175 protein-coding genes, 7 tRNA genes, 15 rRNA genes, 1 other RNA gene, 1 pseudogene, 2 riboswitches and 1 other annotated feature (1 of these 202 running past the window's edge) are annotated in these 230,686 nt (G+C 30.0%); of the genes and pseudogenes, 30 read left to right on the top strand and 169 right to left on the bottom strand.

The window, feature by feature from the left end:
• Positions 1-1,491 carry the 3' portion of a PAS domain-containing sensor histidine kinase gene (locus GOM42_RS01270; RefSeq protein WP_110077550.1) on the top strand. It extends 885 nt beyond the left edge of the window, so only the last 1,491 of its 2,376 coding nucleotides appear in the window; its start codon lies beyond the left edge, outside the window; its stop codon occupies positions 1,489-1,491.
• 137 nt (positions 1,492-1,628) lie between these two features.
• Here GOM42_RS01270 and GOM42_RS01265 read toward each other — a convergent pair whose 3' ends face one another.
• The 9 genes from GOM42_RS01265 to GOM42_RS01230 all read right to left on the bottom strand — a co-directional run bounded on the left by GOM42_RS01265 (position 1,629) and on the right by GOM42_RS01230 (position 11,780).
• Positions 1,629-2,210 carry a hypothetical protein gene (locus tag GOM42_RS01265; protein WP_003458357.1) on the bottom strand — a complete coding sequence of 194 codons (582 nt, stop codon included), beginning with the start codon at positions 2,208-2,210 and terminating at the stop codon, positions 1,629-1,631.
• A 641-nt stretch (positions 2,211-2,851) separates the two neighbouring features.
• Positions 2,852-2,938, bottom strand: coding sequence for a heavy metal-associated domain-containing protein (locus tag GOM42_RS15705; protein WP_223932484.1), 87 nt, complete (start codon positions 2,936-2,938; stop codon positions 2,852-2,854).
• 788 nt (positions 2,939-3,726) lie between these two features.
• Entirely contained in the window at positions 3,727-3,996 is a 270-nt protein-coding gene (locus GOM42_RS01260; protein WP_003458296.1) for a metal-sensing transcriptional repressor, read from the bottom strand.
• Between the two features lie 490 nt (positions 3,997-4,486).
• On the bottom strand, positions 4,487-5,116 hold the full coding sequence (locus GOM42_RS01255) for an acetyltransferase (RefSeq protein WP_110077549.1): 630 nt from the start codon (positions 5,114-5,116) through the stop codon (positions 4,487-4,489).
• A gap of 514 nt (positions 5,117-5,630) precedes the next feature.
• Positions 5,631-5,706: transfer RNA gene (locus GOM42_RS01250), tRNA-Phe, on the bottom strand.
• Between the two features lie 11 nt (positions 5,707-5,717).
• Positions 5,718-5,835: ribosomal RNA gene (gene rrf, locus GOM42_RS01245) — 5S ribosomal RNA — on the bottom strand.
• 117 nt (positions 5,836-5,952) lie between these two features.
• Positions 5,953-8,857: ribosomal RNA gene (locus GOM42_RS01240) — 23S ribosomal RNA — on the bottom strand.
• Between the two features lie 187 nt (positions 8,858-9,044).
• Positions 9,045-10,557, bottom strand: a 16S ribosomal RNA gene (locus tag GOM42_RS01235).
• The 16S, 23S and 5S rRNA genes sit together here with 1 tRNA gene alongside, the layout of an rRNA operon.
• A 566-nt stretch (positions 10,558-11,123) precedes the next feature.
• Positions 11,124-11,780, bottom strand: coding sequence for a hypothetical protein (locus tag GOM42_RS01230; protein WP_003457542.1), 657 nt, complete (start codon positions 11,778-11,780; stop codon positions 11,124-11,126).
• 685 nt (positions 11,781-12,465) lie between these two features.
• Between GOM42_RS01230 and GOM42_RS01225 the strand changes: the two genes are divergently transcribed.
• Both GOM42_RS01225 and GOM42_RS01220 read left to right on the top strand, forming a co-directional pair.
• A complete protein-coding gene (locus GOM42_RS01225) occupies positions 12,466-13,665 on the top strand; it encodes a M23 family metallopeptidase (protein ID WP_110077548.1) in 1,200 nt (399 codons plus the stop codon).
• 222 nt (positions 13,666-13,887) lie between these two features.
• On the top strand, positions 13,888-14,751 hold the full coding sequence (locus GOM42_RS01220; protein WP_252597685.1) for a 5'-nucleotidase, lipoprotein e(P4) family: 864 nt from the start codon (positions 13,888-13,890) through the stop codon (positions 14,749-14,751).
• A 203-nt stretch (positions 14,752-14,954) separates the two neighbouring features.
• Here GOM42_RS01220 and GOM42_RS01215 read toward each other — a convergent pair whose 3' ends face one another.
• The 6 genes from GOM42_RS01215 to nagH all read right to left on the bottom strand — a co-directional run bounded on the left by GOM42_RS01215 (position 14,955) and on the right by nagH (position 24,149).
• A complete protein-coding gene (locus GOM42_RS01215; RefSeq protein WP_003457595.1) occupies positions 14,955-15,152 on the bottom strand; it encodes a hypothetical protein in 198 nt (65 codons plus the stop codon).
• A 555-nt stretch (positions 15,153-15,707) separates the two neighbouring features.
• Complete coding sequence (locus GOM42_RS01210) at positions 15,708-16,565, bottom strand: ATP-binding cassette domain-containing protein (RefSeq protein WP_252597684.1); 858 nt, start codon at positions 16,563-16,565, stop codon at positions 15,708-15,710.
• A gap of 14 nt (positions 16,566-16,579) precedes the next feature.
• Positions 16,580-17,350 carry a cobalt ECF transporter T component CbiQ gene (gene cbiQ / locus GOM42_RS01205; RefSeq protein WP_096071742.1) on the bottom strand — a complete coding sequence of 257 codons (771 nt, stop codon included), beginning with the start codon at positions 17,348-17,350 and terminating at the stop codon, positions 16,580-16,582.
• Positions 17,334-17,645 (bottom strand): energy-coupling factor ABC transporter substrate-binding protein, encoded by a 312-nt coding sequence (locus GOM42_RS01200; protein WP_110077547.1) that lies wholly within the window; start codon positions 17,643-17,645, stop codon positions 17,334-17,336. Before GOM42_RS01200 ends, cbiQ begins: the two co-directional genes overlap by 17 nt.
• A complete protein-coding gene (locus GOM42_RS01195) occupies positions 17,645-18,388 on the bottom strand; it encodes an energy-coupling factor ABC transporter permease (RefSeq protein WP_110077546.1) in 744 nt (247 codons plus the stop codon). Before GOM42_RS01195 ends, GOM42_RS01200 begins: the two co-directional genes overlap by 1 nt.
• A 286-nt stretch (positions 18,389-18,674) precedes the next feature.
• A riboswitch (cobalamin riboswitch) is annotated at positions 18,675-18,875 on the bottom strand.
• Positions 18,876-19,262: 387 nt separating this feature from the next.
• On the bottom strand, positions 19,263-24,149 hold the full coding sequence (gene nagH / locus GOM42_RS01190; protein WP_110077545.1) for a hyaluronoglucosaminidase: 4,887 nt from the start codon (positions 24,147-24,149) through the stop codon (positions 19,263-19,265).
• Between the two features lie 262 nt (positions 24,150-24,411).
• Here nagH and GOM42_RS01185 point away from each other — a divergent pair, with 262 nt between their 5' ends.
• Complete coding sequence (locus tag GOM42_RS01185) at positions 24,412-24,801, top strand: hypothetical protein (protein ID WP_003479965.1); 390 nt, start codon at positions 24,412-24,414, stop codon at positions 24,799-24,801.
• Between the two features lie 199 nt (positions 24,802-25,000).
• Here GOM42_RS01185 and GOM42_RS01180 read toward each other — a convergent pair whose 3' ends face one another.
• From GOM42_RS01180 to GOM42_RS01150, 7 genes are all read right to left on the bottom strand, one after another.
• Positions 25,001-25,840, bottom strand: a complete 840-nt coding sequence (locus GOM42_RS01180; protein WP_110029751.1) for a MurR/RpiR family transcriptional regulator — start codon at positions 25,838-25,840, stop codon at positions 25,001-25,003.
• 190 nt (positions 25,841-26,030) lie between these two features.
• Complete coding sequence (locus GOM42_RS01175; protein WP_110077544.1) at positions 26,031-26,918, bottom strand: ROK family protein; 888 nt, start codon at positions 26,916-26,918, stop codon at positions 26,031-26,033.
• A 155-nt stretch (positions 26,919-27,073) separates the two neighbouring features.
• Positions 27,074-27,526, bottom strand: a complete 453-nt coding sequence (locus tag GOM42_RS01170; protein WP_003457506.1) for a YhcH/YjgK/YiaL family protein — start codon at positions 27,524-27,526, stop codon at positions 27,074-27,076.
• 110 nt (positions 27,527-27,636) lie between these two features.
• Positions 27,637-29,154 (bottom strand): sodium:solute symporter, encoded by a 1,518-nt coding sequence (locus GOM42_RS01165; protein WP_003452654.1) that lies wholly within the window; start codon positions 29,152-29,154, stop codon positions 27,637-27,639.
• A 102-nt stretch (positions 29,155-29,256) separates the two neighbouring features.
• On the bottom strand, positions 29,257-30,123 hold the full coding sequence (locus GOM42_RS01160) for an N-acetylneuraminate lyase (protein WP_003457546.1): 867 nt from the start codon (positions 30,121-30,123) through the stop codon (positions 29,257-29,259).
• 36 nt (positions 30,124-30,159) lie between these two features.
• Positions 30,160-30,825 carry an N-acetylmannosamine-6-phosphate 2-epimerase gene (locus GOM42_RS01155; RefSeq protein WP_003452659.1) on the bottom strand — a complete coding sequence of 222 codons (666 nt, stop codon included), beginning with the start codon at positions 30,823-30,825 and terminating at the stop codon, positions 30,160-30,162.
• Between the two features lie 284 nt (positions 30,826-31,109).
• Positions 31,110-31,778, bottom strand: a complete 669-nt coding sequence (locus GOM42_RS01150) for an NAD(P)H-dependent oxidoreductase (protein ID WP_003457494.1) — start codon at positions 31,776-31,778, stop codon at positions 31,110-31,112.
• Positions 31,779-32,046: 268 nt separating this feature from the next.
• Here GOM42_RS01150 and GOM42_RS01145 point away from each other — a divergent pair, with 268 nt between their 5' ends.
• The 3 genes from GOM42_RS01145 to GOM42_RS01135 are packed head-to-tail and all read left to right on the top strand — an operon-like array spanning position 32,047 to position 34,731.
• A complete protein-coding gene (locus GOM42_RS01145; RefSeq protein WP_322385372.1) occupies positions 32,047-33,114 on the top strand; it encodes an ATP-binding cassette domain-containing protein in 1,068 nt (355 codons plus the stop codon).
• A 2-nt stretch (positions 33,115-33,116) separates the two neighbouring features.
• Positions 33,117-33,935 (top strand): ABC-2 family transporter protein, encoded by an 819-nt coding sequence (locus GOM42_RS01140; RefSeq protein ID WP_060669466.1) that lies wholly within the window; start codon positions 33,117-33,119, stop codon positions 33,933-33,935.
• 4 nt (positions 33,936-33,939) lie between these two features.
• Positions 33,940-34,731: an ABC transporter permease gene (locus tag GOM42_RS01135; protein WP_060669465.1), complete on the top strand. Its 792-nt coding sequence runs from the start codon at positions 33,940-33,942 to the stop codon at positions 34,729-34,731.
• A gap of 383 nt (positions 34,732-35,114) precedes the next feature.
• Here GOM42_RS01135 and GOM42_RS01130 read toward each other — a convergent pair whose 3' ends face one another.
• The 5 genes and pseudogenes from GOM42_RS01130 to GOM42_RS01110 form a co-directional block, all read right to left on the bottom strand.
• Entirely contained in the window at positions 35,115-36,089 is a 975-nt protein-coding gene (locus GOM42_RS01130) for an alpha/beta hydrolase (RefSeq protein WP_110077543.1), read from the bottom strand.
• Positions 36,090-36,439: 350 nt separating this feature from the next.
• Positions 36,440-36,895, bottom strand: a complete 456-nt coding sequence (locus GOM42_RS01125; protein ID WP_003452649.1) for an S-ribosylhomocysteine lyase — start codon at positions 36,893-36,895, stop codon at positions 36,440-36,442.
• 84 nt (positions 36,896-36,979) lie between these two features.
• Positions 36,980-37,888 (bottom strand): annotated as a pseudogene (locus GOM42_RS01120) (cysteine synthase family protein).
• Entirely contained in the window at positions 37,875-39,029 is a 1,155-nt protein-coding gene (locus GOM42_RS01115; RefSeq protein WP_060669462.1) for a PLP-dependent transferase, read from the bottom strand. Before GOM42_RS01115 ends, GOM42_RS01120 begins: the two are co-directional and overlap by 14 nt.
• Before the next feature lie 62 nt (positions 39,030-39,091).
• Complete coding sequence (locus GOM42_RS01110) at positions 39,092-39,715, bottom strand: methyltransferase domain-containing protein (RefSeq protein WP_003452591.1); 624 nt, start codon at positions 39,713-39,715, stop codon at positions 39,092-39,094.
• Between the two features lie 142 nt (positions 39,716-39,857).
• Positions 39,858-40,096 (bottom strand) — a binding site (T-box leader).
• Between the two features lie 362 nt (positions 40,097-40,458).
• On the opposite strand from GOM42_RS01110, the gene mscL reads away from it, so the two are divergent.
• Complete coding sequence (gene mscL, locus GOM42_RS01105) at positions 40,459-40,917, top strand: large conductance mechanosensitive channel protein MscL (protein WP_003457581.1); 459 nt, start codon at positions 40,459-40,461, stop codon at positions 40,915-40,917.
• Positions 40,918-41,064: 147 nt separating this feature from the next.
• On the opposite strand, the gene colA is transcribed toward mscL, so the two are convergent.
• The 11 genes from colA to GOM42_RS01050 all read right to left on the bottom strand — a co-directional run bounded on the left by colA (position 41,065) and on the right by GOM42_RS01050 (position 59,474).
• Positions 41,065-44,343 (bottom strand): collagenase ColA, encoded by a 3,279-nt coding sequence (colA, locus tag GOM42_RS01100; protein ID WP_243447932.1) that lies wholly within the window; start codon positions 44,341-44,343, stop codon positions 41,065-41,067.
• A 578-nt stretch (positions 44,344-44,921) separates the two neighbouring features.
• Positions 44,922-45,377, bottom strand: coding sequence for an arginine regulator (locus GOM42_RS01095; RefSeq protein ID WP_003457490.1), 456 nt, complete (start codon positions 45,375-45,377; stop codon positions 44,922-44,924).
• 72 nt (positions 45,378-45,449) lie between these two features.
• On the bottom strand, positions 45,450-46,394 hold the full coding sequence (gene arcC, locus GOM42_RS01090; protein ID WP_003457589.1) for a carbamate kinase: 945 nt from the start codon (positions 46,392-46,394) through the stop codon (positions 45,450-45,452).
• Positions 46,395-46,454: 60 nt separating this feature from the next.
• Positions 46,455-47,891, bottom strand: a complete 1,437-nt coding sequence (arcD, locus tag GOM42_RS01085; protein ID WP_003457492.1) for an arginine-ornithine antiporter — start codon at positions 47,889-47,891, stop codon at positions 46,455-46,457.
• Positions 47,892-48,035: 144 nt separating this feature from the next.
• A complete protein-coding gene (gene argF, locus GOM42_RS01080; protein WP_003462779.1) occupies positions 48,036-49,031 on the bottom strand; it encodes an ornithine carbamoyltransferase in 996 nt (331 codons plus the stop codon).
• 107 nt (positions 49,032-49,138) lie between these two features.
• Positions 49,139-50,380: an arginine deiminase gene (gene arcA, locus GOM42_RS01075; protein WP_110077542.1), complete on the bottom strand. Its 1,242-nt coding sequence runs from the start codon at positions 50,378-50,380 to the stop codon at positions 49,139-49,141.
• Positions 50,381-50,931: 551 nt separating this feature from the next.
• Positions 50,932-53,001, bottom strand: a complete 2,070-nt coding sequence (locus GOM42_RS01070) for a beta-galactosidase (RefSeq protein WP_289781951.1) — start codon at positions 52,999-53,001, stop codon at positions 50,932-50,934.
• A 158-nt stretch (positions 53,002-53,159) separates the two neighbouring features.
• Positions 53,160-54,647, bottom strand: a complete 1,488-nt coding sequence (locus GOM42_RS01065; protein WP_025648250.1) for an amino acid permease — start codon at positions 54,645-54,647, stop codon at positions 53,160-53,162.
• A 1,047-nt stretch (positions 54,648-55,694) separates the two neighbouring features.
• Complete coding sequence (locus GOM42_RS01060) at positions 55,695-56,153, bottom strand: DIP1984 family protein (protein ID WP_003457578.1); 459 nt, start codon at positions 56,151-56,153, stop codon at positions 55,695-55,697.
• A gap of 195 nt (positions 56,154-56,348) precedes the next feature.
• Entirely contained in the window at positions 56,349-57,851 is a 1,503-nt protein-coding gene (pfoA, locus tag GOM42_RS01055) for a cholesterol-dependent cytolysin perfringolysin O (protein ID WP_110016490.1), read from the bottom strand.
• A gap of 591 nt (positions 57,852-58,442) precedes the next feature.
• Positions 58,443-59,474 (bottom strand): PTS sugar transporter subunit IIC, encoded by a 1,032-nt coding sequence (locus GOM42_RS01050; RefSeq protein ID WP_003457466.1) that lies wholly within the window; start codon positions 59,472-59,474, stop codon positions 58,443-58,445.
• Positions 59,475-60,143: 669 nt separating this feature from the next.
• Here GOM42_RS01050 and GOM42_RS01045 point away from each other — a divergent pair.
• Positions 60,144-61,610, top strand: coding sequence for a helix-turn-helix domain-containing protein (locus GOM42_RS01045; RefSeq protein ID WP_003457592.1), 1,467 nt, complete (start codon positions 60,144-60,146; stop codon positions 61,608-61,610).
• A gap of 203 nt (positions 61,611-61,813) precedes the next feature.
• On the opposite strand, the gene GOM42_RS01040 is transcribed toward GOM42_RS01045, so the two are convergent.
• The 23 genes from GOM42_RS01040 to GOM42_RS00930 form a co-directional block, all read right to left on the bottom strand.
• A complete protein-coding gene (locus GOM42_RS01040; protein WP_110077540.1) occupies positions 61,814-62,365 on the bottom strand; it encodes an NADAR family protein in 552 nt (183 codons plus the stop codon).
• Positions 62,366-62,441: 76 nt separating this feature from the next.
• Entirely contained in the window at positions 62,442-63,098 is a 657-nt protein-coding gene (locus tag GOM42_RS01035) for a DUF4352 domain-containing protein (RefSeq protein ID WP_011590087.1), read from the bottom strand.
• 283 nt (positions 63,099-63,381) lie between these two features.
• The gene (locus GOM42_RS01030; RefSeq protein WP_110035114.1) at positions 63,382-64,059 is read right to left on the bottom strand and encodes a VTT domain-containing protein; all 678 of its coding nucleotides are present in this window, start codon (positions 64,057-64,059) and stop codon (positions 63,382-63,384) included.
• A gap of 474 nt (positions 64,060-64,533) precedes the next feature.
• Positions 64,534-65,445, bottom strand: a complete 912-nt coding sequence (locus GOM42_RS01025) for a DUF2935 domain-containing protein (RefSeq protein WP_003457567.1) — start codon at positions 65,443-65,445, stop codon at positions 64,534-64,536.
• 68 nt (positions 65,446-65,513) lie between these two features.
• Positions 65,514-66,362, bottom strand: a complete 849-nt coding sequence (locus GOM42_RS01020; protein ID WP_110077539.1) for a class C sortase — start codon at positions 66,360-66,362, stop codon at positions 65,514-65,516.
• Between the two features lie 163 nt (positions 66,363-66,525).
• On the bottom strand, positions 66,526-68,094 hold the full coding sequence (locus GOM42_RS01015; protein WP_110077538.1) for a SpaH/EbpB family LPXTG-anchored major pilin: 1,569 nt from the start codon (positions 68,092-68,094) through the stop codon (positions 66,526-66,528).
• Between the two features lie 3 nt (positions 68,095-68,097).
• Positions 68,098-70,275 carry a SpaA isopeptide-forming pilin-related protein gene (locus GOM42_RS01010; RefSeq protein ID WP_110077537.1) on the bottom strand — a complete coding sequence of 726 codons (2,178 nt, stop codon included), beginning with the start codon at positions 70,273-70,275 and terminating at the stop codon, positions 68,098-68,100.
• A 61-nt stretch (positions 70,276-70,336) separates the two neighbouring features.
• A riboswitch (cyclic di-GMP riboswitch) is annotated at positions 70,337-70,420 on the bottom strand.
• Positions 70,421-70,694: 274 nt separating this feature from the next.
• The gene (locus tag GOM42_RS01005; RefSeq protein WP_011590083.1) at positions 70,695-71,255 is read right to left on the bottom strand and encodes an RNA 2'-phosphotransferase; all 561 of its coding nucleotides are present in this window, start codon (positions 71,253-71,255) and stop codon (positions 70,695-70,697) included.
• 763 nt (positions 71,256-72,018) lie between these two features.
• Positions 72,019-72,483, bottom strand: coding sequence for a hypothetical protein (locus tag GOM42_RS01000; RefSeq protein WP_252597682.1), 465 nt, complete (start codon positions 72,481-72,483; stop codon positions 72,019-72,021).
• Positions 72,484-72,935: 452 nt separating this feature from the next.
• The gene (locus tag GOM42_RS00995; protein WP_110077535.1) at positions 72,936-73,460 is read right to left on the bottom strand and encodes a cysteine hydrolase family protein; all 525 of its coding nucleotides are present in this window, start codon (positions 73,458-73,460) and stop codon (positions 72,936-72,938) included.
• Positions 73,461-73,713: 253 nt separating this feature from the next.
• Positions 73,714-74,034: a hypothetical protein gene (locus GOM42_RS00990; protein ID WP_110077534.1), complete on the bottom strand. Its 321-nt coding sequence runs from the start codon at positions 74,032-74,034 to the stop codon at positions 73,714-73,716.
• 316 nt (positions 74,035-74,350) lie between these two features.
• Entirely contained in the window at positions 74,351-74,524 is a 174-nt protein-coding gene (locus GOM42_RS00985) for a hypothetical protein (protein WP_158024731.1), read from the bottom strand.
• Positions 74,517-75,470 (bottom strand): hypothetical protein, encoded by a 954-nt coding sequence (locus GOM42_RS00980; RefSeq protein ID WP_146257400.1) that lies wholly within the window; start codon positions 75,468-75,470, stop codon positions 74,517-74,519. The genes GOM42_RS00985 and GOM42_RS00980 overlap by 8 nt, the downstream gene beginning before the upstream one ends.
• A 128-nt stretch (positions 75,471-75,598) precedes the next feature.
• A complete protein-coding gene (locus GOM42_RS00975) occupies positions 75,599-77,302 on the bottom strand; it encodes a recombinase family protein (RefSeq protein WP_252597681.1) in 1,704 nt (567 codons plus the stop codon).
• 143 nt (positions 77,303-77,445) lie between these two features.
• Positions 77,446-77,928 (bottom strand): hypothetical protein, encoded by a 483-nt coding sequence (locus GOM42_RS00970; RefSeq protein WP_055227696.1) that lies wholly within the window; start codon positions 77,926-77,928, stop codon positions 77,446-77,448.
• A gap of 51 nt (positions 77,929-77,979) precedes the next feature.
• Positions 77,980-78,123 (bottom strand): hypothetical protein, encoded by a 144-nt coding sequence (locus GOM42_RS00965; RefSeq protein ID WP_004455699.1) that lies wholly within the window; start codon positions 78,121-78,123, stop codon positions 77,980-77,982.
• Positions 78,124-78,310: 187 nt separating this feature from the next.
• Positions 78,311-78,853 (bottom strand): hypothetical protein, encoded by a 543-nt coding sequence (locus GOM42_RS00960; protein ID WP_075857454.1) that lies wholly within the window; start codon positions 78,851-78,853, stop codon positions 78,311-78,313.
• 259 nt (positions 78,854-79,112) lie between these two features.
• Positions 79,113-80,504: a phage/plasmid primase, P4 family gene (locus tag GOM42_RS00955; RefSeq protein ID WP_252597680.1), complete on the bottom strand. Its 1,392-nt coding sequence runs from the start codon at positions 80,502-80,504 to the stop codon at positions 79,113-79,115.
• Positions 80,505-80,898: 394 nt separating this feature from the next.
• On the bottom strand, positions 80,899-81,759 hold the full coding sequence (locus GOM42_RS00950) for a hypothetical protein (RefSeq protein ID WP_110027822.1): 861 nt from the start codon (positions 81,757-81,759) through the stop codon (positions 80,899-80,901).
• Between the two features lie 24 nt (positions 81,760-81,783).
• Positions 81,784-82,086 carry a hypothetical protein gene (locus GOM42_RS00945; protein ID WP_110077530.1) on the bottom strand — a complete coding sequence of 101 codons (303 nt, stop codon included), beginning with the start codon at positions 82,084-82,086 and terminating at the stop codon, positions 81,784-81,786.
• A 27-nt stretch (positions 82,087-82,113) separates the two neighbouring features.
• On the bottom strand, positions 82,114-82,377 hold the full coding sequence (locus GOM42_RS00940; RefSeq protein ID WP_061429357.1) for a Mor transcription activator family protein: 264 nt from the start codon (positions 82,375-82,377) through the stop codon (positions 82,114-82,116).
• Between the two features lie 677 nt (positions 82,378-83,054).
• Positions 83,055-83,411, bottom strand: a complete 357-nt coding sequence (locus GOM42_RS00935; protein WP_061429365.1) for a hypothetical protein — start codon at positions 83,409-83,411, stop codon at positions 83,055-83,057.
• 11 nt (positions 83,412-83,422) lie between these two features.
• Positions 83,423-83,728 carry a DUF960 family protein gene (locus GOM42_RS00930; protein WP_110077529.1) on the bottom strand — a complete coding sequence of 102 codons (306 nt, stop codon included), beginning with the start codon at positions 83,726-83,728 and terminating at the stop codon, positions 83,423-83,425.
• A gap of 235 nt (positions 83,729-83,963) precedes the next feature.
• On the opposite strand from GOM42_RS00930, the gene GOM42_RS00925 reads away from it, so the two are divergent.
• A complete protein-coding gene (locus tag GOM42_RS00925) occupies positions 83,964-84,455 on the top strand; it encodes a hypothetical protein (protein WP_003466836.1) in 492 nt (163 codons plus the stop codon).
• A gap of 321 nt (positions 84,456-84,776) precedes the next feature.
• Here the strand turns inward: GOM42_RS00925 and GOM42_RS00920 are convergent, their stop codons facing one another.
• The 5 genes from GOM42_RS00920 to GOM42_RS15665 form a co-directional block, all read right to left on the bottom strand.
• A complete protein-coding gene (locus GOM42_RS00920) occupies positions 84,777-85,088 on the bottom strand; it encodes a hypothetical protein (protein ID WP_110077527.1) in 312 nt (103 codons plus the stop codon).
• A 12-nt stretch (positions 85,089-85,100) separates the two neighbouring features.
• Entirely contained in the window at positions 85,101-85,439 is a 339-nt protein-coding gene (locus GOM42_RS00915; protein WP_110077526.1) for a hypothetical protein, read from the bottom strand.
• Positions 85,440-85,671: 232 nt separating this feature from the next.
• Entirely contained in the window at positions 85,672-87,519 is a 1,848-nt protein-coding gene (locus GOM42_RS00910) for a hypothetical protein (protein WP_110077525.1), read from the bottom strand.
• Between the two features lie 358 nt (positions 87,520-87,877).
• On the bottom strand, positions 87,878-89,434 hold the full coding sequence (locus tag GOM42_RS00905; RefSeq protein WP_003457588.1) for an ABC-F family ATP-binding cassette domain-containing protein: 1,557 nt from the start codon (positions 89,432-89,434) through the stop codon (positions 87,878-87,880).
• A gap of 265 nt (positions 89,435-89,699) precedes the next feature.
• Positions 89,700-89,825 carry a hypothetical protein gene (locus GOM42_RS15665; RefSeq protein ID WP_003448566.1) on the bottom strand — a complete coding sequence of 42 codons (126 nt, stop codon included), beginning with the start codon at positions 89,823-89,825 and terminating at the stop codon, positions 89,700-89,702.
• A gap of 429 nt (positions 89,826-90,254) precedes the next feature.
• On the opposite strand from GOM42_RS15665, the gene GOM42_RS00900 reads away from it, so the two are divergent.
• Positions 90,255-90,800 (top strand): 2'-5' RNA ligase family protein, encoded by a 546-nt coding sequence (locus GOM42_RS00900; RefSeq protein WP_003457557.1) that lies wholly within the window; start codon positions 90,255-90,257, stop codon positions 90,798-90,800.
• A 163-nt stretch (positions 90,801-90,963) separates the two neighbouring features.
• Here the strand turns inward: GOM42_RS00900 and rbr are convergent, their stop codons facing one another.
• From rbr to GOM42_RS00885, 3 genes are all read right to left on the bottom strand, one after another.
• A complete protein-coding gene (gene rbr / locus GOM42_RS00895) occupies positions 90,964-91,551 on the bottom strand; it encodes a rubrerythrin (protein WP_003448599.1) in 588 nt (195 codons plus the stop codon).
• A gap of 828 nt (positions 91,552-92,379) precedes the next feature.
• On the bottom strand, positions 92,380-93,306 hold the full coding sequence (locus GOM42_RS00890) for a type II CAAX endopeptidase family protein (RefSeq protein WP_003457488.1): 927 nt from the start codon (positions 93,304-93,306) through the stop codon (positions 92,380-92,382).
• A gap of 650 nt (positions 93,307-93,956) precedes the next feature.
• Positions 93,957-95,195 (bottom strand): competence/damage-inducible protein A, encoded by a 1,239-nt coding sequence (locus tag GOM42_RS00885; RefSeq protein ID WP_004459640.1) that lies wholly within the window; start codon positions 95,193-95,195, stop codon positions 93,957-93,959.
• A 328-nt stretch (positions 95,196-95,523) separates the two neighbouring features.
• On the opposite strand from GOM42_RS00885, the gene GOM42_RS00880 reads away from it, so the two are divergent.
• The gene (locus GOM42_RS00880; protein ID WP_003467780.1) at positions 95,524-96,417 is read left to right on the top strand and encodes a DMT family transporter; all 894 of its coding nucleotides are present in this window, start codon (positions 95,524-95,526) and stop codon (positions 96,415-96,417) included.
• 355 nt (positions 96,418-96,772) lie between these two features.
• Here GOM42_RS00880 and GOM42_RS00875 read toward each other — a convergent pair whose 3' ends face one another.
• From GOM42_RS00875 to GOM42_RS00825, 11 genes are all read right to left on the bottom strand, one after another.
• On the bottom strand, positions 96,773-96,925 hold the full coding sequence (locus tag GOM42_RS00875) for a hypothetical protein (RefSeq protein ID WP_003457587.1): 153 nt from the start codon (positions 96,923-96,925) through the stop codon (positions 96,773-96,775).
• Between the two features lie 201 nt (positions 96,926-97,126).
• On the bottom strand, positions 97,127-98,146 hold the full coding sequence (locus tag GOM42_RS00870; protein WP_003472801.1) for a putative sulfate exporter family transporter: 1,020 nt from the start codon (positions 98,144-98,146) through the stop codon (positions 97,127-97,129).
• Positions 98,147-98,660: 514 nt separating this feature from the next.
• Positions 98,661-99,677: a TDT family transporter gene (locus GOM42_RS00865; protein ID WP_003462810.1), complete on the bottom strand. Its 1,017-nt coding sequence runs from the start codon at positions 99,675-99,677 to the stop codon at positions 98,661-98,663.
• Between the two features lie 243 nt (positions 99,678-99,920).
• Positions 99,921-100,247, bottom strand: a complete 327-nt coding sequence (locus GOM42_RS00860) for a hypothetical protein (protein WP_003448594.1) — start codon at positions 100,245-100,247, stop codon at positions 99,921-99,923.
• Positions 100,248-100,541: 294 nt separating this feature from the next.
• Entirely contained in the window at positions 100,542-100,754 is a 213-nt protein-coding gene (locus tag GOM42_RS00855; protein ID WP_003467733.1) for a bacteriocin immunity protein, read from the bottom strand.
• A gap of 829 nt (positions 100,755-101,583) precedes the next feature.
• Positions 101,584-103,563 carry an ABC transporter permease gene (locus GOM42_RS00850; protein WP_011009627.1) on the bottom strand — a complete coding sequence of 660 codons (1,980 nt, stop codon included), beginning with the start codon at positions 103,561-103,563 and terminating at the stop codon, positions 101,584-101,586.
• A complete protein-coding gene (locus tag GOM42_RS00845) occupies positions 103,553-104,323 on the bottom strand; it encodes an ABC transporter ATP-binding protein (protein ID WP_003448577.1) in 771 nt (256 codons plus the stop codon). Before GOM42_RS00845 ends, GOM42_RS00850 begins: the two co-directional genes overlap by 11 nt.
• 549 nt (positions 104,324-104,872) lie before the next feature.
• Complete coding sequence (locus GOM42_RS00840; RefSeq protein ID WP_011009626.1) at positions 104,873-105,070, bottom strand: hypothetical protein; 198 nt, start codon at positions 105,068-105,070, stop codon at positions 104,873-104,875.
• Between the two features lie 51 nt (positions 105,071-105,121).
• Complete coding sequence (locus tag GOM42_RS00835) at positions 105,122-106,135, bottom strand: sensor histidine kinase (protein ID WP_252597679.1); 1,014 nt, start codon at positions 106,133-106,135, stop codon at positions 105,122-105,124.
• On the bottom strand, positions 106,132-106,812 hold the full coding sequence (locus GOM42_RS00830) for a response regulator transcription factor (protein ID WP_011009624.1): 681 nt from the start codon (positions 106,810-106,812) through the stop codon (positions 106,132-106,134). Before GOM42_RS00830 ends, GOM42_RS00835 begins: the two co-directional genes overlap by 4 nt.
• A 139-nt stretch (positions 106,813-106,951) precedes the next feature.
• Positions 106,952-107,752 carry a zinc ribbon domain-containing protein gene (locus GOM42_RS00825; RefSeq protein ID WP_003448538.1) on the bottom strand — a complete coding sequence of 267 codons (801 nt, stop codon included), beginning with the start codon at positions 107,750-107,752 and terminating at the stop codon, positions 106,952-106,954.
• A 115-nt stretch (positions 107,753-107,867) separates the two neighbouring features.
• Between GOM42_RS00825 and GOM42_RS00820 the strand changes: the two genes are divergently transcribed.
• The 3 genes from GOM42_RS00820 to GOM42_RS00810 are packed head-to-tail and all read left to right on the top strand — an operon-like array spanning position 107,868 to position 111,241.
• Positions 107,868-109,115, top strand: coding sequence for a hypothetical protein (locus GOM42_RS00820; RefSeq protein WP_110077523.1), 1,248 nt, complete (start codon positions 107,868-107,870; stop codon positions 109,113-109,115).
• An 11-nt stretch (positions 109,116-109,126) separates the two neighbouring features.
• Positions 109,127-110,287: a YARHG domain-containing protein gene (locus tag GOM42_RS00815; RefSeq protein ID WP_110077522.1), complete on the top strand. Its 1,161-nt coding sequence runs from the start codon at positions 109,127-109,129 to the stop codon at positions 110,285-110,287.
• A gap of 12 nt (positions 110,288-110,299) precedes the next feature.
• On the top strand, positions 110,300-111,241 hold the full coding sequence (locus tag GOM42_RS00810) for an N-acetylmuramoyl-L-alanine amidase (protein WP_110077521.1): 942 nt from the start codon (positions 110,300-110,302) through the stop codon (positions 111,239-111,241).
• Between the two features lie 57 nt (positions 111,242-111,298).
• Here the strand turns inward: GOM42_RS00810 and GOM42_RS00805 are convergent, their stop codons facing one another.
• From GOM42_RS00805 to GOM42_RS00795, 3 genes are all read right to left on the bottom strand, one after another.
• Positions 111,299-111,523 carry a DUF2922 domain-containing protein gene (locus GOM42_RS00805; protein ID WP_003448590.1) on the bottom strand — a complete coding sequence of 75 codons (225 nt, stop codon included), beginning with the start codon at positions 111,521-111,523 and terminating at the stop codon, positions 111,299-111,301.
• Between the two features lie 310 nt (positions 111,524-111,833).
• Positions 111,834-112,061 carry a DUF1659 domain-containing protein gene (locus GOM42_RS00800; RefSeq protein ID WP_003448542.1) on the bottom strand — a complete coding sequence of 76 codons (228 nt, stop codon included), beginning with the start codon at positions 112,059-112,061 and terminating at the stop codon, positions 111,834-111,836.
• A gap of 147 nt (positions 112,062-112,208) precedes the next feature.
• A complete protein-coding gene (locus GOM42_RS00795; RefSeq protein ID WP_110027092.1) occupies positions 112,209-113,774 on the bottom strand; it encodes a DUF1002 domain-containing protein in 1,566 nt (521 codons plus the stop codon).
• A gap of 443 nt (positions 113,775-114,217) precedes the next feature.
• On the opposite strand from GOM42_RS00795, the gene GOM42_RS00790 reads away from it, so the two are divergent.
• From GOM42_RS00790 to GOM42_RS00775, 4 genes are all read left to right on the top strand, one after another.
• The gene (locus tag GOM42_RS00790) at positions 114,218-114,469 is read left to right on the top strand and encodes a TM1266 family iron-only hydrogenase system putative regulator (RefSeq protein ID WP_003448558.1); all 252 of its coding nucleotides are present in this window, start codon (positions 114,218-114,220) and stop codon (positions 114,467-114,469) included.
• Positions 114,470-114,574: 105 nt separating this feature from the next.
• Positions 114,575-115,996 (top strand): [FeFe] hydrogenase H-cluster radical SAM maturase HydG, encoded by a 1,422-nt coding sequence (gene hydG / locus GOM42_RS00785; protein WP_049039940.1) that lies wholly within the window; start codon positions 114,575-114,577, stop codon positions 115,994-115,996.
• 689 nt (positions 115,997-116,685) lie between these two features.
• Complete coding sequence (locus GOM42_RS00780) at positions 116,686-116,970, top strand: hypothetical protein (protein ID WP_003448604.1); 285 nt, start codon at positions 116,686-116,688, stop codon at positions 116,968-116,970.
• 769 nt (positions 116,971-117,739) lie between these two features.
• The gene (locus GOM42_RS00775; RefSeq protein WP_110077520.1) at positions 117,740-119,062 is read left to right on the top strand and encodes a GTP-binding protein; all 1,323 of its coding nucleotides are present in this window, start codon (positions 117,740-117,742) and stop codon (positions 119,060-119,062) included.
• Between the two features lie 135 nt (positions 119,063-119,197).
• On the opposite strand, the gene GOM42_RS00770 is transcribed toward GOM42_RS00775, so the two are convergent.
• From GOM42_RS00770 to GOM42_RS00755, 4 genes are all read right to left on the bottom strand, one after another.
• Positions 119,198-120,070: a DUF975 family protein gene (locus GOM42_RS00770; protein ID WP_003479507.1), complete on the bottom strand. Its 873-nt coding sequence runs from the start codon at positions 120,068-120,070 to the stop codon at positions 119,198-119,200.
• Between the two features lie 111 nt (positions 120,071-120,181).
• On the bottom strand, positions 120,182-120,922 hold the full coding sequence (locus GOM42_RS00765) for a DUF975 family protein (protein ID WP_011590057.1): 741 nt from the start codon (positions 120,920-120,922) through the stop codon (positions 120,182-120,184).
• Between the two features lie 207 nt (positions 120,923-121,129).
• On the bottom strand, positions 121,130-121,543 hold the full coding sequence (locus GOM42_RS00760; RefSeq protein ID WP_252597678.1) for a hypothetical protein: 414 nt from the start codon (positions 121,541-121,543) through the stop codon (positions 121,130-121,132).
• Positions 121,544-121,685: 142 nt separating this feature from the next.
• Positions 121,686-122,861: a hypothetical protein gene (locus GOM42_RS00755; protein WP_003459938.1), complete on the bottom strand. Its 1,176-nt coding sequence runs from the start codon at positions 122,859-122,861 to the stop codon at positions 121,686-121,688.
• A 626-nt stretch (positions 122,862-123,487) separates the two neighbouring features.
• Here GOM42_RS00755 and GOM42_RS00750 point away from each other — a divergent pair.
• A complete protein-coding gene (locus tag GOM42_RS00750) occupies positions 123,488-124,441 on the top strand; it encodes an L-lactate dehydrogenase (RefSeq protein WP_003448546.1) in 954 nt (317 codons plus the stop codon).
• Positions 124,442-124,839: 398 nt separating this feature from the next.
• On the opposite strand, the gene GOM42_RS00745 is transcribed toward GOM42_RS00750, so the two are convergent.
• The 4 genes from GOM42_RS00745 to GOM42_RS00730 all read right to left on the bottom strand — a co-directional run bounded on the left by GOM42_RS00745 (position 124,840) and on the right by GOM42_RS00730 (position 130,087).
• Positions 124,840-125,112, bottom strand: a complete 273-nt coding sequence (locus GOM42_RS00745) for a hypothetical protein (protein WP_003448587.1) — start codon at positions 125,110-125,112, stop codon at positions 124,840-124,842.
• A gap of 276 nt (positions 125,113-125,388) precedes the next feature.
• Positions 125,389-126,822, bottom strand: a complete 1,434-nt coding sequence (locus GOM42_RS00740) for an MFS transporter (protein WP_110077519.1) — start codon at positions 126,820-126,822, stop codon at positions 125,389-125,391.
• Between the two features lie 360 nt (positions 126,823-127,182).
• Positions 127,183-128,931: a dihydroxyacetone kinase subunit DhaK gene (gene dhaK / locus GOM42_RS00735; protein ID WP_003459924.1), complete on the bottom strand. Its 1,749-nt coding sequence runs from the start codon at positions 128,929-128,931 to the stop codon at positions 127,183-127,185.
• Between the two features lie 25 nt (positions 128,932-128,956).
• Positions 128,957-130,087 carry a glycerol dehydrogenase gene (locus GOM42_RS00730; RefSeq protein WP_003448555.1) on the bottom strand — a complete coding sequence of 377 codons (1,131 nt, stop codon included), beginning with the start codon at positions 130,085-130,087 and terminating at the stop codon, positions 128,957-128,959.
• A 568-nt stretch (positions 130,088-130,655) separates the two neighbouring features.
• Between GOM42_RS00730 and GOM42_RS00725 the strand changes: the two genes are divergently transcribed.
• Positions 130,656-131,015: a DsrE family protein gene (locus GOM42_RS00725; protein ID WP_223932417.1), complete on the top strand. Its 360-nt coding sequence runs from the start codon at positions 130,656-130,658 to the stop codon at positions 131,013-131,015.
• A gap of 420 nt (positions 131,016-131,435) precedes the next feature.
• Here the strand turns inward: GOM42_RS00725 and GOM42_RS00720 are convergent, their stop codons facing one another.
• From GOM42_RS00720 to GOM42_RS00660, 13 genes are all read right to left on the bottom strand, one after another.
• Positions 131,436-132,572, bottom strand: coding sequence for an acyl-CoA dehydrogenase family protein (locus GOM42_RS00720; RefSeq protein WP_003459936.1), 1,137 nt, complete (start codon positions 132,570-132,572; stop codon positions 131,436-131,438).
• A gap of 103 nt (positions 132,573-132,675) precedes the next feature.
• Entirely contained in the window at positions 132,676-134,226 is a 1,551-nt protein-coding gene (locus GOM42_RS00715) for an acyl CoA:acetate/3-ketoacid CoA transferase (RefSeq protein WP_252597677.1), read from the bottom strand.
• Between the two features lie 102 nt (positions 134,227-134,328).
• Positions 134,329-135,105, bottom strand: a complete 777-nt coding sequence (locus tag GOM42_RS00710; RefSeq protein WP_003448562.1) for a short-chain-enoyl-CoA hydratase — start codon at positions 135,103-135,105, stop codon at positions 134,329-134,331.
• A 231-nt stretch (positions 135,106-135,336) separates the two neighbouring features.
• Entirely contained in the window at positions 135,337-136,095 is a 759-nt protein-coding gene (locus GOM42_RS00705) for a formate/nitrite transporter family protein (RefSeq protein ID WP_003459947.1), read from the bottom strand.
• A gap of 371 nt (positions 136,096-136,466) precedes the next feature.
• Complete coding sequence (locus tag GOM42_RS00700; RefSeq protein WP_110077518.1) at positions 136,467-137,516, bottom strand: Gfo/Idh/MocA family oxidoreductase; 1,050 nt, start codon at positions 137,514-137,516, stop codon at positions 136,467-136,469.
• An 87-nt stretch (positions 137,517-137,603) separates the two neighbouring features.
• Positions 137,604-139,193: a solute:sodium symporter family transporter gene (locus tag GOM42_RS00695; RefSeq protein WP_003448574.1), complete on the bottom strand. Its 1,590-nt coding sequence runs from the start codon at positions 139,191-139,193 to the stop codon at positions 137,604-137,606.
• An 81-nt stretch (positions 139,194-139,274) separates the two neighbouring features.
• A complete protein-coding gene (gene iolE, locus GOM42_RS00690; protein ID WP_003459953.1) occupies positions 139,275-140,168 on the bottom strand; it encodes a myo-inosose-2 dehydratase in 894 nt (297 codons plus the stop codon).
• Positions 140,169-140,286: 118 nt separating this feature from the next.
• Positions 140,287-141,288, bottom strand: coding sequence for an inositol 2-dehydrogenase (gene iolG / locus GOM42_RS00685; protein ID WP_003459931.1), 1,002 nt, complete (start codon positions 141,286-141,288; stop codon positions 140,287-140,289).
• A 75-nt stretch (positions 141,289-141,363) separates the two neighbouring features.
• Positions 141,364-143,283: a 3D-(3,5/4)-trihydroxycyclohexane-1,2-dione acylhydrolase (decyclizing) gene (gene iolD, locus GOM42_RS00680; RefSeq protein WP_110077517.1), complete on the bottom strand. Its 1,920-nt coding sequence runs from the start codon at positions 143,281-143,283 to the stop codon at positions 141,364-141,366.
• 16 nt (positions 143,284-143,299) lie between these two features.
• A complete protein-coding gene (locus GOM42_RS00675; protein ID WP_110077516.1) occupies positions 143,300-144,067 on the bottom strand; it encodes a 5-deoxy-glucuronate isomerase in 768 nt (255 codons plus the stop codon).
• A 13-nt stretch (positions 144,068-144,080) separates the two neighbouring features.
• The gene (gene iolC / locus GOM42_RS00670; protein ID WP_003448561.1) at positions 144,081-145,097 is read right to left on the bottom strand and encodes a 5-dehydro-2-deoxygluconokinase; all 1,017 of its coding nucleotides are present in this window, start codon (positions 145,095-145,097) and stop codon (positions 144,081-144,083) included.
• Between the two features lie 13 nt (positions 145,098-145,110).
• Positions 145,111-145,956 carry a class II fructose-bisphosphate aldolase gene (locus GOM42_RS00665; protein ID WP_003459944.1) on the bottom strand — a complete coding sequence of 282 codons (846 nt, stop codon included), beginning with the start codon at positions 145,954-145,956 and terminating at the stop codon, positions 145,111-145,113.
• A gap of 6 nt (positions 145,957-145,962) precedes the next feature.
• On the bottom strand, positions 145,963-147,117 hold the full coding sequence (locus tag GOM42_RS00660; protein ID WP_003459942.1) for an iron-containing alcohol dehydrogenase: 1,155 nt from the start codon (positions 147,115-147,117) through the stop codon (positions 145,963-145,965).
• 481 nt (positions 147,118-147,598) lie between these two features.
• Here GOM42_RS00660 and GOM42_RS00655 point away from each other — a divergent pair, with 481 nt between their 5' ends.
• Positions 147,599-148,369, top strand: a complete 771-nt coding sequence (locus GOM42_RS00655) for a DeoR/GlpR family DNA-binding transcription regulator (protein WP_003448606.1) — start codon at positions 147,599-147,601, stop codon at positions 148,367-148,369.
• Between the two features lie 358 nt (positions 148,370-148,727).
• On the opposite strand, the gene GOM42_RS00650 is transcribed toward GOM42_RS00655, so the two are convergent.
• The 9 genes from GOM42_RS00650 to GOM42_RS00610 form a co-directional block, all read right to left on the bottom strand.
• On the bottom strand, positions 148,728-149,351 hold the full coding sequence (locus tag GOM42_RS00650) for a histidine phosphatase family protein (protein WP_003459940.1): 624 nt from the start codon (positions 149,349-149,351) through the stop codon (positions 148,728-148,730).
• 332 nt (positions 149,352-149,683) lie between these two features.
• A complete protein-coding gene (locus GOM42_RS00645; RefSeq protein WP_003472992.1) occupies positions 149,684-150,226 on the bottom strand; it encodes an NADH peroxidase in 543 nt (180 codons plus the stop codon).
• 541 nt (positions 150,227-150,767) lie between these two features.
• The gene (locus GOM42_RS00640; RefSeq protein WP_003459920.1) at positions 150,768-151,715 is read right to left on the bottom strand and encodes an ROK family protein; all 948 of its coding nucleotides are present in this window, start codon (positions 151,713-151,715) and stop codon (positions 150,768-150,770) included.
• A 251-nt stretch (positions 151,716-151,966) separates the two neighbouring features.
• A complete protein-coding gene (locus tag GOM42_RS00635) occupies positions 151,967-152,203 on the bottom strand; it encodes a hypothetical protein (RefSeq protein WP_003449485.1) in 237 nt (78 codons plus the stop codon).
• A gap of 422 nt (positions 152,204-152,625) precedes the next feature.
• Positions 152,626-154,716 (bottom strand): elongation factor G, encoded by a 2,091-nt coding sequence (fusA, locus tag GOM42_RS00630; RefSeq protein ID WP_110077515.1) that lies wholly within the window; start codon positions 154,714-154,716, stop codon positions 152,626-152,628.
• A 656-nt stretch (positions 154,717-155,372) separates the two neighbouring features.
• A tRNA-Asn gene (locus GOM42_RS00625) sits at positions 155,373-155,447 on the bottom strand.
• A gap of 9 nt (positions 155,448-155,456) precedes the next feature.
• Positions 155,457-155,574 (bottom strand): 5S ribosomal RNA (gene rrf / locus GOM42_RS00620).
• Positions 155,575-155,625: 51 nt separating this feature from the next.
• Positions 155,626-158,530, bottom strand: a 23S ribosomal RNA gene (locus tag GOM42_RS00615).
• A 187-nt stretch (positions 158,531-158,717) separates the two neighbouring features.
• Positions 158,718-160,230, bottom strand: a 16S ribosomal RNA gene (locus GOM42_RS00610).
• A 605-nt stretch (positions 160,231-160,835) separates the two neighbouring features.
• On the opposite strand from GOM42_RS00610, the gene GOM42_RS00605 reads away from it, so the two are divergent.
• Complete coding sequence (locus tag GOM42_RS00605; RefSeq protein WP_003449320.1) at positions 160,836-161,354, top strand: TetR/AcrR family transcriptional regulator; 519 nt, start codon at positions 160,836-160,838, stop codon at positions 161,352-161,354.
• A gap of 68 nt (positions 161,355-161,422) precedes the next feature.
• On the opposite strand, the gene nagE is transcribed toward GOM42_RS00605, so the two are convergent.
• Positions 161,423-162,868 (bottom strand): N-acetylglucosamine-specific PTS transporter subunit IIBC, encoded by a 1,446-nt coding sequence (gene nagE / locus GOM42_RS00600; RefSeq protein WP_003460623.1) that lies wholly within the window; start codon positions 162,866-162,868, stop codon positions 161,423-161,425.
• A 657-nt stretch (positions 162,869-163,525) separates the two neighbouring features.
• Here nagE and GOM42_RS00595 point away from each other — a divergent pair.
• The gene (locus GOM42_RS00595) at positions 163,526-164,005 is read left to right on the top strand and encodes a PTS glucose transporter subunit IIA (protein WP_110077600.1); all 480 of its coding nucleotides are present in this window, start codon (positions 163,526-163,528) and stop codon (positions 164,003-164,005) included.
• Between the two features lie 32 nt (positions 164,006-164,037).
• Here the strand turns inward: GOM42_RS00595 and GOM42_RS00590 are convergent, their stop codons facing one another.
• From GOM42_RS00590 to GOM42_RS00565, 6 genes are all read right to left on the bottom strand, one after another.
• On the bottom strand, positions 164,038-164,886 hold the full coding sequence (locus GOM42_RS00590; protein WP_003460620.1) for a PRD domain-containing protein: 849 nt from the start codon (positions 164,884-164,886) through the stop codon (positions 164,038-164,040).
• Positions 164,887-165,206: 320 nt separating this feature from the next.
• Positions 165,207-165,282, bottom strand: a tRNA-Lys gene (locus GOM42_RS00585).
• A gap of 5 nt (positions 165,283-165,287) precedes the next feature.
• Positions 165,288-165,405 (bottom strand): 5S ribosomal RNA (gene rrf, locus GOM42_RS00580).
• 51 nt (positions 165,406-165,456) lie between these two features.
• Positions 165,457-168,361, bottom strand: a 23S ribosomal RNA gene (locus tag GOM42_RS00575).
• A gap of 187 nt (positions 168,362-168,548) precedes the next feature.
• Positions 168,549-170,061 (bottom strand): 16S ribosomal RNA (locus GOM42_RS00570).
• A 750-nt stretch (positions 170,062-170,811) separates the two neighbouring features.
• A complete protein-coding gene (locus GOM42_RS00565; RefSeq protein ID WP_003460237.1) occupies positions 170,812-172,368 on the bottom strand; it encodes an AbgT family transporter in 1,557 nt (518 codons plus the stop codon).
• A gap of 432 nt (positions 172,369-172,800) precedes the next feature.
• Between GOM42_RS00565 and cls the strand changes: the two genes are divergently transcribed.
• Positions 172,801-174,243 carry a cardiolipin synthase gene (cls, locus tag GOM42_RS00560; protein WP_224378042.1) on the top strand — a complete coding sequence of 481 codons (1,443 nt, stop codon included), beginning with the start codon at positions 172,801-172,803 and terminating at the stop codon, positions 174,241-174,243.
• 164 nt (positions 174,244-174,407) lie between these two features.
• Here cls and GOM42_RS00555 read toward each other — a convergent pair whose 3' ends face one another.
• The 17 genes from GOM42_RS00555 to GOM42_RS00475 form a co-directional block, all read right to left on the bottom strand.
• Positions 174,408-174,854, bottom strand: a complete 447-nt coding sequence (locus GOM42_RS00555; RefSeq protein ID WP_110077573.1) for a VanZ family protein — start codon at positions 174,852-174,854, stop codon at positions 174,408-174,410.
• A 62-nt stretch (positions 174,855-174,916) separates the two neighbouring features.
• A complete protein-coding gene (glgD, locus tag GOM42_RS00550) occupies positions 174,917-176,023 on the bottom strand; it encodes a glucose-1-phosphate adenylyltransferase subunit GlgD (protein ID WP_003479753.1) in 1,107 nt (368 codons plus the stop codon).
• A 29-nt stretch (positions 176,024-176,052) separates the two neighbouring features.
• The gene (locus GOM42_RS00545; RefSeq protein WP_042266809.1) at positions 176,053-177,219 is read right to left on the bottom strand and encodes a glucose-1-phosphate adenylyltransferase; all 1,167 of its coding nucleotides are present in this window, start codon (positions 177,217-177,219) and stop codon (positions 176,053-176,055) included.
• Positions 177,220-177,461: 242 nt separating this feature from the next.
• The gene (locus tag GOM42_RS00540) at positions 177,462-177,905 is read right to left on the bottom strand and encodes a hypothetical protein (protein ID WP_003454134.1); all 444 of its coding nucleotides are present in this window, start codon (positions 177,903-177,905) and stop codon (positions 177,462-177,464) included.
• 54 nt (positions 177,906-177,959) lie between these two features.
• Positions 177,960-179,780 (bottom strand): glycoside hydrolase family 13 protein, encoded by a 1,821-nt coding sequence (locus tag GOM42_RS00535; RefSeq protein ID WP_110077574.1) that lies wholly within the window; start codon positions 179,778-179,780, stop codon positions 177,960-177,962.
• A 95-nt stretch (positions 179,781-179,875) separates the two neighbouring features.
• Positions 179,876-182,311: a glycogen/starch/alpha-glucan phosphorylase gene (locus tag GOM42_RS00530; protein WP_110077575.1), complete on the bottom strand. Its 2,436-nt coding sequence runs from the start codon at positions 182,309-182,311 to the stop codon at positions 179,876-179,878.
• Between the two features lie 29 nt (positions 182,312-182,340).
• A complete protein-coding gene (gene glgA / locus GOM42_RS00525) occupies positions 182,341-183,771 on the bottom strand; it encodes a glycogen synthase GlgA (protein ID WP_042268374.1) in 1,431 nt (476 codons plus the stop codon).
• Between the two features lie 45 nt (positions 183,772-183,816).
• Positions 183,817-185,841 carry a 1,4-alpha-glucan branching protein GlgB gene (gene glgB / locus GOM42_RS00520; protein ID WP_110077576.1) on the bottom strand — a complete coding sequence of 675 codons (2,025 nt, stop codon included), beginning with the start codon at positions 185,839-185,841 and terminating at the stop codon, positions 183,817-183,819.
• A gap of 346 nt (positions 185,842-186,187) precedes the next feature.
• The gene (locus GOM42_RS00515; protein ID WP_003454132.1) at positions 186,188-186,337 is read right to left on the bottom strand and encodes a hypothetical protein; all 150 of its coding nucleotides are present in this window, start codon (positions 186,335-186,337) and stop codon (positions 186,188-186,190) included.
• Positions 186,338-186,463: 126 nt separating this feature from the next.
• Positions 186,464-187,786, bottom strand: coding sequence for an amino acid permease (locus GOM42_RS00510; RefSeq protein ID WP_110077577.1), 1,323 nt, complete (start codon positions 187,784-187,786; stop codon positions 186,464-186,466).
• A 773-nt stretch (positions 187,787-188,559) separates the two neighbouring features.
• Positions 188,560-188,635: transfer RNA gene (locus GOM42_RS00505), tRNA-Ala, on the bottom strand.
• Between the two features lie 5 nt (positions 188,636-188,640).
• Positions 188,641-188,717 (bottom strand) — tRNA-Ile (locus GOM42_RS00500).
• A gap of 5 nt (positions 188,718-188,722) precedes the next feature.
• A 5S ribosomal RNA gene (gene rrf / locus GOM42_RS00495) occupies positions 188,723-188,841 on the bottom strand.
• Between the two features lie 94 nt (positions 188,842-188,935).
• Positions 188,936-191,841: ribosomal RNA gene (locus GOM42_RS00490) — 23S ribosomal RNA — on the bottom strand.
• Between the two features lie 187 nt (positions 191,842-192,028).
• Positions 192,029-193,541 (bottom strand): 16S ribosomal RNA (locus GOM42_RS00485).
• A gap of 556 nt (positions 193,542-194,097) precedes the next feature.
• Complete coding sequence (locus GOM42_RS00480; RefSeq protein ID WP_003466672.1) at positions 194,098-194,898, bottom strand: pyruvate, water dikinase regulatory protein; 801 nt, start codon at positions 194,896-194,898, stop codon at positions 194,098-194,100.
• Positions 194,899-195,086: 188 nt separating this feature from the next.
• Positions 195,087-195,890, bottom strand: a complete 804-nt coding sequence (locus tag GOM42_RS00475; RefSeq protein WP_057232027.1) for a class I SAM-dependent methyltransferase — start codon at positions 195,888-195,890, stop codon at positions 195,087-195,089.
• Positions 195,891-196,105: 215 nt separating this feature from the next.
• Here GOM42_RS00475 and GOM42_RS00470 point away from each other — a divergent pair, with 215 nt between their 5' ends.
• Positions 196,106-196,861 carry a signal peptidase II gene (locus GOM42_RS00470; RefSeq protein ID WP_110077599.1) on the top strand — a complete coding sequence of 252 codons (756 nt, stop codon included), beginning with the start codon at positions 196,106-196,108 and terminating at the stop codon, positions 196,859-196,861.
• Between the two features lie 118 nt (positions 196,862-196,979).
• Positions 196,980-197,282, top strand: coding sequence for a hypothetical protein (locus GOM42_RS00465; protein WP_003448492.1), 303 nt, complete (start codon positions 196,980-196,982; stop codon positions 197,280-197,282).
• Positions 197,283-197,356: 74 nt separating this feature from the next.
• Here GOM42_RS00465 and GOM42_RS00460 read toward each other — a convergent pair whose 3' ends face one another.
• The 9 genes from GOM42_RS00460 to GOM42_RS00420 all read right to left on the bottom strand — a co-directional run bounded on the left by GOM42_RS00460 (position 197,357) and on the right by GOM42_RS00420 (position 207,855).
• Entirely contained in the window at positions 197,357-198,421 is a 1,065-nt protein-coding gene (locus GOM42_RS00460; RefSeq protein WP_110077598.1) for an extracellular solute-binding protein, read from the bottom strand.
• A 145-nt stretch (positions 198,422-198,566) separates the two neighbouring features.
• A tRNA-Lys gene (locus tag GOM42_RS00455) sits at positions 198,567-198,642 on the bottom strand.
• 5 nt (positions 198,643-198,647) lie between these two features.
• Positions 198,648-198,765: ribosomal RNA gene (gene rrf / locus GOM42_RS00450) — 5S ribosomal RNA — on the bottom strand.
• A gap of 51 nt (positions 198,766-198,816) precedes the next feature.
• A 23S ribosomal RNA gene (locus GOM42_RS00445) occupies positions 198,817-201,722 on the bottom strand.
• 187 nt (positions 201,723-201,909) lie between these two features.
• Positions 201,910-203,422 (bottom strand): 16S ribosomal RNA (locus tag GOM42_RS00440).
• A 548-nt stretch (positions 203,423-203,970) separates the two neighbouring features.
• Entirely contained in the window at positions 203,971-204,654 is a 684-nt protein-coding gene (locus GOM42_RS00435) for a deoxynucleoside kinase (protein ID WP_003458147.1), read from the bottom strand.
• A 19-nt stretch (positions 204,655-204,673) separates the two neighbouring features.
• The gene (locus GOM42_RS00430; protein ID WP_003458201.1) at positions 204,674-205,612 is read right to left on the bottom strand and encodes a GNAT family protein; all 939 of its coding nucleotides are present in this window, start codon (positions 205,610-205,612) and stop codon (positions 204,674-204,676) included.
• A gap of 24 nt (positions 205,613-205,636) precedes the next feature.
• Positions 205,637-206,803, bottom strand: a complete 1,167-nt coding sequence (locus GOM42_RS00425) for an MFS transporter (protein WP_003472591.1) — start codon at positions 206,801-206,803, stop codon at positions 205,637-205,639.
• Between the two features lie 290 nt (positions 206,804-207,093).
• Positions 207,094-207,855 (bottom strand): tRNA threonylcarbamoyladenosine dehydratase, encoded by a 762-nt coding sequence (locus GOM42_RS00420; RefSeq protein WP_003450981.1) that lies wholly within the window; start codon positions 207,853-207,855, stop codon positions 207,094-207,096.
• A gap of 377 nt (positions 207,856-208,232) precedes the next feature.
• Here GOM42_RS00420 and GOM42_RS00415 point away from each other — a divergent pair, with 377 nt between their 5' ends.
• Complete coding sequence (locus GOM42_RS00415; RefSeq protein WP_003458181.1) at positions 208,233-208,928, top strand: 5'-methylthioadenosine/adenosylhomocysteine nucleosidase; 696 nt, start codon at positions 208,233-208,235, stop codon at positions 208,926-208,928.
• 55 nt (positions 208,929-208,983) lie between these two features.
• Here the strand turns inward: GOM42_RS00415 and GOM42_RS00410 are convergent, their stop codons facing one another.
• From GOM42_RS00410 to dnaX, 11 genes are all read right to left on the bottom strand, one after another.
• A complete protein-coding gene (locus tag GOM42_RS00410; RefSeq protein WP_110077566.1) occupies positions 208,984-210,240 on the bottom strand; it encodes a DUF1015 family protein in 1,257 nt (418 codons plus the stop codon).
• A gap of 133 nt (positions 210,241-210,373) precedes the next feature.
• A complete protein-coding gene (locus tag GOM42_RS00405) occupies positions 210,374-211,279 on the bottom strand; it encodes a D-2-hydroxyacid dehydrogenase (RefSeq protein WP_252597676.1) in 906 nt (301 codons plus the stop codon).
• Positions 211,280-211,348: 69 nt separating this feature from the next.
• Entirely contained in the window at positions 211,349-212,425 is a 1,077-nt protein-coding gene (locus GOM42_RS00400) for an alanine--glyoxylate aminotransferase family protein (RefSeq protein ID WP_110077564.1), read from the bottom strand.
• A 163-nt stretch (positions 212,426-212,588) separates the two neighbouring features.
• Positions 212,589-212,771, bottom strand: coding sequence for a hypothetical protein (locus GOM42_RS00395; RefSeq protein ID WP_003450908.1), 183 nt, complete (start codon positions 212,769-212,771; stop codon positions 212,589-212,591).
• Positions 212,772-212,839: 68 nt separating this feature from the next.
• A complete protein-coding gene (locus GOM42_RS00390) occupies positions 212,840-213,019 on the bottom strand; it encodes a hypothetical protein (RefSeq protein WP_003450880.1) in 180 nt (59 codons plus the stop codon).
• Positions 213,020-213,169: 150 nt separating this feature from the next.
• The gene (locus GOM42_RS00385; RefSeq protein WP_110077563.1) at positions 213,170-214,315 is read right to left on the bottom strand and encodes a hypothetical protein; all 1,146 of its coding nucleotides are present in this window, start codon (positions 214,313-214,315) and stop codon (positions 213,170-213,172) included.
• Positions 214,316-214,589: 274 nt separating this feature from the next.
• Positions 214,590-214,868 (bottom strand): pro-sigmaK processing inhibitor BofA family protein, encoded by a 279-nt coding sequence (locus GOM42_RS00380; RefSeq protein ID WP_003468693.1) that lies wholly within the window; start codon positions 214,866-214,868, stop codon positions 214,590-214,592.
• 15 nt (positions 214,869-214,883) lie between these two features.
• Positions 214,884-215,162 carry a YaaL family protein gene (locus GOM42_RS00375; protein ID WP_003450842.1) on the bottom strand — a complete coding sequence of 93 codons (279 nt, stop codon included), beginning with the start codon at positions 215,160-215,162 and terminating at the stop codon, positions 214,884-214,886.
• 206 nt (positions 215,163-215,368) lie between these two features.
• Positions 215,369-215,965, bottom strand: a complete 597-nt coding sequence (gene recR, locus GOM42_RS00370; protein ID WP_003450875.1) for a recombination mediator RecR — start codon at positions 215,963-215,965, stop codon at positions 215,369-215,371.
• Between the two features lie 97 nt (positions 215,966-216,062).
• On the bottom strand, positions 216,063-216,401 hold the full coding sequence (locus tag GOM42_RS00365; protein WP_003458189.1) for a YbaB/EbfC family nucleoid-associated protein: 339 nt from the start codon (positions 216,399-216,401) through the stop codon (positions 216,063-216,065).
• A 111-nt stretch (positions 216,402-216,512) separates the two neighbouring features.
• Positions 216,513-218,156: a DNA polymerase III subunit gamma/tau gene (gene dnaX / locus GOM42_RS00360; protein WP_110077562.1), complete on the bottom strand. Its 1,644-nt coding sequence runs from the start codon at positions 218,154-218,156 to the stop codon at positions 216,513-216,515.
• A gap of 190 nt (positions 218,157-218,346) precedes the next feature.
• Here dnaX and GOM42_RS00355 point away from each other — a divergent pair, with 190 nt between their 5' ends.
• The gene (locus GOM42_RS00355; RefSeq protein ID WP_110077561.1) at positions 218,347-218,832 is read left to right on the top strand and encodes a dihydrofolate reductase; all 486 of its coding nucleotides are present in this window, start codon (positions 218,347-218,349) and stop codon (positions 218,830-218,832) included.
• 154 nt (positions 218,833-218,986) lie between these two features.
• Here the strand turns inward: GOM42_RS00355 and brnQ are convergent, their stop codons facing one another.
• The 10 genes from brnQ to cpa form a co-directional block, all read right to left on the bottom strand.
• The gene (gene brnQ, locus GOM42_RS00350; protein ID WP_110077560.1) at positions 218,987-220,273 is read right to left on the bottom strand and encodes a branched-chain amino acid transport system II carrier protein; all 1,287 of its coding nucleotides are present in this window, start codon (positions 220,271-220,273) and stop codon (positions 218,987-218,989) included.
• Positions 220,274-220,709: 436 nt separating this feature from the next.
• Positions 220,710-221,213 carry a hypothetical protein gene (locus GOM42_RS00345; protein ID WP_110077559.1) on the bottom strand — a complete coding sequence of 168 codons (504 nt, stop codon included), beginning with the start codon at positions 221,211-221,213 and terminating at the stop codon, positions 220,710-220,712.
• 165 nt (positions 221,214-221,378) lie between these two features.
• An RNA gene (ffs, locus tag GOM42_RS00340) (signal recognition particle sRNA large type) lies at positions 221,379-221,643 on the bottom strand.
• A 2-nt stretch (positions 221,644-221,645) separates the two neighbouring features.
• A tRNA-Ser gene (locus tag GOM42_RS00335) sits at positions 221,646-221,735 on the bottom strand.
• 251 nt (positions 221,736-221,986) lie between these two features.
• Entirely contained in the window at positions 221,987-222,775 is a 789-nt protein-coding gene (gene lgt, locus GOM42_RS00330; RefSeq protein WP_003472622.1) for a prolipoprotein diacylglyceryl transferase, read from the bottom strand.
• A gap of 266 nt (positions 222,776-223,041) precedes the next feature.
• A complete protein-coding gene (locus tag GOM42_RS00325; protein ID WP_110077558.1) occupies positions 223,042-223,761 on the bottom strand; it encodes a hypothetical protein in 720 nt (239 codons plus the stop codon).
• 12 nt (positions 223,762-223,773) lie between these two features.
• Complete coding sequence (locus GOM42_RS00320; RefSeq protein ID WP_110021339.1) at positions 223,774-224,667, bottom strand: permease; 894 nt, start codon at positions 224,665-224,667, stop codon at positions 223,774-223,776.
• Between the two features lie 2 nt (positions 224,668-224,669).
• The gene (locus tag GOM42_RS00315) at positions 224,670-225,254 is read right to left on the bottom strand and encodes a GTP-binding protein (protein ID WP_110077557.1); all 585 of its coding nucleotides are present in this window, start codon (positions 225,252-225,254) and stop codon (positions 224,670-224,672) included.
• A gap of 19 nt (positions 225,255-225,273) precedes the next feature.
• Positions 225,274-226,197 carry a GTP-binding protein gene (locus GOM42_RS00310; RefSeq protein WP_061426039.1) on the bottom strand — a complete coding sequence of 308 codons (924 nt, stop codon included), beginning with the start codon at positions 226,195-226,197 and terminating at the stop codon, positions 225,274-225,276.
• A gap of 187 nt (positions 226,198-226,384) precedes the next feature.
• Positions 226,385-227,581 (bottom strand): alpha-toxin, encoded by a 1,197-nt coding sequence (cpa, locus tag GOM42_RS00305; protein ID WP_003479647.1) that lies wholly within the window; start codon positions 227,579-227,581, stop codon positions 226,385-226,387.
• A 330-nt stretch (positions 227,582-227,911) separates the two neighbouring features.
• Between cpa and GOM42_RS00300 the strand changes: the two genes are divergently transcribed.
• On the top strand, positions 227,912-229,384 hold the full coding sequence (locus tag GOM42_RS00300; protein WP_110077567.1) for a protein adenylyltransferase SelO: 1,473 nt from the start codon (positions 227,912-227,914) through the stop codon (positions 229,382-229,384).
• 111 nt (positions 229,385-229,495) lie between these two features.
• Here the strand turns inward: GOM42_RS00300 and GOM42_RS00295 are convergent, their stop codons facing one another.
• Complete coding sequence (locus GOM42_RS00295; protein WP_110077556.1) at positions 229,496-230,158, bottom strand: glucosaminidase domain-containing protein; 663 nt, start codon at positions 230,156-230,158, stop codon at positions 229,496-229,498.
• Positions 230,159-230,267: 109 nt separating this feature from the next.
• Positions 230,268-230,633, bottom strand: coding sequence for a DUF2809 domain-containing protein (locus GOM42_RS00290; protein ID WP_110021341.1), 366 nt, complete (start codon positions 230,631-230,633; stop codon positions 230,268-230,270).
• Positions 230,634-230,686: the final 53 nt, after the last annotated feature.

Below are 230,686 nucleotides of genomic sequence, written 5' to 3'. Positions count from 1 at the left end.
ATTTTATATGATAATAAAAAGAAGGTTATATATACAAACAAGACAATAAGAGAACGCTACTGCAAATCAACTAAATTAAAAGATCAACTTAAAGAAGTAGAAAAATTATTTGTAGATTCGATTTTTATAGATGACTCTGAAAAAAATGCTACTAAAGCACTTTTTAATAAGGGCAACTGGGAAGGTAAGCTTATTTTAAAAAATGGCAAAATAGTAAGTGCCTACATACAGATATTAAATGTTGAAAATAAAAATTATTTTGCTGTGAATTTAAAAGATATAACCGAAGAATATACCCTAACAAAAAATATTAAAAGAAATGAACAATTATTAAGTTGTATAAATAATAACGTACAGGATTTAATAATAAGTGTTGATAATAATGGTTTAATTACATATGTTAATGATTCTGTATTAAAAACATTAAATTATACCTATGAAGAAATTATAGGTATGCCTATAATAAACCTTTTAGGTAAAAATGATGAGATATTAAATCAATTAAAACTAGAAGATGAGGAAGATAGTATTAAATGTAAACTTGTTGGTAAACATTCCTTTGTATATGTAGAATCTATAATTAGAACTTTAAATGATAATAATGAAATTCCTTATGGAAAAGTTATAGTTGCAAAAAACTTAACCTCTAAAAAACGTCTTGAAAATTTAGCTATAAAATTTAAAGAAGCTAAGGCTTATGAACAAATAAGAAATGAATTTTTCGCCAATATATCACATGAGCTTAGAACACCACTTAATATTATCTATTCTACAATACAGTTATTAAATTCTAAGCATGAAACTGACCCTATGGACTTTAATAATTTCTATGATAAATATAAGCAAGGTCTTAAGATAAATTGTTATAGAATGCTTAGACTTATAAATAACCTTATTGATGTTAGTAAAATTGAAGTTGGATTTTTAAAAGCTGATTTTACTAATAGAGATATAGTATTCCTTGTAGAAAATATAGTATCTTTGGTTATTCCTCATTCTGAAAATAAGGATATTAATATAATCTTTGATACTAATGTTGAAGAAAACATAATAAAATGTGATCCTGTAAAAATTGAAAGATTAATTCTTAACTTACTTTCAAACGCAATAAAATTCACCCAAAATCATGGTGAAATATTTGTAGATTTAAACATCTCAAAGGATTGGGTTAAAATAAGCATAAAAGATAATGGAATTGGTATTCCTAAAGAAATGCAAGCATCAATTTTTGATAGATTTGTACAAGCTGATAAATCCTTAAAAAGAAGAAATGAAGGTAGTGGAATAGGTCTTAGCATTGTAAAGTCTATTGCAGAACTGCATGATGGTAAAATTGAACTTATAAGTGATGGAATAAAAGGTTCAGAATTTATAGTATGGCTACCAAATGTAAAATTAAATTATACAGAAGAAAGCAATAATTTAGTTGATTATATAACAGATGATAAAAATATAGAGTTAGAGCTTTCTGATATTTATGAAGTACATTAAGAAAATACTTATGAAAATACCTTTTTGAAACAACTTATTTTCTTATAAATTTAAAAGCTTTATTATATTAAATTACACCCCGCTAAGTAAACACAGTATAAAATACTGTTTAAAATCTACTTAACGGGGTAATTTTTTTATGCAGTACAATTTTCTTTTATCTTGATTGCACTAACCTCATCCCTAGTTAAAGTTTTTAAATTATTATAATTGATTAAATAAAAATAATTGTATAACTTTCTAAGCTTATTTAAATAATCGTAACTTCTTTCTGGTATATCAAAACTTACTTTTGTCTCATCTCTTTCATCTGCATATTCAATTTTAAAATCATCTACTTGAGGAAATTTTAAAAGCCCCTCAAATGTTATTTGTCCTCTTACAAACTGATGTCCAGAACAAGAATATAAAGTTTTTATATTAGGCTGAGTATTTAAAAAAATTATTAAATCCTTTAACTCAACATCTATAGCTAACCTACTATTAAATCCGCACTTTTCTGTCTCTTCCTCACTTAAAAGAACTGATCCCCTTCTCAATTCTCTCATATAATAATTGTATGCTTGTATTAAATCAAACTCATCTTCAGAAACCTCTGAAACCCTCCCCCTAATAAATTCAGGTAAGTCTCCTTGTTCTCTTTCTAATTTCAACTCAGTTACTATCTTAAGTGCTTTTAAAACCTCTTCATTGGAATAATCCTTTAATAAATTCTCCATTTTAAATCCCCCTAAATTTTAAGAATAGTTACCCTACTTTTAATAACAACTTAGCATATTCCTCATATTATGCATATTTTCAACTTAATTAATAAAACTATAACCTTATAAAAACTGACATATTCTATATATCAAAATATTTTTACTATTTTATTATTTGCAACTATATTCATACTAATATTAATGAATATTTTAGTGCTAATTCTAATGGTACCTAATAAATCTTTTATTTTTCACATATGAATCAAACTTAATTAATATAAAGCTTGTAATTTTAATTATCAACTCTACTTTACTATTTCTTCACTTATATATTATTATATTTTCGACTTCATTTTGTAAATATTTACCATATAATTAGTATATATGTTTTCTTACAAAAAATAAAATCGTATTTTAGCCCATTTATTCAAATTAGATAAAATTAAATCTCATTTTCTTTCATTTTGGATTTAATTGTAAATATTTTACATATTAAACAAAAAGAAAAGTTATATCAAAAATATACACCTTTGATATAACTTCTCTTAATTATTTATCTTAAAATTTATTCTTTGACTTATAATCTTATATTCTAACTTATTAAACTTTCTCTAATCTCTCTTATTTCAACCCTATTAGAATCATAGTTGGATGTAACCTTAAAAAAAATCTAAACTTACATTCTCTACACCACCCATTTTATTTAACATATTCTCAATGGTTGCTGCACAGGATGCACATTCTATTTTTCCTATTATAAGTCAAATATATATTCTTTAAGTCTATGTCCTAATTTATCAAGCTTAAATTCTAATTTATTAACTTTATTATTAATATACTTAAAGAAAAACTCATAAAAATTAAATTTTTAAAAAAATTCATTAATTCTAAATTCGCTTTAAATTGCTCAAAAATCAACTTTTGAACCCTAAAAAACAACAGATCTAAATAACTTTATACTATATACAAAGCTATAAACATCATTAGAATTTCGATTTATTATGATAAAAGCATACATTATTCTAAAATAACCTTAAATTTATTAAAGAATTTTAAAAATATAAACATCAGCTATAAGTAATTTTATATTGTCTATAAAATTACTTATATAGTTAAATGATTAATATATAAAAATTATCTCTTATTGCTCTAAAATCACTTTGAATTGCTTAAAAAAATAAATTTCTTTAAACCCTCCAAAACAATAGATCCAAATAACTTTATATTATTTATAAAATCACTCACATCATTAGATCAATAATATTTTTATTTTAAATAAGCTAAAAATATTACAGTAATTATTCTAAATTCGCTTTAAGCTACTCAAATAAAAAAATTTGAATCTCCAAAAACAACAGATCTAAATAATTTTACCTTAATAAAGTTAAGTAAATCATTAGAATAATTTATTAATATAGAGCATCCTAAATTTGCTTTTAGTGATTCAACTAAACTAAATTGAAACTCTAGAAACAACAGATTTAAAGAACTTTATATTATAATAAAACTAAATACATCATTAGAAATATAATATTTATTTATCTATTAGCTTATTTAGTACACTTAATATCTCTTCAATTTTTTCATCTTTAGATTCATTATTTTCGAAAGCACTCTTAACACAATTATGCATATGTTGTTGCAATATTAATTTATTAGCTTTCTTTAATAATGCTTGGGAAGCCATTACTTGATTTGAAATATCTATACAATATCTCTCATCTTCAATCATTCTGATTATTCCTTCAATTTGCCCTTTTGCTGTCTTCAAGCACTGTAATGCTTTCTTTTTCTCTGCATTCATGTTCATCGCTCCCTATACATTTCACATACAACCCCCACTGGGTGTCTGTAATTATATAATAACTCTCTACTTATTTTATGTCAACATACTTTTGAATATTTTATGAACACAATTAACATTTAATTAATATATTAGATTTTATCAAAAATATTTCTAATAATTTAACAGATTATAAATCTATTTCTAAAATAAATCTTTTTATAAACCTATTTTTCAAAAAGCTCTCCTATTCTATTCTTTCCACTTCTTCAATTTTCTACTTCTTCAAATTTCCACATCTTATATTTTTCCACTTATTCTATTCTTTCCAATTATTCTATTCTTTACAATTATTCTATTAATTCAAAGAAAACCATCTATTTAAATATATAGTATATTAATACTTATCTATATTATATAAAAAAATAAAAGAAGATTCACACTATATTTAATATGAACCTTCTAATTTATATATAAAACAAAATAATATCTCTAAAATATAATTATAATTTTAATATAATATTGAACCTTCTTTTATATAAGTATTTTTATCTATATTGCTATTTGCCAGTATTGTAGTATTAGCTTCAATATAAGATCCCTCTTTAACCATTACATTACTATCAATATTACTATTAAAAGATATAAAAGAATAATCTCCTATCTCAATATTATTTCCTAAAGAGCATTTTTGTTTTAAAATAACATGTTTACCTAGCTTAAATCTTCCTACACTAATTAATCCTGGATATATTATAGTTCCCTCACCAACTTCTTGTTTATTAAAAAAAGTAACATCCGGATGAATAATTGTAGCAAATTTTATTTTGTTTTTTAACTTATTTTCTATTTCTTTTTTTAATTTACAGTTGTCTATTGCTATAATCGTAAATAATTCATTTTGGCTTTCTAATTTCTTAAAAAAATAAAACTTATCTTTTTTTCTACCTTCAAAATAATTAAACATTGAATCTATAGATCCAAGAACACTATATCCCTCAATATTACTTCCTGCTTCATCTTTTTTAAGACTTATAAAGCCTAACACATTCCAAGTATTTCTTTTTGAATTTATAGCCTCTATTATTTTAACAACCTCTTTTCCTATGTTTTCAGTTCCAACTATAACAATATCCTTCATTAAAACACCTCACTAAACTAATTGTTTAAAGATCTATATCAAAACGCTCTTATTTATTAATAATATAATATCAATTCAAAATATTAATTAACTTATTAAATCATATTAATTTAAATATTTATTTATTCTCAATTATTTTTACAATTTATATATATTAATCCATTATTTGTCCATAATTAAAATATCCACGATTAATAAGTAGATTAATTCTTAGTTTTAAAATAATTAATGATACTTCCCCAACAATATATCCTTAATAACTTCCCCTTTTATTGCTATGAACTAAGAAACTACTTATTGTGGATTTAAAATTAAAAAAGGAATATTTATAAAATTTATTTATATAAATAAATTTTATAAATATTCCTTTTACTTTTTTATCTTATTCATATTCATCTTAGTTCATATTAAAAATCAATTTTAATTATGACTTTAACTATAGTATTAATAAATATACAATTAAATTACGATTTAATTGTATAAAAAAAGCTTAGTGAATAATTCACTAAGCTTTTGGTGGCTCGAGCAGGAATCGAACCAGCGACACGAGGATTTTCAGTCCTCTGCTCTACCGACTGAGCTATCGAGCCATAAAATAAAAACCTGGCGACCACCTACTCTCCCACACAGTCTCCCGTGCAGTACCATCGGCTTCTAAAGGCTTAACCGTCGTGTTCGGAATGGGAACGGGTGTTACCCTAAAGAACATCATCACCAGATGTCATTTTACAGAAATCTTCTATTTCGTTTTAAAATGATACTCCTAAACTTGATTTAGTGAGTTTCCTTAAAAGAACTTTGTTCTTTCAAAATTGCACATATTTAATTTACTATATTTGGTCAAGCCCTCGATCTATTAGTATCGGTCAGCTGAACATGTTACCATGCTTACACCCCCGACCTATCAACCTTGTGTTCTTCAAGGGATCTTACTAGCTTACGCTATGGGAAATCTCATCTTGAGGTTGGCTTCACGCTTAGATGCTTTCAGCGTTTATCCATTCCCGACTTAGCTACCCAGCTGTGCTCCTGGCGGAACAACTGGTACACCAGAGGTCAGTCCATCCCGGTCCTCTCGTACTAAGGACAGCTCCTCTCAAATTTCCTACGCCCGCGACGGATAGGGACCGAACTGTCTCACGACGTTCTGAACCCAGCTCGCGTGCCGCTTTAATGGGCGAACAGCCCAACCCTTGGGACCTACTTCAGCCCCAGGATGCGACGAGCCGACATCGAGGTGCCAAACCTCCCCGTCGATGTGGACTCTTGGGGGAGATCAGCCTGTTATCCCCGAGGTAGCTTTTATCCGTTGAGCGATGGCCCTCCCACGAGGTACCACCGGATCACTAAGCCCGACTTTCGTCCCTGCTCCACTTGTGGGTGTCGCAGTCAGGCTCCCTTCTGCCTTTGCACTCTTCGAACGATTTCCGACCGTTCTGAGGGAACCTTTGGGCGCCTCCGTTACTTTTTAGGAGGCGACCGCCCCAGTCAAACTGCCCACCTAACAATGTCCTGTGACCAGATTCATGGCCGCCAGTTAGAATTTCAGTACTGTCAGGGTGGTATCCCAAGGTTGACTCCACCAAGGCTGACGCCCTGGTTTCCTAGTCTCCCACCTATCCTGTACAGACAATACCAAAACTCAATGCTAAGCTACAGTAAAGCTCTACGGGGTCTTTCCGTCCAATCGCGGGTAGCGAGCATCTTCACTCGCACTACAACTTCGCCGGATTTACAGTTGAGACAGTGCCCAAGTCATTACGCCATTCGTGCGGGTCAGAACTTACCTGACAAGGAATTTCGCTACCTTAGGACCGTTATAGTTACGGCCGCCGTTTACTGGGGCTTAAGTTCACACCTTCGCTTGCGCTAAGTGTTCCCCTTAACCTTCCAGCACCGGGCAGGCGTCAGCCCCTATACATCAGCTTACGCTTTAGCAGAGACCTGTGTTTTTGCTAAACAGTTGCTTGGGCCTATTCTCTGCGGCCTACTCTCGTAGGCACCCCTTCTCGCGAACTTACGGGGTCAATTTGCCGAGTTCCTTAACTGTAATTCTTCCGCCGGCCTTAGGATTCTCTCCTCACCTACCTGTGTCGGTTTGCGGTACGGGCACTACTTCTCTCTCTAGACGCTTTTCTTGGCAGCGTGGAATCATGTACTTCGGTTCCGTGGAACCTTCCCCATCACGCCTCAGCATTATGAGAGCGGATTTGCCTACTCTCACTGCCTAAACGCTTAGACTAGCATCCAATAGCTAGCACACACTATCCTCCTGCGTCACGCCATCGATAATAACGATGGTAGTGGTACTGGAATATCAACCAGTTGTCCATCACCTACGCCTTTCGGCCTCGGCTTAGGTCCCGACTAACCCTCAGCGGACGAACCTTCCTGAGGAAACCTTAGGTTTTCGGCCTGTGGGATTCTCACCCACATCTCGCTACTGATGCCAACATTCTCACTCGTAACCAGTCCACCGCTCCTTACGGTACGACTTCAGCCCGGTTACGACGCTCTCCTACCGCTTGAACTATGTTCAAGCCCGTAGCTTCGGTGGTAAGTTTAGCCCCGTTACATTTTCGGCGCAAGATCTCTCGACTAGTGAGCTATTACGCACTCTTTTAATGAATGGCTGCTTCTAAGCCAACATCCTAGTTGTCTTAGAAATCTCACATCCTTTCCCACTTAACTTACACTTTGGGACCTTAGCTGACGATCTGGGCTGTTTCCCTTTTGACCACGGATCTTATCATTCGTAGTCTGACTGCCGAGCTCAAAGTATGTGGCATTCGGAGTTTGATAAGGTTCGGTAAGCGCTATGCCCCCTAGCCCATTCAGTGCTCTACCTCCACTACTCATACTCGACGCTAGCCCTAAAGCTATTTCGGAGAGAACCAGCTATCTCCGGGTTCGATTGGAATTTCTCCGCTATCCACAGCTCATCCCATGCTTTTTCAACAGCAACGTGGTTCGGTCCTCCACGAGGTTTTACCCTCGCTTCAACCTGGCCATGGATAGGTCACCCGGTTTCGGGTCTACGGCATGCAACTAGTCGCCCTATTCAGACTCGGTTTCCCTTCGGCTCCGTACCTTAAGTACTTAACCTTGCTACATACCGTAACTCGTTGGCTCGTTCTACAAAAAGCACCTCATCACCCTCATAAGGGGCTCTGAGCGGTTGTAGGCACACGGTTTCAGGTTCTATTTCACTCCCCTCCCGGGGTTCTTTTCACCTTTCCCTCACGGTACTGCTTCACTATCGGTCATCAGGTAGTATTTAGCCTTGGGAGGTGGTCCTCCCTGCTTCCCACAAGGTTTCACGTGTCTCGTGGTACTCTGGATCATAACTCGTGGTCTTCTCGTTTCACTTACAGGACTATTACCTTCTACGGTGGAACTTTCCAGTTCTCTTCAGTTACAATAGCCTCCACTTTTATGTTATGTCCACAACCCCGGAAACAAGTTTCCGGTTTGGGCTCTTTCCCTTTCGCTCGCCGCTACTAAGAAAATCGATTTTTCTTTCTCTTCCTCCAGGTACTTAGATGTTTCAGTTCCCTGGGTTACCTTCATTAAGCTATGTATTCACTTAATGATACATGGGGTTTCCCATGTGAGTTTCCTCATTCGGAGATCTTCGGATCTCAGGCTATGTGCGCCTACCCGAAGCTTATCGCAGCTTATCACGTCCTTCATCGGCTCCTGATGCCAAGGCATTCACCATGCGCCCTTTGTAGCTTGACCTATATTAGTTATAGTTCTCATTTTACAAAGAATAGAAATTGGTTTTGCCAATTTGGCTTGTTGTTTCTATAAATTAAATTATGTGCAATTTTCAAAGAACAATTTTGAGAGATAGTCTCTCAAAATTAAACAGAGATATTATCCAGAATTCATTATCATCTTAGTTGTCCTAAGATGTATTCCTTAGAAAGGAGGTGATCCAGCCGCAGGTTCTCCTACGGCTACCTTGTTACGACTTCACCCCAATCGCTGACCCTACCTTCGGCCGCTGCCTCCTTGCGGTTAGCTCACGGACTTCGGGTATTGCCAACTCTCATGGTGTGACGGGCGGTGTGTACAAGACCCGGGAACGTATTCACCGCGACATTCTGATTCGCGATTACTAGTAACTCCAGCTTCATGTAGGCGAGTTTCAGCCTACAATCCGAACTGAGACTGGTTTTTAAGTTTGGCTCCACCTCGCGGTATTGCATCTCTCTGTACCAGCCATTGTAGCACGTGTGTAGCCCTACACATAAGGGGCATGATGATTTGACGTCATCCCCACCTTCCTCCTGGTTAACCCAGGCAGTCTCGCTAGAGTCCTCAACTTAATGGTAGTAACTAACGACAAGGGTTGCGCTCGTTGCGGGACTTAACCCAACATCTCACGACACGAGCTGACGACAACCATGCACCACCTGTCACCTTGTCCCCGAAGGGATTTCCTCGATTAAGAGTAATGCAAGGGATGTCAAGTGTAGGTAAGGTTCTTCGCGTTGCTTCGAATTAAACCACATGCTCCGCTACTTGTGCGGGTCCCCGTCAATTCCTTTGAGTTTTAATCTTGCGACCGTACTCCCCAGGCGGAATACTTAATGCGTTAGCGGCGGCACGGAGGTGTTGAAACCCCCACACCTAGTATTCATCGTTTACGGCGTGGACTACCAGGGTATCTAATCCTGTTTGCTCCCCACGCTTTCGAGCCTCAGCGTCAGTTACAGTCCAGAGAGTCGCCTTCGCCACTGGTGTTCTTCCTAATCTCTACGCATTTCACCGCTACACTAGGAATTCCACTCTCCTCTCCTGCACTCTAGATAACCAGTTTGGAATGCAGCACCCAAGTTGAGCCCGGGTATTTCACATCCCACTTAATCATCCGCCTACGCTCCCTTTACGCCCAGTAAATCCGGATAACGCTCGCCACCTACGTATTACCGCGGCTGCTGGCACGTAGTTAGCCGTGGCTTCCTCCTTGGGTACCGTCATTATCTTCCCCAAAGACAGAGCTTTACGATCCGAAAACCTTCATCACTCACGCGGCGTTGCTGCATCAGGGTTTCCCCCATTGTGCAATATTCCCCACTGCTGCCTCCCGTAGGAGTCTGGGCCGTGTCTCAGTCCCAATGTGGCCGATCACCCTCTCAGGTCGGCTACGCATCGTCGCCTTGGTAGGCCGTTACCCCACCAACTAGCTAATGCGCCGCGGGTCCATCTCATAGCGGATTGCTCCTTTGGTTAAATGATGATGCCATCTTTCAACATTATGCGGTATTAATCTTCCTTTCGGAAGGCTATTCCACTCTATGAGGCAGGTTACCCACGTGTTACTCACCCGTCCGCCGCTAATCCATTTCCCGAAGGAAACTTCATCGCTCGACTTGCATGTGTTAAGCACGCCGCCAGCGTTCATCCTGAGCCAGGATCAAACTCTCAATTTAAAAGTTTAATCTATACTCATATTACTTATAAAAGAATTGCTGGTTTATGTTAATATCTTCTGTTTAATTTTCAAAGACCATTTCGTTGTCGCCCTCAATCGACTTTCTTATTTTAACATCTTTAAGAAACTTTGTCAACAACTTTTTTCAAATTTTTATTTGATGTTTTGTTGCCGTGTCTCTTGCTGACGAAATTTATCTTACCATTTTAACCATATTTAATTTAATACTTCTCTCTGTTTTAGATAAAATATATTATTATTTCTATATTTTTCTTTAAAATACTTACTTTTTCCTATATAGATACACTAGGTAAAGTGTTTTAAATAAAATTTACATTCAATATACTTTTCTGTATAATATTGTATTATTTTATACTATATTTTTAGATTATATAAAAAATACGCTTACATTTTGCATACAAAAATAGATTTTCATATTAATTTATATATAATTTTCTCTATGTTTTTTAATTAATAAATAAAAATATATTAAAGTGATTAAATGTAATTTACTAAATAATAAATAGAAAACACTTATTTACTATTAAATATAATCACATAGATCTATTCTCCAACTAAGTTTAAATTATTAGCAAACTCCTCTAGACTATATTGAGCATAGTCTGTGTTAATTGCTTTTTTACCTATATCAGTGTAGTAAGAAGCATAAACTGATATTATTAAAAATGCAAATAAAGAAAAAACTACACTTTTCCTAAAATACTTTATAAAGACTACTCCTACTAATACAGATATGGCTAACCATAAAATTTCTGAAGACACATCTATCTTTAATGAATTTATAACTACCATGCATTGCATTATGCCAAAAAATAAAATTATACCAGCTAATAATAAAAATACTGTTATTATGGCTGAAAATAGATATGCTATGACCATATTAAAATAAGAATTACCTGTAAAGTCTTTTTTAGTTAATATATAAGAAGCAATAAATACATTTATTATTGCAAGCAAAATTATTCCTTTATATGTTTCTAAAATGAAGTTACCAAAAAAATTAACAAGACTCTCTAAAAATAATGTTGCTGTAATATCTCCATTATAAATTCTAGCCTTAGATAATTCATCAAACTCTATTCCTGATATTTCACTCATAAAGTTTAAAACTACCATTCTCATTATTATCATAATTAAAACAAATAATATTATTTGAGCATTTGCCTCTTTTAAATATTTTTTAGATGATTTTCTAGCCATAAGAAATTCCCCCTCTTTTATAATTCACTTTAATTATTGACAAGCAGTATCAATCTTAATCACTAAAACATATAATCCAAAAATATATTTATATTGATTAATAAAACTCTAAATTAATATTTAGGTAACTATTAATAAACATATCCCTAATTTAAAATAGGCATATTAAGATTATTTAAAATTAATCTTAAATATGCCTGTATAAAATAAATTAATATGAGGTAGCTTTTAATCAATTATCTATTTGCTCTTCTTTTTTGTGTTGATATTTAAAATTTCTAATAGTCTAACAATAATTTAATTATATTAGATTAAATTTTATCTTAAACCAAGTCTTAGTTATTCTTCTAAACAATTTAAGAATAAGGTATATACTTAAAAATCATCCATATATTTAAATTTACATTTTGCATTCATCCTTAAAATTTGCAAAAAACTTTACATAAATATTATATTAATTTCTTTAATAATAAAAAATATCTTATTTATACTTATTAATGTATTAATTTTACATATATTATTGTTTTTGTAATATAATAATCTTTTTTTACCATTTATTAACCCTTTATTTAAAAGTTAACTTAAAATTTTCAATTTTTTTGTGGATATTACTAAGGGTTTTAAGGTATAATTTGTTGAAATTACTATAAAACTCTCGAAAAATATATTAAAGATAGGTGATTAAATGAACAAATTTAAAATTGTATCTTTGTTTATGAGTAGCTTTTTAATGATTAGTGCTTTTTCAGCACCATTAATAACTAAAGCAAATCCCGAAGTTAATAAATTACAAGAGGAGAAAAAACAAATTACAGAAGAAAAAGAAATTAAAAAGGGAAAGCTCGATGAAATTAAAGATAGCATTGACGCTAAACAAGCTGAGCTTAATTCAGCTCAAGCAAAAGTTACTGAATATGAAGAGAAGATAAAAACTTTAAATAATGAAATTTCTTCAACTGATTCAGAAATAAGTAAAGTAGAAAAATCAATTGAAGAAAATACTACTGAAATTGAAAAAGCTAAAAAAGAACAAGAGTTAAAGCAAGAAATATTAGGTGAAAGACTTAGAAACGTATATAAATCTAACTTAAACGATAAGTTTTTATATATGATTCTTGAGTCTAAAAACTTTGGAGAATTATTCTCTAATATAGCAAATATAAGAACTCTTGTTAAAACAGATAATAAGCTTATTGAAGAGATTGAAGCTTTAAAAAATGAACTTGAAGTTAGACAAGCTGAACTTGAAACTTCTAAATCTACATTAGCTAGCAAAAAAGCCGAACTTCTTTCTAAAGAAAAAAGTCTTAATGAAGTTAAGGCTGAACATGAAAATACATTAAATACTTATAAATCTCAATTAAACGAATTAGAGGAATTAGAAGCTGAAAAGAATGCTGAACTTAAAGAATTAGCAGATAGGGAAGATGAAATTGAAAAGGAAATTCAATCATATTTTACTAAAACTCCAAGCACAGCATCTCCAACTAGTAATTCATCAAGTGGATTTATAAGACCAGTTGCTTCTTCTACCATAACTAGTTCATATGGTCCAAGAGTTCACCCTGTAACTGGTCAGTATAAAGTTCATACAGGTGTAGACTTTGCAGCTTCAACAGGAACTCCATTTGTAGCTGCTAAAGATGGGGTTGTAACCGCTGCTGAATATCATCCTGCTTACGGAAATATGGTTATAATAGATCACGGTGGTGGATTCAGTACTCTATATGCTCACGCATCTCAATTAAAAGTTTCTGTAGGTCAAAAAGTAAAACAAGGACAAGTAGTTTCTTTAGTTGGTTCTACAGGATATAGTACAGGCCCTCATGCTCATTTTGAAATAAGAATTAATGGACAACATGTAAATCCAATGGATTATATTTAATAGAAAAGATAGTCATTTGACTATCTTTTTTTATTTACATAATTATTAATTAAATTTCTATAAGAATAATTTTACATATCAATTATTGATTATTAAAAGATATATATTATTAATTAAATACTTGATTTTAATGGAAACATAAAATATAATGAAAGCGTTAACACATTGATAACCATTTTAATACTTTGTACATTTTTATGTAACAAATGAAAGGATGAGATTATGAGAAACTCAAAAATTACAGCAATTGTATTATCAGCAATAATAGGTATTGGTGTTGGAACTGGAGGTACTTTAGTTTACGAAAACAACCAAGAAGCAAAACAAATCTCTAAGTTAGAACAAACAACAAAGGCTAATGCAGTGGAAGAGATTGTTAAAGGAAATGTTTTAGCAACTTTATGGCAACAAAATTCTGGAGAGGTAAAGGCTTTAAGATATGAAGCATACAACTCTGGAAAGAGATATGTTGATGAATTAGTGAAAGAACCTACTGCTAAACCATATGCAGTTACCTTAGATATTGATGAAACAATAATAGATAATTCACCTCATGCAGGGTATGAAATAAAGCATAATGAATTATTCTCAAAGGAAAACTTTGGTGAGTGGGTACAAATGGCTGATGCAGCTGCAATAGATGGAGCTAAAGACTTTACTGATTATGCTAAAAGTAAAGGATTTGAAGTTTTCTACGTTTCAAATAGAAGTGAAGAAAAGGAACTTGATGCAACTATAAAAAACATGCAAAAATTAGGTTTTGTAAATTCAGATAAGGATCATATACTTTTAAAAACAGATACAAGTAGTAAAGATGCTAGATGGGATAAGATAAAAGAGAATTATAATCTTGCAATTTATTGTGGAGATAACTTAGGTGACTTCCCTGATGGATATAATAATAAGTCTAATGAACAAAGAAGAGAAATAGTAGATAAAGAAGCTCAATTCTTTGGAACAAAATACATAGTGCTTCCAAATCCAACTTATGGTGATTTTGAAAATGCCGTTTATGGATATGACTTCAAAAAATCTCCAGAACAAAAACTTGAAGATAGATTAAATAGTATAAAGTCATTTAAATAAACTTTAATTAATTTAAAGAAGTTTAATTATACATATTATGAATAAAAAATCTATATTACTAATGTAATATAGATTTTTTTATTATAATATATGTTAACAAAATCCAAGTCTTAAGGCCCTTAAAATTAATTGTAATAATCATAATTCAATTGTTTTTCATAATTTAGAGTTAATAATATTTATATGCTTTATAACTTTTGAAATTAGATATTATTTTTTCTTGATTTATAATATTCTTTTAGTCTTTCTCTTTGCTCTTTAACTATAATTTCATCAATTATATTGCTAAGTTGAAGAACCTCTTGAGTACATCCATATTTCTGATATAAACCTGCTAATAAATCTTTTAACTCATTTGTAAACATTTTATCATACTCTCCCTTTTTAATCTTTAATATCATCTCCTATTAAAACATCATATTTCTTACCTATAAAATTTTAATTACTTAGATAATTTATTAAAATCATTTATATTTAAAGAGAAACCATAACTTAAGATAATAAATCATCCTTTAACTATATTCTAAAATTATTTAACTAATTAGTAAATAATTTTAGAATTACAAAATTCGACCATGAATATTTATTAATTTATTATGAGTTTTTATACTATTTATCCTTTTTTAACCATAACTTATTAATAAAATATTAAATTGCTCTTTTATCTTTTTAATTATATTTCATATTTTACCAATAAAAACCATATTTTTGTCCTATAAAAAATTCTTTATCTCAAAAAGCCACTTGTTTTTGTAAAAAAAATACACTTTTAGTTTAAAATTTTAAAACATTTTCTTTACAATATTAAAATCTATATAAAATTAGTATGAACTTTTAAAAAAATAAATTTTTATATAATTATTCTTATACTAAAATACTATTATAAATTAATAAAAGGCCTATACCAAATCAATTTGGTATAAGCCTTTCTTGCTTAATTTAATCTAACTTAAATATTAATCATTAAAAATTTTGTTTTTCCAAGAATTTATTGTCTTTCTAGCCTGTCCAATAGTTAAATCTAACTCATCAAATACAAATCCATCCTTCTCTTTTAAAATCTCCATAAGATGTCCGATTCTAGGTAATCTTAAGTTAACTTTTCTTATAACTTCTTTTTCAGCGAATACCTCTTTAGGATTTCCTTGTAATATTACTCTTCCTTCTTTCATAACAAAAACATTATCACAATATAAAGGAACAATATCTATATCGTGAGTTGCTATTATTATTGTTATTCCAAGCTCCTTTTGCATTTCTACTAATAATTTCATTATCTCTGAAACGCCCATCGGATCTAAACCTGCCGTTGGTTCATCTAGTATTAAAACTTTTGGCTCCATAACTAGTACCCCTGCAATAGCTACTCTTTTCTTTTGACCAAAGCTTAAACAATGAGTTGGCTTATCTTTTAAGTGTTCTATACCCGTTCTTTTTAATGCATTATCTACTCTTTTTCTTATTTCATCTTCTGGTAGTTTCATATTAACAGCACCAAAGGAAACATCTTGGTAAACACTTGCTGAGAAAAGTTGGTTGTCAGGATCCTGAAAAACAATTCCTATAGATTCTCTAAGCTTCATTATTCCTTTTCTTGAATAATCTATAAGTTTATTGTCAAAAAGTATTCTTCCTGAAGAAGGCTTTAATATACCATTAAAGTTTTGAAACAAAGTTGATTTTCCAACACCATTTCCACCTAATATAGCCGTAACCTCTCCTCTTTTTATATTCATATTTATACCTTTTAGAGCATGAGTTCCATCTGAATAATTATAATTAAGCTCTTCTACTTTTAATATATAGTCTTCCATAAAATCCTCCTACTCTACTTAATAAATATAGCTATTCCTATAAAAATAAGATTAATTATTATAGTTATAATGTAAATGTAATTTCTTTTTTGAACCTGTTCTTCTAGAACTTTAAGTTCTCCATTATATCCTCTGGCTTCTAAGGCAGTATATAAATCATTAGCTCTCTTAAATGAACGTATAAATAGTGTTGATGCAAGAGCACCTAAGGATTTATATGATGTTTTTATATCTCTATATCCAAGTCTTGAATTTTGCGATATAAACATCATTTCTGAAGTTTCTAAAATTATAAATATAAATCTGTACACTAAGCTTATTAACTCAATTAAAAAACTTGGTACTTTAAGCTTAGCTAAAACTGATATTACATCTATCATTGGAGTGGTTAAGGATATAAAGTATAAGCAACTTAAAGATCCCATTACCTTAAGGAACATATTAAGTCCTTGAATAATTCCACTTTTTGAAACTCCAATCCATCCATTAAAAAGTTTAAATGATACTAAAAATGTATCCTGTTTTAATGAATAACTCACAACAATTGTTAGGATACCAATTATTAAAAAAGCTATTGGTACCATCATTAACTTTATAAAAACTCTTATTTTTGTTCTTCCTACTTTTGTTATTAAAAAAGTCATAATACTTATTATAAGCATAGAAACAATAAAATTATTTGCCCAAAGACAAACGCACAAAGTAATTAAGGCAAAAAACATCTTTTCCGATGGATTAATATTTTTTAACTTAGATGCATAAGCATATTTATCTATGTTTATCATTTACTTCGTCGTTCACTTTCTTTTTGCCTTTTAGATATCCTAATCCAAAGCCAATTACCCCTGCACCTATTGCAGCTTGAAGAGCAAATAATAAACTTTCTATTTCTCCACTAGCTGGTTCAAATAATGGTGAGAACCATGGTTCATAGTTTTCATCAATTTGTGTTATTGCTTCTTCTGCTTGATCATCAGATCCACCAAACTCTCCATTTTTAGCTACAAAGAAAGGTATTACTGTAATAAATACAACTAATAATAGTAATATCACATTAGTTAACACTCTTTTATTTTTCATTATTTTACCCCCTTTGAAAAAATGTTAAGTTCCATTAAATCTTCTTTTGCATAATTTTCTATTGTATTAAAGATTATGACTGTTAATATTCCTTCACTTATAGCTAGAGGAACTTGAGTAACAGCAAATATACCCATGAATTTCATAACTGATTCCATAACTCCTCCAACCTCTGCTGGGAAGGCTAGTCCTAATTGAACTGAAGTAACCATGTAAGTTGCTAAATCTCCAAGAGCAGATGCTAAAAATACACCTAACCATGTTGGTCCATTAAGTTTTTTTACTAATTTATAAAGTCCGTATGATACTAAAGGCCCAACTACAGCCATTGAAAAAGTATTAGCTCCAAGAGTAGTAAGACCACCATGAGCTAAAAGTAATGCTTGGAATAAAAGTACGATAAGTCCTAAAACTGATGCTGCTGTAGGTCCAAATAATATTGCCGCAAGACCAACCCCTGTAGGATGTGAGCAACTACCTGTAACTGATGGAAGCTTTAATGCTGAAAGAACAAAAGCATAAGCTCCTGCCATAGCTAACAAAATCTTTAGTCTTGGATTATTTCCAACCTTGTTTTTAATAGAGAATAATCCTAATACTATAAATGGTATAGTTATAACTCCCCATGCTATACACCATTTAGGTTGTAAAAATCCTTCCATGATATGCATAGCTGAAACACTTCTTGGTATTAATAAGAACATTAATAAAAATCCTATAAATACTTGATTCTTTTTTGACATAATAATTCTACTCCTTAAATTATATTTTTATTTTGTATTCCCATTTATCATCTTTTTATTTTAAGATAAAATTTGATTTAACTATTTCTGCATCAAATAAAACAATATGTACTAAAAATATTTCCCTTTATAACACTTAATCTAAATATGAATAACTTTAATTTCTAGTTAAATCAGAACTTTAGTCTTAGAAATAAAAAACCCCTAGACATTGCGTCTAGAGGTTATAAAAATTCTAAAAAAATATAACTTACCAAAGCACAACACCTCCTATTTCCCGTAGGATCTTGATGTTTTAAAAATAGGCAGGTCTTCTGGCTTAAGTATCATCACTTTTTGTGGCCTTCCCAAAATATTATATTCCAGTGGCTTAAAGTACAAAAAGCTCCTCTATTACAGCGGCGGGACCGCGTGGGATTTAAACCCAACTTCCCTTTTAATATATAGTTACAAATGTAACTATTTAACCTATTTCTAAATATTTAATTTTACAATACTTTAACATTATATAGCATATGCATTGCATTTACAATTAAACTCTATAGATTTCTTTAGAAAATATGCTATATATAAGGCTTTCGGTAATTTTTAAACATATAATTCCTGTTCATATATTATTATAAAATATTAATTATTAAGAAACTTATCTGTTTATCATATAAATTTAATGAACTTATCTTAAATTAATCTGACTCTAATAATATTTTAAAAAAATTTTTATTAAGTTATGTTTTAAATTAAAAGGAATCATATTAGATACAAATAATCATTTTAAAATACTACTCTTTAAAATTCTTAGTATTTTAAATTTGATTTTAAGCATCTTTATGATTCCTAAAAAATTATAAATCTAATTTATCCTTATTGAATTATCTTAATTTAGTATTCTATGATTTATAAAGCTTATCTCATATTCATCAATAGAGCCATCTTTATTTAAATCAAGAGAAGTGTTAGTAGTACTTCCAATGTTTTTAGATACCATTGCTAAGTCTCCTATATCAATCTTTCCATTGCCATTAAAGTCTCCTGTACTTTCTTCTATTAATAAAGAGTTAAATCTTGCTATTGCACCCTCTAAAGATTCCTTAGATGAATTTATTTCTTCTTCAGTAGAATCTTCCTTGTTAAATACTTCTTCAGCCTTATTAATTTCAACTGCTAATCCATCCTTAGCGCCTTTATGGTATTCACCAACATTAAATCCTTCTACAGATTCCTCTAGTAAAGATTTACCTTGATTTATTAATTCACCTAAATTTGTTTTATCAACCTCTGGTGTTTCCTTTACTAAAGCTTTTATTGAAGCATCTAAATCAATTACTATTTGATTTATTTGATCTTGAGTGTAATCAGCTTTATTTTTGTTAGCTTCATTAGCAACTTCTAACACTTCACTAAATAAAGCCCATGACTCAGCTGTATATTCTTCTTCAACTAAAGAGTTTCCTAAAGTTAAAACTTTATTGAAATCTTCAAAGTCAGTTGCCCTTAAAGCTAATCTTTCTTCTGCCTTATTTAGATTTTCTAAAGCCTTATCTATTTTCTTTTGAGATGAATTAGAATCATCTAAAATACTCTTAGCTTCATTTAATGCTTCTTTTAAAGTTTCAAAGCTACTTAAAGTGTATTCATCTCCACTTAAATTTATAAGCTCATCATATTTTGCCTTTAAGGAATCATTTACTGGAAATTCAAACTCTTGGTTTAAAGTTATTATTTCATAAATATTTGGTGCAACATCTGTCCATTCAATTTTTATCTCATAGATATTATTGTAATCACGATTAATAAATTCATTTAAACTATTGCTTAATGTTCCTAATTGAACCCATTGATCAGTTACATTTTCACTGCCATCACCAACTCTAGCCATAACCTTAGCATTTGAAATTGAACTTCCACTTTGAACTATTGTAACCTTTCTAACATCTGTTTTTTCTGATAAACGATAAGTTATACTTCCTTCAGAAATCTCACCATTATTAGTATTTGGCTTATATGAAGTTGTTAAATTTCCATCTCTTAAATTACTTGGGGCAAAGCCTCTTTCCTCAATTGGATTTGAAATATAAGTTAGATCATTTACTGTAGATATATATTCTCCATTGTTTATCATAAGTTCATTTATAACTGTCCAACGATGTCTATATGGTGCAGTAAATAATATTCTTACATATCTAGCCTTTTGATTTAAATTATCTCCTTCCACATAAGCACTATCTATTGGAACTATTCCACCTGATTGGTTTCCATGTTTATATCCATTTTTTAATGGTGTAGAGAACATGTCGTCTACTCCATTTTCTACTCCATCTCCAATATTAATAGCGTCTGTCCAAGTTTCTCCATCTAAAGATAATTGAATTTTACCATCCCTTACATGGTCAACTTCAGTATCTAATACAACATATTTTAAATTATTCACAAGAATTTCTTGTCCTAAATCATAGACTATAGTATCACCTGTACTAGGTGCACCTAAGAATTTAACTCTTGTTTTTAAATCTCCATCTACAGCTTTTTTAGCTCCATCATCTCCAACATAAGCATCTACTAATGATGGTTCATAAACTTCATTTGAATTAACTTCAAACTTAGTTAAATTAAAATTAACAGCTTCATTACTTGTATTAATTAGCCTTACATATCTGCCGTCTTCTAATGTATTTTTATCTGTTATCTCAGTCCACTCAACACCATTCATAGAGCTTTGAAGTTTTAATCCTGTATCATTTGAAATTTCAAGATTAATATTACTTAAATCTTTAATACGATTTAATTTAACCCCAATATATTCTCCATGATTTAAGCTTAAGTCATCTATAGGTATCAACTTAGTTACATCTTCTTTAGCTAAAGATAATAAATCTAATTCTGTATTTGTATATACATTCTCTTTATTTCCTGCATTTTCTAATTCATCACTAATTATTGCAAACTCTGAGAAAGTAAGCCACTTGTTGATATTTTCCATATTAGTAAGTCTTATATATTTAGCTGAAATAGGCGTTTCAAAGGATTCTTCTATAACATCTTTTCCTGCCGGAGCACCTGTTTTATCATATTCTTTTATAGTTGTCCAACTTTCATTATCTAATGAATATTCTAGTTTGAACTTATTCCATTTATCAGAGCTTCCTCCTCCATTTTTACCTATTACAAATCTAATTCCATCAAGTTTTATTTCTTTTCCTAAATCTAAACCTATAAATTCTCCTGCTAAAGATGTATCCCCATTAAGAGTTTTATACCATACACCAGTATTATCATCTCCATCTAAAAGATTAGCTTCATTTCCTTCATAAACTTGCCAAGATTCACTTCTTATTAAACTTGGATTAAACTCTACACCTGAGTTTGAATCCTCTTTCTTATTTACATTAATATCTCTAACCCCGAGCCAAGTATTCTCTCTTGCCTCTGTAGCTATTAAACGAACTCCTCTAACCTTTAAATCTAAATTTTCTACTTTTATAGCTCCAGGCATTGTATATTCAACACCCTCTTCTAAATCAATCCATTCTCTTCCGTCAACTGTATATTGAATCTTAGCCTTTTGCATTGTATCGTTAGGATTTGAATTTGCTCCCATTAAGAATTCAACATTATTTAAAGTTATAGGATTACTATATTTAACTCCTACATAAGTTCCAACATCTATTCTATTTGGATTTTTATAAACTAATTCAGTACTAGCATTATTATCAAAAATATTATCTGGATTTCCTGTTGGGGCATCTTGTCTATTACTTATATAAGTTGCTATTATTCTATTTGGATCAACAATAGAGCCTATAACAACTGATAAGTTTTGACCCATACTCTTTATAAATGGAACGATATGTTGAACTCCAACCTCTGCATACTCAGTATGGTCTACATAATGGAAACCATAAGTTTTTGATTTTTCAAAGGCACCTTGTGCTTCTGAATAATTAGCCCAAGCAGCTTCATCGTCTCCTTCTTCTATTGCAATTGCTGATTTTAAATATCCAATAGCAGCATCCATAGTATCTTCCCAGCAATTTAACCAATAAATTATTTGATCTCTTGTTCTCTCATTTCCCGGATTATTTTTATAATAATCTGCAGCCTTTTGAAGGTTTGTAAACTCTGCTATTAATTCTAAAGCATCTTCTTTAATACTTGCCCCACTATCGTACTTTTGCTTAAACGCCTCTAATTTTGGTGCTAATTCAACAGACTCTTGTAGAGGTCTAACCCTTCCGTCCATATTTTGATTTATCATATGCTTGCTTATTTCTCTTAAAGCAAGTGAAGAGTTTGTTTCCTCAGCAGTTCCATGATCCATATACTTAAATGAATCATTCCAGTTTTCATCGGCTTCTTCTTTATTGTCCCATATATTCCAAGCATAATCTGCTATAGCGAATAAAGCTGACTTATTAGCTTCTGCTTGTTGCATTGGGTTTAAAACTATACCATCTATCTTACTTGGATCAACTCCTGGATGTAAGAATGTATCATTTCCTCCCATTATTAAATGTTGTTTAGAGTTATCTGAACAAGGCCAGTTAATCCAGAAGAATGGAGCTCTTCCTGGGTGACCCTCAGTAGAAATATTATTCATGAAATTATTTGCAAAATTTTCATCTACTTCTCCCCAAATTCTACCTCCAGTCATAACTATACTTACATTATCTTCAGCTTTATTTAACTCTTTTAATTGTGCAGAACTTCCATTTCCATAGTAATCCGATGGACAGAACATTAAATCTGTTTTTAAATCTGGATAAGTTGATTGTTGTTCTTCTAACCATCTTGTTAAATCTGTAAGAAGCTTAACATACATACTAGCACCTTGAGCCGGTGCTGAAGCATCATCAGCTAAAATAGCAAACTGTCTAACATCATTCTCTAAAAGTTGAGTAAACTTTGCCTTTATTACTCCTAAATCATTTTGATAATTTTCTTCAGTATCAAACCTAACTGGATTATTCATAAATGGATGTAAGGCATATACATATCTATTTTTAGTCTCATTCCCCACCTGAGCTAACTTCTTAATTTCAGATAATTTTTCTTCTGGATATAAATCTCTCCACTTGCTATTATGATAAGGATCATCTTTAGGTGCGAATACATATTGATTTAGTTTGTAATCCCCACCAAATTTCATAAGTTCTGCCCTATCTTCATTAGACCAAGGATTCCCATAATATCCTTCTATAAATCCCCTATGAGCAACTTCTGCATAGTCATCAGCTCTGAAATTCTTAATTTCATTTCCCTCTTCTAACTGATTAAATACATGTTTTAAAGTAGTAACTCCATAGAAAGCACTATCTGTATCCTCCCCAATTACTCCAATTACTCCATCCTTAACACTTACTATATTGGCATCCATTTTTTCATCAAAAAAACTCTCATCATGAGGAATATTTTTATTGAAATAATTATCAACAACTCCTCCTGATTCATTAATACCTACTAAAAAATTTGTCTTTCCTGGCACTATTTCATTTGAGACAGTGGCTTCTAAATTACTAGCTTCTAAAACTTCATCAACCCGCTTTTTAGTGTAAGTATCAATTCCATCATCATATACAATATTTATTTCATCACTTATTTGAAATTCTCCACCACTATAACTTATTTCTTGTGGCTTTGGATATATTTCATAAAAGTTTTCTGTAATACCATCTGTTGCAAAAACAACTAAATTTGATGGCAAAACACTAATTGTCATAGCTGCCAATACTGTAGATGTAATAATCTTTCTAATGTTCTTATTCATAAACCTTCCCCCATAAAGTTATTTTCATATTATAACTAAATTGTAATTGTTTCCCAATAAATAGTACATGTATTTTATTTACTTCTTATGTTAATAAATCAAATTTTTAATAAAAGTAATTAGTATCTTTATTTTTTCTTTAGAAAGATTTTAGGTAAATTTAATGTCTTTGTAACTCACATGTCATCCACTTAAACTATTTAATTGTTAAAATTTTGTGTATAATCATATTATAGGAAAGATTACAACAGGGGGGATTAAATTGAAAAAAGGAAATGTACGTACTTTAGATGGAATCATTTACTCCTTATTTATTTTTATGACTATAGTTACACTCTTCATAATATATAGGGATATTCCAAGCAATGCAGTTCTTAATTTTGTTACAGCTTACGCCATATTTGCAATACTTATTCCTTTATACATATTAGTAAGAGTCCTATTTACAGTTAAACATTTTACTTTTGAAGAGGTAAAAAAAGAAGGAGTTAAATTCTTAATGTTTTTTATAGGAATCATGATGCTTAATTTAGTTGGTGATTTTTTATTACCATTGCCAGACTTAAAATTAAGTAAAATGTTACCTTCCTCATTAGGCTTTGCTTTTGGAATAACTTGTTTTGATATAGTTTTATCTAAAAGAACAAAGTAAAATAGGTCACAGCTTTATTACTGTGACCTATTTTTTATTCTTATTTTTTATTAAATTAACTTTAATTAATATAAAAGTAAACTTTTTATTTAACTTTAAATAAAAAATCTTGTATCTCTTATAAACTATAGATATTACTAATATACTATCTATCTTACAAGCTTATTTTAAGTTCTTAATTCTTTAATAAGATACAATTTTAATCATTAAGAATTGCACTAGTAGTCTTGATTTTCTTTTCAACAGCCTCACTAAACATTTCTTTAATTACCTCTGTATATAATAAATCTAATAAAAATATTTGTGGTATTTTTGATGATATTGATCCTGTTTCAAAGATTGTCTCAGCTGATGTATATGTCAATTCATAATCAGATAACTTTCTTAATGGATTATCACTATCTTCTGTTAATGTTATTATCTTTGTACCATTTTCTTTAGCTTGTTTTACAGTTTTTATTACTTCTTTAGTAGTACCTGAGTTTGAAATAGCAACTATTACATCATCATCATTTGTTATAGATGACATAATAACCATTGTATGGCTATCAGTTACTGGTACTGTTGTAAATCCAATTCTCATGAATTTATAGTTTATATCTGTGGCAGCTATTCCTGAATAACCTATACCTATGAAATAAACTCTCTTAGCATTCATTATCAAATTTTTACATTTGCACATTAAATCTAAATCAATCTGCTTAACTGTTTGCTCTAATATATTAATAGATGATTTTAACATCTTATTTGCAGTTTCTGTTACACTCTCATCCCTATGAACATGCAAGTTTATAATACTTGTATTTTTTTTGTTTGAAATCTCTTTTGCTAAAGTAACTTTAAAGTCTTGGAATCCATTAAACCCCAACTTCTTAGTAAACCTTGTTATGGTAGCTTCTCCTACTCCTGATTCCTTAGCTATTATAGATATTGATTTGTATATAATATTGTCTAAATCTGACTTTATATATTCAATTAATGTCTTTTCTGACTTAGTTGCTTTAAATTTTGGATTTTCTAATTGTTCTAATATTCCCATAAAGTACCTCTTACTGTTTTAATATTTTGACTCAATTCTATGGTTATATTAAATACTTATAAATAATTTAAAACACTCTAAAACTAAGTCAAATATAATATTTTAAGTATATCATTCTTGTCATATAAGCTCCATAATTTATATAAATTATATTATTGTCATTTATTTCAAGTAAAATTACAAAAGATAACTACTTATTAAAATTCTCTTTAAAGTTATAATAAGCGCCCTTCATTCCTGCAGTATTTTTAAGCTTTGCAAAGGCTATTTTAGTGTTATTATAAACTGATTCTATTAAGTATTTTCTTAAGCTATTTTCTATTAAAGGTCTAAACACCTCTTCTCTAGCCATTATTCCTCCACCTAAAACTACCACTTCAGGATTTATTAAATAAACAATATTTGAAATTCCTAAAGCTAGATTATCAGCTAATTTTTCAACTTCCTCCTTGCATATTAAATCACCATTTTCATAGTTATCTAATACATATCTTCCATCTATACTACTAGGTTCAACTCCTTTTCTAAGTGCTACATTTTTAACTAAAGCACTTGCTGATGCAATATCTTGAATATGCTCTCCATTAACCATCATATATCCAATTTCTCCAGCTGAATTACTAAAACCATGTAGTACTTTACCATCTATGATTAAAGCTCCTCCAATACCTGTTCCTATAGTTAAACAAGCCATTGAATGAGTACCTTTACCAGCACCCCCAAAGAATTCTCCTAAAGCTGCACAGTTTACGTCATTTTCAACAAAACAAGGTAAATTAAACTCTTCTTCTAATATTTTCTTAACTTCAACACCAGTATAATTAGGTATTGTTGGACCAGCATAAACTATTTTACCTTCTTTAGGACATACCATCCCTGCTGTTGATACACATATTCCTCTTATGTCATTATTAATCTTAATCTCATGAATTATATCTTTAACTTTCTCTATTATACTAAGTCCACCTTTATACGCTTCAGTGTCTCTATCATTAGTCTCTAATAATGTTCCATCTTCATTTATAACTCCGTATTTTATACTAGTTCCGCCTATATCTATAACTGCAAATAAACCCATACATATCACCTCTAATAAAATTATTATTCTCTAAGTCTATTATAAACAATAAAGGTTGCATCAAAAATAACTTAAAATAAAAATTACAAACCTAAATAATTCTAGATCCTCGGTTTATTACTTTAAGCTTTGATACAACCTCATAAAATAAAATACTATAAAATTACTTTATAAATAGCTTTCTTTACATCTGAAGGCTCATTATCAGCCTTTAAACAAGTCATGTGTATATCTTCTGGATAACAGATAAGGAAATCTCCCTCTTCTAAAACAACTGTAGAATTTTCTTTGCCATCAAAAGATAAGAAATCATCTTTTTCAACGAACTCTTTAAACTCTAAATTTTCTTTAAAGTTAAGATCTATTCTTTCTCTTCCACTAAAAACCACATGAACATCTATATATTTCTTATGACCTTCCCAAAAACGATCTTCTTTATTTTTTGTAGTGTAATTAACTCTATTAAAGAACAACTCTTCACCTTTTATTTCATGAGTACCTGGTTCAAACTCTATTACATTATTATTTTTTGCATGTAGTAAAGCTTCCTTAACAAGTTTTGGTAGATAATCATAACTTTCTAAGTTTATTAAATTGCCGAATATCATTTCATTCACCTCTAAAACATTCAATTTTAAAGTAGTGCTGATCTTCAGATAATTTTAAAACTATCTAAAAATCAACACTCACTCTAATTAAACATTATTTTTTATTTATATTAACTATTAGCTATTTCACTTTCATTGTAGTAAACTGTTGCTTCATTTAAAGTTTTCTTATCAACTAATTGAGATTGAGTCATTAGTGAAACTATCATTCCAACTATAACTGAAACACCTATTGATATGATTGAGTATGACCAGATACTTACATCGAATCCGCCATATTTACATACTACAACAGCTATTGCTGATGCTATAAATCCAGCATATGCACCTGCTTTTGTAGCTTTTTTGAAGAATATTCCTAATACGAAGATTCCTGCTAAAACTCCAAGAACAAGTCCCATAAATCCGTTAAACCATTCGTAAGCTGAGTTTACTCCACCATTTGCAAGGATTACTGCCATAATTATTGAAGCTATACCAACACCTAATGATATATATTGAGCAACTTTTGTTTGCTTTTCCATTGACATATCTTTTGTTATAAAGTTTTGGATATCTAAAGTCCAGCTTGTTGCAACTGAGTTTAATCCAGTTGAAAGTGTTGATTGAGCTGCTGCATATATAGCTGCTAAAACTATACCTGTTATACCAACTGGTAATTGGAATGCTATATATGATGCAAAAATTTGGTCTTGTTGAGCAGTTTGTAATAACTGTGGATTTTGATTATAGAAAACATATAAAGCTGTTCCTATTAAATAGAATACAGTTGCTACAAATAATGATAATACTAAGTTACCATAAGTCATTTTCTTTAATTGTTTTATATCTGTAGTAGTAGTAAACCTTTGCACTATATCCTGACTTGAGATATATGAAGAGAAAGTATTTAATCCTCCTCCAACTATTAATAGGAATACACTTGTTTTAAATATATTTGCATTGAATATTGGCTCTTGTGAAGATAGGAATTTTCCTCCTTCAGTTAATTCGCTCATAATAGCTCCAAATCCACCATTGATTGTTGAAATTAAGAATATTAATGAAAAAACGATACCTGCTATAAGTACACAACCTTGAATGAAGTCTGTCCATAAAACTGACTTTAATCCACCTGTGTATGAGTAAATTATTGCTATTACGCCCATTGCTACTATAAGTAAATAAACATTTATTCCTGTAAGATTTGCTAATACCATTGATGGTAAATACATTATGATTGCCATACGTCCTATTTGATAAATAATGAACATTATAGCTCCAAGAATTCTAAGCCCTTTATCTTTATATCTTATTTCTAGATATTCGTAAGCTGTATCTATATCTAGTCTACTATAAACTGGTAAGAAATATCTTATTGTAAGAGGTACTGCTACAAACATACCAAGTTGAGCAAACCACATTATCCAAGTTCCCTTATAAGAGTTACCAGCTAGTGATAAGAATGAAATTGGACTTAATAAAGTTGCAAATATAGAAACTGAAGTAACCCACCAAGGGATAGTTCCGTCACCTCTGAAGAACTCTTTACCTTTCATTTCCTTCTTAGAGAACTTTAACCCTGCGTAAAGAACAGCTCCTAAGTAAACAACTAGTACAACTAAATCAAACTTCGTAAACCCTTGCATACCAATTCTCCCCTCTTTAATTTTTTATGTAGGCTAACTTTTTAAGTTAGCCTACTATTTCATTTCTCTTAAAAACTCACTATACTTTAAAACTTTTAATTCTTAGAAATATTTTTTATTAATTTCCTTAGCTTTTGCAATCATTTCTTCAGTAGCTTCTTTCATAGGTTGTCTACAATATCCTGCATCAACACCTTGCTCTTGAAGAATTAATTTTATTGTTTGGTAAAGACCATTATTTAAGATATCAGTTATTAAATCATTAGTTACATGTTGAACTTCTAAAGCAGTTTCAATGTCACCTTTTTGAGCAGCTTCAAAGATTTGTCTTGCTCTAACACCGTTTACGTTGAATGTTGATCCTATAGCTCCATCAACACCAAGTACTGTAGCTGGTAACATCATTTCATCGAATCCAGCAAATATTAATTTATCTGGGAATGCTTTTCTCATACGTTCTAATAAGTAGAAGTCTGCTGCTGTGAATTTAACACCGATAATCTTATCGTTTTCAAAAAGTTCAGCAAATTGCTCTATTGACATATTTACTCCTGTTAAGAAAGGAATTGAGTAAATTATAAGTTTATTGTCAACAGAATTTATTATTGTTTCATAGTAATGTTTTATTTCATTAAAATCGAATTTATAGTAGAATGGTGTAACTGCTGAGATTGCATCATATCCTAAATCTGTAGTAAATTTAGCTAACTCTACAGCTTCTTTTAAATTAACTGATCCTACTTGAGCTATTAATTTAACTTGTCCTTTTGCTTCGTCCATAGCAATTTCAAATATTCTTTTCTTTTCATCAGTTGAAAGCATGAAGTTTTCTCCAGTACTTCCGCCTACATAAAGCCCGTCTATTTTACATACATCAATATTGTGTCTGATTATTTCTCTTAAACCTTTCTCATTGATGTTTCCATCCTTGTCAAATGAAACTAATAATGCTGAATAAATACCTTTCATTGTTTTTCTCCTCCCAAAATCCTTTAAATATTTGATTTATTTTAAAATATCAGTAAATCTCTTAGTTATTTGTTGTGGTCTTGTTATAGCCCCTCCAACCACTGCTGAATATGCACCTAAATCAAGTGCTTTCTTTAGTTCTTCTGGAGTGTTTATTCTTCCCTCACAAATAACTGGAATTTTTACCGTTTTTACTAACTCTTCTAAAAGTTCAAAGTCAACACTGTTGCTTTGCTTAGAATATGGTGTATATCCTGAAAGTGTTGTAGATACACAATCAAATCCTAATTTTTCTGCTTCAATACCTTCTTCTAAAGTTGATATATCAGCCATTGCTAATCTTCCTTTTGCGTGAATAGCATCAACTAAATCCTTTACATTTTCACCATTAGGTCTTTTTCTCTTTGTAGCATCTAATGCTATCATTTCACAATCTGTTTTTAAAAGCTCGTCCACTTCCTTCATAGTTGGAGTTATATAAATTTCTGAATCATCGTAATTTCTTTTTATTATTCCAATGATAGGAAGTTTAGTAACTTCTTTTATTTCATTAATATCATTAACGCCTTGTGCTCTTATGGCCGCTGCTCCACCTTGCTTAGCTGCTATAGCCATCCTTCCCATAATAAAAGAACTATGCAAAGGTTCATCTGATAAAGCTTGGCAAGAAACTATTAAATTTCCTTTTACCACGTCTAACATTTTATCACCTTTTTCTGAAAATTATTTTCTTTATGTTTTTATTGTAATCCTTTTCCCACAGAATTTCAATACTTTTTGAAAATATTTTTCTATTTTATGGTTCTTAGTTTTTCCAAATATGCCTACAACCTATGTTTCAAGCCATTTTTATTCATATTTTTTTCACTTTTATTCCTATAATTTTTGTTTTTGAAAATTTATTTCATAAAAAAAGAGCATGTATCAAAATATTTTTTATTAATATATATTGATACAGCTCATTTTAATTTAGAAAATTATATACTTTATTCTACCCATTGAATTACTTCACTTTTTGGAAGTCTTGATTTCTTTCTGTTAGGATCTTCTTTCCTATATCCAAAGGCTATTAAATATGTTAATTCATATTTTTCTTTATCTAAAATCCCTTTTTTAGCTAATATTTCTTCTACCTTTTCTTTATCAAATCCCTCAATAGCACATGAATCTATTTCTCTCATAGCAGCTGCTGTCATCATATTCCCTAATGCTATATAAGTTTGTCTTTTTGACCATTCAAGTAATTTTTCATTTGTTTCATCAGCTTCTAACTTTCCAACTTGGAAGTTTTTTAATACATCTTTTATTCCTTCAAAAAACTCTTCTGAAACACCTTTTGTATTAATCCAAAGGTTTCTAATATAATCTGAATCATATTTAACTTCACTTCCTGCCTTTGTTAAAGCAATTACAATATGACTTGTTGTTGAAGCTTGTCTTTGAAATCCCCAAGATACTTCTGAAATTTCTTTAATTAATTCTTTATTTTCTACAATAAGAAACTTCCAAGGCTCTAGTCCAAATGAACTTGGAGATAATCTAGCTGTTTCTGCAATCATCTCCATATCCTCTTTAGGTATTATTTCTCCTGTAAATTCCTTTGTAGCAAATCTAAAATTAAAAATATCTATAATATCTTTTCTATCCAATTTCATTATTATATCCTCCTATTCATGTTGATTTATTATTTTTATGTAATATTATTATTTTCTAATTATTAAGATATTATTATTTTATTTATTATACCATAATTCTTATCTATTTACTCAGGTATATAATTAAAAATACAATATCTAAATCATAGTGTATTTCTATTTAAATCTCTTTAAATTTCAATTGTAATTTTATTGAAAAAGAACTAAAATATAATAAGTATCATTGGTTAATCGTATTCAAAAGAAAAAAATTTTGCTTTTAATCAATATGCTAAGGGGAATTATTGAGAACTTTTTAGGAGGTGATTTTTTGATAAAAGTTGAAAATTTAACTAAGGAATTTAAGATTCGTAAAAAAGAAAGTGGACTTAAAGGAGCCTTTAAATCACTTTTTACTAGTGATTTTGATTCAAAAACAGCAGTATCAAATATTTCCTTTGAAATTAAAAGTGGAGAAATCGTAGGTTATATAGGCTCTAATGGTGCTGGTAAATCCACAACCATTAAAATGATGACAGGAATACTAACCCCATCCTCTGGTCAGGTGTTAGTAAATGGACGAGTTCCCTATAAGGAAAGAGAAAAAAATGCTAAAGATATTGGTGTTGTTTTTGGTCAAAGGACTCAACTTTGGTGGGATTTAGCACTATCTGAGACCTTTACAATATTAAAAGATATTTACTCTATTCCAGATGAAGTATATGAAAAAAACATGAAATTTTTAAATAAGGTTTTAGATTTAGAAGAATTCATGACAAGGCCTGTTAGAACCCTTTCTCTTGGACAAAGGATGAGAGGAGATTTAGCTGCCTCTTTGATACATAATCCTAAAATACTATATCTAGACGAGCCCACCATTGGACTTGATGTAGTTGTAAAAGAAAAAGTAAGGACAGCCATAAAAGAAATAAATAAAGAATTTGGAACAACTGTCATACTAACTACTCACGATTTAAGTGATATTGAGGAATTATGTAAAAGAATAATAATCATAGACAAAGGTACTAAGATATATGATGGAAGCTTAGATGACATTAAGAAAAAATATGGTTATATGACAACCTTAGAAATTCAAAGTAAGAAAGATTTTAAAACCTTACTAAACATTAAGGAAATTTTAAAATCTGAAAGTAATATACCTATTGAAACCTTCTCTAGTGATGATTTAAGTGAACATATTGAATCTGGAAAACTTATTATAACCTTTAATAAAAATAAAATAACATCTTCTAAAATTATTTCAAAGGTTATTGAAAGAGTTGATGTTTTAGATTTCTTATTAAAAGAAAGTAGCATTGAAGATATTATTAAGAAAATCTATAGAAATGAGGTGTAGCTATGGATTTCTTTAAAACAATACGAGTTTATAGTTCCTTTGCTAAAGGTACTTTTAAAGCTCTTTCATCTTATAAAGCCAATCTACTTATGGGACTAATAGGACAATTAATTATGATAAGTGTTACTTACTTTCTTTGGATAGCTATTTACAGTAGTTCTCAAGAAGGAATTATGAATGGATTTACCCTAAAGGAAATGCTTACTTATGTTATGATTACACTTTTAATCGGAATCGTTACCAGTAATGATATAAGCCAAGAGATATCCTTTGAGGTTAGAGATGGATCAATTTCTACAAATCTGATTAAACCTATAAATTATAGGCTTAGAATAATTTTTATAGGCATAGGGAACTTTATATTTTTCTTTTTAACACTATTTTTACCTGGCGCAATTTTAATTAGCACCTACGCAATATTAAATGGAATAAATATTAACTTAGCTTCAATATTTATATTTTTAATTAGTATTATTTTAGGATGTTTAATCAATATTTATTACTCTTATATTTTTGGACTACTATCTTTTAAGTTTTATAACATATGGGGAATAAGTCAAATTGCTAGAGCTATTATAATGCTTGTTTCAGGGGCAATGATCCCCCTTACATTCTTCCCTGAAATAGTTCAAAAGTTATTTAACTTTTTACCTTTTAGTTCAATTATATATACTCCAGCTATGATTTATCTTAACAAATTAAGTTACATTGAAATAGCTAAATCCCTTGGATTACAACTTATATGGGTAGTAATTCTTATGGTATTATCTAAAATTATGTGGAATAAAGTAATTGATAAATTAACTATTCAAGGAGGTTAGAATTATGAAAAGATATGCTAGAATATATGTGCAATTTTTGAAGCAATACCTAAAGACATTACTTGAATATAAAGAGGATTTCATATATGGTATTTTAGGATTTTTTCTAGTTCAAGCTACCTCTATAATTTTTATTTCTCTTATATTTAATAATGTACCCACCCTTTCTGGATGGAGTTTTTACGAAATAATCTTTATATATGGATTTTCTCAAATTCCAAGGGGAATTGATCACATATTTACTGATTATTTATGGATTTTTTCTGGTAGAAGCATAGTTCGTGGAGAGTTTGATAGATATTTATTAAGACCTTTAAACCCACTATTTCAAGTAATAGCTGAAAGATTTCAACCTGATGGTTTTGGAGAACTTGTAGTTGGATTTATTCTTGTGGTTTATTCTGCAATAAAGCTTAGTGTAAATATTACTCCCCTTTGGATCATAGGCTTTATAATTGCTGTTATTGGAGGAACCTTAATCTATACAGGAGTTAAGCTTGCTACAGCCTCCATATCCTTTTGGACTAAGACAAGCTTTAGACATGTTCAAATGGCCTATGGATTAAGTGATTTCTCTAAGTATCCTATAAGTATTTACCCTGGTGCTATAAAATTTTTATTAACCTTTATAATTCCCTTTGCTTTTACAGGATACTACCCTGGAACATATCTCCTTGGCAAGGAAAGCTTCTTCATAGGAGTTATACTAACTTTAATAGTAGGTGTTTTATCAATAATTGTATCATACAGAATATGGCTTAAAGGGGTTTCATCTTACGAAAGTTCTGGAAACTAAAGATACTAAGCTATAGTTTAATATATAGTTCTATAACTCTTATAAATAGACTATGAACTAAAGCAAATATACTAAGCTCTATTGTGATTATACTCTATTTCATGCGGTTAATAACATAGTGCAAAACTTAAAAATAAACTTTAAGATTTTAAAATATAATTTATGTATCATACTTAAATATAAACAAGTAGCATAAGCTACTATATAAATTAGTTATTTCTCATATGATGCTTAAATAAACATAAAAGTAACTTTCAATATAATTATCTTTTAGTATTCATATAATAAAAAGAGGCTTACCTTATAGCACATAACATGCTTTAAGGTAAGCCTCCTTTTTATCTCCATCCTAATTAAAGTTTAAATCTATATTAAAAGCAAACTTAATTCATACTTTTACTATTATCATTTAAAAATTCAATTACACTTTTAAAGGTTTCTCTAGCTTCTTTAACTGAAAATTTAAATTGATATTCATGCCAAAGTCCTTTATTTTCAAAAAATCTTGAAACAACCTTTACTCCTAAAGCTCTTAAAGAAGATGCTAACTCTTTTCCTTGATCTACAAAGGGGTCAATATCTCCAACAGTTATAAAGGTACTTGGATAATTAGGAGTTATATATTTAATAGTAGCTAATTCATCTATTCTTTCATAATTTTCAAAATTGCTCTCTCCAGTTAATGCTTCCATATAAGTTTTTATACCTGGAAATTTAGTTGCCCTTAGAGAATCCATATTATATAATCCACAAAATAATATTACTCCCCTTAAAAACTTATTTGTTATACTTGGTTTTAAATTCATTTTATTAGATAGTTCCTCATTGCTTATAATTGCAGCTAACTGGCTAGCCATTTGAGCCCCAGCAGAATCTCCTCCAATAAAAATATTCTTCCTATCCCCATTAAAGTTCTCTGCATTTTCAAAGACATATTTTAAAGCTTCATTACATTGAACTATTTGACTTGGATATTTATACTTTGGAGCTAAGGCATAATCTATGTTAAATACGACAAAGCCTTTATTAGCCAAGGTCATCATATAATTCTTAACAGTCTCCTTACTATTAGCTATATATCCACCACCATGTATCCACATTAATATTGGCGCCTTTTTATTAAGATTCTTAGGATAATATACATCTAACTTATTCCCCTCTAAAATTGATGATTCATAAGCTATATCTTTCTCTATTACTAGGTTACTAACTATCTCATCAAAGTTCTTCGGCTTTGGAAAAACTCCCAATTGAAAGACTGCTTTATAAATTTTACATGCTAAATTGCATTTAGCTATCTTTTCCACAATGGCTGATAATAAATCTATAGTCCCTACATATAATTTTTTAAACCACATGTTAATCACCTTCTTAAGTCTCTTTTCCCTTATAATATATTTTGCTTACTATATAAAATACATATTTATTGTATTACATAATTAATTAATTTAAAATTTTCCTTTTTACTCTTTTATCACCTTAAAGGCAAAATAGCTTTTATTTCTTTAGTAAAAAACTTAAAACATTTCAACTTAATTATAAAAAACTATATGTAACATAAATACTAATAAATAACTTTAGATTATAAATAGTAATTACTTAAACAATTAATCTTTTTTACTTATAGAAGATTCTAACATTTTTAAAAGGCTATATCAAAACAATTTAGTAGTTTTAATATAGCCCTTTAAATTTAAAAATATTATGTTTACTCTACATAAAATTTATCACTTATTCCATTTTCTAAAACTTGCTTTGCATGACTCTTAGCTAATTCTAGTGAATGTAACTTTGCACTTCCACATTGTAATTCATTTGCTGCTGGTATTTCTTCTTGCTCTAAAACCTTAGATAGTGAATACTCTAAAGCTTCTATAATATCTTTAACATCAATATCTCCAAAACTAGTTAAATAAAAACCTGTTTTGCATCCCATTGGTGATATGTCTATTACATCGTCTAATTTTTCTCTCATAAAGCCTGCTAAAAAATGTTCTAATGTATGCATTCCCTTATCACTTAAAAGTTCTTTATTAGGTTGTACAAATCTCAAATCAAACTTTGAAACTATATCTCCTTTAGGTCCAATCTTTATTCCTGCTTTTCTTACATATGGTGCCTTAACCTTTGTATGATCTAATTCAAAACTTTCAACTTTAACCACTTAACACATCTCCTTCGAACTATTTTGTTTATATTTTTACTTATTTTATTAAACAATTTAAAATTCTATCTTCTTTAATATCTATTAAAAAAGATTTGTACTAAAATACCTATCTCCTCTATCTGGAAATATTGTTACTATATTGCCCTTATCTATTTTCTCAGCTAACTTTAAGGCTGCTGCAAATGCTGCTCCTGAAGATGAACCAACTATTAATCATTCTTTTTTAGCTAATAATTTTACTGCATCAAAAGCTTCCTCATCATTTACTTTTATAACCTCATCTACTAAGCTCATATCCATAGTTTCTGGAATAAAATTGTTTCCTATTCCTTCTATTTTATAAGTTCCACATTGTCCTCCACCAATAATAGAACCTACTGGATCAGCTAATATTCCCTTTACTTCTGAAATATTTTCTTTTAAGAATTTTAATACACCAGAAATTGTTCCTCCACTTCCTGCTCCAGCAACAAAATAATCAATTTGTCCATCTAATCCATCATATAATTCTCTACCAGTAGTCTCATAATGAGCTAATGGATTTGCCTCATTTTTGAATTGATTTAATGATAATGAATTAGGAATCTCACTTAATAATGAATTTGCTAAATTTATAGCACCTTCCATCCCCTCTTCTTTAGGAGTATTTATTATTTCAGCACCTAAAGCTTTCATTATCTTTTGCTTCTCTATAGAAAATTTATCAGGAACTATAAATATTATTTTATAACCTTTATTAATAGCTGCTAAAGCTATGCCAATACCTGTATTTCCAGCAGTAGCCTCTATAATAGTGCTTCCAGGTTTAAGTTTACCTTCTTTCTCAGCTTTTTCTACCATATATATTCCAACTCTATCTTTACAACTTCCCCCTGGACTAGTACCTTCTATTTTGGCATAAATATTTACTCCTTCTTTGGTACTTATATTATTTAGTTTTAATATTGGAGTATTTCCTATTAAATCTCTTATATCATTATAATATTTCATTTTTATCACCAGCCTTTACTAAAGCTTTTTGTATATCTTCTAAAATATCTTCTTTATCTTCTATACCAACTGAAATTCTTATTAACCTATCTGTTATTCCTATACGTTCTCTAAGTTCTAATGGCATAGCTGCATGAGTCATAGAAGCTGGGTGACATGCCAAAGACTCCACTCCGCCTAAGCTTTCCCCAAAGGTTATAAGTTCTAAACTATTAAAGAACTTCTCATAATTATATTTCTTATTTAAAGTGAAAGAGATTATTCCACCAAAGCCTGAAGCTTGTTTCTTTTGTATATCATGTCCAATATGAGTTTTAAGTCCTGGATAATATACATTATCTATTCCCTCTAAATAACCTAACTTTTCAGCTATAAAATTAGCATTTAATTCATGTCTATCCATTCTTACTGATAAAGTTTTGATTCCTCTTATTAGTAAGAAGCTATCAAAAGGTTGAAGTATTCCACCAGTAGAGTTTTGTATAAAGTGTATTTTCTCTCCAAGCTCTTCATCTTTCACAACTACAAGCCCAGCAACTAAATCACTATGCCCCCCAAGATATTTAGTTGCTGAATGAATAACTATATCTGCCCCAAGATTTAATGGATTTTGAAAATATGGAGTCATAAATGTGTTATCTACTATTGTTAATAAATTATACTTTTTAGCTTTATCTGATGCTATTTTTATATCTATGACATCTAACAGAGGGTTTGTAGGCGTTTCTATATAAATAGCTTTAACACTCTCGTCAATTTTTTCTTCAATATTTGTAAAGTCATCAATTATTTCATATCCTATCCCAAAGTTAGAGAATATCTTATCGATTACTCTAAATGTTCCACCGTAAAGATTATTAGTAATTAACAATTTATCTCCACTTTTAAATAAACTTAATACTGCAGTGATTGCTGCAAGACCTGATGCAAAGGCAAACCCTCTTTTTCCATATTCTATATCTGCAATTAACTTTTCTAATGATTCCCTAGTTGGGTTTCCTGTTCTTGAATATTCATATCCACTATTTTCCCCAAAAGATCTTTGTTTGTATGTGGATGTTTGATATATTGGAATATTTACTGCCCCAGTTTTTTCATCTATACTTATACCCCCATGTATTAATAAAGAATTCTTCTTCATAACTACATCTCCTTTTATTTATTGCTCTAAATAATATATTTAAATTAATTTTTCACATGCTACTATTTTTTAGCTATTGCCATAAAAATACCTGGTTCTATCACTTCCCCAAAGGATGATTCTCCACGGGCAACTAATCCTGTATTTTTTATACTTATATTTTTAAATCCCGCTTTTTCAAACCAATTTATTAATTGATCATAGTTAAAACCTAGCCAGGTATCAAACATTTCTTCTCTAGCCCACTCTCCCTTGTGTTCTAACACATCAGTTATGACCACTTTGCCATTAGGCTTCAATACTCTATTCATTTCTTTAATAGCCTTATCAGGATTAGCTACATGGTGTAATGCCATATTCATAAAAATTAAATCTATGGAATCATCAAAGAGTGGAAGATTCTCAAGTTCTCCTTTTATGGGATAAATATTATTTATCTCATTTTCCTTGGCAGAACTATATAATTCTTTTAGCATGTTCTTAGATGAATCCAAAGAAAAAACTATATTAGCTTTCTTTGCAATACCAAGACTTATAAAACCTGTACCTGCTCCTAAATCAGCAATAACTTTATTACTAATATCCACAGACTTTATTGCCATTTCTCTTAATTCATCCTTAAAATAGTCTACTCTCATTTTATTCCATTCTTTAGCTATGGAATTAAAATATTTTACTGAATTCATTTTATTAGCCCCCTAATTAAAATTTAAATAAACTATATTTTTTAAATTGATTAATTTTCAAATAATGTAATAGGATATATTAGCATTAAAACAACTATATAAAGCAAATTTAAAATAAAAAAACCTCGTCTCTATAAAAATCTATAGAGACGAGGTAACTCGCGGTTCCACTCTAATTCAGATATAAAAGATATACCTGCACTCAAAATTTAGCACTAACATGCCTAATCACTATAACGGGTGATCCCGGAGAACCCTACTAAAAATTTCGGATTTCTGCTCCAAAGTGCACTTCACATTTCTTCTAAATAGAAAACTCTCACCATCATTTTCCTCTCTGTGATTTTCCAAAATGCTACTTTACTTTTTCAATGCATTTATATCCTAGTAATTCTATCTGAAAACTAGCAATTTTTATTAAATTTTAATATAATTCATATTAAAAATCAATACCTTTTTGAATTTATTTTTAAAAATTCATTAACTCTATTAAAATAAAATCTCTTATGCATAAATTTTTTATTACTACACAATATAAAATCTATATTTAATACTTTCTATAATCACTCTTTTAAACTAAGTTAATATAAATTATTAAAAATTGACTTTCTATACCAATATCTGTTACAATTTGTTTATTATTTTAATAAAAATTTTTATTTTTAGATATGGAATATTAATAAATAATTTGTATTAAATTAGTTCTTATAAACTTATATTAAAATTTAAAAGGAGGAAATAAGATGTGGAAAGAATTTAAAGAGTTTGCCATGAAAGGAAATGTAATAGACTTAGCTATTGGTGTTGTTATAGGTGGTGCTTTCGGAAAAATAGTAACTTCATTAGTAAATGATATTATAATGCCTGTAGTTGGTAGCTTAGTTGGAAAAGTTGACTTCTCTAACTTATACATAAACTTAAGTGGACAACAATTTAACTCATTACAAGAAGCTCAAGCTGCTGGTGCTGCTACTATAAATTACGGACTATTTTTAAATAACTTAATTAACTTCTTAATAATAGCATTTTCTATATTTATAGTTATAAAACAAATAAACAAGCTTAAAAACTTCACTAAGAAAAAAGAAGAAGTTAAAGTTGAAGCTACAGAAAAAGATTGTCCTTATTGCTGTACTAAAATAGACATAAAAGCTACTAGATGTCCTCATTGTACATCTGTTTTAGAAGAAGCTACTAATTAGTCTTCATAAAAATACATAAAACTTATTTTAAAGAAAATTTAAGGCTGTATCATCCCTCTTAAAACATAAAAATTATAAAAGTATTGTTTATAATTTCTATATTTGAGCTTTGATACAGCCTCTATTTATACTATTTTAACCATTGTTTTATTTATTTTGTAAATTCACTGTGTAATTTCCAGTACCTGAGTTTTCAAATTGGTAAACACATAAGTAATATTTACCTGGATTTAACTTACAAGTGTTACTTAATTTATTTCCATCTGCATTAGCGTAATCCACATAGTTACTTAAATCATCAGCTGAATATAATAACCAGTTCATTTTTATATTATCTAAGTTTTCAACTACTATGTTTAAGTCACTTGGATTTTGTATATCTATGCTATAAATATCCTTAAGATCATCATTGCTTAATGTTCCAACTATTTTGCTATTACTATCTACCTTCATAGCTTTATCAAAATCATTGTTATTTTCAACTTCTTTTATAGCATCCTTTTCTGTTTCTTTAACTTCATTTTTAAGGTTTCCTTTTACATTTACTGTGTAAGCTCCTGATTGATTATCATAAGTATATACACTTAAATAGTATCTTCCAGGCTCTAAAGTCTTTTCACCCTTTAATTCTGTTCCATCATTTCCAGCTGCATATAAAACATAATTGTTTAGGTCTCCCGCTTTATAAAGTGTCCAAGTTATTCCTACTGAATTTAAATTATTAAGAGTTATTTTAACATTGCCTTTTTTAGCTACGTCAAAATAATATTTATCTGAATAATCCTCTTCTGATAAAGTACCCTTAACTAACATATTAGATTTAGCTATTTGGTTAGCCTTTTCAAAATCATTGTTTGGCTCGCTTTCATTTATAACTTCAACAGGTTTATCTTCTACTACTTTTATCTTTTTACTTTCAGTATTTATTCCACCGTTATTATCTGTAACTGTTAATTTTACTTCATATTCTCCAGTTTTATTATACTTATGAGTGGCTTTAGCCTCATTAGATTTTTCTCCATCTCCAAAGTCCCATTCATAAGCTTTGATTTCACCATCTTCATCCTTTGACTCTGTTCCATCAAAGTTTATTTCTTCTTCAACTATTACTGAAGAATCAGATTTTATAACAGCCTTAGGCTCTTTATTAACATGAACATCAGTATTTGTATCTGTATTCATTCCATGGAATACAACATCATAAACATAGTTACCATTTTCATCTACTTTATGGTTTACAAAGTATGCAGTAACAGTTTTATAACCATTCCAGCTCTTTTTAGATAATTCTTTTAATATATCATTTAACTTAGAATTCATATCTTTCCAGTCATTTTCTTCCCCTTGGCTTCTTCCCCCTACATATGTTCCTCTCATATCATAAGTAGTAAAGAATTGAGACTTTTCAACATTACTAGAAAGATCCTTTATATTTGAAACTTCTTTTATGTCCTTAGTTATTTCATTTATGTCCTTAGCTTCATGTCCATTTACATACTCATCTGAAACTAAAGGAACATCTAAGTTTTCAATATTGTTTAATAAAGAATCCATATAGTCTTGATATCTATCATTTAATCCGTAATCACTACTCATTGATGCAATATAATCTTTATAACCAGACACATCATTATTCTTTATGTAATTTGTCATCTTATTAAACATTCCCATGTTATTGTTGTACATGTAGTTTGATAGAGCAAATCCATAATTATAGAAATCCCATGAGCCATATTTAGCATGTAATACACCATATAAAGACATTCTATTATTTCTATCGTAAGCTAACCCTTGTGTAACTGATTTTCTTGGTTTTATTCCATCAGTTCTAGTTGAACCTGCAAAGAACTCTGCTGTTCCTTCTTCATACCAAGTTAAAACTCCCTCTTGATAGAATTCTCCTTGTCCCCACCTTCCAGGAACTACATATCTACCTTGAAGATAGTGAGTAAATTCATGACGGAATAATTCTTCTAATGTATATATACTTTCCTCTGGTGTTCTTTCATAAGTAAAGAAAGTTCCTATGTTTTCAATATATATACCACCATTATCAGTACTAAATCCATTTATTATACGATTTAACTTATACTCTTCTGGTGAGTTATAAATAACAACAGTTAAAATATCATCTGGATTCCCCTCTTCTAAAGCCTTATCATTTTGAACTACTCTCATGAATTGAGCCTTAACTTCCTTTGAAGCCCAGTATAATCTTTTTATCTTTTCTTCTGTTACTTTATCACCAGCTTTTACTACAAATTTGCCATCATCAAAAGTATATGTTTTTGGAAGATATTTTTCCCTTGCATCTGCTTTTATCTTATTGAAATCTATATCATTTCCTGATGAATTTTTTCCACCAAAATTTAAATCTAAATCATTGGCAGCCTCAATATATTGATATGATAAATAAGGATACTCTTTCATAGCTCTTTCTAAAGCTCTTTGAGATATTGATGGGTCTTCTCTAAACTTACCCATTCTACCTGTGTAATATAAGGCATTATTTACAAGCCAAGCATTATCATTATTTAACTTATCACCTATTGTACATAAACTTTCTAATCTTTCCATATATGGATCTATTCTATTATAGAACTCAGTGTTTTTAGCATCATATCCCTTAGTATTGTATATTACTGAATTAGTATAATAATCAATACCTTTCATAAGGTTGAATACTGCATTTCCCTTGCTATAGTTAGAACCATACTTATCTATATTATCTTTAAAATCACTTAAAACATATATGCAATTATTAATAACTTCTGGATCTGCTGAAGCATTACCTATAAGTCTTCCTAAAGCCTCAACAACTCCATCTTGCGCCTTTGTTCCTAATCTAAAATTACTATTATATTGAATCGCTTTCATAGCTGGTAAACACTCATTTTTTAACTGTGGTGTATTTAGGTATGATAATTGTTTATTGTAAAATCCTAAATAATATCCAGCTCTTAAAAACTCAACTAAAGTTGGAATTCCCTTATCATCATCTGCTGTATAAGTTCTTCCACTATCCTCTAGACCATATATTATAGCTTGTACACGATCTCTATTACTAAAGAAAGTATATGAACCATCATTAAAATTAAATAAGTCTGGTACGTTTTCATAACTTATTGTTTTTATTAATTCAACTAGATCACTATAATTCATTCTGTTAAGTTCATCGAATGTATAAATCTTGTTGTTTCTTGCTCTTGATGGAGCAATACTAGGTCCTAATGGTCTATTATTGTCTGTAGCTACCTCATTATTTAATTCTGTTTTAGAAATCTGATCAGCATTAATCTCTCTAGTAATCTGTCCATTATTACTATTCTCTACCTTTTTATTAGCTGCAAATACTTTAAATGAGCTATTAAATAAAATAAATGCTGCTAAAGTAAAGGTAGCTGACCATCTTTCAACTAACTTCAGTTTTGTTAGCTCTCCCCTTTTTTAGTTTTTCTTCATGTTTAAATGCCTCCTCTATCTTAAATAATATTTATATAAATAAAACTTTGCTTATTTAAGCTTAAGTTTTCTTATATACATAATTTAAAATAACCTTACACATTTAAAAATCATTCACCATTTGTTATTAATTTAGTAACTTTTTTAATTATAACATAAAATTTGTAATTTTTTATATGTCATTTCTAAATAATCCTATTATTTTTTATTTTTTGTACTTATTTTTTTAATACATTAATAACTAAAATTAAATGTATTATTATTCCAGTTAATCACACAAAAAAATATTACGGTGATTCAATGTACTTTATTGGCAACTCAGTAAATTACACTCTTCACCGTAATATTAAAAAGGTATTTTTTAGGTAATTGTTTAAGACTTTTTATAAACTAAAATATCTTTGTATTTCTTACTACTGTTAAAGTGTAAAAAATATAAAATATTTTAGTCTATGGATTTTTTGTATAATGATTAATTATACAATGCAACATTTAAGCTATTAATATTTATTTTTAACTCTTTGTAGAGTTAATTGCTTTAATTAAACTCTTAGGGAGTCTAGTTCCTTGAATATTTGCTGAGTAGCATTAACACTTCTACATAAAACTAGAATATGATTTTTTTTAGCTACTGTTCCAGCTATTCTTCCATCACCAAGCCTGTCTATAAATTCTCCAATCAAACTAGCCATACCATCTAAAGTATTAACTGATATAAAATATTCTTGCATAGATATGCTTCTTACAGAACTCTTAAATATATTTTTAAACTTTTTTATAAACTTGTCTTCCTTTGTAACTATATATCTATGCTCATGATTTTCAAAACTTTTTCTAATTATATTCATCTCATGAAGATCTCTTGACAAAGTGGCTTGAGTTACATTTATTCCGCATTCTTTTAACTCAATTATTAATTCTTCTTGTTTACAGATACATTTGCTCTCTATTATATCTAATATTACTTCATGTCTTAAAGATTTCTCTAAATTACTCATAATATCTCCTTTGCTCCCTTTAACCCTGTATGTATGCTATATAAACAATGAAATTAATATATATGGGCAATTTTATTTAACTATTTTTGTTCCTGATTCTCCTCTTAAAGCAGCTTTAGCATTAGTTAAAGATGCAATTATAGCTACCTTTTTGTCTCCGCTTAGTACAAACTTCTTACAAGCTTCAACCTTTGGAAGCATACTTCCTGGTGCAAATTGACCTTCTTCTATATATTTATCTACTTCTTCTAAATTAATTTCTTTTAAAGCCTTTTGATCTGGCTTGTTGAAGTTTACACAAACTCTATCAACTGCTGTTAAGATTAATAATGCATCTGCATCTAATATTTCAGCTAATTTTTCAGCAGCAAAGTCCTTATCTATAACTGCTGGAACTCCTTCTAATCTATCCCCATCTTCTACTACAGGGATTCCACCGCCTCCGCAAGCGATTACAATAAAGCCACTATCTACCATAGTTTTTATAGCTTCTTTTTCTACTATATCTACTGGCTTTGGTGAAGCTACAACTCTTCTGTATCCTCTACCAGCATCTTCTTTCATAGTATATCCTTTATCTTTTTCTAACTTTTCTGCTTCCTCTTTTGTATAGAAAGAACCTATTGGTTTAGTTGGATTTTTAAAACCAGGATCATTTTTGTCAACGATTACTTGAGTTGTAATTGTATCTACTGATTTTTCAATTCCTCTTTTTAATAGTTCCTCTCTAATTGTGTTTTGAAGGTGATAACCGATATAACCTTCTGAAAAAGCACCAACTACATCAAATGGGAATAATGGATTTCCATTATCAACTTGATGAGCTAATTCAATACTTGCTAATATTTGTCCAACTTGAGGACCATTTCCATGAACTATTGATACCTCATGTCCATCTTCTATTAAATCAGCTACTGAAACAGCTGTTTGTCTACATGTTTCTAATTGACCTTCTGCACTTTTATCCTTTGAATCCTTTTGTAATGCGTTTCCGCCTAATGCTAAAACAATTTTCATAAGTCTTTTCCTCCTTCATCTTTCTAACTTTAATCTCTAAATTTCCATTTTATTTTTAATCTAAATAGTTATTGTTCCGTTAAATAACATTACTATTGCTATAATTGCTATAACTAAAACAATTATTGCTAGTATTTTTTCTTTTCCTACAAATACTTCTGCATCTTTATTATTCTGTTTCTTACCAATGTAGAAGAATATAATTCCTACTGCATATAATATGAAACATAATAATAAATATTTAAGTCCTGCTGCATAGCATAGCCATATAGCGTAAACGGTTGCTATTCCACCAAAAATTTTATCTCTAGTTCTTCCTGTAGGATCTTTATCATAAGTTTCACCTGTTAGTGCTAACTTAAATCCATACATAGCACTTAAAAGATATGGTACCAATATAGCTGTACTAGCTACTGAATATAGAGCTTGATAAGTACTGCTTGCTACTAAAGTTAATATTAAAAATGCTTGTACTAATAAATTAGTTATTATTAATGAACCACTTGGTGTTCCCTTTTTATTTAATTTAGCAAAGACTTTAGGTAATACCCCATCCTTCGCTGCTACATAAGGAATTTCTGCTGCAAGTAATGCCCATCCAAGAAGTGATCCAAATAATGAAATTATCAATCCTAAATTTATAAGAACTGCTCCCCATTTACCAACTGCAAATTCAAGAACATATGCCATTGATGGGTTTTCAAGACCTGAAAGTTTAACTCTGTCCATAACTCCAAGTGCCATTAATGTTATTAACATATATATTATTAATGTTCCTATAAGACCAAGTACTGTTGCCTTACCTACATCGCTTTGTTTCTTAGCTCTTCCTGAAACAACTACAGCTCCCTCAATTCCTATGAAGCACCATAATGTTACTAGCATAGTACTCTTTACCTGTGTTACAATTCCGCCTAAATCACTTGTACCCCAAAATTGGAAAGTAAATTTATCAAAATTAAACATAAATAATGAGATAACTATAAATAAGAATATTGGAACCAACTTAGCTATAGTAGTTATAAGATTTATAAGTGCTGCTCCACTTACCCCATTTAATATTAGTAATGTAAATGCCCAAAGTAATACTGATGCACCAATAATAGATGCTACGTTATTTCCTGCACCAAACATAGGTAGGAAGTAACCTACTGCTCCAAATAGAAGTACTGAATAAGATACATTTCCTATCCATGCACTTAACCAATATCCCCAAGCTGAATTAAATCCTATGTACTCTCCAAATCCTGCTTTCGCATAGCTATAAACACCACCTGTTAATTCAGGCTTTCTGTTAGCTAATGATTGATAAACAAATGCTAAAGCTATCATACCAATACCTGTTATAATCCATCCTATTATAACTGCTCCAGTACCAGCTCCCCTTGCCATATCTGATGGAAGGTTGAAAGCTCCGCCACCAATCATAGAACCAACTATTAAGGCTGCTAATTGAGCAAATCCTAATTTTTTTGGTTCATTATGTTGCTCTGCCATATAACTTCACCCACTTTCATATTATTAAAAACAGGGCAGCATTTATAATACAATGAAAGGAAAATTCAGTTATTAAAATTAAATAATTTAAATGCTAATTATTCCTTAGATGATATTATAAATACGGCCCCTTAAGAAAATTTATTATCTTCCAGCAGTTGCTACCATTACTGCTTTGATTGTATGCATTCTGTTTTCAGCTTCATCAAATACAACTGAATTTTTACTTCTAAATACTTCATCTTCAACTTCTCTTATATCAAGACCTAATCTATCCATCATATCTTTACATACTTCTGTATCTTCATCATGGAATGATGGTAGGCAGTGCATGAATAAAGTATTCTTATTTCCTGTTTTATTCATCATTTCTCTAGTAACTTTGTATGGAGTTAATAATTTAACTCTTTCTGGATATAAGCTTTCATCTTCACCCATTGATACCCAGATATCAGTGTAGATAACATCTGCACCCTTAACTGCTTCATCAACATTTGAACTAAATTCTATAGTTGCACCAGTTTCTTTTGAGTATTCTTGCATTTCTTTAAGAATATCTTCATCTGGTTTTAAGCTATCTGGTCCAAGAGCTACAAAGTGCATTCCCATTTTAGCTGCACCATACATTAATGCATAACTCATGTTATTTCTTGTATCACCAGTAAATACTAATTTGATTTCACTTAATGGTTTATGTGCATGTTCTTCTATTGTTAAGAAGTCTGCTAATATTTGAGTTGGATGGTCAGCGTCAGTTAATCCATTCCATACTGGAACACCTGCATGTTTAGCTAATTCTTCAACAGTTGATTGTTTGAATCCTCTAAATTCAATACCATCATACATTCTTCCAAGAACCTTAGCAGTATCTTCTATTGATTCTTTTTTACCCATTTGTGAGTTAGTTAAGAATGTTACATGAGCACCTTCTTCAGCAGCTCCACATTCAAAAGCACATCTTGTTCTAGTTGAAGTTTTTTCAAATAGTAAAACTACATTTTTACCTTTTAAGCTATCTCCTAATATTCCAGCTCTCTTCTTAGCCTTTAAATCATGAGAAAGATCTAATAAATATCTTATTTCTGCTGGTGTAAAGTCTTTTAATGTTAAAAAGCTTCTTCCTTTTAAGTTAACTGCCATTTTGAATTCCTCCTAATATTAAATATTCTTATATACATTCTTTTGTAGGTATGAGAATATTAACTTTTTTTAAATTTCTAATAGTAAATTACTAGTTAAATGTTATTTTATAAATCTTCTCTTATTAGAGGCATTGACATACATCTAGGGCCCCCTCTACCTCTTGATAATTCAGATGAAGGTATAACGTGTAATTTTATTCCTTCTTTTTCTAATATTTCATTAGTTACATAGTTTCTTGAGTAAACTACAACTTCTCCAGGAGCAATAGCAAGTGTATTTGAACCATCATTCCATTGTTCTCTAGCAGCTATTATTTCATCTCCGCCACCACATTTTATTAATTTAATATCTCTATCTAGATATTTCTTTAATATATTTTCTAAAGTATCAACTTCTTCTGTTACAAGTAGTTGTCCATCATTTTCTGGATCTTTAGTTAATGCATAAACTTCTAAAGGTCCTACTATACCAGGGTGAACTGTAAATTTATCATAATCTACTTGAGTAAATACTGTATCTAAATGCATAAATGCTCTTGATACTGGTATTTTAAATGCTAATACAGTTTTAAAACTTGTATCTGGATAGTAAAGTAACTTTTTAGCTAATTTTTCAACTGATGCTGAATCAGTTCTTTGTGATATACCAACTGCTAAAATTTCTTTTGAAAGTATTAATTCATCTCCACCTTCAAGAGAAGTTTTATCATTTCTATTAAACCAGAATGGAATATCCTTTCCTTCAAATCTTGGATGATGTCTAAATATGTATTTAGCAAATATTGTTTCTCTATTTCTTGTATCTGTTCTCATGTGGTTTAATGTAATACCATGTCCAATTGTTGCAAATGGATCTCTTGTAAAATAAAGATTTGGCATTGGATCACATACAAATGGATATACATTATTTACTTGGTCATATAATGATTCTCTGTGGTAATCCTTAAGTTCTTCCTTTCTTACCCCAGCCATCATCTTATCAACCATTGCTTTATTATTACTAAATGAGTTGAAGTATTCTATTAATGCTTCTTTTAATCTTTCACTTTCAACTCCAGCCTCATCAATAAATTCACTTATAAATTGTTGTTTAACCTCATCACTAGTTTCTATTGCCTCAGCAGCAAGAACTTCTAAATAAAGCACTTCTACTCCTGCTTCTCTTAAAGTTTGTGCAAAAGCGTCATGTTCTTCTCTTGCAACTTTTAAGTATGGAATGTCATCAAATAGTAGTCTATCTAATAGATCTGGTGTTAAGTTTTCAATTTCTTCTCCAGGTCTATGTAATAGAACTGTTTTTAATCTTCCTATTTCAGAAGTAACATTTAATGCTCTGTCATCTCTCATAATATACCCTTCCTCCTTTTAACTTTTATAACTTTGTAGGTCCTTGTCCGTCCCACACCTATGTTATACACCCTCAACAAAACGATTACAAACCATAAAATGGGAATTATTGTATATAACTTTTTATTTTTATTCAGAAAAAATACTATTTAATAAACCGGTTAATCAAGCAAATTTTGTAAAACCCATATATTGCAATTAATACTAATAATCAATTTTTATTGAATATATGATGTATATTTGATGAATAATATTTTTAAAAAATTTTAATATTAAGCCCTTTTTATACTAAATTCACCCTTAAATTTAATATAAATATTTCAAATTCTTCTTACTTTTTCTATAAATTCTTATCTTAATAAATAATAAAAGTTATAATTTTTTAGTTTAATCTCTTCTTAAAAAAACTATTGATAAAATAAAGACAGGTAAGTTTTCACTTACCTGTCTCATATAAAAAATTCAATTTTGACTAAAAGTATTCAGCATTACTTTTTTCTTTTTAATCTATTAAACTAACTATAAATCTTATTTATATGTTAATATCTATTTTATTTTCTTCTAACTATTCTAACTCCATAAGGTTCTATTTCCATTTCCTTAGTTACCTTTTCACCAGTTACCATATCTGTTAAATCAAGATCTTTAATATCTATTGTTTTTTCCTCTGATGAGAAGTTCATAAAGAATACAAACTCATTCTTTTCATCCATACGAACTTGAGCATTAATTCCCTTTGGTAAGTAAATTTCTATAGCTCTCTTTAAAGTTAACTTCTTAGCTAAGCTTGAGTAGAAATCTGATAAGAACTCATCATTATTTCTAAATGCTATATAGTAAGCTTGTCCCTCTCCAAAGTTGTTACAAGTTAAAGCTGGCATTCCTTTGTAGAAGTCTGTTTTGTATGTTGCAAGAACTTCAGCTCCTTCTGAGTGAATTAAGTCACAGAATATTCTAGCTTCATATTCACCTTTCATTCCTAAACTATTTCCCTCTTCAATAGAAACATAGTTTACATCTTCATCATAAAGTGCATCTAATTCCTCTGCCCAGATTCCTGTAACTTTCTTTAATGGGCCAGGGAATCCTCCTAAGAAGCAAAGGTCATTCTCATCAACAATACCACTCCAGTAAGTTGTTACTAAAGTTCCTCCATTATTTACGAATTCCTCTAATCTTTCTCCAACACCTGGTCTTACCATATAAAGCATTGGTGCTACAACCACCTTATATTTTGAGAAATCGCAATCCATGTTTATAACATCTGTTGGAATTGACATATCCCAGAAAGCTTTGTAGTGTTTTTGACAAGTTTCAAAGTAATCCTTTTGCTCTATTCTAGGACCTTGAGCATCATTTATTGCCCAGTAATTTTCCCAATCGTAAATAACAGCTACTTGTGGCTCTACAGAAGTTCCTATTACATCATCAAGTTTTGATAGAATTTCTCCAACCTTAGTTACATCTCTAAATACTCTTGTATTTTCATGTCCACAGTGATCAACAACAGCTCCATGGAATTTTTCTGATGATCCTCTACTCTTTCTCCATTGGAAATATTGAACTGTATCTGAACCATGAGCTACAGCTTGAAGAGAAGATAAAACATGCATTCCTGGACGTCTAAGTTTTGCAACTGGTTGCCAATTTGTTGAACTTGGTGAACTTTCCATCATCATAAATGGCTTACCATTTAAAATTGCTCTATTTAAGTCATGAACAAATCCAATTCTACTACCTTCATGGTCATCTGTTCTTTCACCATGCCAGTAAGGATAGTTATCCCATGATACAACATCTAAGTAAGGAGCAAATTTCCAGTAATCTATTCCTCTAAATAATGAAATATAGTCATGGAAGTTAGTAGTTACAGGAATATCTGGTGTGATTTCCTTTAATATGCTTCTTTCATGCTTGTAGTAATCTAAAGTTTGGTGAGTAACAAATCTCATCCAATCTAAGTTTAATCCATGAAGAGCTGGTTCTCCATGAGGAGCTGGTGCTTCTATTTCATCAAAGGAAGCATATGTATGGCTCCAGAACTTAGTCCACCAAGCTTTATTTAATTTATTTATATCATTATCATATTTCTCTCTTAAGAAATCTCTAAAAGCTTCTTCACATAAAGGACAGTAACATTGACCTTCAAATTCATTTGAAATATGCCATAAGATTAAAGCTGGATGGTCTTTATATCTTTCAGCTAATAATCTGTCTATTATAGCAATTTTTTCTCTATATATAGGAGATGTATAGCAATGGTTATGACGCTCTCCATATAAGTTTCTTACTCTATTGGGAGCAACTCTTAAAGTTTCTGGATACTTATGAGCCATCCATATTGGTTTAGCTCCACTTGGTGTAGCAAGTATTACATAGTTTCCATTCTTATGCATTAAATCCATGATTTCATCTAACCATTCAAAGTTAAACTTACCTTCCTCTGGCTCTAACATTGTCCATGAAAATATGCCTACAGCTACAACATTTGTATGAGAAAGCTTCATTAATCTAACATCTTCTCCCCATATGTTAGGCATATCAATCCATTGCTCTGGGTTGTAATCTGCTCCATGAAGCATTTTTGTTACTTTAGAACTTATTGGTCCATAATTTTTCAAAATAATCCCTCCATCTTACCAAGTTAATCATTTTTTTCTCTTATTAATCTATAAAGTAAATTGTGTATTTCTAAATAAATTTATAGTTATAGGAATAAGCTATATTTTTATAGCTTATTCCTTAATTGATATCTTTTATAATTTTGTCATTACTTTAATTAAGCTATTTCTGAAACCTCTTCTTGATCCCATTCATTAGCTACAGCTTTTCCAACCTTCTTTTCATATTTTCTCCAGCAGATTTCAGCAAAACCTAAGAAGAATATTAATCCTAATACATTGTATAAAAGTACGAATACAGGATTTGTTGCTCCTTCTGCTAATGTTCCATTAAAGTAAGCTGCAAAGTCTTGTGGAGCTGGAATTGAAGATATTACAAATACGAATACGAATAAAGCAAGTAATAATACTCCAATTGCTATTCCAAAGTTTTTAGATCCAACTTTAAATGATCTTTCCATATGGTCTTTCTTAGCTCTTAATACAATGTATCCAACTAAGAAGAATAATACTGGAATTAATGAAGTTGAAGCAGTCATGTTTATTAACATTTCAAGTAAGCTATCAACTGAACCTATTCCTAAAGCTGGTACTAATAGTAATACTGTTACTATTACAGCTTGTACATATAAAGCATTTACAGGAGTTCCTTTTTTATCTGTTTTAGCAATCCATTTACCAAAGATTCCTTCAGGAATTTCAGAGAATAATACTTTAACAGGTGCTGCAGTCCATAAAACTAATGAACCTAAAGAAGCAAGCATCATTATGAATCCAACTATGTTAGTTATTATGTTACCTACTCCATAGTTTGCACCTAATATTGCAAAGGCATCAAATAAACCATTTGAGAAATTACCTTGTAATACTTCTGAAGGTACAACTAAACCTACTGAAACAGCTCCAAGTGCATATAAACCACCAACTATAGCAGTTGAAATTACCATTGTTCTTATGAATGTTTTATTTCCACCCTTTACGTCTTTAATATATACACCTATACTTTCAGCACCACCTACTGCTTGTAAAATCCAAGCTAAAACCATGAAATATGACCAGTTAAACTTAGGCATAATAGTTTCTGCTGTGAATTCTTGAGCTGGAGCTTTTCCTAAGAATAAAATAACTCCGAAAGATAATACTATGAATCCTAAACCTAAAATTATTCTAGCTACACCAGATATACTTGTTATTTTTGAAATCCAAGATACACCCTTAGTAGAAATTATAGTTACTGCCCAGAATAATACTATTGATATAACAGAAATTAATACTGTTTTTCCATCAAATACGTTTCTACCAACAAAGGTATAAGATGCATAAATTAATATTTTAGGTAATAGTGAAGTAAAGAAGAACAAGTTAACAAAGAAATAAGACCATGATCCTAAGAAAGCCCATCTTGCCCCTAAAGATTTCTTTATCCAACTATTTATACCTGATTCAGAATCTGAACTAGCTGAAGCAAACTCACCAATCATCAAAGCAAATGGTAAAAAGTAAAATACTGTACCAAATATGTATGATGGTATTGTAGCTAGTCCAATATTTACACTACTATCAATTATGTTTCCGAATGAAAATACCGCCGTAAATGTCATAAGCATTAAAGCCCCTGAACTAAGCGACCTTTTTCTCTCACTCATCTTAAAAATCCCCCTCATATTTCATATTTTAAGTATAAAGTTTCCTTAGGAAACGTTTTCTGACATTATAATATCATTTTTTGTGGAAATGTTAATGTACAAAATTTGAATATTTAGTAAAAAAACTATAATTTTACTAAATTATTTTACTAAATCATCCTTAGTTAAAATATTTTTAACATTAAGTATTATGCATAATATTTATAAAAAGCTCTCTTTATTGATATATTGCATAAAAACATTGTTATTTTTTAATATTTTATCATTATTTTCTAAATAAATTAACTTATTAATAATTAGATGAAAAACCCTCTTTTATTTCTTTAAGTTTTTTAGTTAAAATTTACTCTTTATTATTTATTAGGGGTTAAACTTGATTTTCTGTGAATTATATTGAAATTTAGTTTTTTATTTATTATTATCCTTAATAATTTATTATAATTTATATTTTTTTGATTTTATTGGAAAATGATTTTGAAGAAACTTTATAATTAATTGTTTTTGAAGAGTTTATGTAGAAGTATAGCCAATTAAACGATTACTAAAATTTTTACTTATTAAGTATTTGCTATAACTAAAGAAGAAAATTCTTTAAAAAGTATTTTTCTACATTTAATTTTAAAAATTATTAGTAAGTTAAAATTAAATTTTTAGAATAGAATTATAAAAAAAGATATGTATTAACTTTAATTAGCTTTATTTACTTTAATTAAAATAACTTTGTAATTTAAAGTAAAAAAATAGAGCTATAATTTCCTTAATGAATCATAACTCTATCTTCTTTAAATTGTATCCCCTTACCCCATCCTCGCTTATTATTAATAGTCATATGGTTGTAAATTGTAATTCTTAAATAGTACCCATGTAACTTGTTTGAGCATAAATTATAAAATAAGTATCTGCTCCTAGATACATGTATAATCACCTTTTTCCCCAGGTTAGGATTTATGACCTCCTTAATAAAAGCTACCAACATTTAAACCTCTATTTAATTAATCTATTATCTAGTTTAAACTAGGAATAATTAACTTTATAATTTAGATACTTTTATTCCATTAAATCTATTGTCCAGTTTAAACCTTGCAACTTAGTGTCTAGTTCTCTATATTCCTTAGAATATTTATTTATTTCTCTCTGTAATTGATCTACCTTCATTGCAGAAAATATTTTTATTTCAGTTTGAGAGTATCTATTTACTTTTACTGTAGCTTCTTCAGCTATTTCTTTTAATGTGCTTATCTTCTTTCCAAGCATATCTCTTTTTACAATCAAATCAGAAATACTTTCATTATTACTAGTTATGTAATTACTATTAGTTTTATTAATCTTTAGAATTAACCCCTCTAATTCACTTACTTTTAACAGTATCTCATCATATAGTGTATATGGGTTCTCAGAGGGTTTCTCACCTTCTTGAACTAGTAAGTTTTGATTTATTCTATTTTTTAAACTCATTAATTCTTTTTGTAAATCTGCTCTTAAAATCAATGCCTCAGCTAATTTCATTTTAACTCCTCCAATAAAAATTTTATTAAACTCGGCTTCATAAACACTTTTTAATTCATATGAATCTAATACATGTAAACCAAATTTATTGTATAGTGATGTCCAAAACAAATCTAATATTTACTTTATTATAACTCTAAAATATGAAATAAAAAACTGATTTTAGCCTAGCTAAAATCAGTTTTTTACTTTAGTTTAATTGTAAGTAATACTAGATCCAGGATATAAAGTTGTTCCCCATATTGAAACATTTATATTGTTTGTTAATGGAACATCATATTCACTTATAACATCTCTCCACCATTCCCAAGCAAGGCCTGTACACTCTCTTGCCTTTATTCTTATATTTCTTACATTGGCTTCAAGAGGTATTACTGTTGAATAGTGAGCTGTTTTATCTTGATAATTTCCATCCCATGTTTTATGAGTTAAAACTTCATTTCCTTCTTTATCATATGAAACTTCATCCCAGGCTACTTCAAACTGTGCAACATAGGCTCCACTATGATCTAAGTTTATTTTTCCCTTAGAATACTCTGTAGAAGTTGTTTCTATATAATCTGTTTTATTGTGAACAGCAGCAACTGAGTTATCTTTTAAGAAAACACTAGTATAAGATATTGGATATGCTGGGTTTTTTGTACTAAAAGTTGCATTGTCTTTAATTACTTTTCTTATTTCATCAAAGTCTTTAGTTACAACTTTGTTATGTTCTTGTGCATCTCCTCCTAAAACTACTGCTGTGAAGGAACTATTTTCATAAATATCTTTATATTGTTGACTATTTTTTATGTCAGTGTTCTTTATAAGAGCTTTGAAAGCAGCTTGTACATCTTTACTACTAGAAGTAGTTTCTAACTTAACATATATTGTTCTTCCATAAGCTACATTTGAAACCATAAGTGGAGGTGCTTCATTACTTACTCCCTTTTGTTTTAAATCATTAAATGTAACACTGTCATCAAAAAGATCTGATGGATTCTTAGGTAAGTCTGCACTTACTGTATAGAATATTTGTTTATATGCTAAAATCATAACTTTTTTCTCATTGTTTGCTACTGCATTAAAGTCTACTCCAAGTGAGTTTTCAAGGACTTTAGCATTAACATTAAGGGCACTTGATATTTGTGATTTACTATAAACCATAGATTCTGAATATTGAGTTCTTGCTGGTAAAGTATGTGTAGATGAATATTTTTCATTCCACTTAGATACTAATTCATCAATTGCTCCAGAAACTTTTCCATAGGTTGGATCATCAACCTTTATGCTATTTTCACCCTTTAATCCTGGTAAATCTATATTAATGTTAATAGGCTTTCTTTTTACCATTAAGATTGTAGGTCTATTTTCCACAAATGCTTTATCTGCAAGTTGTAATGCTCCTGGATATGTACGGTCATTTACAGAATCAATTATTGATATATCTACTGGTGATGTTGTAAGGGATCTTTTTTGACGTTCTACAACTATAAATTTATTACCAGTCTTTTTACCTTCCTTTGGAACAAAACTTTCAATTTTATCTCCATTACTAGCTAAAACTTCATTTCTATTGTAACTTAAGCTTGATATTCCAGAATCAATACTTTGATTTTTATCTGTTATATCCTTTGAGAAACTGATTACTGGTTGAGAAAACAGACATAAAGCCATTGCAATACTTGCTATTAATTTTGTTTTCTTAAATCTTATCATAATATAAATCCCCCTTTTTTTAATTTTTCCCTCATTTATTAAGCTCATAAATCCTAAAAACTTTATAATGCTTTTAAGTTTTAAAAACTTAATAGGGTTTAAAAGACTTATTATTTTGAACTTCAAGTAAACATTTTCATTTAACTTTTTAGTAAATCTTAAGAGTTTAAAAGTATCTTAAGAACATTATTTTTTGAGTAAACATAGCTTAAATAAACTCTAATTTTTTCTTTTCCCTAAACTCTCTCTAAAGTTAAAATTCAGTTCAGAAAATATTCACTTAATATTCATTTATAATAAGTACCCTTAATATATCAGAGGAAATAATCTCATTCAATACTTTGTGCAGAACTGGGCTTTAATCGTGAATAACTGGGATTCCAATTATAATATGAGTTCCATTTATGGAATTTGAATCCACAAAAAATTTTTCTATTAATTAAAAAAAATCCTTCAAATTTTCTATTATCTATATTAATAAAAAAGATTTTAAATTTTATTTTTTACTAAGTTTATAAGTTTTAAATTAAAAAAGGGATGCACCAAAATATAAAAAGTTATTTTGATACATCCCTAATATTATATTTTTAATTATTCTAATTCTAAATCATTTCCACGTATCTCATCTACTGTATGTATTTTGTAGTTTTTAAATAATAAATACCCTAGGTATCCACTACCTGCACTTACAACTACACATGCTAGAGAAGCCATTAATACCTTAAATGCTGGGTTATATGCAAACATTACAGCAAAACCAGCAATAGGGGTAGCTGTCCCTGGAGACATATTAGTAAGTCCCATTAAAACTATTATAATCCCACATAAAGCGCCACCAATAAAATTAGTTACATAAATAGGTATAGGGTTAGCTGTTATTATATCCGCCTGCGTTAATGGTTCTATGGCAACTGATATTGTATCTTTTTTGCTTCCAAACTTCATTTTTTGGAATAAAACAAAATTTAAGAAAGATGAGCCAAAAACTGATAATGCTCCTATTGCCATTGGTGCTCCTGTTAGTCCAAGCATAGCTGTTAAGGCCATTGAACTTAAAGGTGCCGTAGCAACTACAGTTATAATTCCTCCAAGTATTATTCCCATTGTTATTGGATTAGAGTTTGCTGAAGCTATTAAAACCTGTCCTATTTTTAATAAAGTAGAATCAACTACTGGTGCTGTAAAATCACCTATTATTCTTGTAAGAGGCGTAGCCACAACTATTATTACAATTAAATCTAAACCACTTGGTAATTTTTCTTCTAAGAATTTAACCACAAATGACATTAAATAACCTGCTATAAATCCTGGTAATATTCCTAATCCTGAACATGATAGTCCTATTAAAACTGAATAAACTGGTGAAACTCCTAAAGCTAATGGTACAAGGATTGCTGCTGCCACTCCTCCCAAGCTTCCATTAGCATCTCCAACCTTCTTTAAAAACTCTATATTTAGAACATTTCCAAAGAATGATGAGTGAAATGCCTCAACTAAAAAGCTTGCACAAGCGGCCCCTGCCAATGCTCCCATAGCCTTCATTCCATGTGGTGCCTTATAACTAAATAAGGTAAACAATCCTAAAACTATTAATAAAAGTCCTGCCCCAATTAAAACTTGCATAAATTTTCCTCCTTAGTTTTTAAAAAACTTTTCCTTTAAACGTTTACTAATTGATTTATAATAAAATTTATTATTATCTATTAAATTTTTAAACTTACCTTAATTATTTGCTTTTCATATATAACAATATTAATTTATAAATATTCTTTAAAAGTTTATGTATAAATTATTAAAGTTATTTTATATTTTATACTAATTTTCAAGAAAATCAAACATTTTTTAATAAAAAACAAAAAAAACTGATTTTTACATAAATAAAAACCAGTTTTTTTCAGTTTTAATTTGTAATTAATACCTGATTTAAAATACTTTCTAAGCACTTCATATTAAGCTAATTTTAAATCTTACCCAGTATTCCCTTACGCATATATTTAATGAAACTAATTATGTATTAATAATACTTCATTTTTCTAATATATTAATCTCAACTTTTTTTTACTTTCTGAAAAATTGAGAGTTAATCTTAAAATAATTTTATATATTTTCAACTAATTTTGGGCCCATAAAAATCCTTAAGAGATAAAACTTTCTTTATTTTAGTTGAAATGCTAATTTTTTTAAGTTATATTTTAGATGTAACATTTACATATTTTAATAAAAAATATTTTATCTATTTATAAAAATTTGTAAGTAATATATTAAGCAAATTCTAAATGGAAAGGTTTAAACATGTTTAAAGAAGATTTATTAGAAACATCTGAAAAAATTCAATATAACATTTTTAAAAAAGTATATGTAAATAATGGGAAGATTAATAAAAATGATTTATGCTCTGATTTAAATATATCATTGCCAACTTTAAAAACTCACTTAAAGAAAATTGAATACTTATTAAATAAATATTATAAATCAAAAGTAAAAATATCCTCTTCAAAGGACTTTATTTTTTTAAAGTATGAAACTGGAGTAAGTCTTCATTCTTTAACAACTTACTACATAGAAAGTTCTCTTAAATATAAACTTTTAAAATTTTTCTTTATTAAGCACACCAAGAAATTTACTGGAATACAAATTTGTAATTACTTTAATATAAGTTTAGCAACTTTAAACAGAAAAATATTAGAATGTAATTCACTCCTAAAAGAGTTTGATATATCTATTAAAAACTATGAACTTACAGGTTCTCAACTTCAAATATCTTATTTTTATTATTTATTATTTTGGAATAACAGAATAGATATATCTTCTGTGGTATCAGCTAACCACAACATAACTGAAGTAATTGAAAAAACTTTTAATATCACCTTAAAAATTAGTGAAAAGTATCCCTTGTATACTTGGTTAAAAATCTTAATGATAAGAAAAAAATTTTTTGTTGAAGATTTCTTTAAGGATGAATTCACCAAAAAGAATTTAAGCATATTAGAAAACACTGAAATTTTTATAGATCTTAAAAATTTCTTTGAAAAAGATTCCTTAAGTAAGTCCTCTAGTACATACTTAGCATACTCTACTCTTTGCTTTATTTTAAGTTTTAATATAATCCCATATGAAGTTATTAAAGAATTTTCTACAGTTAATGAAAGTACTCCTTTTAAGATTTTTTCTTTAATGACTGAGGAAATGAGTAACTTATATACCACTCACCCTAATAACTTCAATAATGAAGTGAAATTGCATTTACTAAGTTTATGCTTTAAAAGTTACTTCTTTAAGGGAATTTTTTATTCAAACAATAAAATTGTTACAAATTATTATCTAAATGAATTCACAAGTGATTCTAGAGAAAAATTTGTTAATGACTTATTATTAAAAATTAACTCTTTATATAAAGTAAAATATTCTTTTGATCCAGATTACTTTAAACTTTGCATAATATTAACCTTAAATTATCTTAATGGAGTGTCCAAACATTCCCTTACTATAGGTATTTTATCTAGAATAGATAGTTTGATTCTTAACACCACTATTGATTATTTAAGAAAATTTTTAAGAAGAAAATTTGATGTTATTGTGGAAGTTTATGATGAATATAAAAAAGAAAATTATGATCTTGTAATTACAAACTTCGATCCTAATTACATACCAAAAAACTATAATAATATTTATATATTTTCAAATTTAGCAGTACAATATGACTTAGGTAATATAGTTAAAATACTAAATGAAATAGAAAAAACTAAATTTGAAGGATAAAAGAAAAAGGGCTATATAAAAACAATAAGAAAAATCACAAAAATATTTAGAGAATCCTTAAACCTCTATAAGAATTTGTAATCTTTATTAAAAGTTTGTTTTGATACATGCCCTTTTTAAAATTAATATATTTTCATAATTTTAAAATACACTATCTAAATTTTAATAAAAGAAACATATTAAAATTTTTTCTTTAAAGATTTTTACATTGTATTTAGCAAGTCTCTTACTTCCATAAGAGCAAAACCTAAGAGATTTTCTCCCTTCCAAGCTGTAGAGTCTTCTATATTCTCATCCTTTGCACCCATTCCTATTCCCCAAATAGAGTCATATGGACTTGCTTCAACTATTATTTTATCTCCTGTGCTTAATAAAAACTCCTTAAGATTTTCATCTTGAGAAAACTTAGCTAAATTTCCACTCTTAACAATTTCATATTTTTCTCTATTCCAAAGCTCTTCATTGAAGTTTTTAATCTTTCTTCCTAAGTCTTTTATTTCTTTTTGATTTTCAACAGATAATATTTCTTCTAAGGTTTCATAATCCTTAAATAACCTTGCCTTTTCAGCCATCATATACTTCTCTGCACAGTTATACAAAACTCCATTAACTGTGAAATCAGAAAGGTACCATTGGCTAAAACAAGCCTTAGTTATTTTCCCATTTTTATTTTTTGTATGTCCCCAGAAAAATAAAACCTCTAGTTTCTCTCCACTTTTTAACTTCTCGCAAACACCTTCTACAGAATATCTCATAATACCTCCCCCTTACCTTACTTATATTCTAAATTAACTATAAAACTTTAAATAGACTTTTTTCTTAAAATAACTTCTACTCAGCACTTATATTAAAGACCTCTGAAGCCTTTCCATTGAACATATTATCATAAAATTCTATTTCTAAATTATTTGATTCATTGTTTAAGGCAAATGACATATTAGCAGTACACTTTTTCCCCTTACTAATAGCTTGAGGATATTTTTCAGCACCAGCTGGGTATGTTTCTAAAACATTTCCTGAAGCATCATAAACTTTAAAATTACTATCAAATACATATAAGTTTTCTTCGTCTGCTATATTTTCGTAAGTATATTCTATTACAACAACCTTTTCTGCTTCTTTTTCAGAAAATTGATTTCTTTCATCTGTAAGTTTTACATTATCTATGGTTATGGCCATTGATTTAACTCCATTTTCATCATTTATATAAGCCGTTTCTCCAATACTTAATGGTCTTTTATCTTCTTCAGTTTTTTCATTTATCTTATTGTCCAAATTTTCTTCAGTTAATTCTTCATTAAGAGTTTCAACTGCCTCACCCTCTTTTTGAAGAGCAACCTTTTCAAACTCTAATAATTGGTCATATCTTTCTTTAGTTAAATTAACTCCTGAATTGCTGTTTCCTAAAGCAATTCCTCCAATAATAAAACAAATTATTCCTATGGCTATTTTACTTGTAAATACTGATTTTAACTTTTCTTTATTCATATTACCTCCAAGATTAAATCATAAATTATATTTTAATATCCATATTTACAATATTAACCATTTAATTTTTCTTTAATACATATAACCCCCCTATCATTAAAATATTTTTATATTTTAAAACTTAATTTCAAATAATACTTGTAATTAATAAACTCTTATAATGTTTCTTAAAAAATAATATTAACTTAAAGTAATATAAAAAAAATGGAGTTATTTAAAAACTCTCATACAAAATTATAAATTTTATATATGAATTTTTATAAATCTCCATTTAAATAAAATATTAAAGTTTTTCCATGTACTTAAAGACATCTTTTCTGAATATAACCCCTAAAGCACAAGCTATTAAGGCTATTACACCAATAATTATTACTCCTACAATATTACCCTCTGCTAAGTTTGCTCCCATAAAAGAAGATGCAACTAAGGCTGGTATTCTTCCTATCATAGAGAATATTATAAAGTGTCCTATTGTTATGTTACTTAAGGCACAAACCATAATAAGTGAATCCTTAGGTGCTCCTGGTAAAAAGAATAGTATTACCAATATAAGCTTAAACTTAGGGCTATTTAAAATCTTTTCTAATTTATCATACATATCCTTAGGTACAAATCTTTGTACTAGCTTCTTTCCAAACTTTTGACATATGTAAAATAATATTGCAGATCCAACTGCTATGCCGAAAAAGGAAAGTAAACTCCCTCCTAAGGCACCAAATATATATCCCCCAGCAGCTTGTATAACCTCTCCTGGAATAAAGAATATAACAACCTGTAATATTTGAAATACAAAAAATATTACTGCTGCCCAAGGACCAAACCTTTCAAGATAACTCTTTACAACTTCACCATTAGTAATTAATTTATAAAAAACCATTATATGCTCTCTAGTTAAATAAAGAGTTATACATACAAATATTAAAACTATTATACTTAAAATTATTAAACTCTTCTTCTTCATAAATAAACTTAAATCTTAAATTTTCCTCCTTAAATAGTTTTTAAATTCTATTTTAAATAAGTATTTATTCTATCTATTATTTTTCTAAAACAAAGAACTATTTAAAATAAAATTATTTTCTAAAGTTAATATAAATTAAAATTATATATAATCTAACTTTAACCATATTAACTCTTTTTTATGTAAATCACTTGCAATTTTTTACATACATTATAACCTATAATCTTAAACTTATATATTATAATAATCTTAAATTTACATTACATTCTTATTTAATATCAAATTATCATAAAAAAAGAAGATATATCAAAATATCTTTTAATAAAACCTACAAAAATATTTATAGAACCCTATAGCTCAATATTACTGTAAGTTTTATCATTAACTTTTGATACATCTTCTAATAATTCTATTTAAATATATAAAAAACTTTAAATTCTTTAAATTATAAAATTTTACTATAAAAAATCAAGTCTATTTTTCATAGCATCTTAATATTCTAATATAATGATTTGCCTCTCTTAAAACATGATCAGAAAGAAGTGGTAATATTAAGGATTTTATATTGCAATTCATTATTCCCTTTGTACCCTCTTCCTTGAAATCTCTTAACCTAGTTGTTTCCTTTAAGGTTTCATGAGTAACATTGTCTATTGTCACATTGGTAACATTATTTAGTTGTTGAATTAATTCATTAAACTCAAAGGCAAATTCATGAGCAGTATTTATTAATTCATACTCACTTGGATCTAATAAACCTCTTATAAATAGTGAATGTTCCATCATAATTTCATTCCAAAAAGCTTCTGTCTTGCTAATATTCACCTCATCTATATCTCTATTGCACTCAATATCATCTATATATGAACGATATAATTTAGCTTCTTCTATGGTATGTTCAACAAGTGATGGATAATTACTTGTGAAAATCTTACAACATAATACATCATCTAAAATTTTCATCTTAAGATCTATTAATTCATCTATTAATTTAATAGCCTTATTGTTAATATCTTTTACACAGCTTGCCACTTTAGAATCAATACCCTTTTTAGGAGCACACATTAAATCCTTTTCCATTGTTGTTATTTTAGAATTAATATTGATTCCTGTATAATGCTCTGTTTTCTTTTCTGTCTCTAAAGTATAATCTGTAAAGACTTCTCCTGAATCTACTATGGATTGTCTAACCCTTCCCTTACTTAGTTTAACTACATCAAATAAAAGTTTTTCAAGATTTCCCTTGCACTTATCAAGTTCCTTAGCTAGTTTTGAATTCTTAGGTCCTAGTCCTGCCTCTAAAAATATGGCATGCTCTTTCATAACCCTCATAAAAAAAAGATGTAATTCTAATGATGAGGTAACATATTTTTCTCTAGATATCATAATATTCTCCAATTTAATTTTTTATATATTATACTCTTAAAGGAATAATTGTGTTCTTAAGTGCATAGTTATCTACTCTTATTTTTCCCTTTAAATTTCATAATTAAAAACAATAAGAAAATAATTATTAGCACTGAAATTAATATTATAACTATTAGTATTAAATTTTCATTTGAATGATTAAAAGTACTTATTTCCTTTTGAACCTGCACTTCAGTCCTTTCACTTAAATCAGTTCTCTCTCCCCTTACTAATAAACGTTCAGTATTAATTCCATAAGGATAACAAGTTAGTAAAGTTACATAGTCCTTATCCTCTGATATTTTTAGGTCATCAATTTCATCTGGGTGAACAACTTTTATTTGATTCACTTTATAAGCAAGATCCTTTTTTAAAATATGTAAATAAAAAACATCTCCATCTTTTAGCTTGTCTATATCAGTAAAAAGTTTTTGATTTGCTAATCCAGTATGAGCTGATAAAACTGAATGAGTATTTTCCCCTCCCACAGGAAGTGATGTCCCCTCTAAAACTCCAACACCTTTTTTTAAAATATCAACTGAACTTCCATAGTATATAGGTAATTTAATATTTATACTAGGAATTTCTATGTACCCTAAGACATCCCCTTCATGAATATTTAAGCAATCTGGCAATTCATTTTCAGCAGTTCCATTAAATAAATCATAATTATACTTATTAATATTTTTTATTAAATCATCAACCTCTTCATCCTTAACATTATTTATCTTCTCTGTATAATCAGAAATTGTAGAAACTGCAAATTTATTATTTATGTAATTAGAAAAACTAGGATATAACAAAAATCCTAGAGCAATAAGTGTAATCAAAATTAAAATAGAAAAATATATTTTTTTTAGCCTTTTCAAAAAATCTAGTGCTATATCAAAGTTCATTAATTATAGATTATTTTGATATGCACCAACTCACCTCCTAAAGTTTAATTAACCTAAAAGACGAAAATCCTCATGTCATAAAAAAACTTCTTTTTATAATTTAAATTAAAAAGAAGTTTTTATTTATATGCTCTATATTTAATTTTTAAGTCTATTTTTAAGTTTAGTTCTTAGTTTTTCTGCTATTTTCAAATTTAGCGTAGCCAAGTCCTAGTATAGCTAAAACACAAACTATACTTAATAAGATAATAGCTATTTTTATAAATCCTGTGTTTCCTAATCCCCCTGTTGATGGAAGAGAAAATCCAGCATGGTTTTCTATTTGAACATTAAATAATATATTTCCATCATTCTCTGAAATATCATTTATTATTTGTCCTGCTTTATTTCCATTAGAAATCTCTATAGTTGCAGCTCCTGTGTAATTTCCAGACTCATCTTTATTAGCTGTAATTGTCACTTCTACTGGATTTTTTAATAAGCTATATCCAGATGGAGCTACTTCCTCTGTAATAAGGTACTTTCCTTCTTTTAAGCCTAGGAATGTTGTAATTCCCTTTGAGTTAGTTACCCCATTTCCACTTAAAGAAACCACTTGTCCTTTTTCATCATATGTATATTTAGCTACTGTCTTTCCACTTTCATCTTTTATTGAAAACTCAGCACCTTGTAAAAGCTTAGAATTAAGTTCTGAATCAACCTTTGTAATACCCAATCCCCAAGTATAAGTAGTAACCTTATCAGTTAATTTCTTATAACTATCCTTAACATATGGGTTATTAGTATAATCTAATTGTATGTTGTTAGTGTTTCCCACATTTTCTTGAGTGCTAAGAACGGCCTCATTATTTAATGTAGCTTGGTAATTTAAAGTTATTCCAGTCTCTGCATAAGCTTTTATATTCTCATATACAAAGTTTATTGTAATAACTGTTGATCCATCTTCTTGTTTTTTTACATCTACAGTATAATCTGTATCCTTAGCAAAAACTTTATCTCCTGAAGTCACCTTAAAGCCAGTTTTCTCATCATATGTTAATCCCTTGCTCATAGTGTCAGTAAATTTGTACATTATATTCTGTGCATTCTTTTGATAAACTGGTATAGAAGCTTTTACTTCGTATTTAACAACATCTCCAATATTCTCAGATGAAGTTTTAACTCTTTGATTCTCTTTAACTATGTTTTTTTCTAATATAGGAGTGTTATCCTTTGGATTAATAGTTACATCATAATTCCATGAATCTCCTGAAACTTGAGGAACTGAAACTATTATAGGTGTTGAAGCAACTGCTGCCCCCTCTGAATCACTTGAAGTTTCTGTAACTAGGTAATAACCTAAGTCAACAGTATTTTTTTGTCCATCTGTAAGTTCTTGTCCACTCTTTTTGTTATCAAGAATATATTTATGTAAGTTAACAGCAAACTCTTTTACTTCTTCTCCATTTAATTTTTGAATTGATTCTTGGCTATAAGAACCATAATTAGAATTATTAAAGAAGTCTTTTAAATCACTATTTACTGAGTATTCATATGCATCCCCACTTTTAGTTGCATCTAATAACTTATATGCAGTAAAGGTAGCACCTTTTTTTGATATTGTGATACTTCCCTTAATAGGAGCATCTTTGGAAATTGATGGCGTAGCCGCAAATACAGGTATTGATGTTGTAATAAAAACAAATATAAACACCATTATAAAACTAAACTTTTTTAATATATTATTTTTCATTTATTAATTCTCCCTTTCTTTTAAAACAAATTCTGTAGTACTAACTAGGCTTAATACAGCTGCTAAAAGTGTAATTCCAATGAATGAAAACTTAGAAGTTCCACTGCCCCCTGTTTCAGGTAGTATTATTCTTGGAACATTTTCAACTGAAATATCATATGTATTTGTTTCTGTATTTTTATTTAAAATTATTTTTTTACCTTCTTTTCCAACTCTATAAAAACTTTCTTCAAAATCTAGAGTTATATAAATATCATCACTTAATTTATATCCCTTAGGAACCTTAACCTCTTTTAATATGTATTTTCCATAAGGCAAATTGTTGATTTTAAAAGAGGCACCATCTTTTGATGGTATTAACTTTCCGCCCCCCATTGGATCTAATTCATAAACTTTTAAATTTTTATTATAAGCAAATTTTATTGGTTTTTTTGGATTTTCCTCTTTAAATAGTTTAAAGTTAGCACCTAAAATAGGCACTCCCTTTTCATTTATTTTATGTATTGCTAAGTTTACAGTAGTCTTTATAGGATTTCCTTCCCATGGCACCTTAACCACCTTACTATCCTCATTTACAATAAACTGAATAGGAGTTTTGTTTAGCTCATATCCCTCTGGCGCTTTTATTTGTTCTAAATTGTACACTCCATCAGGTAATTCAAAGCTTACAGGCTCTCCATTTTCAAATGTAAACGTTTTTATTTCTTCATTGTAAATATCTCTAACAGTTTCCCCTTCTTTAGTTGTTAACTTAAAAACTGCTCCTTCAAGTAAGCTTGGATCATCATACTCAGCAGATAGAATAAATTCCACTATAGGATTCTTTCTAGTTGAAACCTCATTAGTTGGATTTCCATTTACATATGCAATATTTTTTACTACTTCCCCTGGCCCTACATTTTTCATACTTGCTTCTATGGTGATATATGCTGGCTTTTTAGCATCTATATCTCCATTACTATTTTTAATAACTAATTCCTTTGTGTTTTCATCAAAATCAGTTATAAATTGATCTGTAGCCGTAATCTTAATATCACTTAGTCTAGGATCTAATTTATCAATAATATTTAAAGTATCCTTAAAAAAGTATCCATAGGAATCAAACTTAATATCATATTTAATTTTTTGGTCATTAGGATTATTTTTAACTTTTGTCTTATCAACATATTTATAAACATTTAATGCTCCTGCATCCTTTGATAACTTTGAATAATGCTTTGAAGGCAACTCTTTATCATCATCATAATATAATTTAGCATCATTTAAATATCCACTTTCAGTAGAAGTAATACGAGTTTCATAAATAACTGTATATCTCTCATATCTTATGTCACCAAAATTTATTTCTAAATGTTTGGTATCAGCCTTTATTCTATTACTCTCCCAAAAGTCCTTGGTAACATCACTACTTCTTTCATCATAGTAACCCATTCTTTTTATGCATATACTATTTACATCTAAAGCCATGCCCTTTGGAATATTATCAAAAAAATCAGCATTACTTAAATAACTTCTTGTATTTGGATTTACTCCATCACCTAAATTTATTTCCACAAAATATTTTATAGGTTTATTCCTGTCTACTATCTCTCCATAATACTCTCTTCCTTGCTCCTTATCTGTAGCAGCTGTTGGTAAATCAGCAGTCTTATACATAAGAGGGTATTGTCCACCAGAACTAGGATGGGAATATTCTTCTCCTGTTATATAAACAGTGCTTGGCTTTCCATTTAAATCAATACTAATTGGGTAACTTACTCCCTTTCTAATATTGCTATTTCCCACAAATCTTATAATCATATATCCTGTTACAGCTTTTTCTACATTTTCATTAAAGGTTAAAGTTACCACTCCATCCTTAACATCAAAATCCTTAAAATGCTGATCAGGACATTTAGGCTCTATGTCTTTAAATATATCTGGCAAACTGATAACAATTTTATCACCATCTTTAAGCTTATCTTTATTCAAAATCTTATAGTCAATTCTTAAATTATTGCTTATGTCTTTAGCCACAGTATTACTCTCAAAAGTAGTGCTTGTAATTTCAACAGCCCCATCATTTTGAACTGATTTTGATTCTTCTCCTAAAACAATGCTTCCAGGGAAGATCATAATTACTATCATAGAAATAACAACTGACCATAAGGTAAATATATTGAAATTTTTACTATTCTTCATAAAATAAGCCCTCCTCTCTTAAAAAATGGAAAATAAAAAACCGACTATATTTATAACTTTTTATAAATATAGTCGGTTGCATCACTAACTCAGCATATTCCAGATGCCCAAATACAGAATATACATCAACGTTTCTATAACATTTTAATATTTACTAATTATTTCTTAAAATTCATTACTTTTTAACACTTAATTTTCAATTTGTATTTGTATGTTACAGTATTTTAAAAAAACTGTCAAAAAACATTTTTTACAGCAAATATTATTTGTTAATTATATTAAGTTTTTATTTTTAAAACAATATATTTTGCATATATATTTTATTAATTTAATAAATAAATTTTGATTTTTTTACACTTTTAATATAGGGTTTTATCAAGGTTTTAACGCTAATTTTATATTTTAAATTTAAAATATCCTTAAAAAACTTCCTCTAAATTTAATTCCTTAATATATTTTTTTGGAACATAATTACAAAGCCATACATTATTTTTAGATAAATAAAACTTAATTCCATCATTAAACATACTCTCTGAATCTACTTCTAAAATAACTAAATCACCATGTCTTTTTCCAACAATACTTGCAGTTTCTATATCCTTTGATAAATGAACATAATTTCTTTCCTTCTTTATAAGTCCATTTTTCAAAATTGACTCTAAATATTTTCTTCCAGTACCATGATATAGAACCTTTGGTGGCTTAATAGGCTCTAAGCCTAGATCTACTTTAATTGAATGACCTTGATTAGCTCTTATTTTGCTCTTATCCTCATTGAAAGAATATCTACCCTTTGAATCTTCTCTAACTATTCTTTCTAAATCATCCATGCTAAATCCTTCATAGGACTTATTTAGCCCCTCTATCAAATCTAATACACCTAAATATCCATGCTCATCTAGTTTTAATCCTATTTCTTCTGGCTTATGTCTTAGTATTAAACTTATGTATTTACTTATCTTTGAATCATTATTTTTCATTCCACCAATCCCCTTACTCTCCTATGATATTTCTAACTTATCCTAATAAAGAATAACAAAATTATCTCCAAAAATAAATTTTACATTATTCATAGGATTCTCTTCTTAATAAGAAAATTCTATCATAAATAGAATCTTTTTTACTGCTTAGCCCATGTAAATTTAATCTCTAAAAGTATTGTGACAGACTTGTACCAGACTTTTATAAATCCGTCACATGCCTTAAACCCTTGATATAACTTACTTAGAAGGACCTATGACGGACTTTGACGGACTTTTTTCTATTTCTATGTATACATGTATACTATATATTTTTTTATCTATATATTTTTTTATTTTTTTCTGTATACTACAGAAAAGGAAAAAGTCCGTCACTTCCGTCAAAACCATTGATATCACTAGAAAAACTCAGGTTTCAACTCCGTCAAAAATACGTCACAACTCCGTCACTAAAGGATAAAATATTAAAATAATAGCTCTTTTATATTATAAAATATAAGCAAAATTTAAATATTTTACCCACTTAATATGTAATTTAAAGATTAGTACTAACCTAGAAACTTCTTTGTCAGCTATAACCACTACTGAAAAATCGCTAGAAAATAAAAATTAAGTACTAATCTTAATATCTTATAACCATATTTTTATTTATAATTTTAGCAAAAATCTCAGTTATTTATGGTACGGTCTCTGTATTGGTATTAAATAAGGTTTTATCAAATTCAACTATTAGTTAAATTTGATAAAACCTTAAATCTATTTATTATACCCAATTAATATCTTCTAGTTTATCTATAAGTGTATTAAATCTATTCTTATTTATAGATATAGCTTGTGAGTGATCTGTTCTGCATTCTTTACTTTCTGAATATGCCAATATTACTTCCCATTTATAATTTCCATCTTTAAAATACTTCCAAACTAATCCATTTGTGTACAAATAATGTGAAATCCCTTTTTTCTGTTCTTCTACTTGAATTGTTTCAGAAAGAGACTTATTTGTTGCTTTTACTTCTATAAAACCATATACTTTTCCAATATCCATACGATACTTAAAATCTTCAGATAAAACTGCCATATCTGGAATACCTGCATCCGTTGTTAATCTTTCATCTCTATCTTTACGAAGACGGTTAATATCTACAAGTGACAGCTTGTCTGATTTTATGGTACTATCAATCACATTATAAACAAGTATCTCAACCCCAGCCTCGATAGGACATTTCAATATTACATCATTAATTTTGCGTTCATAATATTTATAATCCATCTTTTACTCCTTCTCAAATAATTAATTTCTTAACTATTCTCTATACAAATTAAAATTTACATATTACATATGTATAATAAAATTATACTATATACCCAATATACGAACCTAAATATTATAATCTTTTCATTGCTACTATTCCTCTATAACACAATATATAAATTTAATACCTTTAACCCAACATTTCTCAACATAAAAGAAGAAGGAATACCCTTAATAGGTACTCCTCCTTCTTTTACTACATCATTAATCCTCCCTAAAATATAAAAACTTCTATATGTAATCTAATTACACATAGAAGTTTATTATAAGTAATATCTTATTAAATATATTATTCTTAACTATAATATATATTTATATTTTAGATTTATTTCGTAATAGATTAAAATTATTCATTAAATATACTCTATTTAGCGTTCCAACATATTAAATACCGTATTAATAGAAATACATTTAGCATATCTATCATTCCACATAAATTCATTATAATACTTATAACTTTGCTCTCCACTAAAGAACTCATTATCAACAGTTGAGTTAGCATAGCTTGGTACAATCATATTAAATCCATGTTCAAAACCACACTTTATGGTAGCATCAATACATTTATCAGTTTGAAGTCCAACAACAATTATATCTTTTTCACCCTTTTCTCTTAAATATTCTAACAAACCAGTTCCTCTAAATGAACTATTTACATTTTTTACAAACACTTTTTCTTGTTCCATAGGCTTAAATTCTTCGTAAACTTCAAATCCATCTTTTCCTTTTATTAAATCACTTTCTACTCCATCATCATGTATTACATATAATACTTCAATGTTATTTTTTCTTGATGTATTAATTAAATCCCTAATATTTATAATAAAATTTTCAAAATTATATAATTTACTATTTATTAATAATTTTTGTGTATCAACCACTAATAAAACCATTTATGTACTCTCCATTATTTCATCAAATTCCCATTTATCTATATATTATCAGAAAAATTATTAATTCATATATAATACATTTATTTATTACTTAATATTTTTATTATTACGTATTATTCCATTTTAAATAAATATATCAAGTTGTTATTTTACAACAGCTTAATTACTTATAACTACTTTTTCATTATCCAATTTTAGTAAAAACCATACTTATTTATGGTATGGTTCTCCGTATCAGTATTAAGTGAGGTTTTTAATAGTAAAACTTAACATCCTTTATAAAACTTATAGGTATTTCTCCTTCAACATGAACATATTCTCCTATATTAATATAGTCATCATTTAATTCATTTCCTCCAAATCTAGTTATATTTTCATACTTAGTAGTATATCTAGACCCTTGTCTATTAGCAATTAAACTTGAATCTGTATAATATACATTAAACCCTTCTTTAATTAACTCTTCATCATCAATTAAAATAGCTACTACTTGTTCTTCTTTTTTTAAGTTCTTTTCTTCCCTAATTATATTTACTAAAATATTATTTTCATTTAATTTTTCAAATGATACCACTCCAAAATCTCTATCTTTTTTTTTCTAGGTTTTATGACTCCATCTTTTATAATACTTTCATAATTAGATTTACTTGTTAAATGTCTTATCATTTATCAATTACCTCCTAAAAAATGTACTTATACAAATATATTTTTTTATTTTTCAATATTTTTCAGATTAATAATAGTATTTATATTCTAACCTCTAAACTCAATACACTAACACCAACATTTCTCAATAGAAAAAGAAGAAGAATTATCATTTATAGATACTCCCTCCTCACACTCTCATTTATTGTTAGTTTTTTTGTGTCATTATCAAATGAAATTTTTATCTATTTCTTTCCTGGTTTTTTTAATGCTATTGCTATTACAAAGGTTGCTAAAGCACTAGCTCCATTTATAATCATTTTTTTAGTATCTTCTCTTTTTGATTGATGATAATTACAATACTTACTTCCATTTAATGCTTCATTATTACAACCTTTTTTCTTACAAGTATTATTCATAATTATTATCCCCTCCCTCTATAAAATCTTTTATATTATATTCTATTATTAGTTCATTATTATATTTAAGCTTATCCAACAACCTATACTGCCACTCATTATTATTACATCTTGGAGCTAGCCAATTTGATATCTTTCTTTCTTTTAGCTGAATATCTATTTCATTTAAATCCCCTATCATTAAATCAATCTTATACTTATCCATACCTTGACTTAATTTTAACTCTATCAAAGATATTTTTGCACGCTTTAAATATAGATAATCTTCACAAAGTTTATTAAACTTTCTACTTATATTCCATGTAGAAAACTTAACACTGCCAATATTCTTTTGTAAAAAATTCCTTTCTTCCCATTCCTTAAAAAAGTTCAACCCATCTTTAATTTCTTTCTTTATTACCTCTATAGCTTCATTTATTTCTATCTGAGCTCCATCCTGTAATCTATTTTTTCTATCTGAATCCACTTCGTAAAAAGACTGTTTTATCGTTTTTATAGCTCCATCGACCTTACCATACCTATCATTTCTTTGACCTCTTTCAATATCTTCTACTACACACATAATACATTCTAATTGTTCTTTGATAGCATCTAGTTTTTGTTCTGTTGCATACTCCCCTAATTTATCTAATTTTTTGTCATCTAAACCTTCTTTTATTTCTTCTAATTTAACTTGTTTTATTATTTTATTTTTGCTATCTACTATATTAGGTAATATTTCTCCTGCCTTACTTTCCATCAATTTTAGGTTTCCAATTTTCAACTCTTCTATAAATTCTTCTGGAATAATAACTTTTAAAATTGGTTCAACATCTTTATTATATTCTTCTACAACGTTAACTATATCAGCTATTGGTTTAATAAATATATCTTTTATCTTCTCTATATCTTTTTTATCCATATGATTTAATTCTTTATTTTTTACATTAAATATTTTTTTCTCCATAACCCCCACCATATTCATAGTATTTTATTCCTATATTTTCTATTATATCAAATTTAACTATAATTTTTAATAAAATACTAAATAATGATAATTAAGTATTTAAATTTTTATTTCCTAATTACTTTTATTTATCCTATAATAGCAATATCTAAATCCAATACCTTCAACCCAATATTTTTTAACATAAAAGAAGAAGGAATACCCTTAATAGGTACTCCTCCTTCTTTTACTAGATATTCAACTAGCTTATCATTTATATTAAGTTTTATTGAGTCTATTTCTCTTGATTCATTCATTGTTATTTCAGATATTATCATATGTAGTAACTTTTTCTGTTGCTCTCTACTTACACTACTATTTAATACTTTACTGAAATTCATAAGTATATCTTTAATGAACTCATATGGTATCTCTTCACTTACCTCCTCAGAAATTGTGTTTAGTAACGGCTTCTTTTCTTCTTCTAAAATTCTGATTTTCTCATTTAGTTCATTCTTTCTAGTTTGAAACTCATCTTTAGTTAAGATGTCATCCTCATATGCTTCAAAGATTTTTCGTTTTCTTTTGTCCAGTTTTTCTAGCTCCTTATCTATGTCACCTAACAATCTTTTAGCTGGTTTAACTTTATCTTTTCTTTCCTTATTAATGTTTTTAACAACTGCTTTAATCATTGCTTCATTAGATACTAGTTCTTCAATCTTTTTAAATACATGTTCATTAGCTTTATCTACTCTTATTGTATTACTATTGCAAACTGAAGTTCCTTTATTCTTCCAATTACCACAACAGTAATAAGCTATTCTCTTTTTAGTACCATCTGCTAATGTATTGGTTGTCCTAGAAATCACCATGCCAGCTCCACACTTAGGACATCTTAGTATTCCCGTTAATGGATATTCTCCATCATATATTCTTGAGGGCTTTCCTTTCTTACTTTCTAAAATTAATTGAACTTTATCCCATAGCTCTCTATCTATAATAGCTTCATGTTTTCCTTTAACTCTTATTGGATTAGGATTTATATTCCTTCTTCTTTTCTCACTCCAATTTTGTCTTACATTATATCTTATTTCTCCTATGTATACTGGATTAGTTAGTATATCTCTTATACTTCCTACTGAAAAGTTATTTCCCTTTTTAGTTTTATATCCTAATTTATTCATTTTATTAGTTATTGCTTTATATCCCTTTCCTTTACTATATTCATTAAATATAAATCTTACTATTTCGGCTTCTTTTTCATTGATTTCTAGTTTGTTTTTCCCCTTTTTTTCTTCTTCTGGTGAGTTATTTGGTACTAAGTCATATCCTAAGACTCGTCCACCGCACCAATTTCCAGATTTTGCCTTTGCAATCATCCCCATCTTAACGTTCTGTGCAATAGTCCCCCTTTCAAACTCTCCTATTAAAGCCATCATTTGAAATTGCATTCTTCCTGCTGGTGTATCTGTTTCAAAAGGTTCTGAATAAGATTTGAATGTTATATTGTTTTTTTCTAATAGATTTACAATCTTTAAAACATCTTCTAACTTTCTACTTATACGATTTATCTTCCAAGATATAACCATATCGAACTTTCCTGCTTTAGCATCACTTAAAAGTTCTTTTAATGCTGGTCTATCTTTTATGTTTTTTCCACTTATTCCTCTATCAGAATAGCATTTATAGATTACATATCCCATCTTCTTACACCATTCTTCTAGTAATCTTTCTTGTTCATCTACACTGTAACCGTTCTCAGATTGTTCTTCAGTACTCACCCGGCAATATATGGCAATTAATTCCCTTCTTTTCTCAACTTTTATATCATTAACCAATTTCTTAAATCCCATAGAACTCCTCCTAATATCTAATCAAATTTATAATATATACTTAACTTTTATTTTTATATCATTTAATAATTAGATTATTTAGAAGTTACCCAATATATTAGATAACTTCTAAACCTTTATTAATTTTTAAAGCTCTATTTTGCTTAAAGAGATTCTACCTTGTTAGTTATGTACTCCATGCTAATCATATTATTTTTTTCCATTTCTGAATATCTCTCTTCTTTTAACTTTCTGTCATGTTCTATAATAATTTCACCATCTTCGATATTATAAACATTAGTAACATTCATATATTCTCCACCATTTTTAATTTCGATTTTTAATTCTATTACAACTTCAGCACCTATTAATTCATTCATATTAAATTTTTCATACTCATCATATACATTAAAATCACTTCCTTTAATAGCTTTAATTAATTTATAAAATAAGTATGTAGTCCAAGGGGCTATAAGCATGTATTGTTTTATTGATGTTCCATTCTCTATTTCAAAAGTTATATATCCTTGCTCAAAAACTTTACCCTTAACAATCTTTTTGTCATTAAATTCACAGCTTACTATTTTACATTTCTTATATCCTTCTTCTATTTTTACACTTACTCCATCTTTCTTTATGATTGCCATATTTATCTCTCCTTTTATTTTTCTATTTTCTGCTTACTTATTGATTATTTTTTATTGGTTATTTTCTTTAATCCAATTTATGAACCATTCACTATTCATTATTTCTTCTTGTTCTTTTATGCTTGTCCTATTCTCACATATTTGAATTATTGAATCTTCTAATCTTATCTTCTCTATTTTTCTATTGCTCTCCATTATGTACTCCTCCTAAATCATTTAATTTCACTAAGCACCGAACTATATAAGTTCAATGCTTAGTAGATTTTCTAATTTTCTTTTAACTCATCTATTTTTGAAGCTATTATGTATAGGCTTATTATCTCTGTTATTGCTTCAACTATATCGTCTATTGTTAATTCATCCATATATTATTACCTCCCACTTAATCTATAGTTATTATCGCTACTTTATGATTTTCGTATGTAGTATATTTAACTTCTAAAAATGTAATTGAAGTTTTGTTTCTAAAATCTAATTGATACATTTCAGTTAGCTCATTTACTGTACCAGCAGAATATATAGTCCCTTTTGTTTTAGAGTATTTTATACTTAAAAAGTTTTGATTGTCTGGTAATTTTTCTCCTACAGCAATTGCATTATCTGAGCATGAAATTAATATTTTAGGTGGATTCCCTAACTCCTCCATGACATCCTTTGGAAAAACAATCCTTTTACCATTTTTTTCAGTGTTTATTATAGTAACTACTCCTTGATTACTTCTTATTACACTTTTCTGTTTAGACTTAGAAGCCTTAAAGTTTTCTAAATTGTACTGTTGTTCTTGGATTACTTCCTCAATTTTTTCTATTGTTTCTTCTATTGTTTCTTCTACTATTTCTTGGTTTTGTATTTCTTTTCTTTCATCTTCCTCGCTCATCTTTTTAAAGATGTCTATTGGTTTTGTTCTTCTTTTTACTACTGCCATTTTTTAATCTCCTTTTACTTATTATTTGATTTATTCATTACCTCACTTTTAGGACTCACTCAGTCCTTTTCTCAGTCTCTTAGTCTCAAGTCTATTCTATTGATTTATGTGGTCTAGGACGTATGGACGCATATGTTACCACCTCCTTTCAGTTTATTATTCATGAAACATCTTCTTTTTGATGTTTCATGAATTTTCTTAGTCCTTTAGCCCTAGTTGTTGGTACATCTAAATTTCAGCATTTTATCTTAGCCACCAATTAGCCACCTAGTTGTCCAAATATTCTAGAATCATCTAATGAAATCCTAAAACATCCAACTATTTTTACTCCAGTATGGTATCTAAATGAATTTGATTTCTTACTTTCACATTCATATCCTAATGACTTAGCATAAGCATCAAATTTCCTCCAGAACTTTTGAACACTTATTTTAGCTTGTCCTTCCATTCCATTAGCTCTAGCCCAGCTTTTGTATGTATTGTAGATTATTCTATTATCTTCTCTATGGTCACTATGTTCTTTTTCAACGCATTGCTCAAAGAATAGTATCATCGGATTAAGTTCCATTTCATACTGTTTAAGTAATTTATTGGAACTATTGCATTCAGAAAATCTAAAATTATTTTCTTTTAATCTCCTTAGACCTACTAAAGCCCAATTAAATATTCCATTAAGTTCTTCTTTTAGTTTTTCTCTTAAATAGAAATCTCTATCTTCTTCTTTAACTACATTTTTGAAATGAAGCATACATAATCTTCTCATAAACGCATAACCTCCATCATTTGTATGAGGTAGATTATTTGTTGAAAATACCATTCTAGCAGTAGGCTTAAACTGAATTACAGGTTTATTTTTCTGTTCAGCAGTTATTATGTCTTCACCAACTATAGCCTTAAAATATTGAGTATTAAGAGAAGCCCCATTAAACTCATTCTCGTTGCTAATGTTAGCTAACTTTCCATATATACATACTCTAGAAAATGGTCTACTAAGTTCATTCATTGGTATACTTGAAATATTTTCTTGACCAATAAGTTCACTAATGATATCAATGAAAACACCTTTACCATTTTTTCCTAAGCCGTACAAGATTAGTGCTTTTTGTGCTCTTGTTTCTGCTGTTAAAATGTATCCAACCCACTCTTGTGCAAGATTTATAGCTTCTTCATCACCATTAAAACATTGATTAAGAAATCTAATGAAATTAGGACATTCAGCTTCTTCATTGTAATCAACAGGTATTCTAATACTACTGTAAAACTCAGGTCTATGTTCCATTAGGCTATATGTGTTTAAATCAAACATACCATTTCTAAGATTTATATATCTTTTGTTAGAGTTAAGTTCCTCTTCAAAAAATACTATTCTTTTTAAAGCTCCTATGTATTCCTTTTCATTTTTCAAAGACCATATATTATCCGAATAAGTTTGTAGCTTACCTCTTAATTTCTGAAATAAGTACATATCAGAAATCTTATTCCATATGCCATCGTTATATACATAAAACAAATCCTTATTATAGATAATTTGTAATTTTTTAGCTGTAAAAGTGGCAAATTTATTAGGATTAAAGGATTTTACCTTTCCAGTTTTCTTTGAAAACTCTATCCCCATTTCTTCACACTCTATGATTTTTTCATCTTCTAACATACATTTTCTCCTCACTTATCTTTATTAAGTAAGGTAATGAATCGCTTCTACGCTTGTTATGATACACTAAATAAACTAAAAACGCCAAAATCATTTTTGGCTATTTCAAGCCATTTTCAGCTATTTCCAAGAAATTATAAATTTTATTTTTTAACTTTAATTTACTTTTTTTAAATTTTTATCCTGTCTAGGAAGTCTAGGCTTAAAATTTTTTATCTTTTTTCCTCCTAGACTTCCTTGCTTAAAAATCTCCTAATTTATTACTTTTTTTGTATTTATTATTTAAAATAATCCTTAAATATACTATTGGAAATTTTCTTCCAACTTTTAATTTCGCAGTTTTACTTGATATTTCTCATTTTTGTAAAAAAAAAGAGGTTCAATCCTCTTTTTTTTATTGTTGTATTTCTACTAACTCTCCATTAGAATATAATCTATATTTCGCTAATATTGTATTATCATCAAACTTTATCCAATCCTTATCTTTAGCTACAACATCAAAATACTTTTTACCAGTTTCATCTATATTTAAATCTGATGATAGCTCATAGAAATTACGTGTATTTCCATTATCAGCATTCATTTTATCTAACATTTCTTGTGCTACTGTTTTTGAAAAGTTATTCTCGTCTGTTTCAATCTTCAACTTATTTTGTTTCTCTTTTTCTAAAGCTTCTTTTTCTTTTCTTTCAGCCTCTTCTTTAGCATAATTATCTTTTCTTTGATTAGATAACAATTCACTAGCTTTTACGTGTAAGTCATACATAGTATTTATATCTGCTTGTTCTATATATTGCCATTCTGATGTTTCTTTACTTAATTCTTCTGCTTGTTCATATTCTCCTTTTTCAATTAAGCTTTTAACCTCTTCTATTTTTACTAAAAATTCTTTTCTTATTTTTTTAACATTTAACAATTCTTTTTTTAGATTGTCTACATCATCTTTTAATCTATCATATTTTTTATAACTGCTATCAATTTCATTAAGATATTTCAATCCAGAATCTACTCCTGAACTTTGAGCCTTTTGGTAACTAACAACCACATTCCATAATTTATCTATTTTTTTATTATTTCCATCAACAACAGTATATAATATATCCCTTGCATTATCATAATCACCATTATTAATAGCTACTTCGGCTTTCTTTATTACTGCATTTTCTTCATTGATTCTTTTGCCTATAATTCCTCCTATAAATAATAGTATAAGAACAACTAATCCTATTATTATAGACTTATTTTTCTTATTCATATACTTAGCTCCCCCTTTATTAAATTATTTCTCCCCTTTAATTTTAGAATAAATAAAAGAACCTATTAGAAATAAACCTGCTATAACTATAGCTAGTTTTATCAAAATCCATAATACTGTAAATATTCCTCCAATTAATCCACTCATCCAATTAACTATGAAAGCACCTACAGCACAACATAGAAGCCACTCACCAACCATTGCTCCAAATCCTAAATACCATATCTCAAAAATATTATTAATTAGAATAAAAAACCCCGTTCCTAATATTAATGTAAATATAAGTGCAATTAACGCTGTTAATCCTCCAGCATCAAAAATATTCATCAAATTACCTCCCTAATTCCAATATTTTTATCTAATTTTAATATTATTTCTATTTATTATTGATTGAACCCATCTCTCTGAATAATCTAATTCTTTAGCTAATTTTCTTACATTTTTACCATTGTAATTCTCTTGTAAATATTTAATTACATATTCTTTAGAGTATAATTTCTTAGGAAAATTAAATTGTTGACCTCCAAATACACTATGTATTTCTCTTGTAACTTTTTCACCCATATGTTCAAAAATAGTAGAATACACTCCATTAAAATGCTCTTTTTGAATATCCATATATTAACTTCACCTCCCATAAAAAATAATAGCTACTTTAAAATGATTATTCATGCGAATAATTCATTGAAAAAATCATTGAAAACTTACTGAAAATTAATTTTAAATTTAATATAAAAAAAGTTAATGCTCCTAAAATATAGAAACATTAACTCTTTTAATTTTATTTATTGGTATTATATATAATTTAATTATTATTATTAATTGTATATATTTATTATTTATTTTTTATTCTTTTTTTCTCTCTATTCTGATTATATTTTTTTATTTTTATTTATTTTTTTATTAAGGCTTTAGCCCCCCTATCCCCCCGTCACTCCTTTAGAGTTCCGAGTTCCCTCTTTCCAAGTTCCATTATTTATATGTTTTATCTTTTTAATTTTTTTATTTTTAAGTAAATTAGTGACCTAAAACTTTTGGTTGCCTACTTATTCAATTTAAAAACAACTTGTTTAGCCCTTTTTTGAGCTTTTTTAATCTAATGGCTACTTTTCTTCACTATCTAAAAAATCTCTGTTTTCTGATGTGTTTTTGTTGCTTTTTGCTCAATTTCTCTCTATCATTATATAGCTTTTTTAACTTATCTTATATTTTTACTTATTATTTACTGCTTCTATTGAAGTAGCAACAACTGTTAATATAGTACCAACTACTTTTATTACAGTTATAATATCCATCTATCTCACCTCCTTTAAATATGTATAAATATATGAGTAACTATCTCTTACAGGAACTAATTTGATTACATACTTAGCAACTTCTAAATCTATGTAGACTAATGTTTCATTATCATATCCTCTACCATTACAAAAACTTACTACAGTATCAAAACTCTTTATTAAATCAAACTGAATGTAGTTTAATTCTTTCTGCAACTTCTTTAAATCTATTTCCTTTTTATCATTTAACTCGATTATTAAATCTCTAGGATTCCATTGATTAGCAAGCCCTCCATCATAGAAATCAAAACGCATTACTCCAAGTAGTTCCTTAGAACTATACTCAAAAGACTTTTCTTTACTTAGTTCTTTCATCTTATTACCTCCTAATATTCTTCTGCTAACATCATAGTTGAGTATTTATAATCATCTATAACGAAAACTTTTATGTTTCCATTAACCTCTATATTTTCTAAATCTATAACATACTTTTCTTTATACTCTGGAACTTCTTGACTATGTTCAATTACAATTCCTTCTTCACATTTTCTTATCTTAAAAACTTGTAAGTAGTCTAATTCCTTACCTTTCTCATTCAATTTATCAATCATGCTCCAAAGTATAAGTTGTAATCTTAAATCTAACTTTTCATTAGCTCCTCTCGTTATATATCTGCTCTCTTCCTTAAACATCTTAATCCTCCTTAAAATAAATAAAGCTACCTAATTACTTTTCTTGTAATTAAGTAGCTATTTTAATTCTCACTTTAAAATTTATTAATTTTAAATTTACTTTTTGTTTATTTTTATTTTTTCTATTTATCCAATTATGCATAAAATATGACCAGTTATACCAATCATATTGTAAATTTTTATAATTTTTTGTATTATTTTCTCATAAAATATATGAAATTAGGGGGAATAAATCATGAAAAAACAATTATTATCAAGATTAACAATATTAGCACTTACTGGTACTATATGTACCAGTGTCTTTTCGCCTTCATTGACAGCCTATGCTAATGAAAGAAATTTAAAAAATATTAATACTACTTATTCTAACTCTATAACTGTAGATGGAATAACTTATAGTGCAGAAGATATTGCAGACTCTATAAGACCTAATATTGACTATAGTACTGATTATAGCGAAGGAATAAGAGAAAGAAGTGCTGTAACAAAAGCTATAAAAACTGCAGTAAAGTGGTTAAAAGGGAATTGGCAAGTAGTTTATAGCAGATTACCTAATTGGATGAAAAAATATTTTAAATTCGATGCATTCTTTAATTTAGTTGATACCTTTATTGGGATTTCAGATAGTGTAGAAGATTTCTTCCATAGAGTATTTAGAGCAATGGGAATGCCTGAAAATGTTAATTGGTTTATAACAAACGTTATTATGCTATTATTACCAATTTAAATAAGGGGTTGAAATTTTGAAACGATTTTTATGGTTTAATTTAGAAAAATTAAAAACAGATAAAGAATATTTTTTAGTCGTTTTTATGTTTTTAATAATAATTCAGTTAGCATTTTATTTTCCATTAAATAAGTCACTAGATTTTTCAAATATATTTTGGGGATTTATCTTCACATTATTTTTTATATATGTTACTTTTTGCAAGAAAACTTTTTCTTATAAAGAAGTTTGGCAATGTTTTTGGAAATGCTAGAACTAAAATTTAAATATTATAAAAGAAAGATATATATATCTTTCTTTTATTTCTTCATTCTAATATATCTATTTATTAATTTTTTTTAATTCTTGCTTCAACATATCTATGAAATCATCTGAAAATACTTTCTCTTTAATAGACTTCTTTATTAACTCCATCAACTCTAATTCAGTTACATCTAAACTTCTTGGAACATAGATATCATCACCCCTTACGGTATCTTTGTACACAGCGAATCTTATTTCATACCGATTCATAGATTTAACAAAAATCTTTTCTATGCAGTATGTGTAATCTTCATCTTTTAGACTAGCTTGTCTTAGAAGATTACAGTACCTAGTACTTTTTATTATTTCCTCTTCAACCTTTTTAGACATACTATCACCTCCTTAATCTAAAAGTATCTTAGAAAGTTCTTCCTCTGCTATGACTACTAATGAAAAATCGCTAGAAAGTAAAAATAGTGAAGAAGTATATTTAACTCCTTCACTACATATAATCTCATCTGTATATTCTGGTAATACGTCTTTCAACATTCCATTTTTAAGTTCTTTAACATCTTCTATACTTTCAACTACTAAAACATATCCTCCTAAGTCTTTATCTACATCTCTGTTTTCTCCGTAGTTTTCATTAAGTATATCTATTGTTACTTTTATACTCTCAATTACTTCTGATGGTATATTAATTACTTCTAGTAATTGATTTTCCTTGTAAATCTTCTTCATCATTAATCCTCCCTAAAATATAAGAAACTTCTATATGCAATCTAATTACACATAGAAGTTTCTTATAAGTAATTTCTCCAATATTATACTATTCTTAATTATAATATATATTTATATTTTAGATTTATTTCGTATTTAACATTCCTTAACCCCAAAATAACATCATCTTTATTGTTTAGGATTCCAGAATTAAGACGAATCACTATCTTTAAAAACAACCAAGTTTATTTCATTATAAGCCTTTACATGTTAATACCCATTTCAAATGCTTTTTATTATAGTTTAGAACCCTTGCTTCTAATACATCTCCTATTTTTATAAAATCAAATATATTCTTAATATATTTATAAGATAGTTCACTTATATGTATACTTCCATATAACTTTTCATCGTTAATCTCAAACGTAACTATTGCAAACCCTAACACTACCTTCTCAACGACACACTTTACCCTTGTTCCATATAAATCCTTTTTATTATTTTCTTCAATTATCTTAGCAACTCTTCCATGTTTCTCACTTAAGGATAAACTTTTCCATAGTGCTTTATGAACACAAATATCCCACTCTTCATCAAAAATTATTCCATCATTGCTCTTGTGCTGCCATCTATACTGGCCAGAAGACTTTGACTTGTTTCCTATTATTCCAACTCTGTATAAATCATTAAGTACACTCACTATATTACTCTTTAAAAAAGATTCATTAAAGTACTTAGATATTCTTTCTAGCAATTCCTCATATGAAAAATATGGCTTATATCCAGTTAAACACATAAACATAATCTCTAATTCATTTGGTGTATATAGTGCATTTAATTCTTCTTTTATTTCCTTTAAACTTTCCTGTGAATATTCTTGAATGCTTGCATGAAATATACCTGGTGAATATACATCTCTATTGGAGAATAATGTATTTTTAGTTGAGTTTAAAAACCTTACTATATCTCTTGGTTTATTCCATGTATTGTTTAGAATATATGTAACAGTAGGAACTTCATCAACTTCTGAACAAAACCACTTTTCATAGATTTCTTTTTTGTTTTTGAAGGTAATATTATTTCTATTCTCTGATAATTCAATCCTTTTAAGCCATATTTCAAAAATTGGATGAGTATATGAATTAGTATTACTATAGTTCCATACCAATGGACATTCATATCCTGAAATAATTTTATTTATCTCCTTAGATGGTACAAATTTCATTATACTATTTACTATCTCTGTTCTAATGGAACAAATTATTTTTGTATTTTTAAAGTTACTCTCAATGAATAATGAATTTACATTTTTTACTGTAATAATTAAATCTCTAATCATTGTCAAATCACGTTGTAGTACACTTGCTTCAGCGTAAAAAGCTTCAAGTTCATCCACAAATATATAATATGGTATTTCTGTCCTTTTTAGTGTGTAGAATATTTTTGTTGCTTTATCTAATAGCTTAATAAATTGTGAATATTCATTAATATTTTCATTTTTATCAAAATCTAACAATACTTCAGGTTTAATAGTTGAATTAGCATTTATATTATTAAATGTATATCCCAATCCCATTTTCACCTTATTAGGCATTCTAAAAAACCCTTTTGATGATTTTTCAGAAAGAATTGAATCGATAATCTTTTTAAATTCATTCCAATTATTATCTTCTACAAATATAGCTCCATTATTTTCATTGTTATCATCAATTATTTGTTTGAAAATAATCCATCTCCATATATATTCAAAATCAGTTTCCTTAATTAGTGTTTCTTTATCTATTCCTATTGTTTTTATTATATTTTTTGAAATATTTTCTAATTCCAACTTCTGTACATTTCCATAATCACTTTTAAATAAAATAAATGATGAACATGTCAATATATCATTTTCTTTGCATTTAGCATTTAAATATAATAATAATGCAGTCTTTCCTGTACCCTTATATCCATTTATAAATATTTCATCCCCTGAAATTAACTTTTCAAAATCAAAATTTGGTGGAATAACAAAACTTTCTAAAAACTCATCTGATTTCTGAGATATTATTTCATCTTTTGCATCTGGCTTTCCTATATATATATCCTTTACCGTTAACATATTTCTCCCCACAATCTTTTTTTGTATTATTGTACCATTCAACCTAATATTATGTAAATATATATATCATACCATTTTATTTTTATAATAACTGTATATAACTAAAGAATTTACAACATTTCTGTCATGAATTTATTTATGAAAGCGACACATAAATATCCTCTCCATTATATCCAATTATCCAATTTTAGTAAAAACCTCCGTTATTTATGGTACGGTTCACTTTTCATTATTCTAAAAATCTATAAAACTAATAGAAATAAACTACTTGATGAAGCTATTGAATTGCTTCTTGAAAGACACAATTTTAAAGAAAATTAAAAGCTATGGCTTTTAAACCATAGCTTTAATTTATTTATTATACAATTTTTAAAGTCCAGTCTTCACATGACCATACATCTGTTACTAAGTCTCTATAGAATTCTGGTTCATGGCAAACTAAAAGTATGCTTCCTTTATATTCTTTTAATGCTCTCTTTAATTCATCTTTAGCTTCAACGTCTAAGTGGTTTGTTGGCTCGTCTAGGATAAGTATGTTTGTTTCTTTGTTTATTAGCTTACAAAGTCTTACCTTAGCTTGTTCTCCCCCACTTAATACTGCTACTGAGCTTTCTATGTGCTTAGTTGTTAATCCACATTTAGCTAGGGCACTTCTTACTTCGTATTGAGTGTATCCAGGGAACTCTTGCCACACTTCTTCTATACATGAATTATAGTTTGCTTCTTTTATTTCTTGTTCAAAGTATCCTATGCTTTGGTAGTCTCCTGTTTCAACCTCTCCACTTATTGGTTTTATTAATCCCATTAAGCTTTTTAGAAGTGTTGATTTTCCAAGTCCATTAGCTCCAACTAAGGCTATTTTTTGTCCTCTTTCCATTCTTATGTTAAGTGGTTTACTTAATGGCTCATCATATCCTATAACTAAATCTCTTGCTTCAAAGATTAATTTACCTGAAGTTCTTCCTTGCTTAAAGTTAAACTCTGGTTTTGGTTTCTCAGCAGCAAGCTCAATTCTATCCATTTTATCTAATTTCTTTTGTCTAGCTCTTGCCATACCTGTTGTAGCAACTCTAGCCTTATTTCTAGCAACGAAGTCTTCAAGTTTAGCTATTTCAGCCTGTTGTCTTTCATAAGCAGCCTCTAATTGCTTCTTGTTAGCTTCATATACTCTCATAAAATTATCATAATCCCCAGTGTATCTAGTTAATGCTCTATTTTCAACGTGGTATATTACATTTACTACACTATTTAAGAATGGAATATCATGTGATATTAAGATAAATGCATTCTCATATCCTATTAAATAGTTTTTAAGCCAAGCTATATGTTCCTCATCAAGGTAGTTTGTAGGCTCATCTAGAAGTAATATATCTGGTGTTTCTAATAAAAGTTTAGCTAATAAAACCTTAGTTCTTTGTCCTCCACTTAAATCAGTAACATCCTTATCTAATCCAACATCTCTAAGACCTAATCCAGCTGCAACCTCTTCAACCTTTGCATCTATCATATAAAATCCATTATGATCTAACATATCTTGAATTGTAGCTGTTCTTTCTAAGGCTTTAGTCATCTCATCCTCTGACATTTCACCCATTCTCTCATAAAGACCATTCATTTCAACTTCCATATCAAAAAGATACTGAAATGCTTCTCTTAAAACTTCTCTTATAGTTTTGCCTTTCTCAAGCTTGGCATGCTGATCCATGTAACCAACTCTAACCTTATTACTCCATTGAACATCTCCCTCATCTGGCATAAGTTTACCTGTAATTATGTTCATGAAAGTTGATTTACCTTCTCCATTTGCTCCTATAAGTCCAACGTGCTCCCCCTTTAAAAGTCTGAAAGACACATCTTCAAATATAGCTCTATCTCCAAAGCCATGATTCATATTTTTAACTATTAAAATACTCATTTAACTTCTATCTCCTTATCTAAAAATCTCTATAAAAATAATCTCATAAAATATATGAACTCAAAATACTATCCCTTAACAAAAAAATTTATTTTCTAAACTAAACCTCATATTATGTAAAATACTAAATATTTTAAGCTGGAATTTTTATTTACACTCACTTTATCCATATAAAGAAAATCATTTACTTAACTATCATTAAGCTCTTACTTCTTTATACAGAAATTCTATCTACGTAAACAAACTCCAACTAAGTAGTAAATTCTTAAAGAAACATTTGGCTACCAACAAATAAAATTAAAGCTAAAAAGCAAATTCCAACTATATTATATAGAACTGACATCTTAGATGATTTTTTCTTATTTAATCTACTTACTCTGCTTTCTACCATTTCCCTATTCCACCTTTCAAAAATTTCAAACTAAAATATATATTAAATAAACTTCTTTTTAAACTCTCTAATATACATTATATATAGTATATTATCTAACTTTAGTTTTTCAAATATATTTTTCCTCCTCTCCATAAAATTTATCTCTTTTTTACTTTCAGTTTACTAAAAGCTTTTTAGATTCCTCATAAATTCCCTCAATAAACTAATATATACATCTTTTTAAAATTTGTTCTTAAAATTTAATATTACTTTTAAATAAAATCAATTATTTTCTTAATAGTCCATTTAAATAAAATCAACCAATTTCTTAAGGGTGTATATCCTATTGTAATAAGGTCTATTTGTAGTCTTCCTAAGTTTCTATATGATATAATAGATTAAATACTTGGTATAAATTGTACAAACTAGTAAGAAAGGGGTTTATCTATGCTATATTACTTAGTGGCACTATTTGATAAGGTTTCCTATGCAATAATAAAGCCATTGCAAGAATCCATTTCAAATGAATATAAACTTTATGAGAACCTTCCTATGCTTCATATTACCTTAGCTGTAATTGAAGATCCTGATATGGATAAATTAAATGAAGTAGTAAAAAACACTTTAAAATCATATAAAAAATTTGAAGTTCATTTAAATGGACTGATTAAATTTGGAGAACCTTATAGGTCTGTAAATTTAAAAGTAGATGAAGAAAGTGGAGTAATAAAGAAACTTTCTAGAGAACTTTATGAGAATTTATCAAAAGAAGGATTTAAATTGACTTCTAACCCAGATACATGGCAGCTTCATGTATCCTTAGCTAACCCATATTTTGCACAGAGAGTATGGGGAGAGGATGAGTTTGAGTCAGCTTATACAAAACTTCAAGATTATAATTTTGATAGAGAGCTTTTAATTGATGAAATTCAATTTTGGAGACCAATAAATGATGAAAACAAAATGGTGGTTTTTAGCTATCCACTACATTAACACTTAAAATTTATAGAGCGTACATCAAAAGTTATTTTGATATACGCTCTTTATTTATAAAAAAAATCAGAGAGAATTTCTTCTCTCTGAAATAAGTTTTAGTTTATTATATTTACATTCAATTGATAAAATTATACGAGTTAAGCATGAATAAATCTATTTTTTAATAAGTTTCTTTGAAAACTTCAAAGTAAGCTTGTGGATGTAAGCATGCAGGGCATTTTAATGGAGCTTCTGCACCTTCCCAAATAAATCCACAGTTTCCACATTTCCAAAGTACTACTTCATCTTTTTTGAATACTTTTCCTTCTTCAATGTTTTTAGCTAATTTCATAAATCTATTATAGTGAGCAGTTTCTGCTTTAGCTATCATTCTGAAAGCAGCAGCTACTTCTGGGAATCCTTCTTCGTCAGCTACATCAGCAAATGATGGATAAAGATTACTTAATTCATCATGTTCTCCGTCAGCAGCAAATTTTAAGTTAGTTAATGTATCTGTAGGTAATTCTACTGGGTAAGCAGCATTTATTTCTACAGCTTCTCCTTGAAGATCGTCTTTTAAGAATTTATAAAATCTCTTAGCGTGTTCTTTTTCATTTTCAGCAGTTTCTAAAAATATATTTGATATTTGAACATAACCTTCTTTTCTAGCTGTACTTGAAAAATAAGTATATCTTGTTCTTGCTTGGCATTCACCAGCGAATGATTTCATTAGATTTTCAGCAGTTTTAGTACCTTTTAAACTTTTCATAATAAAAAACCTCCTACAAATCACTTATTTGAAAAAACACAATTAAAATTATTTTTCCAAATAAATAATTTTTAAGCCATATTAATTAATAATTGTTATTCCTTATATAACTTATAATATCACTTTCAGGTAAAATTTCAAGTACTTTTTGAACATTTTGTTAATAAAACTATTTTATCATATAAATATTCATATTGTTTCTAAATTCATATATTATTATTCAAATATATAAAAAAATCATAACACTATTTTTTTATTCACACTTAAAATTACATACTATAGCTCCCTTTTTAATAAGAGTATATAATTTAATAAATAAAGTTAATTTATATATTAAATTCACTAAAATTTATAAGGAGGTTTTTATTATGAAGGTTAAAATACATCCAAACACTTTAGATAAAGTTAAAGATATGCTTGATAATAGTGATAAAGATGCCATTAGAATAAAAGCTTGTTCCTCTGGCTGAGCAGGCTTAAATATTGAAGTTGTTCTGGATGAACAGCGTGAAAATGATGATGTGGTTATGGATAATGGTATTAAAATAGTTACAGACAAGAAAATTTCTCATTTCTTTACAGATGCAACCTTAGAATATAAAAACACTATTCTAGGCAAAAAATTTAAAATATATTAATTGGTATATTTTTTTAATTATTAGTCAATAATACTAATAGCTTAATACACTCTTAAGTTAACCACACAATTTAATAGAAAAAGGAACTGTTCTCCCAAACAGTTCCTTTTTTAAAGCTTATTTGCTGTTTTTTTAAACTCATACATGCAAAAATAAGCCCATTTTCAAATAATATTACAACGACTTTTTATTACCCCTTCATTATAAAGAAGGTATATACAATAAATACTATTACACTTATTATAAACGGTGCATTTATTACTCTCTCTTCTTTATAAGAAACTCTTGTTGCAACATCTAACTCATCTAAAGTTATATCGAAGTTTCTCTTTTCCATCTTTCTTATTAAGTAACTAATTAAAAATGCAGCTACTATTGCAGCAATTAAATAATATAAGAACACTCCTATTTTTAATTCCATTGGAATATTTTTTATAGAATCCATTGAATGAACTAAATCCTCTGTAGTTATTCCTTGACTAACTATTCTTTGCTGAATTAAATTCCATGAATTAATTAGAAAATGGATTAACATTGATAAAAATATACTTCCTGTAGCTCTTACTACATAAGCTAAAATTATTCCCATGGCTGTAGCATATAAAAATTGATGTGCATTTAAATGAAGAATACCAAACATTATTCCTGTCATTATTGCAGCTACATTTTTACTTTTAAATTCAAATCCTGATAAGGCAATACCTCTTATAGTTATTTCTTCTGTTATGGCAGGTGTTACCCCTACAACTAAAATCATTAACCATAATGGATATGCTCTCATTTGATCTAAAACTAAGGCTACATCATTTGTATAAAAGAAACTTGATGTATATGAGAAGAATGTCATTATTGGAAGCGCTAAAGCTGCTATTAATATAGAAAAGAATACATCTTTTCCCTTTGGTTTTTTAAAGCTAAAAACCTTTTTATAATTACTCTTAGTTACAATTATATATATTATTGCTGGCACTATGAAAAATATTATGTGTATTACCATTAAAACTAATGGCGGCACTAATCCTATCTTATATAGTACTGGCGTCACAAACATTGGCCCTACTATAGATAAAACTAATACTATAAGAAAATATAAACTTACTTTAAATATAGGCTTCATCTTATTTCTCCCTTCTATAAAAAATTAATTTAAAAATTACATAAATCCAAGTTTAATATTTTAAAGCATAATTAATCATTTTAAAATATAACATATTTATCAATTATCTTATATTACTAATTAATTACTTTTTTATTTTACTTACTTTTTATTATATTAATTTTAAAACACATAAATTCTATAAATATTTTAATAAGCTATATCTATCATCTTTAAGTATAATAGACTTAATTTTTTTCTTAAACTTTTTTCTTAAAAATAAAAAATAAATATAAAAAATATTTTGTTTTAACTGTATAAAAAAAATAATACTGTTAATAATATTTACTGAGGCAATAAGCTTCAATCTTATAATAGCCTCTCCCCCATTTTATTTATACTGACAGTTTCGTTAAAGTACGGACTAACGAAACTGTCTCCCCCTTAAAACCCTTATAATGTAATAAATTTTCTTCATGTTTTTCTAGTAGAGAGTATTCATATACTCTCTCAATTTTTAAGTAAGACATATTTAAAAGCTAAGCTTTTTAAAATAAATTATTAGACACTCTAAGCACATATTAATTACCCATTAAGTTTACTTAATGGGTAATTTTTTATTTCTTTTCTATACATAAGGTAAAATAATATTTTTTAAAGCTTAATTTTTTTTAATCAATTTTTTCAAGCTCTCTTCTTAACCAATCTAAAACATTCATCATTGTTCTAGTTCTAACCTTTTGTCTATCAGCTTTAAAATTAAATTTTTTAACCTTTGTAATTCCATCTATACATAATCCAGCATAAACAAGACCTACAGGCTTTTCTTCTGTTCCACCGCCAGGACCTGCTATACCTGTTGTAGAAATTCCTATTCTTGTTCCTGCATTTTTAGCAATACCCTTTGCCATCTCTCTAGCACACTCTTCACTAACTGCGCCAAAGTCCTCTAAAGTTTCTTTTTTTACTCCAAGTCTCTTCATTTTTGCTTCATTAGAATAAGTTACAGCGCCTTCCATAAATACCTCAGATATTCCTGGATAGTTTATTAATGTGCTTGCAACCATGCCACCAGTACAAGATTCAGCTGTTGATACTGTCATTTTTTTATCAACTAATAATTTTCCAACAACCTCTTCTAAAGTTACTTCCCCTTCACCATAGATATTATCTCCAAGTCTCTTTCTAATCTCTTTTTCCATAGGAGAAATAAGCTTTTCTGCCTCTTCTTTATTTTTTCCCTTAGCAGTAATTCTTAAAATAACATCTATATTTTTTGCATAAGGAGCAACTGTTGGATTTTCATTATCTAAAAGATCACATACTAAATCCTCCATCTTGCTTTCTCCAATGCCAAAAACTCTTAAAATTTTAGATACTAAAACACTATCAGTAAATTTACTTAAGTATGGTACTACATGGTTTGTAAACATTGGCTCCATTTCCCTTGGTGGTCCTGGTAAAAGTATTATTCTCTTATTATTTTCCCCTTCTAAAATAGCTCCTGGAGCTGTTCCATTAGGGTTTGGAAGTATTATGGCCTCCTTTGGAAAATAACATTGTTTTTTATTGTTCTCTGTCATTTCAAGGTTATTCTTCTTAAAATAATCCTCCAAATCACAAAGAAGCTCTTCTCTTAAGCACATTTCCATATTGAAATACTTTGCTGCAAGCTCCTTGCTTAAATCATCTTTAGTAGGTCCTAACCCACCTGTAGTAATAATTGTATCGCAATTTTTAAAAGCATTGTCAAAAGCCTCTAAAATCCTTTCAGAATTATCTCCAACTACTGATTGATGATAAACTCCAATTCCTAAGTTAGCTAACTCCTTAGCTAAAAATTGAGCATTGGTATTTACTATGTCTCCTAAAAGTATTTCTGTTCCTATTGCCATTATTTCAGCTTTCAAAAAAATCACCTTCTTAAACTTAATTTATAATTTTATTTCTGCAAAATTATTTATTATCCTCTAACAAATAATTTTACTCTACTTTCTTCTCTATGTCCTAGTTTTTATTTATATTCTTTCTATTATTCATAATTATTATATAAATATTTTTACAATTAAATTTGACCTCTTATTTTCTTAGCTCTATAATAGTCTTTGTTTATTTATAATAATACTTTTAATTTTTATATAGAATATTAAGGGTGTTTTAATAAACAATGAAATGAATACTGACTAGAATAAACTATAATCTGAAGATCTATATAAAAATAAATTAAGGAGAAAAAAAATGAATTCAAAATTTAAAGGAATTATTTTTATGATACTTGCCTCAGCAGCCTTTGCTACTATGAATCTACTTAGTAAGCTAGCTGTAGGAGTTAACTCATATCAAAAAACTTTTTTGACAAATGTTGTAGCAACCTTAATAGTTTGCTTTATAATAGCCTATAAAAAAGGCTCTTTTTTTGGAAAAAAAGAAAGTAGAAAATATTTGCTAGTTAGAGGGGTTACAGGTACTCTATCCATACTAACAAACTATTATGCCTTAGATAAAATGTTTTTATCCGATGCAACAATACTAACTAAATTAGCACCATTCTTTACAATAATTTTTTCTTACTTATTAATTAGCGAAAAAATTACTAAAAAACAATTTACACTTTTAATAGTAGCCTTTGCAGGAAGCTTATTTGTAATAAAACCTCAATTTAGTACTGCTATAATTCCATCCCTTATCGGCGTAGCCTCTGCTGCCTTTGCAGGAATAGCATACACAATGATAAGAGTGATTGGCGATAAAGAAGACTTCTGGACAATAATCTTGTCCTTTACAAGCATAGCTACTATTGTTATGTTACCTTCAATGTTTATGAACACAGATAATTTAACACTACAAAATATACTTCTACTTGTTAGTGCAGGAATAGCTTTCACATTAGGACAAGTTGCCTTAACCATAGCTTACAAAAATGCTCCAGCATCTGAAATATCAATGTATGATTACATTGGGCTTATTATAGCAGCTATATATGGCTTTATGTTCTTTAAAGAAATTCCAGATTTCTTATCATTTACAGGGTATATAATAATAGTTGGCTCTTCACTTTTAAATATTTTAGGAAATAAAAAGACTTCTAATAAAGAAATAAATGAAGATAGCTCTTTAGTTTCTACAGATTAAAAATATTATTTAAAACAAAGAAAAAAGCTGTGATAACTTCACAGCCTTTTTCTTTTTGTCGAAAATAAAAAATTATTATTTTATAATGAAATCAATTAATTATAAATTTTTATCTTATAAAAATCAATGTTATAAGCTCTAAAAAACTAGTGTTTTACACTACTAAAGTATTTGACACTTCTCAAATCAAATTTATTCACAAATATACTTATTAATATAGTTTATTCTTTATTTTTTTATATATTTTTAAGCTATTTGTTCTAACAAACACTTTCAAAGTTTCTTCTAATACAATCTATTTCTTAAATATATTTAATTGATTTGATATAAGCATATAAACTTCTCTCTTAACCTACTAATTAGCTTTGCTTTTACTATTAAAAAGCTTCAATACAATTATGGCTAAAAGCCCAAGATATATAACTAATCCTTCCATTGCTCCAAATCCCATAGCATAACCTAGTTTAGCACATTGATCATATCCAAAACTTAATACCTCTCCTATCATTTTATTCCTCCTAATAAACTCTTCATTTAAGATATATGAATTTATCCAATATAAAATGATGCTTTAATTTATCATATAAGCTTTCAATATATTTTAGAAAAAAACTATTTAACTAATAAAACATCATAATCAAAGTACGTAAAAATTAAAAAGTTGAATAAAATACTGTTTAAATATTTTATCCAACTTCTTTGACGATTTTTATTTTATAAATATATTAATCAATGATAGGGCAAATATAATTTGACAAACTCCTACAAGCCCTCCATAAAGCATAGCCTTTGGCCCTTCCTTTACTAAATCTCCAATTTTTACTCTCATTCCTATACCAGCTAAAGCTATGATTTCAAAATTAGAACTAATCCACTTAAATGTTCTTCCAAGTATTCCTGGAATAATTCCAATAGAATTTAAAATACATATAATAAAAAATCCTATTATAAACCATGGAATACGAACCTTATGTGTTGGTTTGTGATGATGAGCTATTTCTTCTTTATTTTCTTCATTAACCTCTATCTTAGCAAAAACTAAAACTACCACAACTAAGAATATTATTCTTATAATCTTAAACACTGTAGCTAGCTCTACAACTGGGTCGCCAATAAATTTAGCAGAACCAATAACTTGTCCTACAGACTGTAATATTCCTCCCATTAATGCAGAGCTCTGCAAAACATCGTTGTTATATAAAATAGATGTGATTAATGGTAAAAGTATCATTAATATTGTACCTGTTACATTTACTATTGTTATGGCAATTACTTTATCTGAATCCTTAGCTTTTATTACTGGAGATACTGATCCTATTGCTGATGAACCACATACAGCATTCCCTGCTGACATGAGTAATGAATACTTTTCTCCAAAGCCTAACTTTCTTCCTATAAAGTAAGTTGTACATATTGTTAATGTCATTAAAATAGCTATATAAAAAACTCCGTTAAATCCTAGAGCCATTATATCAATAATATTTAAAGATGCTCCCATTAAAACAATTGAATAGTTTAAAAGATCTTTTTCTGAAAATTTAGTGCCTTCATCATACTTATCACTTTTAAAAAGTGTATTTCCTAAAAATATTCCCATAAATATTGCAAAGGTAGCTGCTCCTACAGTAGGAAAGCTTTTTCCTAAAAATTCAGCAATAATGCCTATTATTAAGCATATAAAAAGTCCAGGTAATATGGACTTAGATTTTTTTAATATTTTATTCCTCATATGTTACCTTTCTTGTTCTAATATTAAGTAAGCTCCTAAAGTTTTCTCTTTAGTTGCATTACGAAATTATTATACATACCTAAATATATAAATAAAAATACTAAAAAATTATATAAATAATAAGTTTTTAGTTATATAAAAAAGATAAGTGGAATGACTATTAAATCATTCCACTTACCTTTTAGATTTTCCAAAAAAATAGAAAATACAGCATGACACATTATTTTTGGAGCATCTTATAAAAAGATTATGAGTAGAGGCTAAATTTGTTTATTTTATCATTTTATAAAGTCGGTGGGAGTTTGACTTACTATTAAAGAATTACCCATAATCTTTATTATAAAATACTGTAAAGTGATTGAGATTTTTATTATGTTGTTTAACTAAAAGCTTATCTTATAACAATAATAGATATAAGAGTTTGTATCTCTAGAAGTTGAGCCCCATTCTAGAAATTTTCGACTAAAATTCAACTGTGAATCAAGTCTTAAGTTTATATGTAAACTCTATTCAATTATTTTGAATAAAGAGTTCCACCTATTAATTCTTCTTCTTCCTCTACATATTCTCCAAGTTTTGGACTTATAGCTTTGAAGAACATATTTAAGAAGTTAAGTAGCATAAAGAATATTACATATGTTGCTATAAATATTTCAACATCACCTAAGAATTTAAATAAGTTAGCCATTTTAGCATATCCTAAACCAGTAAAATAAGTTGATAACTTAAATGCTGATAAAGTAGCAATTGCTAATGGGAATGTAAATGCTGCGTATGATGGTTTAAAACCTTCTTTAAATAGTTTTAAAATGTATCCATAAACAACAACAAGTAATATTAATCCTGTTATTATTAACCAAGCTAACATGTATGGGTTAGGGTTTGGTTCTATAGTTAATATACCAACTACTCCAAGTGGAGCTGGTGAACAAATTATACCTACTGTTGGTAATTTGTGATCATCTAATATTTCACTTTTAAATACTATATATAAAACTAATGGTAGAAGAATTGTATAGAATATAAATCCAAACATAAGCATAAAATGTGCTATTTGAGGGATTTGAGGAATTACCCCATCCATACCTTTACTTGCTACACTACCTGTTATCATACCTGTATAAACTATGAAACAAGTTGGCATTATGTTTTCAAACTTTCTTTCTTTTATTCTGATTATTGTATAGAAAATAACTATTCCATAATGATATATTACAGCTGCTATCCAAAGCCAACTACATACTACTGGAAAGTAAGGATAAAAGAATCCTGATACTAACCAAACAACCATACCCATTGTAGGATAAAATGTTCCTGTTACTGGGTTTTTAAGTTCCTCATACATAACCTTTGGGAATCTTATAAGCCTTAAAATCATTAAAGATAGCATACAAACTGCTAAAAATATTGCTATTGGTTTAAAATAATTTATTCCTTTTAATTTCCATGAATTACTCAATGTTATAAATGCCAAGCAAGTTCCACTAATTCCTATTGGCATGTTTTGAAGCTTATCTAAATATTTTTTCATCTATCTAATCACCACTTCCTACTCACTTGATGATTTTATTATATACCCTTTCTCTTATAAGTAAAAATACTTATTTTATATAAATATTATAAGTATTTAGTTATATACGAAGTGATATTAAGATATTATTTATGTAACAAAATCTATTATATAAAACTTTAAAATATTTAATTTAAGCAAATTAATATATAAAAAAATAAGATTAAGATAAATATCTTAATCTTATTTTTATACCCTTAAAAACTATACTAAACTTATTTGTTTACTACACAGTTCTTCCTTAAGTTCTTTTAAATTTATAATTACATCAAATATCTTTTCTTTTTCATTATCCATAAAATCTAGGAATTCATTTTTTAATTCATAAACTAAACTTTTATTTAATTCTTTCTTTGTATTATTATACTTAGATAAATCAAATTTTAAATCATCCTCAAAAAACTCTTTTACTAGCCCATCTTCTATTTTGACCAACCTTATATTTAAAACAGAATCTTTCTCTTCAAAATAAATATTATCAAAATTATCTATCTTTAAGAAAACATTCTCATCATAAATATATTTACTCATATTAATTCTCCCCTTCTTTTGCTTAAAGCTAAACATATTATTACTAACATATAAATTAGTAAAGATGTAATCAAATTCTCTTAACTTATAATCAATTTATATACCCTATATTAAAATTTTACCAAAAATCAATGATTTTGTTAATAATTTAACATATAAATTATTCTAATATTTATTAAATTTAAATAATCTATGGATTAATATTCTCAAAATTTAATTATAAATACAAAAAAGTAGGTACTTAATTAAATACCTACTTTCTTTATCTTTAAATAATCTATAATAGATTTTTATTTATAATAGTATTGGTTTATAAGCTAATATTTTATCTGCAATTTCTTCAGCAGATAATTCAGTATAGAAAATTAAATCACTTGGATTTGGATAAATAACATTTCTTTTTAATTTAAATATTAGTTCATCAATCATAGCTTCCGACCATTCTTCCTTAGGATTTCTAATAATATTTACTAATTCTATTATTTCTTTTCTGTTAAGCTGTTCCATTTTTACTATACCTCCTTTTAATAAAATAATTAATATTCTTATACATCTATGTTACAATATTTTATAATTTATAAGAAAGGGGAGATGTTTCATGGTTAAACAAAAAGAAAAAAATTTAGAATCTAATCGCCCACTTATATTGGCAGTAATGTTTCTTATAAACTTTTTTATATTTATTTTATTTATACATAACTTTAATATATTTATTTATGCTTATATATTCATATTTAATATTTTTTCTTTAATAAATTTAATATTTATGAAAAAACTATATAGTTTCATAGACTTATATACTGCTCTTTCACTATCATCCTTTTCACTTTTTTTATTTTTATCTGGTTTATACAAATTAAATGAAATTCTTTCTATAAATAAATTTATTAATTTATCTATTTTATTCATCATAATATATATTTTAATAATTATTCTATCAATAAATCATATTAAAAATTTTTATAATTCTAAGAGTTATAAAAATAAAATTTTAAAAAACTATCCTAACTATGGTTTAATAGTTGTTGGTAGTTTATTAGGTTTATTTTTATCTAAATTAAATTTAAACCAAGATTTGATAATTGCTTTAGGTATGGTATTACTTAGTTGTGGTTTTGCAGTATGCTATTCCCACTTTTATAAATTTTTTTATAATTCATCACATTAGAACTTATTAGAAAAAATCAAGCTTCAATTTATTTTATATGATATAAAAAGTTATTTTCTTTAAAAATGTAACCTAATAAATAAAAAGGGAGCGTATCAAAATAATTTTTATTATATTTTGATACACTCCCTTAAAATTAATAAGCCTTATGTCTTAATATTTAATTATCTATGATCTTTCATTTATGTTTTTCTTAGCCCCTAAATATGTTGCTAAGAAGTACCCTCCATAAATTATAACAAAAATTATTGCTGTTATAATTATATTTGGCATTATACTAGCATTTCCAAATACTCCTACTATGGTAGAAGATATCTTTAAACCAACTATTGAATGTACTATAGCAAGGGATAAAGGAAGCATAAAATATACTCCTACTTGAGTGAATATAGCTTTATTTATCATCTTTTGATCAACACCTATTTCTTTTAATAATCTATATCTTTCTACATTATCAGTAGATTCTGTAAGCTGCTGAATAGCAAGTACAACTGCTGATGTTATTATAAATATTAAACCTAGATATATTCCCAAGTAAGCCATTGTTGCACCTAGGCCAGCTGCATTATCATATATTTCTTTTTTTGTTATTGAATAAACCTGACTTTCTACTAACTGATCTCTTACATTCTCTAATTCTTCCTTTGTATTAGAGTTATCCTTTAGCATCATATTAAATCTACTAGACACAGGTTTTAATCCTTCAAGGAGAGAATCCTTAACAACAAAAATTAAAATATCACCTTTCATAGTAAAATTATATAGATTAATATTTTCATACTTTTTATTTTCAGTCTCTAGAGTTTTTCCTGAAATATTTATCTTCTTTCCATTTTCTAAGCTCTCATTAACCCACTTTTTCATTTCATCAATATTTCCAACTGCTAAGTATTGATTTTCCTTTAAATTAACAGGCTCTTTCCCAAGAAGTTTTAATGTATTATTATATCCCTTTTCTCCAATTACTAATATATCATTATCATTAGCTACTGGAAAATAGTTCTTCATAGCAGTCATTCCCTCTTTTGATAAGAAATTACTGTATTTAACTCCACTATCATACATAATCATGTTTGAATCTTCTTTAGCTATATTAGATATATCAATATTTTTTTCCTTTAATAAGTTTTCTATATTTTCACCACTATTACTCCAAAAGGTAACATCAAATTTAGTTAAATCCTTTAAGTCAGCATTTATAGCTCTATTTATTCCTAACCCTCCTGAGAATGTACAAATAGCTAAAAATAACATTAAGCATATAAATGATAAGGATACAAAGGTTGTGTTTATTTTACTGCTTATTTGCTTCATAACAAACATGTTTAAATCTCTTAAATAGAACTTTTTATTTCCTTGAATCACCTTTAAAAAGAATCCTGTTAAAGAATAAAAGAATATAAATGTTCCAATACAGCCTAGTAAAATTGGTAATCCAAGAGCATTAAAACTAGCAAAGGCAATTCCATCATGTATGACCTTATAATAAGCTATCCCTAAGATTCCCACACTAACTAAAAATAATATTACTGATACCCAAAGGTTTTTAATAGTAGGCTTTTCATTTCTCTTTGAAGCTGTTAATAAATCTATTAATTTAATCTTTCTAACACTTATAAAGTTAAAAATTAATACAACAAGATATATTATTGAAAAACAAAGTACTGTTCTCTTAAATCCAAGTGGAGAAAAAACAAATTGAAACTTTGTAAGGTCTACCTGGAACATATAGGCTGTAAGTACTGAAAGTGCTTGAGATAACATTATTCCTAGTACCACTCCTATTCCTAGAGATATAGCCCCTATAAATAGAGTTTCTAAGAATATCATTTTTGATAAGCTTCCATTTTCCATTCCAAGAGTCATATAAATTCCAAACTCTTTTTTTCTTCTTTTTATTAGATAATTATTTGCATAAACTATTAAAAATCCTAAGACAAAAGCTATAAACACAGAGAAATATCCTATTAATTGTTCTGCCATCATAAAGGCTGACTGCTTTTGCTCATTAAGTTCCATCATTACACTTTGTGACTCTATGGAGTTAAAAGTATAAAATATACATATTCCAAATATCAAGGTTAAAAAATATATTACATAATTTTTATAACTCTTTTTTATATTTTTAAAGGCTAACTTAAAATACATTATTACTGTCACCTCCAAGAAGAGTTATGACTTCAATTATTCTATTGAAAAATTCTTTTCTAGAATCAGTTCCTTTTATAAGTTCATTAAATATCTTTCCATCCTTAATAAATAAAATTCTATTTGCATAACTTGCCGTAAAAGCATCATGAGTTACCATCATAATTGTTGCATTTAAATTCTTATTTAAATCTTCTAAGCTTTCAAGAAGCATGGTAGCTGCCTTTGAATCTAAGGCTCCTGTTGGTTCATCAGCTAATACTAAAGATGGATTAGTAACTATTGCCCTTGCTGATGCTACCCTCTGCTTTTGTCCCCCTGACATTTCATAAGGATATTTATTAAGCTCATTACTTATATTTAAAGCTTCTGCAACGAGTCTTACTCTTTTATCTATTTCCTTGTTATTCACTCTTTGAATTGTAAGAGCTAAGGCTATATTTTCGTAAGCTGTTAAGGTATCTAAAAGATTAAAATCCTGAAATATAAACCCTATTTTTTCTCTTCTAAACTTAGCTAACTTTTTTGAACTAAAACTTGTAACATCCTCTCCTTCTAAATATATATGACCACTAGTTACCTTATCTATGGTTGATATACAATTTAAAAGTGTTGTTTTACCACTTCCTGAAGCACCCATTATTCCAACAAACTCACCTTCTGAAACAGTAAAACTAATATCATTAATTGCCTTTGTAACATTTCCTTTTTTACCATAATACTTTTCTATATTACTTACCTTTAAAACCTCTTTACCCATTAAACTACACTCCTTATCCTTAACTTATATTTTCTAAAAAACTCTAGCTTAAACCATATTAAAACTTTCCATTTAAGCACTTCTTTCTATACTTTAATTCTATTTCATATAAAAATTTCAATCCATAGAACTATATAACACTAAACTAACAAAAGTGTCACATTGTGATTTTTAAAATATTCTTATGTAAAGATTAGAGTAACCTGCAAAACAATTAGATTGAACCTAAGTCCTTAAGCCTATTTTTTATCCAGCTTCTAAAGGTGCTAGATTCCCTTTGTTATCTTAACTTTGCTATTATCACTTTAGTTTCCATTAAATAATAAACCTAGTCCATACAGACAGTTCTAAAACCTTTTTATAAAAAATTTAGCTAACCTATTAAAATATATTATAAGGGTATATAAAAAGGTGGATTCAGAAATTTGAATCCACCTTTTTTCACTATTATTATCAAAATTTATTTTAATACCTCTCCTTAATTTTCATATGAATATTTATTTTAAAGTATATTTATATGAAAATCATAAACTAAATTAATCAAATTAATTATTTTTCATAATTTTTATAAAGATATATATACGATCCAATAAGAATTATAACTAAAAAAGCATTAACAAATGTATTAATATAATAAAAATTTATATTCTTTAAAAATTCAATATTTAACATAATAGCTTCTATTAAATTAAGTAAACATCTAATAAAAATACATACTATAACTACAACCAAAAACTTTTTACCCATATATTCTCCCCCTCACTATTTAAATCATAATAAGAATAAATCTAGTATTACCTATTCAAAAATCATCATCCTGTTTATTGGAAAGATAATTGAAACTCTTGTGAACTTACCTTCTTCAGAAATCAATGTTATATCTAACCCAAGTTTCTTACAAAGCTTTTTACATAGGTATAGTCCTATACCTGTAGACTTTCCAAACTTACGTCCATTTTCTCCTGTAAATCCTTTATCAAAAACCCTAGAAATATCTTTTTCACTTATTCCAGCACCATTGTCTTCAATATTTAAAATCACATATTTACTGCTTTCACTGCAATATATTTTTAGTTCCTTATGCTCCTTATTCATGTATTTAATAGAATTTGATATTATTTGTCCTAAAATAAACTCAATCCACTTGCTATCTGAATAAACCCCTTTTTCTAAATCACCTAAACTTATTTTAACTCTTTTCTTTATTAAAGAATCTGCATTATTGTTTAAAACCTTGTTTACGCAACTACTTAAACTCATTTCTTTTATTATATAATCCTTCTCAAGGGTATTACTTCTAGTGTAAAAGAGAGCTTGATCTATATAATTTTCTAGCTTACAAACCTCTTCTCCTATACTCTCTGTAAGTGGTGATTCATTATTTTCTATTAATAGCTTGCAAGTTGCTATGGGAGTTTTTATTTCATGAACCCATAATTCTATATACTCCCTATAATCATTTATCCCTCTCTTAAATTCCCCTATTTCATCATTCATAGCCTTATTACTCTTGCATATAACATCATATATTAACTTACTCTCTGTAAAAGTTCCCTCTTCTATTACTTCTGATATTAAATATTTCTTATCTAAAGATTCCATATTTTCCTTTATCTCATTATAATATTGCTTCTTTCTTAAATAATCAAAAATATGATAAATTAAAATTCCTGTCCCATTTATAATAACAATAAATAAAATGGCAAAGCTATCAACCTTTAAAACCATAAGCAATAAAGCTGTAAAAATTAATATTAATGAATTTATAATAATAAAAACTATTCTTTCTTTTATGAAATCTCTTAAATTCATGATAATATATACCCTTGCCCCCTCTTAGTTTGTAAATATCCCTCTGCTCCTATTCCTTCAATCTTTCTTCTAAGTCTATTTACATTAACAGTTAAAGTATTATCATCTATAAACTCATTACTTTGCCATAAAGCTTTTATAATATTATCCCTTGATACTATTTTCCCTTTATTTCTTATTAGAATATTTAAAATCTTACTTTCATTTTTAGTAAGCTCCTCTACTTCATCCTTAAATGAAACCTCACTAGTAGACATATTGTATTTTAATCCTCTACAATTAAATATTTCTGTTTCCCCCTCAATTCCTGAATAGGTTCTTTTCATAATTGATGCAATTCTAGCTAAAAGTATTTGAGTATTATAAGGCTTAGTAACAAAGTCATCAGCCCCTAAATTCATACTCATAAGCTCATCCATCTCACTTTGTCTACTAGTTACAACTATAATTGGAACTTGGCTTTTCTTCCTTATCTCCCTGCAAATATAGTAACCATCATAATAAGGGAGATTTATATCTAGTAAAATCATATTAGGATTACAACTTAATGAGATATCAACTATATTTTCAAAGTCATCTGATGATTCTACAACATAGCCATACTTCTCTAAAAATTTAGTAAGCTCTTCTCTTATCTTTTCTTCATCTTCTATAATAAAAATCTTTTTGCTTTCCATCTAATCTACTCCCATAAAAATTCTTTTAAATTATAAATACATTTAACTCCTATTCATATTCTAAAATATACAATCTATATAATTATTAAAACACAAAAGAGACACTTATAAAAAGAAGTGCCTCTTTATATATACTATATTAAATAAAATATCTCTCTAAATTATAATAAATTTGATAAATTATAGATGATACATTATTAAAAACAAACCATGCATTTATTGAATAAACAACCATGCAAGTTAAAGAATATATGTATATAAATTTATTTTTTGATTTTATTAAAGTATTAAATAAAGCATACAATAAAACAACTGATAATATAGAACTAAATATACTTACTATCATCCAAATAGCTCCTCCTAAAACTAGAGCTATAGAGGATATTATTAATATAAATACATTTATTATAGATACTACAAACATTATGTTTACAAGTGAATCTTTATTTATATCTTCTTTAACTAAAAACTTAAATATAATATAAATTATACCTAATATTAAAGCATAATTAATTATATAGCTTCCTAAATTTAAAAAGTAGATATTACCTGTAGGAAATACATTTTCCATAATCATATCAAACTGACTTTTAGCCTTTATCATGTTATTAAAATCCCAGGTATTAACATTTGAGAATTCTAGTATAATGCCTACTACACTTTTTACTAAGTTAAAACTAAAGGCTTTAAATAAAAGAGTTTTAACTAGTGGTATTATTAAGGTTATTATTGCAATATAAATTAATTGTATTTTTGATGATACTCCAAAGACATGTTCCTTAACTGAAGTTATTGGATGACATAAAGATTTTATTATATATCCTTTATGCTCATTTACATCTATAGGTATACTTTTACTAGAACCCTTACACTTATTTCCACACTCTGGACAAAAAACTGATTCATTTGGTATTTCCTTACCACACTTTGAACAAAACATAAAACGCCTCCTATTCTATGTTAAATTATAACGTTTTGTTAACAAATTTGTCAATTGTTCAAAAAAATGTTAAATTATATTTTAGATGTAAAATTATTATTAAGGAGGTTTTAAAATGAATTTTTGTAATAAATGTGGTTCAAAATTAATAAATGGAATTTGCCCTAATTGCTCAAAAATAAAAAAAAACAAGAAAAAATCTAAAATTATAATAAGCCTAGTTTTTATTGTTGTAATATTTTCTGGTGTATTCTTTTACTTAAAATCAACAGTTAAATCTGAAAAAGAAATAGCACTTTCATTTTCAAATTCAATTTCCTCTTCAAATCCAGAGGAACTTAGTAAAATACTTTATTGTAATGATAGCTCTCTACCAATAAATAAAAGCAACTCTACTATTCTAATAGATTACTTTAATCAAAATCCATCAAAATTTTCTTCAATAAACGACGATTTTAAAAAGGGAAATTATAAGGACACAGACTCCCCTTTATCTATAGAAGAGGTTAGAAAAGATTTCTTTTTAATACCTGTTTATAAAGTAGTTGTAAAACCAAGCTTTATAAAGGTAAAAACTGATTTAAAAGATGCAAAAGTTCAAATAGGAGATGAAACTTTTGGAGATTTAACAAAAAAAGATGAGTTAGGCCCTTTAATGCCTGGAAATTATACTATTAAATCTGAAATATCAAATTCATATTTAAACAAATCTGAAAATATAGAGGTTAACACTTTTAAATCTTCTAACCAAGAAATAAGTATATTTGATAACTTTATTAAAGTTAATATTACTAGCGATATTCCAGATGCTGAACTATATGTAAATAATAAAGATACTGGGGTAAAAATTAAAGATGCTAAAACCTTTGGTCCAATTGATCCTAATAGTATTATTTATGGAGTATCAACAGATGGAGATAAAAAAATAATAAGTAATAAATATGATGTAAATTCTTCAAGCAATATAAATATAAACTTTGCTGAAGCTAAAGCCTCAGAAGCTAATTTCAAAAAAGATCTTTATGTTCTATTAAGAAATTACTCAAGTGACTTTGCTTATGCTGTTAATACAAATAGTTTTAATTATATAGAAAACTACCTTGAATTTGACAGTCCTATTTATAAAAAGCAAAAGAAGGTTGTTCCTGAAATACATTCTAAAGATATTAGGGAAAACTTTGAAAGCACTGAAATATTAAATTATACATTTAATAATGATACAAATACTGGTGAAGTTACTTGTAATGAAATTTATTCTATAGGTAAAGGAATTAATGTTCCTAAGCGTCAAGAATTTAAAAATACTTATACCTTCAAAAAACTAGCTAATGGTTCATTAGTTCTTACTGATATAAAAGATTAAGGGGTGATTTAATGAAATTTTGTGCTAAATGTGGTAATAAACTATCTGATTCAATGAAATTTTGCAATAAGTGTGGTGCTAAGGTAAAACCTGTAGATAAAGATACTGAAAACAATTCAAATCCAGAGGATGCAAAAAATATTTCTAACATTGAAAATGATATTGATAAAACCATAATATTAGATGCACCTAAAATAAAAAAAGAAATTAATACTGATATTAATGAAAATATTAAAAATAATTTGAAACCTATTCACAACTCTAATTTTAATAATAAAGAAAAATGTTTAGATGCAAGTTTTGATGATGATTTAGATGAAAATTTCAATGATGAATCTTGCAATAATGAAAATACTGATAATTTTAAACATTCTAATACCAAAAAAAAGATTTTAATAAGTATTTTCACATTAGTAGCTTTTGTAATAATAGGTACTTCTATTTATTTTTTAAGATCACCTTTATTATATAAATACTATTATAACTCTGCACTTAAATCTTCATCAGTTACTGAAAAATTATCTTATTATAACAGTGCTTTAAAATACTCTAAAAATGATGATTTATTAAATTCTATTTATACAACTTTAAAGTCTGACTCTGATTTTGTTGATAATTCTTCAATATTAACAAACTTAAATACATCTGAAAAAGATAATTTAATGTCAAAATTATATGTAAATAAAGCTACTGTAGATTTTAAAAATAAAAATTACACTGACTGTGATTCCGATTTAGATTTAGCTACAAAGTATGGATATAACAAAGAAAACTTTTCACAATATGATGATTTACAAAAAAAACTTAATGAAAGTAAAAATTCTTCAAGTAATGATAAAGTTGATAACATATATAGTTTCACAAATGAAACCCCATCAAAATTTTCTGGAAACATATATGATTATCCTTATGACTTTATAATGCCATACAGTAATTCTTCTTATTTATCAGCATCAGATCTTTCTAAATATAATAAAAGTACTCTTGCTTTAATGAGAAATGAAATATACGCACGTCATGGATATGTATTTAATACTAATCCATTCAAGGCATATTTTAATTCAAAATCATGGTATCATCCTGATTCATCCTTTAAAGGTGATGACAGTGAATTAAATGATTATGAAGTAAAAAATGTTCAAACTATAAAATCAGTTGAAAACTCCAAATAAAGGGATGATAGTATGAAAAAATTTCTAAGAATTTTATCTATTATAATTATTTCTTCTTTAATGCTATTAGGCTGTGGATCAAATTCCACTAAACCAGATATTAATAAGGATTCTAATAGTATTAATAATTCCAATGAGGAAAATAATGATACAGAAAAAAATAACTCTAATAATGAAAATAATAATACAGAAAAAAATGATTCCAAAGAGGGAAACATAGACCAAGAGAAAGAAAAAAACAAAATTGATTCTAATACTGATAAGGAAACTGATAAAAAAAATGATGTAGAACCTTATTGTGAAAATGAACCTAATAAAGCTAATAAAGATATAACTATAGTTATTGATCCAGGGCATTCTAGTACAATATCTAATGAAACAGAACCTGAATGTCCAGGCTCACAAAAAAGAAAATTAAAGGATACATTAGGTGCTACAGGAGTTCAAAGTAAAATCCCAGAATACACAATAACTCACGGTGTAGCTGAAGAATTAAAAAAACTTCTTATTTCTGAAGGGTATAATGTAATTATGACTAAAGATAGTCCTGACAAGCAGCTTAGCAATATAGAAAGAACCACTATTGGTAATGATAATAATGCAAATTTAATTATAAGAATTCACTATGACGGAGTTGATTCTCCTAAGGCTTGTGGTGCTTCTATACTAGTTCCTGCAACAAAAGGAAATGTAACAAAAGATATATCAGATATAAGCTATTCATATGGAGAAAAAATACTAACAGCATATACAAAATATACAGGATTAAAAAATAGAGGTGTTGTTGTAAGAGATGATTTAACTGGTTTTAACTGGTCAAAAGTTCCTATTGTACTTATAGAATTAGGGTTTATTTCTAACCCTAATGAAGATTCATATTTAAGCAATCCAGATAATTATATAAAAATTGCAACTGGAATCTCTAACGGAATTAATTACTGTTTTGCAAAATAAAGAAAAGGGGATATTTTCCCCTTTTCTTTATTTTTAATAAATTATTTAATAGCTAAATTAAGACATTTCAAAGCTTTCTGTTGTTTTCTCTACTATTTCACCCTTAACTTTAGAAACTAAATCTCCACCCTTAGAAACAAATATATTTGCTGTCACTATTTTTTCCATAAGATTTTGAACTTCTTCCTCAGTTACATCTTCCTTAATATTTTTAAGAGTTATTTTTGTTATACTTCCTCCAGCATTTTTAAAAGACAATACAAGATATAATTCCTTTTCCATTTTAAAGTCCCCCTTTTCTTTTTACCATTAATTTATTATGTTACATCTTTTGTTCTTCTACTTCTTCTTCTAAAACGCATATCTTACTCATTAATCTCTTTTAATTCTTTTAATTCTTTTAATTCTTTTAATACTTTTTGTTAGCTTATAATTTATCTTTAAAAGTTCTTATCTATAAATTCTAAGGTTTCTCTTAGAAAAACTAATACCCTCTCTATTCTTTTGATTACCTTTAATGTAGAATTTAAAAGCATTTTTATTTTTTTAAATACTACAAAATCAGCTGATCACCCCTCTAATTTTTATTAGATTATTGAGTGTCATCAACAAACTTAAAGTCATCTTCTTTTAATACAGAATTAACTCTTGATGATAAAAGATCTGCTAATGCTTTTCCCACCTCATAAAGTTTTTCATCCTCTGCATCAACCTTTATCTTAGAAAACTTTTGTGTTGAAAATTTAGGGCTTCCACTATCATCTACCCCCTTTTGATACTTTAATACTAAGCTTTTCTTTGTTAAGATTGCCTTTGCCATATTTATCAACTCCTTTCACTATATAAATATTCCTTACCCTTTATTTCTGTTGTAAAATAATAAAAAAAACTGTAATAAAAACATTTTTTTGTTTCTATTACAGTTTTTCTATATTTATAATACTAAGTAAAGTTATTTGACTATTTTTTAATTATCATCAGGATCTCCATATCTTCCTGTCTCAGGATTATACTCTCTTCCCTGTTCATCATGAAGTGGAACCTTCTTCCCATCAACTATTATATAATCTATAGTTTGATCAGAATCCTTTCCAGCATCTTCAGTTTCTTGCATATGTCCATATCCACCAGTAACAGGATTATATTCTTCACCCTTTGAATTATACTTAGGAATTACAGTACCATCCTCAAGCTTTATAGTTTCCTTACCTTTATCCTTTGAATTATTACTGCTTCCACTATTATTTTTATTTGAATTATTCTTTGATGAACTTACACTATTTTTATTAGGTTTACTAGTTTTTGACTCTTTAGCTCCCTGTGCATCTTTATTTTTAGATTCTTTATTACTTTTGTTATCATTATTTAAAGAACCATTGCCCTTACTTTCTTGTCCTCCTTCAGAATTAGAATCCTCTTGCTTATTGCTATTAGCCTTATCAGTTTCTTTCTCCTTAGAATCACTCTTTTGTGATTTATCTTCTATATTATTTTTACTTTCATTATTACTAGTGTCATTGTCCTCATCACTTATTGAAGTTCCTATATTATTTAATTGATCCTTGTTTATCATATTACCATCTTTATCATATGTAACTCCATTTATAGTAACTTCTCCATCTCCAAAGTGTGCTACAAACCAATTTTTTATATCAGTACAAACTCCTAGAATTTTATTTAAGATTCTATCTAAAGTTCCACTTTCTTTAAGTTCTTGTCCATTTTCTTTTAAAGCTTCCTGTATATTATTAGAAAGGCTATCAAGTTCTCCTTTTAATTTAGAATAATCTAATCCTAAAGAATTTATATTGGCTAAAAGACCAACTAATTCTTGCTCTTGTGTTGGAGTCAACTCAATATTATAGTTATTTGTAATATTATTTACTATTTCACCAACCTCTTTGTCATTTTTAGGTTTATCCTTTATAACTTCTTCTTTAGCTTGATTTACTATAGCACTTGCTCCATCTCTTCCAATATCTTGTCCTTCACTATTTTTAGCCTTAGCTAAATTATTTGTTATACTTAACTCTTGCCTTGCTACTTCCTTATTTTCAACAGGTATATTTTCTCCAGTAGCCTTTTCAAAAGCTTGAAGAACTCCTGCCAAAGCAGATGTCCCAGTTACAGGGAATGGCGCTGTAGCAATAACATCAGCATCTGTAACCCCTGATGTTAATAAGGCATTACTTAACATAGTTTTAGTAACCTCTGTTAAATTATTTGTTTTTACCTTTATTCCATACCCTTTTTCCTCTAGTTTAACAAAAGCACTTGAGTAAGCATTGCCTTTAAATTCTCCTACTATTTTAGGCAATCCAAGTTGCTCTCTTATTTCATTAACATTCATAGTTATAACCTTAACATCATTAGGTTTAACTCCGAATTCCTTAAACATCTCTTGTTTTTGACTTGAATTTAGATTAGCTCCTAAAGTTACTACTTCCTTAGTATCGGCAAAAACTGTTGTAAATGAGCCAATACTTATTGCTCCAGCTAATATCATTGCTGTTATTAATTTATTTTTTTTCATTTGCCTTCTTCCTTTCTAAGCATTCATATCAAAGCTTAATCAAAAATATATTAAATCCTATTACTCTATTTAAAGCCTTTAATTACTATCTAAATGACCTTTTGACAGGTCAAATTTTAAATAAAATATTATTCTAAAAATACAATAAATTTAAATCTTACTTAGATTATATCAAAATAAATTTTCAAAAGTTTACAAATTGTTTTAATTTAGTATAAAGCTTATATTTTTCTCTACTAGAAATTTAATCTATATTTTTGAAAATTTTGTAGTATAATTATAATGTGTCTTCTTTGTTGCGAGATGATATGTAAAAATACTTCTTTCAACTGAGAAACCAGTCAAAAAAATAATATAAATATACTTTATCCCTAATTGTAAGGAATTCTCTGAACAAAAAGGTAATAAAAAATTTTTGAATCTTAGAAAGGTTTGATGACAGTATGAGTACTAGAATTGCCGTTGTTGGCATTGTTATTGAAAGCCTTGATAATATAAAAGAAGTAAATTCTATCTTAAGTGAATACGACAAATTAATTGTTGGAAGAATGGGGTTACCATACAAAGAAAAGAACATTAGAGTTATATCTATTGTAGTTGATGGAACCACCGATGAAATTTCAGCTATAACAGGAAAAATCGGTAAACTTAAAGGTGTTTCCGTTAAAGCTGCCATATCTAAAACTAGCTTTTAGCTTAATCGCTTTAAGCCTCTTAATCATTGAGTTCCCATAAGTATATTTTAGTTGTTTATATTATTTTTTGACATACCCTAAAAGTAATTTTAAAGGAGATTTGTTATGTTAAAAGATAACGAAAAGTACAATGCTTTAGATTTTATTAAGGATGATGAAATTAATAGTCTTATAGCAAAAGGAAAAGAGCTTGTTTCTGACAAAGAACTAGTTAGAGAAATCATTGAAAAAAGTAAAAGTGCAGAAGGGTTAACACCTGAAGAGACTGCTGTTCTTCTTAATCTTGAAGATAAAGAGCTTATTGAAGAAATGTTTAAAGCAGCTAGACAAGTTAAGGAAAAATTATATGGAAAAAGACTTGTTGTATTTGCACCTTTATACGTAAGTAACTATTGCGTAAATAACTGTACTTACTGTGGATATAAACACTGTAATGATGAGTTAAAAAGAAAGAAACTTAACAAAGAGCAACTTATTGAAGAAGTTAAAGTTCTTGAAAGCCTAGGTCATAAGAGAATAGCACTTGAAGCTGGGGAAGATCCAGTTAATGCTCCTCTAGATTATATTTTAGATTGTATAAAATCAATATACTCAATTAAATTTGATAATGGGTCAATAAGAAGAATCAATGTTAATATAGCTGCAACAACAGTTGAAAACTATAAGAGACTTAAAGATGCTGAAATTGGAACATATATCTTATTCCAAGAAACTTACCATAAACCAACTTATGAAAAATTACATGTAAGTGGTCCAAAACATAACTATAATTATCATACAACAGCTATGCATAGAGCAAGAGAAGCTGGTATAGATGATATTGGTATGGGAGTTCTATATGGACTTTATGATTACAAGTATGAAACATTAGCAATGCTTATGCATGCAATGGATTTAGAAGAAACTACAGGGGTTGGTCCTCATACACTATCAGTTCCAAGAATAAGACCAGCTGAAAATGTTAGCTTAGAAAATTATCCTTACTTAGTTGATGATGAAGACTTCAAAAAGATTGTTGCTATCTTAAGATTAGCAGTACCATATGCAGGTCTTATACTTTCAACAAGAGAAGAACCAGGCTTAAGAGATGAAATAATAGCTCTTGGAGTTTCTCAAGTAAGTACAGGTTCATGTACAGGTGTTGGTGGTTATTCAGAATCATACATCGATCCTGAAGAGAAACCACAATTTGAAGTTGGAGATCATAGATCACCAGTTGAAATGATAGAAAGCCTTATGGAAGCTGGATATATACCAAGTTATTGCACAGCTTGCTATAGAGAAGGTAGAACTGGCGAAAGATTTATGGACATCGTTAAGAGTGGTGAACTTTATAAAATATGTGAAGCTAATGCTTTAATAACTTTAAAAGAATTTATTGATGATTACGGCACAGATAGAACAAGAGAAATCGGAGATAAATTAATTAAAAAATCAATAGATGAAATAGATAATGAATCATTTAGAAAATCTGTTGAAGAAAAAATAAATAAGATAAGTAACGGAACTAGAGATTTAAGATTCTAGTTAATTAAATATATTGTAACTTTTTATATCACATTAATTCACTAGCTTTAATTAATTAAAGTTAATGATTATTTATTCATGCAAAACCTGTATGAAAAATTATGACTTTAACTCCATATTAAAATTTATATCTTTCATATGGGTACAAACTAACAATCAAAATCAAAACTAAAAATCAATTTATAATTAATATATAGCCAGCGTAAGCTGGCTTTTTTTGTGAAAATTTTAGCTACCATCTTTTGGATCCTCTTATACTACTCTTTTTTGTATAGTTTTTATATTAGAAACTTTAGGTTAAACTTATATATTTATAATTGGATTCACCTTAAGGTTCAATAAGGAATATACTAAAAAAAGTATTAAATTTGTAGTAACTAGGTAAACATTGTCCAGAATATGAAAAACTCATAAACAACACTGTTATATTATCTACAATGTTGTGCATATCAATCTTTATCATATTCATATTGTTAATTTAAAAATTTTAATGAAAATCATTTTTTCTTTAAATTTCTCTTATTTTCTTATTTTTTCAACCTATTCCTAAATATTTTCATAATAATACACCTTAAAATACATTGTTAAAAATTTGACTATTAAATGTAAAGGTTGTAAAATATAATTAAACATTATGTAAATATTAGGAATGATTTGAGAGTTTAACTTATTGTGAGGGAGGTTTTTTTATGGCAGTAGATCAAAATTCATTAGAAAGAAGAACTTGTTGTAATATACACAAGATAGTTTTAACTTTAGAGAAAGGCTTTTCTTCTATGGAGTCTTTAAAATATGCAGTTATAACTCACCTTCAAAATGAAGGCTATAGATGCAATGATACAAAAAACAATATTGGAGATTATCCACTATTAAAAATAAATGCTAATGATTTCTTATTAACTATAAAAGATATAGATGAAAATTCTTTAAACTTCGAAGATTGTAGTGAGGTAGTTTTAGTGCCTCATCACTAAAATTAATAATTTGATTATTATGGACAACTTCTTTCCTTAAGAGTTGTCCTTTTTTAGTTTTATATTATTTGATTAAAATACCCTTCTAATCTCATACTCAAAATTATATAATTATTCTTGAATAATTTTTATAATTTTATTTACTAAAAACATATACCAAATCACAGATTTTATAATAGCTTTTAGTAAAATATTAATTATTCTTTTATTATTTCATACTGTTTTTAAGCTAAAATTTCTATATATTAAGCTTATTTTAAATTAAATTTAAAGAAACAAAGCTTTATTTGTACTAAATATTGTATTTTTATTACTTATATACAAATTTTTATTCATAGTTTTTATATCAAAAATTTTCAATATATTTAATCACATTTTTTTCCTTATCAATATTTAGTATGTATTTAAATATGACACAACTATATATTGTGAATAACCTTAAAGTTATCCACACCCCTATGTGGATAACTTGTTTAGAAATGAAAAAATTATACTATTTTCCTATTATCTTTTAATAAAGTTTACTATTTAAAAAAGTAATTTTTTCAAAAGATAAAAACTCCTGTAAATGGCTATATTAAGCCATTTCCAACTGTAATTTTTTTACTTTTTTCAAGGCTTATTTTCATTATTTAACTAGAATTTGAAAGTAAAAATTCATTAAAAAAGTTATCCACAGGTTTATTCACAGTTGAAAATATTTTCACACAAGAATTAATGCAAGGAGGTGCAATTCTACTATTTACATCTTGCAATAGTAGAAAAATTTATGAGTAATTTTAATGAAACTCCTAGAGGAAGTAGAATTCATATTTCTCTTTTTGGTAAAACAAACTCTGGGAAATCTAGCATAATAAATGCCCTAACAGGGCAAAACATTTCTCTAGTATCAGACTTTAAGGGAACAACAACTGACCCTGTTTATAAGGCAATGGAACTTTTACCACTAGGACCTGTTGTTTTCGTTGATACAGCTGGTTTTGATGATGAAGGAGAAATAGGTAAGCTTAGAGTTGAAAAAACTGAAGAGGTTGTAGGAAAGACTGATGTAGCTCTTATAACCCTTTCCCTTTCTGAAATACTAGAGGCAATAAAATCAAATATAGAATTTAAAGATATGCTTTCTAAGGAAATATTATGGCTTAATAAATTAAAAAAGGCTAAGAAACCAGCTATACTAGTTATTAACAAGTGTGATTTAGTTCCTAATAACCTAATTGAGTCTAAAATTGATTTAAAGGATATTGATAAAACAACTTTATCTAATAAAGATTACTTTGTTGATAGTAATTTAAATAATTCTTTAAAAGAAATTGGTGAATTATTAGGAATACCTTGTGTTGCCATAAGTGCAAAAAATAATTTAAACATAAATGAATTAAAAAAAGAACTTGTCAATGTATCACCCTCTTCAATAACTGAAAGCCCAATAATAGGTGATAAAATCAAAGCTGGAGATAAAATTCTTTTAGTAGCTCCTCAAGATATACAAGCTCCTAAAGGAAGACTTATACTTCCTCAAGTTCAAGTATTAAGAGATATATTAGATTATGGTGGAATACCAACTATGGTTACATTAGATAAATTAGATGAAGGATTAAAAATCTTTAACGGTAAGCCTGACTTAGTAATAACTGACTCTCAAGTATTTAAACAAGTTAATGCAAAATTAGATAGAAGTGTTCCTCTTACTTCCTTCTCAATACTTATGGCTAGATACAAGGGTGATTTAGATAAGTTCTATTCAGGAGCCAAAGCAATAAAGAATCTTAAAGCAGGTGATAAAGTTTTAATAGCAGAAGCTTGTACTCACCATCAATTAAAAGGTGATATAGCAAGAGAAAAACTACCTACTTGGTTAGAAGAAACTTGTCCTGGAATAATAGTTCATAATTGCTCTGGTAAGGACTTTCCTAAGAATCTTAATGAATATTCCCTTGTAATTCATTGTGGAGGATGCATGTTTAACAAAGCTGAAATAATGAATAGAATAGGAATATGTGATTACGCCTTAGTTCCTATAACAAACTTTGGTACATCAATTGCAGAAATTAATAATATCTTAGACAGAGTAATGGAACCCCTTAAGTAAATATTTTTAATTAGTATTAAGTTAAAATAATTCCTATTAGTAAATTCATTACACTAAAAAATTAAATAGTAATATATTTTTCTAAAATAAAAATGCCTAAGAAACACATTTAATTGTATTTCTTAGGCATTTAAACTAATCTCTAAATTCGAAGTCCTCTTCTTCAACTTCAATATCCTGATTTAACTCATCTTTTCCTATTTCTAATGCTCTTTCTGAAATTGAAAGATAATAAACTCTGTATATAGTATCTCTATATACAAAAAACCATATTAGTCCTATAGAGAAAATAGGTAATATATATACACTTAAGTTCATTAAAACAATAATTATACTTCCTAATACTATAGGTAAAACAGCTAGTATTGCCCATCCTATAAAACTTAAAATTAATACGAAAAGCTCCCATTTATGACCTTTCATCATTTTAAAAGCCTTTCCTACAGCTTCCCATATACCAAGTTCTGGCTCTTCAACTATAATATATTTAACAGGGAAAAAGAATAATGAAACTATAATATTATAAGTAGCTACTATTAATATTATTATAATAAAGATACCTATATATTGACTTAATATATCTTCATAATTCATAGAAGCCATAAATAAATACTCATAAAAATGATTTGATATTATACTAATAAATGATACCACAGCAATTATTGATGCTATAAGTGATATTGGAAGCTCAAATAATATTAAAGCAAGGAACTTCTTAATAAAATTTCTCCATACTTTACATGAAGGAATAGATTCTTTTAATCCAACCTTATCATCTCTATCAACTAATTTAATTACAAAAACTACAAGTAAAGATTCAAGAAAAGGTCCTAATAAAAAGCTATTTCCTAAATTCAAAATTGAACTTAGCCCTATACTTTCTACATTCGATATGAAATACGTAACTAGTCCTTGTACTCCTAAAACTATTAATACAAGTAAAAGAAAGTTTGTCCATCTTCCTCTTAGCTTATCTTGTGATAAACTTTTTATTTCTTTTCTGGTCATAAAATAATCACTTCCTTCTATTTTTAATAAAAGATTAACATCATATCAAATTTATGTCAATTCTGTAAACTCAAAAAAATGACTGTACCCATTGAGGATACAGTCCTAACTTTAATTTATTTCACTTTCTCTTCCTGTAATTGAAAGATAATATATTCTTAAGGTAACTTGGATATATGGTAGAAGCCATAATAATCCTATTCCAAGAGTTAATGCTGATAATATTAACCATCCTAAGAAGCTAAGTCCCATAATAAATAATTCCCATTTATGACCATTCATTATTTTAAAGCTTCTTTTAACAGCTTCCCATATTCCACAGGTATCTTCAGCCATTAAATATGGTAATGGGAATAATAAAATTCCTACTACAGCAGCTAAAATTAATACTAATATAACTATTAAAAATATTACTCCCCAAATTCCTATCATAGGATTCATAGATATTTGGCCATTAAGCATTGCACTATGTAATGATGTTATAGATAACACTAAAAATATATTTCCTAAAAACACAACTAAAAGTATAGGAATACTAAAGATCATAGTAACTATCATACTCATTATAAATCTTCCCCAAGTTTTAACACTTGGAATAGCATAACTTAAAGCTACTACTTCATTACTCTTAACAAATTTAATTGTGTATATAATCCCTGAAGCCGTTATAGCTGGCATTAATAAAAAGTTATTAGCTATGTTTAAAATATTAGAAGTTATTCCTTCAGTTCTTCCAATAATCTCACTTGCTCCAAATTCAATTATTGCTATGATTAAAGTTAATAAGACAATATTAAACCATCTTCCCTTTAACTTAGATTTAGCAATACTTTTTATCTCTTTTCTATTCATACTATCTCCCTCCTTTCTTATGTTAAGCTAATAAGATATTAACCTCATAAGGCTCTTACTGTCAAACTCTTCAAATTGCATTTATAATTTTAAAAAAAGTATTGTATAAAAAAACAAATAATAAAACACTAATCTTTTAAACAACTTGCTTTATTAATAAGCATAAGTTTTATTATCTTATTTTATACAATACTTCTTTAAGTCATACTATTCTTTTCCTAATAAAGAATCTATAGCTTCTTTAAGTTCCTTTTTTAATGTCCAAGTGAAATAATTTTTTTCTTCCTTCTCATCATATATCTTTGATCCATTTAGCATAATAAACCAATGTCTAAATTTATATTTCCAACTTCCTATTTCGCTTTTTTCATCTAAACCTATTCCTAATTCTTCTATTCTTTTACACATCTTTTGAATTCTAGTACTAATATCTCCAAATTCTAAATGCTCTCCTATTAAAGAAGTCTTAAGGGGCTGTCCATTGCTACCATATAAATTAAGCAATATTTTCATATCTCTTAATCCAATTAAATTACTATTTTTCAAAATATCAATCCATTGTTCCTTAGTAATATGATTAGTTAAAACCTTTTCATTGAATTGCTCTTTTTTGTACTCCACTGAAATCACTCCATAAAACAACATTCTGCCTAAAAAAATATACTAAGAACTAAATCTAATTAAATTTGTCCTTAGTATATAAATATTCCTCTTAATATATCATTATGATTTTTTTAATGTTAATTCACATAAAATTTAAAGCTTAATTTATTGTTTTAAGCATCTCTATATTGCATACTTTGTTTTTCTTATGCCCTTTTCCTCTTTCTAACTTCATAAGTGTACTTCTCATATAAGGATTTAATACTCCCTCATATATCTTTACTATTTGGCCCTCCTTAACTAAGGCTAATCTATATACTGGAATATTATTATATAAACACATATAAAATACAGGTTTATTATTTTCTTTATTATTAAATATGATTTTCTCTTTATTTTCAATTAAATTATTTATATTTTCATTAGAATTATCTATTAATATCATATTCTCTTTTTTGATTTCAGAATATAAAGCTCGTCCACTTCTTTGAATATCGTGCTCTTCATTAGCAAAATTAGCTCCTTGAAAATTATTTACTAAAACTAATTTATTTACATCATATTTATCTAATTCATTTGATTTATACTCAAATTTACCTAATATACTTAAAACTAAAATAATTAGTATAATAGATCCTCCAATATATTCTAATAACTTAGTTTTATTTTCTATAATAAACTCTGCTAGAGCCAGCATAATAGCTAAATTAATCCATATTCCATGCTTCACACTTATACTAGATAAATAGCATATATATATTCCAGCTAAAAATATTAAAATATTAATTATAATTCTTTCAACATTATTTCTCTTTCTAATAAATGAAGCACTTCCCATTATTAAAGTTACAAAAGCAATAGCAAGTATGTATGGTGAAAATCTCTTAACAATTAACTTAAAGATATACTTATTTTCAATATTTTTTATTTCTTTATTTACATCTTCATATAATTTCAATCTATCATTTTGTGATAAATTATACTTATCTATGTAGGGTCTTATATAGGGCTCTAAATACCTATTTCTATCTCCACCAAAATATATAGTATTTAAGGCCATGAGCTTATAAACTTCTATATTTTCATTCTTTGAATATGAATCATATATCTCTTGAAGTGATTTATCACTATTTTGTAATTCATACTGAAAAAAATCACTATAGCCCTTTCTAACTAGCTCTGAAATTAATTTCTTCGTTTCTCCTGGATTTATTAAATTACTTACAGTAACTATACAGGAAAAAAGAATAATTAAAACTAAGCCCAAGTACCTATAAAATCTATATTCATATTTTTTTTCGGCATCTTTATTGATATTTTTTTTTATTTTTATCAAAGATGCTCACCCCTTTAAAATAATAATATTTCTCTTTATTACTATTCAATTATATACTATTTTTCCCAAAATATCACTTTATAATTATATATTTTCACTTAAATATTTATTTAAACTAAGAAGTTGCATCAAAACTTTAATATAAAACTTATTTTTTAAAAAAATTAATAAATTAAATTACTAATTTTAAGCTTTATATTATAAATTATTTTGATACAACCTCTTAATTCTTATAAGAGTTAAATAAAAAACTTTAAGCCCCATTTTCTTTTTTTAATTTAACTCTTCTTTCCCTATAAATAATATTTCTAATAAAATATATTTAAGTTTTTAAAGATATTTTTCTTTATCCTAAAGCCCACAAATTTATTACTTATTAATTATCAAATCTTTACACTCTTAAATATATTTTCTTCAATACTTATATTCTCTTACAAGTATAAATATCCTTCTATTTAGAAAGAATATTTTTATAAAGATTTTTAGATTATAAGAATAAATACCTACTTAAATACTCTAAACATAGAAAATAATAGAAAAACTACTTGATAATAATAATTATTTGTTATATAATTAACTTATAATTCATAGTAATTAACTAGGAATTAGTTTAGGAGATGATATATATGATAAGAGAAAAAACTAATAAAATCTCAATAATAGGTGCAGGATTCGTTGGTTCAACAACAGCCTTCGCATTAATGCAAGATGGATTAGCATCCGAAATAGTAATTGTTGATATAAATAAGGATAAGGCACATGCTGAAGCTATGGACCTAGCACAAGGTGCGGCATTTGTTAAATCTGTTGATATAAAATCAGGAGACTATGCAGATACAAAAGACTCTGACATAGTTATAATAACTGCTGGAGTTGGTCCAAAGCCAGGCGAAACAAGATTAGATATTATAAATAAAAACTTAAAGATCTTCCAAAGTATAGTACCTGAGGTTGTTAAATATAGCCCAAACTCAATACTTTTAGTAGTATCAAACCCAGTTGATATTTTAACTTATATAACTTACAAGCTTTCTGGATTCCCTAAAGAACGTGTTATTGGATCTGGAACTGTCTTAGATACTTCAAGATTAAAATATATGCTTTCAGAACATTTTGATATAGACGCTAGAAATGTTCACACATATATAATTGGAGAACATGGAGACTCAGAAATAACAGCTTGGAGCTTAACTAATATCGCTGGAGCAAATGTTGAAGAATATTGTAAAACAGTTTGCGCTAACTGCGATGGCTCCTTTAAAAAGGAACTTCCTGAAAAAGTTAAAAATGCAGCTTATGAAATAATAAATAGTAAAGGATATACAAACTATGCTGTAGCTCTTGCCGTTACAAGAATAGTTGAAGCAATCCTTCGTGATGAAAATGCTATTTTAACTGTTTCTTCTCTATTTGAAGGCCAATACGGAATTGATAATGTTTATTTAGCAATGCCTACTATAGTTGATAGAAGTGGAGCTAGACAAATTCTAGATGTCCCTATATCAAATGAAGAAAAAGAAAACCTAATAAAATCAGCCGAAATTTTAAAAGGTCATATAGCTAATTCTGAATTAGATTAGCATAAACTTCAGGTGTAAGCTTTAATTTACTTACACCTGAAATTTAAAATAAAAATTCAAACTATACTCTAAGCTTTAAGATTAATTAATGTTTAAATAAATATTTTTATTTAAACTTTCCATTACATTTATTAAGTATTTGAAATTAATTAATGTTCAAATAAATTTTGAATATTAATTAGCATCAAAGCTAACAAATTTATATTCCTTAATTACATAACCCTTTTAATAATAAAAAAGAGTATAATGCAATATTTTTATTGTATTATACTTTTTTTATTACTATTTATTAAACTAAAATTAAGCAAAATAAAAAGACTATATGCACTTTCGGGATATTACATACAGTCTTTTTACATCAAAAGTAATGTGAAAATTTTATTTAATTATTTAAAATATTATTCTCTTGATTCTATATCAGCTTTTAATTCTTTAGCAAATTCTTTAGCATTTTCAGCTTCTTCTTTTATTTCTCTATCTAATTCTTTATTGATAGCTTTTCCTAATTTAGCAGCTTCTTTTTCATCTTCTTTGTAAGCTTTGCTATCTTCATCAAGAACTTTTACATCCTCTTCTATTTTATCAATCATATGAGCTTTTATGTCTTCTACGCAAGATTTTTCTACATCAGCCATAACTTCATTTTTTAATTCTTCTACTTTTTTACTCATTTTATAACCCTCCTAAAAACAAACATAATTAATGAACATTTTGTTAACATTGTTTACAATTTAATTATATCACTCTTAGAAAGATAAATAAACACTTCTTTATAATAATTATTATTTTATCAATTTAAGCATTGTCTACTTAAAATTTATCACTATTTTATGGATAAAATTACATAAAACAAACTAATTATTTTTTTATATTATTAAAATAAAAAATAGATTAAAGCTTTTTCTACATAATATTATAAAAATTCCTTCTGTATATATTAATTTAACCTATATATCTTTTCTTCTATATCTAATAAATGCTACTACTGATGCGATTAAACACATTATTGTAGCTGAAAAAAATACACAATCTAATCCATATAAAAATGCCTCTTCATGGCCTGGTATATAATTTGTGACCTTATACCCTAGTCTATAACTCATTCTTCCATATAAGATTGTTGTTGCAAATGTAAACCCATAGGCCATAGCTAAATTTGAAACTAATGAGTTAACACTTCCTGCAATACCTAGTCTATGCTTAGGCACTTTTTCCATAACAAGAGCGTTGTTTGTTGATTTAAATATTCCATTGCCAACCCCCATAATAGCACAGCAAGTTCCTAAATAAATTAAAGTACTATTTATATTTATTCTTCCCATAAAGAAAAGAGCTACTGTTAATAAAGATATTCCTATTAATGAAATCAATCTTCCATTAAATCTATCAGAAAGAGAACTACTAAGTGGAGCAACTATTGATAGACATAGTGGGTAAATCATTAAAAATAATCCTGCATGTAAAGAACTCATTTGTAATGCTTGTTCTAAATAAAGTGGAATTATTATATTCATGCTGCTTATAGCTAAAAATGAAAGTGCTGAACACACTATACTTAGAGAAAATAGTTTAGTCTTAAATAAATTTAAATCTAAAACTGGTGATTCCACTGTCTTTTGCAAATATATAAATACTGTAAAAGAAACTATAGATACTATAAATCCTAACATTATATATTTATCTGTATAACCTAAAACTTCCCCTTTTGTTATAGATAACATGCTTGATACTATAAATATTGCAAATACTATTGTTCCTCTTATATCTATCTTTTCCTTTGAATTTGTCTCCATCTTAGGAAGATAAACCATTGAAAGTAAAAAAGCAATTATTCCAATAGGTACATTAATCCAAAATATAAGATCCCATCTTATAGAGACTAAAATACCACCTAATGCAGGTCCAACCATTACTCCCATAGCTACTGCACTAGCTGATAACCCCATTGCCTTTCCTCTCTCTTTTTCATTAAAGAAAGCTGTTATTATTCCCATACCAGTTGCCATTGCACAGGAGCCTCCAACCCCTTGAATTGCTCTAGACACTATAAGAAGAGGCAATGTCTTTGATAACCCACTAAAGAATGAACCTATTGTAAAAATCAAAACACCTACCTTAAAAACCTTACATTTCCCCTTTATATCACCAATTCTTCCACAAAGTAATACTAAGGCTGATATAACCATAAGATAAGTAGTTACAATCCATTGAGTATCTAATATAGGCTTATTTAAATCATATGAAATTTTAGGCAAAGCTACATTTACTATGCTACCATCTATGCAAGACATGAAGGTCATAGTAACTACACAAAATAATATAGCCCATTTATTATATTTAACCTCTTGTGCATTTTCACCCTTTTTCACTACATATTCCATACACTATTCTCCTCTCATAATTTTACCTATATTATATATCCTTTTATTAATTTTTTTATTAAGTACTTAATTAGCCTGATATATAAAATATTAAAAATATTTATATTAAATAATAAATTACTTAATATAAATATTTTTTTACATAATTTTATTTAAAAATATATATTAAAAATAAATTATCTAATAAATTTATTTTTAATAAAAATTATGAGATTTATCTTACTTACCTTAATAAGAAAATAAGAAAAGAATGTATTAAAGGCAAATGTGAGATGCTTATCATAACAAGCTTAATCCTTTAATACATTCTTTTACTCTATAAAACTATTTGAATTATTTAACTATATAACATATCTTAATTTATTTAATATCATTTGATATTTCAGTGAAGATTACACCTAAACCATATGCTCCTGCATCTGGATAACCAATACTTCTTTCACCTACTGTACCAGCTCTACCCATACGAGCTACTATTTCTTCTGTTTTCTTAGCGCCTAAAACCGCTGCTTCTGCTCCATTTTTAAATGCTTCTTTGAAACTTAATCCTTCTTCAGCACTATTTGTCCAAGAATCTGCACAAGGTACTAAAGCATCTATTAATGTTTTATCACCAACTACAGCTCCTCTTCCAAATGAACGCTCTCCAGTTTTTTGAATTCCTAATACTGCTTCTTGCATCATCTCTGCAAAATCTTTAACTGTTAATTCATCTTTGTTTATAACATTTTTGCTTGCCGCTCTGAAAGCTGATCCCCATATTGGACCTGATGCTCCACCACAGTGCTCCATTATAACTAATGAACAAGCATTTAAGAATTCTGATATATTTAAGTTTTCTATTTTTAATATATCTTTCCACTCTCTTTTAAGTATTCTAAATCCTTTGGCAACACTCATTCCAAAGTCTCCATCACCTGCATGAGAGTCTAATTCACAGAAAGGTACTTCATTATCAATTATTACTTCACTCATTTTATCTAATATGTAAATCATATTCTCAAGTGAAATCTTTTCGTCCTTTATTTCTTTGAATGATTCACAAGTTTCAACTTTATATGATACTGGAATTTCTTTTTCTTCAATTACTACTTCTTCATATTCATTCATATCCATATGATTACTAACTTTAAATGCTGGAGTATCACACTCATCTTTCATTAACTCTTTTAACTCATCATCAAGTTTCATTATTGATAATGAAGCTCCAGCCATATCTATACTTGTCATATAGTTGCCAACGAAGTTTTTACAAACTTTAATTCCTCTTTTATGTAATTCTCTAAATACTGAGTTGTTTAATAAATATAACTCTTGAAGAGGAGTAGCTCCAAATCCATTTACAAGTACAACTAATTCTTCATCTTTATAATCTAATTCATTTATAAGTTGATTAACCATTCTTTCAGCTAATTCATCTGCTGTAGCTATTTTTTCTCTACGAATTCCAGGCTCTCCATGTATTCCAACTCCATATTCCATTTCATCTTCACCTAATTCAAATGTTGGAGTTCCTTTAGCTGGAACAGTACAAGATGTGAAAGCAAATCCTATACTTTTTACACTGCTAGCAGCTTTCTTAGCTATTCTTTTAACTTCTTCTAAGCTATTTCCTCTTTCAGCAGCTGCTCCTGCTATTTTATGTACTAAAACAGTCCCTGCAACCCCTCTACGTCCTACAGTATAAAGACTATCTTCAACAGCTATGTCATCATCAACCTTTATGTAATCAACTTTTATTCCATCTTCTGTAGCAAGGTGAGCTGCATTTTTAAAGTTCATCATATCACCACTATAATTCTTGATTATAAGAAGTGTACCTTTATTGCTCTTAGATGCTTTTATCGCTTGATAAATTTGTATTTGTGAAGGTGAAGCAAATACATCTCCACATACAGCTACATCTAACATACCTTTTCCTATAAACCCTGCATGTGCTGGTTCATGACCACTTCCACCACCACTTATAAGTGTTACCTTATCTTCATTAATATCTTTCTTTTTAACAACCTTATACTTGTTTAAAAATTCTAACTCTGGGTGTGCCATAACCATTCCGTTACACATTTCTCTTACTAGTGTTTCTGCTGAATTCATTATTTTCTTCATGTTAAACTCTCCCTTGCTATTAAAATTATTTTCTATTTTTGTAGTCTTTACCTATCTTATCTGCTAATTTAATTGCTGATACTACTTCTGAAACTTCTATTCCAAATGGCATTGAGTAAATTGACTCTTCTGGTATACAAGCTTTTTCTGCAACTTCAAATAATTCTTCATCTGAAACTTCTGTTACACCTATATCTTCAAGACATACTGGAAGACCTATTTCTAAACAGAAATCTAAAACTTCATATAATTCTTCTTTTGGTGCATTTTCAAGAACTAATTGAGCTATTGTTCCAAAAGCAACCTTTTCTCCATGGAAATATCCATGTGTTCCTTCTAATATTGTTAAACCATCATGTATAGCATGAGCTGCAGCTAATCCACCACTCTCAAATCCTAAACCTGATAATAATATGTTTGTTTCTACTATATTTTCTAAAGATTTAGTAACACAGTTACAATCACAAGCATCTTTAGCTTTCTTTCCGTCTTCTAATAATGTTTCATAGCAAAGCTTAGCAAGTGCTAATGAAGCATTTGTTCCAATTGCTGGTCTACATTTTTCTTCTCTTACCCCACATGGTAATCCCGCATTGACTTTAGTAAATGAACTTGATGTTGCTCTTGCTTCAAAGTAAGTTGATAAAGCATCTCCCATACCTGCTACTAAGAAACGAGTTGGAGCTTTTGCTATTACCTCTGTGTCTACTAAAACAACACTTGGGCTTGCTTTAAAGTATGCATAATCATCAAATGATCCATCTTCTGTATATAAAACTGCTGAGTGACTAGTTGGAGCATCTGTAGCTGCTATTGTTGGTACTACTATAAGTTTTTCACCTTCAGCAACACATTTAGCTGTGTCTAAAGCTTTTCCTCCACCAAGACCTACTGTACAATCACATTTCATTTCCTTTGCAAGATCTTGAAGTCTTTTAACTTCTTGACGTGAACATTCACCTTTAAATCCGCCTTCTACAAATTCAATGTTAAATTTCTTTGCTGTTGCATCTAATTTATCTTTAACTCTCTTTATATCTTCTGGATGAGCTATTAAAAGTGCTGACTTTCCGTAAGTCTCTACAAAGTAACCTAAATTAAGTAATTCATTTTCTCCTTGAACATATTTTGTTGGGCATATAAAAGCCTTTCTCATAAAATCATCTCCTCAATAAAATCATTTACTAAATGTTATGATGCTATTATAAACTTAACTGCAAACTATTACATTGAAGTTTATTGATATGATATCGGACAATCATAACTTATTCGCAAACATTTTCACAAAAACATAGGACTTTTGAAACTTTTACAGCAAACGTATTCAAAAAGTCCTATCCTCTCACAATCTAACTTCTTTTATATTCTAATCATTACAAAAATACACATATTTAAGTTTTAAATACAAATTATTAAAAACTATGATTATAAAATTGTAATAAACCTAAATATTATCAAAATAAATCTATTATTTTAAAAATCTTATTTTTACCTTATTTGATTATTTATTTTTAAAGTAATATATTAAAGACAAGGTTGTTGATGTTAGAAATTTTGTTCAGAGTACTGTTAAAAATTCGCTTAGTAAATTTAAACAAAACAATCTATTTACTAAGAAGTAGTCCACTTCTGTAAGTGGTTATAGAACAAAGAAATAACATCAGCAACTTTAAAATCTTATTTAATATTTATATAATACCTTAGAAATTAATCTAAGTTTGGAAGTGGTTAAGTTGAAAATTATATTTCATATTGATGAGCCTAATAAATGGCCTATGGTTTTAGAAAACTTAAAAAATGTATTAAACAATGCTAAGGAGACCAATAGAAAATATGAATTAGAAGTGTTAGCAAACTCTATGGCTGTATTTCAGTTAAGAGAATTGATAGCTAGAAATACTCATCTAATAGATAAAATTATTGAACCGGCTGAACAAGGAGTAGTTTTTGCAGTATGTAATAACTCACTTAATAAGTTCAATATATCTAAAGATGAATTGTTCTCTTTTTGTAAGGTAGTTCCTGCTGGAATTATTGAACTTGCTGAAAAGCAATCAGAAGGATATCTATACATCAAACCATAAAATTTAACATAACTCACTACCCTTTAAAAATTTCTAAAACTCTATGCTATAAGGCATAGAGTTTTTTGCTTATATAAGACAAATTTTTATTTTTCCTAAAACTTAAGTTTTAAACCATAAAAAAATCACCCCTTGGGTAATAGGGATGATTTATTTATTAATTAGTTGTTGTTTATTTTTGTTGTTAGTTGTTGTTAGTTGTTATTAGTTGTTTTTAGTTATTTTAAAATTACAAACCTAAGGTTTTAATTTGGAATTTAAATAAAGTTCTTTAAGGGTTAATTAAAGCTTACTAAAATTCCTAAGTATTAATATATATTTTACTATATAAAATGAATTGATTTTTAACTTTTAGTTATTATAGTTGTGTATTTTTTAATTACAGTTAATTAAAACTGCAGATAATGTAAGTTTATTTCCTTATCTAAATAAGCTTCCACTTATTATTAATTTTTGAATTTCATTTGTACCTTCATAAATTTGAGTGATCTTAGCATCTCTCATCATTCTTTCTAATTGGTACTCTCTCATATATCCATTACCACCAAGCATTTGAATAGCTTCAGTAGTAACATGCATTGCTGCATCTGTACAAACTAGTTTAGCCTTAGCAGCTGATACTGAATAAGGTTTTCCTTCTTGTTTGTCCATTGCTGCCTTATATAACATATACTTAGCTTGTTCAATTTCAACTGCTAATTCAGCCATTTTGAAAGCTAAATATTGTTGTTTAAATAAAGGTTTACCAAATTGTTTTCTTTCCTTCATGTATTCTTTAGCTATTTCAAAAGCTCCTTCTGCTATTCCTAAGCCTTGGGCAGCAACCCCAATTCTTCCTCCATCTAGAGTTTTCATAGCTATTTTGAATCCATCACCTTCTTTACCAACTAAATTGCTAGCTGGTACAACACAGTCATTAAATAGAACTTCTGAAACCTGTGCTGATTTAATACCACATTTATCTTCTATTTTTCCTATTGATATTCCTGGGAAATCTTTTTCTACAATAAATGCTGATAATCCTTTAGGTCCCTTTGTTCTATCTGTTAGAGCAAAAACTATAAATGTTCCTGATAAAGGTGCATTTGTTATGAAGCATTTAGCCCCATTTAATATATAATTATCTCCTTTTTTCTCAGCTACAGTAATAACTCCACCAGCATCTGAGCCAGCATTAGGTTCAGTTAATCCAAAAGATCCAAGCTTTTTACCTGAAAGTATATCTGGTAGATATTTTTTCTTAAGCTCTTCTGATGCATTACTAATTCCACCAGCACATAATGAAGTAGTTACTGATACTGCTATCCCCATAGATGCATCAACCTTTGAAATTTCTTCTATAGCTAAGACATATGAAAGATAATCTCCACCTGTTCCGCCGTATTCAGTTGAATATGGAAGTCCTATGACACCTAATTCACCTAACTTTTTATAAGCTTCTATTGGGAATGTACTATTTTCATCATTTTCAATAGCAAATGGTTTTAATTCCCTTTCTGCAAATTCTTTTACTGCTCTTTGTACGTCTAATTGTTTCTGTGTTAAACTGAAATCCATACCTTAATTCCTCCCAAAATTCTGTAATTATATCTAGAGTTACAACTCTTTAAATCATTTAATTCTAGATTAATTTCATTAATAATCTAAGATCTTACTATTTTTATTTAAGTCCCATAAGCTTATCGTAGAATATTCTTTCATCCATAAGCTTAAGTGGTTCATCTATATTAGGAACAAAGTCCATGTGAGCTAAAATATCTTCTTCAAGATTAACTCCTGGAGCAATTTCTGTTAAATGTAATCCATCATTCCTTAATTCAAATACAGCTCTTTCAGTTATATACATAACTGGCTGATTAGTTTTATTAGCATACTCTCCACTGAAAGTTATCTGCTCAACATCTTCAAGGAATTTATTTGATTTACCTTCTTGAATTATATGAAGCTTTCCATCTCCAGTTTCTACTTTTAATCCTGAAGCTGTGAAAGTACCACAGAATATAACCTTTTTAGCATTTTGTGTTATGTTTATAAATCCTCCACATCCTGCTATACGAGGTCCAAATTTACTTACGTTTATATTTCCATTTCTATCAGCTTGAGCTAATCCTAAAAATGCTAAATCAACTCCACCCCCATCATAAAAATCAAATTGATAAGGCTGATCTAAAATAGCATCTGGATTTATACAAGCTCCAAAGGTAGCTCCCCCTTGAGGTACTCCTCCAACAGGACCAGATTCAACTGTAAGTGTCATATAATCTCCAATACCTTCTTCATTGGCAACAAGTGATATAACTTCTGGTATACCAATTCCTAAGTTAACTATTGTATCCTTCTTAAGCTCCATAGCTGCTCTTCTTGCAATTATTTTTCTTGCATTTAAAGGTGCTTTTTCTATGCTGCTTAATGGAATTCTAACTTCTCCTGTATAAGCTGGATTAAATTTCATTCCTAAACATTGTTCATGATCACATGGCTCAGCTAAAACAATTCCATCAACATATATTCCTGGAATCTTAACAAGTCTAGGGTCTAAACATCCCCCTGATACCACTCTCTCAACTTGTACAAAAACTTTTCCTCCGTTGTTTTTACAAGCTTGAGCAATTGAAGTAACATCTAATGTTGCCACCTCTCTATCTAAAGTTACATTTCCACATTCGTCTGCTGATGAACCTCTTAGGAAGCAAACATCTATTGGAAAAGATTTATAAAGAAGCTTTTCTTCTCCCTCAATCTCAATAAGCTTAACTATATCCTCTTTAGTAACTTCGTTTAACTTTCCTCCACTTATTCTAGGATCAACAAAGGTATTTAATCCTACATGAGTTATAGTTCCAACTCTCTTACCAGCTATATCTCTAAATAATTGAGCTAAAGTTCCCTGCGGCAAATTATATGCCTCTATTTCATTTTCAACAGCCATTTTCCCAAGCTTTGGAGCCATGTTCCAATGACCTGCTATTACTCTTTTTGTCATTCCTTTGTGAGCAAAATGATCTGCTCCACTTCCATCTCTATTTCCTTGTGCTGCAGAATACATCAAAGTTAAATTTCTTGGATGACCAGTTTCTAAAAAACGTTTTTCTAAAGCCTTAGTCAAGGATTCAGGGCAACAGCTAGCAACAAATCCTTCTGTCACTATAGTATCTCCATCTTTAACAAATTCCGCTACTTCACATGGTTTTAAAAAACTAACTCTTACCATACATAACAATCCTTTCGTGGGTAGATTAATATAAGTTACATAAACTTAATTGCTGTTTTAATTCTTATAAACTTATTAGAATTTTATATATTCAAAGTAGTCTTATTTATCTTTAAAATCAGCTTTTCTCTTATCAACGAAGGCATTCATACCTTCTAATTGATCTTCTGTTGAGAAACATAAAGCAAATAAATCTGCCTCATAGTTATATGCTGATTCAGTATCCATGTTTAAGCCATTGTTTATTGCTGCCTTAGCTAATCTAACTCCTACTGGACTCTTACTCATTATCTTATTAGCTAATTCTCTTGCCTTATCCATTAACTCTTCTGACTCATAAACCTTATTAGCAAGTCCTATTCTATGTGCTTCTTCAGCATCAATCATATCTGTTGAGAATATAAGCTCTTTAGCTATTCCTTTCCCAACTAATCTTGGAAGTCTTTGAGTTCCTGCAAAACCTGGAAGAATTCCTAAATTAACTTCTGGTTGTCCAAATTTAGCTTTCTTAGAAGCTAATCTTATATCACAAGCCATTGAAAGCTCACATCCACCTCCTAATGCATATCCATTAACAGCAGCTATTACAATTTGTGGCATATTTTCTATATCTGAAAATACCTTCTGAGCTAATCTTGAAAAATCTCTTGCTTCCATTGAATTTAAATCTTTCATTTCAACAATATCTGCACCAGCTACAAAAGCCTTTTCCCCTGCTCCTGTTATAATTACAGTTTTTATATCTTTTCTTTTTGAAATTTCATTTATAACTTCACCAAGTTCAGTTATAGTTTGATTGTTTAAGGCATTTAATGCTTTAGGTCTATTTATAATTACCTCAGCAATTCCATTTGATTCATTAAAAATAATATTTTCCATAAAAACTCTACTTCCTTTCAACCCTATATATATTTTTTTAGATTTTTCCTGTTAATATAAATTTCTAAGTTTTAAATTTATATATTAAAGTAAATTAGGTATTTAATTTTCAGTGTAATAATTTATTAAAATCAATAATTTTAAAAGGTGGTAATTTTTAAAAATCATTGTTTTTATATGCTAAATAAAAATTATAATTAACAGGTAAGGAAGTTAGTTAATCCATAAAAGTTATTCCATGCTCATAAATTTAAGTGGCAATGCTAATAACACTCCCCCTCCTACCATATTTCCCAATGTAACCCAAAATAAATTACGGAAAACAAGTGGTAAACTTACATCACCTGAGGCGAAATAAGTTATAGAGAATATTCCCATATTAGCAATGCTGTGTTCAAAACCAGCGATAACAAATGCAAATATACACCAGAACATAATTATTAATTTGCCTGTTTCAGATTTCATTTTTATTGTGCTTAGAAATGCTATACAAACCATGAAGTTACAAAGCATACCTCTTAAAAAGAGTTCAAGAGCAGGTAAATTAAGTTTTATATCAACTATACCTTTAGCATAATCCTTAATTAAATCCATAGATGCTCCACTCTTAACAAATAAAAACCCTAATAATATAGATCCTATAAAATTTCCTAAATAACTCATAAACCAAACTTTTAATGCCATAGTTAAGGTACACTCATTGTTGTATATCCCAATTGACATGACTAAGTTATTTCCTGTAAAGAGCTCTCCTCCAATAAAAGCAATAAGCCCTAATGCTAAAGAGAAGGTTGCAGCTACCATTATTCTTGCTATCTCTGGATATGAATTATTTAAAACCGCTCCAGTAGTATATGAAAGAATTATGGCTACTACTAGGAAAAATCCTGCAACTATAGCTCTAAAAAAATACTTTATAGGAGCTCTATCTGCAAACTTAAACTTATTAACTGCCATGTCTGAAATTAAATTTATATCTTTTTTTTGCATTTATTCTCCTTTATTTATATATATTATGTTTTTATTTGGCTGATTTTTATTTATTAGTTTAAATCACTAAAGTGCTAAGTAAAACTTAACTTCCTCAATGATAAATAACCATCTTTTAATTTAAAGTTATTAGATTTTTAATTTAAAAATGTAGGATGTAACCTTTAGACAATATTCCAAGTTCACCATGCTAAGGAGAAGGTTGAATTTTTACATTGATAAAAAACTATGAAACATCCTACATTAATAAGCAATTTATATAAAATACTCTTTAATCATATATATTAGGAAGCTCTTTAAAGTAATTGAACTTTATATTCAATATATTCTAAAGCTTCCTAATACAAAGATATTTATTGAGTATTAGGCGGCTATTTTATTGATTTATCATAACCTTCGTAATTAACCTTTACTAATTCTCCAGTCTCAAAAGACTCTTTACAAGCGTATCCAACAATAGTAGATAAAACGCCATCTTCAACAGTTACTGCTGGCTTTCTATTTTCTAATACGCAGTCAACAAATTCTTTAACTTCAGCTAAATATGCATCTTCGAATCTTTCTAAGAATCCCCCTGCACATTCCTTATTAACTCCTCTACTATCAAATACTGTAACTAAGTTTTTATCTGGAGTTGTTCCAATTCTTAATGTACCTTCAGTTCCTATGATCTCAGTTTCTATGTGATAACCATGAGCACAGTTTCTTCCAGCAACAAGTAATGCCATTGTTCCATTTTTAAATTTAACCATGGCTGCCCCAGTTTCAGCATCATTTATTTCATCAAACTCCTTATGTCCATAAGCTCCACCTATAGCCCACAATTCATCTGCTTCTGAATCTAGATACCATCTAGCTAAATCTATATCATGAATTGCCATATCTAAGAATAATCCACCACTATAGCTATCTTTTGCAAACTTTAAGAAGCTTGGTAAAGCCTTAGCTGGATCTAATCCATAACATCTAACTAGTACAGGTTTACCTATAGCACCTTCTTCTATTTTTTTCTTAGCGTAGGCATATGATTTATCATATCTTCTCATAAAACCTAACATAAATATTTGATTTGGATGTGAGTTAACTGCCTTCATAGCTCTAACTGCATCATCTAAATACAGTCCAAGAGGTTTTTCACTAAATACATGGAAACCTGCATCTAAAGCTTTTTCTATTTGTTCACAATGGAATCCTGATGGTGATGCTATAAATATAGCATCTAACTCTTTATTTTTTAACATTTCATCAAAGTCAGTATATCCATATGGAATATTCCATGCCTTTTGAACTTCATCAACTTGACTCTTATCTATTGAACAAACTGCTAAAAGATTAGCATTTGGAATTTTAAAAGCTAGGTTTTCAGCATGAGCTCTTCCTAATCTTCCTAAACCAACAATACCAAAATTTATCTTTTTCATTTTATCCCCTCCAAAACCATAATATCTAACAAAATTTTATTGCATTAAGGTTCATTCTTAACCCTTTATACCTTATATTTATTAACTTTAAGCTAATCCTATAGGTGAGAATAATAGATATATAAATGCCATAACAAGAACTACAGCTAATGATGCTGGTTTTGCATATTTCCAAGGAGTCATATCTATTAATGCCTTATCAGCTTGAACAAAATCTGTTTCTCTTGGTTTTATCTTACCTATTATAAGCATTACAATTACACCTATTGGTAGTAACACACCTAGTACGTATAAGAAGTGTATATCTGATAAGAAGAATTTTGATAACGTATACAAAACAATGTGCACTACGAATACTGCTTTAGCAGCAAGACTTGGAACTCTCTTTGTAAAGAATCCAACTATTACACACGCTAATATCGGAACGTTAAAGTATCCATTACACTCTTGTAAGAAGTTATATAATCCAGATGGAGCATATAGGATAAATGGAGCAACTATAACTGATATAACTGATACCACTATAATAAATTTTTGTCCTACTTTTACAAGTTGTTTATCTGAAGCCTCTGGATTTATGATAGGTTTGTATAAATCTAAAGTAAATAGTGTTGATGAACTGTTCATAGCACCATTTAATGAACTCATGGCAGCTCCAAATAAAATTGCTGCAAATATTCCTAATAAAGGTTTTGGTAATACATCAAGCAATAATGTTGGATATGCCATATCCGCATTTGGTAATGCATCTCCATATTTAGCAAAAGCTATGATTCCAGGGAATACAAGTATTGCTGGAGTTAAAACCTTAATTAATCCTGCAAGTATAGCACCTTTTTGAGCTTCTTTTAAACTACTAGCTCCTAATGCTTTTTGTACTATTGATTGGTTTGTACACCAATAGAATAAGTTATTAAATAATAATCCAGTGAATAATACAGGCCATGGAATTAATGGTGATTGTGCATTTGCTGGGTTAATAGCATTAAGCTTTTCTGGAGTTGCAATTATTATTTCAAATCCTCCAACAAAATCTCCATTTCCAAGTAATAATATTCCTAATATAGGTACTAAAAGACCTCCGATTAATAAGCCAATTCCATTTACAGTATCAGAGAATGCTGCTAGTTTCATACCTCCAAGAACTGTATATATAGCACCTACTACCCCTAATAAAAATCCAGTTAATGCTACAGCTTGGAATGTACTTATTCCTAATAAATCTGATATACCAAAAATCTGATTTAAAACTAGTCCACCTGAATATAAAACTGTAGGTATGTAAGTTACAACATAACTAACTAAGAATAAAATTGAAACTATTCTTTTAGTTGTGCTATCAAATCTCTCTTCTAAATAATCTGGGATTGTTGTGATTCCACCTTTTAAATATCTTGGTAAGAATATAAGAGCTAGTGTTATAAGTGCTACGCATGATGTAACTTCCCATGCCATTGGTCCCATATTGGTAGCATAACTTTGACCATTAAGACCTATGATCTGTTCAGTTGAAAGATTTGTAAGTATCATTGTTGCAGCGATTACAGGACCGCTTAATCCTCTTCCTGCTAAGAAATATCCTGTTGCTGTTTCTGTATTATCAGTGCCTTTAGCTTTATACCAAGCAATAGCGAATACAGCTACTAAGAATATTGCAAAACTCAAAAATATGAACATAAATTCTCCCCCTACCCTATTTTGTGGTAACAGCATAATTTAATTATGCTGTTACCTAAAATTCATTATTGACCAAATTTATTAAAGGTTAGTTTTTTCTTTTATATATTTTCTTGCTTTTATTGCATATTCTAATGGATTTGCTATTGCTGGATCTTGTTCTGCTTCTACTAATAAATATCCTTCATAGTTATTATCATCAAGAACTTTGAATATTGGTTCAAAATCTATATCTCCATCTCCAGGAACTGTGAATGCTCCTTTTCTTACTCCTTGTAAGAAGCTTAACTTGTCTCTTTTAACTTCTTCTACTTTTTCTTTTCTTATATCTTTTAAGTGAACATGTTTTACTCTATTTACGTATTTCTTTAATACTTCTAAAGCATCTTCACCTGAGTAAACTAAATGACCTGAATCAAATAATAAGTAAACTAAATTTTCATCTGTTAAGTCCATTAATTTATCTATTTCTTCAGTTGTTTGTACTACTGTACCCATATGATGGTGGTAAACAAGCTTCATTCCTTTTTCTTTTGCTAAAGCTCCTAATTTATTTAAACCTTCAGCAAGTGTTTTCCACTCTTCTTCATTTAAAACATATTTTCCATCAAATATTGGTGTTTCCATTTGACCTTGTATGCTATGTCCTTGTTCTGATACTACGATTACCTTTGCTCCCATAGCATTAAGGAAATCCCTATGTTCTATAAATGCTTTTTCAGTTTCTTCATATGGTTTAGTTGTTAAAAATGCACTGAACCAAGCACTTGCTATTTCCATATCTCTTAATTCTAAAGCTTTTTTAAGAACTTTAACATCTCTTGGATATTTGTTTCCAACTTCTGATCCTTTAAATCCTGCTAAAGCCATTTCACTTATACATTGTTCGAAAGTATTTTCTTTTCCTAAGTCTGGCATGTCATCATTTGTCCATGCTATTGGTGCTATTCCTAATTTTACATTTGAATTAAACATTCTCTATTCCCCCATTACCTTTGTATTTGTCAGAAAAGCTAACTCCCATTTAGCTCTTCTGACCAAAACTTATTTATACCTTTAATTTTTTATACCATTTTAATTCTCATTTTTAATATTAGTATTCTATTTTAACTGGTCTACCTTCTTTTAATGATTTAGTAGCAGCTAGTCCAACTAAAACTGAATATAATCCTTCATTAGCTCCAACTGGAACTTCAGTATCATTAACTAAGCAGTTTATAAACTGTTGCATTTCATTAACATAGGCATCCATGTATCTTTCTAAGAAGAAATATTTTGGTTTTTCTCCAACGATACCATCAACTGAAGCTATTGTAACTGTTGTATCTGAGTCATTATCAGCCATTACATATCCTTTTCCACCAAATACTTCAACACGTTGGTCATATCCATAAGCAGCTTCTCTACTATTATCTATTACACCTATGCATCCGTTTTCAAATTTTAAAGATATAATTGCTGTATCAACATCTCCAGCTTCTCCTATTTCAGGATTTACCATACATGCACCTTGTACATATACTTCTGAAATTCTACTTCCACTTAAGAATGCAGCCATATCAAAATCATGAATTGTCATATCTAAGAACATACCACCTGAAACTTTTACGTATTCTATTGGTGGAGCTTGTGGATCTCTTGAAGTAATTTTTATTATGTGTGGATTTCCTATTTTACCTTCTTCTATAAGTTCTTTTAATTTAGCAAAGTTGTGGTCAAATCTTCTATTGAATCCAACTTGATATTTTACTCCAGCTTTTTTAACAGCTTCTAAAGTTTTTTCAATTTTAGCAACATCGTAATCTATAGGTTTTTCACAGAATATGTGTTTACCTCTTTCAGCAGCTTCAATTGATATTTTTGAGTGAGTATCTGTTGATGAACATATTATTACAGCATCAATTTCTGGATCGTTTAAGATTTCCATGTAATCTCCTGTATAGTTTGGAATTTTAAATTCCTCAGCAGCTTTTTTAGCTGATTCTTCAAATACATCTGCTATAGTTTTAACTTGAGCTCCTTGTACTTTTTCTTGAATAGATTGAGCATGAATTCTTCCTATTCTTCCTGCTCCAATAACACCAATATTAATCATGACCATTTCCTCCATCATCTTTTAAAATTTAAATTTATTTTCAAAATAATATAAAGTAAAATTGCTTTAAATATTTTAATATCTTCTAGCGGCTTTTAAATTTTTCTCTTTGTTCTCAAACGCCTTATTTACACCATCAATTTTTGATTCTCCAGCTATTCCAACATGCCACCATGCATCATAGCCATCTGTCATTGTTTTTGGTAACACCTTTATGTCTATTAAAGTTGAAACCTTTTGCTTTTTAGCATCTTCTAAAGCTTCTTTTAATTGAGCTAAAGTTTTTACTGAATATGTTTTCAATCCATACCCACTAGCTACCTTAGCAAAATCTATAGGGATTAATCCCCCTTCTAACTTACCATTTTCATCTCTATATCTAAACTCTGTAGCAAGGCTTCCTATACCATTTGACATTTGTAGATTATTTATACATCCAAATCCACAGTTATCAAATAAAAGTATATTTATCTTCTTTTGCTCTTGCATAGCTGTTACCATCTCTGAATGAAGCATTAAGTAACTTCCATCACCAACCATTGAGTAAACTTCTCTTTCTGGCTCTGCTAACTTAGCTCCTAATGTAGCTGCTATTTCATATCCCATACATGAATATCCATATTCCATGTGGTATGAATCTCTAACATCTGTTTCCCACATTCTTTGAAGATCTCCTGGTAAACTTCCAGCAGCTCCAACTACTATGGCATCATCATCTATTGTTTCTCTAATAACTCCTAAAGCAGCTGTTTGAGTGATTAAACCTCCTGTTAATACACTAAACTCTTCTATGCATCCTTCTCTCTTAGGTTTTATTAAAGCTTCAAAGTTTTCATCATATTTAATATTTGTTAATCTCTTCATCTCTTCTTTCCAAGCTTTTTTAGCATTTACTATTTCATCTTCATAAGATGATTCATAGTTATTTGCTTCTAACATAGCTTGTAATTCTTCTATACATACCTTTGCATCACCTATTATCTTGTGAGCATCCATTTTTTCACCATGGAATTTTGATACGTTTACAGTTATAAAATCAACTTCTGGATTCTTAAATAATGATTTTGATGAAGTTGTGAAGTCTGAGAATCTTGTTCCAACACCAATTACTAAATCAGCATCTTTAGCAATCATATTTGCAGCAAGGTTACCAGTAACCCCTATACCACCTAAATTTAATGGGTGACTTGATTTAATAGCACTCTTACCTGCTTGTGTTTCGCATATTGGAATATTAAACTCCTCTGCAAAATCAACTAAAGCTTCCCCTGCTTCTGAGTATCTAACTCCACCACCACAAATTATTATAGGTTTCTTTTTATTCATTATTATATCTAATGCCTCTTCAAACTCTTCTTGTACAGCTAGAGGTCTAGTTATCCTATGAACCCTTTTCTTAAAGAAATATTCTGGGAAGTCATAAGCTTCTCCTTGAACATCTTGTGGTAATGCTATACAAACAGCACCTGTTTCAGCAGGATCTGTTAATACTCTCATAGCATTTATCATTGCTGACATAAGTTGCTCTGGTCTATTTATTCTATCCCAATACTTACAAACTGGCTTAAATGCGTCATTTGTTGTTATTCCTAAATTATAGGACTGTTCTATCTGTTGAAGTACAGGATCTGGTTGTCTTGTAGCAAATGAATCTCCTGGTAATAATAATAATGGTATATTATTCACTGTTGCTGTAGCTGCTGCAGTAACCATATTAGCAGATCCAGGGCCAACTGAACTTGAACAAGCTATTATTTTTCTACGATTGTTTTGTTTTGCGAAAGCTGTTGAAACATGAGCCATACCTTGCTCATTTCTTCCTTGATAAACTTTAAGTTCACCTGGATTTTCATATAAAGCTTCTCCCAATCCAACTACAATACCATGTCCAAATATAGTGAATATCCCATCAACAAATTTTTCTTCTTTACCATCAAAAGAAACGTATTGATTATCTAAAAATTTTACTAGCGCTTGGCCTGTAGTCATTCTCATAAACTTCTCATCCTTCCTATTTTTCATCTAATAACCAAACATGAGCTGGATCATCAATTCTATCTGTCCAAGGGTTTCCATCTAAATGTCTTATCATCCAACAATAATACATTCTATATCCTGGAGCAGTAGCTTGTGGGTGTGTATATCCACCTTCTATTATTGCATATCCACCATCTTTAACTTTGTAAGCTTCATCGCCTATAAAGCAAACTCCAAAGCCTTGTGGCTTATCAAATTTATAATAATAAACTTCTGGTTGTGGATGTTCATGTGGAATATAGCTTGACCATCTTCCTGGATAAGAAACTATTTCCCCATTAACCATATTTGAATATGGTGCATTACTGTAATCAAAGAATGTTTTTATCTTACGAGCTGCAGTTCCATCCCATTTATCTAAAGATGATTCTTGGATTATTACATCCTCAGGTCTATACAGCTTAGCTAAGAATTCTTTATCATTTTCAGCTTTTTGAATTAATATCTCAGCCTCTTCTAATGCCTCAACTTTAACTTCTACATTTTTGCAAACATGTAGACAGAATCCCTCTTCTTCAAATACATTTTTTCTGCTAGCTTCAACCTCTTTATTTTCCCAAAGGTATTTTATTTTACCTTCCATAAGAAGTACTGCAACTTCCTTTTTAGGTTCTAAAATTACTATTTTATCACCTTTTTTCATTTTTATAACTTCTATATCCATTAGCATACTGCTATGCTTACCATTAATTTCTGTAACAATCTTTTTCCCATCTTCTGAAAAACCTATATTTTCTACCATAGTTATAACCTCCTTAGCTTCTAGCTACCATTTCTCCATACTCTTCTTTTTCTTTCTTTATGAATTCTTTAATAGCTTCTACTGTTGGCATGTCTTCTGAGCAACTATGACTTGCAACTAACATTGCTGCTGAGGCACTTCCAAACTCAAGAGCATCCATCATATCCCATCCTTCTAAGATGCCATATATAAATGCTGATGCATAAGCATCTCCACCTCCAAAGGATTTTAAAAGTTTTACTGGGAAAGGTTTTATTCTATATGCTTTTCCATCTCTAGTATAAGCTGTAGAACCATCTTTACCATGTTTGATTACTACTATCTTATTACCATAATCTAACCATCTTTTAGCAGTTTCTTCATCAGTGCTATCCTTGGCTATTAAGCCTTCCATTAGATCAAATTCTTCTCTTGATCCCATTATGATATCACTTTCTTTTCCTACTATTGAATAGTAAATTGCTATTTCATCTTTGTTTTTCCAATTATATTCTCTGTAATCAACATCAAATATAACAACTGTTCCATTCTTTTTAGCAAGTCTTAAAGCTTTTAATGCAGCCTCTCTTGAAGGACTCATTGCTAAAGCAGTTCCTGAAATAACTATAGCCTTTGTATTTTTAATATAGTCTTCGTCAATATCATCAACGTCTAATTGTAAATCAGCTATACCATTTCTATACATTAAAATACTACTTTCTGTAGGACTTAATATTTCTGTAAATGTTAATCCTAAAGATTCACCATTTTTAGCCTTACTTATTTCAGATACATCTATTCCCTCTTTTTTGAAGTAATTTACTACAAACTCTCCAAATCTATCATCTGAAACTTTTCCTATAAATCCAACCTTTTTTCCTAATCTAGCAAGTCCAACTGCTATATTTGCAGGAGAACCCCCTAGGTACTTATTGAAATTCCTACTTTCTGATAATGGTTTGTGAATATCTGTAGGATTAAAATCTATTGCTACTCTCCCTACTGGGACAATATCAAATTTTCTTTTCTCATCAAATTCTATATATCTCATACTAACCCATCTCCTAAGCCTTATTTACACTTTCAAAAATATCCATATGCTTCTTTACATTCTCGTAAGCTCCCTGAACCTCTGTAGCTTGAAGTGTGAAATAGTCTTTCTTTTCATTATCTACGTATAATTTTCTTACAGACTCTTCAACAGAATTGAAGGTTGCAGTTGCAATGTTTATTTTTCTTATTCCTTTATTTTTACACTCTTTAAAGTCCTCTGGTGTTATTCCTGATCCACCATGTAGAACTAATGGTGTTTCGATGTTTTCTCTCAAATTCTCTAATACATCAAATCTAAGTTTTGGAGTTCCTTTATATACTCCATGAGCATTTCCTATAGCTACTGCTAAAGCATCAACTTTAGTCTCTTGAACAAACCTTTTAGCGTCTTCTACGTTAGTTACTTTCATCTTTATATCTTCACTACCATCTTCACTTCCGCCAACTTGTCCAATTTCAGCTTCTATAGCCGCTCCATATTTATCTGCTAATTCTTTTACCCTCTTAGTTATCTTAACGTTTTCATCAAAACTTAAATGAGATCCATCTATCATTACTGATGTAAACCCAATCTTTAAAGCCTTTTCTATATTCTCTAAGGTCAAGCCATGATCAAAATGAACTGCTACTGGCACCTTAGCATTTTTTGCAGCGCTTACCATTAAAGGTCCGATTAATTCTAATGGGGAATTAGTTAATCTAACCTCAGCAATCTGAAGAATCATCGGGGAATGCATTTCTTCAGCTGCTTTTAAAGCACCTTTAACCATTTCCATGTTTGCTATACTGAAACTTCCAACTGCATAATTTTTTTCTCTTGCAGCATCTAAAAGCTCAGTCATCTTTACTAATGCCATAATTTATTACCTCCAAAGATTATTGTAGATTTTTATCACATCATCAACTTCAATAATCTTTCTTGTATTACTTGGACTTCCGCTTTCCATAGCGTCAGCTGCCATTTTTTCTATATTATCAAAGAACTTAGTTTTATCTACTCCAAACTCTTCTAAAGTTGGTATTTCTAATTTAACCATTAATTTAACCACTTCATCTATAAATGCTTTTGCGGCCTCTTCATTACTCATATTATCATTAGCTATATTTATTTCTTTAGCTAGCTGAGCAAATCTATCATAAGCACCATCTACTACATATGTGAAACAAGCTTCTAAAAGCATTGCATTTGATAATCCGTGTGGTACATGGAATAAAGCTCCTATTGGTCTACTCATTCCATGAACTATTGTAACTGAAGAGTTATTAAATGCTATTCCAGCTTCTAAAGCTGCAATTGACATCTCTTCTCTTGCTTTTAAATCCTTTGGAGTATCAAAAGCTATAGGTAAGTACTTAAATATTCTTTTTACAGCTGAAACTGCAAAACTATCTGAAAGTGGCTGTGCCTTTCTAGATGTATAAGCCTCTATAGCATGAGTTAAAGCATCTAATCCTGTAGCTGCTGTTATCTTAGCAGGTGCTGTCATTGTAAATCTTGGATCTACTATTGCTAAGTTTGGTAATAAGTTAGCTCCTTTTAAAAGCATCTTAACATCATTTTTAGTATCTGTAATTATTGTAAATTGAGTAGCTTCTGAACCTGTTCCAGCTGTAGTTGGTATTACAGCAAAGGGTGGAAGTTCTTTTTCTATTTCTCTCCCCATATAATCAGATATCTTACCTTCGTTTGTTATCATAGCTCCAATGGCTTTAGTAGAATCTATTGGACTCCCTCCACCTAAACCAATTAGAAAATCACATTGATTTTCTTTATAAAGCTTTATTCCTTTTTCTATCATAGTATCTGTAGGTTCACTATTTATTTCATTGTATAAAACGTGCTCAATATTCTCACTATCTAATACCTCTGTTAAAACCTTTACATTACCTAGATCAGTCATTACTTTATCAGTAACTATTAAAACCCTCTTACCAAAACTCTTTAAATACGCTTTACTTTCATTTAAAGCATTTTCACCTGAAATAATACGTTTTGGCATAATAAATTGATTCGCCATTTAATCACCTCTCATGAGTTAACGTTTACTATTTGTTTTCTGTTTGTTTTCTTTATGTTTTAATAATACCAACTTAACCATAACATGTCAATAACTTTTTCATATATTTACTACAAATATAATCATAATTTACGAAAAATATAACCAAAAGTTACCCATATATTTTCACAATTGCTCTTCCTTTTACTGAAAAATTCGTTTATAATAGAATCACAAAGCCTATGAAAGGAGATGAACACTTGTTGCAGTAGGTATCATTACAATAAATTGCTGTACTAAATCCAGATTAATCACATATAATATTTTGAGTTAATTTTAGTTTATATTGATTATCTTCTTAGTATTTTTTATTTGTTAATCATGAAATTAAAGCAATACCTTTAGTATAAACTCTATATATTATAAATAGATTAAATTTTATACTCACTAATTAACTAAACTTAATATTATTGATAGAATATTACGGGCAACAGGGAAAGATATGCGTTCAAAAAGAATAGACCTAGTAGAAAATTACATTATTAATCACAAAACCGTATCAATTGACAAACTATGTGAAGTGTTTGATGTATCAAAAAATACCATAAGAAGGGATTTAAGTGTTCTAGTTGAAAAAGGAACCATAAAAAAAGTCTATGGTGGAGTGACGGTTAATGAAAATCAAGAGTTAGTATCTTTTGAAGAAAGAAATGTTAAAAATAGCAATTCAAAATTAGCTTTAGGAAAGGCTGCTGCTGAATTTATTGAAGATGGAGATAGCATCTTTTTAGATTCTGGTACAACAACAGTTAATATTATCGATTTCCTAAAAGATAAAAAAGATATAACTATTTTCACTAATAGCGTTACAGCTATATGCAAAGGAATTCACTACAATAACTTAAATATAATTTGTTTATCAGGAATTCTTAACAGAAAAACTCAATCTTTTACAGGCTTACATAGCACAGATATATTAAAAAGTTATAATATAAATAAATGCTTCATGGCTTGTACTGGTATTTCACTAAAAAGAGGAGTTACTAATTCTACTAAAGAAGAATTTAAAATAAAGAAAACTGCAATCTCTAGAAGTGCTGAATGTTTCCTTTTAGCTGATCAATCAAAATTTGATCATGTTTCTTTAATGACTTTCTGTGAAATTAATGATTTAAATTGTGTTATAACAGATGCAAAACCTAGTGATGAATATATTGAATACTTTAATGATAATAATGTAGATTTAAAAATTTGTGAAAAAGTAATTTACTAAAAAAATAGGGATACATAATTGTATCCCTATTTTTAATGTGCTCATAAATTATCTAAAAGCATAATTTTCTATAACTTTATTGCTACTTTCTAAGCTACAGTAAGCTAAATATCCATTTTACATTAAACTTTTAAGCTAATATTTTGATTTAGCTATAACTTTTAGATTAGGGAGGTGCTACTTAAAGCACCTCAATATTTAAAAATCTTACTTCTAAAATCTATTCCCCTCTTCCCAAGAATCGAAGAAGGTAGATTTAAAAATCACTAGATTTTAGATTTAAGATTGTAGCACAAGTCTACTATTAAGTTGTGTAATTTTAGAATTTTTATTCATTAAATTATTTAAACTTCTTATATTATTTATCATATTCATAATGGTCAATATTGTTCAAAGTAATTACTTCAAAATTTTCTCCATTCCATTCAACCTCATTATAACTAGCTTGATGAAATATAGGATAATCTATTATTTTGCTTTCCTCAAATTCATTTTTAAAGTATCCTATTAAATATCTTACACACATTCCATGAGTAACTATTAAAATGTCCTTATCTTCATTATTTTTTACTATATCATCTACAGTTTTAAATAGTCTTTCTGTAAAATCTTTTATATTTTCTCCTTCAAAACTCTTATAAGAAAATGGTTTATTGAATAGATTATCTAATTCATTTACGTATTCATCATGACTTTTTATCTCTTCAGTGGTCATTCCTTCCCACTTTCCAAAACTTATTTCTTTTAATCCTTCAACTTCTTCAACCTCAATATCCTTATCACCTTTTATTAAGTATGCAGTTCTCTTTGCTCTTTTTATAGGACTTGTAAAAATCTTATCTATTTTAATATCATTAAATTTCTTTCCTAATAACTCTGCTCTTTTAACTCCATTTTCAGTTAACTCAGAATCCTTCCATCCTTGAAATCTATGCTCAAGATTCCATAAAGTTTCCCCATGTCTTGTGAAATATATTTTCATATTAAAAATACTTCTCCCTTCTATTCCTCTTGTTTATACATAAATTTTATCTATGCTTAAAAATCCTTTAAGACAATCATCTTTAACCAATAACCATCTATTATCTTTGCAAAATAAAAATAGTTATTTACTTATTTGTATTAAGAAAATTATACTTAAAAAGATTATTTAAAATCATAAGCAGTTAACTCTGTAATAATTATATACCTTATATTAAAAATATCATAATAAAAAACTTTTTATTCATAAGTAAAAAGAGATACCTTTACGGCATCTCTTCTAATAAGGAAGTAATTAAATTTTTAATTTATAAAGCGTGTAATTTTTATATCTTATTTAAAGTATCTGTTTAATAATCCAGCGAAAGCTTTTCCGTGTCTAGCTTCGTCTTTACACATTTCGTGAACTGTGTCGTGGATTGCATCTAAGTTTAATTGTTTAGCTAAAGTAGCTAAATCTTTTTTACCTTGGCAAGCTCCATGCTCTGCATTTACTCTTGCTTGTAAGTTAGCTTTTGTATCAGCTTCTACAACTTCTCCTAACATTTCTGCGAATTTAGCAGCGTGTTCTGCTTCTTCAAAAGCTATTCTTTGGTAAGCTTCTGCAACTTCTGGGAATCCTTCTCTATCAGCTTGTCTTGACATAGCTAAGTACATTCCTACTTCTGTACATTCTCCTACAAAGTTAGCTTGTAATCCTTCGATTATTCTTTCATCTACACCTTTAGCAACTCCGATTCTGTGCTCATCTGCAAATGCTAAGTCTTCTCCTTGTTCTACGAATTTGTCAGCTCCAACTCCACATACTGGGCATTTTTCTGGTGCTTTTTCTCCTTCATAAACATATCCACATACTGTACAAACAAATTTTTTCATAATCTTATTCCTCCTACAAAACAAACAATTTATCTAATTTCAATTTATATCATAATTTAAAAGTCTTTATTTAAGTGTTTCTTTGTTGATGTATTTCCTCATCAACCTTATGTCATTATTATATAATAATAATTATTATTTAGCAATAGTTATTTTTAAATTTCTAAAATTTTTTTATTTTCTACAAATGAAACCTTAATACTTTTTAAAATCTTACTTTTACCTATATAGTCATAATTATCTAAAACATTGTGTTTTATAGTATAGAAGTTATTTATAGTATAAAAGACATTATATAATGAACTTATATAATGTCTTTATAATAATCACAATATGTGGTTATGACCTAACTTCATACTTAATTTACCATTTTCAATATAGTTTTATCACAAAATAACCTTTTTTTCTAGTATTTAATTATTTAAATTTGCGAGTTTATAAATTTATAACATTTTACTATGTAAACATTATATTTGTCTAGCAAAATATATAAAAAAATAAAGTTAGAAGTAAAAACTTCTAACTTATTTATATAAATTTATTATTTGCACTCTAATAATGCTAAAGCTACTGCTCCAATAACTCCTGCATCAGTTCCTAATCCAGCAGGAACTATTTTACAATGCTCAGCCATAGCTTTAAAACATCTTTCATTAACAACTTCTTGAACTGTTTCAAAAACAACTTCTCCAGCTTTTGAAACTCCTCCACCTATAACAACCATGTCTGGGTCAAAAGTTGCTATTGCATTTGCAACACCAATTCCTAAGTAGTTTAAAGCTTCATCTATTATTGATTTTGCAACTCTATCACCTTTAGCTGCTTCAACAAATACTTCATATGAAGTTACATTGTCGTAATCTTTTAAGCTTGTTTCTACATTTGTAGCAACTGCCTCTCTTCCTCTTTTACCAATAGCTGTTCCTGATGATACAGCTTCTAGACATCCCATGTTACCACAATTACATCTTACAGTTCCAGGTGCAACAGTTGAATGTCCAATTTCTAATGCGTTTGAAGTACTTCCTCTGTAAATTTTACCGTTAAGGATTGCTCCTCCACCTACACCAGTACTTACAGTTATATAAATCATATTTTCAGTACCTTTTCCAGCACCTAACATAAATTCACCTATAGCAGCTACGTTAGCATCATTATCTAAGTAAACAGGAATACCAAACTTAGCTTTTAATGGTGAAACTAAGTTGAAGTTTTTGAAAGGTAAATTTGGAGTTGTTATTATTATACCAGTTCTAGCATCTAGTGGTCCTGGTGATCCAATACCTATTGCTTCTACTTCATCAATAGTTACTTTTCCTTCACATATTACAGTTTCAACACAGCCTATAATTCTATCTAAAACTGCTTGCTCTCCTTCATGAGCATTAGTTGGAGTTGTATGTTGAGCTTTAACATTTCCTTCTAGATCAGCAAGAGCACAGCTAATTTTTGTTCCCCCTAGATCTATTCCAACAACGTAATTCTTCATTTAAAAAATCCTCCCCCATGTTCCTTATGGATTAATTCAACTATAAGTGCTTCTTACAAGTTGCCCTTTAGAATTCACTTCGTTAAATTATTATATGACAACTTAAATTATAGCTTATTAATAATTTTATTTAACACAAAGTACATTATAACATAAATGTACGTACCTTTACACATTTAAAGTTATACCATTTTTAAATTATATACTTTTACAATTATTTATATAAAAAATACTATTATGGCTTGCTTTCACTAACCTATTTTTTTAGCATTTATATAGTAAATCCCCTGATTGTCGTATCCTTGATTTTTTATATTAAAATTATTGTCCTTAAGCATAGAACAAATAATACCTATATTATCATCATCTAAAGACTCCATATAAATCATAAATCTATCACATACATCAACAATATTTATATAATCAAAGATGTTGCTATAATCACTTAAACTTATTTTACCCTTTATATCCATTCTATAATTGCACATAAATTACACCTCATTTAAGATATTATCTCTAAATATATAATTAGATATATAAATATAAAAACCCTCTCATATTTCAAAAGATTTAATTATTTTTAATCTTTGCATTATTTCACTTTAATTTAAGATATTTTTCAGTTACTAATAATTTTAATTAAATTAAAGCCTTGAACTTTTAGAAAGTACCTCTTAACTTTTAATTATAATAAGATAAAATACTCCTAAAAGATTTATATTCTATTATATATTTTTTTATTCATCAGTTTTATATCATCAATATATTCTTTCTAAATTATTTTTTTAAACAAATTTTAATAATACCTTTAACATTATTAATTTAACCACATTTTTTTCCTTGTATACATAAAAAGTACCATCTTTTTAAATTTTAAGATGGTACTCCCCAAATTTCTACATATAATTCTTTAAGCTTCCTTAGCTTCTTTTATTTTCTTTGCATCTTCTATTATTTTATCTACCTCTGTACTTGGAACTTCCTCATATTTTTCAAATTCCATGCTAAAGCTTCCTCTTCCTTGAGTCATTGAACGTAAATCAGTAGCATACTTAAACATTTCTGATAAAGGAATATCAGCTATAACTTTTTCATTATTACCTTCTGGTTCCATTCCAATTACTCTTCCTCTTTTCTTATTTATATCACTAATTATATCACCCATGTATTCATCTGGAATTATTATTTCTACCTTCATAATAGGCTCTAATATAACAGGTTTTGCATTCTCCATACCTTTCTTATATGCTAATGAAGCAGCTACCTTAAATGCCATTTCTGATGAATCTACAGGGTGATATGATCCATCATGTAATGTAGCCTTAATTCCTATTACAGGATAACCTGCTAAAACCCCTTTCTTTAAACAGTCTCTTAATCCCTTTTCTACTGCTGGTATATAATTTCTAGGCACAACTCCTCCAACAACCTTATCCACAAATTCTAAATCAAGCTCACCATCTCTTCTAGGCTCAAATTTAATTTTTACATCTCCATATTGTCCATGGCCTCCAGATTGTTTTTTATGCTTTCCTTGTACATCAGAACTACCTTTTATAGTTTCTCTATAAGGAATCTTAGGATCTTTAAGAATTACATCAATTCCAAATTTACTCTTTAATTTACTAGCTAAAACCTCTATATGTGTCTCTCCAATACCAGAAACTAAAGTTTCTGCGTTTTCTTGATCTCTAGAAACCTTAAATGTTGGATCTTCATCTAGAAGTTTAGAAAGTCCTTGAGAAATTTTTTCTTCATCACCTTTACTTTTTGGTAATACTGCCATAGTCATAACTGCCTCTGGGAACTCAAATCCTTCATAAGCAATCTTAAAGTTACTTTCACAAAGAGTATCACCAGTTGAAGTATATTGAAGTTTTGTAACAGCTCCTATATCTCCAGCACCTATTTTATTTGTTTGTATTTGACTTTTACCTCTTAAAAAGCATAAGGAACTAACTTTTTCTACCTTATTATTTTTTGAATTTATAATTATCTTATCAGTTGTTAGCTCTCCTGTTTGCACCTTAAATATTGAAAGCTTTCCTACAAAAGGATCAGCAATTGTTTTAAATACAAATGCAGAAAATGGCATATCCTTATTTGACTTAACTAATATTTCTTTATTATTGCTATCAATAGCAACTTTAGCTTTGCTTATATCTGGTGATGGGAAATATCCTTTAATTGAATCTAATAGGCTTTTCATACCAACTATTGATACTGAACTTCCACACATAACTGGAGCTATATCTCCTTCTTCAAATCCAATAGAAAGTCCTTTATAGATTTCATCAACTGTAAGCTCTCCTTCAGATAAATATTTATCAAGTAATTCCTCATCAGTTTCAGCTACAGATTCCATTAAATAAGTTCTATACTCATTAACCTTATCTTTTACTTCATTAGGTATTTCTATCTTATTTATTTTTCCTGATTTTTTATCATACTCAAAAGCTTCCTCAGTTATAAGATTTACAATTCCCTTAAACTCCTTTTCTTTTCCTAATGGATATTGAGTAGGAATTACTTTGTTTCCAAAAATATTTCTTATATTTTCTAATACCTTATCAAAATTTGAATTTTCTCTATCTAATTTATTTATAAAAAAGGCTCTTGGTAATTTTTCTTTTTCACAGCATTCCCAGGCTTTTTCAGTTCCAACTTGAACGCCAGTAACTCCACATACAGTTATAATTGCAGAGTCAGCAGCCTTAACCCCTTCTATTTGCTCTCCAACAAAATCAAAATAACCTGGAGTATCCAATATATTAATCTTAGTTCCATCATATTCAAAAGGAATAATAGATAAGGCTAGTGATATCTTTCTTTTTTTCTCTTCTTGATCATAATCACTTATTGTATTTCCATCTTCACAAGTTCCTAATCTATCAGTAGTCTTTGTACAATAAAGTAAAGCTTCTGATAATGCAGTTTTACCTGAATCACTATGTCCTATAATACCTATATTTCTTAAATTCTCAATTTTATGCTCCTTCATAATCTTCTGCTACACCGTTGATATTGTTTACATATCAACATATAAGTAGCATTCACCACCTTTCTAGAAAAATTAGTATTAGTAATCTGTTTAAAGTATGCATACACTTTGTATTTAATAACTTAATTATATAAAAGCATGTACTACTTTCTACTTTTATCAAATCCCCTTATGCAATAACTAAAAATTAAATTTAAATATAATGTTTACTTAAATATACTCTTTTAGTTAAATATCAAAATATATAAAAACTCTTAACTTTATTTTTATATATAAGATAAACTTAAACTCACTTTATACTCATTTGCTTTCTAAAAGTGTTTTTGAATATGTCTAATATTGATTTTGGGTAATAAAAATTTTATAAAAAACTTATATACCTAAGTATATTCCTTTCAAATAAAAAATATTATATTTAGTATTTTTTATATATTAAGATTAATGATTTTTCCTAAAAATTCCCCATACTTTAAAAGAAAAATATCAACTATATTAAACTTAGATTTTAAGTTTCTACTATTAATAACTATATGTTAACACTTTCTTTATACTTTAATAATTCAACATAAATTATTAAATTCCTTTGAGAAATACAAAAAGAGTTATTAAAAAAGACATTTATATCTTCTTTAATAACTCTTTTTAAATAAAAAAAATGGCTCCTCGGAGAGGACTCGAACCTCCAACCTATCGGTTAACAGCCGAGTGCTCCACCATTGAGCTACCGAGGAACATTTTGAACCTGGCGACCACCTACTCTCCCACACAGTCTCCCGTGCAGTACCATCGGCTTCTAAAGGCTTAACCGTCGTGTTCGGAATGGGAACGGGTGTTACCCTAAAGAACATCATCACCAGATGTTTGAAAGTTTTTGTTCTTTCAAAATTGCACATATTTAATTTACTATATTTGGTCAAGCCCTCGATCTATTAGTATCGGTCAGCTGAACATGTTACCATGCTTACACCCCCGACCTATCAACCTTGTGTTCTTCAAGGGATCTTACTAGCTTACGCTATGGGAAATCTCATCTTGAGGTTGGCTTCACGCTTAGATGCTTTCAGCGTTTATCCATTCCCGACTTAGCTACCCAGCTGTGCTCCTGGCGGAACAACTGGTACACCAGAGGTCAGTCCATCCCGGTCCTCTCGTACTAAGGACAGCTCCTCTCAAATTTCCTACGCCCGCGACGGATAGGGACCGAACTGTCTCACGACGTTCTGAACCCAGCTCGCGTGCCGCTTTAATGGGCGAACAGCCCAACCCTTGGGACCTACTTCAGCCCCAGGATGCGACGAGCCGACATCGAGGTGCCAAACCTCCCCGTCGATGTGGACTCTTGGGGGAGATCAGCCTGTTATCCCCGAGGTAGCTTTTATCCGTTGAGCGATGGCCCTCCCACGAGGTACCACCGGATCACTAAGCCCGACTTTCGTCCCTGCTCCACTTGTGGGTGTCGCAGTCAGGCTCCCTTCTGCCTTTGCACTCTTCGAACGATTTCCGACCGTTCTGAGGGAACCTTTGGGCGCCTCCGTTACTTTTTAGGAGGCGACCGCCCCAGTCAAACTGCCCACCTAACAATGTCCTGTGACCAGATTCATGGCCGCCAGTTAGAATTTCAGTACTGTCAGGGTGGTATCCCAAGGTTGACTCCACCAAGGCTGACGCCCTGGTTTCCTAGTCTCCCACCTATCCTGTACAGACAATACCAAAACTCAATGCTAAGCTACAGTAAAGCTCTACGGGGTCTTTCCGTCCAATCGCGGGTAGCGAGCATCTTCACTCGCACTACAACTTCGCCGGATTTACAGTTGAGACAGTGCCCAAGTCATTACGCCATTCGTGCGGGTCAGAACTTACCTGACAAGGAATTTCGCTACCTTAGGACCGTTATAGTTACGGCCGCCGTTTACTGGGGCTTAAGTTCACACCTTCGCTTGCGCTAAGTGTTCCCCTTAACCTTCCAGCACCGGGCAGGCGTCAGCCCCTATACATCAGCTTACGCTTTAGCAGAGACCTGTGTTTTTGCTAAACAGTTGCTTGGGCCTATTCTCTGCGGCCTACTCTCGTAGGCACCCCTTCTCGCGAACTTACGGGGTCAATTTGCCGAGTTCCTTAACTGTAATTCTTCCGCCGGCCTTAGGATTCTCTCCTCACCTACCTGTGTCGGTTTGCGGTACGGGCACTACTTCTCTCTCTAGACGCTTTTCTTGGCAGCGTGGAATCATGTACTTCGGTTCCGTGGAACCTTCCCCATCACGCCTCAGCATTATGAGAGCGGATTTGCCTACTCTCACTGCCTAAACGCTTAGACTAGCATCCAATAGCTAGCACACACTATCCTCCTGCGTCACGCCATCGATAATAACGATGGTAGTGGTACTGGAATATCAACCAGTTGTCCATCACCTACGCCTTTCGGCCTCGGCTTAGGTCCCGACTAACCCTCAGCGGACGAACCTTCCTGAGGAAACCTTAGGTTTTCGGCCTGTGGGATTCTCACCCACATCTCGCTACTGATGCCAACATTCTCACTCGTAACCAGTCCACCGCTCCTTACGGTACGACTTCAGCCCGGTTACGACGCTCTCCTACCGCTTGAACTAAGTTCAAGCCCGTAGCTTCGGTGGTAAGTTTAGCCCCGTTACATTTTCGGCGCAAGATCTCTCGACTAGTGAGCTATTACGCACTCTTTTAATGAATGGCTGCTTCTAAGCCAACATCCTAGTTGTCTTAGAAATCTCACATCCTTTCCCACTTAACTTACACTTTGGGACCTTAGCTGACGATCTGGGCTGTTTCCCTTTTGACCACGGATCTTATCATTCGTGGTCTGACTGCCGAGCTCAAAGTATGTGGCATTCGGAGTTTGATAAGGTTCGGTAAGCGCTATGCCCCCTAGCCCATTCAGTGCTCTACCTCCACTACTCATACTCGACGCTAGCCCTAAAGCTATTTCGGAGAGAACCAGCTATCTCCGGGTTCGATTGGAATTTCTCCGCTATCCACAGCTCATCCCATGCTTTTTCAACAGCAACGTGGTTCGGTCCTCCACGAGGTTTTACCCTCGCTTCAACCTGGCCATGGATAGGTCACCCGGTTTCGGGTCTACGGCATGCAACTAGTCGCCCTATTCAGACTCGGTTTCCCTTCGGCTCCGTACCTTAAGTACTTAACCTTGCTACATACCGTAACTCGTTGGCTCGTTCTACAAAAAGCACCTCATCACCCTCATAAGGGGCTCTGAGCGGTTGTAGGCACACGGTTTCAGGTTCTATTTCACTCCCCTCCCGGGGTTCTTTTCACCTTTCCCTCACGGTACTGCTTCACTATCGGTCATCAGGTAGTATTTAGCCTTGGGAGGTGGTCCTCCCTGCTTCCCACAAGGTTTCACGTGTCTCGTGGTACTCTGGATCATAACTCGTGGTCTTCTCGTTTCACTTACAGGACTATTACCTTCTACGGTGGAACTTTCCAGTTCTCTTCAGTTACAATAGCCTCCACTTTTATGCTATGTCCACAACCCCGGAAACAAGTTTCCGGTTTGGGCTCTTTCCCTTTCGCTCGCCGCTACTAAGAAAATCGATTTTTCTTTCTCTTCCTCCAGGTACTTAGATGTTTCAGTTCCCTGGGTTACCTTCATTAAGCTATGTATTCACTTAATGATACATGGGGTTTCCCATGTGAGTTTCCTCATTCGGAGATCTTCGGATCCCAGGCTATGTGCGCCTACCCGAAGCTTATCGCAGCTTATCACGTCCTTCATCGGCTCCTGATGCCAAGGCATTCACCATGCGCCCTTTGTAGCTTGACCTATATTAGTTATAGTTCTCATTTTACAAAGAATAGAAATTGGTTTTGCCAATTTGGCTTGTTGTTTCTATAAATTAAATTATGTGCAATTTTCAAAGAACAATTTTGAGAGATAGTCTCTCAAAATTAAACAGAGATATTATCCAGAATTCATTATCATCTTAGTTGTCCTAAGATGTATTCCTTAGAAAGGAGGTGATCCAGCCGCAGGTTCTCCTACGGCTACCTTGTTACGACTTCACCCCAATCGCTGACCCTACCTTCGGCCGCTGCCTCCTTGCGGTTAGCTCACGGACTTCGGGTATTGCCAACTCTCATGGTGTGACGGGCGGTGTGTACAAGACCCGGGAACGTATTCACCGCGACATTCTGATTCGCGATTACTAGTAACTCCAGCTTCATGTAGGCGAGTTTCAGCCTACAATCCGAACTGAGACTGGTTTTTAAGTTTGGCTCCACCTCGCGGTATTGCATCTCTCTGTACCAGCCATTGTAGCACGTGTGTAGCCCTACACATAAGGGGCATGATGATTTGACGTCATCCCCACCTTCCTCCTGGTTAACCCAGGCAGTCTCGCTAGAGTCCTCAACTTAATGGTAGTAACTAACGACAAGGGTTGCGCTCGTTGCGGGACTTAACCCAACATCTCACGACACGAGCTGACGACAACCATGCACCACCTGTCACCTTGTCCCCGAAGGGATTTCCTCGATTAAGAGTAATGCAAGGGATGTCAAGTGTAGGTAAGGTTCTTCGCGTTGCTTCGAATTAAACCACATGCTCCGCTACTTGTGCGGGTCCCCGTCAATTCCTTTGAGTTTTAATCTTGCGACCGTACTCCCCAGGCGGAATACTTAATGCGTTAGCGGCGGCACGGAGGTGTTGAAACCCCCACACCTAGTATTCATCGTTTACGGCGTGGACTACCAGGGTATCTAATCCTGTTTGCTCCCCACGCTTTCGAGCCTCAGCGTCAGTTACAGTCCAGAGAGTCGCCTTCGCCACTGGTGTTCTTCCTAATCTCTACGCATTTCACCGCTACACTAGGAATTCCACTCTCCTCTCCTGCACTCTAGATAACCAGTTTGGAATGCAGCACCCAAGTTGAGCCCGGGTATTTCACATCCCACTTAATCATCCGCCTACGCTCCCTTTACGCCCAGTAAATCCGGATAACGCTCGCCACCTACGTATTACCGCGGCTGCTGGCACGTAGTTAGCCGTGGCTTCCTCCTTGGGTACCGTCATTATCTTCCCCAAAGACAGAGCTTTACGATCCGAAAACCTTCATCACTCACGCGGCGTTGCTGCATCAGGGTTTCCCCCATTGTGCAATATTCCCCACTGCTGCCTCCCGTAGGAGTCTGGGCCGTGTCTCAGTCCCAATGTGGCCGATCACCCTCTCAGGTCGGCTACGCATCGTCGCCTTGGTAGGCCGTTACCCCACCAACTAGCTAATGCGCCGCGGGTCCATCTCATAGCGGATTGCTCCTTTGGTTGAATGATGATGCCATCTTTCAACATTATGCGGTATTAATCTTCCTTTCGGAAGGCTATTCCACTCTATGAGGCAGGTTACCCACGTGTTACTCACCCGTCCGCCGCTAATCCATTTCCCGAAGGAAACTTCATCGCTCGACTTGCATGTGTTAAGCACGCCGCCAGCGTTCATCCTGAGCCAGGATCAAACTCTCAATTTAAAAGTTTAATCTATACTCATATTACTTATAAAAGAATTGCTGGTTTATGTTAATATCTTCTGTTTAATTTTCAAAGACCATTTCGTTGTCGCCCTCAAGCGACTTTCTTAGTTTAACATCACTTTGAAACTTTGTCAACAACTTTTTTCAAAACTTTTAATTTGTTTTGTTGAGTTGTTTCTGTGTCTCTCAGCGACGAGATTTATCTTACCACGTTACATAACTTATTCTAATTACATAGATGTTTATTTTACATAATTATTGTTAATATTCTTTATTTTTCATTAAAATACTATGTAATTCTTATATTGATACACCTGGTAAAGTTTAAATTGAAATTTCCCTTAATATTCCTATAAATACTCTTATTCTAAGTATAATATTTACTATATTATTCTTATACTAAATAAAAAAACTCTTTTTTTATTTAAATTTATCTAAATATATACACCAATATAATAATTTATAGATATTACTTAGATAAAATTATACTTATATTTTCTCTATATTTAATTCAATCTTTTCTTTAAAACACTTTAAATTTGAATTTAATAATCTTAAATACTATAATTTCTATATAGTTCTTTAATGAAGGAGGCCTTCTTATGCCTAAAATTATAAAAAATGTAAAAGAAGATTTATTAACTGAAGGAAAAAAACAATTGCTGTCTAATGGATATTTAAATTTAAATATAAGAAATATAACTAAGGAATGTAATATAGGTACTGGAACCTTCTATAACTATTTTAAAAACAAGGAACAACTTGTTATTGATATACTATCTAATGATTGGACTTCTATTTTAAAGATATCTAATGAAATAATAGAAGAAGATATTTCATTTAAAGAAAAACTAATTTTTATTTCTAATAATATAAATGATTTCTTAAAAAACTATAGACTTATATTTTCAGAGATGGCTAAGCATACCTCTAAAAATCACTATGTTATAGAGCCAATGTATGAAACTTTAGAAAAGCTAATTGAAATTCATATAGAAAAGGGAGAAATTAATCCCCCTATATCCTCAGATAAGTTTGCTTATTTTCTACTAAATAATCTTATATTAACATCTCGTTCTGAATTAACTATAGACGACCTTTTACTATTATTAAATATATAAATAAAAAGCCATAAACCACTAAATGGTTTATAGCTTTTATTTTATAAGTATAATTTTTTATTTAATTATTAAAGTAATTTTTTCATTTGGCTAGCTAAAGGATCTGCTAAAGTTCCCATAATTACTTGAACATTCTTTCCATCTAATTTCATTATTCCGCTAGCTCCAGCCTTTTTTAAAGTAACTTCATCTATTTTAGAAGCATCTTTTAAAGTTAATCTTAATCTTGTTATACAGTTGTCTAGAACTTCTATATTTTCTTTTCCTCCAAGAGCTTCTAAAACAACTTCTGCCTTTTCAGCTAAAGTACCACCCTTAGATGGATTGTCTTCTGATTTTGATACTGTTTTTGAATTAGTTTCTGTATCTTCATTTTCATCATCAAAATCATCTTCTCTACCAGGTGTTTTAAGATTAAACTTCTTAATAAAGAACATAAATAAGAAATAATAAACTACAAATGCAACAAGTCCCATTAATAATATTATTAATTGATTTTGACCTTTTCCAAAGTATAAAATATAGTCAATTAATCCACCTGAGAAACTAAATGCTAGATGTACATTAAGAGCATATGCCACTGCTAATGATATACCTGTTAATATTGCATGTATAACATAAAGTATTGGTGATAAGAACATAAAAGCAAATTCTATTGGTTCTGTAATACCTGTTATTATAGCTGTTAATGCTAATGATAAGAACATTCCCCCAACCACTGCCTTGTTTTTCTTCTTAGCACAAACATACATTGCTAAACATGCAGCTGGTAAACCAAACATCATTATTGGATAAAAGCCTGCTGTGTAAACCCCAGCTGTTGGATCTCCAGCTAAAAATCTTGCAATATCTCCAGTTGCAATTTGACCTGAAACTGGATCTGTAAAGCTTCCTAATTGGAACCAAATTACTGTGTTCATTACATGGTGTAATCCAATTGGTATTAATAATCTATTTAATATTCCATATATTCCAGCCCCAATAGCACCTGCCGCTACCATTATATTAGCAAATCCGTCTAATCCAGCTTGGAATGTTGGCCAAGTATATCCAAAGAATACCCCTAAAATAAGACATACCGCTGATGTTATTATTGGAACAAATCTTTTTCCACCAAAGAATCCTAAAAATTGAGGAACTTTAATATCTTTAAATTTATTATATAAAAGTCCTCCAACAACTCCGGCTACAACTCCACCAAAAGCTCCCATATTTATACTTGGATCAAATGAAGTTGCAACATTTTTCATAACTAAAAATCCTAAAAGACCTGCTAATCCTCCAACTCCATTATTTTCATCTGAAAGTCCAAATCCTATACCTACAGCAAAAAGCATTGCCATATTATCTCCAAAGGCAGCTCCACCAGCAGCGCTGATCCAAGGGATATTTAATAAGTCTTTATCTCCAAGTCTTAATAATAATCCTAAAGCTGGCATTACTGCTATAGGAACCATTAAAGATTTACCTATTCTTTGAAGAAAGCCTAAAACTTTTGAACCTTTTTTACTCATTTGTTCATTCCTCCTTATAAGTTTTTTTCATTTAGTTTAAGTTTGTGTAATACTTTAAAAAATTTAACTTCTTTAAAGCATTAGGTATTCTAAAAATAAAATATAAAAGTTATCTATTCCTATTGAATACCTATATAAGCATTTTATAATCTATATTTTTAATCATAAAATGCTTATATAGAAATTCCTTTTGAAATCCTTTCCCCTTTAGCTAAAAATTGTCCTATTAATACAATTATATTCACACATAAAAAAAGCTGAAAAGAACATAGTAATTCTTTTCAGCTAATGCCCAAAATTTATGGTTACACGCTTAAAATAATCTCTTAAACATTACATCTGTAATGTTTGCATTTAAATATTACTATATCTTTTTTAGGGTGTCAACTTTAAGATAAACATATTTTTTATAATCACTATAATATTATCTTTCTCACGCTTCCTAAATTTATTACATATAAATACAAATCTTCAAATGATATTGTATAAATATAGTGTTGACTTATAAAAATAAAGAATATATAATGTAATCATAACATGTTACTGTTAAATCAGGCATAAGTTCTAATAGACTTATGCCTGTTTTTTTATATTTGATTCTATATATAGAAAGGAAGTGAATTTCTTAACTTAATATAATAAGTTGAGAAAATAAATATGTTTGGATTATTTAAAAAAGAATTAAAATTAATTGCTCCTGCAACTGGAAAAACTATTGATTTATCACAAGTACCAGATCAAGTTTTCGCTGAAAAAATGGCTGGAGATGGAGTTGCTATTGAAGTAACTGGAGATACTATTGTTGCTCCTGCTGATGGAGAATTATCATTAGTATTCAAAACTAACCATGCTTTCGCTATGACTTTAAGTAATGGTATTGAATTATTAGTTCACGTTGGTATAGATACAGTTTCTCTAGAAGGAGAAGGATTCGAAAGATTAGCTGAACCAGGACAACAAGTTAAAGCTGGTACACCAATATTAAAAATAGATAGAGATTTTATATTAGGAAAAGGCTTAAAATTACACACTCCTGTATTAATCACAAATCCTGATATGGTAAAAGATATGAAACCTGTTATAGGTGAAACAGTTACTGCTGGAAATGATACTGTTTTAACTTATAAAGTTAAATAATAAAAAGCTGACTTAAAAGTCAGCTTTTTTATTTATTCATTTTTTCTTATTCTCTCTACATGCAAGGCTAAATACCCTATCTCATCTTCTGCAACTTCTAGAGAAAAATCTTCATTTATAGCTTTTCCTATTTCTTCAGCAACCTTAAAGGATTCTGGATACTTTAGTTTTATAATAGAAAGTAATTCATTTTTTACCGGAGTATTATTTATAAGTCTTTCAATAGCAAATCTTAAGTGACTTATAAATCTAGCATAAGATAATGAAGTTCTATCTACTTCAATATTAAAAGCATCTTCAATATATTCTACAGCAGTATTTGCTATATAGGTAAATTTTATTGTATGAGAAATCTTTCCTGTTGTTCTTGCCGAATGTATATGCATAGCAATAAATCCAATCTCATCATCAACTATACTTACCCCTGTAAAATCCTCAAGCTTTTTAACCATTTTAGTTGCAGCCTCAAACTCTTTAGGATATAGAGTTTCTATTTCTACTAAAAAAGGATTTCTTAAAATCTCTCCTTTTTTCATTCTCTCAATAGCAAAAGAAATATGATCTATTAAACCTATATGTATAATCTCGTTTAATTCCTCACTAAAATCTCTTGAAATCTCTAATATTAATTCTTCACAAAAAGCAATAAACTTCTCATCATTACTTCCAACCACTCTTCTAAAGTTAGCAATATTATTCTCATCTTGTATAGTAAATATTTTTTCTATATTAGTATTCTCAGGTATTATTGAACCTTTTTTACAATTAAAGCCTATACCTTTAGCAAATAATATAATTTCTTTTTCATCATCATCAACCAAAACTATATTATTGTTGAAGGCTCTTTTTACCTCATATGCTTTTTCCGTTTTTTTTATCATAATATTCTCCTCTATACCACACTATTACTGCTAACTAAATTTATATTAACTCTTATTTAAAGTCATTCCATATTTATAAAAAAGTAACTTAAAAATATATACTTTTTTATTCATTACATATAATTATATATTAAAACTTTTATTTTTACTAATATATAAAGTCGACTAGAATCCTGTTAAATATTAATATATTCTGAACTCTAGTCGAATTTATATGAAACTTTATTAAATTATGATTTATTTTACTATAATTATTTTTATATTAATTTACATAATATATTTTTATATACAAAAAAACCTCTCTAATTAAGAGAGGTTTTTGGTGATCTGCCAGGGAATCGAACCCTGGACACCGTGATTAAAAGTCACGTGCTCTACCGACTGAGCTAGCAAATCATAAGACCTGGCGACCACCTACTCTCCCACACAGTCTCCCGTGCAGTACCATCGGCTTCTAAAGGCTTAACCGTCGTGTTCGGAATGGGAACGGGTGTTACCCTAAAGAACATCATCACCAGATGTTTGAAAGTTTTTGTTCTTTCAAAATTGCACATATTTAATTTACTATATTTGGTCAAGCCCTCGATCTATTAGTATCGGTCAGCTGAACATGTTACCATGCTTACACCCCCGACCTATCAACCTTGTGTTCTTCAAGGGATCTTACTAGCTTACGCTATGGGAAATCTCATCTTGAGGTTGGCTTCACGCTTAGATGCTTTCAGCGTTTATCCATTCCCGACTTAGCTACCCAGCTGTGCTCCTGGCGGAACAACTGGTACACCAGAGGTCAGTCCATCCCGGTCCTCTCGTACTAAGGACAGCTCCTCTCAAATTTCCTACGCCCGCGACGGATAGGGACCGAACTGTCTCACGACGTTCTGAACCCAGCTCGCGTGCCGCTTTAATGGGCGAACAGCCCAACCCTTGGGACCTACTTCAGCCCCAGGATGCGACGAGCCGACATCGAGGTGCCAAACCTCCCCGTCGATGTGGACTCTTGGGGGAGATCAGCCTGTTATCCCCGAGGTAGCTTTTATCCGTTGAGCGATGGCCCTCCCACGAGGTACCACCGGATCACTAAGCCCGACTTTCGTCCCTGCTCCACTTGTGGGTGTCGCAGTCAGGCTCCCTTCTGCCTTTGCACTCTTCGAACGATTTCCGACCGTTCTGAGGGAACCTTTGGGCGCCTCCGTTACTTTTTAGGAGGCGACCGCCCCAGTCAAACTGCCCACCTAACAATGTCCTGTGACCAGATTCATGGCCGCCAGTTAGAATTTCAGTACTGTCAGGGTGGTATCCCAAGGTTGACTCCACCAAGGCTGACGCCCTGGTTTCCTAGTCTCCCACCTATCCTGTACAGACAATACCAAAACTCAATGCTAAGCTACAGTAAAGCTCTACGGGGTCTTTCCGTCCAATCGCGGGTAGCGAGCATCTTCACTCGCACTACAACTTCGCCGGATTTACAGTTGAGACAGTGCCCAAGTCATTACGCCATTCGTGCGGGTCAGAACTTACCTGACAAGGAATTTCGCTACCTTAGGACCGTTATAGTTACGGCCGCCGTTTACTGGGGCTTAAGTTCACACCTTCGCTTGCGCTAAGTGTTCCCCTTAACCTTCCAGCACCGGGCAGGCGTCAGCCCCTATACATCAGCTTACGCTTTAGCAGAGACCTGTGTTTTTGCTAAACAGTTGCTTGGGCCTATTCTCTGCGGCCTACTCTCGTAGGCACCCCTTCTCGCGAACTTACGGGGTCAATTTGCCGAGTTCCTTAACTGTAATTCTTCCGCCGGCCTTAGGATTCTCTCCTCACCTACCTGTGTCGGTTTGCGGTACGGGCACTACTTCTCTCTCTAGACGCTTTTCTTGGCAGCGTGGAATCATGTACTTCGGTTCCGTGGAACCTTCCCCATCACGCCTCAGCATTATGAGAGCGGATTTGCCTACTCTCACTGCCTAAACGCTTAGACTAGCATCCAATAGCTAGCACACACTATCCTCCTGCGTCACGCCATCGATAATAACGATGGTAGTGGTACTGGAATATCAACCAGTTGTCCATCACCTACGCCTTTCGGCCTCGGCTTAGGTCCCGACTAACCCTCAGCGGACGAACCTTCCTGAGGAAACCTTAGGTTTTCGGCCTGTGGGATTCTCACCCACATCTCGCTACTGATGCCAACATTCTCACTCGTAACCAGTCCACCGCTCCTTACGGTACGACTTCAGCCCGGTTACGACGCTCTCCTACCGCTTGAACTAAGTTCAAGCCCGTAGCTTCGGTGGTAAGCTTAGCCCCGTTACATTTTCGGCGCAAGATCTCTCGACTAGTGAGCTATTACGCACTCTTTTAATGAATGGCTGCTTCTAAGCCAACATCCTAGTTGTCTTAGAAATCTCACATCCTTTCCCACTTAACTTACACTTTGGGACCTTAGCTGACGATCTGGGCTGTTTCCCTTTTGACCACGGATCTTATCATTCGTGGTCTGACTGCCGAGCTCAAAGTATGTGGCATTCGGAGTTTGATAAGGTTCGGTAAGCGCTATGCCCCCTAGCCCATTCAGTGCTCTACCTCCACTACTCATACTCGACGCTAGCCCTAAAGCTATTTCGGAGAGAACCAGCTATCTCCGGGTTCGATTGGAATTTCTCCGCTATCCACAGCTCATCCCATGCTTTTTCAACAGCAACGTGGTTCGGTCCTCCACGAGGTTTTACCCTCGCTTCAACCTGGCCATGGATAGGTCACCCGGTTTCGGGTCTACGGCATGCAACTAGTCGCCCTATTCAGACTCGGTTTCCCTTCGGCTCCGTACCTTAAGTACTTAACCTTGCTACATACCGTAACTCGTTGGCTCGTTCTACAAAAAGCACCTCATCACCCTCATAAGGGGCTCTGAGCGGTTGTAGGCACACGGTTTCAGGTTCTATTTCACTCCCCTCCCGGGGTTCTTTTCACCTTTCCCTCACGGTACTGCTTCACTATCGGTCATCAGGTAGTATTTAGCCTTGGGAGGTGGTCCTCCCTGCTTCCCACAAGGTTTCACGTGTCTCGTGGTACTCTGGATCATAACTCGTGGTCTTCTCGTTTCACTTACAGGACTATTACCTTCTACGGTGGAACTTTCCAGTTCTCTTCAGTTACAATAGCCTCCACTTTTATGCTATGTCCACAACCCCGGAAACAAGTTTCCGGTTTGGGCTCTTTCCCTTTCGCTCGCCGCTACTAAGAAAATCGATTTTTCTTTCTCTTCCTCCAGGTACTTAGATGTTTCAGTTCCCTGGGTTACCTTCATTAAGCTATGTATTCACTTAATGATACATGGGGTTTCCCATGTGAGTTTCCTCATTCGGAGATCTTCGGATCCCAGGCTATGTGCGCCTACCCGAAGCTTATCGCAGCTTATCACGTCCTTCATCGGCTCCTGATGCCAAGGCATTCACCATGCGCCCTTTGTAGCTTGACCTATATTAGTTATAGTTCTCATTTTACAAAGAATAGAAATTGGTTTTGCCAATTTGGCTTGTTGTTTCTATAAATTAAATTATGTGCAATTTTCAAAGAACAATTTTGAGAGATAGTCTCTCAAAATTAAACAGAGATATTATCCAGAATTCATTATCATCTTAGTTGTCCTAAGATGTATTCCTTAGAAAGGAGGTGATCCAGCCGCAGGTTCTCCTACGGCTACCTTGTTACGACTTCACCCCAATCGCTGACCCTACCTTCGGCCGCTGCCTCCTTGCGGTTAGCTCACGGACTTCGGGTATTGCCAACTCTCATGGTGTGACGGGCGGTGTGTACAAGACCCGGGAACGTATTCACCGCGACATTCTGATTCGCGATTACTAGTAACTCCAGCTTCATGTAGGCGAGTTTCAGCCTACAATCCGAACTGAGACTGGTTTTTAAGTTTGGCTCCACCTCGCGGTATTGCATCTCTCTGTACCAGCCATTGTAGCACGTGTGTAGCCCTACACATAAGGGGCATGATGATTTGACGTCATCCCCACCTTCCTCCTGGTTAACCCAGGCAGTCTCGCTAGAGTCCTCAACTTAATGGTAGTAACTAACGACAAGGGTTGCGCTCGTTGCGGGACTTAACCCAACATCTCACGACACGAGCTGACGACAACCATGCACCACCTGTCACCTTGTCCCCGAAGGGATTTCCTCGATTAAGAGTAATGCAAGGGATGTCAAGTGTAGGTAAGGTTCTTCGCGTTGCTTCGAATTAAACCACATGCTCCGCTACTTGTGCGGGTCCCCGTCAATTCCTTTGAGTTTTAATCTTGCGACCGTACTCCCCAGGCGGAATACTTAATGCGTTAGCGGCGGCACGGAGGTGTTGAAACCCCCACACCTAGTATTCATCGTTTACGGCGTGGACTACCAGGGTATCTAATCCTGTTTGCTCCCCACGCTTTCGAGCCTCAGCGTCAGTTACAGTCCAGAGAGTCGCCTTCGCCACTGGTGTTCTTCCTAATCTCTACGCATTTCACCGCTACACTAGGAATTCCACTCTCCTCTCCTGCACTCTAGATAACCAGTTTGGAATGCAGCACCCAAGTTGAGCCCGGGTATTTCACATCCCACTTAATCATCCGCCTACGCTCCCTTTACGCCCAGTAAATCCGGATAACGCTCGCCACCTACGTATTACCGCGGCTGCTGGCACGTAGTTAGCCGTGGCTTCCTCCTTGGGTACCGTCATTATCTTCCCCAAAGACAGAGCTTTACGATCCGAAAACCTTCATCACTCACGCGGCGTTGCTGCATCAGGGTTTCCCCCATTGTGCAATATTCCCCACTGCTGCCTCCCGTAGGAGTCTGGGCCGTGTCTCAGTCCCAATGTGGCCGATCACCCTCTCAGGTCGGCTACGCATCGTCGCCTTGGTAGGCCGTTACCCCACCAACTAGCTAATGCGCCGCGGGTCCATCTCATAGCGGATTGCTCCTTTGGTTGAATGATGATGCCATCTTTCAACGTTATGCGGCATTAATCTTCCTTTCGGAAGGCTATTCCACTCTATGAGGCAGGTTACCCACGTGTTACTCACCCGTCCGCCGCTAATCCGTTTCCCGAAGGAAACTTCATCGCTCGACTTGCATGTGTTAAGCACGCCGCCAGCGTTCATCCTGAGCCAGGATCAAACTCTCAATTTAAAAGTTTAATCTATACTCATATTACTTATAAAAGAATTGCTGGTTTATGTTAATATCTTCTGTTTAATTTTCAAAGACCATTTCTTTGTCGCCCTCAAGCGACTTTTTTAGTTTAACATCACTTTGAAACTTTGTCAACAACTTTTTTTCAAAACTTTTAATTTGTTTTGTTGAGTTGTTTGTGTGTCTATCAGCGACGAGATTTATCTTACCATGTTAGATAATATATACTTACTATATATTTCATTAGTTACGACAATTATTCTTAAAATACTCTATTTTTCATTAAAATACTTTATTTTCTTTATATTGATACGCCTGGTTTTGTGTTCTTTATTTTAATTCAACTTAATTCCAAACATTCCATTTTTATAAATCCTATTCCTTGATAATTACTACATTTAGGACACAAATACTCTATTTATTTAAGCTTACAACCAAAATTTCACTTAGAAAATTCCATATTAAAAACTAAATATAACTTTTAGTTATAGTAAAATCTCAATTTAACTATAACTAAATTTAAATATAAGTTATTTTTTATTTTCAACTTATAACATTAGATTATTAACTATCAATAACTACCCTTTTAAATTTAAACATAAAAAAAGATATAGGATTTAATAGTTATATATTAAATCCTATATCATAATACTCTATCTAAAATTACTCTATATTTTTTTATATTTATATTATCTTTATAAATAATACTTCTAACTTATATAATGTATAACTTTTTATATTCATATATTATATAACTATTCCTGCTCCAGGTCCTAAAGGTAATTTAAATACATACCAAAGCATTAATAAGATTGTCCATCCTATTAGTAAGCAAACTGAATATGGAACCATTGTTGATATCATTGTTCCTATTCCAGACTCTTTATCATACTTCTCACTAAATGATACTATTAACGCAAAGTAAGTCATAAGTGGAGATATAATGTTTGTTGTTGAGTCACCTATTCTGTATGCCATTTGAGTCATTTCTGGACTTATATTAACTCCCATAAGCATTGGAACAAATATTGGAGCCATTATAGCCCATTTAGCTGAAGCTGATCCCATGAATAAGTTTATAAATGCTGTTACAAGTATGAATCCTACTAATAGAGGAATACCTTGAATTCCTGTTGCTTTTAAGAAGTCAGCTCCTTTAACTGCTATTACAGTACCTAAATTAGTTTTTCCAAAGTAAGCTACAAATTGAGCTGCAAAGAATACTAATACTATATATGATCCCATTGTAGACATTGTCTTGCCCATTTCACCAATTATATCTTTATCACTCTTTATTTTTCCTTCACCTATTCCATATCCAACACCTGCTAGTAAGAATACAAATGCGATAGAAACAACTATTGAGTTCATAAATGGTGAGCTTAATATTTCTCCTGTTTTAGGATTTCTTAATATACCGTTAGCTGGAACAACTAAAGCTCCTATTAATATAATTCCTAATAAAGCAAATAAACCTGCAAATTTTAATCCTCTTTTTTCTTTTTCATCAAGAGGTTTCATAGCATCTTCATCACCAGCTATTAGTTCTCCTCTATATTTACCTAATCTAGGTTCAACTATCTTCTCAGTAACTAAAGTTCCTATTAAAGTTATTACAACTGTTGAAGCCATTATAAAGTACCAGTTTCCTACTGGTGATGCTGAATATGATGGATCAAACATATGAGCACCCTCTGTAGTCATACCTGCTAATAAAGCATCAACAGGTCCTGGGAAAAGATTTGCACTAAATCCACCTGATACCCCTGCAAAGGCTGCAGCTATACCTGCTAATGGATGTCTTCCACAACTCATAAATATTACTGCACCTAATGGTACAAGAACAACGTAACCAGCATCAGAAGCTATACTTGACATAACTCCTGCAAATACAACAACCATTGTAACTAAACTCTTTGGAGTTTTTAACACTAATCTTCTTAATGCAGTTCCTATAAGACCAGTTCCTTCTGCAACACCAACCCCTAACATTGCAACTAAAACTGTACCTAAAGCCGCGAAGCTTGTAAAATTAGTTATTAATGATTCAAAAATATATCTTATTCCATCTGGAGTTAACAAACTTTGAACAGAAACCGTTATCTCTTTAATTTCATTTGTAGCTCTATCTATTCCTTCATATGTAACAGATACACCCCTTGATGCTAAAACATGAGATAAAATTACTACACCAGCACATAATATTACGAATATAGTAGCTGGATGCGGCAATTTATTACCTACTGTTTCTATGAAGCCTAAAATTCCGCTTTTTTTCTGATTTACTTCTTTTACAGCTTTCATATATATATGCCCCCCTTTTATTAATAGTTATTTATTTTTGTTTATAAACCCCCAACAAAAACAACTTATTTTTATTATTATCTTAATTTATTATATCATTTATTGTTAAAATTTCAATATAATCACATTTATATAACACAATATTAATATTTTGGTTATATTTTTGATAATTTTCTCACTTTATCTTGTTAAAGAAAAATAAAATTATTAGTCTAAAATAAATTTTATCTTTTTTGATGTTAACTATTTAAATTTTATTAATACTATATTGATTTGTTACTTTCAATAATAAATATGTAGATTATAATATTTTATATAGTTTATAATTACATTTTGATAATATATTTTATGTAAAACTGTTTAGAAAGTATTAGTTATTGAGATAATTAATGTTACAATAAGATTTAGTATTTTATTTATGAGGGAGGGATTATTATAAACTATACAACAACATTTTTATACTTGGCATTTATAATTAATGTAATCTTGTCTGTCATAATTGTGGTACTAGAAAGAAAACAACCAGAAAAAACAATAGCATGGTTACTAATACTAACCCTATTGCCTCCTATAGGATTAATACTTTATATATTCTTAGGACGTAATTGGAAAAGAAATAAACTTAATGATAGAATCAATCCTAAAATTAATGACTTAATAAGTCCTATTTTAGATGAATATCCTGAAAAACAATATGTCCCTTTAATGGAGCTTTTAGCTTTTAACAGTGATTCTCCTATCTTTGTTAATAATGATATAAAGATATATAAGGATGGTGTTGAAAAGTTTAAAGATTTAAAAGAGGAACTTCTTAAGGCTAAGCATCATATTCATCTTGAGTACTATATAGTAAATAGTGATGAAATAGGCAATGAAATTAAAGATATATTGATAAAGAAAGCTCTAGAAGGAGTTAAGGTTAGATTTATTATTGATAAAGTTGGTTCAAGCAGCTTAAAAAGAAGCTACATTAAAGATTTAAAAAAAGCAGGGGTCTCAGTTGTTATGTACTCTTACTTCTTAGCACCCCTTCTTAAAGTAATAAATACTCAAATTAACTATAGAAATCATAGAAAAATAGTTGTTATAGACGGGCAAGTAGGTTTTTTAGGTGGTATTAATATAGGAGATGAATATTTAGGGAGAAACAAAAAGTTTGGTTATTGGAGAGATACCCACCTAATGATTAAAGGTGATTTTGTTTTAGCACTGCAAGCAGTTTTCCTAGATGACTTCATAACCATAGAAAAAGCTAATAATAGTTATACTTTTTATGATAAAGAATTTGATAAATATTTTCCTGAAAATATAGTTGCTAAGGAAAGAGTTTTAATGCAGTTAGTTAAAAGCGGACCTGATTCAACATTTCCTGCAATAATGCAGAGCATTTTAAAAATGATTATGACTGCAAGGGAAAATATTTATATAACTACTCCTTATTTTGTACCTCCATCAAGCATAATAGAAGCTCTTAGAATAGCTTCTTTAAGTGGAGTTGACGTAAAGATTATTTTTCCTGAAAAATCAGATCACTTTATGGTAAATAAGGCATCTAAAAGTTATTTAGCTGAACTTATGGATTGTGGAATTGAAGTTTATTTTTATGATAAAAGTTCTTTTATACATTCTAAAACAATGACAATAGATGGAAAAATATGCACTTTAGGAACAGCTAATATGGATATACGTAGTTTTGAACTTAATTATGAAATAAATACTGTTATATATGATAAGGACATAACATGTAAGTTAGATGCTCTGTTTTTTGAAGATTTACTTAAATCTAGACATTTTAAAATTGAAGAATATGAAAAATCAACTAAGTTTGACAAGTTTATAGAGGGAGTTACTAGAATTTTCTCAGCATTATTATAAAAAATTATTAATTAGAAAAAGGCGCTGTATTAGAATAATAAAACTTACAAACATATTCAGAGAATTACAAGTTTTCTCTTCATACTGTTTGTAAGTTTTGTTAAAAGTTATTTTAATATAGGCCATTTTTGCATTTAAAATACATATATTTTATTTTTTCCATTTTAAGCTTTATTAGAGAAAATTTTATTTTTTAAAATAGCTAATAAACTTCCAAAAATTCCTCCTGATGTATCTATAAGAACATCTTTAAACTGTCCACTTCTTCCTTCTACAAATAATTGATGGAATTCATCGCTACAAGCATATCCAAATACTATAATTAAGGAATATATATATGCCTTCTTTCTAGTTATATATAATCTTAAAAGATTAAAAGCTAAGAAATAAAGTATCATATATTCAGTAAAGTGTGCTCCCTTTCTTATAATATAAGTTAATAATTCACCGAAACGACTATTTAAGTTCATTCCAAACATATCAAGTAGAACAACTACAAAATTACTTTGCTTAGAAGAAACCTCTCCTGGCTGACTAGACATAAAAAATATAAAAGCCATCCATAATATCATTAAACTCCATGCAATTATTCTTTTTCTTTTATTCTCCATAGCATCTCCTCTTCTCCTTTTGTATAAATTAAATTTAAAGGATGCTATGATTTATTTCAAGTTTATATTACATTAGGTTTGCTTAAAACCATAGGACAGTATTCAAGACCTACTATTTTCTCATCATCTCTTATTACTGCTGCCTTATCTGTTATTATTTTATCTAAATGGGCATTTTCACCTATAACAGTTTCTTGCATTATAATACAATTTTTAATAACCGCCTCTGGTCCTACATAAACCCTTCTTCCAATTATACTGTTTTCAACTTTCCCTTCAATATAAGAACCATTTGCTATTATCGAATTAGTTACTTCACTATTTTTAGTATAATGGGTTGGTCCTTCATCTCTAGATTTAGTATATATAGGATTATTATCTATAAATAATTCCTTATAAACCTTCTCTTCTAATAAATCCATATTAGCCTTATAATAAGATTTTAGTGAATTAACACAGCTTAAATAACCTTTAAATTCAAATCCACTAACCTTCATTTCATCTAAGAATTCACTTAAATAACTCTTGAATTTTCTATGTGAACCTCTTCTTATACATTCATATATTATTTCTATAAGAAGATCTGTTCTTAATATATACATTTCCATGCTTATATTACTTTCTTCTTCTCTACCTAAGTTTTTTCCTATACTTTTTATAAAACCACTTTCATCAAAATTTAAAACATCACAATCAATAAAATTAGAATCCGCATCTTTAACTTTTTTATATATTACTGTAATATCATTGTCATTTTTCTTGTGATATTCTAAAGCTTCTTTTAAATCTATATTACAAATCATATATGATGGTGACATGATAACATATTCTCTTCTACTTTTAGTTAAAAAATCTAAATTCTCATAAAGATTAGTTATATCGTCATAATAAGGATCTCTTTCACCAAAGTTAAATACTCTTAATCCATCTCTTTTTCTGTGTAAATCCCATGGTCTTCCATTAGTTAAGTGATCTACTAATGAACGAGATTTATTTTTGCTTAAAATACCTAAAGATTCTATTCCTGCATTAGTCATATTAGAAAGTATAAAATCAATTATTCTATATCTTCCCGCTATAGGTACTGCTGCTAAAGGCCTATTTTTTGCTAATTCTCCAATTCTGCTTTCATTCTCATCTAAATTTATTATACCTATGCAATTATTCATGAACTATTACCCCTCTCATATACCTCTTCTTACTTCACCATAGCACATTCTTCTATTATTTCTTTATTGCCTACTACAACCTCTTTAGATGCTATAACTGAAATTTTATTTCCATCGCCTATTTTGCATCCTTTACCAACAATAGCTTCACTACCTATAATCGCTTTTTCTATTACAACTTCATCCTCAATTCTTGTATTTGGCATTATTACTGCATCTTTAATTATAGCTCCCTTTCCTACATAAACCCCTTGGAATAAAACTGAGTTTTCAACCTTACCATGTACTATACATCCTTCAACAGTTAAGGAAGACTTTATTTCTGCATCTTTTCCAATAAATTGAGCAGGTCTAACAGGATTAGCTGAATAAATTCTCCATTCACTATCATAAAGACTTAATTCATCCTCATGCTTTAATAAATCCATATTAGCTTCCCATAAACTTTCTATAGTTCCAACATCTTTCCAATAACCCTTAAATGGATAAGCTATAAGCCTTTTACCTGCATTCAGCATTTTAGGAATTATATTTTTTCCAAAATCATTACTTGAATTTGGATCTAATTCATCTTCTTCTAAAAATTTCTTTAAAACTTTCCAATTAAAAATATATATTCCCATTGAAGCATTTGTACTCTTTGGATGCTCTGGCTTTTCCTCAAATTCATATATTGATAAATCTTCATTTGTATTCATTATTCCAAATCTACTTGCCTCATGCATAGGAACATTTATTACTGCTATAGTAGCATCAGCTTCTTTCTGTTTATGCATTTCTAGCATTTTATCATAATCCATTTTATAAATATGATCTCCTGATAAAATAAGAACATATTCTGGATCATATCTTTCTATGAATTCAATATTCTGATAGATTGCATTGGCAGTACCCTTATACCAATCTCCACCTTTTTCTTTTTGATATGGAGGCAATATACTTACCCCTCCATCTCTTCTATCTAAATCCCATGTATCACCAATACCAATATGTTCATTTAATTTTAAAGGCTTATACTGTGTTAAAACACCAACAGTATATATACCTGAATTAGAACAGTTACTTAAAGGAAAATCTATTATTCTATACTTTCCCCCAAAAGGAACTGCTGGCTTAGCCAAATTCTTAGTTAACACTCCTAATCTCGATCCTTGACCTCCAGCTAATATCATTGCAACTATCTCTTTTTTTGACACAAGTCTCCCCTCCAATTTACCCCTTATATCCCATTAAATGGATATTGAAATTATAACATAATTTAACTTTAAATTTAATAGTTATTAAAATTAATTTATAATAAATTTAATCTTAAAAAATAATTATTTTAAATTAATTAAATATTTTAAAACAATATTCTTAAATAGCCTTAAATTTTATTATTTTTTTTAATAACAAAGAGTACTAGAAACCTTTCTAGTACCCAAATTGATTTAAGACCTTATTTATTTTCTGATAAAAATTGATTTATATATGCCATAGATTGCTCTATCAATACTTGACCACTTCCTAAACTCTCAACCTCTCTCTCAAGATTGCTTATTCTTTGCTCAACTCTATAAACCATGTCCTTTATGTCATTTAAAATTTTAGATTCATAAGATACCTGATTTCCATCAGCATCAATAAAAATATTTTCTGGTGGATTACCACAAACAATACATTTTGCATATATATTATTGCTCTCAGTATCTTTAAAGACCTTAAAAGTATCATTATTACAGTTTGAGCAAGTAGATAACATCAAAAGTGAATTATTCTCAGTTTCATATTTATACTCACTATTACACTCCTTACATACAACACTCATTTCACCATCATGACTATTTATATAAAAAGCATTTCCATTGCATCCTTCTCTTTGGCATACTATTGTTCTTATCATATTATCCACCTCCATATATTGGATTAATATGATTTTTTCACTTAGAAAATACCTCTAATTAGTTAAAATTTTATAATTTTCTCTTTCTACTTCTAAAGTAATGCTACCATCACCATAAAATTCTTCCTTAGAAAATTTATCTTTATATCTTCCTTTCTCGCTATCTAAGGTTATGGTTTTTCTAGAATTACTCCTATTTACTATAATTATCATTTCTTTCTCTTTATAAACTCTCTTAAAAGCAATGATATCCTCAGGTGTATCCTTAAAAATATAAAAATCTCCCTTTCTTAAAACCTCTTCATTCTTTCTAAAGTTTCCGAAAAAGCTATAATAACTTAATATTTCCTTATTTTCTCGTCCCCAAGGATAGGTCTTTCTATTTTCAGGATCATTATTTCCTAAAAGTCCTGCCTCATCTCCATAATAAATTAGGGGAACTCCAGGTAAGGTCATTTGAAGGCATAGAGCTAATTTTAACTTATTTAAATTTTCTTTTAATGCTGTAAGTATTCTTTCTGTATCATGGTTACCTAGAAGATTCATATTTGCATAAAAATTTTTTCTTGGATAATTTTCTTTTATGCTCATTATCACTTTATAAAAATCCTTTGAACTTATTTCTTCATTTAAAAAATTAGAAATTATATCTCTATAAGGATAATTTGTTACAGAATCTAATTCATTTCCTAATAAATATTTTCTTCTTTTTGAATAGCTAACCTTATTTGAAGCGTCTTCCCAAACCTCTCCTATAAGCACACTATCTTCTTTCTCATTTTTCATCCTTTCCTTAATCATTTGTATGAATTCATCTGGTAGTTCATCTGCTACATCTAGCCTCCATCCGCTTGCTCCTAATCTAAGCCACTTTGCTATTATTGAATTTTCACTATTAACTATATAATCTGAATATGTCTTTTCTAATTCCTCTACATTAGGCTGATTTTCAAAACCCCACCAACATTCATAACTATTAGGATAATCATAAAACCTATACCACTTATAATATTTAGAGTATTTAGATTCATAGGCTCCAAGCTCTCCATAGTTTCCGTATTTATTAAAGTACCTACTATCTGATCCTGTATGACTAAAAACTCCATCTAATATTATCCTTATACCTTTTTCCTCAGCTTTTTGGCACAATTCCTTAAAATCACTGTTAGTTCCATACATCTTATCAATATTTTCATAATCTCCAGTATCATATTTATGACAACTCACAGCATCAAAGATTGGATTCATGTATATAATATTTACACCTAAAGATTTTATATAATCTAATTTTTCAATTACTCCCCTTAAATTACCTCCATAAAAATCCCACCGTTTAATACTTCCATTATTATCTCTTATATACATTGGCTCATCATACCAATTACCATATATAAAGCTATTTTTCTTTTTATTAAATATCACACTATCCTTATTCCCATTAAAAAATCTATCCACAAATATTTGATAAATAATACCTTCCTTATACCAACTAGGAATTTTATTATCTTCATAAACTGTTATTTGATAATAATTAGGAAAATCATAATATATCTTTCCCTCTCCTCCTAAACATTCATCATTATTTCCATAATACTTAGTAAATCCGTCCTTAATGTATTTAAAGTAATAATTTATTACTCCTAAGGAGTTTGTAGTGTCTATAATTCCTTTATAAATTATGCATTCATTTCTTCGCTCTTCAATTGTCATAGGTATTGAATATCTACTTCCATCAAACTTTATTACCTCTATAAAAACTTCTCCACACTCTTTGCATTCTAATCTTAAACTTACCTTAGAACCTACAGAAACAGCTCCAAAAGGTTCCCTATAAAAGGTATCTTGAGAATCATGATAAATATAAGCTTTTCCCATGGCAATACCCCTTTCTTACTTAATAAAACAAAGCACTTATATTAATATATAGTATTAATATAAGTGCTTTATGGATTATACTTTGTTATAAATTTCTATAGGTTTTTGTATATAACTTTTGAACCCCATATTCCTGTAGCATACTCAGCTATGGTTCTATCTGAAGAAAATATACCTGAATGTGCTATATTTACTCCACATTTTCTTTGCCACTCTTTATTATTTCTATAAAGCAAATCTACCTTATCTTGAGCTTTCAAATATGAATCAAAATCCTTTAGTACAAAAAATTCATCATTATAGGTTAATAAATTATCATATACACTTCTAAACTTGTCTCTATCCTTAGAGTAAACTCCATTTATTAAATCATCTGTAACTTTAATTAGTCTATTATCATTATTTCTTACATCCCAAGCTGAATATCCACCTCTTGAGTAATAATCGAGAACTTCATTTTCTGTTAATCCAAAAATAACAATATTGTCATCTCCAACTTCATCCCTTATTTCTATATTAGCTCCATCTAAGGTAGCTATAGTAATAGCACCATTCATCATAAACTTCATATTAGAAGTACCTGAAGCTTCCTTAGTTGTAGTTGAGATTTGTTCACTTAAGTCTGTAGCTGGAATTATCCTTTCTGCAAGAGAAACTCTATAATTTTCTAAGAAAACCACTTTGATTTTATCATTAATTCTTTTATCATTATTTACTTTCTTTGCAACAGCATTTATTAATTCAATAGTATTCTTAGCTAAATAGTATGCAGGGGCAGCTTTACCTGCAAATATAAAGGTTCTTTGGGCTATATCTAAATTTGGATTTTCTAACAATCTATTATAAAGCTCCATGATTCTCAAACAATTTAAAGTCTGACGCTTATATGCATGTATTCTCTTAACTTGTACATCAAAAATTGAATTTGGATCAACTTTAATTCCCTGATTATCAAAAATTACCTTAGCTAAATTCTCTTTATTTTTTCTTTTTATTTCTCCTAATCTTTTTAAAACATACTCATCATCAATATACTTCTCAAAGTTCTCCATATCTGTAGGATGTTTTATAAAGCTGTCTCCTATTGTTTCTTTTAAAAGATTAGTAAGTTCAGGATTACTTTTTAGAAGCCATCTTCTATGTGCTATTCCATTAGTTTTATTATTAAATTTACTTGGATAAAGATAATAAAAATCACTCATCTCTTTTTTCTTAAGTATTTCTGTATGCAATTTTGCTACACCATTTACACTATGACTGCCTACTATTGCAAGATTAGCCATTCTAACAAAGCCATCTCCTATTATAGCCATCTTAGAAATCTTGTCCCATTGACCAATATACTTATGCCAAAGTTCAGCACAGTATCTTTCATTCATCTCTTCAACTATCATATATATTCTAGGAAGAAGCTCTTTAAACATATTTATTGGCCATTTCTCTAAGGCTTCAGATAAAATAGTATGATTTGTATATGATATTGTGTTTGTAGTTATTCTCATGGCACTTTCCCATGAAAGACCCTCTTCATCTAATAAAATTCTCATAAGCTCTGGTATTGCTAAGGTTGGATGGGTGTCATTTATATGAATAGCAATATATTCATCAAACTCTTCTATTTTTCCACCATTTTTCTTATAATGTCTAACTATACTCTGAAGTCCTGCTGATACAAAGAAGTATTGCTGTTTTAATCTAAGAAGTTTCCCTTCATACATTGAGTCATCAGGATATAATACCTGTGATATGGCTTCAATAGAATTTCTGTATTCTATAGCCTTTAAATATTGACCTCTATTGAAATAACAAAAATCGAATTCATTATCTACTGGTTCTGCACTCCATAACCTTAAATTATTTACTACATTATTTTCATATCCAACAATAGGAGTATCATAAGGAACTGCTAAAATTGGCTCATAATTTACATGGGTAAAAGTTAATCTACCATTAATATTTTCACACTTAATATTTCCACCAAACTTAACAATTTCTGATTTATCAGGCTTTTTAACTTCCCATACATTTCCGTTCTTAAGCCAACTATCTGGAGTTTCTACCTGTGATCCATCAATTATTTTTTGATTGAAAAATCCATATTTATATCTTATGCCACATCCATGTCCAGCTATACTTAAAGAAGCCATTGAATCTAGAAAGCATGCTGCTAACCTACCTAATCCACCATTACCTAACCCTTGATCACTTTCAAACTCTTCTAGTTCTTCTAAGTCAATATTTAATTCCTTTAAAGCTTCCCTACATGTTTCTCTTATACCTAAGTTTAGTAAGGCATCTCCTAAAAGTCTTCCTAACAAAAATTCCATAGAGAAATAATAAACTTGTTTCTGCTTTGAATCCTCATATTTCTTTTTAGTATTTACCCAGTCTTCTGCAATATAATCTCTAACTAAACATCCAAGAGCTTCATACTTATGAAAATTTTTTCCCTCTTCAAGTTCTATACCATGAAGTTCTAAGAACTTTTTTTTATAATCTCTCTTAAAACTCTCCTTATTTATAGATAGCATCTACTCGCCTCCTACAAACTTGATTAAAACTACTTTATTAATTCTTCATATAATTCCTTATATTTTTCTGCTGACGTATTCCAACTATTATCAGAATCCATAGCTTGTATAATCAATGATCTCCAAACCTCTTTATCATCATATGTTTCTAAAGCTAATTCAATAACATGCATTAAATCATTATTATTATAATTTGTGAAACTAAAGCCATTTCCTATTCCAGTATATTTATTATATGAATGAATTGTGTCCTTTAATCCACCTGTTTCTCTAACTATTGGAATAGCTCCATATCTTAATGCTATAAGTTGTCCTAGTCCACAAGGCTCAAATAATGATGGCATTAAGAAAATATCTGAAGATGCATATATTCTATGAGCTAATCCATTATCAAACTTTATATTTGCAGATACCTTAGTTGGATAAAGCTCTTGCAATCCCTTAAAATGATTTTCATAATTATAATCACCTGTTCCTAATATAACTAATTGCACATTTCTTTGAAGTAATCTATTTGCTATATTAACTATTAAGTCGCATCCCTTTTGATTTGTAAGCCTAGATACAATGCTTATCATAGGTATATCTTGATTTATAGGTAACCCTAATTCCTTTTGAAGAGCTAATTTATTTAACACTTTATCTTCTATAGTTTCCACTGAGAAATTTTTAGCTATTAAACTATCCTTATTAGGATTAAATTCATCATAATCTATACCATTTACTATTCCTTTTAGTGCATATCCTCTTTCTCTTAATGAGCCATCCAAATTCTCTCCAAAGTAAGGAGTTTGAATTTCCTTAGCATAAGTTTCACTTACAGTTAAAATCCTATCGCTATAATTTATAGCTCCCTTCATAAAACTCATTCCACCATAAAATTCTAAACTTCCATTTCTCACTGGTTCATAATCATATCCAAAAAGCTCTGGTAAAACATCTGCTGAAAAATTACCTTGGAATAAAAGATTATGAATTGAAGTCACAGTCTTAATATCCTTATAAAATAGATCTTTAGAATACTCTAATTTATGAAGAACTGGTATCATTCCTGTTTGCCAATCATTACAATGAATAATATCTGGACACCAATCAATCTCTTTTAAAGTTTCTAAAACAGCTCTATCAAAAAAGGCAAATCGCTCTCCATCATCTCCTTCACCATATAAACTATTTCTGTGGAAATAAAACTCACTATCTAATAAATAATATATAACTTCATCATATTCACACTGATATACTCCACAATATTGATTTCTCCAACCAACAGAAACCATAAACCATTTTTTAAAACTAAGCTTATCTAAAAGTTCTCCTTTTATAGCACTATATTTAGGCAAAATTACTCTAGCATCTATTCCCTTTCTTTTAAGCTCCTTAGGTAATGCTCCCATTACATCACCTAGTCCCCCAGTTTTTATAAATGGATTTGCCTCTGATGTTGCAAATAAAACTTTTATCAATTTAAACCCCTCCAAATAAAATATCTTCCCTTTTATCTTTTATTAAATATATTTATCTTCTTTTACTATCTTTTCTTCTGTTTTATTTTCTTCAATTATTCTTTCAAAAACAGAAACTGCCATTGGCGGAACCTTTATGGTTAAAGTATATGGCTGATTATGGCACCAACCTTTTCTTGAGAATAAATTTTCTTTAATAACTTGTCCAGAGCCACCATATTCTTTCTTATCTGTATTGAAAATTTCTCTATAAACTCCCTTTTCAGGAACTCCTATATTAAAATCATAATAAACCATTGGAGTAAAATTGCATACAAATATTTTATACTTTTCTATATTTTTACTTTTTCTTATAAAAATATATATGCTTTGTTCATTATTATCAGCATCAATCCATTGAAATCCCTCTTGATCATAATCTAATTCCCAAAGCTCAGAATTATTTTTATAAAAGTTATTTAAATCCTTAAAGAAATTATTAGTTTTTCTATGCATATCAAACTTATCAATTAACTTCCACTCAAGCTCTTCATATTCTCTCCATTCTATGAACTGTCCAAATTCACATCCCATAAACATAAGTTTTTTCCCTGGATGACCATACATATATGCCATATACGCTCTTAAATTAGCAAACTTATTCCAATAATCTCCCTGCATTTTATCTATAAGAGATTTTTTCCCATGAACAACTTCATCATGAGATATAGGTAATATAAACTTTTCTGAATGATTGTACATCATAGGAAAAGTTAATTTATTATGATGATACTTTCTATATATAGGATCTAACTCATTATATTCTAAAGTGTCATTCATCCATCCCATGTTCCATTTAAAATCAAATCCTAAGCCACCATATTCAGTATCATTAGTCACATTAGGCCAAGATGTTGATTCTTCTGCAATTGTAATTACCCCTTTGCTATAAGTTTTTATAGCCTCATTAAGCTCTTTTATAAATTGAATAGCTTCTAAATTTTCATTTCCTCCATATATATTAGGAACCCATTCTCCATGATTTCTTCCATAATTCAAGTAAAGCATATTAGAAACAGCATCAACCCTTAATCCATCTATATGAAATTCATTTATAAAGTAAAAAGCATTAGAAATTAAAAAGCTTTTTACTTCTGGTTTTCCCAAATCAAAATTAAAAGTTCCCCAGCCCTTATTATCAGCTTTCCACTTTTCCTCATATTCATAAGTTGGTGTACCATCAAACATATATAATCCTTGTTCATCCTTGCAAAAATGACCTGGTACCCAATCTAAAATAACTCCTATATCCTCTTTATGAAGGGCATTTATTAACCTTTTTAATCCCTTAATATCTCCATATCTACTTGTTACTGAATAATATCCTGTAACTTGATATCCCCAAGAGGCATCTAATGGATGCTCATTTAATGGCATAAATTCAACATGAGTATATCCCATTTCCTTAATATACTTAGGTAAAATTATGCTCAGTTCATCATAAGATAAAAACTCATCCTCATCTTTTCTTTTCCATGAGCCTAAGTGTAATTCATATATATTAATAGGACTTTCAAAATAATTAGTTTCTTCTCTTTTATTTAACCACTTTTTATCTGACCATCTTATTTTAGTTTTTTCGCATAAAATAGAAGCAGTATTAGGTCTTACCTCTGAATAAATTCCATAAGGATCAGCCTTTAATACTGCTTTTCCATCTTCTTGTTCAATATAATACTTATACTTAATTCCCTCTTTTAATCTAGGTATAAAAATGCTCCAAAGCCCTGTTTCATTTATTCTCTCAAGTTTATTTTCTTCTTTTGTCTCCCAGTTTGAAAAATCTCCAACTAAAAAAATATTATTTGCCCTTGGAGCCCAAAGGGTAAATCTTACCCCTCGTTTTCTATTTTCACTAGTAAAATGAGCTCCCATAAAATTATAAGCATTATAATTTCGCCCTTCATGAAATAAATATAAATCATCTTCATTAAAAATTTTATTTTTTAATTGTGTTTTATATTTTTCTTTTCTCAACCTAACAGGTTTTATCTCTAATTTATCATCTTTTACCTCTACTAAAGTCATAACAAATCTCCTTACCCTTCTTAAGATATAAATAAAAATATTATTTATACAAATTCAAACCTAATTATTTAATTAAATTATTCTAAAATAATCTTCTAAAAAATAAACCCATTAATATATTAAATGTATTTTTTTTCCAAAACAATATTTAAAAATTTCATATCGTTAAATAAATTTTATACAACAAAATAATATTTTTCTTACATAAGAACCTGCCCCATCCATATTAAGCCTTATGATAGCAAATTTTACTACTCTCACTTTAAAAGTTTCTTTGAGAACACTTTCTTTTTTATTAAACAAAAAAGCTATGAAAGAGTAATTTCTCTTTCATAGCTACTGAATATCAATTATTTGATTTAATTCTCATAATTTCTTCTTCTAAATTTTTTATAAGATTATCAATCTCTTTTGTATCTTTATTGGCTAAAATGAAATTTCTTTTTTTAAGTTTTAATTCAACTAATTCCTCTTCTAAAGCTTCTACTTTTGCCATCCCAATACACTCCCCACGCAAATTTCTGTACCATAAATAATATAACCCCAATTTCAAAACTTATATTTATTATATAATAAATTAACTAATATTACATAACAAATTTGTTAAATATCAAAATTCAATTTATCGGAAGTGTTTTTTTATGCTCATATATCCATAAATCGGAACTCCTAGTAATATTAAAATAAATCCATACATTACTATTTCAGCTCCTGAAGCATATATTGCCCAAATTGCAAAAACAAAACCTATTAAACATCTTATTATTAAACCTAAATGTTTTTTAAATGTAGGTTTTTTATCCTCTTTAACCATAAGTATTATTTCTGCAATAGTTGAAATCGCATATATTGGTAAGTAACTTAAAGTAGCTAATACAACTATAAAGCTATATGCCCCTGCTAAACCCTTAGTAAAGTTCATTAGGAATATAATATTTATAAATATACTACCTATTATTAAGGCTACATGTGGCGTATTATACTTAGGATGTACCTTAGCAAATACACTAGGGAAAATTCCATCCTCTCCAGCAGCATATCCTACTCTAGCAGTTGATAATAGCCATCCCATAGCTGTTCCTAAAATACTAATAGCTATAGCTATATTTAAGAAGTTTAAGCTCTTTAAATTTAAAACTTTAACTATTATATCAGAAATAGGAGCAGTACTTGAAGCTAATTCACTTTGACTCATAGCTCCCATAGCTACGACACTTATTAATATATATAAAACAGTACTAATTAACATACCTAATATAGTACTTCTCTTAACATTTTTTTCAGGATCTTTTATTTCTCCTCCTGCTACAGATGCAGTTTCTAAGCCCATAAATGCCCATAAAGTTAAAGATGCTGCTACAGGAATAGTTGAAACACCCTTTCCTTCTGGAAACATTGGTGTTAGGTTTGACGGATCAAAGTAAATTAATCCAACAACTATGAAGAATATAAATAATAAAACTTTAAAAACAGTTATTACTGAAGCTACTCTACCTGCCAACTTTGTTCCTCTTATATTTATATATGTACAAATCCATAAGATAGACGAACAGAATAAGAAACCTATTATTGGTGAATTAGTTAAACTTGTTATAACTTCACCTAAATAAGTAGTAATAACTATAAAAATAGTAGCATTTCCAATCCAAGATCCATTCCAATAAAGCCATGCAGTCATGAATCCCATAAAGTTTCCGTAAGCTAGTCTAGAATATTCATAAGTTCCTCCTGTCTTTGGAATCTTTGAACCTAAGTTAGCAAACGTTAATGCCAAAACCAAAGAACCTAATCCCGTTAATAACCATGCCATTATAGTTGAACCAGGACCAGATACACTAGCTAAACTGGCTGGAAGCATAAATATCCCAGATCCCATCATGTTACCAACTACTAAAGCTGTAGCAGTAAACAATCCTATTTCCTTTTTTAATTTAGGTTTTCCCATTTTTAATCCTCCTAAAAGCGAATAAATCCAAAACATTAATTTTCACTATATAAAAATTAGTTTGTACTATTTCAATAATTTTATATAGTATATATAACCCCAATTAAAATTTTTAAATCCCTTACTTTGCTCATTGTAATATAAGTTCTATGTAAATTAACATAAATAGAACTTTAATTATTTAAAGAAACTCTAATAAAAATAACTATATAACTTTAAATCGCTAAAGTTTAAAAATTATTTTAATAAGTATAATTTAAAGTATATATAAATAAAATGCTACTTATAGAATATTATCTTATTACTTTATTTTGAACTTATTACTAGCCCTTAGATTCTCTTAATATAAAACTTATAACAATAATCAAAATTTAACTTTCATAAATAATTATAAATAAAAACATGATTATTTTCTATAAAATATAAGTATTTATGCATTATTTTTTGTAAAAATACTTTAAACTCAGTTTACATATATTTACTTAATTATTGTTCAAATATATGCTTAATTGTATTAAACTTTTTATTTTTTCCCTATATTATGAGCTTTTTAACCTTTATAATATTATAATGAATATGAAAAATTAGAGTCATCTTTTAAAAATGACTCTAAAATTACAACAATATCTTAAGGTTTTGCTAAATAAGCACTATGAAATTTAATTATAAATAGTAATTGTATTGATCCTAAATATACTATTATCAATATCTTAGATAGAAATATACTCTTATTTACAAAATAAAAAAGCTATGAACAAAGTTCATAGCTTTAATGGTGGAGGTAAGGAGATTCGAACTCCTGACCCCCTGCGTGCAAGGCAGGTGCTCTCCCAACTGAGCTATACCCCCAAAAATGGTGGACCTTCAGGGACTCGAACCCCGGACCTACCGGTTATGAGCCGGTTGCTCTAACCAACTGAGCTAAAGATCCATATTACCTGGCAACCACCTACTCTCCCACACAGTCTCCCGTGCAGTACCATCGGCCTCAATAGGCTTAACCTTCGTGTTCGGAATGGAAAACGGGTGTTACCCTAAAGAGCATCATCACCAGATGACATGTATATGTTATCAAATCTCTAATAATTTGTCAACATATTTTTGAAAGTTTTTGTTCTTTCAAAATTGCACATATTTAATTTACTATATTTGGTCAAGCCCTCGATCTATTAGTATCGGTCAGCTGAACATGTTACCATGCTTACACCCCCGACCTATCAACCTTGTGTTCTTCAAGGGATCTTACTAGCTTACGCTATGGGAAATCTCATCTTGAGGTTGGCTTCACGCTTAGATGCTTTCAGCGTTTATCCATTCCCGACTTAGCTACCCAGCTGTGCTCCTGGCGGAACAACTGGTACACCAGAGGTCAGTCCATCCCGGTCCTCTCGTACTAAGGATAGCTCCTCTCAAATTTCCTACGCCCGCGACGGATAGGGACCGAACTGTCTCACGACGTTCTGAACCCAGCTCGCGTGCCGCTTTAATGGGCGAACAGCCCAACCCTTGGGACCTACTTCAGCCCCAGGATGCGACGAGCCGACATCGAGGTGCCAAACCTCCCCGTCGATGTGGACTCTTGGGGGAGATCAGCCTGTTATCCCCGAGGTAGCTTTTATCCGTTGAGCGATGGCCCTCCCACGAGGTACCACCGGATCACTAAGCCCGACTTTCGTCCCTGCTCCACTTGTGGGTGTCGCAGTCAGGCTCCCTTCTGCCTTTGCACTCTTCGAACGATTTCCGACCGTTCTGAGGGAACCTTTGGGCGCCTCCGTTACTTTTTAGGAGGCGACCGCCCCAGTCAAACTGCCCACCTAACAATGTCCTGTGACCAGATTCATGGCCGCCAGTTAGAATTTCAGTACTGTCAGGGTGGTATCCCAAGGTTGACTCCACCAAGGCTGACGCCCTGATTTCCTAGTCTCCCACCTATCCTGTACAGACAATACCAAAACTCAATGCTAAGCTACAGTAAAGCTCTACGGGGTCTTTCCGTCCAATCGCGGGTAGCGAGCATCTTCACTCGCACTACAACTTCGCCGGATTTACAGTTGAGACAGTGCCCAAGTCATTACGCCATTCGTGCGGGTCAGAACTTACCTGACAAGGAATTTCGCTACCTTAGGACCGTTATAGTTACGGCCGCCGTTTACTGGGGCTTAAGTTCACACCTTCGCTTGCGCTAAGTGTTCCCCTTAACCTTCCAGCACCGGGCAGGCGTCAGCCCCTATACATCAGCTTACGCTTTAGCAGAGACCTGTGTTTTTGCTAAACAGTTGCTTGGGCCTATTCTCTGCGGCCTACTCTCGTAGGCACCCCTTCTCGCGAACTTACGGGGTCAATTTGCCGAGTTCCTTAACTGTAATTCTTCCGCCGGCCTTAGGATTCTCTCCTCACCTACCTGTGTCGGTTTGCGGTACGGGCACTACTTCTCTCTCTAGACGCTTTTCTTGGCAGCGTGGAATCATGTACTTCGGTTCCGTAGAACCTTCCCCATCACGCCTCAGCATTATGAGAGCGGATTTGCCTACTCTCACTGCCTAAACGCTTAGACTAGCATCCAATAGCTAGCACACACTATCCTCCTGCGTCACGCCATCGATAATAACGATGGTAGTGGTACTGGAATATCAACCAGTTGTCCATCACCTACGCCTTTCGGCCTCGGCTTAGGTCCCGACTAACCCTCAGCGGACGAACCTTCCTGAGGAAACCTTAGGTTTTCGGCCTGTGGGATTCTCACCCACATCTCGCTACTGATGCCAACATTCTCACTCGTAACCAGTCCACCGCTCCTTACGGTACGACTTCAGCCCGGTTACGACGCTCTCCTACCGCTTGAACATAAGTTCAAGCCCGTAGCTTCGGTGGTAAGTTTAGCCCCGTTACATTTTCGGCGCAAGATCTCTCGACTAGTGAGCTATTACGCACTCTTTTAATGAATGGCTGCTTCTAAGCCAACATCCTAGTTGTCTTAGAAATCTCACATCCTTTCCCACTTAACTTACACTTTGGGACCTTAGCTGACGATCTGGGCTGTTTCCCTTTTGACCACGGATCTTATCATTCGTAGTCTGACTGCCGAGCTCAAAGTATGTGGCATTCGGAGTTTGATAAGGTTCGGTAAGCGCTATGCCCCCTAGCCCATTCAGTGCTCTACCTCCACTACTCATACTCGACGCTAGCCCTAAAGCTATTTCGGAGAGAACCAGCTATCTCCGGGTTCGATTGGAATTTCTCCGCTATCCACAGCTCATCCCATGCTTTTTCAACAGCAACGTGGTTCGGTCCTCCACGAGGTTTTACCCTCGCTTCAACCTGGCCATGGATAGGTCACCCGGTTTCGGGTCTACGGCATGCAACTAGTCGCCCTATTCAGACTCGGTTTCCCTTCGGCTCCGTACCTTAAGTACTTAACCTTGCTACATACCGTAACTCGTTGGCTCGTTCTACAAAAAGCACCTCATCACCCTCATAAGGGGCTCTGAGCGGTTGTAGGCACACAGTTTCAGGTTCTATTTCACTCCCCTCCCGGGGTTCTTTTCACCTTTCCCTCACGGTACTGCTTCACTATCGGTCATCAGGTAGTATTTAGCCTTGGGAGGTGGTCCTCCCTGCTTCCCACAAGGTTTCACGTGTCTCGTGGTACTCTGGATCATAACTCGTGGTCTTCTCGTTTCACTTACAGGACTATTACCTTCTACGGTGGAACTTTCCAGTTCTCTTCAGTTACAATAGCCTCCACTTTTATGTTATGTCCACAACCCCGGAAACAAGTTTCCGGTTTGGGCTCTTTCCTTTTCGCTCGCCGCTACTAAGAAAATCGATTTTTCTTTCTCTTCCTCCAGGTACTTAGATGTTTCAGTTCCCTGGGTTACCTTCATTAAGCTATGTATTCACTTAATGATACATGGGGTTTCCCATGTGAGTTTCCTCATTCGGAAATCTTCGGATCTCAGGCTATGTGCGCCTACCCGAAGCTTATCGCAGCTTATCACGTCCTTCATCGGCTCCTGATGCCAAGGCATTCACCATGCGCCCTTTGTAGCTTGACCTATATTAGTTATAGTTCTCATTTTACAAAGAATAGAAATTGGTTTTGCCAATTTGGCTTGTTGTTTCTATAAATTAAATTATGTGCAATTTTCAAAGAACAATTTTGAGAGATAGTCTCTCAAAATTAAACAGAGATATTATCCAGAATTCATTGTCATCTTAGTTGTCCTAAGATGTATTCCTTAGAAAGGAGGTGATCCAGCCGCAGGTTCTCCTACGGCTACCTTGTTACGACTTCACCCCAATCGCTGACCCTACCTTCGGCCGCTGCCTCCTTGCGGTTAGCTCACGGACTTCGGGTATTGCCAACTCTCATGGTGTGACGGGCGGTGTGTACAAGACCCGGGAACGTATTCACCGCGACATTCTGATTCGCGATTACTAGTAACTCCAGCTTCATGTAGGCGAGTTTCAGCCTACAATCCGAACTGAGACTGGTTTTTAAGTTTGGCTCCACCTCGCGGTATTGCATCTCTCTGTACCAGCCATTGTAGCACGTGTGTAGCCCTACACATAAGGGGCATGATGATTTGACGTCATCCCCACCTTCCTCCTGGTTAACCCAGGCAGTCTCGCTAGAGTCCTCAACTTAATGGTAGTAACTAACGACAAGGGTTGCGCTCGTTGCGGGACTTAACCCAACATCTCACGACACGAGCTGACGACAACCATGCACCACCTGTCACCTTGTCCCCGAAGGGATTTCCTCGATTAAGAGTAATGCAAGGGATGTCAAGTGTAGGTAAGGTTCTTCGCGTTGCTTCGAATTAAACCACATGCTCCGCTACTTGTGCGGGTCCCCGTCAATTCCTTTGAGTTTTAATCTTGCGACCGTACTCCCCAGGCGGAATACTTAATGCGTTAGCGGCGGCACGGAGGTGTTGAAACCCCCACACCTAGTATTCATCGTTTACGGCGTGGACTACCAGGGTATCTAATCCTGTTTGCTCCCCACGCTTTCGAGCCTCAGCGTCAGTTACAGTCCAGAGAGTCGCCTTCGCCACTGGTGTTCTTCCTAATCTCTACGCATTTCACCGCTACACTAGGAATTCCACTCTCCTCTCCTGCACTCTAGATAACCAGTTTGGAATGCAGCACCCAAGTTGAGCCCGGGTATTTCACATCCCACTTAATCATCCGCCTACGCTCCCTTTACGCCCAGTAAATCCGGATAACGCTCGCCACCTACGTATTACCGCGGCTGCTGGCACGTAGTTAGCCGTGGCTTCCTCCTTGGGTACCGTCATTATCTTCCCCAAAGACAGAGCTTTACGATCCGAAAACCTTCATCACTCACGCGGCGTTGCTGCATCAGGGTTTCCCCCATTGTGCAATATTCCCCACTGCTGCCTCCCGTAGGAGTCTGGGCCGTGTCTCAGTCCCAATGTGGCCGATCACCCTCTCAGGTCGGCTACGCATCGTCGCCTTGGTAGGCCGTTACCCCACCAACTAACTAATGCGCCGCGGGTCCATCTCATAGCGGATTGCTCCTTTGGTTGAATGATGATGCCATCTTTCAACGTTATGCGGTATTAATCTTCCTTTCGGAAGGCTATTCCACTCTATGAGGCAGGTTACCCACGTGTTACTCACCCGTCCGCCGCTAATCCGTTTCCCGAAGGAAACTTCATCGCTCGACTTGCATGTGTTAAGCACGCCGCCAGCGTTCATCCTGAGCCAGGATCAAACTCTCAATTTAAAAGTTTAATCTATACTCATATTACTTATAAAAGAATTGCTGGTTTATGTTAATATCTTCTGTTTAATTTTCAAAGACCATTTCGTTGTCGCCCTCAAGCGACTTCCTTAGTTTATCATCACTTCGAAACTTTGTCAACAACTTTTTTTCAAAACTTTTAATTTATTTTGTTAAGTTGTTTGTGTGTCTCTCAGCGACGAGATTTATCTTACCATGATATTAATTCTATTCACTATTTATTAACATTAAAAATTCTAAATTATAATTATAATTCTTTTATTTTCATCTATTTTCTTATTAATTCTTATATTGATACACCTGGATTAGTATATTTAGTTCTTATTTACATTCTAATATAATATATTCAAAATAATTCCAAAACATAATGCAAACTAATATACTAATAAATTTAAAAATACTATTTTTTATTTATGTAACATTAATTTAATCACTTATTTAAAATAATAAAAATATAAGCTACTAATAAAAAATACTAGTAGCTTTATATTTATCCCTATTAAATTTTGTGTTTTAAAATAATTATGTTTATAAAAAATTATTTCACACCTAACTTTTCCATTATTATTAAAGCAGTATCTTCTATAGCTCTTTGAGTTACATCTATGGTTCTGCATCCTATTTTTCTAAGTATCTTATCTGCAAATTCAAACTCCTCTAATATTCTTGAATCAGAAGCATACTCTATATCTGCTGATATTCTATGAAACTTATCTAATCTTCTTTTTCTTATTTCTATAAGTTGAAGTGGATTTATTGTAAGTCCAAATATTTTCTTTTTATCAATTTCATATAATTCTTCTGGTACACCTACCTCTGGAACTAGTGGAATATTTATTGCCTTTATTCCCTTGTTAGCAAGATACATACATAGTGGAGTTTTAGATGTTCTAGATAATCCAACAAGAACTACATCAGCATTTTTTAATCCTCTATAGTCTTTGCTATCATCATACTGCATAGCAAATTCCATAGCTTCTATCCTCTTATAATAAGTTTCATCAGTATTCCACATAGCACCTGGATTATAATCTGGATACTTATTTAATATTGTTGAAGCTACATTTATTATTGGACCTAATACATTTATTATATTTATATTTTTCTCAATACATTTTTGTGTTAGATACTCTCTAACATTAACAGTTATTATGGTAGATACAATCATACATGCTTCACAATCCTCAATGGTTTTCATTAAATCCTCTACATCTTCTAAGCTTTTAACATAAGGAATTCTTTTAACTTCAGCATTATCCTTAAATTGACTAGCAGCAGCCATGGCTACCTGCTGAGCTGTTTCTCCTATGGAATCTGAAACTGCAAAAATTGTTAACATAAAAATTACTCCTCTCTTTTCATCTAAAAACAACTATATTATTATTGTTGTTTTTTTAATGTAATTTACTCTCTTTTCCCTTTTAGTTTTTATATTTTATAGCTACTAGAGCTTTTAAGCCATAGATTTAAATTAATTCTCATAGTTACTATTTTATATAAATAAACTATTTAACCTTTAAAATACTATTATTTTTTAGCAACTATTATAAGATGTTCTGTTGAATCTCTAAATCTTTCATCTTCACATTTTTCAGTTGCAACCTTTAATAAATTAAAGTATATTTCCTTGTCCTCTAAATAATATTTAGTCATATAAAAAGCTTGTCCACTTAAAAAGCTTTCAGCCCCTGCTCTACTTAATATATTAAAACCTACCTCATTAACCTCAGAAATAGCCTTTTCTGGAACAGTAAAATATGTTTCAGTAAAAGATTCTTCCTCACTAAATCCTTTTTCATCAAATAAGTCATATATCTTATTTATATCTTTATACTCTTGTGGAAAGTCTGAAAGACCTACCTTTAATACTCCTAAGGAATTTATATAAGCTATTAATATAATCCCACCTGGTTTTAATATTCTCATGCAATTTTCTAATATTCTAATTCTATCTTCCCTTGATTGAACATGATACATAGGACCCATAAGAAGTATTCCATCAAAGGTATTATCTTTTATAAAGTCTAAATATAAGGCATCTCCACAAATATAATCCTTTGCTTTTAATCCCATACTTTCTATATTTCTCTTTGCCATATCTATAGATTTTTCTGATAAATCCATTAAACTAACTTCATATCCTCTTTTTAATAGTTCTATTGAATATCTTCCCGGTCCTGAGCCTATATCTAATATTTTTCCTTCCTGAGGAAAATACTCTTTTATCATATACATAGTACTAAATAATTCTAATCTATTATATGGATCATTTAATCTAAGCCATTCATTCTTACTATTTTTATTATAGTACTCTCTTATAATATCTGTCATAAAACACCTCGTCATTTATTATGTGTGATAATTTATATATTCTTTTAAAATTCTATATATCCTCTTTAATTGTAATAATTAACTATGTTAAAATTGATTTAGTTTAATTAATGACACTATTATAGACTAAAGTTATAGATATCTCTTTAATATTTATAAAAGTTATTGTTATTTTAATTAAATATTCTAATGGTATATCTTATAGGGAGGTAATAATGAATAAAAAGAAATGGGTAACTATAGGGATACTGCCTATAATGTGGTTGATTTATTTCTTATTTGAGTTTTTAACTGGAAGAATTGAAAATAATTCTGAAACTCTTATGATGTTGTTTTTAATAATTCCTTTTGCATTAGTAGGATATCTCGTATATGTTTTAGTAAATAAATATAAAGATGGATTTAACAAAAAAACATTGCTATGGATATTTATGATTCTAATGATTTTAGATCAAGGAATAAAATTTATTATACATAAATGGTTTTTCAATGATCATTTTAATATTATAGGTAATTTTTTAACCTTCCAACCAATTATAAATACAGATGGCTCTTGGCTAAATGTTCGCTTTGGAACTGGATTAGACTTTGGATTCCTTATAATATTAAATTTAATAGCATTAATAATATTCTTTGAATGTTATAGATATTATGTCCATAATGGCCATAAAGATTTTAATGCAGATATGTGTATAGTATTTATAATGGCTGGTGCTTTATGTTCTTTAATAGATAAAGTGTTTTATGGTGGAAGCTTAGACTTCATAGGTATAAGCAATTTATTTATAGCTGATTTTAAAGATATATATATAAACTTGGCTATTTTATTTTTCATCTTATGCATATACTTTAATGATTACTGGAAAGATGATAGCACTAGTACCTTAAAAGATGATCTTGCTTCAGTAAAAAGATTCTTTATTTTTGCTAAAAATGATTTACTAGTAAATATATTAAAACTTAAGAAATAGTATATTTGTAAGATATCACAAATTTAATCTAATTATCCATTTATAATGGACAAAGCCTCTTATTGTGATATATTAAAGGTGTAGAGAATTTAATATATTAATTGAGAGGAGAGTAGCTATGCTAGTAAGATGTATAGATAATTCATTATGCTCAAGCCTAACTTTTGGTAAAGAGTATGTTGTAATTGAAGAAGGCGATAAATACTATGTTGTAGTTGATGATAGAAACAAGGAAATTACAACTAAAAAGCAAAGATTTGAAGTTATCGAAGATAGTGATTTAGCTAAAAAAGCCAAAGCTACTATAAATGAACTTAACTTCCAAATTAACAATGAATTTAAAGATATCAAAGACTTTAAGGTTAGAACTAACTCTAAAGGAGAAATCAAAGAAGTTATCATTAAATTTAAATACGAATAAGTTATTTACAATTCACACTTTAAATATAAAAGAGATATTATGTTTTAAACATAATATCTCTTTTTTAATATGTATTAAGATTTCTTCTTACCTTTAATAACAGGATTGTTAGTTGTCTTGGCAGGTACTTCTGGTTTAACAACACCATTAAAGAATTGAACCCATTTATCTTCATTCTCAAGAACAACATTATTTTCTATATCTAAAGTTTTAAAATTCTTAATCCAGTCAGGAGAATATTTTATTGCTACAGGTAATGTAGGCATTATATTAAATTTCTGAGCTAGTTCTAATTGAATCTTTGGCCCAGCTACAAACTCCATAAATAGTTCTGAAGCATTTGGATTAGGAGCTGATTTTAATATACCTGCACATTCAGTTATAACAGGTACACCCTCTTGAAAATCAATTCTTGTTATATTAGCATTATCTTTAATTTTTTTATTTAAAACATCTAAAGGTAAAATTCCTATTGGAGTTTCTTTAGTGTCTAAAGCTGTAAATAATTCTTCGTAATTATTAAAAAATGTAGCCACATTTAACTTTACACCTTGTAAGAAAGTACTTCCTATATTATCATCATTATTTCCTTCTTTACTTAAATAAGAAGCTGTAGCAGATATAAAATACTTTGTATAATCATTATTAGAATTTACCATTAATAATTTATTAGCTAAATTCCCATTTTTTAAATCAGATAAACTCTTTGGTACAAGATTTGCTGCTAAGTTAGCTTTATTATAAGCAACTACCATAGGGTTTCTAAATATTGAATACCAATATCCATCTTTATCTCTATAATTATCATCTACATCACTATACCAACTTGTTTTATATCCTTTAAGAATATTATCTGAAGCCATTTTTTTATATAATTCATTATCTCCACCTAATATAATATCAGTATTAGAATTTTTAAAATCATCTTCTTTTATTTCATCTTTTACTTCATATTTAACTGATATTCCAGTTTCTTTTTTAAATTCTTCAGCTATATAACTATTAACTTCATCAGGATATTTACTTGTTACTACTACTGTACCCTCTAAAGTATTTTCTTTTGATCCACCACAAGATACCATTGAAAATGAAAATACTAAAAGCAAACCTAATGATAATATTTTCTTTATTCCTTTCATTACTCTCCTCCCAAATACTATAAAAATATAATTAAAACTCTTTTTTACATTCTTACTTAACTAACTTAAGTATAAATTATTTTACCACTAATTTATATAATATATTTTTATATACAAAAAAAACCTCTCTTATTAGAGAGGTTTTTGGTGATCTGCCAGGGAATCGAACCCTGGACACCGTGATTAAAAGTCACGTGCTCTACCAACTGAGCTAGCAAATCATAAGACCTGGCGACCACCTACTCTCCCACACAGTCTCCCGTGCAGTACCATCGGCTTCTAAAGGCTTAACCGTCGTGTTCGGAATGGGAACGGGTGTTACCCTAAAGAACATCATCACCAGATGTTTGAAAGTTTTTGTTCTTTCAAAATTGCACATATTTAATTTACTATATTTGGTCAAGCCCTCGATCTATTAGTATCGGTCAGCTGAACATGTTACCATGCTTACACCCCCGACCTATCAACCTTGTGTTCTTCAAGGGATCTTACTAGCTTACGCTATGGGAAATCTCATCTTGAGGTTGGCTTCACGCTTAGATGCTTTCAGCGTTTATCCATTCCCGACTTAGCTACCCAGCTGTGCTCCTGGCGGAACAACTGGTACACCAGAGGTCAGTCCATCCCGGTCCTCTCGTACTAAGGACAGCTCCTCTCAAATTTCCTACGCCCGCGACGGATAGGGACCGAACTGTCTCACGACGTTCTGAACCCAGCTCGCGTGCCGCTTTAATGGGCGAACAGCCCAACCCTTGGGACCTACTTCAGCCCCAGGATGCGACGAGCCGACATCGAGGTGCCAAACCTCCCCGTCGATGTGGACTCTTGGGGGAGATCAGCCTGTTATCCCCGAGGTAGCTTTTATCCGTTGAGCGATGGCCCTCCCACGAGGTACCACCGGATCACTAAGCCCGACTTTCGTCCCTGCTCCACTTGTGGGTGTCGCAGTCAGGCTCCCTTCTGCCTTTGCACTCTTCGAACGATTTCCGACCGTTCTGAGGGAACCTTTGGGCGCCTCCGTTACTTTTTAGGAGGCGACCGCCCCAGTCAAACTGCCCACCTAACAATGTCCTGTGACCAGATTCATGGCCGCCAGTTAGAATTTCAGTACTGTCAGGGTGGTATCCCAAGGTTGACTCCACCAAGGCTGACGCCCTGATTTCCTAGTCTCCCACCTATCCTGTACAGACAATACCAAAACTCAATGCTAAGCTACAGTAAAGCTCTACGGGGTCTTTCCGTCCAATCGCGGGTAGCGAGCATCTTCACTCGCACTACAACTTCGCCGGATTTACAGTTGAGACAGTGCCCAAGTCATTACGCCATTCGTGCGGGTCAGAACTTACCTGACAAGGAATTTCGCTACCTTAGGACCGTTATAGTTACGGCCGCCGTTTACTGGGGCTTAAGTTCACACCTTCGCTTGCGCTAAGTGTTCCCCTTAACCTTCCAGCACCGGGCAGGCGTCAGCCCCTATACATCAGCTTACGCTTTAGCAGAGACCTGTGTTTTTGCTAAACAGTTGCTTGGGCCTATTCTCTGCGGCCTACTCTCGTAGGCACCCCTTCTCGCGAACTTACGGGGTCAATTTGCCGAGTTCCTTAACTGTAATTCTTCCGCCGGCCTTAGGATTCTCTCCTCACCTACCTGTGTCGGTTTGCGGTACGGGCACTACTTCTCTCTCTAGACGCTTTTCTTGGCAGCGTGGAATCATGTACTTCGGTTCCGTAGAACCTTCCCCATCACGCCTCAGCATTATGAGAGCGGATTTGCCTACTCTCACTGCCTAAACGCTTAGACTAGCATCCAATAGCTAGCACACACTATCCTCCTGCGTCACGCCATCGATAATAACGATGGTAGTGGTACTGGAATATCAACCAGTTGTCCATCACCTACGCCTTTCGGCCTCGGCTTAGGTCCCGACTAACCCTCAGCGGACGAACCTTCCTGAGGAAACCTTAGGTTTTCGGCCTGTGGGATTCTCACCCACATCTCGCTACTGATGCCAACATTCTCACTCGTAACCAGTCCACCGCTCCTTACGGTACGACTTCAGCCCGGTTACGACGCTCTCCTACCGCTTGAACATAAGTTCAAGCCCGTAGCTTCGGTGGTAAGTTTAGCCCCGTTACATTTTCGGCGCAAGATCTCTCGACTAGTGAGCTATTACGCACTCTTTTAATGAATGGCTGCTTCTAAGCCAACATCCTAGTTGTCTTAGAAATCTCACATCCTTTCCCACTTAACTTACACTTTGGGACCTTAGCTGACGATCTGGGCTGTTTCCCTTTTGACCACGGATCTTATCATTCGTAGTCTGACTGCCGAGCTCAAAGTATGTGGCATTCGGAGTTTGATAAGGTTCGGTAAGCGCTATGCCCCCTAGCCCATTCAGTGCTCTACCTCCACTACTCATACTCGACGCTAGCCCTAAAGCTATTTCGGAGAGAACCAGCTATCTCCGGGTTCGATTGGAATTTCTCCGCTATCCACAGCTCATCCCATGCTTTTTCAACAGCAACGTGGTTCGGTCCTCCACGAGGTTTTACCCTCGCTTCAACCTGGCCATGGATAGGTCACCCGGTTTCGGGTCTACGGCATGCAACTAGTCGCCCTATTCAGACTCGGTTTCCCTTCGGCTCCGTACCTTAAGTACTTAACCTTGCTACATACCGTAACTCGTTGGCTCGTTCTACAAAAAGCACCTCATCACCCTCATAAGGGGCTCTGAGCGGTTGTAGGCACACGGTTTCAGGTTCTATTTCACTCCCCTCCCGGGGTTCTTTTCACCTTTCCCTCACGGTACTGCTTCACTATCGGTCATCAGGTAGTATTTAGCCTTGGGAGGTGGTCCTCCCTGCTTCCCACAAGGTTTCACGTGTCTCGTGGTACTCTGGATCATAACTCGTGGTCTTCTCGTTTCACTTACAGGACTATTACCTTCTACGGTGGAACTTTCCAGTTCTCTTCAGTTACAATAGCCTCCACTTTTATGTTATGTCCACAACCCCGGAAACAAGTTTCCGGTTTGGGCTCTTTCCTTTTCGCTCGCCGCTACTAAGAAAATCGATTTTTCTTTCTCTTCCTCCAGGTACTTAGATGTTTCAGTTCCCTGGGTTACCTTCATTAAGCTATGTATTCACTTAATGATACATGGGGTTTCCCATGTGAGTTTCCTCATTCGGAAATCTTCGGATCTCAGGCTATGTGCGCCTACCCGAAGCTTATCGCAGCTTATCACGTCCTTCATCGGCTCCTGATGCCAAGGCATTCACCATGCGCCCTTTGTAGCTTGACCTATATTAGTTATAGTTCTCATTTTACAAAGAATAGAAATTGGTTTTGCCAATTTGGCTTGTTGTTTCTATAAATTAAATTATGTGCAATTTTCAAAGAACAATTTTGAGAGATAGTCTCTCAAAATTAAACAGAGATATTATCCAGAATTCATTGTCATCTTAGTTGTCCTAAGATGTATTCCTTAGAAAGGAGGTGATCCAGCCGCAGGTTCTCCTACGGCTACCTTGTTACGACTTCACCCCAATCGCTGACCCTACCTTCGGCCGCTGCCTCCTTGCGGTTAGCTCACGGACTTCGGGTATTGCCAACTCTCATGGTGTGACGGGCGGTGTGTACAAGACCCGGGAACGTATTCACCGCGACATTCTGATTCGCGATTACTAGTAACTCCAGCTTCATGTAGGCGAGTTTCAGCCTACAATCCGAACTGAGACTGGTTTTTAAGTTTGGCTCCACCTCGCGGTATTGCATCTCTCTGTACCAGCCATTGTAGCACGTGTGTAGCCCTACACATAAGGGGCATGATGATTTGACGTCATCCCCACCTTCCTCCTGGTTAACCCAGGCAGTCTCGCTAGAGTCCTCAACTTAATGGTAGTAACTAACGACAAGGGTTGCGCTCGTTGCGGGACTTAACCCAACATCTCACGACACGAGCTGACGACAACCATGCACCACCTGTCACCTTGTCCCCGAAGGGATTTCCTCGATTAAGAGTAATGCAAGGGATGTCAAGTGTAGGTAAGGTTCTTCGCGTTGCTTCGAATTAAACCACATGCTCCGCTACTTGTGCGGGTCCCCGTCAATTCCTTTGAGTTTTAATCTTGCGACCGTACTCCCCAGGCGGAATACTTAATGCGTTAGCGGCGGCACGGAGGTGTTGAAACCCCCACACCTAGTATTCATCGTTTACGGCGTGGACTACCAGGGTATCTAATCCTGTTTGCTCCCCACGCTTTCGAGCCTCAGCGTCAGTTACAGTCCAGAGAGTCGCCTTCGCCACTGGTGTTCTTCCTAATCTCTACGCATTTCACCGCTACACTAGGAATTCCACTCTCCTCTCCTGCACTCTAGATAACCAGTTTGGAATGCAGCACCCAAGTTGAGCCCGGGTATTTCACATCCCACTTAATCATCCGCCTACGCTCCCTTTACGCCCAGTAAATCCGGATAACGCTCGCCACCTACGTATTACCGCGGCTGCTGGCACGTAGTTAGCCGTGGCTTCCTCCTTGGGTACCGTCATTATCTTCCCCAAAGACAGAGCTTTACGATCCGAAAACCTTCATCACTCACGCGGCGTTGCTGCATCAGGGTTCCCCCCATTGTGCAATATTCCCCACTGCTGCCTCCCGTAGGAGTCTGGGCCGTGTCTCAGTCCCAATGTGGCCGATCACCCTCTCAGGTCGGCTACGCATCGTCGCCTTGGTAGGCCGTTACCCCACCAACTAGCTAATGCGCCGCGGGTCCATCTCATAGCAGATTGCTCCTTTGGTTGAATGATGATGCCATCTTTCAACATTATGCGGTATTAATCTTCCTTTCGGAAGGCTATTCCACTCTATGAGGCAGGTTACCCACGTGTTACTCACCCGTCCGCCGCTAATCCGTTTCCCGAAGGAAACTTCATCGCTCGACTTGCATGTGTTAAGCACGCCGCCAGCGTTCATCCTGAGCCAGGATCAAACTCTCAATTTAAAAGTTTAATCTATACTCATATTACTTATAAAAGAATTGCTGGTTTATGTTAATATCTTCTGTTTAATTTTCAAAGACCATTTCTTTGTCGCCCTCAAGCGACTTCTTTATTTTATCATCACCTTCGAACTTTGTCAACACTTTTTTTAAAAAACTTTTTAAGTTGTTTTCTTTCAACTTATTGTCTTTTTTTGTTGCCCGTCCTTAGTGACAGGTATTATCTTAACACCATTTCTTTAATTTAATTTAAATTTTGCTTTAGTTTTTGAAAAACATCCAAACTAATCTTTTAAATCCTTTCATTTTCTCTGTATATCATATATTGACACACTAGGAAAAGTTTATAGATATTATATTCAATTACTATTCATTTATGGATAGTTTTGTATGTTTAACCCTTGTAAAAACCTAAATTAATAATAAATCATTTATCATAATCACCCTTTTTTCTTTAAAATATTCATATAATTACTCAACTTAAATAAAAAAATACTTTAATAATATACAAAAGAAGAGAATAACTAAATATCCTCTTCTTTTAAATAAACTTATTTATTATTTTCTAATTCGCTTAGTTTCTCATCTATAAGATTTAAAACATATTCTCTATCTTCTGGTACATTTTCAAAATCTAACTCATCAACATTTATTCTTAATATAGGAGAGACATTATAGTTTTCAAAATACTCTCTATACTCATTATTAAGCTTTTCCCAATATTCTCTTTCAACTACTTGCTCGTAATCTCTACCTCTTTTTTGAATTCTCTTCATAGCTTCATCTACTGATATTTCTAGATATACCATTAACTTTGGTGCTTTAACATGCTCTAGCATATTTTCTAAAAGCTCCTTATATAATTCAAACTCTTCAACTGTCATTTCGCCCTTTTCACATAGCATCTTAGCAAATATAACATCTCCATATATACTTCTATCCATAACTGAATTCTCTACAAGTCCAGCTTCTTTTATATGCTTGAATCTTTTATTTAAAAAGAATACTTGAAGTGGAAAAGAATATCTATTCCTATCATAATAGAATTTTTCTAATATAGGATTGTCCACCACAGGTTCCTCATAAGCTATTAACCCTCTCTCTGCTAAGATGTTCATTAAAGTACTCTTACCTACTCCAACAACTCCATCTACAACTATCATTTCCCAATTTCCTCCTCTATCTATCCTATCTAGTATCTCTCTGTAAAGATTATTTTTCGTATTTAGAGACAATATTGTTCCTCCTTAAACCTTATAAGTCATCGTTCACCTTATAAAATATTTTATGATCTCTCCATTCACCATTAATGTATAAATATTTTTCACTAATACCTAATTCATTAAATCCACAAGCCTTTAATACTCCTTGAGATCTAGAATTCTCAATTAAGGTTGAAGCCTCTAGTCTATGTAAACCCATTTCTTCAAAAGCGTAACTACATACTGTATTAAGTGCTTCTTTCATATAGCCCTTTCCTTGATGCTCCTTATCTATGGAGTATCCAACAAAGGCATTTCTTAATATTCCATAGACTATATTAGATAATTTTATTTTTCCTATTAGTTTTTCATCTTTAAATATACCTAAATCAATTGAAGTTCCATCTATAAACTGTCTAAAACTTTCTGTTAAAATTTCTTTTTGTCCTTCATAAGTATAAAAACCGCTATCTCTAGTAGGTTCATACTGTCTTAAATGCTCTTCATTTCTTATATAATAATCAAGCATTTCTTCTGTATTCTCTGGAGTTAAATTTCTAAGGGCTAATCTTTCAGTATTTAATTGAAACTGAACTAATTTAACCTTATCATTAAAGTCATTTATATTTATCCCCATAATATATTCATCTTTCTGAATACCATTATTACATACATTATCTGATAATATACCCTCAAGCATAAAACCTAAATCTAAATAAGCATTAAAGTTTTTTATATCCGAAACAAAAAGATTAATTTTATATATGTCTTTTTCAGCAAATAAAACCTTTAAAATCTTTCTTAAAGTCTCTTTCATAAGTTTATAGTTATCTTCTTTGTAAAATTTAAATTTAACATCAACTTTTTTATTTTTACTATCTAAATCCTTCAAGAAAAATCTACCTAGTATTATGCCAACTTTATCTTTTACAACGTATTCCCTATCATTTCCTCTTATTGCTTCTATAAATACATTCTTATCAAAAGACATACTCTACTCTCCAATTTACATTTTTTACTTTACTAGCCTCTTCTTAGTATTTAAGTATAAGTAGAACATTAAAATGGCAGATAAAATTGCACTTGCAGGTATAATATAAAATGCCTTATCTGGTCCAACACTTTCATTTAACAATCCAATAGCCTTGTTAAGAATCATACCAACTAAACTAGCTGATGTTATTACAATACCTGTAATATATGCAACATTCTTATCAAAAACCTTACTAATAGTTAAAACTGTAGTTGGGAATGTTATTGAGAAGAATAATCCTGATACAGATATTATCACCATACCGTTTCTACCTAAAAGTAAACCTAAGATACAAAGTGCAGCTCCTATTATTAATGTTTTATATAATATATTGAAATATCCTCTTTTTTCTACTACAAATCCACCAAATAATCTTCCTATGGTGAATATAGCAAAAAATAGTGATAAATACATTCCTGCCTTTTGCTCATTTATATTATAACCGTACTTCATGTAATTTACGAACCAATTTGATATACCCTGCTCTGTAAATACATATAATCCTAAGGCAAGCATATAGGCAACTATTACCTTATTTGATAAAGCTTCTATTATAGTCATCTTATCTTTTTCTTTAACTATTTCTGTTCTAGGTATTTTAACGAATATAAAGCATATGAATACTGCTAAGTAAACTAAACCTACAAAGAAATACATAGTTCTCCAGTTAACTCCTCTTGCAGTTAATGAACCAAACAATCCTTGTCCAACTGAAGAGCCTAACCCGTAGCAAGCATGCATAACATTCATTATTACGTTTTGTGCCGTTAATGCTAATATAGGAAGAACTGTATTACATGATATTGCAACCATTGCTATACCAGCACTACTTATTACCATTCCTGTATATAACATTAAATAGTTTTTTGTAAAAGATAAAAATATAAGTGATAAAAATATCACCATCAATCCAGCTAAAAATACCTTTTTCTGTCCAAACTTTTCGCAAAGCATTCCACCTATAAATGTTAATACCATATAAGCAGCTGAAGTAGAAATAAGTAAGTTACTTATAGTATTATCGTTAACTCCAAATTCCTGTTTAAATACTGGTATGAATATACCCTTAGTATTTTCAACTATAGCTGCTAAAATCATCATTATAAATAGAAAAGCTAATGCAACATAATTTTGCTTTTTACTGTTCATTATTACTTCTCCTTATTATTTAAAATAAATAAAACTTTATTAGATCTATATTATTAAAATATACTACTTTAAACCATAAAAAACATAAAATTTAGAGTAGTTATTTATAAAAAACAAAAACATAAAAATTATACCATAAAAACATTGAATAGTGCTTAATTATGTATACTTACTCTACATAATTAAAAACTTCTTTATATTTTAAAATTAAAAGCTTTATAAATAGAAAAAGAGCTTATATCAAAATAATTTTTATTATCATATTTTGATAAAGCCCAAATTTCTCTATATTAAATATATTCTTTTATTAAATCTTTAACCACTTCTGATGCTATTATCATACCAGCTACTGGAGGTACGAAAGATACACTTCCTGGTATTTGTCTTTTAGCTGAACATTTTTTAGTTCCACCAGTACAAACACATCCTGTTTTGCAAGTAACTACATCTTCAACCTTTGGTTTTCTAGGCATTTCTTCTGAATAAACAACCTTTAATTTCTTAACCCCTCTTTTTCTTAGTTCATATCTCATAACCTTAGCTAGCGGACATACCTTTGTATTATATATATCAGCTACTTTAAACTCTGCTGGATTTAATTTGTTTCCAGTTCCCATTGAACTCATAAGTTTTATTCCTTTTTGTTCACAATAAACAGCAAGAGCTATCTTAGCTGAAACAGTATCAATGGCATCTACCACATAATCTACATCATCTGGTATTATTTCTTCTAAGTTATCTGGAGTAACAAAAACTTGTATAGTCTCCACATTACAATTTCTATTTACCGAAAGAACTCTTTCCTTCATAACCTCTACTTTGTTTTTACTTATAGTTTTATATGTAGCATGTATTTGTCTGTTTAAATTTGTTAAACAAACAGTATCATCATCAACTAAAATTAAGTTTCCTACTCCTGCTCTAGCTAAAGCTTCTACAGTAAAGCTTCCTACTCCACCAACTCCAAATACCATAACTTTGCTCTTTGCTAATTTATCTAAAGCATCTTTACCTATTAGTAATTCTGTTCTTGACAATGAATGTTGTAACATAAACTTTCTCTCCTTCTTAAGTTAATAAAATTTCCCCTATGTTAATCCTCTATAATATGTTCTAAAATAAATATCTCAAACTTATAATGTTTATTCTTATACTTAATAAACACACAAATTCATTAATATTATATACATTCTACTTAATATAAATAAAGTTTTTCATTTATATTAACATATAATTCTTTTAAAAACTTACTTCCCTCTAGAAAATTCATATAAAATTTCTTGGATTAAGCCCTAATTTAAGTAAATTCTAATCAATAATAAAAGGCTAAAGTGTGCTTTTATTATTGATTTACTTTCTAAATTTCTATGATATGATCTTTTTTTAATATATAATAACTTTATGAATTTAATTTGAGGAGGAATTTAAAATGACTTTAGGAATAATCGCCGCTATGAGCGAAGAATTAGAAATTCTTTTAAAAGACATGGAAGTAAAATCTAAAGAAACTAAGGCTAATATGACTTTCCACCAAGGTACGCTTTGGGGTCAAGAGGTTGTAGCCGTTGTATGTGGTATAGGTAAGGTTAATGCTGCCGTTTGTACTCAAATATTAATAAGTGAATACAAAGTTAATAAGGTTATAAACGTTGGTGTTGCTGGTGGTATAGGCATGGAAATATATCCTGGTGATGTTGTTATAGGTAACTCATTAGTTCAATATGATATGGACACATCTGCCTTTGGAGATCCTATAGGACAAATACCAAGATTAGATACCTTTGATTTTAAATGTTCACAAGAATTAGTTGACCTTTGCGAAGAAGCTTGTAAAGAAAATGAAGAAATAAAGAGCTTCACTGGAAGAATAGTTACTGGTGACCAATTTGTTGCTAGTGTAGAAAAGGTTAAATGGTTAGAAGAGGAATTTGGAGCTTCTGCTTGTGAAATGGAAGGTGGAAGTATAGCTCACGTTTGTTACTTAAACAATATTCCATTCCTTGTTATAAGATCAATATCTGATAATGCAAATAATGGAGCACATATGGACTTCGCTGAGTTTACAGCTATAGGAGTTAAAAACTCTACTTCAATATTAAAATCAATGATTTTAAAAATGGCTTAATATAAAAGGATATTATCCAAAATAAGTTTTATTATATTTTGGATAATATCCCTTTTTATATTTTATGAATAAATATTCCACTTCTAAGCTTAGGCTCAAACCATGTTGATTTTGGTGGCATTATTAACCCCTTATCAGAAATTTTCATTACCTCTTCTAGACTTGTTGGATAAAGAGCAAAGGCAACTTTCATATCCTCTGATACTCTTCTTTCTAATTCTTTAAGACCCCTTATACCTCCAACAAAATCTATTCTCTCATCATTTCTTACATCTTTTATTCCTAATATAGGCTCTAAAATATTATCTTGAAGTATAGAAACATCTAAATTTTTCACTAAATCAATTTTTGTTTTTTCTATTAGTGAAATTTCATTTTTCTCTTTATACTCTAATTTGAACCAATCTCCATTAATATACATCCCAAACTCACCTTTATGTTTAGGTTTGGGAGTATCTTCCTTATTTAATTTAGTTATTTGAAATTTTTCTTCTAATTTCAATAAAAATTCCTCTTCACTTAATCCATTTAAATCTTTAACTACTCTGTTATAATCTATAACTGTAAGTTCTGTTTTAGGAAATAAAACTCCTAAGAAATAATTACATTCATCCTCAGGTAAGCATTCTCCCTTTTCTCTTCTTTCTAAACATACTTTTACAGCTGCTTCTGACCTATGATGTCCATCTGCTATATATATTGAATTAATTTCTTTAAACTCTTTTATTATTTCATCTATAATAGATTTATCTTCTATTTTCCAAACTCTGTGCAAAACTCCATCATCAGAAATAAAATCATATAAAGGCTTTTCTAAAACTATTTTTGAAACTGTATTACTTATTTTTTCTGAATCTCTATAGGTTAAAAATATTGGTCCTGTTTGAGCATTACAAGCTTTTATATGTTTTACTCTATCTTCTTCTTTTTTAGCTCTAGTAAATTCATGTTTTTTTATTGTGTTATTTAAATAATCATCAACAGATAAGCATGAAACAATTCCCCTTTGGGCCTTTCCATCTAAAACTAACTCATAAACATATAAACAATCTTTTTCTTCTTTTATAAAAATATTATTTTGAATAAATCTTTCCAAATTCTCTCCCGCTTTTTTATAAACCTCTTCAGAATACTCACTAATATTTTCTGGAAAATAAGTTTCAGCTTTATCAATATTTAAAAATGAAAACTCATTGTTTTTTACTTCATCTTTTGCTTCATCCCTACTCAAAACATCGTATGGTAATGCAGCAACTTTTTCTACTAAGTCCTTTCTTGGTCTTAAAGCTTTAAAAGCTTTTATATTAACCATATTCCTCACGCTCCCTCTAAAAATTAATCCCTATTTTAATTATTATTAGATTATATTCATATATAAAATAAGGCTTTTTTCTTTTTTATCTAAAGTTTAATCTTTAAATCTACAGAGTTATATATTTTAAATTTTACTTATACATCTCTTCTTTTATTATATTTATAACTTCCTCCCCTATTTTCATCTGAGCCTCTTTTGTTGAAGCTCCAATATGAGGAGTTAAACTTACTTTAGGATGATTTATTAATTCTAAATTTTTACTTGGCTCTTCTAAGAATAAATCTAGTCCAACTCCCCCTAAAGTTCCATCATTTAAACTAGTTATTATTGCATCCTCATCTAGTGCTTTTCCCCTAGAAGTATTTATTATAAACACTCCCTTTTTAACCTTCTTTAATTCTTCACTTCCAATTATACTCTTAGTTCCAGAAATATTTATAGAAATAAAATCTGCTTCTCTTAATAACTCATCAAATTCTACTTTTCTATAATTATTGTCTATATTCTTAATATCCATCAGATCAAAGTATATTATTTTCATACCTAAAGCTGTACATTTCTTAGCTAATTCAGATCCTATTCTTCCCATACCTATAATTCCAAGAGTTTTTCCTTCAAGCTCAACACCAACATACTCTTTCTTTTTCCAAAAACCAGCTTTCATAGTTATATTAGATTGATTTAAAAACCTTGCTAAAGAGAACATATGGGCTAATATAATCTCTGCAACTGATGAAGAACTTGCATTAGGAGTATTTCTTACTTTAATTCCATTTTGTTCAGCATATTGAACATCTATATTATCTAACCCAACTCCACCTCTTATAATTAATTTTAACTTTCCACCTTTAATCGCTTCATCTATTAATTCTCTTCTAATTTTTGTAGCAGACCTTATAACTATACAATCTACTTTTTTAATCTTTTCTTTTAAATCTTCTATATCATAATGATTAGTATCAACATCAAAACCTAGAAATTCCAAATTGCTAATAGCTTTTTTATCTAGTCCATCATTTAAAAGTATTCTTAACATATTAAAATAGCCCCCTTAATAAATTATTTAGTATAAAAGAAACCCACACTAATTAGTGTGGGCTTAAATTTATTCCAATTCCAAAATTTCATTTATATTACTTAATAATTCTTTTATATCTTTAACTTGGCAGTCAGCCATGTGTGCTATTCTAAATGTCTTATCCTTTAGCTTTCCATACCCATTAGATATCTGAAATCCTCTTTTTCCAAGTTCCTTATTTAAAGCCCCAATATCTATATTTTTATTATTTTTTATAGTTGTAAGAGTATTTGAATAGTACCCCTTTTCAGGATAAATTTCAAAATATTTTTCTGCCCATTCTCTAACTATTTTAGCCATTTCAATATGTCTATTAAATCTATTTTCTAGCCCTTCTACATTTAATATATAATCTAATTGGTAATCTAAAGCATACATATGTGAAATAGAAGGCGTTGATGGATATTGATAATCCTTCTTTTTAATATATTTATATAAAGCTAATAAATCTAAATATGTTCCTCTAAACTTAACTTTTTCTGCTCTTTCCCTAGCTCTTTCTGAAAATGTACATATTGCTATTCCTGGAGGAAGCCCTAAAGCTTTTTGTGAAGAAGTAATACATATATCTATATTAAGTTTATCCACCTCTATTTTACTTCCACCTGCAGAACTAACTGCATCAACACAGAATATAACATCTGGATATTTTTTTATAACTTTGCTTATTGCTTCTAAATCATTCATAACCCCTGTAGATGTTTCATTATGAGTTACTGTTATTAAATCATACTGTCCAGTTTTAAGAACTGAATCAATTAAATCTACATTAATACTTTTTCCCCAAGTAACTTCAAATTTATCCACAGGAACATTATTACTTATCCCCATTTCATACCATCTATCCCCAAAAGCCCCCACAGAAAATACAGCAGCCTTCTTTAAAGTACAACTTCTTATAGCTCCCTCCATTAATCCACTTCCTGAAGTTGTTGATAAAAGTATTTCATTATTAGTAAAAAATAATTTCCTTAAATTATCGCTTATTCTTCTTTGTAATTGAGATGCCTCTTTACTTCTATGCCCAATCATAGGAGTAGCCATTTTTTCTAATACTTCCTCTCTTACCTCCACAGGTCCTGGTATAAATAGCTTTTTATGCATGTAATCCCCTCCTTTACCTTAACAATTATTTTATTTATTAGTATATAATAAATTTTCTTCATTGGTGATACAAAAATAAATAAAAATAATTATAAATTGCCTTTTTAGAAATAAAAAAAGACCTATATCAAAAAAATATTGATTAAGGTCTTTCAAATATAAATTAAATCATATCCTGTAAAATGTTGAATTTATTCTCCATTTCCTTTTCACAAGTTCCACTATGAAACTCATTGCAATTTAAACAGCTTTTACAAGAATTCATTGAAGATACTGCTTCTCTATGTCTAGCTGAATAATCAACACAATTTTCTGCTATATCTATAAATTCTTCACTAATAGCCATACAAATTCTCCTTTCTCAGAACAATACTATATGCTTAGTATTTTCTAAGAAAGTTTTTTTATACTAAATTATTCCTCTTCATCATTCCAAAATAAAACTGACTCTGTTTCTCTACAGTATTTTACACATATACATTGTCCTAAATTTCTAGGGCAAAGTCTACAGAGACAATTTTTCTCTGTTCCATCACATCTATCATTCTTAAAATCTATACAATACTTACAATTTATACTTGTTCCAACAGCCATAACAAACCTCCTGTTCCTCTCTTACATACAGTTAAAAGTATATCACTTTTAATCTTTTCTTTAAAACAAAAAGATTCTTATAAATATTATATTTATTTAAATTGTAAGTTTAAAAGGAAGACTACTCTATTTGTTTAATTCTCATTTATCTTATAAACTATTATTAAAATTTTCTTCCTTATCAATTGTATTATTATTATCTAAAAACCCTGTAGTTTCATCAAATTCAATATAATCACCTATACAAGGTTGAATCTCATTGCATACTTCAATATCATCTTCTATTAAATCCTTATTTAATATCTTTCTTCTATATAAAATCTCTAAAAAAACAAATAATAAAACCATAGAAATTAAAGATGCAATGTTAACCATAAAGGTTCCCTTAACATAACTTACACTTGGAATAAACATTATAATTAAATATCCTATGGCATTTACAAATACAAATCCAATTAATACACTCATAAAAATATAAATAAAATATCTAGGTATTTCAAAAAAATATGGTCTATCTAAATATTTTAAATTCATTATTTTTAAAATTAAGCTTGAAATATAAATAAGCAGTACTGAAATTGAGGATAAAATTATTATAAATGTAAGCTGTCTTCCTAAAGAAAAAGAATTTATCTGAAAATCTAAATTTAATAAATTAAAAATTAATAAGACTTTCTCACCAATAAAATTTAAGAAGTTTCTTACCCAAATAAGTTTATCACTAATTAAAAGCTCACTTACTGAAAAGATTAAAATTAGACCTTCCATAAAAAATATTGGGAAGATTCCTGCAAACATTCTATCCTTAACAATTAAATTCATAATAAAAATTATTGAAGTAAATAATAATCCTAATGTTATGAAATAAAGAAAACTTATAATAAGCTTATCTAAACTAAAAGAATTTCTATATGGTATATAAAAAATTAATTTTATAAATATGTTAATTAGTATAGGCATTAGAGAAACTCCATAAATTAAAATAGCTTTAGAAAAGAAATATTTCTTTGTATTCTCCTCTCCCACAACTAAAGTTTCCTTTAACTCATTTTCTTTATCCTCAAATAAAAATCCAACACTCCAAACTAAAAATAAAAATAATAAAAATTTATCTATATTCCCCATTGAAAAACATTTATTTATTATGGAAATATCTAAATTCCCTTGCCTTGCCTGAAAAAAGTATCTTATCATACTGTAATTTCTCATTAAAAAGAAATAAGCTATTCCTAAAACTATTAATCCTCTAATCCCTCTAGACTTGTATTTATCTAGAATTAAGTTATTACTCTTCATAAAATTCTCCATTCACTAAAGTATAAATTCTCTATAAATATACTTTTATAAATATATTTTTATGATTTTTATTTCTTTAAGTAGCAAATTTTATTTAAAAACATATATTAATATAAAGAGTGATTAATTGCTTCTTCATTTTTTGACTACTCCTCTCCTTAGAAAAGGAAGAAGTGCTTAATACATTCCTTGCTTACTTTGCAAGTTTCCTCCCATCTAAAAATAAAAAAACAGGTGATTTCACCTGTTTTTTTATTTTTATAAATTCTTATATTTATCTAACAAAAACTTGGAATAATATCATTAAAACTACTCCAGGTATTCCTAAAATACCTGCTATTAAAGCAGTTAATAAGTTTATTCCTATAGTTATGCCAAAATAAGCTCCAAAGTAATTAACAATCATAAGTAGTATAGCCCCAAAGACACTATTAATAACCAAGCCTATTATTTTCCCTATTGATCCAAATATTAATCTTAAAATTAATATTGCAACAAGCACTCCTATAATTAAAAGAATTATATCATCTAAGGATAACGCTCCTATATCCATAAATCTACCACCTTTTTAAATTATACTTATCCTAGCATTCTTAAATATATGTTCCATACTAACTTTTATACCTCTTTTTTTAGCTTCTCTTATTAGGTATTCATATCTAGCGTTAATATCTTGCTCTTTATATATTAAAGATTCTATAAGTTTATCATCACAAGCATTTTGAAAAGCTGATCTTGCAACCTCCATTTCTAGTATGGTTTGCTCAATAGCTTTTAATATTTCCTCGTCTTGATTTGAATAATCTATCTTTTTTATTAAGTAATCAGAAATTTTCTTTTTATCCATAACTAACACCTCCAACTTATTCTTTTGGAATTATTACCAAAATGTCCAAGTTATATTCAGGTGTTATAAAGATTTAATGTTGTATTTTAACTAGTTAATTTCCCTTATATTTATATTGTTTAATTACTGTTATAAATATTTAATACTGTATTTTAAATTATAAAGTAATTTAGCTATTAGTTATAATCACAAGGCATAACTAATCTTTATATAACAGTTCTACCTTCTAAGGCTTTAGATAAAGTTACCTCATCTGCATACTCTAAATCTCCCCCAACTGGGATTCCTGCTGCTATTCTAGTAACCTTAACATCTAATGGCTTTAATATCTTTGAAATATACATAGCTGTAGCTTCCCCTTCAATAGTAGGGTTTGTAGCTACAATAACTTCTTTTACATCTCCGCTCATTCTTGCTACTAATTCTCTTATTCTTATATCCTGTGGTCCTCTTCCTTGCATTGGAGAAATAGTTCCATGTAAAACATGATATAAACCATTAAATTCTTTGACTTTTTCCATTGTCATAATATCCTTAGGTTGTTCAACCACACATATTATATCTTTTTCTCTATTAGGATTTGAACATATTGCACATGGATCTGTATCTGTAAAGTTACCACATACAGAACAATATTTAATAGTTCCCCTAGCTTTTACTAAGGCATTTGCAAATTCCTCTACCTCATCCTTTGGCAAATTTAAAATATGTAAAGTTAACCTTTGAGCTGATTTTTTTCCTATACTAGGTAACTTAGCAAACTCTTCAATTAACTTTTCTATAGCTACTGGATAAAATTCCATTATTTTTCCTCCTATTATTTAAACTAAATTCTCTCTATTTATAAAAAACTCCGCTGAGAAGTTTCAGCAGAGTTTTCAAATTTAATAAGTATTTCTATTAGAATAATCCTGGCATTCCCATTCCACCAGTTAATTTACCCATCTTTTCTGAAGTTTCTTCAGAAGCTTTTTCTAAAGCTTGCTTAACAGCTGAGAAAACTAGATCTTCTAACATTTCAACATCATCTGGATCTACAACTTCTGGCTTTATATTAAGTGCGATTAATTCTTTCTTTCCGTTAACTTTTGCAACAACTGCACCGCCGCCAGCTGAGCCTTCGAATTCTGATGCTTCGATTTCCTCTTGCATTGATTGCATTTGTTTTTGAAGCATTTGTGCTTGCTTCATTAAATTATTCATGTTTCCCATTCCGCCTGGAAATCCACCTCTTGCCATACTTACATCCTCCTTAAAAATTAACTCCTTAATATTATATAGTATTTTTGAAAAATTTACTATAATATTAGATTATATGCTTAATCATTATTATTTGGTTACAATTTTATTCTATTCTTCAACTATTTCTAGACCATCACCCATAATCCCTGAAAGTCTAGCTTCTAAATCAGCTTCCTCAGCTTTTTCCTCTTCTGTTCCTTGTTCTACACTATATACAACTCTTACAGGTTCCTTTAAAACTTCTGAAAATATATCATTTACTATTTTAGAGAAATCATGTTTTTCAAGTCTTTCTTTATTATGTCTATATTCATAAGTATATCTAAATTCAACAACACCTTTGTTACAAGAAACTTTGCTTATACCCTTTGCTAAGGCTATATAAACCATATACTTTCCTCTACTCTTAAAGGTTTCAAGTATATCTTTCCAAACCTTTCTTAAATACTCTGGTGTTAGGGTTGAATTTTCATTTACCACCTCATAATTATTTGAACTTTTAATAGCATTCTGTTGTTTATTATTTAAAGTTTTATTATTTGAAGTCTCATTTGAAACTTGTGATTTAACCTCTTCTAAATTAGTATTAACCTGTGTATTTCCACTTCTTATTGCTTGTTCTAACTTATTTATTCTTGCTAGCATAACTTCCTTAGATGTATCATACTCTATTTTGCACATTTTTATTACTGCAAGCTCTAAATAAACTCTAGCCTGTTTACTAAGTTTAGCCTCTTCATCACATTCTTGCACAATTCTTATGCATCTCATGATTTCTTCAACCTTTAACTTAGCACCTTGCACTTTAAGTTTTTCTATATTTTCCTCAGCAGTATCTAAAACTTCCTCTGGATTTGAAGTTACCTTTATCATAAGCAAGTTTCTATAATGAACTATTAAGTCCTTTATGAAAAGAGTCATATCCTTTCCTGTAAGAACTAATTCTTCTATTATTTCCATAGCACTTTCTATATCTCTTTTTATTATAGAATCTACTATTTTAAATAAATTATCATTAGTTACAAGACCTAACATAGAAACTAATTCATCATAATCTACCTTACCATCTCCTATAGAAATAGCTTGATCTAATATACTTAAAGAGTCTCTCATAGCTCCATCAGATACTCTTGCAACAAGGTCTAAGCTTTTATCATCACAGAATATACCTTGCTCAGTAACTATTTTTCTTAGTCTTCCTGTTATATCTTTTCTACTAATCCTTTTGAAGTCAAACCTTTGACATCTTGATAATATAGTTATAGGTAATTTTTGAGGATCTGTTGTAGCCAAAATAAAGACTACATTCTTTGGTGGCTCTTCTAAAGTCTTTAAAAAAGCATTAACTGCCCCAATAGAAAGCATGTGAACCTCATCCATTATGTAAACTTTAAATCTAGCTTCTTGAGGTGGGTATTGAACATCATCAATTATATCCCTTATGTTATCTACCCCATTGTTTGAAGCTGCATCAAGTTCAGTTATATCTATTGCTAATCCTTCATTTATTTTTTTACACATCTCACACTGATTACAAGGCTCTCCGTCTTTTAAATCTAGACAGTTTAAAGCCTTAGCCATTACCTTAGCTGTAGAGGTTTTACCAGTTCCTCTAGTACCACAAAATAAATATGCATGAGCTGTTCTTTCATTTATTATCTGATTTTTTAATGTAGTGGTTATATGTTCTTGACCTACAACATCATTAAAGGTTTGTGGTCTCCACTCTCTATACAAAGCTTTATATGCCAAATTATTCACCTCTCTAAGCCTGTATTAACATATAATTATTATACATCAAAACAAGCCATAATACCTATCACACTTATTTTATATTTTTCTTAGTTAAACCATTATATCATGATTAATATTTTCTTTTTTAAAAATAAATATATAATTATCTTAATAATATTTTTATGTTAACCTTGAAAGGATTTTTTATATGTTTTCTATAATTGTTGCCAAAAGTATTAATAATATCATTGGAGTTAATAATAAAATGCCTTGGAATATTCCATCTGATTTAAAAAGATTTAAAGAACTTACTATGGGTAAAAAAATATTAATGGGAAGAAAAACCTTTGAATCTCTTCCTTTTGTTTTACCTGGAAGAACTCATTTAGTTTTAACTACAAAGAAAGATTTTTCTTATAATCATAAGGACGTAATTATTTATAATGATTTAAATAAGCTTATTGAAGAGTATAAAGATAGTAAGGAAGAAATATTTGTAATAGGTGGTGGAAAAATATATTCTGAGCTTTTAAAATATACTTCAAAATTATATATAACTGAAGTTTTAAAGGAATATAAAGGAGATACTTATTTCCCTAAAGTAGATTATTCTAAATGGATAAAAACTTATGAAAGTTCTATTTATGAAGAGAATGGTAATAAGTTTAAGTTTTTTAACTATAAAAAGATATAATCTTCAATATATCCTTAGCTATAATTTATTTAGAGGTTATTATAATACTTATTCCTAATGACTTAATAAAAAGTAAAAACCCTATTTAAGTAGACATATGAAATATCTACTTAATGGAGTTTTACCTTTTTTCTATAACTTTTTATTTAATTACTTAATATGATTCTTCTAAAGATACAACTTCTCTTTTTCTAAATATTAACCCTGCTATTAATCCTCCAACTATAGCTGGAACAACCCAGTTAAATCCTAGGTTTGCAAGAGGTAACTTATGAACAAATTCAAATTTTATTCCTAAGCTATCAATTACAGTAAGTAAGCTTATTAAAAGAGTTGCATAAGTAGCTCCCTTTACCACTACATTATTTGGAACGAATTTTTCAAATATACTCATTACTACTAATAATATAGAAACTGGATAAATTAAGCTTAATACAGGTACTGCAATTTCTATTATTTTATCTACTCCTAAATTAGAAGATAATGCACTAAATACACATATTGCTATTACTATATATTTGTATTTTAATTTTTTGTTAGATACATCTTCAAAGTATTTAGCCGTAACAGAAGTTAATCCTACAGCCGTTGTAAGACAAGCAAGTCCTATTACTATTGCTAACATAATAGTACCTGTTGACCCTAAAATTGCATTAGTTATATTCATAAGTAATGTTGTTTGTGAAATACTGCTATCATATAAAGTTGAAGATGTAGCCCCTAAGAATGTTAATCCTCCATAAACAATAGCTAGTCCAATACATGCAATTAAGGCAGATTTTATTGTAAGCATTCTATTTTCTTTTTTATCCTTATAGCCTTTACTTGCAAATGAAGCCATAACAAGTGCTACAATTCCTCCAGTTCCTAAAGCATCCATTGTTTGATATCCTTGAGTAATCCCAGTCATAAATAACTTACCTGAATTAACTTTTTCTAAATCTCCAATAGGATTTATAATTCCCTTTATTATTAATACTGCTAATGATATAAGTAATAATGGTGTTAGAACCTTTCCGATTATATCCATAACCTTATTAGGCTTTATTGTTAGCACAAAAACTATTAAAAAGAATATTACTGAAAATACATATGGATTTATATTCCCTAAAAGTGGAGAAATACTCATTTCAAATGTTGTTGCTGCAGTCCTTGGCACTACTAATATAGGTCCTAAGCATAACATCATTAAAATTTCTAAGGTAATACCAAATTTTTTACCTGCTCTTCCAACAACCCCTTGGAAAGATCCAGCCTTAGAAACTGCAACTATTGATAAAAATATTATTCCTACGTCTGATATTATAAATCCTAAAAAACTAATTAACCATTCACTTCCTGATGTTAATCCTATATATGGAGGAAATATTAGGTTTCCAGCCCCAAAGAATATAGAGAATAAGGCAAATCCTATTACTAATATATCTTTCTTTTTGTTCATTTTTTACAACCCCAATCTAATTAATTTATATTTTTCATATAAAAAAGCCACATAGTGTAAAACTATGTGGCCTTAGTGCCTTAAATAAAAAGCCACATAGTGTTTATCTATGTGGCTCTACATGCATTTTAAACTTAGCCATCATAGATACAAACCTAGTTTGCATCTATGAATCTTTTATATATCATAAACGCAAACTTAACTATAATAGCTAAAGTAAAAGGTATTTAATTTTGAAGCTCTAGTTAAGTTTAAATTTTTCATACTCAATACTCTCCAAATTTCAATTTATTATCTTAATAGAATTTTAATTGTTAAACCATAAAAAGTCAATAGGAATTAATGATATAATATTAAAAAAACTTTGAAAAACCTATGAATAACATAAAATAGCTTTTAAATATTAACTTATTTATGGCAATTTAATATTATTAGTTTAGCATCCCGCATAGTAAACTAATATTTTATCTACTAAGTTAGATACTTCCTTATTACTTTCTACAAAAATCTTTGCATTACTTTTTATAGTTTCTTCATCATGAGAATTCTTCATAGCCTCTAAAGAAGTTTTAGCCTTATTTAAATTATTTATTATATCATCATTATATGAAGCAAATTTTTCTGGAACCTTTACCCCTTTAAGGTCCTCTATTAAACATTTAAAAAAATTATTTGATCTTTCTAACTGTTCAATCATAGTATTATTTAATTTACCAGTTTCAGATACTGTTCTCATATGTTTTATAGAACCATCTACGCTCATATTAACAATAGTTGATGAAATTTTATCTATATACTCTTCTTCGTCTTTACTTTTCTCTTCTTCCCTACTCTTTTCTATAGGAATATTGATTGTATTTTTTTCACCGCTTGTACTACATCCAAGAACGAAAAGCGATAAAGTTACCCATAGAATTCCTACCAAAAGTTTTCTTCCCATAACTTCCTCCGTAAAATTACATTTTTGTCATAAGTATGTCTATATAATTATACCAACAAGTATAAAAGTTTTTATTAATGTTTCGTGAACATATAGAAAACATAATTTTACAAAATAAAAAAAACTTTTAACATACTCTGTTAAAAGTTTAATTACATAATAAAACCGTGCACCTCACTTCGACAATAACTTATGAACGTTACCTATGTAGTTAGCTCAAGCCAGACGTATCCACGGCACATGAAAATGACTGCTTATCGCTGCTTCCTTCCGGACCTGACGAGGTTCACAGGTTTCCATTGCGTGGGGCCCAACTCTCAACACCACTTACATAGGGCAGACTCCACAAGTTAGAGCCTCTATGAGGACTTCGATCCTGCTGTAGCGGATTGCAGGTTACAGGGCACCGCTAACTCCCCATCTAGCACGGCATGGCGGAGAGAGAGGGATTTGAACCCTCGGTAGAGTTTCCCCTACACACGCGTTCCAGGCGTGCTCCTTCGACCACTCGGACATCTCTCCATAATAAATATTAATTTGTAATACTTTTTCATTCTAACATATAAGTCTAACCAATTCAATACTGAAAATTTAATTATAATTATTATACTTGTATGAATAAAATTAGTATAAATTAGAAATTTTAATTTAAATAATATTTTTACCTTATATTTATTTTAATATAATTATTTAAAAATGAGCTGTATCAAAGCTTAAAAAGAAAATTAAAAATAATATCTTCTAAATAAAATTGATACAACTCTCATATAAATCTAATTTATAAATATACCTTTTCTCTTTTTCTTTCCTCTTGAAACAATAATTATTATTGCCACAATTCCAATAATAATTCCTAGTAAGCTAACTAATTGAGCAACTCTAATATTCATAAAATATAAACTATCTGTTCTTAGCCCTTCAATAAAGAATCTTCCTAGAGAATATAAAGATATATAAGCAGAAATAACTACTCCCTTATATCTATCTGTAATATTATATAAAATTATCATCAATAAAATGGCCACAAATATATCCCATATACTTTCATATAAGAATGTAGGATGATAATATGCTCCATTTATGTACATACCCCTTTGAATAAACTCAGGAAATTTACTAATAAACTCATTAGTTACTTGTCCACCATGCGCCTCTTGGTTAAAGAAATTCCCCCATCTACCTATTCCTTGGGCTAATATAAAAGCTGGAGCCACAATATCTGCATAGGCTAAAAAATCTACTTTTTTAACCTTACAATAAATAAATGCAGTTAAGAAAGCTCCTATTATTCCTCCATGAATTGCTAAGCCACCTTGTCTTATGTTTATCATATCCCAAAAGCTATGATAATTTTCAAGCTCAAAAAGCACGTAATATGCTCTAGCCCCTATAATAGCAAAAGGAAAGCACCATAAAAATAAATCTAAGATAACATCAAAGTTTAAATTCTTTTTCTTTGCGTTAATACTTACCAAGGTCATTGCAATTAAAATTCCTAATGCTATGATTATGCCATACCATCTTACTTCAAAACTACCAATTGAAAATGCTACTGGATTCATCTAACCTCTCCCATTCCTTTTAATTTTTTATAATAATACTACAGTAAAATTATTAAGTAAATATGTATCATTCGCATTTAAATAAAAATATTATAAAAAAACTTAATAATAAAATCTGTAATATAACAGTCTTATTATTAAGCTTCTATCTTATCTATTTAGTTTTATATTTAGAATCCTGTTTTAAGCTAGTATTAATTTTTATTGATATATTCATACGTAAGTTAATTTATTAAAAAGTCTCTTTAATTTTTTATTGATTAAATTTACTGTAATGTATCTGTGTAAAATACATTTATAAATGGAATTTCAATTTCTTCTCCTGCACTATTTTTAATCTTTTTAGATTCAACTAATCCCTTAACTTTTATTTCACTTCCATTTTTTAAATCTGGCAAATCGCCCTTGCATAATACTCCTAAGTACACTGAATCAGCTATGCAGCAAGTCATATCTATTTGAGTAATTGCAAATTCTTCTTTTTCATATAATTCACTAACATATAAAAGCCCTTCTATAGAAATTTCTTTTCCTACAAAATCTTCTAGATGAAGTATTAATTCTTCTAAGGAACTATGAAAATTTTTCTCTGTAAATACTAAAGCTTCATTACTATTTAATTTTTCATCAGAGTGCAGGTGATTATGTTCACTCTCTTTATGTCTATCATGATATAATTTAACTCCTTTTAAGTTTAAGGATACCTGATTAATATTTAATCCATTAGCTATATTTAAAATAACTAAAGCAAAAATAAAAATTAAATATCCACCCTTAAAACTCCTTCTAGTTGAGGTTTTAAAAATATTGAAAAATTGTATAACTAAAATCAAAAATAATAATATTATGGCCAAAATGACATATGCCTTCATATCTCTTGATATAATCAAAAAAATCTTTTCACTCATAAACATTTTTACTATTAAATATCCAAAGCAAAATAATATAAGAAACCATATGAATTCACTAAAATTAAATTTTCTCATAAAGGTTCCTCCTTAAAATATCAAAGCTGAAGCTATGAAGCAAAGTGAAAATACTACAAATAAAAGTTTAACTACAAAGGATTTTTTAAATATAGAAAATAACATTATTGTATTTTTTAAATCTATCATTGGCCCTATAATCAAAAATCCAGTTATTGATCCTAAAGAAAATCTATTCATAAAGGTACTGGCAACAAAGGCATCTGCCTCTGAACACAAGGAAATTAAGAATGAAAAAGCCATAAGGATTATTATTGATAACACTGCACTATTTTCAAAATAAAAAATAATATCCCTTGGTACAAAGGTTTGAAATATGGCTGCTAAAGTTGCTCCAACTATAAAATATTTCCCTATTTCATAAAACTCTAGGGATGTATGCTTTAAAAGCCTTATAAGTTTACTAGAATTATCATCTATTTCTGAACATCCACAAAGACATTTTCCTTGTAATTCTCCCTCACCATTATCTATGAAAATATTATTTTCTCCACTTAAACAAAGCATAAGTAGCCCAGCTATGACAGCTATTGAAAAGCCTATGCCCACTCTCAACAATACTACCTTTATGTTTCCATCAAAAGCATAATATGTTGATAATATAACCAGTGGATTAACTATAGGAGCAGCCAACATGTAAGTTATAGCCACATTTAAAGGTACCTTTTTATTTAATAATCCCTTTGTTATAGGCACTGTGGCACATTCACAAACAGGTAAAAAAACTCCTATTATCCCAGCTTGAATTGATCCTAATAATTTATTTTTAGATATGATTTTATTAAAAATATTATTTGAAATATAAACTTGCATAAAGGAAGCTAGCACTGCCCCTATAAGTATAAAAGGCAGTGCTTCTATTACTATACTAGAAAAGACTATAGAAAATTTATTTAAAAGCTCCATGTTTATCCCATCATCCTGTTTATAAGTCTTTCTTTATTAAAGTTCATATTAGTTTCTTCCTTACCTATGCAATTAACTATATGGGCATTATGATTAAATCTTTCTATCATATCTTTATATTCTTTTAAAGCATTTTCACTTATTTCATTACATTTATTTAAGACAATAAGATTGCTTAATGATATGTTCGGTATTATCATTGAAGGTATGTTCTTTAAAAACATATTAAAAGTTGTCATATCAATTAAATTAACTATAATCCCAATCTTTAAATATTCCTTAAGCTTACTATTTGTAACTTTATCTATAAACTTTTTAGTTTCACTAACCCCATTGCACTCAATAAAAACTCTCTTAGGCGCATAAAACTTTAAGCTTCTTATTAAATCCTCTTCCTTTAATTCATCCATGCTATAAAACTTTTTTACATTAATATTTTTCCTACAATTTATTAATTCTTCCTGTCCACGCTCACATTGTATTACTAAAACCTCCTCCTTAGAAAAATCATCTAAAATGTGATTTATGAAGGATGTTTTTCCTGATGATAAAAAACCTGTTATTAAATCAACTGAACATTTTTTCACATAACCCTCCCCCTTATTTTTAAGAAAATAATTTATCTATGCTATCTTTATTTAAATTTCTTCCTATAACACAAACTCTGCCTGTATAATCACTTTTATAATTAACAATAGAAATATCATTTGGTACAAAATCAAATTTAAACCACTTATTATCTTTAGATTTTATTATCCCCTTTGCCCTTAAAACCTCACCATGCTTGTTGTTTTGAAATTCATTTAAAATTTTTACTAACTCAGAATATTCAAAGGTTTTTGGTGTCTCCACTCCCCAATTTTCAAAAAACTCAGGTGCAGAAACTCTTCTTAAACCTATTCTTTTAGGCTTTTTATTTATATTCTCTATTAAATTTTCAACTTTTTTCTCTGAAACTTGAATTATTCTTTCTGGGCTTAACTTACTTAACTCAGTGGTTATAATGTTAGCCTTATTGTTTATTGTTTTTATTTCATTACAAACATGAGTAATTTCCTTATCAGAAAGTTTTTCTACTCTAGTTAATATTATTGTGTTTGCATTTACTAATTGACTTCTATAAAAATCTCCAAAGTTTTTCATATACATATGAACATTTTGAGCATCAACCATGGTTATTTTCATATTTATTCTTAAGCCCTCTATATGAGCTTCTTTTATAGATTCAAGAACTTGAGAAAAATTAGCTACTCCTGAAGGTTCAATTATGATTCTATCTGGTCTGTAATTTGATATTATGTCTAAAATATTTTGTTTAAAGTCACCCTTTATGGTGCAACATATACACCCAGAATTAATTTCTTTTACTTCAATTCTTCTATCTTTAAGTAAATCTCCATCAATTCCAACTTCTCCATATTCATTTTCCACAATAGCTACCTTTTCATCCTTTACTAAGGTATCTAAAAGCTTTTTTATTAAAGTAGTTTTGCCAGCTCCTAGGAATCCTGAAATTATATCTACTTTCATTTAATCCTCCTAATATAGAAACCATATTCTTATTGATTATATTCTTAAAACAAAAGGATTATTACTTAAAGTAATAATCCCTAAATCTCTAAAAATAAGTAAAATAAAAGCTTAAGAAAGACTTTATCTTTCCTAAGCTTTTATTTTGTAAATACCACCAAAACCAATAATTATTTTTTTACTTTTATTATTTTATATTATAAGTTGAATTTCCTGAAATCCACTCATTTATATCTTTGTCTACTACAACTTTTCCATTTGCTATTACCTTTATGTTTTCTGGCTTATAAGCATCTGGGAATGCTGTATATTTTCTTTTTCTAATCCACATATTTTGTATATCATCAATTTTTAGATTTTCATCTTTTAATTTGAAAGTATAAGTGTCTTTACTTCCAGTCATAAAATCATTTCCTGGGTTGTCCATTTCCCATTCTTGAGTTTTTCCATCCTTTGTTTTGATTCCAAAATACATGTAGTCATCTGTTCCAGCATCTTTTTCACCACTAGTTGATATGTAAGCTACTAGTTCTTTTACATTCTTTCCAACTGATGGATCATTACCCTCTGATACATCGTGTAAGAATCTATAAATATATCCCGCTGTTCCTTTTTGAGAGTTAGCCAGAGTTACCTTTGCTGCATAGTCCCAATCATCCCAACTATGACTCATGCTAGCATGACTATAGTATATTGATTTTCCTGTTTTAGCAAAACCTCTTGCATATTCTTTTGACCATGCATTAAAATCTTTGTTTTTTAAGATATCAGCATAAAAATCCTCATTAGTTTTGCAACCTGCTGTGTTTATTTTATACTGTTCTTTTCTTTCTTCTGCAAAAGTCTCAAACTTAACATGTCCTGCGCTATCAACGGCAGTAACATTAGCAGGATGATATGGAGTATCTATATCTCCAAAATAGTGCATAGCCTCTCCAAGATAGAATGTAGCTTGTTTATAGTTTCCTCTTTGCCATTCATATCTAGCTAATGCTGAAAATTTTCTTATTTGTGATTCCCCTGTGTCAGGTATAGAATAAGCTAAATACCAACTATTATCCTTTGAGAAATTATTATCTGTATCAGGATCCCAGAAGTGATCTTGATATAGATCATATGCATTCTTATCATAATCTGGATAAGTAGAACCTAATTGAAGCTCATGCATGTTCTCTTTTAAAATCTCTAAGTTTTTTCTTACACTTTCTGGTTCATTTTTGGACAGATCATTTTCTAATATTGAAACCCCTTGAGTTACAATCATAGCATGAGTTCCTGTTCCATCAATTTTTCCATCCCAAGCGTAAACTTTAGTTGATGCCCCAGCCCATAGGCTAGTTGCTAGCGCGGCACAAATAAGTGCCTTACAAATCTTTCTTTTCATTTTTATATCCCCCGTTAATTTTTTTCAAGTATTAATCTCCCCTTTTTTGATAACGATTAACACTTGCACTGAAATTATACCATATAATTACCATAAGCTCACTAAATTTTTGAATATTTTTTAAAATATTTTTGAATACAATTCAAATTTCAATTAAACATATCTAACCTTACCCACTCTAAATTGTTAAACTTATTTTTAATATGAAAATTTACAATTATTAGTGCTATAATAATTTAAATATTGTTTTTTAATTTAATAAGAATTTTTACACATAATATAAGGGATGGAATAAAATTTGAAATAAATTATAAGGCAAAGGATTTTAATATGGATAATAAAAATTTTCAATCAAAAACAGGTTTTAACTTAGAAAACACTTATTTAACTCTTCCAAATATATTCTTTAGTGAACAAAATCCAAAGGGTTCAAAAAATCCTAAACTTATTAAGTTTAATACTTCTCTTGCTGAAGAACTTGGACTTAATGAAGAAGTTTTAAACAGCGATTTTGGTCTTAATATATTTGCAGGAAATGAAACTTTCCCAGAAATTGTACCAATTGCACAGGCTTATGCAGGTCATCAATTTGGTCATTTTACAATGCTAGGAGATGGTAGAGCACTCTTATTAGGAGAACATGTAACTAAAGATGGTAAAAGATATGATGTTCAATTAAAAGGGTCTGGTAGAACAATCTATTCAAGAGGTGGAGATGGAAAGGCTGCCCTTGCACCTATGCTTAGAGAATATATAATAAGTGAAGGTATGCATGGTCTTGGAATTCCTACAACTAGAAGCCTTGCTGTAGTAAGTACTGGTGAGGAAGTTTTAAGAGAAAGATTTGAACAAGGTGCTATATTAACAAGAATAGCTTCTAGTCACATTAGAGTTGGAACTTTTGCTTATGCATCTCAATGGGGCACTTTAGAAGATCTTAAAAGTCTTGCTGACTATACTATTAAAAGACACTTTCCTAATATAGCTAAGAGTGAAAATAAATATATTTTATTTCTTGAAGAGGTAATAAATCGTCAAGCTGAACTTATAGTTAAGTGGCAAAGTGTTGGATTCATTCATGGGGTTATGAACACTGATAATATGGTAATCTCAGGAGAAACTATAGATTATGGACCATGTGCATTTATGGATACTTATGATACAAACACAGTATTTAGTTCCATTGATTATGCTGGTAGATATGCTTATGGAAATCAACCTAACATGGCTTTATGGAACTTAGCTAGATTCTCAGAAGCACTACTTCCTCTTCTAACCCCTAACCTAGATGAGGCTGTTAATATTGCTAAAAAGTCCATATCAAACTTTTCTAAACTCTATAAAAAATATTGGTTCAATAAAATGAGAGCTAAACTTGGTCTTTTCACAGAAAAAGAAAATGATGAATTGCTAATTGAAGGGCTTTTAAGCACAATGCAAAAATATGAAGCAGATTTTACTAATACCTTTGTATCTTTAACTCTTAATAAATTTGAAGATGAAAAAGTATTTAGTAGTGATGAATTCAAAACTTGGTATGCTCTTTGGCAAAATAGATTAAAAGAAGAAAATAGACCACAGGAAGAAGTAAGGAATTTAATGATGAATAATAATCCTTATATAATTCCTAGAAATCACTTAGTTGAAAAAGCTCTTAAAAATGCTGAAAAAGGTGATTTTACTTTTATGGATAATCTATTAGAAGCACTAAAGAATCCTTATAGTTATTCTAAAGATTTAGAAAAGTACACTAAGTTACCTGAGAAAAGTGACACTCCTTATGTAACATATTGTGGAACTTAAAATTTAATTATATAAATTAATAGAATATAAATTAATGGGATATAAAAAACTTTTTTATAAGCTTTTTATATCCCAATTTTTATATCTAAATCTCTATATAATTTTCCTAACTTAAAATATATTCATTACCTCTATGTCTTTATTTCCTGCCCCTTCCATCATCTCATTGTACATTCCAAGAATTTCTTCCCCATAGGTAGGACTTGGTGCCCAATTTTTGCTTAAATCAATTACTGAATTAGCTTTCCCAAATATTGAAGCAAAGTGTCTAGGATCCTTTGTTTCAGCCTTTGGATATCCTTCTGCCCCTGCATATAATGCTAAATGATCCAAATGAGCCTTTACTCCCTCATTCCAACTTTTAAATTTTATATGAGCTTTAGGGTCTTTATCGCTCCCACCCTTATTTGTTTTTAACCCACATGGATTATGATATGAAGCATCTAATACTCCTCCAAAATTACCATAGGCAGTTTCCTTAGCTGCTTGTACATACGCTAAAGCTGGATTAACATCCCCATGTTCATCTGAATATTCCCAATATAAATCAGCAAGTTCAACAAATTCCTTAGTGGCTCCTTTTCCTTGTGCCCATTTTTTAGCATCATCTACTGTTATAAAAACATCTGAAACTATTGGTATATCCTCTTCAGTTTCTATTTCTATTTTTACGCTCTGCGCCTCTGTTACATGAACCACATCTATGTTTATTATTGTTAACATTACTAATATTGCTACTATTAAAGTTTCTATGTTAAATTGGTCTTCCTTCACAATAGGATCCTCCTAATACTATTACATAATATTCTCTATAAATAATATGCTATCCTATTCTTATTTATGTAAAAAAAGTGAGCCCAAAACTTGAGCTCACTAAAAATCATTACTCTTTATTGATAACTTCCCAAAAGATTAAAATTAAAGTTCCTACAAAATAGCATATAATATCTTTTACATCAAAGGATGTACCTATGAGTATTGTAAAAAATCTACTATTTTGAAGATGTAATAACTCAACTATTCTAAAGTATTGTAAAACCTCAACTAAAACACCAAATAAAAAAATATATATGGGTAAATTTTTTATTTTTCTTCCAATTATTCCTCTTATAAATGTGTATATAACTATTACAACTAAAACATCACCTATATAAGGTCTAATAAAATTATCATGTACAAATAGTGCAATAAAAACCTCAATAATTAATAAGATTAAAAAGGCAACTAAATATCTTTTATTTATTTTCATAAAAACACTTCTTTCACACTAATTTTTTTAGATAAAATCATATAAAAACATCA

Origin of the sequence: Clostridium sp. 16K-1-R1, assembly GCF_023921145.1 — a bacterium.
In the GTDB taxonomy this organism is placed as follows: domain Bacteria; phylum Bacillota; class Clostridia; order Clostridiales; family Clostridiaceae; genus Sarcina; species Sarcina perfringens.
This window is presented reverse-complemented; position numbering and strand designations above follow the sequence as displayed.

Bases quoted from the DNA above. Each gene is read 5' to 3' on its own strand.
- GOM42_RS01265 (WP_003458357.1), bottom strand. From the start codon at position 2,210: ATGGAGAATTTATTAAAGGATTATTCCAATGAAGAGGTTTTAAAAGCA.
- GOM42_RS01260 (WP_003458296.1), bottom strand. From the start codon at position 3,996: ATGAATGCAGAGAAAAAGAAAGCATTACAGTGCTTGAAGACAGCAAAA.
- GOM42_RS01255 (WP_110077549.1), bottom strand. From the start codon at position 5,116: ATGAAGGATATTGTTATAGTTGGAACTGAAAACATAGGAAAAGAGGTT.
- GOM42_RS01230 (WP_003457542.1), bottom strand. From the start codon at position 11,780: ATGGCTAGAAAATCATCTAAAAAATATTTAAAAGAGGCAAATGCTCAA.
- GOM42_RS01225 (WP_110077548.1), top strand. From the start codon at position 12,466: ATGAACAAATTTAAAATTGTATCTTTGTTTATGAGTAGCTTTTTAATG.
- GOM42_RS01220 (WP_252597685.1), top strand. From the start codon at position 13,888: ATGAGAAACTCAAAAATTACAGCAATTGTATTATCAGCAATAATAGGT.
- GOM42_RS01215 (WP_003457595.1), bottom strand. From the start codon at position 15,152: ATGATATTAAAGATTAAAAAGGGAGAGTATGATAAAATGTTTACAAAT.
- GOM42_RS01210 (WP_252597684.1), bottom strand. From the start codon at position 16,565: ATGGAAGACTATATATTAAAAGTAGAAGAGCTTAATTATAATTATTCA.
- cbiQ (WP_096071742.1), bottom strand. From the start codon at position 17,350: ATGATAAACATAGATAAATATGCTTATGCATCTAAGTTAAAAAATATT.
- GOM42_RS01200 (WP_110077547.1), bottom strand. From the start codon at position 17,645: ATGAAAAATAAAAGAGTGTTAACTAATGTGATATTACTATTATTAGTT.
- GOM42_RS01195 (WP_110077546.1), bottom strand. From the start codon at position 18,388: ATGTCAAAAAAGAATCAAGTATTTATAGGATTTTTATTAATGTTCTTA.
- nagH (WP_110077545.1), bottom strand. From the start codon at position 24,149: ATGAATAAGAACATTAGAAAGATTATTACATCTACAGTATTGGCAGCT.
- GOM42_RS01180 (WP_110029751.1), bottom strand. From the start codon at position 25,840: ATGGGAATATTAGAACAATTAGAAAATCCAAAATTTAAAGCAACTAAG.
- GOM42_RS01175 (WP_110077544.1), bottom strand. From the start codon at position 26,918: ATGGGTTTATTTGCAGTTATAGATATAGGCGGAACTAGTATAAAATAC.
- GOM42_RS01170 (WP_003457506.1), bottom strand. From the start codon at position 27,526: ATGATATTCGGCAATTTAATAAACTTAGAAAGTTATGATTATCTACCA.
- GOM42_RS01165 (WP_003452654.1), bottom strand. From the start codon at position 29,154: ATGCAAGGGTTTACGAAGTTTGATTTAGTTGTACTAGTTGTTTACTTA.
- GOM42_RS01160 (WP_003457546.1), bottom strand. From the start codon at position 30,123: ATGAAAGGTATTTATTCAGCATTATTAGTTTCATTTGACAAGGATGGA.
- GOM42_RS01155 (WP_003452659.1), bottom strand. From the start codon at position 30,825: ATGTTAGACGTGGTAAAAGGAAATTTAATAGTTTCTTGCCAAGCTTTA.
- GOM42_RS01150 (WP_003457494.1), bottom strand. From the start codon at position 31,778: ATGAAATTGGATAGAAAAGATATTATAGATATTTTTAATTTTAGATTT.
- GOM42_RS01145 (WP_322385372.1), top strand. From the start codon at position 32,047: ATGCTAAGGGGAATTATTGAGAACTTTTTAGGAGGTGATTTTTTGATA.
- GOM42_RS01140 (WP_060669466.1), top strand. From the start codon at position 33,117: ATGGATTTCTTTAAAACAATACGAGTTTATAGTTCCTTTGCTAAAGGT.
- GOM42_RS01135 (WP_060669465.1), top strand. From the start codon at position 33,940: ATGAAAAGATATGCTAGAATATATGTGCAATTTTTGAAGCAATACCTA.
- GOM42_RS01130 (WP_110077543.1), bottom strand. From the start codon at position 36,089: ATGTGGTTTAAAAAATTATATGTAGGGACTATAGATTTATTATCAGCC.
- GOM42_RS01115 (WP_060669462.1), bottom strand. From the start codon at position 39,029: ATGAAGAAGAATTCTTTATTAATACATGGGGGTATAAGTATAGATGAA.
- GOM42_RS01110 (WP_003452591.1), bottom strand. From the start codon at position 39,715: ATGAATTCAGTAAAATATTTTAATTCCATAGCTAAAGAATGGAATAAA.
- mscL (WP_003457581.1), top strand. From the start codon at position 40,459: ATGTGGAAAGAATTTAAAGAGTTTGCCATGAAAGGAAATGTAATAGAC.
- GOM42_RS01095 (WP_003457490.1), bottom strand. From the start codon at position 45,377: ATGAGTAATTTAGAGAAATCTTTAAGACATGAAGTAATATTAGATATA.
- arcC (WP_003457589.1), bottom strand. From the start codon at position 46,394: ATGAAAATTGTTTTAGCATTAGGCGGAAACGCATTACAAAAGGATTCA.
- arcD (WP_003457492.1), bottom strand. From the start codon at position 47,891: ATGGCAGAGCAACATAATGAACCAAAAAAATTAGGATTTGCTCAATTA.
- argF (WP_003462779.1), bottom strand. From the start codon at position 49,031: ATGGCAGTTAACTTAAAAGGAAGAAGCTTTTTAACATTAAAAGACTTT.
- arcA (WP_110077542.1), bottom strand. From the start codon at position 50,380: ATGAGAGATGACAGAGCATTAAATGTTACTTCTGAAATAGGAAGATTA.
- GOM42_RS01065 (WP_025648250.1), bottom strand. From the start codon at position 54,647: ATGAGTGAGAGAAAAAGGTCGCTTAGTTCAGGGGCTTTAATGCTTATG.
- GOM42_RS01060 (WP_003457578.1), bottom strand. From the start codon at position 56,153: ATGAAATTAGCTGAGGCATTGATTTTAAGAGCAGATTTACAAAAAGAA.
- pfoA (WP_110016490.1), bottom strand. From the start codon at position 57,851: ATGATAAGATTTAAGAAAACAAAATTAATAGCAAGTATTGCAATGGCT.
- GOM42_RS01050 (WP_003457466.1), bottom strand. From the start codon at position 59,474: ATGCAAGTTTTAATTGGGGCAGGACTTTTATTAATAGTTTTAGGATTG.
- GOM42_RS01045 (WP_003457592.1), top strand. From the start codon at position 60,144: ATGTTTAAAGAAGATTTATTAGAAACATCTGAAAAAATTCAATATAAC.
- GOM42_RS01040 (WP_110077540.1), bottom strand. From the start codon at position 62,365: ATGAGATATTCTGTAGAAGGTGTTTGCGAGAAGTTAAAAAGTGGAGAG.
- GOM42_RS01035 (WP_011590087.1), bottom strand. From the start codon at position 63,098: ATGAATAAAGAAAAGTTAAAATCAGTATTTACAAGTAAAATAGCCATA.
- GOM42_RS01030 (WP_110035114.1), bottom strand. From the start codon at position 64,059: ATGAAGAAGAAGAGTTTAATAATTTTAAGTATAATAGTTTTAATATTT.
- GOM42_RS01025 (WP_003457567.1), bottom strand. From the start codon at position 65,445: ATGATATCTAGAGAAAAATATGTTACCTCATCATTAGAATTACATCTT.
- GOM42_RS01020 (WP_110077539.1), bottom strand. From the start codon at position 66,362: ATGAACTTTGATATAGCACTAGATTTTTTGAAAAGGCTAAAAAAAATA.
- GOM42_RS01015 (WP_110077538.1), bottom strand. From the start codon at position 68,094: ATGAAAAATAATATATTAAAAAAGTTTAGTTTTATAATGGTGTTTATA.
- GOM42_RS01010 (WP_110077537.1), bottom strand. From the start codon at position 70,275: ATGAAGAATAGTAAAAATTTCAATATATTTACCTTATGGTCAGTTGTT.
- GOM42_RS01005 (WP_011590083.1), bottom strand. From the start codon at position 71,255: ATGAAAAATAATGATTCAAAGATAAGTAAATACATAAGTTTAATACTA.
- GOM42_RS00995 (WP_110077535.1), bottom strand. From the start codon at position 73,460: ATGGTTTTATTAGTGGTTGATACACAAAAATTATTAATAAATAGTAAA.
- GOM42_RS00985 (WP_158024731.1), bottom strand. From the start codon at position 74,524: ATGAATAATACTTGTAAGAAAAAAGGTTGTAATAATGAAGCATTAAAT.
- GOM42_RS00980 (WP_146257400.1), bottom strand. From the start codon at position 75,470: ATGGAGAAAAAAATATTTAATGTAAAAAATAAAGAATTAAATCATATG.
- GOM42_RS00975 (WP_252597681.1), bottom strand. From the start codon at position 77,302: ATGGGATTTAAGAAATTGGTTAATGATATAAAAGTTGAGAAAAGAAGG.
- GOM42_RS00970 (WP_055227696.1), bottom strand. From the start codon at position 77,928: ATGGCAATCATAAAGAAAGATGGAGTAAGTGTAAAAATAGAAGAAGGA.
- GOM42_RS00965 (WP_004455699.1), bottom strand. From the start codon at position 78,123: ATGGAGAGCAATAGAAAAATAGAGAAGATAAGATTAGAAGATTCAATA.
- GOM42_RS00960 (WP_075857454.1), bottom strand. From the start codon at position 78,853: ATGGCAGTAGTAAAAAGAAGAACAAAACCAATAGACATCTTTAAAAAG.
- GOM42_RS00955 (WP_252597680.1), bottom strand. From the start codon at position 80,504: ATGTTAGAAGATGAAAAAATCATAGAGTGTGAAGAAATGGGGATAGAG.
- GOM42_RS00950 (WP_110027822.1), bottom strand. From the start codon at position 81,759: ATGAATAAGAAAAATAAGTCTATAATAATAGGATTAGTTGTTCTTATA.
- GOM42_RS00945 (WP_110077530.1), bottom strand. From the start codon at position 82,086: ATGAATATTTTTGATGCTGGAGGATTAACAGCGTTAATTGCACTTATA.
- GOM42_RS00940 (WP_061429357.1), bottom strand. From the start codon at position 82,377: ATGGATATTCAAAAAGAGCATTTTAATGGAGTGTATTCTACTATTTTT.
- GOM42_RS00935 (WP_061429365.1), bottom strand. From the start codon at position 83,411: ATGAAAGAACTAAGTAAAGAAAAGTCTTTTGAGTATAGTTCTAAGGAA.
- GOM42_RS00930 (WP_110077529.1), bottom strand. From the start codon at position 83,728: ATGTTTAAGGAAGAGAGCAGATATATAACGAGAGGAGCTAATGAAAAG.
- GOM42_RS00925 (WP_003466836.1), top strand. From the start codon at position 83,964: ATGAAAAAACAATTATTATCAAGATTAACAATATTAGCACTTACTGGT.
- GOM42_RS00920 (WP_110077527.1), bottom strand. From the start codon at position 85,088: ATGTCTAAAAAGGTTGAAGAGGAAATAATAAAAAGTACTAGGTACTGT.
- GOM42_RS00915 (WP_110077526.1), bottom strand. From the start codon at position 85,439: ATGAAGAAGATTTACAAGGAAAATCAATTACTAGAAGTAATTAATATA.
- GOM42_RS00910 (WP_110077525.1), bottom strand. From the start codon at position 87,519: ATGTTAACGGTAAAGGATATATATATAGGAAAGCCAGATGCAAAAGAT.
- GOM42_RS00905 (WP_003457588.1), bottom strand. From the start codon at position 89,434: ATGAGTATTTTAATAGTTAAAAATATGAATCATGGCTTTGGAGATAGA.
- GOM42_RS15665 (WP_003448566.1), bottom strand. From the start codon at position 89,825: ATGGTAGAAAGCAGAGTAAGTAGATTAAATAAGAAAAAATCATCTAAG.
- GOM42_RS00900 (WP_003457557.1), top strand. From the start codon at position 90,255: ATGCTATATTACTTAGTGGCACTATTTGATAAGGTTTCCTATGCAATA.
- rbr (WP_003448599.1), bottom strand. From the start codon at position 91,551: ATGAAAAGTTTAAAAGGTACTAAAACTGCTGAAAATCTAATGAAATCA.
- GOM42_RS00890 (WP_003457488.1), bottom strand. From the start codon at position 93,306: ATGAAGCCTATATTTAAAGTAAGTTTATATTTTCTTATAGTATTAGTT.
- GOM42_RS00880 (WP_003467780.1), top strand. From the start codon at position 95,524: ATGAATTCAAAATTTAAAGGAATTATTTTTATGATACTTGCCTCAGCA.
- GOM42_RS00875 (WP_003457587.1), bottom strand. From the start codon at position 96,925: ATGATAGGAGAGGTATTAAGTTTTGGATATGATCAATGTGCTAAACTA.
- GOM42_RS00870 (WP_003472801.1), bottom strand. From the start codon at position 98,146: ATGAGGAATAAAATATTAAAAAAATCTAAGTCCATATTACCTGGACTT.
- GOM42_RS00865 (WP_003462810.1), bottom strand. From the start codon at position 99,677: ATGAAAAAATATTTAGATAAGCTTCAAAACATGCCAATAGGAATTAGT.
- GOM42_RS00860 (WP_003448594.1), bottom strand. From the start codon at position 100,247: ATGAGTAAATATATTTATGATGAGAATGTTTTCTTAAAGATAGATAAT.
- GOM42_RS00855 (WP_003467733.1), bottom strand. From the start codon at position 100,754: ATGGAACAGCTTAACAGAAAAGAAATAATAGAATTAGTAAATATTATT.
- GOM42_RS00850 (WP_011009627.1), bottom strand. From the start codon at position 103,563: ATGTATTTTAAGTTAGCCTTTAAAAATATAAAAAAGAGTTATAAAAAT.
- GOM42_RS00845 (WP_003448577.1), bottom strand. From the start codon at position 104,323: ATGGGTAAAGAGGTTTTAAAGGTAAGTAATATAGAAAAGTATTATGGT.
- GOM42_RS00840 (WP_011009626.1), bottom strand. From the start codon at position 105,070: ATGGGTAAAAAGTTTTTGGTTGTAGTTATAGTATGTATTTTTATTAGA.
- GOM42_RS00835 (WP_252597679.1), bottom strand. From the start codon at position 106,135: ATGAATTTAAGAGATTTCATAAAAGAAAGAATAGTTTTTATTATTATA.
- GOM42_RS00830 (WP_011009624.1), bottom strand. From the start codon at position 106,812: ATGGAAAGCAAAAAGATTTTTATTATAGAAGATGAAGAAAAGATAAGA.
- GOM42_RS00825 (WP_003448538.1), bottom strand. From the start codon at position 107,752: ATGTTTTGTTCAAAGTGTGGTAAGGAAATACCAAATGAATCAGTTTTT.
- GOM42_RS00820 (WP_110077523.1), top strand. From the start codon at position 107,868: ATGAATTTTTGTAATAAATGTGGTTCAAAATTAATAAATGGAATTTGC.
- GOM42_RS00815 (WP_110077522.1), top strand. From the start codon at position 109,127: ATGAAATTTTGTGCTAAATGTGGTAATAAACTATCTGATTCAATGAAA.
- GOM42_RS00810 (WP_110077521.1), top strand. From the start codon at position 110,300: ATGAAAAAATTTCTAAGAATTTTATCTATTATAATTATTTCTTCTTTA.
- GOM42_RS00805 (WP_003448590.1), bottom strand. From the start codon at position 111,523: ATGGAAAAGGAATTATATCTTGTATTGTCTTTTAAAAATGCTGGAGGA.
- GOM42_RS00800 (WP_003448542.1), bottom strand. From the start codon at position 112,061: ATGGCAAAGGCAATCTTAACAAAGAAAAGCTTAGTATTAAAGTATCAA.
- GOM42_RS00795 (WP_110027092.1), bottom strand. From the start codon at position 113,774: ATGAAAAAAAATAAATTAATAACAGCAATGATATTAGCTGGAGCAATA.
- GOM42_RS00790 (WP_003448558.1), top strand. From the start codon at position 114,218: ATGAGTACTAGAATTGCCGTTGTTGGCATTGTTATTGAAAGCCTTGAT.
- hydG (WP_049039940.1), top strand. From the start codon at position 114,575: ATGTTAAAAGATAACGAAAAGTACAATGCTTTAGATTTTATTAAGGAT.
- GOM42_RS00780 (WP_003448604.1), top strand. From the start codon at position 116,686: ATGGCAGTAGATCAAAATTCATTAGAAAGAAGAACTTGTTGTAATATA.
- GOM42_RS00775 (WP_110077520.1), top strand. From the start codon at position 117,740: ATGAGTAATTTTAATGAAACTCCTAGAGGAAGTAGAATTCATATTTCT.
- GOM42_RS00770 (WP_003479507.1), bottom strand. From the start codon at position 120,070: ATGACCAGAAAAGAAATAAAAAGTTTATCACAAGATAAGCTAAGAGGA.
- GOM42_RS00765 (WP_011590057.1), bottom strand. From the start codon at position 120,922: ATGAATAGAAAAGAGATAAAAAGTATTGCTAAATCTAAGTTAAAGGGA.
- GOM42_RS00750 (WP_003448546.1), top strand. From the start codon at position 123,488: ATGATAAGAGAAAAAACTAATAAAATCTCAATAATAGGTGCAGGATTC.
- GOM42_RS00745 (WP_003448587.1), bottom strand. From the start codon at position 125,112: ATGAGTAAAAAAGTAGAAGAATTAAAAAATGAAGTTATGGCTGATGTA.
- GOM42_RS00740 (WP_110077519.1), bottom strand. From the start codon at position 126,822: ATGGAATATGTAGTGAAAAAGGGTGAAAATGCACAAGAGGTTAAATAT.
- dhaK (WP_003459924.1), bottom strand. From the start codon at position 128,931: ATGAAGAAAATAATGAATTCAGCAGAAACACTAGTAAGAGAAATGTGT.
- GOM42_RS00730 (WP_003448555.1), bottom strand. From the start codon at position 130,087: ATGAGAAAGGCTTTTATATGCCCAACAAAATATGTTCAAGGAGAAAAT.
- GOM42_RS00720 (WP_003459936.1), bottom strand. From the start codon at position 132,572: ATGGATTTCAGTTTAACACAGAAACAATTAGACGTACAAAGAGCAGTA.
- GOM42_RS00715 (WP_252597677.1), bottom strand. From the start codon at position 134,226: ATGGTAAGAGTTAGTTTTTTAAAACCATGTGAAGTAGCGGAATTTGTT.
- GOM42_RS00710 (WP_003448562.1), bottom strand. From the start codon at position 135,105: ATGGAAAATATTATTTTTAATGAATCAAATGGAATTGCTGAGGTAATT.
- GOM42_RS00705 (WP_003459947.1), bottom strand. From the start codon at position 136,095: ATGCAAAAAAAAGATATAAATTTAATTTCAGACATGGCAGTTAATAAG.
- GOM42_RS00700 (WP_110077518.1), bottom strand. From the start codon at position 137,516: ATGAAAAAGATAAATTTTGGTATTGTTGGTTTAGGAAGATTAGGAAGA.
- GOM42_RS00695 (WP_003448574.1), bottom strand. From the start codon at position 139,193: ATGTTCATATTTTTGAGTTTTGCAATATTCTTAGTAGCTGTATTCGCT.
- iolE (WP_003459953.1), bottom strand. From the start codon at position 140,168: ATGTTTAATTCAAATGTAAAATTAGGAATAGCACCAATAGCATGGACA.
- iolG (WP_003459931.1), bottom strand. From the start codon at position 141,288: ATGATTAATATTGGTGTTATTGGAGCAGGAAGAATAGGAAGAATTCAT.
- iolD (WP_110077517.1), bottom strand. From the start codon at position 143,283: ATGAGAATGACTACAGGCCAAGCGCTAGTAAAATTTTTAGATAATCAA.
- GOM42_RS00675 (WP_110077516.1), bottom strand. From the start codon at position 144,067: ATGGTAGAAAATATAGGTTTTTCAGAAGATGGGAAAAAGATTGTTACA.
- iolC (WP_003448561.1), bottom strand. From the start codon at position 145,097: ATGAGATATATAGAATTTGATGAGAAAAGAAAATTTGATATTGTCCCA.
- GOM42_RS00665 (WP_003459944.1), bottom strand. From the start codon at position 145,956: ATGGCATTAGTAAAGATGACTGAGCTTTTAGATGCTGCAAGAGAAAAA.
- GOM42_RS00660 (WP_003459942.1), bottom strand. From the start codon at position 147,117: ATGGCGAATCAATTTATTATGCCAAAACGTATTATTTCAGGTGAAAAT.
- GOM42_RS00655 (WP_003448606.1), top strand. From the start codon at position 147,599: ATGCGTTCAAAAAGAATAGACCTAGTAGAAAATTACATTATTAATCAC.
- GOM42_RS00650 (WP_003459940.1), bottom strand. From the start codon at position 149,351: ATGAAAATATATTTCACAAGACATGGGGAAACTTTATGGAATCTTGAG.
- GOM42_RS00645 (WP_003472992.1), bottom strand. From the start codon at position 150,226: ATGAAAAAATTTGTTTGTACAGTATGTGGATATGTTTATGAAGGAGAA.
- GOM42_RS00640 (WP_003459920.1), bottom strand. From the start codon at position 151,715: ATGAAGAATTACGTTGTTGGAATAGATCTAGGGGGAACAAAAATTAGC.
- GOM42_RS00635 (WP_003449485.1), bottom strand. From the start codon at position 152,203: ATGTGCAATTATAGAATGGATATAAAGGGTAAAATAAGTTTAAGTGAT.
- fusA (WP_110077515.1), bottom strand. From the start codon at position 154,716: ATGAAGGAGCATAAAATTGAGAATTTAAGAAATATAGGTATTATAGGA.
- GOM42_RS00605 (WP_003449320.1), top strand. From the start codon at position 160,836: ATGCCTAAAATTATAAAAAATGTAAAAGAAGATTTATTAACTGAAGGA.
- nagE (WP_003460623.1), bottom strand. From the start codon at position 162,868: ATGAGTAAAAAAGGTTCAAAAGTTTTAGGCTTTCTTCAAAGAATAGGT.
- GOM42_RS00595 (WP_110077600.1), top strand. From the start codon at position 163,526: ATGTTTGGATTATTTAAAAAAGAATTAAAATTAATTGCTCCTGCAACT.
- GOM42_RS00590 (WP_003460620.1), bottom strand. From the start codon at position 164,886: ATGATAAAAAAAACGGAAAAAGCATATGAGGTAAAAAGAGCCTTCAAC.
- GOM42_RS00565 (WP_003460237.1), bottom strand. From the start codon at position 172,368: ATGAAAGCTGTAAAAGAAGTAAATCAGAAAAAAAGCGGAATTTTAGGC.
- GOM42_RS00555 (WP_110077573.1), bottom strand. From the start codon at position 174,854: ATGGAGAATAAAAGAAAAAGAATAATTGCATGGAGTTTAATGATATTA.
- glgD (WP_003479753.1), bottom strand. From the start codon at position 176,023: ATGAATAATTGCATAGGTATAATAAATTTAGATGAGAATGAAAGCAGA.
- GOM42_RS00540 (WP_003454134.1), bottom strand. From the start codon at position 177,905: ATGATAAGAACAATAGTATGCCAAAGAGAAGGATGCAATGGAAATGCT.
- GOM42_RS00535 (WP_110077574.1), bottom strand. From the start codon at position 179,780: ATGGGAAAAGCTTATATTTATCATGATTCTCAAGATACCTTTTATAGG.
- GOM42_RS00530 (WP_110077575.1), bottom strand. From the start codon at position 182,311: ATGCTATCTATAAATAAGGAGAGTTTTAAGAGAGATTATAAAAAAAAG.
- glgB (WP_110077576.1), bottom strand. From the start codon at position 185,841: ATGACTTTAGTAGAGGTAAAAGATGATAAATTAGAGATAAAACCTGTT.
- GOM42_RS00515 (WP_003454132.1), bottom strand. From the start codon at position 186,337: ATGGCAAAAGTAGAAGCTTTAGAAGAGGAATTAGTTGAATTAAAACTT.
- GOM42_RS00510 (WP_110077577.1), bottom strand. From the start codon at position 187,786: ATGGGAAAACCTAAATTAAAAAAGGAAATAGGATTGTTTACTGCTACA.
- GOM42_RS00480 (WP_003466672.1), bottom strand. From the start codon at position 194,898: ATGTTAACAATTTTTGCAGTTTCAGATTCCATAGGAGAAACAGCTCAG.
- GOM42_RS00475 (WP_057232027.1), bottom strand. From the start codon at position 195,890: ATGACAGATATTATAAGAGAGTACTATAATAAAAATAGTAAGAATGAA.
- GOM42_RS00470 (WP_110077599.1), top strand. From the start codon at position 196,106: ATGAATAAAAAGAAATGGGTAACTATAGGGATACTGCCTATAATGTGG.
- GOM42_RS00465 (WP_003448492.1), top strand. From the start codon at position 196,980: ATGCTAGTAAGATGTATAGATAATTCATTATGCTCAAGCCTAACTTTT.
- GOM42_RS00460 (WP_110077598.1), bottom strand. From the start codon at position 198,421: ATGAAAGGAATAAAGAAAATATTATCATTAGGTTTGCTTTTAGTATTT.
- GOM42_RS00430 (WP_003458201.1), bottom strand. From the start codon at position 205,612: ATGTCTTTTGATAAGAATGTATTTATAGAAGCAATAAGAGGAAATGAT.
- GOM42_RS00425 (WP_003472591.1), bottom strand. From the start codon at position 206,803: ATGAACAGTAAAAAGCAAAATTATGTTGCATTAGCTTTTCTATTTATA.
- GOM42_RS00420 (WP_003450981.1), bottom strand. From the start codon at position 207,855: ATGTTACAACATTCATTGTCAAGAACAGAATTACTAATAGGTAAAGAT.
- GOM42_RS00415 (WP_003458181.1), top strand. From the start codon at position 208,233: ATGACTTTAGGAATAATCGCCGCTATGAGCGAAGAATTAGAAATTCTT.
- GOM42_RS00410 (WP_110077566.1), bottom strand. From the start codon at position 210,240: ATGGTTAATATAAAAGCTTTTAAAGCTTTAAGACCAAGAAAGGACTTA.
- GOM42_RS00405 (WP_252597676.1), bottom strand. From the start codon at position 211,279: ATGTTAAGAATACTTTTAAATGATGGACTAGATAAAAAAGCTATTAGC.
- GOM42_RS00400 (WP_110077564.1), bottom strand. From the start codon at position 212,425: ATGCATAAAAAGCTATTTATACCAGGACCTGTGGAGGTAAGAGAGGAA.
- GOM42_RS00395 (WP_003450908.1), bottom strand. From the start codon at position 212,771: ATGGCTATTAGTGAAGAATTTATAGATATAGCAGAAAATTGTGTTGAT.
- GOM42_RS00390 (WP_003450880.1), bottom strand. From the start codon at position 213,019: ATGGCTGTTGGAACAAGTATAAATTGTAAGTATTGTATAGATTTTAAG.
- GOM42_RS00385 (WP_110077563.1), bottom strand. From the start codon at position 214,315: ATGAAGAGTAATAACTTAATTCTAGATAAATACAAGTCTAGAGGGATT.
- GOM42_RS00380 (WP_003468693.1), bottom strand. From the start codon at position 214,868: ATGGATATAGGAGCGTTATCCTTAGATGATATAATTCTTTTAATTATA.
- GOM42_RS00375 (WP_003450842.1), bottom strand. From the start codon at position 215,162: ATGGATAAAAAGAAAATTTCTGATTACTTAATAAAAAAGATAGATTAT.
- recR (WP_003450875.1), bottom strand. From the start codon at position 215,965: ATGGAATTTTATCCAGTAGCTATAGAAAAGTTAATTGAAGAGTTTGCT.
- GOM42_RS00365 (WP_003458189.1), bottom strand. From the start codon at position 216,401: ATGGCAAGAGGTGGATTTCCAGGCGGAATGGGAAACATGAATAATTTA.
- GOM42_RS00355 (WP_110077561.1), top strand. From the start codon at position 218,347: ATGTTTTCTATAATTGTTGCCAAAAGTATTAATAATATCATTGGAGTT.
- brnQ (WP_110077560.1), bottom strand. From the start codon at position 220,273: ATGAACAAAAAGAAAGATATATTAGTAATAGGATTTGCCTTATTCTCT.
- GOM42_RS00345 (WP_110077559.1), bottom strand. From the start codon at position 221,213: ATGGGAAGAAAACTTTTGGTAGGAATTCTATGGGTAACTTTATCGCTT.
- lgt (WP_003472622.1), bottom strand. From the start codon at position 222,775: ATGAATCCAGTAGCATTTTCAATTGGTAGTTTTGAAGTAAGATGGTAT.
- GOM42_RS00325 (WP_110077558.1), bottom strand. From the start codon at position 223,761: ATGAGAAAATTTAATTTTAGTGAATTCATATGGTTTCTTATATTATTT.
- GOM42_RS00320 (WP_110021339.1), bottom strand. From the start codon at position 224,667: ATGGAGCTTTTAAATAAATTTTCTATAGTCTTTTCTAGTATAGTAATA.
- GOM42_RS00310 (WP_061426039.1), bottom strand. From the start codon at position 226,197: ATGAAAGTAGATATAATTTCAGGATTCCTAGGAGCTGGCAAAACTACT.
- cpa (WP_003479647.1), bottom strand. From the start codon at position 227,581: ATGAAAAGAAAGATTTGTAAGGCACTTATTTGTGCCGCGCTAGCAACT.
- GOM42_RS00300 (WP_110077567.1), top strand. From the start codon at position 227,912: ATGGATAATAAAAATTTTCAATCAAAAACAGGTTTTAACTTAGAAAAC.
- GOM42_RS00290 (WP_110021341.1), bottom strand. From the start codon at position 230,633: ATGAAAATAAATAAAAGATATTTAGTTGCCTTTTTAATCTTATTAATT.